216 protein-coding genes, 2 tRNA genes, 2 other RNA genes, 4 pseudogenes and 1 riboswitch (2 of these 225 cut by a window edge) are annotated in these 224,487 nt (G+C 63.4%); of the genes and pseudogenes, 149 read left to right on the top strand and 75 right to left on the bottom strand.

Annotated features, from left to right (window positions below; genetic code table 11):
- Positions 1–23: the final stretch of a dipeptide ABC transporter ATP-binding protein gene (locus AC0NID_RS17890; RefSeq protein ID WP_473455191.1), read on the top strand. The gene continues 2,218 nt to the left of window position 1, outside the view; the window shows 23 of its 2,241 coding nt (coding positions 2,219–2,241); the start codon falls outside the window, past its left edge; it ends in the stop codon at positions 21–23.
- Between the two features lie 13 nt (positions 24–36).
- On the opposite strand, the gene AC0NID_RS17895 is transcribed toward AC0NID_RS17890, so the two are convergent.
- A complete protein-coding gene (locus AC0NID_RS17895) occupies positions 37–627 on the bottom strand; it encodes a transglycosylase SLT domain-containing protein (RefSeq protein ID WP_473455190.1) in 591 nt (196 codons plus the stop codon).
- A gap of 218 nt (positions 628–845) precedes the next feature.
- Between AC0NID_RS17895 and AC0NID_RS17900 the strand changes: the two genes are divergently transcribed.
- The gene (locus tag AC0NID_RS17900) at positions 846–2,384 is read left to right on the top strand and encodes a trimethylamine methyltransferase family protein (protein WP_473455189.1); all 1,539 of its coding nucleotides are present in this window, start codon (positions 846–848) and stop codon (positions 2,382–2,384) included.
- A gap of 79 nt (positions 2,385–2,463) precedes the next feature.
- Positions 2,464–4,905 carry a GcvT family protein gene (locus AC0NID_RS17905; RefSeq protein ID WP_473455188.1) on the top strand — a complete coding sequence of 814 codons (2,442 nt, stop codon included), beginning with the start codon at positions 2,464–2,466 and terminating at the stop codon, positions 4,903–4,905.
- Positions 4,906–4,925: 20 nt separating this feature from the next.
- On the opposite strand, the gene AC0NID_RS17910 is transcribed toward AC0NID_RS17905, so the two are convergent.
- The gene (locus AC0NID_RS17910; protein WP_473455187.1) at positions 4,926–5,318 is read right to left on the bottom strand and encodes a DoxX family protein; all 393 of its coding nucleotides are present in this window, start codon (positions 5,316–5,318) and stop codon (positions 4,926–4,928) included.
- A gap of 196 nt (positions 5,319–5,514) precedes the next feature.
- Between AC0NID_RS17910 and AC0NID_RS17915 the strand changes: the two genes are divergently transcribed.
- Positions 5,515–6,003 carry a hypothetical protein gene (locus AC0NID_RS17915; RefSeq protein WP_473455186.1) on the top strand — a complete coding sequence of 163 codons (489 nt, stop codon included), beginning with the start codon at positions 5,515–5,517 and terminating at the stop codon, positions 6,001–6,003.
- A gap of 2 nt (positions 6,004–6,005) precedes the next feature.
- Here the strand turns inward: AC0NID_RS17915 and AC0NID_RS17920 are convergent, their stop codons facing one another.
- Entirely contained in the window at positions 6,006–6,782 is a 777-nt protein-coding gene (locus tag AC0NID_RS17920; protein ID WP_473455185.1) for a VOC family protein, read from the bottom strand.
- A 234-nt stretch (positions 6,783–7,016) separates the two neighbouring features.
- Between AC0NID_RS17920 and AC0NID_RS17925 the strand changes: the two genes are divergently transcribed.
- From AC0NID_RS17925 to AC0NID_RS17945, 5 genes and pseudogenes are all read left to right on the top strand, one after another.
- A complete protein-coding gene (locus AC0NID_RS17925) occupies positions 7,017–8,381 on the top strand; it encodes an NAD(P)-dependent oxidoreductase (RefSeq protein ID WP_473455184.1) in 1,365 nt (454 codons plus the stop codon).
- Positions 8,382–8,383: 2 nt separating this feature from the next.
- The gene (preA, locus tag AC0NID_RS17930; protein ID WP_473455183.1) at positions 8,384–9,697 is read left to right on the top strand and encodes an NAD-dependent dihydropyrimidine dehydrogenase subunit PreA; all 1,314 of its coding nucleotides are present in this window, start codon (positions 8,384–8,386) and stop codon (positions 9,695–9,697) included.
- Between the two features lie 110 nt (positions 9,698–9,807).
- Entirely contained in the window at positions 9,808–10,326 is a 519-nt protein-coding gene (locus tag AC0NID_RS17935; RefSeq protein ID WP_473455182.1) for an RrF2 family transcriptional regulator, read from the top strand.
- Positions 10,327–10,338: 12 nt separating this feature from the next.
- On the top strand, positions 10,339–10,797 hold the full coding sequence (locus tag AC0NID_RS17940; RefSeq protein WP_473455181.1) for a carboxymuconolactone decarboxylase family protein: 459 nt from the start codon (positions 10,339–10,341) through the stop codon (positions 10,795–10,797).
- A gap of 66 nt (positions 10,798–10,863) precedes the next feature.
- A pseudogene (locus AC0NID_RS17945) lies at positions 10,864–11,242 on the top strand (DoxX family protein).
- A gap of 63 nt (positions 11,243–11,305) precedes the next feature.
- On the opposite strand, the gene AC0NID_RS17950 reads toward AC0NID_RS17945, so the two are convergent.
- The gene (locus AC0NID_RS17950; protein WP_473455180.1) at positions 11,306–11,935 is read right to left on the bottom strand and encodes a TetR family transcriptional regulator C-terminal domain-containing protein; all 630 of its coding nucleotides are present in this window, start codon (positions 11,933–11,935) and stop codon (positions 11,306–11,308) included.
- A 254-nt stretch (positions 11,936–12,189) separates the two neighbouring features.
- Here AC0NID_RS17950 and aptA point away from each other — a divergent pair, with 254 nt between their 5' ends.
- The 4 genes from aptA to AC0NID_RS17970 all read left to right on the top strand — a co-directional run bounded on the left by aptA (position 12,190) and on the right by AC0NID_RS17970 (position 16,725).
- Positions 12,190–13,518: an omega-aminotransferase AptA gene (aptA, locus tag AC0NID_RS17955; RefSeq protein WP_473455179.1), complete on the top strand. Its 1,329-nt coding sequence runs from the start codon at positions 12,190–12,192 to the stop codon at positions 13,516–13,518.
- 69 nt (positions 13,519–13,587) lie between these two features.
- Complete coding sequence (locus tag AC0NID_RS17960; protein WP_473455178.1) at positions 13,588–14,838, top strand: Zn-dependent hydrolase; 1,251 nt, start codon at positions 13,588–13,590, stop codon at positions 14,836–14,838.
- Positions 14,839–14,902: 64 nt separating this feature from the next.
- Positions 14,903–16,354, top strand: coding sequence for a dihydropyrimidinase (gene hydA, locus AC0NID_RS17965; protein WP_473455177.1), 1,452 nt, complete (start codon positions 14,903–14,905; stop codon positions 16,352–16,354).
- A 2-nt stretch (positions 16,355–16,356) separates the two neighbouring features.
- Positions 16,357–16,725 carry a hypothetical protein gene (locus AC0NID_RS17970; RefSeq protein WP_473455176.1) on the top strand — a complete coding sequence of 123 codons (369 nt, stop codon included), beginning with the start codon at positions 16,357–16,359 and terminating at the stop codon, positions 16,723–16,725.
- A 35-nt stretch (positions 16,726–16,760) separates the two neighbouring features.
- On the opposite strand, the gene AC0NID_RS17975 is transcribed toward AC0NID_RS17970, so the two are convergent.
- Positions 16,761–17,165, bottom strand: a complete 405-nt coding sequence (locus AC0NID_RS17975; RefSeq protein WP_473455175.1) for a cupin domain-containing protein — start codon at positions 17,163–17,165, stop codon at positions 16,761–16,763.
- Between the two features lie 128 nt (positions 17,166–17,293).
- Between AC0NID_RS17975 and AC0NID_RS17980 the strand changes: the two genes are divergently transcribed.
- The 5 genes and pseudogenes from AC0NID_RS17980 (at position 17,294) to AC0NID_RS18000 (ending at position 21,974) form a co-directional block, all read left to right on the top strand.
- A complete protein-coding gene (locus AC0NID_RS17980; protein WP_473455173.1) occupies positions 17,294–18,085 on the top strand; it encodes an ABC transporter ATP-binding protein in 792 nt (263 codons plus the stop codon).
- A gap of 181 nt (positions 18,086–18,266) precedes the next feature.
- Positions 18,267–19,145: an ABC transporter permease gene (locus tag AC0NID_RS17985; protein ID WP_473455172.1), complete on the top strand. Its 879-nt coding sequence runs from the start codon at positions 18,267–18,269 to the stop codon at positions 19,143–19,145.
- Positions 19,142–20,296, top strand: a complete 1,155-nt coding sequence (locus AC0NID_RS17990) for an ABC transporter permease (RefSeq protein WP_473455171.1) — start codon at positions 19,142–19,144, stop codon at positions 20,294–20,296. Before AC0NID_RS17985 ends, AC0NID_RS17990 begins: the two co-directional genes overlap by 4 nt.
- Positions 20,297–20,379: 83 nt before the next feature.
- Entirely contained in the window at positions 20,380–21,351 is a 972-nt protein-coding gene (locus AC0NID_RS17995) for an ABC transporter substrate-binding protein (RefSeq protein WP_473455170.1), read from the top strand.
- Between the two features lie 204 nt (positions 21,352–21,555).
- A pseudogene (locus AC0NID_RS18000) lies at positions 21,556–21,974 on the top strand (CHRD domain-containing protein).
- Positions 21,975–22,010: 36 nt separating this feature from the next.
- Here AC0NID_RS18000 and AC0NID_RS18005 read toward each other — a convergent pair.
- The 3 genes from AC0NID_RS18005 to AC0NID_RS18015 all read right to left on the bottom strand — a co-directional run bounded on the left by AC0NID_RS18005 (position 22,011) and on the right by AC0NID_RS18015 (position 25,878).
- The gene (locus tag AC0NID_RS18005; protein WP_473455169.1) at positions 22,011–23,660 is read right to left on the bottom strand and encodes a thiamine pyrophosphate-binding protein; all 1,650 of its coding nucleotides are present in this window, start codon (positions 23,658–23,660) and stop codon (positions 22,011–22,013) included.
- The gene (locus AC0NID_RS18010; RefSeq protein ID WP_473455168.1) at positions 23,657–24,832 is read right to left on the bottom strand and encodes a CaiB/BaiF CoA transferase family protein; all 1,176 of its coding nucleotides are present in this window, start codon (positions 24,830–24,832) and stop codon (positions 23,657–23,659) included. Before AC0NID_RS18010 ends, AC0NID_RS18005 begins: the two co-directional genes overlap by 4 nt.
- Positions 24,833–24,942: 110 nt before the next feature.
- Positions 24,943–25,878 (bottom strand): alpha/beta fold hydrolase, encoded by a 936-nt coding sequence (locus AC0NID_RS18015; protein ID WP_473455167.1) that lies wholly within the window; start codon positions 25,876–25,878, stop codon positions 24,943–24,945.
- A gap of 202 nt (positions 25,879–26,080) precedes the next feature.
- On the opposite strand from AC0NID_RS18015, the gene AC0NID_RS18020 reads away from it, so the two are divergent.
- The gene (locus AC0NID_RS18020; protein WP_473455306.1) at positions 26,081–27,100 is read left to right on the top strand and encodes a ribonuclease T2 family protein; all 1,020 of its coding nucleotides are present in this window, start codon (positions 26,081–26,083) and stop codon (positions 27,098–27,100) included.
- Between the two features lie 27 nt (positions 27,101–27,127).
- On the opposite strand, the gene AC0NID_RS18025 is transcribed toward AC0NID_RS18020, so the two are convergent.
- On the bottom strand, positions 27,128–28,423 hold the full coding sequence (locus AC0NID_RS18025) for a GGDEF domain-containing protein (protein WP_473455166.1): 1,296 nt from the start codon (positions 28,421–28,423) through the stop codon (positions 27,128–27,130).
- Positions 28,424–28,682: 259 nt separating this feature from the next.
- Between AC0NID_RS18025 and ettA the strand changes: the two genes are divergently transcribed.
- The 4 genes from ettA (at position 28,683) to AC0NID_RS18045 (ending at position 33,210) form a co-directional block, all read left to right on the top strand.
- Complete coding sequence (ettA, locus tag AC0NID_RS18030) at positions 28,683–30,332, top strand: energy-dependent translational throttle protein EttA (RefSeq protein WP_473455165.1); 1,650 nt, start codon at positions 28,683–28,685, stop codon at positions 30,330–30,332.
- Between the two features lie 46 nt (positions 30,333–30,378).
- A complete protein-coding gene (gene tam, locus AC0NID_RS18035; protein WP_473455164.1) occupies positions 30,379–31,149 on the top strand; it encodes a trans-aconitate 2-methyltransferase in 771 nt (256 codons plus the stop codon).
- A 196-nt stretch (positions 31,150–31,345) separates the two neighbouring features.
- Positions 31,346–32,467 carry a beta-ketoacyl-ACP synthase III gene (locus AC0NID_RS18040; protein ID WP_473455163.1) on the top strand — a complete coding sequence of 374 codons (1,122 nt, stop codon included), beginning with the start codon at positions 31,346–31,348 and terminating at the stop codon, positions 32,465–32,467.
- A gap of 125 nt (positions 32,468–32,592) precedes the next feature.
- The gene (locus AC0NID_RS18045; RefSeq protein ID WP_473455161.1) at positions 32,593–33,210 is read left to right on the top strand and encodes an MOSC domain-containing protein; all 618 of its coding nucleotides are present in this window, start codon (positions 32,593–32,595) and stop codon (positions 33,208–33,210) included.
- A gap of 143 nt (positions 33,211–33,353) precedes the next feature.
- On the opposite strand, the pseudogene AC0NID_RS18050 reads toward AC0NID_RS18045, so the two are convergent.
- The 4 genes and pseudogenes from AC0NID_RS18050 to tsaA all read right to left on the bottom strand — a co-directional run.
- Positions 33,354–33,467, bottom strand: a pseudogene (locus tag AC0NID_RS18050) (short-chain dehydrogenase/reductase); the annotation flags it as partial.
- A gap of 224 nt (positions 33,468–33,691) precedes the next feature.
- Positions 33,692–34,651: a D-amino acid aminotransferase gene (locus AC0NID_RS18055; RefSeq protein WP_473455160.1), complete on the bottom strand. Its 960-nt coding sequence runs from the start codon at positions 34,649–34,651 to the stop codon at positions 33,692–33,694.
- Between the two features lie 101 nt (positions 34,652–34,752).
- Positions 34,753–35,064, bottom strand: a complete 312-nt coding sequence (locus tag AC0NID_RS18060; protein WP_473455158.1) for a DUF2293 domain-containing protein — start codon at positions 35,062–35,064, stop codon at positions 34,753–34,755.
- Positions 35,061–35,567, bottom strand: coding sequence for a tRNA (N6-threonylcarbamoyladenosine(37)-N6)-methyltransferase TrmO (tsaA, locus tag AC0NID_RS18065; protein ID WP_473455157.1), 507 nt, complete (start codon positions 35,565–35,567; stop codon positions 35,061–35,063). Before tsaA ends, AC0NID_RS18060 begins: the two co-directional genes overlap by 4 nt.
- 143 nt (positions 35,568–35,710) lie before the next feature.
- On the opposite strand from tsaA, the gene AC0NID_RS18070 reads away from it, so the two are divergent.
- Together AC0NID_RS18070 and metF are read left to right on the top strand one after the other, a co-directional pair.
- Positions 35,711–36,733: an ArsR/SmtB family transcription factor gene (locus tag AC0NID_RS18070; RefSeq protein WP_473455156.1), complete on the top strand. Its 1,023-nt coding sequence runs from the start codon at positions 35,711–35,713 to the stop codon at positions 36,731–36,733.
- Positions 36,733–37,650, top strand: coding sequence for a methylenetetrahydrofolate reductase [NAD(P)H] (gene metF, locus AC0NID_RS18075; RefSeq protein WP_473455155.1), 918 nt, complete (start codon positions 36,733–36,735; stop codon positions 37,648–37,650). The genes AC0NID_RS18070 and metF overlap by 1 nt, the downstream gene beginning before the upstream one ends.
- A gap of 484 nt (positions 37,651–38,134) precedes the next feature.
- On the opposite strand, the gene AC0NID_RS18080 is transcribed toward metF, so the two are convergent.
- A complete protein-coding gene (locus AC0NID_RS18080) occupies positions 38,135–39,019 on the bottom strand; it encodes a DMT family transporter (RefSeq protein WP_473455305.1) in 885 nt (294 codons plus the stop codon).
- A 266-nt stretch (positions 39,020–39,285) separates the two neighbouring features.
- Here AC0NID_RS18080 and AC0NID_RS18085 point away from each other — a divergent pair, with 266 nt between their 5' ends.
- Complete coding sequence (locus AC0NID_RS18085; RefSeq protein ID WP_473455154.1) at positions 39,286–40,506, top strand: alanine racemase; 1,221 nt, start codon at positions 39,286–39,288, stop codon at positions 40,504–40,506.
- An 86-nt stretch (positions 40,507–40,592) separates the two neighbouring features.
- Here the strand turns inward: AC0NID_RS18085 and AC0NID_RS18090 are convergent, their stop codons facing one another.
- Together AC0NID_RS18090 and AC0NID_RS18095 are read right to left on the bottom strand one after the other, a co-directional pair.
- A complete protein-coding gene (locus AC0NID_RS18090; protein WP_473455153.1) occupies positions 40,593–41,777 on the bottom strand; it encodes a lytic murein transglycosylase in 1,185 nt (394 codons plus the stop codon).
- A gap of 80 nt (positions 41,778–41,857) precedes the next feature.
- Positions 41,858–42,655: a glycoside hydrolase family 25 protein gene (locus AC0NID_RS18095; RefSeq protein WP_473455152.1), complete on the bottom strand. Its 798-nt coding sequence runs from the start codon at positions 42,653–42,655 to the stop codon at positions 41,858–41,860.
- Between the two features lie 333 nt (positions 42,656–42,988).
- Here AC0NID_RS18095 and AC0NID_RS18100 point away from each other — a divergent pair, with 333 nt between their 5' ends.
- A complete protein-coding gene (locus tag AC0NID_RS18100) occupies positions 42,989–44,368 on the top strand; it encodes a serine hydrolase domain-containing protein (RefSeq protein WP_473455151.1) in 1,380 nt (459 codons plus the stop codon).
- 4 nt (positions 44,369–44,372) lie between these two features.
- On the opposite strand, the gene AC0NID_RS18105 is transcribed toward AC0NID_RS18100, so the two are convergent.
- Genes AC0NID_RS18105 through AC0NID_RS18115 form a run of 3 tightly spaced genes read right to left on the bottom strand, consistent with a single transcriptional unit; the run spans position 44,373 to position 50,264 of the window.
- Entirely contained in the window at positions 44,373–45,038 is a 666-nt protein-coding gene (locus AC0NID_RS18105) for an SAM-dependent methyltransferase (protein ID WP_473455150.1), read from the bottom strand.
- A complete protein-coding gene (locus AC0NID_RS18110) occupies positions 45,035–46,333 on the bottom strand; it encodes a BtaA family protein (RefSeq protein ID WP_473455149.1) in 1,299 nt (432 codons plus the stop codon). The genes AC0NID_RS18105 and AC0NID_RS18110 overlap by 4 nt, the downstream gene beginning before the upstream one ends.
- 31 nt (positions 46,334–46,364) lie before the next feature.
- On the bottom strand, positions 46,365–50,264 hold the full coding sequence (locus AC0NID_RS18115) for a hydantoinase B/oxoprolinase family protein (protein WP_473455148.1): 3,900 nt from the start codon (positions 50,262–50,264) through the stop codon (positions 46,365–46,367).
- A gap of 179 nt (positions 50,265–50,443) precedes the next feature.
- On the opposite strand from AC0NID_RS18115, the gene AC0NID_RS18120 reads away from it, so the two are divergent.
- From AC0NID_RS18120 to AC0NID_RS18150, 7 genes are all read left to right on the top strand, one after another.
- A complete protein-coding gene (locus AC0NID_RS18120) occupies positions 50,444–50,635 on the top strand; it encodes a hypothetical protein (protein ID WP_473455147.1) in 192 nt (63 codons plus the stop codon).
- 295 nt (positions 50,636–50,930) lie between these two features.
- Positions 50,931–51,650 carry a J domain-containing protein gene (locus tag AC0NID_RS18125; RefSeq protein ID WP_145720024.1) on the top strand — a complete coding sequence of 240 codons (720 nt, stop codon included), beginning with the start codon at positions 50,931–50,933 and terminating at the stop codon, positions 51,648–51,650.
- Complete coding sequence (locus AC0NID_RS18130) at positions 51,647–52,414, top strand: N-acetylmuramoyl-L-alanine amidase (RefSeq protein WP_473455146.1); 768 nt, start codon at positions 51,647–51,649, stop codon at positions 52,412–52,414. The genes AC0NID_RS18125 and AC0NID_RS18130 overlap by 4 nt, the downstream gene beginning before the upstream one ends.
- Positions 52,415–52,598: 184 nt before the next feature.
- Complete coding sequence (locus AC0NID_RS18135) at positions 52,599–53,330, top strand: lytic transglycosylase domain-containing protein (RefSeq protein WP_473455145.1); 732 nt, start codon at positions 52,599–52,601, stop codon at positions 53,328–53,330.
- Positions 53,331–53,390: 60 nt separating this feature from the next.
- Positions 53,391–53,789, top strand: an RNA gene (gene rnpB, locus AC0NID_RS18140) — RNase P RNA component class A.
- Between the two features lie 176 nt (positions 53,790–53,965).
- Positions 53,966–54,241: a type II toxin-antitoxin system ParD family antitoxin gene (locus AC0NID_RS18145; RefSeq protein WP_473455144.1), complete on the top strand. Its 276-nt coding sequence runs from the start codon at positions 53,966–53,968 to the stop codon at positions 54,239–54,241.
- Positions 54,242–54,283: 42 nt separating this feature from the next.
- A complete protein-coding gene (locus AC0NID_RS18150) occupies positions 54,284–54,550 on the top strand; it encodes a type II toxin-antitoxin system RelE/ParE family toxin (protein WP_473455143.1) in 267 nt (88 codons plus the stop codon).
- On the opposite strand, the gene AC0NID_RS18155 is transcribed toward AC0NID_RS18150, so the two are convergent.
- The gene (locus AC0NID_RS18155; protein WP_473455142.1) at positions 54,540–55,655 is read right to left on the bottom strand and encodes a cystathionine gamma-lyase; all 1,116 of its coding nucleotides are present in this window, start codon (positions 55,653–55,655) and stop codon (positions 54,540–54,542) included. The two genes, AC0NID_RS18150 and AC0NID_RS18155, sit on opposite strands and share 11 nt — an antisense overlap.
- 428 nt (positions 55,656–56,083) lie before the next feature.
- Between AC0NID_RS18155 and mraZ the strand changes: the two genes are divergently transcribed.
- The 21 genes and pseudogenes from mraZ to AC0NID_RS18260 all read left to right on the top strand — a co-directional run bounded on the left by mraZ (position 56,084) and on the right by AC0NID_RS18260 (position 82,161).
- On the top strand, positions 56,084–56,542 hold the full coding sequence (gene mraZ / locus AC0NID_RS18160; protein ID WP_473455141.1) for a division/cell wall cluster transcriptional repressor MraZ: 459 nt from the start codon (positions 56,084–56,086) through the stop codon (positions 56,540–56,542).
- Positions 56,539–57,570, top strand: a complete 1,032-nt coding sequence (gene rsmH / locus AC0NID_RS18165; RefSeq protein ID WP_473455140.1) for a 16S rRNA (cytosine(1402)-N(4))-methyltransferase RsmH — start codon at positions 56,539–56,541, stop codon at positions 57,568–57,570. Before mraZ ends, rsmH begins: the two co-directional genes overlap by 4 nt.
- Before the next feature lie 4 nt (positions 57,571–57,574).
- Entirely contained in the window at positions 57,575–57,970 is a 396-nt protein-coding gene (gene ftsL / locus AC0NID_RS18170; protein ID WP_473455138.1) for a cell division protein FtsL, read from the top strand.
- Between the two features lie 29 nt (positions 57,971–57,999).
- Positions 58,000–59,724: a peptidoglycan D,D-transpeptidase FtsI family protein gene (locus AC0NID_RS18175; protein WP_473455304.1), complete on the top strand. Its 1,725-nt coding sequence runs from the start codon at positions 58,000–58,002 to the stop codon at positions 59,722–59,724.
- A gap of 54 nt (positions 59,725–59,778) precedes the next feature.
- Complete coding sequence (locus AC0NID_RS18180) at positions 59,779–61,233, top strand: UDP-N-acetylmuramoyl-L-alanyl-D-glutamate--2,6-diaminopimelate ligase (RefSeq protein WP_473455137.1); 1,455 nt, start codon at positions 59,779–59,781, stop codon at positions 61,231–61,233.
- Positions 61,230–62,663: a UDP-N-acetylmuramoylalanyl-D-glutamyl-2,6-diaminopimelate--D-alanyl-D-alanine ligase gene (locus tag AC0NID_RS18185; RefSeq protein ID WP_473455136.1), complete on the top strand. Its 1,434-nt coding sequence runs from the start codon at positions 61,230–61,232 to the stop codon at positions 62,661–62,663. The genes AC0NID_RS18180 and AC0NID_RS18185 overlap by 4 nt, the downstream gene beginning before the upstream one ends.
- Positions 62,664–62,687: 24 nt before the next feature.
- Positions 62,688–63,770: a phospho-N-acetylmuramoyl-pentapeptide-transferase gene (mraY, locus tag AC0NID_RS18190; RefSeq protein ID WP_126042941.1), complete on the top strand. Its 1,083-nt coding sequence runs from the start codon at positions 62,688–62,690 to the stop codon at positions 63,768–63,770.
- Positions 63,771–63,778: 8 nt separating this feature from the next.
- Positions 63,779–65,182, top strand: a complete 1,404-nt coding sequence (gene murD / locus AC0NID_RS18195) for a UDP-N-acetylmuramoyl-L-alanine--D-glutamate ligase (RefSeq protein ID WP_473455135.1) — start codon at positions 63,779–63,781, stop codon at positions 65,180–65,182.
- Complete coding sequence (gene ftsW / locus AC0NID_RS18200; protein ID WP_473455134.1) at positions 65,182–66,333, top strand: putative lipid II flippase FtsW; 1,152 nt, start codon at positions 65,182–65,184, stop codon at positions 66,331–66,333. The genes murD and ftsW overlap by 1 nt, the downstream gene beginning before the upstream one ends.
- A 1-nt stretch (position 66,334) precedes the next feature.
- The gene (gene murG, locus AC0NID_RS18205) at positions 66,335–67,462 is read left to right on the top strand and encodes an undecaprenyldiphospho-muramoylpentapeptide beta-N-acetylglucosaminyltransferase (protein WP_473455133.1); all 1,128 of its coding nucleotides are present in this window, start codon (positions 66,335–66,337) and stop codon (positions 67,460–67,462) included.
- Entirely contained in the window at positions 67,459–68,865 is a 1,407-nt protein-coding gene (murC, locus tag AC0NID_RS18210; protein ID WP_473455132.1) for a UDP-N-acetylmuramate--L-alanine ligase, read from the top strand. The genes murG and murC overlap by 4 nt, the downstream gene beginning before the upstream one ends.
- On the top strand, positions 68,862–69,827 hold the full coding sequence (gene murB / locus AC0NID_RS18215; RefSeq protein ID WP_473455131.1) for a UDP-N-acetylmuramate dehydrogenase: 966 nt from the start codon (positions 68,862–68,864) through the stop codon (positions 69,825–69,827). Before murC ends, murB begins: the two co-directional genes overlap by 4 nt.
- A 325-nt stretch (positions 69,828–70,152) precedes the next feature.
- Positions 70,153–71,079 (top strand): D-alanine--D-alanine ligase, encoded by a 927-nt coding sequence (locus tag AC0NID_RS18220; protein ID WP_473455130.1) that lies wholly within the window; start codon positions 70,153–70,155, stop codon positions 71,077–71,079.
- Positions 71,067–72,008, top strand: coding sequence for a cell division protein FtsQ/DivIB (locus AC0NID_RS18225; RefSeq protein ID WP_473455129.1), 942 nt, complete (start codon positions 71,067–71,069; stop codon positions 72,006–72,008). The genes AC0NID_RS18220 and AC0NID_RS18225 overlap by 13 nt, the downstream gene beginning before the upstream one ends.
- On the top strand, positions 72,005–73,312 hold the full coding sequence (ftsA, locus tag AC0NID_RS18230) for a cell division protein FtsA (RefSeq protein WP_473455128.1): 1,308 nt from the start codon (positions 72,005–72,007) through the stop codon (positions 73,310–73,312). Before AC0NID_RS18225 ends, ftsA begins: the two co-directional genes overlap by 4 nt.
- Before the next feature lie 67 nt (positions 73,313–73,379).
- A complete protein-coding gene (gene ftsZ / locus AC0NID_RS18235) occupies positions 73,380–75,038 on the top strand; it encodes a cell division protein FtsZ (protein WP_473455127.1) in 1,659 nt (552 codons plus the stop codon).
- 279 nt (positions 75,039–75,317) lie between these two features.
- Complete coding sequence (gene lpxC / locus AC0NID_RS18240) at positions 75,318–76,265, top strand: UDP-3-O-acyl-N-acetylglucosamine deacetylase (RefSeq protein ID WP_473455126.1); 948 nt, start codon at positions 75,318–75,320, stop codon at positions 76,263–76,265.
- 215 nt (positions 76,266–76,480) lie between these two features.
- Positions 76,481–77,350: an outer membrane protein assembly factor BamD gene (locus tag AC0NID_RS18245; protein WP_473455125.1), complete on the top strand. Its 870-nt coding sequence runs from the start codon at positions 76,481–76,483 to the stop codon at positions 77,348–77,350.
- Between the two features lie 9 nt (positions 77,351–77,359).
- Positions 77,360–79,033, top strand: a complete 1,674-nt coding sequence (gene recN / locus AC0NID_RS18250; RefSeq protein ID WP_473455124.1) for a DNA repair protein RecN — start codon at positions 77,360–77,362, stop codon at positions 79,031–79,033.
- A gap of 230 nt (positions 79,034–79,263) precedes the next feature.
- Positions 79,264–81,468 (top strand): NAD-dependent DNA ligase LigA, encoded by a 2,205-nt coding sequence (gene ligA / locus AC0NID_RS18255; RefSeq protein ID WP_473455123.1) that lies wholly within the window; start codon positions 79,264–79,266, stop codon positions 81,466–81,468.
- Positions 81,468–82,161 (top strand): annotated as a pseudogene (locus AC0NID_RS18260) (DUF2461 domain-containing protein). Before ligA ends, AC0NID_RS18260 begins: the two are co-directional and overlap by 1 nt.
- Positions 82,162–82,211: 50 nt before the next feature.
- Here AC0NID_RS18260 and AC0NID_RS18265 read toward each other — a convergent pair.
- Complete coding sequence (locus AC0NID_RS18265) at positions 82,212–82,970, bottom strand: SDR family NAD(P)-dependent oxidoreductase (protein ID WP_473455122.1); 759 nt, start codon at positions 82,968–82,970, stop codon at positions 82,212–82,214.
- 151 nt (positions 82,971–83,121) lie between these two features.
- Here AC0NID_RS18265 and AC0NID_RS18270 point away from each other — a divergent pair, with 151 nt between their 5' ends.
- The 11 genes from AC0NID_RS18270 (at position 83,122) to AC0NID_RS18320 (ending at position 93,405) form a co-directional block, all read left to right on the top strand.
- The gene (locus tag AC0NID_RS18270) at positions 83,122–84,531 is read left to right on the top strand and encodes an aldehyde dehydrogenase family protein (RefSeq protein ID WP_473455121.1); all 1,410 of its coding nucleotides are present in this window, start codon (positions 83,122–83,124) and stop codon (positions 84,529–84,531) included.
- Between the two features lie 14 nt (positions 84,532–84,545).
- A complete protein-coding gene (locus tag AC0NID_RS18275) occupies positions 84,546–85,349 on the top strand; it encodes an N-formylglutamate amidohydrolase (protein WP_473455120.1) in 804 nt (267 codons plus the stop codon).
- 71 nt (positions 85,350–85,420) lie between these two features.
- Positions 85,421–86,005 (top strand): helix-turn-helix domain-containing protein, encoded by a 585-nt coding sequence (locus tag AC0NID_RS18280; protein WP_097575411.1) that lies wholly within the window; start codon positions 85,421–85,423, stop codon positions 86,003–86,005.
- 155 nt (positions 86,006–86,160) lie between these two features.
- Complete coding sequence (locus tag AC0NID_RS18285; RefSeq protein ID WP_473455119.1) at positions 86,161–86,886, top strand: ABC transporter ATP-binding protein; 726 nt, start codon at positions 86,161–86,163, stop codon at positions 86,884–86,886.
- Positions 86,887–86,929: 43 nt separating this feature from the next.
- Complete coding sequence (locus AC0NID_RS18290; protein ID WP_473455118.1) at positions 86,930–88,084, top strand: ABC transporter substrate-binding protein; 1,155 nt, start codon at positions 86,930–86,932, stop codon at positions 88,082–88,084.
- A gap of 55 nt (positions 88,085–88,139) precedes the next feature.
- Entirely contained in the window at positions 88,140–88,844 is a 705-nt protein-coding gene (locus AC0NID_RS18295; protein ID WP_473455117.1) for an ABC transporter ATP-binding protein, read from the top strand.
- Between the two features lie 7 nt (positions 88,845–88,851).
- Positions 88,852–89,751 (top strand): branched-chain amino acid ABC transporter permease, encoded by a 900-nt coding sequence (locus AC0NID_RS18300; RefSeq protein ID WP_473455116.1) that lies wholly within the window; start codon positions 88,852–88,854, stop codon positions 89,749–89,751.
- Between the two features lies 1 nt (position 89,752).
- Entirely contained in the window at positions 89,753–90,844 is a 1,092-nt protein-coding gene (locus AC0NID_RS18305; RefSeq protein WP_473455115.1) for a branched-chain amino acid ABC transporter permease, read from the top strand.
- Positions 90,845–90,877: 33 nt separating this feature from the next.
- Entirely contained in the window at positions 90,878–92,272 is a 1,395-nt protein-coding gene (locus AC0NID_RS18310; protein ID WP_473455113.1) for a glutamine synthetase family protein, read from the top strand.
- Positions 92,273–92,383: 111 nt separating this feature from the next.
- Entirely contained in the window at positions 92,384–93,112 is a 729-nt protein-coding gene (locus AC0NID_RS18315) for an AzlC family ABC transporter permease (RefSeq protein ID WP_473455111.1), read from the top strand.
- The gene (locus AC0NID_RS18320; RefSeq protein ID WP_473455110.1) at positions 93,109–93,405 is read left to right on the top strand and encodes an AzlD family protein; all 297 of its coding nucleotides are present in this window, start codon (positions 93,109–93,111) and stop codon (positions 93,403–93,405) included. Before AC0NID_RS18315 ends, AC0NID_RS18320 begins: the two co-directional genes overlap by 4 nt.
- A gap of 221 nt (positions 93,406–93,626) precedes the next feature.
- Here the strand turns inward: AC0NID_RS18320 and AC0NID_RS18325 are convergent, their stop codons facing one another.
- On the bottom strand, positions 93,627–95,471 hold the full coding sequence (locus tag AC0NID_RS18325; RefSeq protein ID WP_473455109.1) for an aminopeptidase P family protein: 1,845 nt from the start codon (positions 95,469–95,471) through the stop codon (positions 93,627–93,629).
- Positions 95,472–95,711: 240 nt separating this feature from the next.
- Here AC0NID_RS18325 and AC0NID_RS18330 point away from each other — a divergent pair, with 240 nt between their 5' ends.
- Positions 95,712–95,897, top strand: coding sequence for a hypothetical protein (locus AC0NID_RS18330; protein ID WP_473455108.1), 186 nt, complete (start codon positions 95,712–95,714; stop codon positions 95,895–95,897).
- A 34-nt stretch (positions 95,898–95,931) separates the two neighbouring features.
- On the opposite strand, the gene AC0NID_RS18335 is transcribed toward AC0NID_RS18330, so the two are convergent.
- Positions 95,932–96,804, bottom strand: a complete 873-nt coding sequence (locus AC0NID_RS18335; RefSeq protein WP_473455302.1) for a 50S ribosomal protein L11 methyltransferase — start codon at positions 96,802–96,804, stop codon at positions 95,932–95,934.
- Positions 96,805–96,896: 92 nt separating this feature from the next.
- Entirely contained in the window at positions 96,897–97,475 is a 579-nt protein-coding gene (locus AC0NID_RS18340) for an SCO family protein (protein ID WP_473455107.1), read from the bottom strand.
- 347 nt (positions 97,476–97,822) lie between these two features.
- On the opposite strand from AC0NID_RS18340, the gene AC0NID_RS18345 reads away from it, so the two are divergent.
- The 3 genes from AC0NID_RS18345 (at position 97,823) to AC0NID_RS18355 (ending at position 99,575) form a co-directional block, all read left to right on the top strand.
- Entirely contained in the window at positions 97,823–98,311 is a 489-nt protein-coding gene (locus AC0NID_RS18345; protein WP_473455106.1) for a CreA family protein, read from the top strand.
- A gap of 108 nt (positions 98,312–98,419) precedes the next feature.
- Positions 98,420–99,061: a DapH/DapD/GlmU-related protein gene (locus AC0NID_RS18350; RefSeq protein WP_473455105.1), complete on the top strand. Its 642-nt coding sequence runs from the start codon at positions 98,420–98,422 to the stop codon at positions 99,059–99,061.
- Between the two features lie 85 nt (positions 99,062–99,146).
- On the top strand, positions 99,147–99,575 hold the full coding sequence (locus AC0NID_RS18355; RefSeq protein ID WP_473455301.1) for a low affinity iron permease family protein: 429 nt from the start codon (positions 99,147–99,149) through the stop codon (positions 99,573–99,575).
- 3 nt (positions 99,576–99,578) lie between these two features.
- Here the strand turns inward: AC0NID_RS18355 and AC0NID_RS18360 are convergent, their stop codons facing one another.
- A complete protein-coding gene (locus AC0NID_RS18360) occupies positions 99,579–100,445 on the bottom strand; it encodes an SDR family NAD(P)-dependent oxidoreductase (RefSeq protein ID WP_473455104.1) in 867 nt (288 codons plus the stop codon).
- 135 nt (positions 100,446–100,580) lie between these two features.
- Here AC0NID_RS18360 and AC0NID_RS18365 point away from each other — a divergent pair, with 135 nt between their 5' ends.
- The gene (locus AC0NID_RS18365; RefSeq protein WP_473455103.1) at positions 100,581–100,862 is read left to right on the top strand and encodes a hypothetical protein; all 282 of its coding nucleotides are present in this window, start codon (positions 100,581–100,583) and stop codon (positions 100,860–100,862) included.
- Between the two features lie 6 nt (positions 100,863–100,868).
- Here AC0NID_RS18365 and AC0NID_RS18370 read toward each other — a convergent pair whose 3' ends face one another.
- From AC0NID_RS18370 to AC0NID_RS18380, 3 genes are all read right to left on the bottom strand, one after another.
- The gene (locus tag AC0NID_RS18370; protein WP_473455102.1) at positions 100,869–101,225 is read right to left on the bottom strand and encodes a TMEM175 family protein; all 357 of its coding nucleotides are present in this window, start codon (positions 101,223–101,225) and stop codon (positions 100,869–100,871) included.
- Between the two features lie 15 nt (positions 101,226–101,240).
- Positions 101,241–101,444 carry a TMEM175 family protein gene (locus AC0NID_RS18375; RefSeq protein WP_473455101.1) on the bottom strand — a complete coding sequence of 68 codons (204 nt, stop codon included), beginning with the start codon at positions 101,442–101,444 and terminating at the stop codon, positions 101,241–101,243.
- A gap of 165 nt (positions 101,445–101,609) precedes the next feature.
- Positions 101,610–102,635: a LacI family DNA-binding transcriptional regulator gene (locus tag AC0NID_RS18380; RefSeq protein WP_473455100.1), complete on the bottom strand. Its 1,026-nt coding sequence runs from the start codon at positions 102,633–102,635 to the stop codon at positions 101,610–101,612.
- Positions 102,636–102,833: 198 nt separating this feature from the next.
- Here AC0NID_RS18380 and AC0NID_RS18385 point away from each other — a divergent pair, with 198 nt between their 5' ends.
- The 5 genes from AC0NID_RS18385 to AC0NID_RS18405 all read left to right on the top strand — a co-directional run bounded on the left by AC0NID_RS18385 (position 102,834) and on the right by AC0NID_RS18405 (position 107,880).
- The gene (locus AC0NID_RS18385; protein WP_473455099.1) at positions 102,834–103,862 is read left to right on the top strand and encodes a Gfo/Idh/MocA family protein; all 1,029 of its coding nucleotides are present in this window, start codon (positions 102,834–102,836) and stop codon (positions 103,860–103,862) included.
- Between the two features lie 2 nt (positions 103,863–103,864).
- Entirely contained in the window at positions 103,865–104,770 is a 906-nt protein-coding gene (locus tag AC0NID_RS18390; protein WP_473455098.1) for a sugar phosphate isomerase/epimerase family protein, read from the top strand.
- 170 nt (positions 104,771–104,940) lie between these two features.
- Entirely contained in the window at positions 104,941–105,954 is a 1,014-nt protein-coding gene (locus tag AC0NID_RS18395) for a substrate-binding domain-containing protein (protein ID WP_473455097.1), read from the top strand.
- An 82-nt stretch (positions 105,955–106,036) separates the two neighbouring features.
- Positions 106,037–106,834, top strand: coding sequence for an ATP-binding cassette domain-containing protein (locus AC0NID_RS18400; protein WP_473455096.1), 798 nt, complete (start codon positions 106,037–106,039; stop codon positions 106,832–106,834).
- The gene (locus AC0NID_RS18405) at positions 106,831–107,880 is read left to right on the top strand and encodes an ABC transporter permease (protein WP_473455095.1); all 1,050 of its coding nucleotides are present in this window, start codon (positions 106,831–106,833) and stop codon (positions 107,878–107,880) included. Before AC0NID_RS18400 ends, AC0NID_RS18405 begins: the two co-directional genes overlap by 4 nt.
- An 18-nt stretch (positions 107,881–107,898) precedes the next feature.
- Here the strand turns inward: AC0NID_RS18405 and AC0NID_RS18410 are convergent, their stop codons facing one another.
- The gene (locus AC0NID_RS18410) at positions 107,899–110,658 is read right to left on the bottom strand and encodes an ATP-dependent helicase (protein ID WP_473455093.1); all 2,760 of its coding nucleotides are present in this window, start codon (positions 110,656–110,658) and stop codon (positions 107,899–107,901) included.
- A 217-nt stretch (positions 110,659–110,875) separates the two neighbouring features.
- Between AC0NID_RS18410 and AC0NID_RS18415 the strand changes: the two genes are divergently transcribed.
- Together AC0NID_RS18415 and AC0NID_RS18420 are read left to right on the top strand one after the other, a co-directional pair.
- Complete coding sequence (locus tag AC0NID_RS18415; RefSeq protein WP_473455092.1) at positions 110,876–113,188, top strand: glucose/quinate/shikimate family membrane-bound PQQ-dependent dehydrogenase; 2,313 nt, start codon at positions 110,876–110,878, stop codon at positions 113,186–113,188.
- 242 nt (positions 113,189–113,430) lie between these two features.
- Entirely contained in the window at positions 113,431–114,336 is a 906-nt protein-coding gene (locus tag AC0NID_RS18420) for a dienelactone hydrolase family protein (RefSeq protein WP_473455091.1), read from the top strand.
- On the opposite strand, the gene AC0NID_RS18425 is transcribed toward AC0NID_RS18420, so the two are convergent.
- On the bottom strand, positions 114,337–115,242 hold the full coding sequence (locus AC0NID_RS18425) for an EamA family transporter (protein WP_473455090.1): 906 nt from the start codon (positions 115,240–115,242) through the stop codon (positions 114,337–114,339).
- An 89-nt stretch (positions 115,243–115,331) separates the two neighbouring features.
- Here AC0NID_RS18425 and AC0NID_RS18430 point away from each other — a divergent pair, with 89 nt between their 5' ends.
- Positions 115,332–115,811, top strand: coding sequence for an Lrp/AsnC family transcriptional regulator (locus tag AC0NID_RS18430; protein WP_473455089.1), 480 nt, complete (start codon positions 115,332–115,334; stop codon positions 115,809–115,811).
- A gap of 93 nt (positions 115,812–115,904) precedes the next feature.
- Here AC0NID_RS18430 and AC0NID_RS18435 read toward each other — a convergent pair whose 3' ends face one another.
- Together AC0NID_RS18435 and AC0NID_RS18440 are read right to left on the bottom strand one after the other, a co-directional pair.
- Entirely contained in the window at positions 115,905–116,102 is a 198-nt protein-coding gene (locus AC0NID_RS18435; RefSeq protein WP_127853331.1) for a hypothetical protein, read from the bottom strand.
- A 122-nt stretch (positions 116,103–116,224) separates the two neighbouring features.
- Positions 116,225–116,731, bottom strand: a complete 507-nt coding sequence (locus AC0NID_RS18440) for a thioesterase family protein (RefSeq protein WP_473455088.1) — start codon at positions 116,729–116,731, stop codon at positions 116,225–116,227.
- A gap of 98 nt (positions 116,732–116,829) precedes the next feature.
- Here AC0NID_RS18440 and AC0NID_RS18445 point away from each other — a divergent pair, with 98 nt between their 5' ends.
- From AC0NID_RS18445 to AC0NID_RS18455, 3 genes are all read left to right on the top strand, one after another.
- Positions 116,830–118,242: an FAD-binding oxidoreductase gene (locus tag AC0NID_RS18445; protein ID WP_473455086.1), complete on the top strand. Its 1,413-nt coding sequence runs from the start codon at positions 116,830–116,832 to the stop codon at positions 118,240–118,242.
- 101 nt (positions 118,243–118,343) lie between these two features.
- On the top strand, positions 118,344–122,312 hold the full coding sequence (locus AC0NID_RS18450) for an AsmA family protein (protein WP_473455085.1): 3,969 nt from the start codon (positions 118,344–118,346) through the stop codon (positions 122,310–122,312).
- Between the two features lie 196 nt (positions 122,313–122,508).
- Positions 122,509–123,452 (top strand): IS630 family transposase gene (locus tag AC0NID_RS18455; RefSeq protein ID WP_473459538.1). Its coding sequence is split into 2 segments (ribosomal slippage): positions 122,509–122,845 and positions 122,845–123,452, totalling 945 coding nucleotides; the frame shifts between segments, so codons are not numbered across the junction.
- Positions 123,453–123,464: 12 nt separating this feature from the next.
- Here the strand turns inward: AC0NID_RS18455 and AC0NID_RS18460 are convergent.
- The 4 genes from AC0NID_RS18460 to AC0NID_RS18475 all read right to left on the bottom strand — a co-directional run bounded on the left by AC0NID_RS18460 (position 123,465) and on the right by AC0NID_RS18475 (position 125,300).
- The gene (locus AC0NID_RS18460) at positions 123,465–123,695 is read right to left on the bottom strand and encodes a ribbon-helix-helix domain-containing protein (RefSeq protein ID WP_473459037.1); all 231 of its coding nucleotides are present in this window, start codon (positions 123,693–123,695) and stop codon (positions 123,465–123,467) included.
- An 11-nt stretch (positions 123,696–123,706) separates the two neighbouring features.
- Entirely contained in the window at positions 123,707–123,943 is a 237-nt protein-coding gene (locus AC0NID_RS18465) for a DUF4169 family protein (protein WP_473459035.1), read from the bottom strand.
- A gap of 15 nt (positions 123,944–123,958) precedes the next feature.
- Positions 123,959–124,492 carry an SspB family protein gene (locus tag AC0NID_RS18470; RefSeq protein WP_473459033.1) on the bottom strand — a complete coding sequence of 178 codons (534 nt, stop codon included), beginning with the start codon at positions 124,490–124,492 and terminating at the stop codon, positions 123,959–123,961.
- A 118-nt stretch (positions 124,493–124,610) separates the two neighbouring features.
- Positions 124,611–125,300, bottom strand: coding sequence for a TetR/AcrR family transcriptional regulator (locus tag AC0NID_RS18475; RefSeq protein ID WP_473459031.1), 690 nt, complete (start codon positions 125,298–125,300; stop codon positions 124,611–124,613).
- A gap of 164 nt (positions 125,301–125,464) precedes the next feature.
- Between AC0NID_RS18475 and AC0NID_RS18480 the strand changes: the two genes are divergently transcribed.
- Positions 125,465–126,670 (top strand): multidrug effflux MFS transporter, encoded by a 1,206-nt coding sequence (locus AC0NID_RS18480; RefSeq protein ID WP_473459029.1) that lies wholly within the window; start codon positions 125,465–125,467, stop codon positions 126,668–126,670.
- 31 nt (positions 126,671–126,701) lie between these two features.
- Here AC0NID_RS18480 and AC0NID_RS18485 read toward each other — a convergent pair whose 3' ends face one another.
- Both AC0NID_RS18485 and ssrA read right to left on the bottom strand, forming a co-directional pair.
- Positions 126,702–127,283 carry an AAA family ATPase gene (locus tag AC0NID_RS18485; RefSeq protein ID WP_473459027.1) on the bottom strand — a complete coding sequence of 194 codons (582 nt, stop codon included), beginning with the start codon at positions 127,281–127,283 and terminating at the stop codon, positions 126,702–126,704.
- Positions 127,284–127,419: 136 nt separating this feature from the next.
- Positions 127,420–127,777: a transfer-messenger RNA gene (gene ssrA, locus AC0NID_RS18490) on the bottom strand.
- Between the two features lie 169 nt (positions 127,778–127,946).
- Between ssrA and AC0NID_RS18495 the strand changes: the two genes are divergently transcribed.
- The 6 genes from AC0NID_RS18495 (at position 127,947) to AC0NID_RS18520 (ending at position 132,543) form a co-directional block, all read left to right on the top strand.
- On the top strand, positions 127,947–128,258 hold the full coding sequence (locus AC0NID_RS18495) for a DUF2853 family protein (protein ID WP_473459025.1): 312 nt from the start codon (positions 127,947–127,949) through the stop codon (positions 128,256–128,258).
- A 147-nt stretch (positions 128,259–128,405) separates the two neighbouring features.
- Complete coding sequence (locus AC0NID_RS18500; RefSeq protein ID WP_473459023.1) at positions 128,406–129,200, top strand: thymidylate synthase; 795 nt, start codon at positions 128,406–128,408, stop codon at positions 129,198–129,200.
- A 287-nt stretch (positions 129,201–129,487) separates the two neighbouring features.
- Positions 129,488–130,282: a molybdate ABC transporter substrate-binding protein gene (modA, locus tag AC0NID_RS18505; RefSeq protein WP_473459021.1), complete on the top strand. Its 795-nt coding sequence runs from the start codon at positions 129,488–129,490 to the stop codon at positions 130,280–130,282.
- 16 nt (positions 130,283–130,298) lie between these two features.
- Positions 130,299–131,003: a molybdate ABC transporter permease subunit gene (gene modB / locus AC0NID_RS18510; protein ID WP_473459019.1), complete on the top strand. Its 705-nt coding sequence runs from the start codon at positions 130,299–130,301 to the stop codon at positions 131,001–131,003.
- A complete protein-coding gene (gene modC, locus AC0NID_RS18515) occupies positions 131,000–132,112 on the top strand; it encodes a molybdenum ABC transporter ATP-binding protein (protein ID WP_473459017.1) in 1,113 nt (370 codons plus the stop codon). Before modB ends, modC begins: the two co-directional genes overlap by 4 nt.
- An 89-nt stretch (positions 132,113–132,201) precedes the next feature.
- On the top strand, positions 132,202–132,543 hold the full coding sequence (locus AC0NID_RS18520) for a winged helix-turn-helix domain-containing protein (RefSeq protein ID WP_473459015.1): 342 nt from the start codon (positions 132,202–132,204) through the stop codon (positions 132,541–132,543).
- 118 nt (positions 132,544–132,661) lie between these two features.
- On the opposite strand, the gene cobF is transcribed toward AC0NID_RS18520, so the two are convergent.
- Positions 132,662–133,426, bottom strand: a complete 765-nt coding sequence (cobF, locus tag AC0NID_RS18525; protein WP_473459013.1) for a precorrin-6A synthase (deacetylating) — start codon at positions 133,424–133,426, stop codon at positions 132,662–132,664.
- Between the two features lie 179 nt (positions 133,427–133,605).
- Between cobF and AC0NID_RS18530 the strand changes: the two genes are divergently transcribed.
- The 6 genes from AC0NID_RS18530 to AC0NID_RS18555 all read left to right on the top strand — a co-directional run bounded on the left by AC0NID_RS18530 (position 133,606) and on the right by AC0NID_RS18555 (position 139,172).
- Positions 133,606–134,619, top strand: coding sequence for a DUF4424 domain-containing protein (locus AC0NID_RS18530; RefSeq protein ID WP_473459011.1), 1,014 nt, complete (start codon positions 133,606–133,608; stop codon positions 134,617–134,619).
- Positions 134,619–135,137 carry a dihydrofolate reductase gene (locus AC0NID_RS18535; RefSeq protein ID WP_473459009.1) on the top strand — a complete coding sequence of 173 codons (519 nt, stop codon included), beginning with the start codon at positions 134,619–134,621 and terminating at the stop codon, positions 135,135–135,137. Before AC0NID_RS18530 ends, AC0NID_RS18535 begins: the two co-directional genes overlap by 1 nt.
- A 144-nt stretch (positions 135,138–135,281) precedes the next feature.
- On the top strand, positions 135,282–136,385 hold the full coding sequence (gene hflK / locus AC0NID_RS18540; RefSeq protein ID WP_473459007.1) for an FtsH protease activity modulator HflK: 1,104 nt from the start codon (positions 135,282–135,284) through the stop codon (positions 136,383–136,385).
- Positions 136,385–137,314: a protease modulator HflC gene (hflC, locus tag AC0NID_RS18545; RefSeq protein WP_473459005.1), complete on the top strand. Its 930-nt coding sequence runs from the start codon at positions 136,385–136,387 to the stop codon at positions 137,312–137,314. Before hflK ends, hflC begins: the two co-directional genes overlap by 1 nt.
- Positions 137,315–137,320: 6 nt before the next feature.
- Positions 137,321–137,509 carry a DUF2065 domain-containing protein gene (locus AC0NID_RS18550; RefSeq protein WP_145719961.1) on the top strand — a complete coding sequence of 63 codons (189 nt, stop codon included), beginning with the start codon at positions 137,321–137,323 and terminating at the stop codon, positions 137,507–137,509.
- Between the two features lie 148 nt (positions 137,510–137,657).
- Entirely contained in the window at positions 137,658–139,172 is a 1,515-nt protein-coding gene (locus tag AC0NID_RS18555; RefSeq protein WP_473459003.1) for a DegQ family serine endoprotease, read from the top strand.
- 45 nt (positions 139,173–139,217) lie between these two features.
- Here AC0NID_RS18555 and AC0NID_RS18560 read toward each other — a convergent pair whose 3' ends face one another.
- Together AC0NID_RS18560 and serB are read right to left on the bottom strand one after the other, a co-directional pair.
- Positions 139,218–139,790 (bottom strand): GNAT family N-acetyltransferase, encoded by a 573-nt coding sequence (locus tag AC0NID_RS18560; RefSeq protein ID WP_473459001.1) that lies wholly within the window; start codon positions 139,788–139,790, stop codon positions 139,218–139,220.
- Positions 139,787–140,689: a phosphoserine phosphatase SerB gene (serB, locus tag AC0NID_RS18565; protein ID WP_473458999.1), complete on the bottom strand. Its 903-nt coding sequence runs from the start codon at positions 140,687–140,689 to the stop codon at positions 139,787–139,789. The genes AC0NID_RS18560 and serB overlap by 4 nt, the downstream gene beginning before the upstream one ends.
- Between serB and miaA the strand changes: the two genes are divergently transcribed.
- Positions 140,658–141,671, top strand: a complete 1,014-nt coding sequence (gene miaA, locus AC0NID_RS18570) for a tRNA (adenosine(37)-N6)-dimethylallyltransferase MiaA (RefSeq protein WP_473458997.1) — start codon at positions 140,658–140,660, stop codon at positions 141,669–141,671. The two genes, serB and miaA, sit on opposite strands and share 32 nt — an antisense overlap.
- Before the next feature lie 104 nt (positions 141,672–141,775).
- Positions 141,776–142,567, top strand: coding sequence for a GGDEF domain-containing protein (locus AC0NID_RS18575; RefSeq protein WP_473458995.1), 792 nt, complete (start codon positions 141,776–141,778; stop codon positions 142,565–142,567).
- A gap of 282 nt (positions 142,568–142,849) precedes the next feature.
- On the opposite strand, the gene AC0NID_RS18580 is transcribed toward AC0NID_RS18575, so the two are convergent.
- Positions 142,850–144,679 carry an ATP-binding protein gene (locus AC0NID_RS18580; RefSeq protein WP_473458993.1) on the bottom strand — a complete coding sequence of 610 codons (1,830 nt, stop codon included), beginning with the start codon at positions 144,677–144,679 and terminating at the stop codon, positions 142,850–142,852.
- A 156-nt stretch (positions 144,680–144,835) separates the two neighbouring features.
- Here AC0NID_RS18580 and AC0NID_RS18585 point away from each other — a divergent pair, with 156 nt between their 5' ends.
- Positions 144,836–145,402, top strand: a complete 567-nt coding sequence (locus AC0NID_RS18585) for a helix-turn-helix domain-containing protein (protein WP_473458991.1) — start codon at positions 144,836–144,838, stop codon at positions 145,400–145,402.
- 4 nt (positions 145,403–145,406) lie between these two features.
- A complete protein-coding gene (locus tag AC0NID_RS18590) occupies positions 145,407–145,706 on the top strand; it encodes a hypothetical protein (protein WP_473458989.1) in 300 nt (99 codons plus the stop codon).
- Positions 145,707–145,741: 35 nt separating this feature from the next.
- Here AC0NID_RS18590 and AC0NID_RS18595 read toward each other — a convergent pair whose 3' ends face one another.
- Positions 145,742–147,544 (bottom strand): NAD(P)-binding domain-containing protein, encoded by a 1,803-nt coding sequence (locus tag AC0NID_RS18595; protein ID WP_473458987.1) that lies wholly within the window; start codon positions 147,542–147,544, stop codon positions 145,742–145,744.
- A 524-nt stretch (positions 147,545–148,068) separates the two neighbouring features.
- Here AC0NID_RS18595 and AC0NID_RS18600 point away from each other — a divergent pair.
- The 7 genes from AC0NID_RS18600 to AC0NID_RS18630 all read left to right on the top strand — a co-directional run bounded on the left by AC0NID_RS18600 (position 148,069) and on the right by AC0NID_RS18630 (position 154,309).
- Positions 148,069–149,820, top strand: a complete 1,752-nt coding sequence (locus AC0NID_RS18600; RefSeq protein ID WP_473458985.1) for an acetolactate synthase 3 large subunit — start codon at positions 148,069–148,071, stop codon at positions 149,818–149,820.
- 77 nt (positions 149,821–149,897) lie between these two features.
- Positions 149,898–150,470 (top strand): acetolactate synthase small subunit, encoded by a 573-nt coding sequence (gene ilvN / locus AC0NID_RS18605; RefSeq protein ID WP_095494692.1) that lies wholly within the window; start codon positions 149,898–149,900, stop codon positions 150,468–150,470.
- Positions 150,471–150,619: 149 nt separating this feature from the next.
- Positions 150,620–151,216, top strand: coding sequence for a LysE family translocator (locus AC0NID_RS18610; protein ID WP_473458982.1), 597 nt, complete (start codon positions 150,620–150,622; stop codon positions 151,214–151,216).
- Between the two features lie 169 nt (positions 151,217–151,385).
- Entirely contained in the window at positions 151,386–151,991 is a 606-nt protein-coding gene (gene nthA / locus AC0NID_RS18615) for a nitrile hydratase subunit alpha (protein ID WP_473458980.1), read from the top strand.
- Positions 151,988–152,647, top strand: a complete 660-nt coding sequence (gene nthB, locus AC0NID_RS18620) for a nitrile hydratase subunit beta (RefSeq protein WP_473458978.1) — start codon at positions 151,988–151,990, stop codon at positions 152,645–152,647. Before nthA ends, nthB begins: the two co-directional genes overlap by 4 nt.
- On the top strand, positions 152,616–153,044 hold the full coding sequence (locus AC0NID_RS18625; RefSeq protein ID WP_473458976.1) for a nitrile hydratase accessory protein: 429 nt from the start codon (positions 152,616–152,618) through the stop codon (positions 153,042–153,044). The genes nthB and AC0NID_RS18625 overlap by 32 nt, the downstream gene beginning before the upstream one ends.
- Positions 153,045–153,181: 137 nt before the next feature.
- Positions 153,182–154,309: an ATP-dependent DNA helicase gene (locus tag AC0NID_RS18630; protein WP_292161049.1), complete on the top strand. Its 1,128-nt coding sequence runs from the start codon at positions 153,182–153,184 to the stop codon at positions 154,307–154,309.
- Positions 154,310–154,338: 29 nt separating this feature from the next.
- Here AC0NID_RS18630 and AC0NID_RS18635 read toward each other — a convergent pair whose 3' ends face one another.
- Positions 154,339–154,743, bottom strand: coding sequence for a SpoIIAA family protein (locus AC0NID_RS18635; protein WP_473458974.1), 405 nt, complete (start codon positions 154,741–154,743; stop codon positions 154,339–154,341).
- Positions 154,744–154,856: 113 nt separating this feature from the next.
- Between AC0NID_RS18635 and AC0NID_RS18640 the strand changes: the two genes are divergently transcribed.
- Positions 154,857–155,597: a pyridoxine 5'-phosphate synthase gene (locus AC0NID_RS18640; RefSeq protein WP_473458972.1), complete on the top strand. Its 741-nt coding sequence runs from the start codon at positions 154,857–154,859 to the stop codon at positions 155,595–155,597.
- Positions 155,598–155,700: 103 nt separating this feature from the next.
- On the top strand, positions 155,701–157,614 hold the full coding sequence (locus tag AC0NID_RS18645; protein ID WP_473458970.1) for a potassium transporter Kup: 1,914 nt from the start codon (positions 155,701–155,703) through the stop codon (positions 157,612–157,614).
- A gap of 275 nt (positions 157,615–157,889) precedes the next feature.
- Here AC0NID_RS18645 and AC0NID_RS18650 read toward each other — a convergent pair whose 3' ends face one another.
- Positions 157,890–158,780, bottom strand: a complete 891-nt coding sequence (locus tag AC0NID_RS18650) for an SDR family oxidoreductase (protein ID WP_473458968.1) — start codon at positions 158,778–158,780, stop codon at positions 157,890–157,892.
- Positions 158,781–158,916: 136 nt separating this feature from the next.
- On the opposite strand from AC0NID_RS18650, the gene AC0NID_RS18655 reads away from it, so the two are divergent.
- Positions 158,917–159,327 carry a winged helix-turn-helix transcriptional regulator gene (locus AC0NID_RS18655; RefSeq protein ID WP_473458966.1) on the top strand — a complete coding sequence of 137 codons (411 nt, stop codon included), beginning with the start codon at positions 158,917–158,919 and terminating at the stop codon, positions 159,325–159,327.
- A 51-nt stretch (positions 159,328–159,378) separates the two neighbouring features.
- Here AC0NID_RS18655 and AC0NID_RS18660 read toward each other — a convergent pair whose 3' ends face one another.
- Positions 159,379–160,107 (bottom strand): glutathione S-transferase family protein, encoded by a 729-nt coding sequence (locus AC0NID_RS18660; protein ID WP_473458964.1) that lies wholly within the window; start codon positions 160,105–160,107, stop codon positions 159,379–159,381.
- A gap of 101 nt (positions 160,108–160,208) precedes the next feature.
- Here AC0NID_RS18660 and AC0NID_RS18665 point away from each other — a divergent pair, with 101 nt between their 5' ends.
- The 4 genes from AC0NID_RS18665 to ilvC all read left to right on the top strand — a co-directional run bounded on the left by AC0NID_RS18665 (position 160,209) and on the right by ilvC (position 163,684).
- A complete protein-coding gene (locus AC0NID_RS18665) occupies positions 160,209–160,667 on the top strand; it encodes a MarR family winged helix-turn-helix transcriptional regulator (protein WP_473458962.1) in 459 nt (152 codons plus the stop codon).
- 92 nt (positions 160,668–160,759) lie between these two features.
- Positions 160,760–161,703, top strand: a protein-coding gene (locus AC0NID_RS18670) for an IS630 family transposase (protein ID WP_473459538.1) whose coding sequence is annotated in 2 segments (ribosomal slippage) — positions 160,760–161,096 and positions 161,096–161,703 — 945 coding nt in all. Because the reading frame shifts where the segments join, the coding sequence is not laid out codon by codon here.
- 173 nt (positions 161,704–161,876) lie between these two features.
- Positions 161,877–162,539: a TetR/AcrR family transcriptional regulator gene (locus AC0NID_RS18675; protein ID WP_473458960.1), complete on the top strand. Its 663-nt coding sequence runs from the start codon at positions 161,877–161,879 to the stop codon at positions 162,537–162,539.
- A gap of 125 nt (positions 162,540–162,664) precedes the next feature.
- Positions 162,665–163,684 (top strand): ketol-acid reductoisomerase, encoded by a 1,020-nt coding sequence (gene ilvC, locus AC0NID_RS18680; RefSeq protein ID WP_473458958.1) that lies wholly within the window; start codon positions 162,665–162,667, stop codon positions 163,682–163,684.
- 152 nt (positions 163,685–163,836) lie between these two features.
- On the opposite strand, the gene AC0NID_RS18685 is transcribed toward ilvC, so the two are convergent.
- The 3 genes from AC0NID_RS18685 to AC0NID_RS18695 all read right to left on the bottom strand — a co-directional run bounded on the left by AC0NID_RS18685 (position 163,837) and on the right by AC0NID_RS18695 (position 165,256).
- Positions 163,837–164,082, bottom strand: coding sequence for a hypothetical protein (locus tag AC0NID_RS18685; protein WP_473458956.1), 246 nt, complete (start codon positions 164,080–164,082; stop codon positions 163,837–163,839).
- 120 nt (positions 164,083–164,202) lie between these two features.
- Positions 164,203–164,487: a PilZ domain-containing protein gene (locus AC0NID_RS18690; protein ID WP_473458954.1), complete on the bottom strand. Its 285-nt coding sequence runs from the start codon at positions 164,485–164,487 to the stop codon at positions 164,203–164,205.
- A gap of 169 nt (positions 164,488–164,656) precedes the next feature.
- Complete coding sequence (locus AC0NID_RS18695) at positions 164,657–165,256, bottom strand: BA14K family protein (RefSeq protein ID WP_473458952.1); 600 nt, start codon at positions 165,254–165,256, stop codon at positions 164,657–164,659.
- Between the two features lie 155 nt (positions 165,257–165,411).
- Between AC0NID_RS18695 and AC0NID_RS18700 the strand changes: the two genes are divergently transcribed.
- Positions 165,412–166,524 carry an endonuclease/exonuclease/phosphatase family protein gene (locus AC0NID_RS18700; protein WP_473458950.1) on the top strand — a complete coding sequence of 371 codons (1,113 nt, stop codon included), beginning with the start codon at positions 165,412–165,414 and terminating at the stop codon, positions 166,522–166,524.
- Positions 166,525–166,530: 6 nt separating this feature from the next.
- On the top strand, positions 166,531–167,247 hold the full coding sequence (locus tag AC0NID_RS18705; protein WP_473458948.1) for a hypothetical protein: 717 nt from the start codon (positions 166,531–166,533) through the stop codon (positions 167,245–167,247).
- 99 nt (positions 167,248–167,346) lie between these two features.
- Here the strand turns inward: AC0NID_RS18705 and AC0NID_RS18710 are convergent, their stop codons facing one another.
- The 4 genes from AC0NID_RS18710 to AC0NID_RS18725 all read right to left on the bottom strand — a co-directional run bounded on the left by AC0NID_RS18710 (position 167,347) and on the right by AC0NID_RS18725 (position 171,028).
- Positions 167,347–167,589, bottom strand: a complete 243-nt coding sequence (locus AC0NID_RS18710) for a hypothetical protein (RefSeq protein WP_473458946.1) — start codon at positions 167,587–167,589, stop codon at positions 167,347–167,349.
- A 113-nt stretch (positions 167,590–167,702) separates the two neighbouring features.
- The gene (locus tag AC0NID_RS18715; protein ID WP_473458944.1) at positions 167,703–168,920 is read right to left on the bottom strand and encodes an ABC transporter permease; all 1,218 of its coding nucleotides are present in this window, start codon (positions 168,918–168,920) and stop codon (positions 167,703–167,705) included.
- A gap of 103 nt (positions 168,921–169,023) precedes the next feature.
- Positions 169,024–169,728 carry an ABC transporter ATP-binding protein gene (locus AC0NID_RS18720; protein ID WP_473458942.1) on the bottom strand — a complete coding sequence of 235 codons (705 nt, stop codon included), beginning with the start codon at positions 169,726–169,728 and terminating at the stop codon, positions 169,024–169,026.
- A gap of 4 nt (positions 169,729–169,732) precedes the next feature.
- On the bottom strand, positions 169,733–171,028 hold the full coding sequence (locus tag AC0NID_RS18725) for an efflux RND transporter periplasmic adaptor subunit (RefSeq protein ID WP_473458940.1): 1,296 nt from the start codon (positions 171,026–171,028) through the stop codon (positions 169,733–169,735).
- A 114-nt stretch (positions 171,029–171,142) separates the two neighbouring features.
- On the opposite strand from AC0NID_RS18725, the gene AC0NID_RS18730 reads away from it, so the two are divergent.
- Together AC0NID_RS18730 and AC0NID_RS18735 are read left to right on the top strand one after the other, a co-directional pair.
- The gene (locus AC0NID_RS18730; RefSeq protein ID WP_473458938.1) at positions 171,143–172,054 is read left to right on the top strand and encodes a PhzF family phenazine biosynthesis protein; all 912 of its coding nucleotides are present in this window, start codon (positions 171,143–171,145) and stop codon (positions 172,052–172,054) included.
- Between the two features lie 104 nt (positions 172,055–172,158).
- Positions 172,159–172,234 (top strand) — tRNA-Lys (locus AC0NID_RS18735).
- A gap of 122 nt (positions 172,235–172,356) precedes the next feature.
- Here the strand turns inward: AC0NID_RS18735 and AC0NID_RS18740 are convergent.
- The 8 genes from AC0NID_RS18740 to cbiE all read right to left on the bottom strand — a co-directional run bounded on the left by AC0NID_RS18740 (position 172,357) and on the right by cbiE (position 180,294).
- Positions 172,357–173,712 carry an IS5 family transposase gene (locus tag AC0NID_RS18740; protein WP_474033303.1) on the bottom strand — a complete coding sequence of 452 codons (1,356 nt, stop codon included), beginning with the start codon at positions 173,710–173,712 and terminating at the stop codon, positions 172,357–172,359.
- Positions 173,713–173,990: 278 nt separating this feature from the next.
- Positions 173,991–175,001 (bottom strand): nicotinate-nucleotide--dimethylbenzimidazole phosphoribosyltransferase, encoded by a 1,011-nt coding sequence (gene cobT / locus AC0NID_RS18745; protein ID WP_473455713.1) that lies wholly within the window; start codon positions 174,999–175,001, stop codon positions 173,991–173,993.
- 24 nt (positions 175,002–175,025) lie between these two features.
- Positions 175,026–175,787: an adenosylcobinamide-GDP ribazoletransferase gene (cobS, locus tag AC0NID_RS18750; protein WP_473455712.1), complete on the bottom strand. Its 762-nt coding sequence runs from the start codon at positions 175,785–175,787 to the stop codon at positions 175,026–175,028.
- Complete coding sequence (locus AC0NID_RS18755) at positions 175,784–177,097, bottom strand: cobyrinate a,c-diamide synthase (protein WP_473455711.1); 1,314 nt, start codon at positions 177,095–177,097, stop codon at positions 175,784–175,786. The genes cobS and AC0NID_RS18755 overlap by 4 nt, the downstream gene beginning before the upstream one ends.
- A complete protein-coding gene (cobA, locus tag AC0NID_RS18760; protein ID WP_473455710.1) occupies positions 177,094–177,912 on the bottom strand; it encodes a uroporphyrinogen-III C-methyltransferase in 819 nt (272 codons plus the stop codon). The genes AC0NID_RS18755 and cobA overlap by 4 nt, the downstream gene beginning before the upstream one ends.
- Positions 177,909–178,673, bottom strand: a complete 765-nt coding sequence (gene cobM, locus AC0NID_RS18765) for a precorrin-4 C(11)-methyltransferase (RefSeq protein WP_473455709.1) — start codon at positions 178,671–178,673, stop codon at positions 177,909–177,911. The genes cobA and cobM overlap by 4 nt, the downstream gene beginning before the upstream one ends.
- Positions 178,670–179,056 (bottom strand): cobalamin biosynthesis protein, encoded by a 387-nt coding sequence (locus AC0NID_RS18770; RefSeq protein WP_473455708.1) that lies wholly within the window; start codon positions 179,054–179,056, stop codon positions 178,670–178,672. The genes cobM and AC0NID_RS18770 overlap by 4 nt, the downstream gene beginning before the upstream one ends.
- Complete coding sequence (gene cbiE / locus AC0NID_RS18775) at positions 179,053–180,294, bottom strand: precorrin-6y C5,15-methyltransferase (decarboxylating) subunit CbiE (RefSeq protein WP_473455707.1); 1,242 nt, start codon at positions 180,292–180,294, stop codon at positions 179,053–179,055. The genes AC0NID_RS18770 and cbiE overlap by 4 nt, the downstream gene beginning before the upstream one ends.
- A gap of 1 nt (position 180,295) precedes the next feature.
- Here cbiE and AC0NID_RS18780 point away from each other — a divergent pair, with 1 nt between their 5' ends.
- On the top strand, positions 180,296–181,063 hold the full coding sequence (locus tag AC0NID_RS18780; protein WP_473455706.1) for a cobalt-precorrin-6A reductase: 768 nt from the start codon (positions 180,296–180,298) through the stop codon (positions 181,061–181,063).
- On the opposite strand, the gene AC0NID_RS18785 is transcribed toward AC0NID_RS18780, so the two are convergent.
- From AC0NID_RS18785 to AC0NID_RS18820, 8 genes are all read right to left on the bottom strand, one after another.
- Positions 181,027–181,791, bottom strand: coding sequence for a precorrin-3B C(17)-methyltransferase (locus tag AC0NID_RS18785; RefSeq protein ID WP_473455705.1), 765 nt, complete (start codon positions 181,789–181,791; stop codon positions 181,027–181,029). The genes AC0NID_RS18780 and AC0NID_RS18785 overlap by 37 nt on opposite strands.
- The gene (locus AC0NID_RS18790; protein ID WP_473455704.1) at positions 181,788–182,549 is read right to left on the bottom strand and encodes a precorrin-2 C(20)-methyltransferase; all 762 of its coding nucleotides are present in this window, start codon (positions 182,547–182,549) and stop codon (positions 181,788–181,790) included. Before AC0NID_RS18790 ends, AC0NID_RS18785 begins: the two co-directional genes overlap by 4 nt.
- The gene (locus AC0NID_RS18795) at positions 182,546–183,193 is read right to left on the bottom strand and encodes a precorrin-8X methylmutase (RefSeq protein WP_473455703.1); all 648 of its coding nucleotides are present in this window, start codon (positions 183,191–183,193) and stop codon (positions 182,546–182,548) included. The genes AC0NID_RS18790 and AC0NID_RS18795 overlap by 4 nt, the downstream gene beginning before the upstream one ends.
- A 2-nt stretch (positions 183,194–183,195) precedes the next feature.
- Positions 183,196–184,665 carry a precorrin-3B synthase gene (cobG, locus tag AC0NID_RS18800; RefSeq protein WP_473455702.1) on the bottom strand — a complete coding sequence of 490 codons (1,470 nt, stop codon included), beginning with the start codon at positions 184,663–184,665 and terminating at the stop codon, positions 183,196–183,198.
- Positions 184,662–188,258 carry a cobaltochelatase subunit CobN gene (gene cobN / locus AC0NID_RS18805; protein WP_473455700.1) on the bottom strand — a complete coding sequence of 1,199 codons (3,597 nt, stop codon included), beginning with the start codon at positions 188,256–188,258 and terminating at the stop codon, positions 184,662–184,664. The genes cobG and cobN overlap by 4 nt, the downstream gene beginning before the upstream one ends.
- Positions 188,259–188,276: 18 nt before the next feature.
- On the bottom strand, positions 188,277–189,314 hold the full coding sequence (cobW, locus tag AC0NID_RS18810) for a cobalamin biosynthesis protein CobW (RefSeq protein ID WP_473455699.1): 1,038 nt from the start codon (positions 189,312–189,314) through the stop codon (positions 188,277–188,279).
- Entirely contained in the window at positions 189,311–189,745 is a 435-nt protein-coding gene (locus AC0NID_RS18815; protein ID WP_473455698.1) for a DUF1636 family protein, read from the bottom strand. The genes cobW and AC0NID_RS18815 overlap by 4 nt, the downstream gene beginning before the upstream one ends.
- Positions 189,746–189,783: 38 nt before the next feature.
- Positions 189,784–189,987: riboswitch (cobalamin riboswitch) on the bottom strand.
- 29 nt (positions 189,988–190,016) lie between these two features.
- Positions 190,017–191,216 (bottom strand): winged helix-turn-helix domain-containing protein, encoded by a 1,200-nt coding sequence (locus AC0NID_RS18820; RefSeq protein ID WP_473455697.1) that lies wholly within the window; start codon positions 191,214–191,216, stop codon positions 190,017–190,019.
- Positions 191,217–191,549: 333 nt separating this feature from the next.
- Here AC0NID_RS18820 and AC0NID_RS18825 point away from each other — a divergent pair, with 333 nt between their 5' ends.
- The 22 genes from AC0NID_RS18825 to AC0NID_RS18930 all read left to right on the top strand — a co-directional run bounded on the left by AC0NID_RS18825 (position 191,550) and on the right by AC0NID_RS18930 (position 214,887).
- Positions 191,550–191,915, top strand: a complete 366-nt coding sequence (locus AC0NID_RS18825; RefSeq protein WP_145720906.1) for an NADH-quinone oxidoreductase subunit A — start codon at positions 191,550–191,552, stop codon at positions 191,913–191,915.
- Positions 191,906–192,487, top strand: coding sequence for a NuoB/complex I 20 kDa subunit family protein (locus AC0NID_RS18830; RefSeq protein WP_027156092.1), 582 nt, complete (start codon positions 191,906–191,908; stop codon positions 192,485–192,487). The genes AC0NID_RS18825 and AC0NID_RS18830 overlap by 10 nt, the downstream gene beginning before the upstream one ends.
- 8 nt (positions 192,488–192,495) lie before the next feature.
- Positions 192,496–193,098: an NADH-quinone oxidoreductase subunit C gene (locus tag AC0NID_RS18835; RefSeq protein WP_473455718.1), complete on the top strand. Its 603-nt coding sequence runs from the start codon at positions 192,496–192,498 to the stop codon at positions 193,096–193,098.
- Positions 193,099–194,289, top strand: coding sequence for an NADH-quinone oxidoreductase subunit D (locus tag AC0NID_RS18840; protein WP_473455696.1), 1,191 nt, complete (start codon positions 193,099–193,101; stop codon positions 194,287–194,289). It begins immediately after the preceding gene.
- Positions 194,290–195,609 (top strand): NADH-quinone oxidoreductase subunit E, encoded by a 1,320-nt coding sequence (locus AC0NID_RS18845; RefSeq protein WP_473455695.1) that lies wholly within the window; start codon positions 194,290–194,292, stop codon positions 195,607–195,609.
- A gap of 10 nt (positions 195,610–195,619) precedes the next feature.
- Positions 195,620–196,924 (top strand): NADH-quinone oxidoreductase subunit NuoF, encoded by a 1,305-nt coding sequence (nuoF, locus tag AC0NID_RS18850; protein ID WP_473455694.1) that lies wholly within the window; start codon positions 195,620–195,622, stop codon positions 196,922–196,924.
- Between the two features lie 176 nt (positions 196,925–197,100).
- Entirely contained in the window at positions 197,101–197,796 is a 696-nt protein-coding gene (locus tag AC0NID_RS18855; protein WP_473455693.1) for an NADH-ubiquinone dehydrogenase, read from the top strand.
- 74 nt (positions 197,797–197,870) lie between these two features.
- A complete protein-coding gene (nuoG, locus tag AC0NID_RS18860; protein ID WP_473455692.1) occupies positions 197,871–199,952 on the top strand; it encodes an NADH-quinone oxidoreductase subunit NuoG in 2,082 nt (693 codons plus the stop codon).
- Between the two features lie 2 nt (positions 199,953–199,954).
- Complete coding sequence (nuoH, locus tag AC0NID_RS18865) at positions 199,955–200,998, top strand: NADH-quinone oxidoreductase subunit NuoH (protein ID WP_145720899.1); 1,044 nt, start codon at positions 199,955–199,957, stop codon at positions 200,996–200,998.
- Positions 200,998–201,489 carry an NADH-quinone oxidoreductase subunit NuoI gene (gene nuoI, locus AC0NID_RS18870; RefSeq protein ID WP_027046992.1) on the top strand — a complete coding sequence of 164 codons (492 nt, stop codon included), beginning with the start codon at positions 200,998–201,000 and terminating at the stop codon, positions 201,487–201,489. Before nuoH ends, nuoI begins: the two co-directional genes overlap by 1 nt.
- Positions 201,490–201,722: 233 nt before the next feature.
- Positions 201,723–202,343 carry an NADH-quinone oxidoreductase subunit J gene (locus AC0NID_RS18875; protein WP_145720898.1) on the top strand — a complete coding sequence of 207 codons (621 nt, stop codon included), beginning with the start codon at positions 201,723–201,725 and terminating at the stop codon, positions 202,341–202,343.
- Between the two features lies 1 nt (position 202,344).
- Complete coding sequence (gene nuoK / locus AC0NID_RS18880) at positions 202,345–202,653, top strand: NADH-quinone oxidoreductase subunit NuoK (protein WP_006335669.1); 309 nt, start codon at positions 202,345–202,347, stop codon at positions 202,651–202,653.
- A gap of 11 nt (positions 202,654–202,664) precedes the next feature.
- Positions 202,665–204,638, top strand: a complete 1,974-nt coding sequence (gene nuoL / locus AC0NID_RS18885; RefSeq protein ID WP_473455691.1) for an NADH-quinone oxidoreductase subunit L — start codon at positions 202,665–202,667, stop codon at positions 204,636–204,638.
- Positions 204,638–206,143 (top strand): NADH-quinone oxidoreductase subunit M, encoded by a 1,506-nt coding sequence (locus tag AC0NID_RS18890; protein WP_473455690.1) that lies wholly within the window; start codon positions 204,638–204,640, stop codon positions 206,141–206,143. The genes nuoL and AC0NID_RS18890 overlap by 1 nt, the downstream gene beginning before the upstream one ends.
- A gap of 18 nt (positions 206,144–206,161) precedes the next feature.
- Entirely contained in the window at positions 206,162–207,598 is a 1,437-nt protein-coding gene (gene nuoN / locus AC0NID_RS18895; protein WP_473455689.1) for an NADH-quinone oxidoreductase subunit NuoN, read from the top strand.
- 4 nt (positions 207,599–207,602) lie between these two features.
- The gene (locus AC0NID_RS18900; protein ID WP_473455688.1) at positions 207,603–208,424 is read left to right on the top strand and encodes a biotin--[acetyl-CoA-carboxylase] ligase; all 822 of its coding nucleotides are present in this window, start codon (positions 207,603–207,605) and stop codon (positions 208,422–208,424) included.
- Between the two features lie 35 nt (positions 208,425–208,459).
- Positions 208,460–210,130, top strand: coding sequence for a ribonuclease J (locus tag AC0NID_RS18905; RefSeq protein ID WP_473455687.1), 1,671 nt, complete (start codon positions 208,460–208,462; stop codon positions 210,128–210,130).
- A gap of 141 nt (positions 210,131–210,271) precedes the next feature.
- A complete protein-coding gene (mce, locus tag AC0NID_RS18910) occupies positions 210,272–210,676 on the top strand; it encodes a methylmalonyl-CoA epimerase (RefSeq protein ID WP_473455686.1) in 405 nt (134 codons plus the stop codon).
- Positions 210,673–210,957 (top strand): DUF1467 family protein, encoded by a 285-nt coding sequence (locus AC0NID_RS18915; RefSeq protein ID WP_473455685.1) that lies wholly within the window; start codon positions 210,673–210,675, stop codon positions 210,955–210,957. Before mce ends, AC0NID_RS18915 begins: the two co-directional genes overlap by 4 nt.
- A gap of 638 nt (positions 210,958–211,595) precedes the next feature.
- Complete coding sequence (gene proS / locus AC0NID_RS18920; protein ID WP_473455684.1) at positions 211,596–212,924, top strand: proline--tRNA ligase; 1,329 nt, start codon at positions 211,596–211,598, stop codon at positions 212,922–212,924.
- The gene (locus tag AC0NID_RS18925; protein WP_473455683.1) at positions 212,921–214,207 is read left to right on the top strand and encodes a lipoprotein-releasing ABC transporter permease subunit; all 1,287 of its coding nucleotides are present in this window, start codon (positions 212,921–212,923) and stop codon (positions 214,205–214,207) included. The genes proS and AC0NID_RS18925 overlap by 4 nt, the downstream gene beginning before the upstream one ends.
- The gene (locus tag AC0NID_RS18930) at positions 214,204–214,887 is read left to right on the top strand and encodes an ABC transporter ATP-binding protein (RefSeq protein ID WP_208760208.1); all 684 of its coding nucleotides are present in this window, start codon (positions 214,204–214,206) and stop codon (positions 214,885–214,887) included. The genes AC0NID_RS18925 and AC0NID_RS18930 overlap by 4 nt, the downstream gene beginning before the upstream one ends.
- Before the next feature lie 382 nt (positions 214,888–215,269).
- Here AC0NID_RS18930 and lipB read toward each other — a convergent pair whose 3' ends face one another.
- Complete coding sequence (gene lipB / locus AC0NID_RS18935; RefSeq protein ID WP_473455682.1) at positions 215,270–216,013, bottom strand: lipoyl(octanoyl) transferase LipB; 744 nt, start codon at positions 216,011–216,013, stop codon at positions 215,270–215,272.
- Between the two features lie 180 nt (positions 216,014–216,193).
- Here lipB and AC0NID_RS18940 point away from each other — a divergent pair.
- The 3 genes from AC0NID_RS18940 to AC0NID_RS18950 all read left to right on the top strand — a co-directional run bounded on the left by AC0NID_RS18940 (position 216,194) and on the right by AC0NID_RS18950 (position 216,933).
- Positions 216,194–216,278: transfer RNA gene (locus AC0NID_RS18940), tRNA-Leu, on the top strand.
- Between the two features lie 122 nt (positions 216,279–216,400).
- Positions 216,401–216,709: a DUF6538 domain-containing protein gene (locus AC0NID_RS18945; protein ID WP_473455681.1), complete on the top strand. Its 309-nt coding sequence runs from the start codon at positions 216,401–216,403 to the stop codon at positions 216,707–216,709.
- Between the two features lie 83 nt (positions 216,710–216,792).
- Positions 216,793–216,933, top strand: a complete 141-nt coding sequence (locus tag AC0NID_RS18950; RefSeq protein ID WP_473455680.1) for a hypothetical protein — start codon at positions 216,793–216,795, stop codon at positions 216,931–216,933.
- A 525-nt stretch (positions 216,934–217,458) separates the two neighbouring features.
- Here AC0NID_RS18950 and AC0NID_RS18955 read toward each other — a convergent pair.
- A complete protein-coding gene (locus tag AC0NID_RS18955) occupies positions 217,459–217,674 on the bottom strand; it encodes a helix-turn-helix domain-containing protein (protein ID WP_473455679.1) in 216 nt (71 codons plus the stop codon).
- Between the two features lie 163 nt (positions 217,675–217,837).
- On the opposite strand from AC0NID_RS18955, the gene AC0NID_RS18960 reads away from it, so the two are divergent.
- Complete coding sequence (locus tag AC0NID_RS18960; RefSeq protein ID WP_473455678.1) at positions 217,838–218,554, top strand: hypothetical protein; 717 nt, start codon at positions 217,838–217,840, stop codon at positions 218,552–218,554.
- A gap of 21 nt (positions 218,555–218,575) precedes the next feature.
- Positions 218,576–218,980, top strand: coding sequence for a hypothetical protein (locus AC0NID_RS18965; protein ID WP_473455677.1), 405 nt, complete (start codon positions 218,576–218,578; stop codon positions 218,978–218,980).
- A gap of 312 nt (positions 218,981–219,292) precedes the next feature.
- Here AC0NID_RS18965 and AC0NID_RS18970 read toward each other — a convergent pair whose 3' ends face one another.
- Positions 219,293–219,562: a hypothetical protein gene (locus tag AC0NID_RS18970; RefSeq protein WP_473455676.1), complete on the bottom strand. Its 270-nt coding sequence runs from the start codon at positions 219,560–219,562 to the stop codon at positions 219,293–219,295.
- 617 nt (positions 219,563–220,179) lie between these two features.
- Between AC0NID_RS18970 and AC0NID_RS18975 the strand changes: the two genes are divergently transcribed.
- Positions 220,180–220,362: a hypothetical protein gene (locus tag AC0NID_RS18975; protein ID WP_473455675.1), complete on the top strand. Its 183-nt coding sequence runs from the start codon at positions 220,180–220,182 to the stop codon at positions 220,360–220,362.
- Here AC0NID_RS18975 and AC0NID_RS18980 read toward each other — a convergent pair.
- Positions 220,333–220,500: a Thivi_2564 family membrane protein gene (locus AC0NID_RS18980; RefSeq protein WP_473455673.1), complete on the bottom strand. Its 168-nt coding sequence runs from the start codon at positions 220,498–220,500 to the stop codon at positions 220,333–220,335. The genes AC0NID_RS18975 and AC0NID_RS18980 overlap by 30 nt on opposite strands.
- A gap of 208 nt (positions 220,501–220,708) precedes the next feature.
- Between AC0NID_RS18980 and AC0NID_RS18985 the strand changes: the two genes are divergently transcribed.
- Positions 220,709–220,939, top strand: a complete 231-nt coding sequence (locus AC0NID_RS18985) for a hypothetical protein (RefSeq protein WP_473455672.1) — start codon at positions 220,709–220,711, stop codon at positions 220,937–220,939.
- 469 nt (positions 220,940–221,408) lie between these two features.
- Here the strand turns inward: AC0NID_RS18985 and AC0NID_RS18990 are convergent, their stop codons facing one another.
- Positions 221,409–222,314 carry a proline iminopeptidase-family hydrolase gene (locus AC0NID_RS18990; RefSeq protein ID WP_473455671.1) on the bottom strand — a complete coding sequence of 302 codons (906 nt, stop codon included), beginning with the start codon at positions 222,312–222,314 and terminating at the stop codon, positions 221,409–221,411.
- Between the two features lie 96 nt (positions 222,315–222,410).
- Complete coding sequence (locus tag AC0NID_RS18995) at positions 222,411–223,178, bottom strand: LuxR family transcriptional regulator (RefSeq protein ID WP_145720867.1); 768 nt, start codon at positions 223,176–223,178, stop codon at positions 222,411–222,413.
- Between the two features lie 122 nt (positions 223,179–223,300).
- Between AC0NID_RS18995 and AC0NID_RS19000 the strand changes: the two genes are divergently transcribed.
- A complete protein-coding gene (locus tag AC0NID_RS19000; RefSeq protein ID WP_473455669.1) occupies positions 223,301–224,200 on the top strand; it encodes a proline iminopeptidase-family hydrolase in 900 nt (299 codons plus the stop codon).
- A 42-nt stretch (positions 224,201–224,242) separates the two neighbouring features.
- Positions 224,243–224,487, top strand: partial view of an ABC transporter permease gene (locus tag AC0NID_RS19005; RefSeq protein ID WP_473455667.1) — the 5' portion only. It continues 694 nt past the right edge of the window; the window shows 245 of its 939 coding nt (coding positions 1–245); the start codon lies at positions 224,243–224,245; the stop codon falls past the right edge of the window.

Here is a 224,487-nt window from a genome sequence, read left to right on the forward strand (position 1 = left end):
GGCCGAAGCTGACGGACGGCTAGATCCGTGGCGCCATCAAGGCGCGCACTGGCGTAGCTGCGCGGCGTAGTCCCGAGCCATCTGCTCGGTGGCCCGCGCATAGCGCTGCACGTCGGCATCGCCCCGCTCGCCGCGCTTGTAGGCGGTCCAGCCGAGGTAATAGGCCAGATAGAGATTGTAGGTATCGTTGCGGGCAACGCCGAGCGTGTCGGCTGTCCTGGAATGATACCAGCCGACGAAATCGACGGCATCGGCAAAGCTGGTGCGGCGCGCCGCCCAGCTGCCCGTCTCGCTTTGATATTGCGCCCAGGTGCCGTCAAGCGCCTGCGAGAAGCCGGTGGCGCTGGAGACACGTTTCCAAGGAATGAAACCGAGTAGCTTGGTGCGCGGCGGCCTGGCGTTGCTCTTGAAGCCGGATTCCTTGCGCACCGTCGCCATCAGCACGGGAACCGGCACGCCGTATTTCTGCTCGGCGCGCTCGGCAGCCGCCTGCCAATTGTCGAACCAGCCGTCATTCTGGTCGAAGACGGCGCAGACATCGTTGATATGGCTCGGCGGCGTCGCGCAGGCCGACAGCGCCAGCACTACGCTGACGGCTACAATTTTACTAAAACTCGACCTACCCATCGGAGGAGGATTAGGTCGAAAACATAAAAGGAATCTTGCGGCGTTCCTTAACGGCTCGTCGGCCGTTTTGGCCGGGGCAGAACAAGGATTAATATTCCGACGGTTTCTGTCGTTTTTGTCGCAATGATAATCCCAAAATGCCGCCTTGACTAAAATCGCGTCCGCAGGCGGCGGATTTCTGACAGCCCGATCCCTGTGCCGGCGCTTTGATGCGCCGCATGACCGAACCGAGACGCAAGCGCGGCGCTGAGCGAACCAGCAACAGGGGACCGACCGCCATTCCGCAATTGCCGTTGCGCCGCGTCACCAATCCCTATCCGCCAATGGCGATGCTCTCGGTCGACCAGATCGAGGCGATCCACGAAGCCTCGATGCACATTCTGGAGAATTTCGGCATCGAGGTGATGAGCCCGCGGGCGCTTTCGCTTTTCGAGAAGGCCGGGGCCAAGGTCGACCATGCGTCGATGACCGTCCGTGTCGATCGGGGCATGATCGGCGAAGCACTGAGGACGACGCGGTCGAGCTACCGGCTTACGCCGCGCAACCCGGCCCATACCGTCCATCTAGGCGGCAACACCATCAACTTCACCCTGGTCGCCGGGCCGCCCAACGTGCATGACATGGAACGCGGCCGCCGCGCCGGAAACCTGCGCGACTATTGCGATCTCATCCGGCTGGCGCAGCATTTCAACTGCATTCACATGCTGGGCAACCAGGTCTGCGCACCAGTGGAGCTGCCGGCCAACTCACGCCATCTCGACACCTATTTCGCCAATCTGACGCTGACCGACAAAAGTTTTCACGTCTCGGCGATCGGTCGGGGCAGGGCGCGGGACGGGATCGAAATGATGGCTATTTCGCGCGGGCTGACGCCCGACCAGATGCGCGACGATCCCGGCGTCACCACCATCATCTCGGTCAACTCACCGCGCCGCTTCGATGAGATGATGGCCGAAGGGCTGATGACGATGGCCGAGTTCGGCCAATCGGTGGCGGTGACGCCGTTCACGCTGATGGGAGCGATGAGCCCGGTGACGCTTGCCGGCGCGCTCGCCCAACAGAATGCCGAGGCGCTGTTCGGCGTGGTCCTGACGCAGCTTGTCCGTCCCGGCGCCCCGGTCATGTATGGAGCCTTCACCTCCAATGTCGACATGAAGTCGGGCGCGCCGGCCTTCGGCACGCCGGAGAACACCAAGGCCAACATCGCGTCGGGGCAGTTGGCACGGCGCTATGGACTGCCCTACCGGACGACGCCGGGCTCGGCTTCCAACGCCGCCGACGCGCAAGGGGCCTACGAGACGCTGATGGCGCTGTGGGGGGCGGTGCTCGGCCACGGCAATCTCGTCTACCACGCCGCCGGCTGGCAGGAAGGTGGGCTGACCGCGTCGTTCGAAAAGTTCATCATCGACGTCGAGATGATCCAGCACATGATGGAATTCTTGCGCCCGATCGAGGTCAACGAGGCGGAACTCGCGGTCGAGGCGCTTGGTGCGGTGCCGACGGGGGGCCATTTCTTCGGCGAGCCGCATACGTTGGAGCGCTATGCCACTGCTTTCTACCAGCCGATGCTTTCCAACTGGCAGAACTACGAGGCCTGGCAGGAGGCCGGCGGGCTCGACACCACGGCGCGCGCGACGCGGCTGTGGAAGAAGGCTCTGGAAGACCATGTCGAGCCGGCGATGGATGTTGCCGTGCGCGAAGCGCTGGAGGCTTATGTCGCCAAGCGCAAGGAAGCGATCGGGCAGGGCGAGCCGTGACAGATCGCGACGCCAATCCGTTTTCCTCCCATCCTGAATCCACTCACCCGTCCAACTCACTGAAATAACGAGAAGAACCATGAAATCGCATGCAAAGGTCGTGGTCATTGGCGGAGGCGTCGTCGGCTGTTCCGTGCTGTTCCATCTGGCCCGTCACGGCTGGACCGACATCGTGCTCCTGGAGCGCGACGAGCTGACTTCCGGTTCGACCTGGCATGCCGCCGGCGGCATGCACACGATCAATGGCGATCCCAACGTCGCCAAGCTGCAGAAATACACGATCTCGCTCTACAAGGAGATCGAGGAGTTGTCCGGTCAGGCGACCGGTGTGCATCTGACCGGTGGCGTGCTTTTGGCCGCCACCGAGGCGCGGCTCGATTGGCTGCGCGGCGTTGTCGCCAAGGGCCGCTATCTCGGCATCCATCTTGAAGAAATCTCGCCTGATGAGGCGGCCGAACTGATGCCGCTGCTCGACCCCAAGCAATTTGTCGGCGCCGTCCGCAACAAGGAGGATGGCCATCTCGACCCTTCGGGGGTCACCCACGCCTATGCCAAGGCGGCCAGAAAACTGGGCGCCGAGGTCGAACGCTTCACCAAGGTCGAGGATATCGTTCGCCGCGCCGACGGGCTGTGGCGCGTCATCACCAACAAGGGCGAGGTGGTGACCGAGCATGTCGTCAACGCCGGCGGCCTGTGGGCGCGCGAAGTCGGCCGCATGGTCGGGCTGGAGCTGCCGGTGCTGGCCATGGAGCACATGTACCTGATCACCGAGGACATGCCCGAGGTCGCCGCCTGGAACCAGAAGACCGGCACGGAGATCATCCATGCGGTCGATTTCGACGGCGAGCTGTATCTGCGCCAGGAGCGCGGCGGCATGCTGATGGGCACCTATGAGAAGGCCAACAAGCCATGGTCCGAATTTTCCACGCCGTGGAATTTCGGCCATGAACTGCTGGAGCCCGACATCGACCGCATCGCGGCGTCGCTGGAGGTTGGCTTCCGGCATTTCCCGGCCTTCCAGAACACCGGCATCAAGCAGATCATCAACGGGCCCTTCACCTTCGCGCCGGACGGCAATCCGCTGGTCGGGCCGGTGCGCGGTCTGCCGGGCTTCTGGGTCGCCTGCGGCGTCATGGCCGGTTTTTCACAGGGCGGCGGTGTCGGTCTGGCGCTGTCGAACTGGATGATCGAGGGCGATCCCGGTGCCGACATCTGGGCGATGGATGTTTCGCGCTATGGCGACTGGGCGACGATGGCCTATACCAACGCCAAGGTGCGCGAGAATTATTCGCGGCGCTTTTCCATCCGCTTCCCCAATGAGGAGCTGCCTGCCGGGCGGCCGCTCAAGACCACGCCGGTCTACGATCTTCTGTCGGCCATGGGCGCGCAATGGGGCGTGGCCTATGGGCTGGAAGTGCCGCTGTGGTATGCGCCCGAGGGCGTCAAGGACGAGTTCTCGTGGCGGCGCTCGAGCGATTTCGAGCATGTCGCGAACGAGGTGAAGACGGTTCGCGGCGGCGTCGGCCTGGCGGAGATCTCGAGTTTCGCCAAATACAAGGTGACAGGCGAGGGCGCGGCGGCCTGGCTCGACCGGTTGCTTGCCTGCAAATTGCCAAGACCCGGCCGCATGACGCTAGCGCCGATGCTGAAGGAAGACGGCAGGCTGATCGGCGATTTCTCGCTGGCCAACCTCGACAGCCCCAATTCCAACGGAGAGGGCTGGTTCCTCGCCGGCTCCGGCATTGCCGAGCAGTATCACATGCGCTGGTTCGAGGCGCATCTGCCGAAGGACGGTTCGGTCACGATCGAGGCGCTGGGCGCGAAGCTGACGGGCCTGTCGATCGCCGGGCCGAATGCGCGGGACGTGCTGGCCAGGGTTACGCGGGCGGATATGTCGAATGCGGCGTTTTCGTTCATGGCCGTCCGCAAGATGGATATCGGCATGGCGCCATGCCTGGTCGGCCGCGTCAGCTACACCGGCGATCTCGGTTACGAGATCTGGGTCGCGCCGGAATATCAGCGTGCCGCGTACCAGACCCTGATGGCGGCGGGCGAGGAATTCGGCATTGGCCTGTTCGGCTCGCGCGCGCTCAACGCGCTTCGACTGGAGAAGAATTACGGTTCATGGGCGCGCGAATACCGGCCGATCTACGGGCCGCTGGAGGCCGGCCTCGACCGTTTCGTGGACTATGGCAAGGACGCCGGTTTCATCGGCAAGCAGGCGGCACTCGTCGAGCGCCAGCAAGGCGGCAAGCTGCGACTGCGCGCCTTTGTCGTCGATGCGGCAGACGCCGACGTCATCGGCGACGAGCCGATCTGGTTCGACGGCGCCGTGCGCGGCTGGGTCACCTCAGGCGGCTACGCGCATCATTCGAAGACATCCGTCGCCATGGGCTATGTGCCGAAGGAGATCGCCGACGAGGCCGACGGTTTCGAGATCGAACTGCTCGGCAAGCGCTATCCAGCGCGCGTGCAGCCGTCCCCGCTGTTCGACGCCAATCTCGAGCGGATGCGTGGGTGAAGGCGCCGCTTGTCGGCGCTTCAGGCGCTGCGGCGGTTGTCTAGCGCCCAGGCGCCGGGACCGGCGAACACCAGATAGAGGAAGATGAAACAGAAGGAGATCGCCGCGTCGCCGCCATTGTTGATGGGGAAGAAGCCCTGCGGCATGTGCGCCATGAAATAAGCGATCGCCATCTCGCCGCTGAGAAGGAATGCGACCGGCCTGGTGAAAAGCCCCAATACCAGCAGGATGCCGCCGGCGAATTCGAGGATGCCCGCGGTCAGCGACAGCCCGCTCAGGGCGCCGGCATGATCGCCGACGGGAAAATTGAACAGTTTCTGGGTGCCGTGCTCCATAAACTGCAGCGCCGTCATGATGCGAAGCACAGCCAGAGCCTGTGGCTGATATTTGGCGAGACCGTCAAAAAAGGTCATCAAAGGCTCCATTTCACTCCGCCCGACCCGGCCATAGATTATCGCCCGGCGATGGACCATTCACTTCCCATGGCCAGCCATCAACAATCGGTGATTGGAAATGTTCCTCCATCCTGGCTTTCCATTTAAGGTTGTACTTATTCGCTGTAGTTGTACCGATATGTAGATACTCCAAACCATGTGGGTTCCCTTTGCCATGAAAAAAGCCGTCATCAGCCTCTTCGTAGTCCTTGCAGGTACCAGCTTCGCCATGGCGGACGATGGCGGCTGCACGGCCTTCAAATGGCCGGTGACGCGGGAGCAGGCGCAGTTTGCGGCGGCACAAGCGGAACAGTCCGGAACCGCGCTTGCTGTTGGTGTGGCTGCGGACCTTTCTTTGGAGCCGATCGACTCTGTTACCTTCGAAGTTGCGCCGGAACGGGCACCGGCGTCCGGAGCCTTTGGCGCGACTGCCAGCCTGGTTGTCCGGCCCGAAGGGACAATCCAGATAAGCCTGTCCGACGAGGCTTGGATCGATGTCATTCAAGATGGCCATGCCTTGAAGTTGGTGGACTTCAGCGGCGTGAAGACCTGTCCGGGCATCCGCAACAGCATGCGCTTCAAGCTGCAGGCTGGTCCGGCCACCCTGCAGCTCAGTGGTGCCAAGAAGGCGAACCTCAAGGTCGCGGTGCTGGCGCTGGAGTAATCCTACCGAACCGGCGCCGTCAGCGCGAAATGCGCGCCTTGCGGATCCGTGCACATCACGATCCAGCTGCCACCGGGGACTTCCATCGGCCCCATCAGGATCTGGCCGCCATTATCGGTGACGCGCTTGGCCGCCGCGTCGATGGCCGGCACGTTGAAATAGAACTGCCAGACCGGCACCGGAATCTGCTCGGGCTTGTTCATCATGCCGCCAATAGGTTCGCCACCTGCGGCGAAGAGCTGATAGATGCCCATCGGCCCCATATCCATGGTGTCGGCCTTGGTCCAGCCGAGCTGGCCGACATAGAAATCGAACGCGGCACGCAAGTCGGTCGTGTAGAGCTCATGCCAGCCGACATGGCCGGGCGTGGTGGCCGGCACCGGCGTTTGGTCGGGGCCGTTTGGCTGCAGGAACATGAAGGCCGCGCCTTGCGGATCGGCAACGACGGCGAAGCGGCCGACGCCCGGAATGTCATCGGGTTCGCGGTGAACCGTACCGCCGGCTGCCTTCAGCGACCTTGTTGAAGCATCCACATCCCTGGTGTGGATATAGCCGAGCCAGGATGGCGGCATGCCCATCTTGGCGGCGTCCTCAGGCAACGTCATCAGCCCGCCGACGCCGCGCTCGCCGACATTCATGACGATATAACGCGGCATGCCTGGCGCGCTGTCGAAGGCCTGCGCCTTCCAGCCGACCACGGCGGTGTAGAACGCTTCGGCGGCGTCGAGATCGGTCGTCATCAGTTCGTACCAGAAGAAGGGCATCGGGGATTCAGGCATTGTCGTGCTCCTTGGTTTCCAGTCATCGATCATGGGTGATCTATTCTAGGACGATCTTCGCGACGAAAATCCGACAGCCGAGCCAAAAGTTCGACAGCGCAAACACAATAACATGAGTGTATTTTTCAAGTTTTCATCCTGATATTTCAGCGGCTTGCGTTGAAAATTGACCAATTGATAAAAAAATAAAACGTGCTAGCCTTCCTCAAAGCCACAAGAAAATGGGGAACCGGGATGGCGACTGGTCATTTCAAGCAGGGCATTGCCGGCGGCCGGCTTTCGCCCGAGCAATATGCGGATAATTTTTCCGACCTGCATCCGCCGCTCGATCATCACGAGGCGCTGGTCGAGTCCGACCGCTGCTATTTCTGCTATGATGCGCCGTGCATGAACGCATGCCCGACCTCGATCGACATCCCGCTGTTCATCCGCCAGATCTCGACCGGTAATCCGATCGGCTCGGCCAAGACGATTTTCGACCAGAACATTTTGGGGGGCATGTGCGCCCGCGTGTGCCCGACCGAGACACTGTGCGAAGAAGTCTGCGTGCGCGAAGTGGCGGAGGGCAAGCCGGTGCAGATCGGCCGCCTGCAGCGCTACGCCACCGATGTTGCAATGGCGCAGGACAAGCAATTTTATCCGCGCGCGGCCTCGACCGGCAAGACGGTCGCCGTGGTCGGCGCCGGGCCGGCCGGGCTCGCCGCCGCCCATCGGCTCGCCCGCCACGGACATGAGGTGACCATCCTGGAAGCCCGTCCGAAAGCCGGTGGCCTCAATGAATACGGCATCGCCGCCTATAAGAGCATCGACGATTTCGCCCAGGCCGAAGTCGACTATGTAATGTCGATCGGCGGCATCGACATCCAGAACGGCAAGGCGCTCGGCCGCGACTACCAGCTGTCGGACCTGACCAGGAATTACGACGCGGTGTTTCTCGGCATGGGGCTTGGCGGCGTCAACGCGTTGCGCGCCGACGGCGAGGATGCGGATGGCGTCATCAATGCGGTGGAGTTCATCGCGGAGCTTCGCCAGGCCAGCGACCTCTCGGGCCTGCCGGTCGGCCGCCGCGTCGTCGTCATCGGCGGCGGTATGACGGCGATCGACGCGGCGGTGCAGTCGAAGCTGCTCGGCGCCGAGGAGGTGACGATCTGCTACCGGCGCGGCCAGGAGCATATGAACGCTTCCGAATTCGAGCAGGATCTGGCCGCCGCCAACGGTGTCACCATCCGTCACTGGCTGCAGCCGAAGCGGGTCATTGCCGAAGGCGGCAAGGTGTCGGGCATCGAACTCGAATATACGGCGATGGATGGCGAAAAGCTCGTCGGCACCGGTGAGCGGCTGACGCTCACCGCCGACCAGGTGTTCAAGGCGATCGGCCAGAGCTTTATTCCCTCGGCGCTCAACGGCAGCGGCGCGGAGATCGCGCTGGAAGCCGGGCGCATCAAGGTCGATGCCGAGGGCCGCACCTCGCTGGCCAATGTATGGGCCGGTGGCGACTGCATCTTTGGCGGGGACGATCTTACCGTCTCCGCCGTCGCACAGGGCCGCGACGCGGCCGAATCGATCCACCGGGCACTGACCTCGAACGGGAGGGCGTGAGCATGGCAGACATAAGCAACAATTTCGTCGGCATCAGATCGCCGAATCCGTTCTGGCTGGCCTCGGCGCCGCCGACCGACAAGGCCTACAACGTCATCCGCGCCTTCAAAGCGGGATGGGGCGGCGTGGTATGGAAGACGCTTGGAGAAGAGGGCCCGCCGGTGGTCAACGTCAACGGCCCGCGCTACGGCGCGATCTGGGGCGCCGACCGCCGCCTGCTCGGCTTGAACAATATCGAGCTGATCACCGACCGCGACCTGCAGGTCAATCTGCGCGAGATCAAGCAGGTCAAGCAGGACTGGCCCGACCGGGCCATCGTCGTTTCGCTGATGGTGCCGTGCGAGGAGCATGCGTGGAAGGCGATCCTGCCGGTGGTCGAGGAGACCGGGGCCGACGGCATCGAGCTCAATTTCGGCTGCCCGCACGGCATGTCGGAACGCGGCATGGGTGCCGCGGTCGGCCAGGTGCCGGAATACATCGAAATGGTGGTGCGCTGGTGCAAGGCCAACACCCGCATGCCCGTCATCACCAAGCTGACCCCCAACATCACCGATATCCGCAAGCCCGCGCGTGCCGCCCTTGCCGGCGGCACCGACGCGGTATCGCTGATCAACACCATCAACTCGATCACCGGCGTCAATCTCGACAGTTTCGCACCGGAACCGACGATCGACGGCAAGGGCTCGCATGGCGGCTATTGCGGCCCGGCGGTGAAGCCGATCGCCATGAACATGGTGGCCGAGATCGCGCGCGATCCGGAAACGCATGGCCTGCCGATCTCCGGCATCGGCGGCATCACCACGTGGCGCGACGCGGCCGAATTCATGGCGCTCGGCGCCGGCAACGTGCAGGTGTGCACGGCGGCGATGACCTACGGCTTCAAGATCGTGCAGGAGATGATCGCCGGTCTGGAAAACTGGATGGACGAGAAGGGCCATGCCTCGCTCGACGACATCGTCGGCCGCGCCACGCCCAACGTCACCGACTGGCAATATCTCAATCTCAACTACATCGCCAAGGCGCACATCGACCAGGAGGCCTGCATCAAATGCGGCCGCTGCCACATCGCCTGCGAGGACACCTCGCACCAGGCGATCACCAGTATGGTCGATGGCGTCAGGCATTTCGAGGTGGTCGAGGCCGAATGCGTCGGCTGCAATCTCTGCGTCAATGTCTGCCCGGTCGAGAACTGCATCACCATGGAGCCGCTCGCGGCTGGCGTGATGGACCAGCGCACCGGCACGCCGGTGTCGCCGGTCTATGCCAACTGGACGACGCATCCGAACAACCCGATGGCCAAGCTGGCGGCGGAGTAGGGCGGCCCGTTGTGGAAAAGCGGCGCCTGCAGGCGTCGCTTTTTTCAAATGGCTATTGCTGATAAAAATTATCCACGATAAATTATATCAATGAATTGGAGATCAGCACCATGAAGCTGGGCGAGGGCGTCGAAGCGGCGATCCACTGCGCCGCCATGCTTGCCGGCGTGGCAGGCGCTGCGACCATGCCGGGTGCTGCCATGGCGGAAGCGTTCGGCCTGTCGCCGAGCTATCTCCTCAAGCATCTCAATGCGCTGACGGCGTCGGGCGTCCTGGAATCGGTGCCGGGGCCATCGGGCGGTTACCGGCTGGCGCGGCCGGCGGAGCGCATAACGTTGCTCGACATCGTGCTCGCCGTCGAGGGGCGAGAGCCGGCCTTTCGCTGCGGCGAAATCCGTCAGCGCGGCCCGGCCAGGCTCGATGCTTCCGCCTATGTCAAGCCCTGCGGCATCAACGTGGTGATGCTGAAGGCCGAGCGCGCCTATCGCGCCGCTCTTGCCAAGGCGCGGCTATCCGACATCGTGGCGGACTATATCAGCGATGCCGATCCCCGTTCAGTCGCCGCGAACTGCGCCTTTGTCGAGCGCCATCAGCGACCGCAGAAATCGAGTTCAACCAAGCAAGCGTGAAAGGTGAAGACGATGAAACAGAGGCTGCAATTCTTCGGCGCGGCGCCGGAAATCATGAAAGCGGTATCGGCGCTCAACAAGGCGGTCGATGAATGCGGGCTCGAGGAAAGCCTCCTGCACCTGATCAAATTGCGGGCGTCGCAGATCAATGGCTGTTCGTATTGCGTCGAGATGCACAGCCGCGAGGCGCGCCGTGATGGCGAGACCGAACAGCGGCTCTATCTCGTCTCCGCCTGGAAGGAAACGCCGCTGTTTTCCGAGCGCGAACGCGCTGCCTTTGCCTGGACCGAGGCGGTGACGAAGATCGCGGACAGCGGCGTGCCGGACGATCTCTACGCAAAAACGCTCGAGCACTTCTCGGAAGAAGAACTGGCCAAGCTGACGGTGGCGATCGGCATGATCAACACCTGGAACCGGCTCTGCGTTTCCTTCCACGCCATTCATCCAATGCCTGCGGCGAAAGCCGCCTGAGCGACCGAACAACCGGGCACGCGGGCTGAGATCCGCGCGCCCTTTTTTGGGTGGGAGATCAAGAACATGTTCGCAAATTTTGAAAATGAGATTCTGTTTGCCGCCCGCCTACTGGTTGGTGGCGCCTTTGTCTTTGCCGGTCTGCGCAACATCCAGAACGCTGACTTCCTGACCCAAACTGATGACGACGCGTGGCGTGCCGCAGGCGCGGCTGACGCTGTGGCTCGGCATTGTCCTGCAGATCGTCGCCGGAGGGCTGGTGATTGCAGGCATCTGGACCGATTTTGCAGTCGGGTGTCTGATCCTCTTCCTGCTGGTCGCGACACCGATGTTCGACAATTTCTGGGATCATCAGGGTCCGGAGCGCGCCGCCCGCATCAACGGTTTTGTCGCCAATGTCGCGCTGACCGGCGGGTTTCTGGCGCTGATGGCGCAGCCCCTTTGACGGTTCAGCCGGCTGCCTCGCGGAGGCAGCTGCGGTGACCTTCCTTGCCGGTGGAGCGGCAGATCAGCTTTTCGGCTTCAGCCCGTCGATGAACAGCTGCTCGAGAAACCTTGCCGCGTCCTCGAAACGGCCGTCGCCGCCGCGGTTGGGCCCGAGCACGGCACGGACCTGGACGTCGAAATCGGCATAGTGCTGCGTCGTCGCCCAGATCGAGAAGATCAGGTGCCACGGATCGGTCTTGGCGATCTTGCCGGCGCGCATCCAGCCCTTGATGACGGCGGCCTTCTCGTCGACCAGCGTCTTCAACTCGCCTTCCAGCATCGGGATGATGCGCGGCGCGCCCTGCAGGATCTCGTTGGCGAACAGGCGGCTCTCGCGTGGGAAATCGCGCGCCATTTCAAGTTTTCGCCTGATGTAGCTGCGCAGCTCGGTCAGCGGGTCGCCGATGTCGTCGAGTTCGCGTAGCGGCGCCAGCCAGGTATCCAGAAGCCGCTGCATCAGCGTCTCGTGGATGTCCTCCTTGCGGCGGAAATAGTAGAGCAGGTTCGGCTTCGACATGCCGGCGGCTTCGGCGATCTGGTCGATGGTCGAGCCGCGAAAGCCGTTGGTCGAGAAGACCTCGAGCGCCGCCTCCAGGATGAGTTCGCGCTTTTCCTGCTGGATGCGGGTGCGGCGCGGGGCTGCTGTGTCCATGCCGGTTGTCATCCCTGCGAGACGTTGCTGTGAGGGCTATCTGGCCCAATTCTCTGGACCAGTTTTTCTCCAGCCTGTGGAGCGCGCTTCAACTGCCGCATTTCCGCTAGTAATCCCTTGACCGCCGACAGGGCGGTGCTAACGTTTGTCCAATCGGTCAAAAATTTGCGTAGCACGAAAACGCAGCGAAGACCAAGTGTTGGGAAGACCAAGCGTTAGCCGCACCGAAACAGCTACAAGGGGAAGTCTTGGTCATGTCCAACCGGCTGAAAGTCACGCCGAACGATCTCAGCGCATTCTGGATGCCGTTCACGGCAAACCGGCAATTCAAACAGGCGCCTCGCATGATGGTGTCCGCCAAGGACATGCATTACACGACGAGCGACGGGCGCAAGGTTCTCGACGGCACCGCCGGCCTGTGGTGCGTCAATGCCGGCCACTGCCGGCCGAAGATCACCGAGGCGATCCAGGGCCAAGCCGCCGAACTCGACTATGCGCCGGCCTTCCAGATGGGCCACCCGATTGTCTTCGAACTGGCGAACCGCCTGGTCGACATCGCGCCGAAGGGCATGGACCATGTGTTTTTCACCAATTCCGGCTCGGAATCGGTCGAGACCGCGCTGAAGATGGCGATCGCCTATCACCGCGCCAAAGGCGAGGGCTCGCGCACCCGCCTGATTGGCCGCGAGCGCGGCTATCACGGCGTCAATTTCGGCGGCATCTCGGTCGGCGGCATCGTCACCAACCGCAAGATGTTCGGTACGCTGCTCGGCGGCGTCGACCACATGCCGCACACGCACCTGCCGGAGAAGAATTCGTTCACCAAGGGCGTGCCCGAGCATGGCGCGGAACTGGCCAGCGAGCTGGAGCGCATCGTCGCGCTGCATGACGCCTCGACCATCGCCGCCGTCATCGTCGAGCCGGTGGCCGGTTCCACCGGCGTCATCCTGCCGCCGAAGGGCTATTTGCAGAAGCTGCGCGAGATCTGCACCAAGCACGGCATCCTACTGATCTTCGACGAGGTCATCACCGGCTTTGGTCGCCTTGGCACGCCATTCGCCGCCGACTATTTCGGCGTCACGCCCGACATCATGACGACCGCGAAGGGCGTCTCCAACGGCGTCATCCCGATGGGCGCGGTGTTCGTCAAGAAGGAGATCCACGACGCCTTCATGACCGGCCCCGAGCACATGATCGAATTCTTCCACGGCTACACCTATTCGGGCAATCCGATCGCCTGCGCGGCGGCCCTGGGCACGCTCGACACCTACAAGGAAGAGGGGCTGCTGACCCGCGGCGAAGAACTGGCGCCGTACTGGGAAGACGCGCTGCATTCGTTGAAGGGCGAGCCGAACGTCATCGATATCAGAAACATCGGCCTGATCGGCGCGATCGAGCTGGCGCCGATCCCCGGCAGTCCGACCAAGCGTGCCTTCTCGGCCTTCGTCAAGGCGTTCGAGCGCGGCGCGCTGATCCGGACCACCGGTGACATCATCGCGCTGTCGCCGCCGCTGATCATCACCAAGGGCCAGATCAACGAATTGATCGACCATGTGCGTGAAGTGCTGAGGGCGGTGGACTAGATACTTCACAACGTATAGGGCGGCGACGGGAATCGTCGCCCAATATGTGAATGAATGAGAGGAACTTGAATGGCCGCCCCCGGCGAGAATCTGCGAATCAATTCAGACCGTTTGTGGGATTCGATAATGGAGATGGCGAAGATCGGCCCCGGCGTTGCCGGCGGCAACAATCGCCAGACCGTGACCGACGAGGACGGCGAGGGGCGGCATCTGTTCAAGCGCTGGTGCGACGCGGCCGGGCTCGAAATGGGCGTCGACGAGATGGGCACCATGTTTGCCCGCCGCGAAGGCACCGACCCTGACCTGCCGCCGGTCTATGTCGGCAGCCATCTCGATACGCAACCGACCGGCGGCAAGTATGACGGCGTGCTGGGCGTGCTCGGCGGGCTGGAGGTCGTGCGTTCGCTCAACGATCTCGGAATCAAGACGAAACACCCGATCGTCGTCACCAACTGGACCAACGAGGAGGGTGCGCGCTTTGCGCCTGCGATGATGGCGTCAGGCGTTTTCGCCGGCGTGCTCGACCAGGCCGATGTCTATGAGCATGTCGACAAGAACGGCAAGAAATTCGGCGAAGAGCTGGAACGCATCGGCTGGAAGGGGACGGAGAAGGTTGGCGAGCGCAAGATCCACGCCTTCTTCGAGTTGCATATCGAGCAGGGGCCGATCCTCGAGGACGAAGGCATCGATATCGGCGTCGTCACCCATGGCCAGGGGTTGAAGTGGCTGCAGGTGACGTTGACCGGCAAGGAAGCGCATACCGGCTCGACGCCAATGCCCAAGCGCCGCAATGCCGGGCTCGGCATGGCGCGGGTGATCGAACTGGTGCACGAGATCGCCATGGACTACCAGCCGGACGCCGTCGGCGCGGTCGGCCATATGGAGGTCTATCCCAATTCGCGCAACATCATCGCCGGCCGCACCGTCTTCACCATCGACATCCGCTCGCCGGAAAAGGAAGTGCTCGACGCGATGGACGGCCGCATCCGTGAAGGCATCGACACGATCTGCGATGCGCTCGACATCAAATACAAGATCGAGCAGGTCGGCCATTTCGATCCGGTGACCTTCGACCCCGGCTGCGTCAAGGCTGTGCGGGATGCGGCAGAGCGCTTGGGTTATACGCACCGCAACATCGTCTCCGGCGCCGGCCATGACGCCTGCTGGATCAACCGCGTTGCGCCGACCGCCATGGTCATGTGCCCCTGCGTCGACGGTCTTAGCCATAACGAGGCCGAGGAGATCACCAAGGAATGGGCGTCGGCCGGCGCCGACGTGCTGTTTCATGCGGTGGTGGAGACGGCGGTCATCGTGGAGTGAACTGGAAATTCTGATTTCAAACGCCGCTCACAAAGAAGCGCGAAGAGAACAAGGGAACAAGAAAATGACCAAAGTCATCCGAAACGGCACCATCGTCACCGCCGACCGCACGTGGAAGGCCGACGTGCTGATGCAGCATGGCAAGATCGTCGCGATCGGTTCCAATCTGCATGGCGACCACGAGTTCGACGCCACTGGCTGCTATGTGATGCCGGGCGGCATCGATCCGCACACCCATCTTGAAATGCCGTTCATGGGCACTTATTCGGCCGACGATTTCGAGAGTGGCACGCGCGCAGCCCTTGCCGGCGGTACGACGATGGTCGTCGATTTCTGCCTGCCGGCGCCGCAGCAGTCGCTGCTCGAGGCCCTGCAGATGTGGGACAACAAGACCTCGAAGGCGTCCTGCGACTATTCCTTCCACATGGCGATCACCTGGTGGGGCAAGCAGGTGTTCGACGAGATGGCCACAGTCGTCGACAAGGGCATCACCTCATTCAAGCACTTCATGGCCTACAAGGGCGCGCTGATGGTCGACGACGACGAGATGTATGCGTCGTTCCAGCGCTGCGCCGATCTCGGCGCTCTGCCGCTGGTCCATGCCGAGAATGGCGATGTGGTTGCCGGGCTGTCGCAAAAGCTTCTGGCCGCCGGCAATAACGGCCCGGAAGGGCATGCCTATTCGCGCCCGCCGGAAGTGGAAGGCGAGGCGACCAACCGCGCCATCATGATCGCCGACATGGCCGGCGTGCCGCTCTATGTCGTGCATGTCTCCTGCGAGCAGGCCCACGAAGCCATTCGCCGGGCGCGGCAGAAGGGCATGCGGGTGTTCGGCGAGCCGCTGATCCAGCATCTGACGCTCGACGAGAGCGAGTATTTCAACAAGGACTGGGACCATGCGGCGCGCCGGGTGATGAGCCCGCCCTTCCGCAACAAACTGCACCAGGATTCGCTATGGGCCGGCCTGCAGGCCGGATCGCTGCAGGTGGTGGCGACCGACCATTGCGCCTTCACCACCAAGCAGAAGCGCAGTGGCGTCGGTGATTTCACCAAGATCCCGAACGGCACCGGCGGGCTCGAGGACCGGTTGCCGGTGCTGTGGACGACGGGCGTCAACACCGGCCGGCTGACGATGAACGAATTCGTCGCGGTGACCTCGACCAACATCGCCAAGATCCTCAACATGTATCCGAAGAAGGGCGCCGTCGTCGAAGGCGCCGATGCCGACATCGTCGTCTGGGACCCTAGCGCCAAGAAGAAGATCACGGCCAAGAAGCAGCAATCGGTGATCGACTACAACGTCTTCGAGGGCTTCGAGGTGACCGGCTTGCCGCGCTTCGTATTTTCCCGCGGCGAACTGTCGATCGAGGAAAGCGAAGTCAAGGCGAAGCCCGGCCATGGCGAGTTCGTCGCTCGCGAGCCGAATGCGGCGGTCAACCGGGCGCTGTCGACCTGGAAGGAAATTTCCGCGCCGCGCAAGGTGGAACGCTCGGGCATTCCGGCGACCGGGGTTTGAGGTTGGCTAACTCTCTAGCCATCGTCTCACTGGTTGTGGCGAGCATTGCCGCCGGTCCGGCAGCCGCTGAGATCCTTGCCGGTTCCTATGGCAATGATGTCGGCTGTGCCGGTGTACGGCTCGGGTATCAGGACAGCGATGCCTATGTCGTGCTGACCGCCGAGGGCGTCGAAACCTATGGCAGCGGCTGCCGGTTCGCGCAGCAACTAGTCACGGCGCCTGGTACGCAGTCGTTGAGCTCGACTTGTTTCGCTGAAGGCGAGGAGAAAACGACGACTGAGACCGTCAAGGTTACCAACAAGGGAGCGGACGGTTTTTTCGTGACCCTTTCCGGCCTTGAAGAGATAGGGCCGCTGAAATCATGTTCTTGACGGTGCCGATGACGGACTTTCCGTCGATGCCGACCTTAGGCGACCAGCCTATCGAGTTCCGGCAGCAGGACGACGCTTTCCTGTTCGTTGGGGTCGGTGCGGGCGATGACCGCCGAAGCCGGGCTGTCGCTCAAGTTGGCCGGCAGATGCGGCACGCCGGCGGGAATGTAGAAGAGATCGCCGGCCTTGACCACGATCTGCTGCTCAAGCCGGTCGCCGTACCAGGTATGGACCTCGCCGGAGAGCACATAGATCGCCGTTTCATGGCTTTCATGCATGTGCGCCTTGGCGCGGGCGCCGGGCGGCATGGTGAGCAGATGCATGCAGATTCCGGAAGAGCCGACCGTCTCGGCGGCAATGCCGGCGAAATAACTCAGCCCCTGCTTGCCTTCATAAGAGCTTTCGGGGCGGATAAGATGGCAAGTGGCTTTGGGCGGCATCGGGGCAACTCTCGATCGGGTGGGGACTCTCAGTCGGATAGGATGGAGCGAGTGGAAAGCAACATCGGGGCAAAATCAACCGGATTCCGCCCGGCGCGGCAGTGGCCCGAGAAGGCAGGCCGCGGCCTATGACGGAAGCATCGCCAGCCGTCGTTTCGGCAAGCAAGCTCGGCCTGACTTTCCAGACAAGTGACGGTCCGGTGCGGGCGCTGTCGGATGTCGACCTGACCATCGGCAAGGGCGAATTCGTGTCGTTCATCGGGCCGTCCGGCTGCGGCAAGACGACCTTGCTGCGGGTCATCGCCGATCTGGAGAAACCGACGTCCGGAAGCATCTCCGTCAACGGTGTCACGCCGGAGCAGGCGCGCGAAAACCGCGCCTATGGCTACGTCTTCCAGGCAGCGGCGCTTTATCCCTGGCGCACGATCGATCGCAATGTGGCGCTGCCGCTGGAGATCATGGGCCTGTCCAGGGCGGAGCAGGCGGAGCGGATCAAGCGCACGCTCGACCTCGTCAATCTGTCGGGTTTCGAGAAGAAATATCCCTGGCAACTTTCCGGCGGCATGCAGCAGCGCGCTTCGATCGCGCGGGCTCTGGCCTTCGACGCCGATCTTCTTTTGATGGACGAGCCGTTCGGCGCGCTGGACGAGATCGTGCGCGACCATCTCAACGAACAGCTTTTGGAACTGTGGGAACGGACCAATAAGACCATCTGTTTCGTCACCCATTCCATTCCCGAGGCGGTCTATCTGTCGACACGCATCGTCGTCATGTCGCCGCGTCCGGGCCGTGTCAGCGACGTCATCGAATCGACGCTGCCCAAGCAGCGGCCGCTCGACATCCGCGAGACGCCGGAGTTCCTGGCGATCGCGGCGCGCGTGCGCGACGGGCTCAGGGCAGGGCACAGTTATGATGATTGATCGGGCGGCGCCGAACGGTCTTTCGCCTCCGCCTCACGGGGGAGCGGCTAACCATGCTTTCGTCATCCTAGGGCGGAGTAGCCGCGTAGCGGCGTGCGTAGACCCTAGGATGACGAAGAACGGGCGTAGCCACCCTCTCCTGTTGGGCAGTGCAGGGCGCCAGTCTGGCGAGGCCTTCTAGATGGACTCGTTTCGCGACAAGCTCGTTCCGGTGACCTCGATCCTCGCGGGCGTGGTGGTTGTCTGGTATATTTTCGCCGTCATCCTCAATGCGCCGTTCCAGCGCGATCTGGACCGCCGTGCCAATGAGGCGCCCGGCGTCGTGGAATTCATCGGCAAGACGATGTCGCAGCCGAAGCCGACGCTTCCGGCACCGCACCAGGTGGCGGTGAATTTCTTCGAGAACACCTTTCTGCGCAGCATCACCTCGAACCGCAGCCTTGTCTACAACGCCTGGGTGACGCTGTCCTCGACGCTGCTCGGCTTCGCTTTCGGCACGGCGCTGGGCATCGTGATCGCCGTCGGCATCGTCCATGTGGCGACGCTCGACCGCAGCCTGATGCCCTGGATCATCGCCTCGCAGACCATTCCGATCCTGGCGGTGGCGCCGATGATCATCGTCGTGCTGGCAGCAATCGGCGTCACCGGGTTGATCCCGAAGGCGCTGATCTCGACCTATCTGTCGTTCTTCCCGGTAGCCGTCGGCATGGTGAAGGGGCTGCGCTCGCCCGAGCTCACCCATCTCGACCTGATGCATACCTACAATGCCAGCCTTTCGCAGACCTTCTGGAAATTGCGCGTGCCGGCTTCGGTGCCGTTCCTGTTCACTTCGATGAAGGTGGCGGTGGCCGCCAGCCTCGTCGGCGCCATCGTCGGCGAGCTGCCGACCGGTGCCGTCGCCGGCATCGGCGCCAAGCTGCTTGCCGGCGCCTATTACAGCCAGACCATCGACATCTGGTCGGCGCTGGTGGCCGGCTCGGTGGTGGCGGCCTTGGTGGTGATGGTGGTCGGCATTGCCGGGCGCCTCGTCGACCGCGCCATGGGCGGGAGGCCGGCATGAGTTGGCTGAAGCTGTCCTGGCAAGCGGCAACTGCAATCCTGCTTTGCATGGTTGCGGCTGTGCTTGGCGCCATGTCGGCGCCGGAGGCCGCCGCACTGGCGCAACCCGCATCGAGCGTCGCGTATCCCTATCTCGGCACGAAAGGGCTGATTTTCGGCTTGCTTGTCGTCACCGCACTGGTCTCGATGACCAGGCTACCGCCAGTCATCGAAGCCGTGGTGCTGTTCGTCGGCGCGCATTGGATCGCCTGGCTATTGATCAGCGGCATAAATGGTTTCGAAGGCACGGCGCTGGCGCCGTTCTTTCTGCTGCTTGCGGCAGCCTGGCTGCTCGCCTGGCGTTGCGTCAGCGTGCTGTCGGCAATGCTTCCGACCTCGCGCTGGGCGGCGACCGCTTTGAGGCTTATCATCCCGGCGATCTTCGGCGCCTGGATCCTGATCATCTGGGAGGCGGTGACCCGCGGCGCGGGCATCCCGTTCATCCTGTTGCCTCCGCCAAGCGCCATCGGAGCGCGTATAGCCAATTCGCTGCCGGTGCTGGCCGCCGACGTGCGGCAGACCATCTTCAAGGCGGTTATCTTCGGCTATATCGTCGGCAGCGGCGCCGGCTTCCTCGCCGCCATCGCGGCCGATCGCGTGCCGTTCCTGCGTCGCGGGCTTTTGCCGATCGGCAACATGGTCTCGGCGCTGCCGATCATCGGCGTGGCGCCGATCATGGTCATGTGGTTCGGCTTCGACTGGCAGTCCAAGGCGGCGGTGGTCATCATCATGACCTTCTTCCCGATGCTGGTGAATACGGTCGCCGGGCTTGCCGCCTCCGGCCATATGGAGCGCGACCTGATGCGCACCTATGCGTCGAGCTATTGGCAGACACTGTTCAAGCTCAGGTTGCCGGCAGCCGCCCCCTTCATCTTCAACGCGCTGAAGATCAATTCGACGCTTGCGCTGATCGGCGCCATCGTCGCGGAGTTCTTCGGCACACCGGTGGTCGGCATGGGATTCCGGATTTCGACGGAAGTTGGGCGGATGAACATCGACATGGTCTGGGCCGAAATCGCGGTTGCAGCACTTGCGGGTTCGGTCTTTTATGGCGTGGTTGCTCTTTTCGAGAGAGCAGTCACGTTTTGGCATCCCTCCGTCCGTGGTGGATAGGGCGGTGGCGGGTTTGGAATCAGGAGCGTATCGACAGCTCCCGGTCCCAGAGGGTTGAACACTTAACTTCAGAGGGTAAAAACATGAAAAGACTTGTTGTTTCGATGCTGGCCGGCGCGATGTCGCTTGCCGCGTTCCAGGCGATGGCCGCGGACAAGGTGACGCTGCAGCTGAAATGGGTCACGCAGGCCCAGTTCGCCGGCTACTACGTCGCCAAGGACAAGGGTTTCTATGAGGAAGAGGGCCTCGACGTCGAGATCAAGCCGGGCGGCCCCGATATCGCGCCCGAGCAGGTGATCGCCGGTGGCGGCGCCGACGTCATCGTCGACTGGATGGGCGGCGCGCTGGCCGCGCGCGAAAAGGGCGTGCCGCTGGTCAATATCGCCCAGCCGTTCAAGAAGGCCGGCATGCAGCTGGTCTGCCCGAAGGACGGCCCGGTCAAGACCGAGGCCGACTTCAAGGGCCATACGCTCGGCGTCTGGTTCTTTGGCAACGAATATCCGTTCTACGCCTGGATGAACAAGCTCGGCCTCAAGACCGACGGCGGCCCGGACGGCGTCACCGTGCTGAAGCAGAGTTTCGACGTGCAGCCGCTGATCCAGAAGCAGGCGGATTGCATTTCGGTCATGACCTACAACGAATACTGGCAGCTCATCGACGCCGGCTACAAGCCGGAAGAGCTGATCGTCTTCAACTACTCGGCCATGGGCAACGACCTGCTCGAGGACGGACTCTATGCCTTGGAAGGCAAGCTCAAGGATCCGGCCTTCGAGGACAAGATGGTGCGTTTCGTGCGCGCCTCGATGAAGGGCTGGAAATATGCCGTCGACAATTCCGACGAGGCGGCCGGCATCGTCTTGGACAATGGCGGCCAGGACGAGAACCACCAGAAGCGGATGATGGGCGAAGTCGCCAAGCTGATCGATAATGCCGACGGCAAGCTCGATCCGGCGACCTACGCGCGCACCGCCAAGGCGCTGCTCGACCAGAAGATCATCACCAAGGAGCCAAGCGGCGCCTATACGACCGCCATCACCGACAAGGCCATCAAATAGGGCAATAGGGCGATCGAGTAGAGCCGATCAACCGGGCCTCTGGGCCGGCAATTCGAAAAAAGGGGTGGGCGACCGCCCCTTTTCTGGACGTAAAATAGCGGTTACCGGTGGAAACATCCGCCTGCATAGCCGTTGTGTCGATGCATCCCGCTTAAGCGGACGTCACCGCCACAACGGAGATTTCCATGCGCATCCTTCTCGCCGATGCTTTCGGCGCTGGCCGTTCGGCTTCCTTCCTATCCGCTTCCCCGGCCTTGGCCGACATGGTGAAGATGAAGGCGACGCTCGATGGCGCGCAGCAGAATCCGCCCGTCACCACGGAGGGCAAAGGCGAGGCCGATCTCGGCTTCGACATCGCCACGAAACAGCTCAGCTGGAGCGTGACTTATTCCGGCCTCAGTGGGCCGGCCACGGCCGGACATATTCACGGACCGGCGGCGAAGGGTGAAAATGCCGGCGTCGTCGTTCCGTTCATGGGCGCTCCGAAAAGCCCGTTCAAGGGTTCGGCAGTGCTGACCGACGCACAGGCCGCCAACCTGATGGCCGGCAAATATTACGTCAACATCCACACCGCCGCCCACGAGGACGGCGAAATCCGCGGGCAGATCGAGAAGGCCGAATAGCGTGGATCGCGACAAAGGGGGCAACCGCCCTGTTTGTCAGGTTTTGTCGCGAATCTGCGTCATCGTGCGGGTCGGCGTGATGGCCTCCGGATCGAGCCTGATCTCGACGATCGATGGCTTGCCGCTGGCGCGGGCGCGTTCGAAGGCCGGCGCGAAATCGGCCGTCTTCTCGACCGTCTCGCCATGGCCGCCATAGGCGCGAGCTAGCGCCGCGAAGTCGGGATTTTTCAAATCGGTGGCGACGACACGGCCCGGATACTCACGCTCCTGATGCATGCGGATGGTGCCGTAGATGCCGTTGTTGACGACGACGACGATGATCGGCAGATCGTATTGCACGGCGGTGGCGAATTCCTGCCCGTTCATCAGGAAGCAACCATCGCCGGCAAAGGCGATCACGTCGCGGTCCGGGAACAGTTCCTTGGCGGCGACCGCGGCCGGCGTGCCGTAGCCCATGGAGCCGGAAGTGGGAGCTGCCTGGGTGGCGAAGCGGCGGGAGCGGTGGAAACGATGGACCCAGGTGGCGTAATTGCCGGCGCCATTGGTGAGGATGGCATCGTCGGGCAGCACCGTTTCGAGATAGTTCATGATAGGTCCCATCTGCACCGGACCTGGGCCGCTTTCCGGCGGTGTCGACCAGTCGAGATAGGCGGCATGAAGTTGCGCGGTTTCGTCGGCCCAGTTCGGCGCCGCCGGTCCTTTTCTCCTGGCGAAGGCCCGCACGAAGGCCGAAGGCGAGGCGTTGATGGCAAGTGCGGGCCGGTAGACGCGGCCGAGCTCGCCGGGGTCGGCGTGGACATGGACCAGCGTCTGGTCGGGGTACGGGCTCTTCAGCAGCGTGTAGTCCGACGACGGCATTTCGCCCATGCGGCCGCCGATCAGCAGCACCAGATCGGCCTTTTTGATGGCCGTGGCCAGCTTCGGGTTGATGCCAATGCCGACATCGCCGGCGTAGTTCGGGTGGAGATGATCGAACAGCATCTGGCGTCGGAACGAGCAGCCTACCGGCAGCGACCAGGCTTCGGCGATGCGCTGCATTTCCTGAACGGCGTTGGAATCCCAACGCGTGCCGCCCAGGATCACGATCGGTCGTTTCGCGGCATTGAGCAGCGCTTCGAGCCGGTCGAGGTCGGCTTCAGCGGGAGAGGTTTCGACCCGCGTGTAGTGCTGGGCTGCAGGCGCTTCGGCCAGGCCGGTCAGCATGTCTTCGGGCAGCGAGATCACCACCGGACCGGGGCGGCCGGATGTCGCCACCGCAAAGGCCCGCGTGACGAACTCGGGAATGCGCGAGGCATCGTCGATTTCGACCACCCATTTGGCGATATCGCCGAAGAACCTGACGTAGTCGACCTCCTGAAAAGCCTCACGATGCTTGGCGTGGCTGGCGACCTGGCCAATGAACAGGATAACGGGAATCGAATCCTGCATGGCGATGTGGATGCCGGCCGAGGCGTTGGTGGCGCCGGGGCCGCGGGTGACGAAGCAGATGCCGGGCTTGCCGGTCAGCCGGCCATGGCAGTCCGCCATCATCGCCGCACCGCCTTCCTGGCGGCAGACGATGGTGCGGATCGTCGAATCGTGCAGCGCGTCGAGCACCGCAAGGTAGGATTCTCCGGGCACGCAATAGATGCGGTCGGTGCCGTTGGCTTCGAGCGCATCGACGATCAATTGTCCACCGGTCTTCATTTTCCTGACCTCTCCAGCTCGGCAAGGATTTCTTCTGTGTGTTCGCCCAGGCGCGGCGAGGGCCGCTCATAGACCAGCGGCGTGCCCGACATGACCATCGGCGCGCGCACGGAAGGCAACAGATTGCCATGTCCGTCGTCGAGGTCGAGCCGCATGCCGCGCGCCATGGTCTGCGGGTCGGCGAACATCTGGCCGATCGTGTTGATCGGGCTGGCGGGCACGCTTGCCGCCTCCAGTTTGGCCAGCAACGGATCGCGATCGAAGGTTTTCAGCGCCTCGATGATGTGCTCGCGCAGCTTCGCCCGGTTGGCGACCCGGGCGGGATTGGTGGCGAAATCGGGTTTCGACGGCAGGTCGACCAATCCGACGGCCGCGCAGAATTTGGCGAACTGGCTGTCATTGCCGATGGCCAGTATGATATGGCCGTCCTTCACCGGCACCACTTCGTAGGGCGCGATGTTCATATGCGCATTGCCCATCTGCACCGGCGATTTACCTGAGACCAGATAGTTGAGATTCTGGTTGCCGAGCGTGGAGATCTGGGTGTCGTAGAGCGCCATATCGATGTGCTGGCCCTCGCCGGTCTTCTCGGCGTGGCGAAGTGCGGCCTGGATGGCGACGACCGAATAGAGGCCGGTGAAAATGTCCGATATGGCGACACCGGCCTTTTGCGGTTCGCGACCAGCCTCGCCGGTGATCGACATCATGCCGGCCATGCCCTGGATGATGAAGTCGTAGCCGGCGCGTGGCGCATAAGGCCCGTCCTGGCCGAAGCCGGTGATCGAGCAATAGATCAGCCGCGGGTTGATCTTGCGCAGGCTGTCAAAGTCGAGCCCGTATTTCTTCAGGCCGCCGAGTTTGAAATTCTCGATCAGCACGTCCGACGTGGCGACCAGCCGGCGGATCGTCTCGGCACCTTCGTGCGTCGAGAAGTCGACGGCGATGGAGCGCTTGCCGCGATTGCAGGAGTGGTAATAGGCGGCCGAAAGGTTTTCGCCATCGTGGCTCATGACGAAGGGCGGACCCCATTTGCGGGTGTCGTCGCCGCCATCCGGGCTCTCGACCTTGATGACGTCGGCGCCGAGATCGGCAAGCAGCTGCCCGGCCCACGGCCCGGCCAGGATGCGGGCGAGTTCGATTACGCGGATGCCTTTCAGCGGAGGCTCTGTCATGGATCACCGTGATGGGTCGAAAGCGCAGCCTCTATCAATCCCGCGTGCCGCTGTCACGGCTCTTGCAATGGGCCAATCCGATTGTGCAATGTCGATCACACCAACCTTGATCATGTCTGTTTCAGCACGCGGTCGGCCCATGCGGCGAAATCCTCCATGACGACATTCCGGTTCACCTCGTTCAAGCTTTCGTGGCGGGTCTCGGCGTAAATCTTTGAAACGAGATTCGAAAGGCCCATCCTGTGCAGGCGGCCGGCGAGATGGCTGACCGCCTTGCCGCCGTCGGTGGCGGGGTCTTTTTCGCCGCCGACCAGGCAGATCGGGAGGGTCTTGCGGACGCCGGAAAAATTGGTGTTATCGGCACCGTCGAAGACAAAACCGAACAGATCGCGCCACATCGACACCGAGGCATCCCACCCGCAGAGCGGATCGGCAATGTATTTGTCGACTTCGGCTGCGTCTCGCGACAGCCAGTCGAAGGGCGTGCGGTGGTCGGGGATGGCCTTGCCCCAGGCTTGGAATGTCAGTCTCGGCAGCATGCGCGACGGCGTGTCGGAGCCGAGCCGGAATTTTTCCCAGGCAAGGATGACTTGCGCGGCACGACCGGCGAGCCCGGCCGAAAAATTGGCGTTCCAGATGGCGGCGGCGTGCAGCCGGTGCGAATAATGAAGCATGAAATTCAGGGCGACGAGGCCGCCCATCGAATGACCGAAGGCGATGACCGGCAGGCCGGGATGGTCGCTGGCGATCAGATCGTGCACGGCGGCGACATCGGCGATGACCTTGGCGCCGCCATCTGACTGAGCGAATCGGCCGAGCGGGGCATCAGGCGCCCTGGTTGCGCCATGGCCGCGATGGTCATGGGCGTAGACGTGGAAGCCGCGCTCACCCAGAAAGGTAGCAAAGCGGACATAGCGCGCGGCGTGCTCGGCCAGCCCGTGATTGATCTGAACCACGGCGCGCGGGCGGCCCTCGGCGCGTTTCACATAGAGGTTGAGCTCGGCCCCGGTCGGCGATCGCAACACGCGCTGTTGGCTGAATGACATTGTCGCTTCGTCTCCAGCGCGTTTTTTGCGCCTGCGGATGTTTGTGTGCGCCGAGGCCGGTTTTGCGTCAATCGGTGTTTTCCGCAGCGATGTTCTCGAGTCGCAATCTGGGGTATCGCAAATCTGACATGGAGAATTTGATACCGAGAGACAGCGGCAATCTGTTGCCGCTAATTTTTTCAGCCGGAGTGCTTGTATGCGGATGCGGACAGGTCTTGTTTTCGGATTGGCGCTTGTCGCCGCGTCGCTGGCGGGTGCTGCGCGAGCCGACGTGAAGATGACCGGCTCCTTCGTGGCGGACGCCGCCTGTCCGGCGACGCAAGCCATCAAGAGCGGCAAGAACCCCGGCAATATCTCGACCGACGCGGGACAGAGTTATGAGCTTTTGGCAGGCAACAAGGACGCCCCCACGTACTACCTGATCCGTGTGCCGGGAGCCGATCCGGAGCGCCGCTGGGTGAAGGTCGGTTGCGGCCATGTTTCGGGAGGCAGCGCGTCGACCATGCCGGCCGCGCCTGTGCCGGCCGAAGGGGACAAGTCCGCTGCACCGGGTTCGGGAAAGCCCGAATATGTCCTTGCGCTGAGTTGGCAGCCGGCCTTTTGCGAAACCAGGCCCGGCAAGACCGAATGCAAGGCGCAGACCGCGGTCGGTTTCGACGCTACGCATTTCACCTTGCACGGGCTATGGCCGCAGCCGAACGGAAATTTCTATTGCCAGGTGGCAGCGGCCGACAAGGCGAACGACAATCCGGCGCACTGGCAGGACCTGCCGGCGGTCGAGCTCGATGCCAATACGCGGTCGGAGCTCGACCGGGTGATGCCAGGCACCGCATCCGACTTGGAAAGGCATGAATGGATCAAGCACGGCACCTGCTACGGCAAGAGCCAGCAAGAGTATTTTTCCGACGCGCTGAACCTGATGCGCGCGGTGAATGCTTCGTCGGTACGCGATCTCTTCACCCGGAACGCTGGCCGGGACCTGACGTCGGATCAGATCCGCGGCGCCTTCGACAGTGCCTTCGGCGCCGGCGCCGGCGAGCGGGTCCGCGTCTCGTGCCTGAACGACCGTTCGAGCGGCAGACGGCTGATCGGCGAGCTGACGCTCGGCCTGACCGGCCCGATCGGGCCGAACAGTTCGCTCAGTGAGCTGTTGTTCGCGTCAGTGCCGACGAACAATGCCGGTTGCCCGAAAGGTCTCGTCGATCCCGTGGGATTGCAGTAACAAGCCGAGCCGGGCTGGCGTTTCGCGTCAGCCGCCGATGCCGCGATCCGGTCTGGTCCATGCCGCGAGTCCATCGGCCTCGCGGCCGACCGGTTCGCCGACGACGCGGTCGCGTCCGGTCGATTTGGCCTTGTAGAGGCGCTGGTCGGCCAATGCGAAAAGATCGGCCAGGCAGCGGGTGGTCTCGCTGACGGTGGAGATGCCGGCGCTGACGGTGATGTCGAACCGGCTGGTGTTTGCGGATGCCTTGACCCCGTGCCTGATGCTCTCGCCCAACAGATGGGCGACGGAATGCGGGCGCGAGCAGAGGATGGCGAATTCCTCGCCGCCGATCCTGAACACTTGGTCCTCGGGACTGACGATCTCGCCAAGCAGGGCTGCGATGGACTTCAGCACCCTGTCGCCCTCGGCGTGGCCGAAGCGGTCGTTGATCGATTTGAAGTGGTCGACGTCGATGATCAGGAGGCTGAGCGGCTGGGCCGTCCGCAGGCTGGCGGCAACGGCCGCTTCGCCGTCGCTGTCGAAACGTCCCCTGTGAAGCAGGCCGGTGAGGCCGTCGCGACCGACATGCTTGATCAGCGCCTCATAGCGCTCGCGATAGGTCAGCGTGTCGAAGATGTCGGACAGTCCACGCGGCGCCGGAACCTGCCGCGCCTCGAACCATCTGATGTAGGCGACAAGCATGATGCTGTAGGCAAGCGCCGCGCCCATCTTGGCGAACCAGCCACCGAAGAAGACCGCGATCGGCGCGCCGGCGACGAAATGCAGCGCGGTGAAAAATCCAGCCTGGTCGAAAGTGAGCACGCAGGCGACGGAGATCAGGATGCGAGAAAACAGCGCCTTGCGAAGATAACGCCCAAGCCTTTCGTAGAGCAGGATGATCAGGATGGCGTCGATGAAGAGTAGCGTCGTGCCCCACACCATCAGCCAGCCCATCTGGTCGATGAAACCGATGTCGGGAAGCTTGCCGTTGGGAAGCGGCGAGATTCCATGCAGGCGCAGGACCAGCACAAGCCCGATCATCAGGGCATTGCCAAGCAGCAGGCCATAAATGGGCTGCCGGACGGTCGCCGCATCCTCCTTGACGTAAAGCAGCAGGAGCATCACCAGCTTGCCGGAAAACAGCACGGCGGAACCGGGCGAAACCATGCCGAACGGCAGGGCGACGTAGAAGACGCTGGCAAGGTAGGTTTCGAGAAAATGCATGACGCCCAGCGCGCACACAAAGACGCCGAGGCCGATGCGGTGCCTGAACCGGAAGAGCGTGACCATGACGCCGAAATAGAGGACCGCTTCGGCAAGGAGCAGGAAACTGTTCAGCAATGCCGTCGATCCGATCTCTCTGCGGAAATCGCGGCCCGTCGGCGATCCCCATCCAACACGTTTTTGACGCGGAATGGTTAACCGGAGCTTTCGCCCGGCTATGCCGCGAACCGAAAACGTCGCCGCTTCGACGCGTGTTTCCGGCCCGGAGGCAGGATCGAAGTGCCAAAACAATTTGCCGTTCGGCGCTGCATCGCCTACATAGCGCGCAACTTCCATTCAATCCGACATTCCAGTCGACTTTTCAGGGAAAGCGCGCGTGGCACGCCAGTTCATCTATCACATGGCCGGCCTCAACAAGGCCTATGGCACCAAGAAGGTGCTCGAGAATATCCACCTCTCCTTCTATCCCGACGCCAAGATCGGCATCCTCGGCCCGAACGGCGCCGGCAAGTCGACGATCCTCAAGATCATGGCCGGCATCGACAAGGAGTGGAGTGGCGAAGCGTGGCTGGCCGAGGGTGCTACCGTCGGCTACCTGGCGCAGGAGCCGGCACTCGATGCGAGCAAGACCGTGTTCGAGAACGTCATGGAAGGCGTCGCCGCCAAGACCGCCATCATCGAGCGCTACAACGAATTGATGATGAACTATTCCGACGAGACGGCCGACGAGTCGGCCAAGCTGCAGGACGAGATGGACCGGCTGAACCTCTGGGATCTCGAACAGCAGGTCGAGATGGCGATGGAGGCGCTGGGCTGTCCGCCCAAGGAAGCCGAAGTCACCAAGCTGTCGGGCGGCGAGCGGCGACGTGTCGCGCTTTGCCAGTTGCTGCTGCGCCAGCCCGACCTTCTGCTGCTCGACGAGCCGACCAACCATCTCGACGCCGAGACGACGGCGTGGCTGGAAAAGCATCTGCGTGCCTATCCGGGCGCGGTGATGATCATCACCCACGATCGCTACTTCCTCGACAACGTCACCGGATGGATCCTCGAGCTCGATCGCGGCCGCGGCATCCCCTATGAGGGCAACTACACCAAGTATCTCGAAGCCAAGGCCAAGCGGCTGAAGCAGGAAGGCCGCGAGGACGATGCGCGCCAGCGGGCGATCGGCCGCGAGCGCGAGTGGATCCAGTCCAGCCCGAAAGCCCGGCAAACCAAGTCGAAGGCGCGCATCCAGGCGTTCCAGGACCTGCTGGATGCGGCTGACAAGCGGCGTCCGAGCGACACGCAGATCGTCATTCCGCACGGCGAGCGGCTCGGCAATGTGGTGATCGAGGTCGACGGCCTGTCGAAGGGCTTTGGCGACACGCTGCTCATCGACGATCTCGAATTCAAGCTGCCGCCCGGCGGCATCGTCGGCGTCATCGGCCCGAACGGCGCCGGCAAGACGACGCTGTTTCGCATGATCACCGGCCAGGAAAAGCCGGATGCCGGCACGATCCGCGTCGGCGAGACGGTCAAGCTCGGTTATGTCGACCAGAGCCGCGACGCACTCGACCCGACCAAGACCGTGTGGGAAGAAATTTCGGGCGGCGCCGAAGTGGTCAAGCTCGGCAAGTTCGAGGCCAACACCCGCGCCTATTGCGCGTCGTTCAATTTCCGTGGCGGCGATCAGCAGCAGAAGGTCGGCAACCTGTCCGGCGGCCAGCGCAACCGCGTGCATCTGGCCAAGATGCTGAAGACCGGCGGCAATGTGCTGCTGCTCGACGAACCGACCAACGATCTCGACACGGAAACGCTGGCCGCGCTCGAAGACGCGCTGGAGAATTTCGGCGGCTGCGCGGTCATCATCTCGCACGACCGCATGTTCCTCGATCGCCTGGCGACACATATCCTTGCCTTCGAGGGCGACAGCCATGTCGAATGGTTCGAGGGCAATTTCGAGGATTACGAGCAGGACAAGATCCGCCGGCTCGGGCCGGATGCCGTCAATCCGCATCGGATGACGTATAAGCGGCTGACAAGGTAGGGGCTTATCGGGGGCGGCGAATTCTCAAATGATCTGAGGAGCTGAGATGGCTGACTGGTCCGCCGCCCAATATTTGAAATTCGAGGACGAGCGCACGCGGCCGTCGCGCGATCTCGTCGCTCAGGTGCCGGTGGAGGCGCCGGGCCGGGTGGTCGACATCGGCTGCGGGCCGGGCAATTCGACCGAATTGCTGGTCGAGCGCTGGCCGGGCGCCCAGGTCAGCGGTTTCGACACCTCGCCTGACATGATCGAGAAGGCGAGCGCACGTCTGCCTGATGTGACCTTCGAGCTGGCGGATGCGGCGGCGTGGCAGCCGGCGGAACCGGTCGACGTGATCTTCGCCAATGCAGTATTCCAGTGGCTGCCGGAGCATTCGGCGATCTTCCAGCGGCTGATGGGATTTTTGGCGCCCGGCGGCGCGCTTGCCGTGCAGATGCCCGACAATATGGGCGAGCCGTCGCACCGGCTGATGCGGGAGACGGCGGCCGAAATGCCGTTTGCCGAAAAGCTCGAGACTGCTGCGCGCGGGTCGCTGCCGCCGGTCTCGTTCTACTACGATCTTCTGTCGCCGTTCTCCGAACGGCTCGACATCTGGCACACCGCCTACAATCATCCGCTGGCCGATGCCGGGGCCATCGTCGAATGGCTGAAGTCGACCGGGCTGAAGCCGTTCCTCGATCCGCTGGAAGAGGGCGAGCGGCGGCTTTTCCTCGATCGATACACGGCAGCGATCGCGCAGGCCTATCCGAAGACGGCGAACGGCAAGGTGCTGCTGCGCTTCCCGCGCCTCTTCATCGTCGCGCGGCGCTCCGCTTAGCCACCGAGAGGCTGTGCTCGGCTGCGCTTGACCCGGTTTTGCCGCCATGCGCATTTCAGCGGTGCAAGATCGTGGTCTTTAACCTCAGGCACTTGATTTAAGCCGGTATAAACTAGCTAGGTGCGAAAGATGTTGCGCCGAGCCTTCGCGGCGCCCAAATGAAACCGCAACGCCTGCGCACGGGGACGGACTGGAAATGCATCGCGTCATCATCAGCGGCATCGGCGTTGAAATCCCCGAGCCTTCGATCACCAATGAAGAACTGGTCGACAGCTTCAATGCCTGGGTCGAGATGGAGAATGTCCGCCGCCAGGCTTCCGGCGAGACACTGCTGCAGAAATCCGACAGTGCCTTCATCGTCCATGCCTCGGGCGTCAAAACCCGCCATGTGATCGAGCGGGAAGGCATTCTCGACCCGACCCGGATGGCCCCACGCATTCCAACGCGGCCGGACGACGCGCTGTCGCTGGAGGCCGAGTTCGGCATCGCGTCGGCCAGGAAAGCACTCGACTACGCCGGCGTGAAGCCTGGGGATATCGACCTGGTGATCTGCTCGGCCTCACATCACCAGCGGCCTTACCCGGCGATCGCCATCGAAATGCAGCAGGCAATGGGCACGAAAGGCGCCGGCTTTGACATGGGGCTTGGCTGCTCGTCGGCGGCAGCGGCATTGCACATCGCGGTCAATCTAGTGCGGGCCGGTGCGCACAGGCGTGTGCTGGTGACGACGCCCGAGATCATCACGGGTCATCTCAACTTCCGTGACCGGCAGACGCATTTCATCTTCGGCGATGCTTCTGTTTCGATGGTCGTCGAGGGTCTGGCCCAGGGCGACAAGCGGCCGGGACGTTTCGAGGTGCTCGACACGCGCACCTGGACGCAGATGTCCAACAACATCCGCACCAATCTCGGCTACTATACCCGCACCGCCCAGGAAGATCCGTATATGATCGATCTGGAAGGGAATCTGATCAAGCAGGTCGGCAACAAGGTGTTCAAGGAAGTCACCGTCGCCGGGCACAAGTTCATCGTCGAATTTTTGGCCGAGCACGGGCTGACGCCGCAAGCGATCCGGCGCTTCTGGCTGCACCAGGCCAATGCCCGCATGAACGCCATGATCCTGAAGCTCTCGTTCGGCCACGAGGTCGGCCATGACCGCGCGCCGATGGTGCTGGAGCGCCTCGGCAACACCGCCGGAGCCGGCGCGATCGTCGCGCTGTCGGAGAACCACACGGACATGAAGGCCGGCGACTATGGCCTGCTCTGCGCCTTCGGCGCCGGCTATTCGATCGGCGGCGCGCTTTTGCGCATGCTCTGATCCACAGCGAACGGCACCAGCAGGCATGATCGCGTCAGTCTCCTTGATTGGTGCATCAGCGCTTTCGACTGGACCTGATGAGCTGACTGCGGCTAATTGCGCGCATCACGCAAGGAGCGACGCCTATGCTGGATCTCTTCCCCGAGGCCGAAATTCCGGTCGAAATCATCCCGGCGAGGAAACTCGCCGCGCGGGTGGCAGCGCTTTACGCCGCGCCATCGGATCATTTCGAGACCCGCGCGGTGGATGAACTGCGGCTCGGCTTCGACGGCATCGCCGGAGATTTCCACGCTGGCCTCACGCGACGCTCCGGCGGGCGCGAGCCCTGGTATCCACGCGGCACCGAGATGCGCAACGAGCGGCAATTGTCTGTCGTGGCGGCCGACGAACTGGCGATCGTGGCAGGGCGGATGGGTGTCGCCGAAATCAAGCCGGAGTGGATCGGCGCCAACCTGTTGATCGAAGGTCTGCCTCATCTTTCCATGCTGCCATCCGGCACGCTGCTGTTCTTCAAAGGCGGCGTCACCATCAAGGTCGACGCGCAGAACGGACCATGCCGCATCGCCGGCCGCTCGGTTGCCGAAAATGCCGGAATGGCCGACCATGAGGCCGGCGCGCTGCTATTCCCGAAGGCGGCAAAGCGGTTGCGCGGCCTTGTCGCCTGGGTGGAAAAACCAGGCCGCATCACGGCAGGCGAGGAGATATCGGTGCGCGTGCCGGAGCAGGGGATTTATCGGGCCTAAAGCGCGTCGCGTTTGAACGGATTCACGTGACGCGCTTCAGCCTCTTTTTTTATGCATGTCGTTATCGCAAAACCGCTGCACAGTTTTGCGCGACATGCATTAGGGACGTCGCCTGAGGGTTACGCCGCCATGAGGCGGCGTAGGCCGACATTGCGGGCCGTCGCCGCGACACGGTCGCCGCGGGCGAGGGCGGCTTCCGCCCAGACGCGGCCGAACCCCTTCGACGATCCAGTAATAAACCAAACTTTATGTGTCATGATCCACCAGTTCCTGCCCTTGCGGGACTTTGATCTTGAGTTCTTGTGCGACCATGATCTCCAGCGAAAACCGGATGCCACTTTTCGCTGACGCGGTCCTTCGGTCGGAGGTCATGGTCTAAACGGAGGCTGCTCCGCTTCCGGCATATACGAAGCGTTTTCCGTTTATCCAAGGTCGAGCACGTTTTGTTGATGAGAGCCGACACCGCAGCAGCCGGGATAGGTCAGGGATAGCGCACCGGGCTCGACCAGGCCGGATCCTCGTGCTTTTGCCAATAGACCGCCATGAGGCGCCTGGTGATCGCGCCGACCTTGCCGTCGGCGACCGGAGCGCAGTCGATCATCGTCACCGGCATGATGCCGCCGGCAGTCGAGGTGATGAAGACCTCGTCGGACCGACGCAGCGCCGCGACGCTGACATCGGCCGCCGTGACGGCAAGCCCTGCCTCGGCGCAGAGATCGAAGACGGTGCGACGGGTGATGCCGGGCAGCACGCCGACAGCCGGCGTCGACAGTCTGCCGTCGTCCACGCAAAAGACGTTGAAGCCGGGGCCTTCCGCGACATTGCCGTTGAAATCAAGAACCAGCGCCGTCTCCGCGCCGCGGTCATAAGCGTCGTAGAGGCCTCGCACGAGGTCGAGCCAGTGATAGTTCTTGATCGCCGGGTCGACCGAAGCCGGTGGGATGCGCACCTTGTCGCTGATCGCAACATGCAGGCCGCGCTGCAACTGCTCGGCATTGGCGACCGAGCCGAAGGGAACGGCGAAAGCCATGAAACGGTTGACCGCTTCGCGCGGGTCGCGGCTGAAGGTCGGCGATGCGCCACGCGTGCATAGCATCTCGACATAAGCGGCGCGATGACCCGACAGCGCCACGCAATTGTGGAGGATTTCGGCGACGCCTTCGCGGTCGAGCGGGATCGTCATGCGCAGCTTTTCCAGCCCACCGAAGAAGCGGTCGAGATGCAGGTCGAGGCGGAAGAATCGGCCGTTCCAGACATGCACCGTGTCATAGGTGGCGTCGGAATGCAGGAAGCCCCAATCCAGCACCGAGATCCTGGCCTGCGACATCGGCAGGTATTGACCGTCCAGGAAGGCAACGCCATCGGGATAGGAATGCGGATCGATGTGACGGGCGGACAGCGCCGGCAGCGGATTGGCTTGCGGATCGATCGAGTTGCTCATCACGTCCTCCGTCAGCCGTCTCCGTTCAGATGGCGGCATAGAGCGGCACGGCTGGTGGTACAAGACACAGCCGGGCTTGCCGCTGGGCCATTGAAGGGCAGTCATTCTTCCTCATCTTTTTCGAGCAGGCGCGTGGCGCGCCAGCGGGTCAGCACAATGTTGGTCTGCTCCATGACGAAGAAGCGCGCCGAGTCGCGGTCATAGCCCTCGGCCAGCAGCTTCTCGTAGTCGGTGTGCACATGCCGGATATGGGCGATCGTCGCCAGCCATACGGCAATCGTCGGCGGCAAATTGTGCAGATGCGCCCGGCCGGCGTCGGCACGGATCTTTTCCATATCGGCAAAGGGCGCCAACGGCAAAAGCGCAGTCAGCACCTTGGCGATGGCGCGGCGGCGGTTGGTCGGCGCCCTCATCGTTCGTCACGTCCGGCCATGGTCGCCTCGGCAAAGGCATCTGTCGAAGCGAAATAAGGCTTGATGTCGATGACCGGTGTACCGTCGAGCACGTCGATGGCGTCGAGATCGATGCGGCCGGTGTCGATGTCGAGGGCGACGAGCTTTGCGATATGCAGCCCGACCGGGTTTGGCCGGGCAGGGGAGCGCAGCGAAAAAACGCCTTTCGGTTCGGCCGCATGGCGGGGTTTCTGCACGATCAATTGACGCGGCGCGTGGTGCAGCCAGGTCAGGATGATGATGTGGCTGGCGCGTTCCAGGCCAGGCAGGCCGTCACGGTAGGGGTGGTCGACCATCAAGATTGCCGGCCGACCCGTTTCCCGTGCGGCTTTCATGTTCTTGGGGCAAGTCTCCCGCGTGGTCCAGGGCGAAGCGATGCGGCCGATGAAGACGACATGGCCGTCCGGCGGCATCTCGGCCGGATCGGTCTCCAGAAGCTTTTCGCCGTTGCGTGTTTCGAACATGGGTGTCGCCTCGATCATGCTTCCGGTTTTGCGCGATCCGCCACGCATGCGTCATTTTCTTGTCCGGAAACGACATAGCGCTTGCAAGAATGCCAAAATCGACATAAACATATCTTTATATCTTTTTCAAAGAGAATGCTCGCATGCATGTCGCACTCGACACTATGGTAGATACATTGAAGGCGGCCGCCGAATCCAGCCGGCTGCGCATCCTGGCGTTGCTGTCGCGCGGCGACCTGACCGTCTCCGATCTCACCGAAATTCTCGGCCAGTCGCAGCCGCGCGTCTCGCGCCACCTGAAGCTGCTGCTGGAGGCCGGACTGATCGGCCGCTACCAGGAGGGCTCGTGGGCTTTCTTCCGGCTGTCGGATTCGGATGCGGCGCGCGATTTCGTGCTGCGGCTGGTTTCCGGCATCCGGGATGCCGACCCGCAGGTCGAGCGTGACCTCGAGCGGCTGGCAGCGGTCAAGCGCAAGCGGCAGGATCGCGCCGCCGAATATTTCTCCGTAAATGCCGCAAGCTGGGACCATATCCGCTCGCTGCATGTGCCGGACCGCGCCGTCGAGGCAGCGCTGCTCAAGCTCGTCGGCAAACGGCCGTTCCAGTCGATGCTCGATCTTGGCACCGGCACCGGTCGGCTGCTCGAAATCTTTTCGCCGCTCTACCGGCGCGGCGTCGGCATCGACATGTCGCGCGAAATGCTGACCGTGGCGCGCGCTAATCTCGACAAGGCAAACGTTTCGAATGCGCAGGTGCGCCAGGGCGACATTTTTGCGCCGCCGGTCGAGCGCGACGCCTTCGATCTCGTCACCATCCACCAGGTGCTGCACTATCTCGACGATCCCGCCCGCGCCATCCGCGAGGCAGCAAGGCTGCTGCGGCCGGCCGGTCGGCTGGTGATCGTCGATTTCGCACCGCACGCGCTGGAATTCCTGCGCGACCAGCACGCGCATATGCGGCTCGGCTTTTCCGACCGGCAGATCACCGATTGGTTTTCCGAGGCCGGGCTCGACATAGAAGACAGCCAGGAATTCGAGCCGCGCGGCGGCAACGAGGCCAGGCTCACGGTAAAACTGTGGCTCGGCCGTGACCAGCGCATGCTGATCGCCGATCCTTCCAATGATCCGCAACCGGCCAATGCCTATTCGATAGGGGAAACCGCCTGATGAACCAGTTCCGCTTTTCCCGCCGCCCCGACATTGGCAATAAGATCCGGGTTTCGTTCGAGTTTTTCCCGCCGAAATCCGACGAGATGGAAGCAAGGCTGTGGGATACCGTCACCAGGCTGGAGCCGCTCAAGCCGAACTTCGTCTCGGTGACCTACGGCGCCGGTGGTTCGACGCGCGAGCGCACGGCGCGCACGGTCAAGCGCATCCTCACCGAGACCTCGCTGACGCCGGCGGCGCACATGACCTGCGTCGATGCGGCGCGCCACGAGGTCGACGAGGTCATTCAGGAATTCGCCGGCATGGGCGTCACCCGCTTCGTCGCCTTGCGCGGCGATCCGGCCGAGGGCGTCGGCGCCGCCTACCGTCCGCATCCGGACGGCTATGCCAATGGTGCCGAACTGGTGGGGGCGCTGAAGGGTGTCGGCGATTTCGACATCTCTGTCTCCGCCTATCCGGAAAAGCATCCGGAGAGCCCGGATTTCGCCACCGACATCGACATGCTGAAGCGCAAGGTCGACAATGGCGCGACACGAGCGATCACCCAGTTCTTCTTCGACAATGACCTCTACGAGCGCTATGTCGAGCGGGCGCGGCGAGCCGGCATCTACATACCGATCGTGCCGGGCATATTGCCGGTCCACAATTTCACCCAGGTCGCCAATTTCTCGTCGCGCTGCGGTGCGCTGGTGCCGGCGTGGCTGGCGGAACGCTTCGACGGGCTGCAGAAGGACCCCCAGACGCATGCGCTGGTTGCGGCGGCCGTGGCGGCCGAGCAGGTGCTGGACCTGGTCGAGCGCGGCGTTGGCGATTTCCACTTCTACACCATGAACCGGGCCGATCTGGCGTTCGCCATCTGCCACATGATTGGCATCCGCTCGCATGAGGCTGAAGCCGCCGGGTCTGCCGCGGCATAAGCTCCGTCGAAGTTTTCAAGATGCAAAAAGGCCGGGCAAAACCCGGCCTTTTCAATGATTTGGACTATTCGGTGCTGGCCTTCCGTTCGCTTTGGCGGGTCTACGGAAGAAAGCCCATAATGAGGGCGCCGATGAATGCGAAAGCAGCACAGATCATCAATGCGTTGATAGGCCTCGTGAGTCCCATTGCCATAGCCTCCTCTTAAAGAGCTATGTGCAGAGTCTAGGTTCATTTATGCCACAGGCAAGCGCAAAATGTGCTGCAATGCGACGGGATTGTGGAATTTGCGACCTGCTCTTTGCCGTTAGCTATTGAAACTCTTCGACAAAAGCCGGCCTCGGACCTGTGAATAAATTGTGTCGAAGCCGGGGCAACAATGAGCATGACAGCGCTACCGCCGTCGAAATCGGAATCGATTTCTCGGGTCGATGGGAAATTCAAAGAGTCGGAGCGTCCCTTGCGCGTCCAATTGGACGCGGTGCCCTAGCGCCGGCGGCCGAACAGACGCCCGTCGATGGTGACGAGGCCGAACGCGATAAGCGCCATACCGCCGAGTTCGAACAATTCAAGCCGTTCGCCCAGGAACAGGAAGCCAAGCAGGATGGCGCTGGCCGGCACGATGAGCGTAACCAACGAGGCGTTGGTGGCGCCTGCCGAGGCGACGAGGTTGAAATAGAGGATGTAGGCGAAGGCGGTGGACAGCAAGGCCAGTGCCAACACCGCCGCCCAGACCGGTGGCGAGGCCGAGAACAGGTTGGCGGTGCCATGGCCAAGTAGCACGACCGGGATCATGACGATGGTCGAGGCGGTCAATTGTCCAGTGGCGATGACCGGCGACGGCACGCCCTTGAAGCGGCGGGCAATCATCAGGGCAACCGCGTAGGACAGCGACGCGCCGACCAGCGCGAATTTCGCCCAGACCGGGCCACCCAGCCCGGCAAGCAGGCCGGGACCGATCATCACCGCCGTGCCGGCGATGCCGAGCGCGATGCCGACAAGCTTGTTCCAGGAGAGTTTTTCGTCTGATGTCAGCGCGTTGGCGAGGATCAGCGTCCAGAACGGCGTCGTCGAATTGAGCACCGAGGCGACGCCGGCGCCAAGCTCGGTCTGGCCGGCGAAGATCAGCGAGAAGGGAATGACGTTGTTGGCGAGCGCCAGCAGGAAGAACAGGCCGGCATGCGGCAAGGCGAGGCGGAAGGAGGGACCGCGCAGGCCGAGATAAAGTTGCAGCGCCAGCGCCGCGATGGCGACGCGAAAAAGCACCAGCACCAGCGGGGGAATCTCGGCAACCGCAATGCGGGCAAAGAAGAACGAGCCGCCCCAGATCGCACCGAGCAGCAGAAGCTGTGCCCAGTCCTTCAGGACCATGGGTCCGCGCATCGCAGTCGTGGTTGTGATCGTCACGGATCGTCCTCCCGGATGGCTCTGAACGCCAAGCCATCAGGCATTTGTTCAGGCCATATCCTGTTCCAGGGCAAGGGCCACCCGAAACCAGATCGGTGGGCTAGCATTCCTGTCGTCGAGCCCCTCGTCTGGCGTAGCGCCGCGGCGCCAGGGAGGCGAGACACAGAATTGTTTTCATTCACGCATAGGTTGGATTAATTGTGCGCGGGCTCAGTTTGAGGATTTCATCCATGCAGCGATTCGAAAATGCCCGCGAAGCGGCGCTGGCGCTTCGTCCGGACGATCCGGTCTACTGCTTTCGCCCGCAGGTGCTGAAGGCCGACGCCAGGCAGTTCATGGGCATGTTTCCCGGCAAGACCGCCTACGCGGTCAAGACCAACGGCGAGCAGATCGTGCTGAAGGCGCTGGTCGAGGCCGGCGTCAATGCTTTCGACGTGGCCTCGCCCGGCGAGTTCGCCGCCGTGCGCGCGGTCTCGCCCGACGCCGAGATGCTCTACATGCATCCGGTCAAGGCGCAGTCGGACATCAAGCTGGCGCTGGAGAAATATGGCATCCGCGTCATCTCGCTCGACCATGAGGACGAGATCACCAAGCTGACCCGCGTGGTGCGGGCGCTCGATATCGATCCAGGTGCGATCACGGTGTTCGTGCGCATCCAGACGAAAGGATCGGCGGCCTACGAATTGTCAAAGAAATTCGGCGCCGGGCCGGCCAATGCGGTCGAGCTGGCCGAGCGGCTGAACCGGACGGGTTACAAGGTCGGCCTGTGCTTCCATGTCGGCAGCCAGATCGAGGATCCCGACACCTATGAGCGGGCGCTGGCCTCGGCCGACTGGGTGCGCAACCGCGTCAGTTTCGACATTGCCGGACTTGATGTCGGCGGGGGTTTTCCCGCCGAATACGGCCATGATCCCAACCGCAAGCAGGTCGAGATGCCGTCGCTCGGCCAAATCATGTCGCGGCTGTCGGGTGATCTGAAGGAATACCAGTTCGACCAGATGCCGCTGGTGGCGGAGCCGGGCAGGGTGATCGTGGCGCGCTGCCTGTCGCTGATCGTGCGTGTGCTGCTGCGCAAGGGCAAGCGGCTCTACATCAATGACGGCATCTGGGCGTCGCTGTCGGATTCGTGGACCGGCAAGATCACGCTGCCGGCGCGGTTCATTCCAGACCCGGCGATCCGCTCGCGCAATGGCGAGGAGAAGACCATCGTGCCGTTCAAGGTGTGCGGAGCGACCTGCGATTCCGTTGACATCCTGTCGCGGCCGTTCTGGCTGCCGGAAACGGTCGACACCGGCGACTGGATCGAGATCGGTCACATCGGCGCCTATTCGCTGTCGCTGAGGACGCGCTTCAACGGCTTCTACCCCGACACGTTCGTCGAGGTGACGACGCCGTTCGATGAGGGCGACGCGCCGGAAGGATTCGCCAGCCTGGAGACGATGGCTGGGTAGGAGAGTAACACAGTAACACCGTAACACAGTAAGGGGTTTACAGTCTCTGCTTTCCTACTGCCCTACTGCCCTACTGCCTTACTGCCCTACTCACTTAATTTCGCCAACAAGTCCGGCGTCGGCCAGCCGTCGACCGGCAGGCCTAGCCGCATCTGCTCCTTGCGGACCGCCTCGCGGGTGTTGGTGCCCAGGATGCCGTCGACCGATCCCACGTCATAGCCTTTGGCCTCGAGCTTCGTCTGCAGCGCCTTCATCTGGTCGCCGTTGAGGCCGGGCTCGGGATTGCGCGGATCGAACTGCGGCGCGCCAGCCAGCCGCGCGGCGAGATTTGCCGCGGTCAGCGCATAGGTGAAGGATTGGTTCCATTCGAGATAGACGTCGAAATTGTCGTAGACGAGGAAGGCCGGCCCCTTGCGCCCCATGGGCAACGCGAGACCTGCCTTCAGGCCGTTGTCGACAAGAGGCGTGCCGTTCGGGTTGGTGACGCCCCACTGAGCCCACTGTGTCAGCGGCAGCTTGTTGGTGCGGCCGGTCTGGTCCCACGGCATGTCGTCGGGCACGCGGACTTCCTCGATCCAGGGCTGGTCGCGTTTCCAGCCGCGCGACATGATCTTGTTGGCCGTGGTCATGATCACGTCCGGCGCGCTGCCGCGCAGGTCGACCAGGCCGTCGCCGTCGCCGTCGACGCCGCGGCCGAGATAGTCGGACGGCAGCATCTGCGTCTGGCCGATTTCCCCCGCCCATGCGCCGGTGACGTCGGTCGGCACCACGCCGCGGTCGATCAGCGTCAGCAGCGGCACGATCTGCGGGCGAAAAAGCTGCGGGCGGCGGCAGTCATGCGAGAGTGTGACCAGTGCGCTCAACGTGTGGAAATCGCCTTGCACGGCGCCGAAATCGGTTTCCAGCGCCCAGAAGGCTGCGATGATCGGCGGCTGGACGCCGAATTGTTGGTCGGCGCGGGCAAATACGTCGGCATATTTCTTCAGATTGGTGGCGCCCTGCTTCAGCCGATAGGCCGAGATCATGCGGTTCGAGAACTCGATGAAGGTCTGGGTAAAGACGCCCTGGGCGCGGTCGCGCGCCAGCACCTTCTCGTCGGCGGTGGCGTCTTCCAGCGCTTCGAGGCCGGCAGTGCCGACGCCGGCGTTCCTGGCCTCAGCCACCACGCCCTGCTTCCATGCTTCGAAATCGCCGCCGCATTGCTGTGACGCCGCTGGCGCCGCCGTGGCGGCCAGAAGCACCGCCGCGAGAATTTCCAAGCGCAATCGCATCGCCATCCTTCCAAGAAGATCGCCAGCGGTTGCAGGCGTCCTTCATTGGCTGTGTCGAAAAGCAGGCCGCAGGCCCGGTGTCAACGGGTGTTCTGCCGCAGCCACTTGTTCCATGCGGCTTCCGAGCCGTTGAAGACATTGATGTCGGCGTTGCCCTTCATGCCAGGCACAACGCCGGTTCCGGTGTACTGCCAGAAAGTGAAGGGGTGACTGCCGTATTTCTCGCGCGGATGGCCGGCCACCGAACGCAGCCAATAGGGGTAGCCGCGGAAGGCCGAAAGGCCGTTGTCGTCGAAGAAGTCGATCGAGGTGTAGATGATCGGTTTCTTGCCATAGTGTTTTTCGACGATTTCGAGGAATGTGCTCATCTCGCTGCGAACCGTGGCCGCATCGGGCCGCAGCTTGCAGGTCGGCGATTGCGGGTTCCATTCCATGTCGAGAACCGGCGGCATCGCCGAACGGTCTTTGGGCACGTTGCTGATGAACCAGCGCGCCTGCGTGGCGGCTGGCGTGCAAAAATAGTAGAAATGATAGGCCGCGCGGGGAATTCCGGCGGATTTCGTGCGACTCCAGTGCTCGTTGAAATACTCGTCGAAGCGGTCGCCGCCTTCCGTCGCCTTGATGAAAACGAAGGAAATGCCGCTGGCCCTGGCCGCCGGCCAATCGACCGATGTCTGGTATTTGGAGACGTCGGTGCCGTGAACGGCATAGCTCCACGGCGCGCCGCTGTCCCATTCATGCGGGTCGGAGTCGTCGAAACGGGGCGCGCGCACTGCAACGGTCTGAGCGCCAGATGAAGGCAGCGACGGCGCCAGATCGTCGACGGTCGAGCAGGCGCCCAGCAGCGTCAGCATGATGAAAGCCGCGAAACGGCGCATCGCACCTCCTGAACCGGTTTCAGCCGGCCGCTGATGGGTTGTTGCTGCAGGTGGCCCCTCGACCGTACCCCCCAAGCGATCGCCCCACAGGACCGCTCCTAATCTTAAAGCGCGTCGCGTCGACGCGCTCTAAATTTTGTTCTTATGCATGTCGTTATCCCAAAACCGCTGCACACCCCTGGTTCGGGCCAGCGGCATGCTTTTGGGCGACATGCATCAGTGATCGCCGATCATGGTTGATATTCCGTTCACGGCGCTCGACAGAAGCCGCGATTTTGCCGAAGCAATGGCGGCAAATCGATGACATAAATCAGCTCCCGGGGAGTCGGAAAAATGCGGATTGCTCTGAGGCTCGTGAAATGGCTGCTCGGGCTGGCCATGCTGGCGCTGTCAGCACTCGCCGCGTGGCTTTACATCGCGCCGCCGGAACTGATCCGTGTCGGCTCCGGCTATTCGGCCAAGATCGTCTGCTCGAATGTCTTTATCGCCGGACGCGATGCCGATGAAGTGCTCGCCGTCGACGTGCAGGCGCCGGGCCACCCGCTGCTCAGGCTGATGAGGATCTCCGTCGACAAGGAGCAGGGCACGGTTTCGGCGGGGCTGTTCGGCGTGTTCGGCAAGAGCGTCGCGATCGTTCGCGACGGGCTCGGCTGCACGTCGGTTCCGGATGGCGACATCGCCACGGCCAAAGCAATCACAGGGCCCGCGCTGACGCCGGCACCGCGGCTCGACGCGCTCTGGCCGGACGGCGACAAGGTCGATGCCTCGCAGCATCCCGAAATCGCGAAAATCCTCGACGATCCGGCGCTCACCGGCACCGGCATGCGCGCGGTGGTGGTGGTCAAGAACGGCCGCATCATCGCCGAGCGCTATGGCAGCGGCTTTACGGAGAGGACGCCGCTGCTCGGCTGGTCGATGACCAAGACGGTGAACGCCGCGGTCGTCGGCACGGTGGTGAAGGACGGCAAGATGGCGATGACGAACCAGAGGCTGTTCGGATCCTGGAAAACGGACGGCCGCGCCGCCATCAGTCTCGCCGACATGATGGCGATGTCGAGCGGGCTGGAGTTCAACGAGGATTATGGCGACGTCGCCGACGTGACGCGGATGCTTTACCTCGAGCCCGATATGGCGGGCTTTGCCGAATCCAAGCCGCTGACCGGCAGGGTGGGCAAAATGTTTTCCTATTCGAGCGGCACGGCGGTGATGCTGTCCAGGCTCTGGCAGGACGCGATCAGCGACAAGGACGAGGCGCTGGCGTGGCCAAGGGTTGCACTGTTCGATCCGCTCGGCATGCAAAGCGCGGTGCTGGAGGCCGACGAGCACGGCACCTTCGTCGGCTCGTCCTATCTCTACGCCACGGCCCGCGACTGGGCGCGCTTCGGCCAGTTCCTGCTGCAGGACGGTGCCTGGAACGGCCAGGAGATCTTGCCTGCCGGCTTTGTCGGCTGGATGCGGGAAGCCACACCCGCCTCGAAAGTCTACGGCCGCGGCCAATTGTGGATCGAGGGGCCGGGCGACGAGGAGAGCCCCGGCGCCGGCACGACCGCGGGTCTGCCTCAGGACACGTACTGGATGGAGGGGCATGACGGGCAGACGGTCGCCATCATTCCCTCAGAGAAGCTGGTGGTGGTAAGGCTTGGGCTCACGCCTGCCAAGCTCGGCTACCGGCCGCAGACGATGGTAATGGCGCTGGCGAAGGCGCTGAAATAGAAAGCTATCTACGCGATCCGATCACAGCCAGCCACGTATAGCCGCGATAAAGCGTTCTGAATCGAAGGCTTGCGCCGATCCGCTCGGATTCCGATTCCAGGACGTCGCGGAGAGCCTCGCGCGGCTCGACGTGGAATTTTCTCAGCCAGCCGCGCAGCAGTGTGCGGCACCAACGGGGCAGGGCCTCCTGCTGGCCGAAATCGACGACGTGCAGCGAGCCGCCGGGTGACAGGGCTGCAAGTGCCGCGGATACAGCCTTCTCCCAGCCGGGGATCATCGACAGCGAGTACGAGACAAAAATGCGGTCGAAATTTTCGACAGAGAATACCGCTTTTGCGTCGAAATCGGTGGCGTCGCCGCACGCCAGCATAGCGCGGCCGGATAGTCCTTCACGGGCCATGGCAGCGTTGGCCGTCTCCAGCATCTCCGCCGAGATATCGAGTCCGAAGAAGCGGGCGTCGGGGTAGCGGCGGGCGGCAAGCACGATGTTGCGGCCGGTGCCGCAGCCAAGTTCCAGCACGGTGCCGCCGGCGGGCACATCCAGCCCTGAGATCAGCCGGTCGCGGCCGAGCAGGTAATATTTGCGGGTCAAGTCGTAGATATGGCGCTGCCAGCGGTAGACCCCGTCCATCAGCTCGGCATGCCCGGCCGGGAGTTCGGTGGCGCTCATGCGGCCTGCTTCACATAAAGGTGGAAGCTGCCGTAAATGGCCGAACGGTCGCGGGCCGAGAATTCGCGCGAGGCCTCGTCCGCATAGCTCCACTGGTCGAGCAGCGAATTCGAGACCCGGCCGGGCAACAGGCTGGGTTCGGCCGCCGTGCGGAAAATGACACGGGCGTCGGTGGAGGCGGTACGGGTGATCTCGGCCCACAGCGCATTGAGCTGGTCGTCGGTCATCCAGTCCTGCGCATCGAGCAGGACGAAGCGGTCAACCGAACCGGCATCCTTGCCGGCAAGGAATTCGATCAGATTGGCATGGTGGATGGCGACGCGGTCGACGTTATCGCGGATCGTCCTGTAATTGCGTTTTTCGAGATAGGCAGGCAGAGCCGCCTCGCCGGGATTGGGGTAGCGGCGAGCAAAAGCCTGCCAGGCGAAATAGTTGTTTTTCAATGGAAAATCGCAGGCGAGCTTTTCGAGCCGGGCTTTCAGCACGCTGGCCATGATGCCGTCGCCCGAGGTGATCAGCGAATCGTACTGTGCCGGCGGAATGCCGAGCCCGAACAGCGAGGCCTTTCGCGAGGTGGCCCATTTCAGCAACGGTTTTTCAAAGATCGGCGCCAATTCCTCGTTGAAGAAGCGGCGCTGGTCGGCAAGGCTTTTGGCGTTCATGATGCCGGCGGGATCGACACCGAAGAATTTGGCGGTGCGATGGCCCGTGGCGATGAACAGGCCGAGCAGGCCGGTCTGGTAGAAATTGCGGTCGAAGACGGTGATGCGGCGACGACGGCGCCAGTTGCGACGTTCCCAGTAGTGGCGGCTGACCGGGTCGAGATGCGGCGCGATGAAGCGGTCGTAGGCTTGCGAATTGTGACGGGTCTCGGCAGCGCCGAAGAAACGGAACAGGTCGCCCTGGGACGGCAGATGGCGCACCGCCTCCAGCTTCATCCGATTGAGCGCGATGTGGGCCGCGTTGAGATCGACGGCGTCGATCCTTTCCGGCGACCGGGTGAGATAGGCGAGGATGTTGCAGCCGCCCGAGGCGATGGTTACGACGCGATGGCCCTGGCCAAGCTGCATCGCCTCGATGTCGACGTCGGGATCTTCCCAGATCTGCGGATAGACGAGGCCGGAAAACAGAAAGGCGAAGAGCCGTTCGGAGAGACCAGCCTTTGAAAGGGGGCGATTCTGATAGACGGCCTTGCCAACTTCCTTGCCGCGGCGAAAAACCAGTTCTCCGGAAAGATCCGTCATGACAAGGCGATTCCCCGTTTGCTTTGGCGCAAGCGGGTATCGCAAGGTCATGACAAGCCGGTGACAGCCTGTTGACGCCAGCTCAGGGTTTGCCAAAGCCACCCGGCGTCGGTGTCGTGAGGATGACGGCCTCGCCGGGGTCGAGCACCGTCTGGTCGCACGCCTTCAGGACTTCGACGCGGCCGTCCCTGCGGCGGACCTTGGTCGATCCGACCTCGCCGTCGCCGCCACCGTCCAGGCCTTGCGGCGGGCGGTTGCGATGCGAGGACAGGATGGCGCACTCCATCTTTTCGAGGAAGCGGATGGTGCGCTTGGTGCCGTCGCCGGCACTCCATCTGCCTTTGCCGCCGGAGCCCTCTCGGATGTGGAAATCCTCGAGCAGGACGGGAAAACGCAGTTCCAGCACTTCCGGGTCGGTGAGGCGCGAATTGGTCATATGGGTGTGGACACCCGAGGTGCCGGCAAAGCCGCGGCCGGAGTTCATCCGGCCTGCCGGCGATCCCGAGCAGATCGTCTCGTAATACTGGTACTGCTTGTTGCCGAAGGTAAGGTTGTTCATCGTGCCTTGCGCGTTGGCCATAGCGCCCATGGCGCCGAACAGCGCGTTGGTGACGTGCTGGGAGGTCTCGACATTGCCGGCGACGACCGCCGCCGGATAGGCCGGCTTCAGCATGCAGCCATCCGGGATGATGATGTTGATGGGCCGGAGACACCCGGCGTTCATCGGGATCATGTCCTCGACCATGACGCGGAAGGCATAGAGTACGGCTGCGCGGGCCACGGGCTCCGGTGCGTTGAAATTGTTCCTCATCACCGGCGACGTGCCGGTGAAGTCGACGGTCGCCTCGCGCTTCTGCCGGTCGACCGATATCTTCACCTTGATCACCTGGCCGGTGTCGGTTGGATACTCGTATACCGACCTGTCGGGCAGCCGCTCCAGCACCCGGCGCACGCTCTCGGCCGCATTGTCCTGGACATGGCCCATATAGGCCTCGACCACGCCAAGGCCGAAATGCGCGACCATCTTGCGAAGCTCGGCGACGCCCTTTTCGTTGGCGGCAATCTGCGCCTTGAGGTCGGCGATGTTCTGGTGCGGATTGCGCGCGGGATAGCGATGGTCGGTGAGCAGCGTTTCCAGCTCCTCCTCGCGGAACCTGCCGCGATCGACAATGCGGAAATTGTCGAACAGCACGCCCTCCTCGTCGACGGTGGTGGCGAGCGGCGTCATCGAGCCGGGCGCCGTGCCGCCGATGTCGGCATGATGACCGCGCGAGGCGACGTAGAAGAGGATCTTCGGCGATTGGCCGATATCCCCCCTTGTGGGGGAGATGCCCGGCAGGGCAGAGGGGGGCGTGACAGAATGAGACGTGGGCGGGACAGCGCCCCCCTCTGTCGGCTTCGCCGACATCTCCCCCACAAGGGGGGAGATTGGGCGCGCTTCCTCGAAAACCGGCGTGACGACCGTGATGTCAGGCAGATGCGTGCCGCCATTATAGGGCGCGTTGAGGGCAAAGACGTCGCCGGGGTGGATATCGCCCGAGTTCAGCCGGATGATGGTCTCGACCGAACGGTCCATGGAGCCGAGATGCACCGGCATGTGCGGCGCGTTGGCGACCAGCGCGCCATGCCGGTCGAAGACGGCGCAGGAGAAATCCAGCCGTTCCTTGATGTTGACCGAATAGGCGGTGTTCTGCAGCGTCACGCCCATCTGCTCGGCGATCGACATGAACAAATTGTTGAACACCTCCAGCATCACCGGATCGGCCCCCATCTTCCCGGAGAGACCGGTGCCGAGTGCGGCCTGCCGGCGCTTTTTCTGGATGCGGCGCAGGAGCACATGGTTCCTGGCGGTGATCCCGGCCTGCCAGCCCGGCTCGACGACGATAGTCTGGTTCGGCTCGATGATCAGGGCAGGGCCGGCAACCTTATGCCCCGGTTTGAGCGCCTCGCGGCGGAAGATACCGGCGTCGAGCCAGGTGCCGTCGGTGAAGATTTGCCGGCTCTCCGAAGGGTTTGCGGCCATGTCCTCAAGGACTGAATCACTTTCCTCGCGGCCGGCGCCGCCGGTGTCGATGCCTTCGACGCCGACCGATTCCACGATCATCGGCTTGTCGTCATAGACGAAACCGAACTGCGCCTTGTGCGCCGTTTCGAAATCGCCCTTGGCCCGTTCGATCGAGCCGTGCTCGAAATTCACCGGCAGTGCGGTGTCGGTGCCGTCGTAGCGGACCTGCAGCAGCGGTTTCGAGGCGACGGCGTCCTCGGCAATGCCTTGTGCTGCGAGCTCGTCGATGACCGCTTTTCGCAACGTCGCGATGAGCTCGTCGATTGCCGGCCTGGAGTCTTGCGCCAGCGGTTTCAGCAGCGCCTGCTGGCGCGACGAGAAAATCGAGGACAGGCCAATGCCATAAGCTGACAACAGGCCCGAGAAGGGATGGATCAGCACCGCTTCCATGCCGAGTGCGTCGGCAACGAGGCAGGCATGCTGGCCGCCGGCGCCACCAAAACAGTTCAAGAGATATTCGGTGACGTCGTAGCCGCGCTGCACCGAGATCTTCTTGATGGCGTTGGCCATGTTTTCGACGGCGATGGTGACGAACCCTTCGGCGACCGCCTCCGGCGTGCGGCCGTCGCCGATTTCGGCGGCGAGCGCCGTGAATTTCTCGCGCACGGTCTGCACGTCGAGCGGTTCGTTCTGGCCAGGTCCAAAAATGGCAGGGAAGAAGTCGGGCTGCAGCTTGCCCAGCATGACATTGGCGTCGGTGACGGTCAGCGGGCCGCCGCGCCGGTACGCGGCCGGGCCGGGATTGGCGCCGGCCGAATCCGGCCCGGCGCGGAAGCGGCCGGCCTCGTAATGCAGGATCGAGCCGCCGCCGGCGGCGACGGTGTGGATGCGCATCATCGGCGCACGGATGCGCACGCCGGCAACCTCGGTGTCGAAGGCGCGTTCATAGTCGCCGTCATAGTGGGCGACGTCGGTGGATGTGCCGCCCATGTCGAAGCCGATGACCTTGCCGAATCCGGCGAGTTTCGCCGTCTCGACCATGCCTACGACGCCGCCGGCCGGACCGGACAACAGCGCGTCCTTGCCCTGGAACATGTCGGCAGCGGTGAGACCACCCGACGACATCATGAACATGAGGCGAGGCGATTGGCCGATATCCCCCCTTGTGGGGGAGATGCCCGGCAGGGCAGAGGGGGGCGTGACAGAATGAGACGTTGGCGGGACAGCGCCCCCCTCTGTCGGCTTTGCCGACATTTCCCCCACAAGGGGGGAGATTGGCGCCGCGCCCAGCTCTCCCGCCACCCTCTGCACATACCTCGACAGGATCGGCGACAGATAGGCGTCGACCACGGTGGTGTCGCCGCGGCCGACCAGCTTGACGAGCGGCGAGACCTCGTGACTGACCGAGACCTGTGAAAAGCCCAGCTTTCTGCAGACTTTCGCAACCGCCTTTTCGTGGTCGGGATATTTCCAGGCATGCATGAAGACGACCGCCACGGCATCGATGCCGCCGGCCCTGGCCTGCTCGATGGCCGGGCGAACGGCGGCGATGTCGAGCAGCCGTTCCACGCGGCCGTCGGCGCGCACGCGCTCGTCTACCTCAATGACGCGCTCGTAGAGCTGTTCGGGAAGAACGATCTCCTTGGCGAAGATGTCGGGCCGCGCCTGATAGGCGATCCTCAGCGCATCGCGAAATCCCCTGGTGATGAGCAGCAGCACACGGTCGCCCTTACGCTCCAGAAGCGCGTTGGTGGCAACGGTGGTGCCCATCTTGATGTCGCCGATCAGGCTGGATGGTATCGGAGCGCCGGATCCTAACCCGAGCAACTCGCGAATGCCCTGGATGGCGGCGTCGGCATAGGCTTCAGGGTTTTCGGACAGCAGCTTGCGCGGATGCAGCCCGCCTTTCGGGTCACGGCCGATGACATCGGTGAAGGTGCCGCCGCGGTCGATCCAGAAGTCCCATTTGGTGGTCACGGCAGCTGCTCCAGGCATTTTATTGATTCAATGTGTTAATTCGCCATGGCTTGGCCGGCAACAGCCAAGGAGGAGGATGTTACATATGGAAATGCAACGTTATGAAACTCATGGGCACCTTTATGCATTCTGTTCTGGATCGCCACCGGTAGCGGGGGCGTGATCAGAGGAGAGATATCATGAAGAAACTCATTCTTGCGTCGGTTTCGGCGCTTGCCCTGCTTGGCGTCGCGGCATGCAGCGACAGCGGCACGGGTGGGGACGGTACGACCACGCAGAGCACCAATCCGCCGGCGAACGAACAGCCGATGCAGCCTGAGACTACGCAGCCGGCCGAGCCGGCTCCGGCACAGCCGGCGCCCGCGCAGTAGTTCTGATTTAACGAGCAGGAGGCCGGCATGACGCCGGCCCCCTGACGGATTTGGACACGCGACTTGCAGTCGAAAGCGGTGACCCGGGTCACCGCAAAAGCGAACGCATGGCCGCGCGCATCATTTTTCGCCGAGGATCATCTCAGCCCGGCATTTTCCGCGCCAGTTCCCCGAGCAGGCCGAACCTCGCCGTTATGAGGGCAACGATCGGTCAGGGTCCGCGAAATCGATTGGGCCGGCCCTGCGGCACTGTCTTCGCTTGATAGCGGTAGGCGGTTGGCCCTATTAGGTGCTTATGTCCATTTGGGATCGCCTCGGCGACTTCATCACACGCGTTTCGTCCTCAACCTCGTCGGGTGTCGCCGACGTCGTCGAGGCCGTGCGGACGGTTTTCTCCGGCGATGCGGATCTGCGCCGGCGCGTCGCTTTCTCGGTGGCGATGATTGCGCTGTCGGCCAAGATGGCCAAGGCGGACGGCATCGTCACGCAGGACGAGGTGCGCGCCTTCCAGGAAATATTCGAAGTGCCGAAGGAGCAGACGCGTAACGTGGCGCGGCTCTACGATCTGGCCAAGCGCGACATTGCCGGCTTCGAGACCTATGCCGAGCGGATGGCGCAGCTTTGCGGCTCCGGCCATTCGAACTGCGTGATGCTGGAGGATATCCTCGACGGGCTGTTCCACATCGCCAAGGCCGACGGGCTGGTCCATGAGCGGGAAGGCCAGTTCCTGCATCGCATCGCCGAGATCTTCCGGATCGAGGAGGCGCATTACCAGAGCATTCTGGCGCGGCACGTCGATCTGGGTGCGGCCGATCCCTACGTCGTGCTCGGCATCGAACGGGGAAAGCCGTTCGAGGAGGTCCGAAAGCGCTATCGCAAGCTGGTTTCGGACAACCATCCCGACCGGCTGATCGCGCGCGGCCTGCCGCAGGAATTCATCAAGATCGCAACGAGCAGAATAGCGGCGATCAACGCGGCCTATGAGATGATCGAACGAGGCCTGCGGCACGCATGAGCGGCTTCCTGCCCGACGAGCCGAACGCCGAGGTAAGGGTATCGCCGAATTTCGGCCCACGGCGCGAGACGGCAATGCCCGACATGATCGTGCTGCACTACACCGGCATGACGACCGGCGGCGGCGCCGAAGCCCGGCTGTGCGATCCAGCCAGCGAGGTCTCTTCGCACTATCTCGTCCATGAGGACGGCCGCATCGTCCAGATGGTCAGGGAAAGCGACCGTGCCTGGCATGCCGGCAAGGGTTCCTGGTTCGGGCGCGCCGACATCAACTCCTGTTCGGTCGGCATCGAGATCGTCAATCCGGGACATTTGCTGGGCTATCGGAATTTTCCCAAACGGCAGATCGACGCGGTGATCGGCCTGTGCAAGGGGATCGTCCAGCGGCATTCCATTCCAGCCCAACGGGTGCTCGCCCATTCCGACGTGGCACCGGGACGCAAGGTCGACCCGGGCGAGAAATTCCCCTGGAAGGCTCTGTTCGAGGCCGGTATCGGTCATTTCGTCGAAGCGGCACCCATCAGGCGCGGCGCCGTGCTGAAGGCCGGCGACGCGAATGCCGAGGTCGAGGCGTTGCAGTCGATGCTGGCGCTCTACGGTTATGGCGTGGAGATATCAGGCGCTTTCGACCGGCAGACCGAAATTGTCGTTGAAGCTTTCCAGCGGCATTTCCGGCAGCGTTTGGTCGATGGCGTGGCCGACGGGTCGACAATCCGCACGCTGGAAAGGCTGCTTGCTTCCGCGAGGGCAGTTCCGTCCAGCTAGTCTTTTTCTGGTCGTTGAGTTACAATTCGTTACTCAAAGTGATTTGCTTCGCCTTCTTTGCCGCCAATTCGACCGTCAAAGGCGATCCGTGCAAGTTGTCGGATCTACAGCCCCCCAGATGTTCCGATGTTGAATTAGCGTAGCTGCGTGAAACTCTTCACGCGGTCCAACAGAACAGGATCACATGCAGAAATTGACCGTTTTAACGGCAGCTGTTGCTGCCGGCGTAATGACTTTTGCCATCGGTACCGCGAATGGCGCGCCACTGAGCCAGCGAGCAGACCAAGGTTTCATCGCCGCATCCGATAAAACCGCCGCGCCGAAAGCCGCCCAAGGCGCAAAGGAAAAAAAGGTAAAAAGAACTGCCTCCGCAAAGACGGAAAAAGCTAGGGTGGTGAAAAAGCCGGCCTCCGCAAAAAACGCGGTCTCCAAGCGGCATGTGAAGCGCAACAGAAAACGCATCGACCGGACGACTACGGCGTCGATCGGCCGGAAAGGCAAGGCGGTGTCGACGGCGGCTGCCGGCGGCAGCGGTCAGTTCTCGAAGATCATCGAGCGTCATGCCGCCAGCTATGGCGTGCCGGTCTCGCTCGCCAAGGCCGTCATCAAGATCGAGAGCAACTTCCAGCCGAACCAGGTGGGCAGCGCCGGCGAGATCGGCCTGATGCAGATCAAGCCGTCGACGGCACGGATGATGGGGTACAGCGGTTCGATCAAGGGTCTCTACGATCCGGATACCAACATCAAATACGGCATGAAATACCTCGCCATGGCGCGGGATCTCGGCGGCGGCACGACCTGCGGCACGATCCTCAAATACAATGCCGGCCATGGCGCCAAGCGCATGAACCCGGTGTCCGCGGCCTATTGCGGCAAGGTCAAGGTGCAACTGGCCGCGCTTGGAGCGCCGGCCTGATAAGCCGGAACTTGCTTTTTTTGTTTGCGTTTTCGGACGTGAGCCCCTTTATACGCCTTGCCAGCTGGCCGGGCGGCCGCACCCGCGAAGCCGAAAGGCTGCGGGTGAGGAAAGTCCGGGCTCCATGGAGACACGGTGCCGGTTAATGGCCGGCGGGGGCGACCCTAGGGAAAGTGCCACAGAAAGCAGACCGCCACGGTTTTACCGTGGTAAGGGTGAAAGGGTGGGGTAAGAGCCCACCGCGCGACTGGCAACAGGAGCGGCACGGTAAACCCCACCGGGAGCAAGACCGAATAGGGACGGTGCGAGGGGAAACCCTCGGGGGCTGTTTCCGGCCCACCGTCCGGGTAGGTTGCGTGAGGCGCATGGCAACATGCGCCCAAGATGAATGGCCGCCACGTTCTCGCCCCGCAAGGGGCGAGGGCCATACAGAACCCGGCTTACAGGCCAGCTGGCAATTTCTCCGGATTCTACAGGCAAATTCCCTGATATCAGCAGGTTGCGCCTTCGGGCGCGCCTGCTGAGTCAGGCGGTTCAGAAACTGAATCAGCTTTGCCGGAAGCAGCGAGGCATGGCTACATTCTTGAAATTGGTGCGATTTACCATCCGTGGGTGGAGAGTGTCAGGAGCGCATCATGGGCCAGGTCGACAAACGCAGCATCACGCTTTCGCCCGAACTGGCGGTGGCGGTCGACGACGTGGTTGCCGCCGGCGAGTACGCTTCGGCGAGTGAGGTGATCCGCGACGCGCTCAGGCAATGGAAAGACCGGCGCGATTTGCACGGCTATACGGTCGAGGAGTTGCGCAAGCTGGTGCAGGAAGGGATAGAAAGCGGGCCGGGACGATTCGCGTCGATCGACGAAATCAAGGCTGAAGCGCGTAGACGATTGAAATCCGATAACGCGGCATGAATTTGCTGCCCAACATCCCGAACTGCAAATGCAGAAGAGGACTTGATCGCGATCGCGCGAGACGACGAGGCTGCCGCGGACCGGCTGCTCGATCGGATCGAAGCCCGCTGGCAGCAACTGGCGACTTATCCCTTCTCGGGCGCGCCGCGCAAAGACATTGCGCCAGGCATCCGCCATCTGGTGGTCGGCGAATATCCTTACCTTTTACCGTGTCGGCGAAGATGCGATCGAAATTCTGCGCCTGCTGCATGGCCGACGCAATATCGAAGCAGACGATCTGAGTTCGTGATCGGGTCGTTCAGCCGCTGACGCCGTCTAGCGACGCCTCGATCGCTTGCCAAAGCTCTTCCACCGGCTCGCAGCCGACCGACAGGCGGACGAAGCCTGGCGGAACCGCGTCTCCTCTTTTCGCCCGCCGTTCGGCGGCGGTGTGCACGCCTCCGAACGACGTCGCCGCCTGCATGAGCGCACAATTGTTGATGAAGTCCTCGGCCTTGTCCTCAGAGGCGAGCTCGAAGGAGATCAGAAAGCCGAAGCGCTCCATCTGGGCGCGGGCGAGATTGTGCGAAGGGTCGCTTTCCAGACCCGGAAAGCGCAAGCCGCTGACCGCCTGATGATCCTTCAGCCGGCGCGCTATCACTTCGGCGGAAGCGCACATCCGGTCGAAACGAACCTCCAGCGTTTCGAGGCCGCGATGCACCAGCCATGCCTCGAACGGGCCAGGAATTGAGCCTGAGGTCTCACGCCAGCCGGATACGGCGGCGATGATGTCCGGATTCCGGCTGGCGACATGGCCGAACAGCACGTCGGAATGACCGTTGGGTGCCTTGGTATCGGCGGCAACAACGATGTCGGCGCCGAGATCGAGCGGGCGCTGGCCGAAGGGCGTCATCGTCGTGTTGTCGACCGCAAGGATTGCTCCCGCTCTGTGCACGGCTTCGGCGACAGCGGCGATGTCGCAGAGATCCAATCCCGGGTTGGCGGGCGTCTCGACGAAGGCCAGTCGATATCCATCGAAGCCGCCATCGAGGAAGGTCGACGTCGACCGGACGTCGTAGGCGACGCCGAACGGTTTCAGGAAGCGATCTGCCAGCGCCCGTGTGGTGTGATAGCCGTCCGACGGCAGCAGGATACGGTCGCCGGCTTTGAGCAGCCCGAAAAAAACCGCCGAGATCGCAGCCATTCCCGAGGGGAAAGCGACGCATGGCGCGCCTTCCAGATGCGCCAGCATGTGCTCGACCGCGTCCCAGGTCGGATTGCTGAAGCGGCCGTATTGGTCGAAGCCGGTGGCGTCGCCGGGTGCATGGAAAATGGCGGCCATGGTCAGGGGCAAAGGGATTGGGTCGCCCTTGGCAAGCCTGCCGCGACGCAGATGAGGAAGTGCCGCGGCGCGCGATCTGGCTGTTTCGGGCATGGATTTCAAACCTTGTTTCTAACCGAGAAAAGAATCTGGCCGACCGGGAAAGGGCGGGCCGACGCTATGCGTGGCGGCGTTCCGCGGCAAGCCGCTCCGGTTGGGCCAAACGACGCTAAACGCTTCGTTAGGCTTAATGGAGGATAAAGACGGGAGTGCCGTCAAAGTTGTTCTCACGGGTGGTGGCGCGCGCGTTTGTGAAGCTTGTTCCCGTTGACGCCCATAGTGCCCCATGATATCCCATATCAATATTCAAGCCTTCGTTCCGCGTCAGGGTGAAGCGTACGCCAATCGGGCAGCCGCGGCGGCTGCGCGTTTGCCTGTTTTCGCCCCTCGGAGGGAAGCGAGTTTTGGGCAGGGACCGCGCTGCGGCGGCGCGGACGGGAAGATGCAGAGGGGTGCGGCGGCGCAAGCGGCCGTAACGCGTAATGGACCGGTTTCTGTCAAACGCGGTGAACAAGGTCGATGCGAAGGGGCGGGTGTCCGTTCCGGCGCATTTCCGTGCGGTTGTGCAGAAACGCGGCTATTCGGAACTCTATGGGCTGCGCTGCCTGGATCGTCCGGCGATGGATGTCGGCGGGCTCGACCTGCTCGACCGCTACGAGCAGCGCATCGCGCAGGAAGATCCTTTCCTGCAGACGGCGGACGACATGTCGTTCTTCTGCCACGGCGACGGAGCCTTCCTGAAGCTCGATCAGGACGGCCGCATCACGATGACCGATTTCATCCGCGAGCATACGGGCATTGCCGCGGAAGTGGCTTTTGTCGGCCGCGGCAATTTCTTTCAGATCTGGGAACCTGGACGGCTCACCGCCTACGGGGCGGAAGCACGCGCCCGGCTTTTAAAGCTTCGGCAGGGGACGAAGCCTGGGGAGCGACCGGAATGATGGCGGGCTACGGCGATGACCCTCACGCCGTTGGCGGACCGGCCCGTCACATTCCGGTCCTCCTTGCCGAAGTGCTGGAGGCGCTTTCGCCCAAATCCGGCGAGGTGATCGTCGACGGCACCTTCGGCGCCGGTGGCTATACCAAAGCCATCCTGGCAAGCGGCGCCTCGGTCGTCGCCATCGACCGCGATCCGGATGCGATCGCTGTGGGGCGTGTCCTCGAACAACAGGCGGGCAGCAAACTCAGCCTTGTTCAGGCGCCGTTCTCGACATTGGACGAGCATGTCGAAAGCGCTGACGGCGTGGTGCTCGACATCGGCGTGTCCTCCATGCAGATCGACGAGGCGGAGCGCGGCTTTTCGTTCCGCGCCGATGGGCCGCTCGACATGCGCATGGCGCAAACAGGCCTGAGCGCCGCCGATGTCGTCAACAGCTTCAAGGTGGGAGACCTTGCCCGCATCTTCGGGTTTCTTGGCGAAGAGCGCCATGCCGGCCGCATCGCCCGCATGATCGAAAGCCGTCGCGAAAAACGTCCGTTCGAGCGCACGCTCGACCTTGCCGACGCCATCGAGACGCATATCGGCCGCGCGCCCAAGGACAAGATCCATCCGGCGACCCGCGTTTTCCAGGCGCTGCGCATTTTCGTCAATGACGAACTCGGCGAACTGGCCAAAGCGCTGTTTGCGGCTGAACGCGTGCTGAAACCGGGCGGACGGCTGGCCGTGGTGACCTTCCACTCGCTGGAAGACCGCATCGTCAAACGCTTCATCGCCGATCGCGCCGATGCGGCGACCGGATCGCGGCACCTGCCCGAGGTCCAGGCGCGCACCGCCACCTTCAAGAAAGCAGGCGGCGGCGTGACCCCCGATGAGGCCGAGATATCAGCCAATCCGCGCGCGCGCTCGGCAAGGCTGCGCACTGCTGTGCGCACCGACGCGTCGGCGCGTGCCGGCGACTTTTCGATTTTCGGGCTTCCAAAACTTCCTGACCCAAAACTTCCCGGTGCCGACAGGCCGGGAGAGAGGTGAGCACGTGTTTCGTACCAGCGACATAGTCCTTATCGCCGTCATGGTCTCGGCTGCGGCCCTGACCTACAAGACCAAGCGCGAGGCCGAGGAACAATTGGCGGCGGTGCACAAGCTCCAGGCACAGATCCGCTACGAGGAGGACACGATCGACCTCCTGAAGGCGGACTGGAGCCTGCTTACCCAGCCGTCGCGCCTGCAAAAGCTGGCTGAGATCTACAAATCGCAGCTCGCGCTCGAGCCGGTCAACGCTCGCCAGATCATCGGTCTGGACGATCTGCCGGCAAAACCTCTCACCATCGAGGACCTTTCGTCCCAGCGGCTGGGCGGCATGGCCGACAGTTCTGGCGAGGGATCCTTGGACGGCAAGGACCCCGTGGTGACCGGAGGCATTGTCCAATGACCAAACTTCCATCGATCGCCAAGCTTCCAATGATCTCCAGGCTTCCATCGATCGCCAGGCTGCTGAAGCGCCGCGCCAAGTCGGAAGGCGGATCGATTGTGGTCGAAGGCGCCCGCAAGGCGACCGGCGGCAAGGGCAGGACCCGCATCGTGATGACGATGGCGGTTTTCTTCGGCATCTACTCGACCATCACCGGGCGGCTGGTCTATCTGGGTTTCCAGAATCCCGACCTGTCCGGCGGCCCGCAGAGCCGGGTGACGGCGTCACGGCCCGACATCGTCGACCGCAACGGCGAAGTGCTGGCCACGGACATCAAAACGGCGTCGCTGTTTGCCGAACCGCGCCGCATCGTCGACGCAGACGAGGCGATCGAAAAACTGTCGATGGTGCTTCCCGAAATTGACTACGAGCAGACCTACCACAAGCTGAAGAGCGGCGCCGGCTTCGTCTGGCTGCAGCGGCAACTGACGCCTAAACAACAATCTGACATCATGCAGCTCGGCATTCCCGGCTTCGGCTTCCGCACCGAAAAGCGCCGTTTCTACCCTGCCGGCGAAACCTCGTCCTACATTGTCGGCCTCACCAACGTCGACAACCAGGGCATCTCCGGGATGGAGAAATACATCGACGAACAGGGGCTGAGCGACCTTCAGGCGTCGGGCCTTGCGGTTGCCAAGGATCTGAAGCCGGTTCGGCTTTCGATCGACCTGCGCGTCCAGCATATCGTGCGTGACGAGGTTGCCACCGGCATGGAGAAATACCACGCGATCGCGGCGGGCGCCGTCGTTCTCAACATCAAGACCGGCGAAGTGATGGCGATGGCCTCGGTTCCGGATTTCGATCCGAACAATCCCTACAATGCGCAGGACAAGGACCGCTTGAACCGCATGTCGGCCGGCCTCTATGAAATGGGTTCGACCTTGAAGAGCTTCACCACCGCCATGGCGCTCGATTCCGGGAAGGTGACGCTGGAAAGCCGTTTCGACGCTTCGCGCCCGATCAGGATCGGCCGTCAGACCATCCATGATTTTCACGGCAAAGCCCGGGTGCTGTCGGTGCCGGAAGTGTTCATCTACTCGTCTAACATCGGTTCGGCCAAGGAAGCCGAAGCGGTCGGCATCCAGGGGCATCGCGAATTCCTGCATCGGCTGGGGATCCTCGAGAGGATGCAGACGGAACTGCCCGAGGTCGCCCGCCCGACCGAGCCCAAAGTCTGGAAACAAGTCCATTCGATCACCATCGCCTTCGGTCACGGTGTGTCGACGACGCCGCTGCAGACGGCGGTCGGCTGCGCCGCGCTGCTGAACGGCGGCTATCTGATCCAGCCGACATTCCTGAAGCGCGCGCAGGAGCAGGCAATGGCGGTGGCCAAGAAAGTGGTCAGCGACAAGACCGTCGAGAGCATGCGCTATCTCTACGCCCTGAATGCCGAGAAAGGGTCAGGCAGAAACGCCAGGGTTCCGGGCTATCGCGTCGGCGGCAAGACGGGAACGGCCGAGAAAGTTGTCAACGGCCGCTACTCAAAGGACAAGAATTTCAACGCCTTCGTCGCGGCTTTCCCGATGGACGACCCGCAATATGTCGTGCTTACGATCGCCGACGAACCGAAGCCGGAAAAACCCGGCATGGGTGCGACGGCCGCCTCGAATGCAGGCGTCATGGCAGCGAACATCATCCGACGTTCAGCTTCCATGCTTGGCGTAAAGCCAGATTTCAGCCATGAAAATGGCGCAACGCTGGTTTCCTATCAGTGATTCTTAGGGCGCGCCGGCAACTGCGCGCTATTTTGTTGTGATGAACGGGGTTCGATGAAGCTGAAAGATCTAGCCGGTATCCTGCCTGTCGAGGGAACAGCTCCCTTCGATGTGGAGGTTACCGGGATTTCGTCGGATTCCCGCAAGGTGAGGCCGGGCGTGGTCTTCTTTGCGCTCACCGGCACCAAGGCGGATGGCGCCGCCTATGCCGCCGATGCCGCCGAACGCGGCGCAGCAGCGATCGTGGCCGGCAAGGGCAGCGCCGTCGCCGGACTGCGGGTGCCGGTTATCGCCGTCGACGATCCGCGCCTTGGGCTGGCGCTGAGTGCCGCCCGATACTTCGGCAGACAACCGCAAACCATGGTCGCGGTGACCGGCACCAGCGGCAAGACATCGGTTGCGGCCTTTACCAGGCAGATCTGGGAGCAATCAGGCTTTGCCGCGGCTTCGATCGGCACGACCGGCGTGGTGGCGCCGGGCCGCAACGAATATGGCTCGCTGACCACCCCCGACCCGGTCGATCTGCACAGGCTGCTGATGGAACTGGCGGATGCGGGCGTCACCCATGCATCGATGGAGGCCTCCAGCCACGGCCTCGACCAGCGCCGGCTCGACGGCGTGAAGCTTGCGGCCGGCGGTTTCACCAATCTCGGCCGCGACCACATGGACTATCACCCGACGGTCGAGGACTATCATCGCGCCAAGCTGCGCCTGTTCGACACGCTGCTGCCGAAGGGCGCGGCGGCCGTGATCTTTGCCGACGATCCGTGGTCGGAGCCGACGATCAGGGCGGCGAGGGCGGCGGGGCTGAACGTGCTGACTGTCGGCCGCCATGGCGACTTCCTGCGGCTGAAGCGGGTCGAGCACGAGCGCCACCGCCAGCGCGCCGAGGTGGAAGTCGATGGCGTTCTCCACGAGGTCGACTTGCCGCTGGCCGGCGATTTCCAGATAGCCAATGCCCTGGTTTCGGCAGGCCTCGCCATCTCCACTGGAACGCCTGCCGCCAAAGCCCTGATGGCGTTGGAGAAATTGAAAGGCGCGCCGGGCCGGCTCGACCTCGTCGGCACGACATCCAATGGCGCGCCGGTCTATGTCGACTACGCGCATAAGCCGGACGCGCTGGAAAACGTTCTGACCTCGGTGCGCCCTTTCACCACCGGCCGCGTCATCGTCGTGTTCGGCTGCGGCGGCGACCGCGACCGGGGCAAACGTCCGATCATGGGCGAGATCGCCACGCGGCTCGCCGATGTCGTCATCGTCACCGACGACAATCCGCGCTCGGAAGTGCCCGAAACGATCCGCGCCGCGATCCTTGCCGCTGCACCCGGCGCCATCGAGATCGGCGACCGGCGCAGGGCGATCCACGAGGCCGTCGCCATGCTCCATGCCGGCGACACGCTGATCGTGGCCGGCAAGGGCCATGAGGAAGGCCAGACCATCGGCGCCGAGACGCTGCACTTTTCCGACCATGAGGAGGTCCGCTCCGCGCTCCAGGAGCAAGCCGCATGAGCTTCCTGTGGACCTCCGAGGATCTCGTCGCCGCCATGGGCGGACGGCCGCTCGGCTCGATGCCGGAGGGCGTTTCCGGCATCTCGATCGACAGCCGCAGCCTGCAACCGGGCGATGCCTTCTTCGCCATCAAGGGCGAGGCGATGGACGGCCATGATTTCGCGACCGCCGCCATCAAGGCCGGCGCCGGCGTGCTGGTCGTCGCCGAGGGCAAGCTGCCGTCGCTCGGGCGGCTGACGGCGCCGATGATCGTCGTGCAGGACGTGCTCGCCGCACTGGAAAAGCTAGGGCTGGCGGCCCGTGCGCGCTCGAACGCCAGGATCATCGCGGTGACCGGTTCGGCGGGCAAGACCACCACCAAGGAAGCGCTGCGCCATGTGTTGTCGGCGGTCGGCAAGGTGCACGCGTCGGCCCAGTCTTTCAACAATCACTGGGGCGTGCCGCTGACGCTGGCGCGGATGCCGGCGGATTGCGACTACGCCGTCTTCGAGATCGGCATGAACCATCCGGACGAGATCCGGCCGCTGGTCAAGATGGTCCGGCCGCATGTCGCCCTTGTCACGCTGATCGCAGCGGCACATCTCGGCTTCTTCCGCAACCTGGACGAAATCGCCAAGGCCAAGGCCGAGATTTTCGAGGGGCTGGAACCGGACGGTGCCGTCCTTCTCAACCGCGACGATCCGCGCTGGAAGCTTCTGGACAAGATGGCGAGAGCCGCCGGCGTCGAGCACATTTACGGGTTTGGCGAGAACGCCCATGCGACCTTCAAACTGCTCGAATGCGCGCTGCATGCCGATCATTCCGTCATCACCGCCAAGATCGGCGGACAGGAGATCACCGCCAGGGTTGGCGCGCCGGGCCGACACATGGTGCAGAATGTGCTGGCCGTGCTGGGTGCCGCGCATCTGGTCGGCGCCGACATCGCCAGGGTGGCGACGGCGCTGGCCGATCTTTCGGCCGAGCGCGGACGCGGCAAGCGCCATGTGCTGCGCCACCCCAAGGGTCCGATCACGCTGATCGACGAGAGCTACAACGCCAATCCGGCGTCGATGAGCGCTGCAATGGCCCTGCTCAACGCGACGCCGGTGTCGGGCGAAGGCAGGCGCATCGCCGTGCTCGGCGACATGCTCGAACTCGGCGACCACTCGGCGAAGCTGCATGCGGCACTTGCCGGTCTCATCGTCGGCACCGACACGCGCACGGTCTTCCTCGCCGGCCCGGAAATGCGGGCGCTGGCCGATGTCCTGCCCGACGAGATCGAGACGGAGTATCGTCCCAGTGCAGAGGATCTGAAGCTGGTGCTTCTGTCGGCGCTGAAGCCTGGCGATGTGGTGATGATCAAGTCGTCCAAAGGCATCGGGTTTTCCAAGCTGGTCGATGCATTGCTCGGCAAATTTCCGGCCGCAGCCACAACCGCCAAACAGACCTAGAGCCAGGACCGGGGACCGCATCGCATGTTCACACTGCTCGTCGAATTCGCGGACAAGATCTCGGTCTTCAACGTCTTCCGCTACATAACCTTCCGCACCGGCGGCGCGCTGATCACCGCGGCGCTGATCGTCTTTATCTTCGGGCCGGCCATCATCAATTCGCTGAGGCTGCGGCAGGGCAAGGGCCAGCCGATCCGGGCCGACGGGCCGCAGACGCATTTCAAGAAAGCCGGCACGCCGACCATGGGCGGGCTGATGATCCTGTGCGGCATCGTCGGCTCGTCGCTTTTGTGGGCGAACCTGTCCAGCATCTATGTCTGGGTGGTGCTGCTGGTGACGCTCGGTTTCGGCTCGATCGGCTTCTATGACGATTATCTCAAGGTGACGAAGCAATCGCATCTCGGCTTTTCCGGCAAGGCGCGGCTGGGGCTTGAATTCGTCATCGCCGGCATCGCCGCCTGGGTGATCATGCACAACGGCCAGGCGCCGTTCTCGTCGTCGCTGACTTTTCCCTTCGCCAAGGAATTTCTCATCAATCTCGGCTGGTTCTTCATCCCGTTCTCCTGCTTCGTCATCGTCGGCGCCGGCAATGCGGTGAACCTGACAGATGGCCTCGACGGGCTGGCGATCGTGCCGATCATGATCGCGGCGGCCTCCTTCGGCGTCATCGCTTATCTCTCCGGCAATGCGGTGTTCGCTGAATATCTGCAGATCCATTTCGTGCCCGGCACCGGCGAACTGGCGGTGGTCCTGGGCGCGGTCATCGGTGCCGGCCTCGGCTTCCTATGGTTCAACGCCCCGCCAGCGGCAATCTTCATGGGCGATACCGGATCGCTGGCCCTGGGCGGCCTGATCGGCACGGTCGCGGTCGCCACCAAGCACGAGATCGTGCTTGTCATCGTCGGCGGCCTGTTCGTCGTCGAGATCCTGTCGGTCATCATCCAGGTCGGCTACTTCAAGATGACCGGCAAGCGCGTGTTCCTGATGGCGCCGATCCACCATCATTTCGAAAAGCTCGGCTGGACCGAGAGCCAGGTGGTGATCCGCTTCTGGATCATCGCCGTCATCCTGGCGCTGGTCGGCCTGTCGACCCTGAAGCTCAGATAGGAGGCCACTTGATCCCCGCCGCTTCCTTCGCAGGCAAGTGCGTTTCGCTCTTCGGGCTCGGCGGCTCCGGGGTTGCCACGGCGCGCGCGCTGATCGAAGGCGGAGCGGACGTGCTGGCCTGGGACGACAATCCCGACAGCGTCGCCAAGGCCGAGGCCGTCGGCATCGCGACCGGCGATCTGCGCGCCGCCGCCTGGGCGAAGTTCTCGGCCTTCGTGCTGTCGCCCGGCGTGCCGCTGACGCATCCGAAGCCGCACTGGACGGTGGAACTCGCGCGCGCTTCAGGCGTCGAGATCATTGGCGACATCGAGCTTTTCTGCCGCGAGCGGATCTTGCTGGCGCCGGCAGCACCCTTCATCGCCATCACCGGAACCAACGGCAAATCGACGACCACGGCGCTGACGGCGCATATCCTGAAATCGGCCGGGCGCGACACGCAGATGGGCGGCAATATCGGTCGCGCGGTGATGACGCTCGATCCACTGGGCGCCGGACGGCACTATGTCGTGGAATGTTCGTCCTACCAGATCGACCTCGCGCCCTCGATCAATCCGACCGCCGGCGTCCTGCTCAACCTGACGCCCGATCATCTCGACCGCCACGGCACGATGCAGCACTACGCCGCGATCAAGGAACGGTTGGTGGCCGGCAGCGAAACCGCCATCGTCGGTGTCGATGATTCCTGGGGCGCCCAGGCCGCCGACCGGCTGGAGCGGGCAGGCCAGCACGTCATCCGCATTTCCAGGCGCCTGCCGCTGACCGACGGCTACTTCGCCGACGGCACCGATCTGATGGAGGCGGTGCATGGCCGTTACAGCCGCGTTGCCTTTCTCGAAGGCATCGGCTCGCTGCGCGGCCAACACAATGCGCAGAATGCACTGGCCGCCGTCGCCGCCTGCCTCAAGGTCGGGCTCGAACTGGGCGAGATCCAGTCGGGGCTGGAGAGCTTTCCCGGGCTGGCGCACCGCATGGAGCAGGTCGGCCGCAAGGATCATGTCCTGTTCATCAACGATTCCAAGGCGACCAATGCCGATGCGGCAGCGCCCGCATTGTCCAGCTTTGCACGCATCTACTGGATCGCCGGCGGGTTGCCGAAGGAGGGCGGCATCGAGCCGTTGCGCGGCCTCTTTCCACGCATCGCCAAGGCTTATCTGATCGGAGAGGCCGCACCGGGCTTTTCGGCGACGCTCGGCGAGGCCGTGCGCTACGAAATATCAGGCACGCTGGCCGCAGCGGTCGAACACGCCGCAAGCGACGCGGCGAGCGACGATGAAAACGGCGAGGTGGTGGTGCTGCTTTCACCGGCCTGCGCAAGTTTCGACCAGTTCAAGAATTTCGAAGTGCGCGGCGAAGCCTTCAGGCAGGCCGCGACCGCTATTGATGGCGTGAAGCCCATCGGAGGGACACGATAATGCAAAGCCGTCTCGACAAGAGCCCGGTTGCCACCTGGTGGTGGACGGTCGATCGCTGGTTCCTGGCTGCGTTCCTGTCGCTGATGGGGCTTGGCATCGTGCTGTCCTTCGCGGCGAGCCCGGCAGTGGCCCAGCGCATCGGCCTCGACAGTTTCCACTTCGCCACACGGCAGATCATTTTCACCATTCCCGCGCTTGGCGTGATGCTGGCCGTCTCCTTCCTGGAATCGCGGCAGATCAGGCGCATGGCCCTGGCCATGCTGTGCATCATGCTGGTGCTGATGGTGGCGGTTCTCTACATCGGCGTCGAGGTGAAGGGCGCGCGGCGGTGGGTGTCGCTCGCCGGCGTGTCGATCCAGCCGTCGGAATTCCTGAAGCCGGCATTCGTCGTCATCTGCGCCTGGCTGTTTGCCGAACACAAGCGCCAGCCCGACATTCCGGGCAATCTGTTCGCCATGCTGCTGCTGGCCCTCGTCATTTCGCTGCTGGTGGCGCAGCCGGATTTCGGCCAGACCATGCTGGTGCTCGGCACCTGGGGGGTGATGTTCTTCATGGCCGGATTGCCATGGCTGTGGATCGTCGCGCTGGGCGCTGCCGGCGTCGGCGGCGTATTTGCAGCCTATACGGTGTTTCCGCATGTCGCCGGCCGCATCGACCGCTTCATAACCGGCGAGGGCGACACGTTCCAGGTCGACATGGGCCGCGATGCGCTGATCAATGGCGGCTGGTTCGGCGTGGGCCCGGGCGAGGGCACAGTCAAGCGGGTCATACCGGACAGCCATGCCGATTTCGTATTCTCGGTCGCCGGCGAAGAATTCGGACTGATCATGTGCTTCTTCATCATGACCATCTTCGCCTTCATCGTGCTGCGCGGGCTCAGCACCGCGCTCAAGGAGCAGGACGATTTCACGCGCTATGCGGTTGGCGGCCTGGTCACGGTCTTCGGTCTGCAGTCTGTCATCAACATGGCCGTCAATCTGCAGCTGATGCCGGCCAAGGGCATGACCTTGCCGTTCATCTCCTATGGCGGCTCCTCGCAGATCGCCATCGCCATCTCGATGGGCATGGTGCTGGCGCTGACACGCAGGCGGCCGGAAAAACGCAAGCAGCTGGGCTTCGCACCGTCGCAGCGCGCGATGGCGGCGGAGTGAAATGGCGAAGGGGGTCATCCTTCTGGCGGCCGGCGGCACCGGCGGGCATCTCTTCCCGGCCGAGGCGCTGGCGCACGAGCTGACCGGACGCGGCTGGACGGTGCATCTCGCCACCGATGATCGCGCCGAGCGTTTTGCCGGCCAGTTTCCGGCAGCAAGCATCCATCAGTTCAAGTCGGCGACGATGAGTTCGAAAAATCCCTTTGCGATCCTCGCCGCCTTCTGGAAAATCTGGGGCGGCGTGCGGCAGGCATCCGCCGTGATCGACCGGATCAAGCCCGCCGTCGTGGTCGGTTTCGGCGGCTATCCGACGCTGCCGCCGCTCTATGCGGCGACGCGGCGCAAGGTGCCGACGCTTGTTCACGAGCAGAACGCGGTGATGGGGCGCGCCAACAGGGCGTTGGCCGGCCGCGTCGATGCCATCGCCGGCGGGTTTTTGCCGGAAGATTCAAGCGCCGCGGGCGTCAAGACGGTGACGACAGGCAATCCGGTCAGGCCGCAAGTGCTGAAGGCGGCGAAGTCGCCCTATGTGGCGTCTACTGGCAAGCAGCCGTTCCGGCTTCTGGTGTTCGGCGGCAGCCAGGGGGCACAGTTCTTTTCCGATGCACTGCCGGCGGCGGTCGGACAGCTTTCCGGCGCACAACGCAAGCGGCTTGATATCACGCAACAGGCGCGCGCCGACGATGTGGAGCGGGTAAGGGCGGCCTATGCCGCCCTTGGCGTCGAGGCCGAGGTGTCGCCCTTCTTCACCGACATGGCGGCGCGCATGGCTGCGGCGCATCTGGTGATGTCGCGGTCCGGCGCCTCGACCGTATCGGAAATCGCGGTGATCGGCCGGCCGGCGCTGCTGGTGCCCTATCCCCATGCGCTCGACCACGACCAGGCCGCCAATGCCGCGGCATTGGCGGCGGCAGGCGGCGCCGAAGTGCATCCGCAATCCACGCTTTCGTCGGAGCGCATCGCCGCGCTCGTCGGTGCGCTGATGGACGATCCGGAGCGGCTGACCACAATGGCGACGGCGGCGAAGTCGGCCGGAAAACCGGACGCGGCACGGTTGCTCGCCGATCTGACAGAGGCTATTGCGTCGAAGAAAACCGTTTCGGACTTCAGGAAGGAGACGCACGCATGAAGATGCCGCAGACGATCGGCCTTGTGCATTTCATCGGCATCGGCGGCATCGGCATGAGCGGCATCGCCGAGGTGCTGCACAATCTCGGCTACAAGGTGCAAGGGTCCGACCAGGCCGACAGCGCCAATGTGCAGCGGCTGCGCGACGAGGGCATCGAGTGCTTTGTCGGTCATCACGCCGACAATATCGGCGATGCCGAAGTGGTTGTCGTCTCGACGGCGATCAAGAAATCCAATCCGGAGCTGAAGGCCGCGCGCGAGAAACTGCTTCCCGTCGTGCGTCGCGCCGAGATGCTGGCCGAACTGATGCGCTTCCGGCAGGCGGTGGCCATCGGCGGCACGCACGGCAAGACGACGACGACCTCTATGGTGGCGACGCTGCTCGAAGCCGGCGGGCTCGATCCGACCGTGATCAATGGCGGCATCATCAATGCCTATGGCACGAACGCCCGCATGGGCGACGGCGAATGGATGGTGGTCGAGGCCGACGAGAGCGACGGCACCTTCCTGAAGCTGCCGGCCGAGATTGCCGTCGTCACCAACATCGATCCGGAGCATCTCGACCATTACGGCTCCTTCGACAAAGTGCGCGAGGCCTTTCGCCAGTTCGTCGAGAACGTGCCGTTCTACGGCTTCGGCGTCATGTGCACCGACCACCCGGAGGTGCAGGCGCTGGTCAGCCGCATCGAGGACCGACGCGTCATCACCTATGGCGAGAACGCGCAGGCGGACGTGCGTTTCACCAATCACCGGATGGACGGCCCGACCTCGGAATTCGACGTGGTGATCCGCGACCGCAAAACCCGCGAACAGTCGACGATATCGGGCCTGCGCCTGCCGATGCCCGGCCGTCACAACGTCTCCAACGCGACCGCGGCGATCGCCGTCGCGCACGAGCTCGGCCTCTCGGCCGAGGCGATCAGGAAGGGCCTGTCGTCCTTCGCCGGCGTCAAGCGGCGCTTCACCGGTACCGGTTCGTGGAACGGCGTCGAAATCTTCGACGACTACGGCCACCATCCGGTCGAGATCACTGCGGTTCTGAAGGCGGCGCGCGACGCCACCAAGGGCCGCGTCATCGCCATTGCCCAGCCGCACCGCTTCACACGGCTGCATGACCTGTTCGACGAGTTTTCCGTCTGCTTCAACGATGCCGACACGGTGATGGTGGCGCCGGTCTATGCGGCGGGCGAGGAGCCGATCGACGGGGTGACGTCCGAGGCACTGGTGTTCCGCATCCGCGCCGGCGGCCATCGCGACGCGCGCTACATCGAAGGCCCCGCGGCGATCGCGCCTGTTATCCGCGACCTGGCGAAACCAGGCGATCTCGTCGTCTTTCTCGGCGCCGGCAATATCACGCAATGGGCTTACGCGCTGCCTGGGGAACTCGGCGGGACGGTTTCATGACGCGCGGCCCGGCGTTGATCGACAAGCTTGGCGGCCGGCTTGCCGGCCTGCGCGGCCGCATCACGCCGAATGCCGAGATGGACAAGATCACCTGGTTCCGCGTCGGCGGGCTGGCCGACGCGTTGTTCCAGCCGGCCGATGAGGACGATCTCGCCGCGTTCCTGAGGGCGATTCCCGAAGAAATACCGCTGACCATCGTAGGCGTCGGCTCGAACCTGCTTATCCGCGACGGCGGCATTGCGGGCTTCGTCATCCGGCTTTCGGCCAAGGGCTTTGGCGAGGCCGAAGTGATCGCGCCGACCACGATCAAGGCGGGAGCCGCCACGCCCGACAAGCGCCTTGCGGCGGTTGCCTACCAGGCCGGCATCGGTGGCTTCGAGTTTTACCACGGCATTCCGGGCGCCGTCGGCGGCGCGCTGCGGATGAACGCCGGCGCCAATGGCGCCGAGACCAGCGAGCGCGTCGTCGAAGTGCGGGCGCTCGACCGCAAGGGCAATGTGCATACGCTGAGCAACGCCGATATGGGCTACGCCTATCGCCATTCGGCCGCACCTGAAGGGTTGATCTTCACATCGGCGCTGTTCGAAGGTGTTCTGGAAGACAAGCCCAAGATCAAGGCGGCGATGGATGCTGTCCAGCACCATCGCGAGACCGTGCAGCCGATCCGCGAAAAGACCGGCGGCTCGACCTTCAAGAATCCGGAAGGCACCTCGGCCTGGAAGGAAATCGACAAAGCGGGCTGCCGGGGGCTGATGATCGGCGGCGCGCAGATGTCGCCGATGCATTGCAACTTCATGATCAACACGGGAACGGCGACCGGCTACGACCTCGAGTATCTTGGCGAGACCGTGCGCACGCGCGTGCTCGAAAAGTCGGGCATCCGGCTGCATTGGGAAATCAAGCGCATCGGCAATTTCCGGCCGGGGCACCAGGTCCAGGAGTTCCTCGGGCAGCTACTTTAGCACCGTCGGATGTTCATGTGATGCTTGAACTTCAAATGGTCTGAAATCACCGCGCGACCGTTGCGCCAAAGACTCACAACGCAGTTTTTGTGGTCGTTTTTACGGAAAGTGAATCTCTCGGAATCGTAAGCACTTGCCAGCGAATCAACTCTCTGATTCTCTGCTCGAAAGCGTTTCCTGATTTGAGTCGTTCGACGCGTTTCCCGCGTTTTCCGTCTGGGGGGCAACCTGCCGGGAGACTCGGACTCAAGGTCGCGGAAATCGTGAGAGCAAAGACTGCTCTGATCGAGAGATGCCGGCCCGCCGTGAGAGGGGATGACGGGAAATGAAAAGCAAGCATGTGGCCGTTTTGCTGGGGGGATTCTCGTCCGAGCGGCCCGTGTCTCTGTCTTCGGGGAATGCCTGTGCCGATGCGCTCGAGAAGGAAGGCTACCAGGTCACTCGCGTCGACGTTTCGCGCGATGTCGGCTCCGTGCTCGCCGAGCTCAAGCCTGATGTTGTCTTCAATGCGCTGCACGGCCCGTTCGGCGAGGACGGCACCATCCAGGGCATCCTCGAATATCTTGCCATTCCCTACACTCATTCCGGCGTGCTCGCCTCGGCGCTTGCCATGAACAAGGAGCAGGCCAAGCGGGTCGCCAAAGCCGTCGGCATTCCGGTCGCGGAATCCAAGGTGGTCGATCGCTTTGCCATCCAGGGCAAGCATCCGATGAAGGCGCCCTATGTCGTCAAGCCGGTCAACGAGGGGTCGAGCTTCGGCGTCGTCATCGTGCATGAAGGCCAGTCGCATCCGCCGCAGGTCATCGGTTCGTCCGACTGGAAGTATGGCGACACCGTTATGGTGGAGCGTTACGTGCACGGGCGCGAGCTGACTTGCGCGGTGATGGGCGATGTGGCGCTCGGTGTCTGCGAGATCATCCCGACCGGCCATTCCTTCTACGACTATGATTCAAAATACGTCGCGGGCGGATCAAAACACGAATGCCCTGCAAAAATTTCACCGAATATTTACCAAAAAATACAGACACTGGCGCTCAAGGCTCACCAAGCTATCGGCTGCCGGGGCGTTTCCCGGTCGGACTTCCGTTATGATGATCGACACTCCGAGAACGGCGAAATTGTCTGGCTCGAGGTCAACACTCAGCCGGGCATGACGCCGACATCCTTGGTGCCTGAAATCGCTGCGCAGGCGGGGCACTCGTTCGGCGATTTGTTGAGTTGGATGGTGGAGGACGCTTCGTGTCTGCGTTGAAGTGGGGACAGGGCAAGGGGAAGGGCGCGACCGGGCCGATGCTGTTCGGCATGCCGCTGTCGTTCGATCACTTCGTGCTGCCGCGCCTGCTTCGCCGGCCGGCGCGCGTGCTGGCGCGCCTGGGCGAGGACGACTTCGAGGTGCCGCCTTTCTCCGCGGCCATCCTGTCGGCGGTGCTGCTCGTGTCGGGCGCTGCCTATGGCGCCTATCTCGGCGGGCACGTCGACGGCATCGTTCAAGGCATCACCGCCCGCACCGGTTTTGCCGTCGATCAGATCAAGGTGGTCGGCAACCGCGCAACCTCCGAGATCGATATTCTCGACAGAATGCAGCTCGACGGCTGGACGTCGCTGATCGGCTTCGATGCCGAAGCCGCGCGGGAGCGCATAGCCACGCTGCCCTGGGTCGAGATTGCGGCGGTGCGCAAGGTCTATCCGCACACGCTGGAGGTGCGCATCGAGGAGCGTGAGCCCTTCGCGCTCTGGCAACAGGGCAGCGAGCTTTCCGTCATCGAGCGGTCCGGCGCGGTGATCGCGCCGTTCTCCGGCGGCAAGCAGGCGTTGCTGCCGCTGATCGTCGGCACCGGCGCGCCGGCCAAGGCGCCGGATTTCCTGGCAAGGATCGAAAAATATCCGGAGCTTGCCGCGCGGGTCAAAGGCTATATCCGCATCGGCGAACGGCGTTGGGACCTGAAGCTGGAGAACGGCATCACGGTCAAGCTTCCCGAGGATGGCGAGGATCAGGCAATCGCCGATCTGGTCAGGATGGATCGCGAGAACGGGCTGCTGACGCGCGACATCGCCGCCGTCGACATGCGCCTTTCCGATCGTCTCGTCGTCCAACTGACGCCGGAAGCGGCGATGCAGCGTGAGGCCGCGCTCAAGGAAAAGCCGAAAATGCCGAAGCGCAAGCCGGAGACGAAAATATGAACTGGCTTGGCGGCAACAGCGACGCCTCGTCGCGCCGGTCCGGCACCCTGACGGTGCTGGATGTCGGTTCCAGCAAGGTCTGCTGCGTGGTGGCCAAGCTCAAGCCGCGCGAGGACGGCAAGCTGCTGCGCGGGCGTTCGCATCGCATCCAGGTGATCGGCATAGGCCACCAGAAATCGCAAGGCGTCAAATCGGGCGTCGTCATCGATCTCGACAGGGCCGAGCACGCCATCCGCCTGGCCGTCGATGCCGCCGAGCGCATGGCGGGCCTGACTGTGGATTCACTGATCGTCAACATGACGGCCGGTCGGCTGAAGAGCGAAAGCTTCTTGGCAACCATCAACCTCGGCGGCCACGAAGCCGACGAGGCCGATATCAGGCGCGTGCTTGCCGCCGGCGCCAAGCAGGCGCTGCGAGCCGAGCGCGAGGTGATCCATTCGCTTCCCGTCGGATTTTCGCTGGACGCCGAGCGCGGCGTGCGCGATCCGCGCGGCATGGTCGGCGACCAGCTTGGCGTCGACATGCATGTGCTGACCGGTGACGCTGCACCCTTGCGCAACCTGGAGCTCTGCATCAACCGTTCGCACCTGTCGGTGGAGCGCATGGTGGCGACGCCCTATGCCAGCGGGCTTGCCGCACTGGTCGACGACGAACTCGAGATGGGCGCGGCCTGCATCGACATGGGCGGCGGCACCACGACGATCTCGGTCTTTTCGGAAGGCAAGTTCATTCACGGCGACGCCATCGCCATCGGCGGCAACCACGTCACGCTGGACATGGCCAAGGGCCTGTCGACCTCGCTCGACGCCGCCGAGAGGCTGAAAGTGATGCATGGCTCGGCGCTGCCCGGCAGTGCCGACGACCGCGACCTGGTTTCGATACAGCCGATCGGCGAGGACGGCGAGGTGCCGCTTCAGGTGCCGCGTTCGGTGATGACGCGCATCATCCGGGCGCGCATCGACGAGACGCTCGAAATGCTGCGCGACCGGCTGAACAGGTCCGGCTACGGCAACGCCGTGGGCAAACGCGTCGTGCTGACCGGCGGCGCCAGCCAGCTTTCGGGCCTGCCCGAGGCAGCGCGCCGCATTCTCGGACGCAATGTGCGCATCGGCCGTCCGCTCGGCGTGGCGGGCCTGCCGGAGGCGGCCAAGGGCCCGGCTTTCTCGACGCCGGTCGGGCTCCTGATCTATCCGCAGATGGCGAGCTTCGAGAGCCATCCGGCGAAAGGAATTTCTGGTCTCAGGATGACCGGAACGGGCGGAAAACTGCATCGAATGAGTCAGTGGTTGAGAGACAGTTTTTAAATTGACGGGGACAGCCCCATAGGCGGCCGCAGCGGCGAAGCGGCGGGAAAGACAAAGGACGGAGACAATGACCATCAATCTGCAAAAGCCGGACATCACCGAGCTCAAGCCGCGTATCACCGTGTTCGGTGTCGGCGGCGGCGGCGGCAATGCCGTCAACAACATGATCACCGCGGGCTTGCGCGGCGTCGAGTTCGTCGTCGCCAATACCGACGCACAGGCGCTGACCATGTCCAAGGCGGACCGGCTGATCCAGCTCGGCGCGCATGTCACCGAGGGCCTCGGTGCGGGATCGCAGCCGGAAGTCGGGCGCGCGGCGGCGGAGGAATGCATCGACGAGATCGTCGATCATCTCTCCAACACCCATATGTGCTTCGTCACTGCCGGCATGGGCGGCGGCACCGGTACGGGGGCCGCGCCGGTCGTTGCGCGTGCCGCTCGTGAGAAGGGGATTCTCACCGTCGGCGTCGTCACCAAGCCGTTCCACTTCGAAGGCCAGCGCCGCATGAAGACGGCGGATATGGGCATCGAGGAATTGCAGAAATGTGTCGACACCCTCATCGTCATCCCCAACCAGAACCTGTTCCGGCTGGCCAATGACAAGACGACCTTCGCCGACGCTTTCGCCATGGCCGACCAGGTGCTCTATTCCGGCGTCGCCTGCATCACCGACCTGATGGTCAAGGAAGGGCTGATCAACCTCGACTTCGCCGACGTCCGTTCGGTCATGCGCGAGATGGGCAAGGCGATGATGGGGACGGGCGAGGCTTCCGGCGAGGGCCGCGCCATGGCCGCCGCCGAAGCCGCGATCGCCAACCCGCTGCTCGACGAGACCTCGATGAAGGGCGCCAAGGGCCTGCTGATCTCGATCACCGGCGGCCGCGACCTTACCCTGTTCGAAGTCGACGAAGCGGCGACCCGCATTCGCGAGGAGGTCGACCAGGAAGCCAACATCATTCTGGGTGCGACGTTCGACGAGGATCTCGAAGGCGTCATCCGCGTCTCGGTGGTCGCCACCGGCATCGACAAATCGGCCGCTGAAATCGCCGCCGCGCCGATCGCCATCCGCACCGCTCCGCCAAAGCCGGCCAGCCGCCCGGCCGCTCCGGTCGCGGAAAGCCGTCCGGCGCCTGTCCAGCAGGGGGGCTACGAGCCGCGCGCCGTCGATCCCGTAGCAGAGGCGATCCAGCTTGCCGAGGCGAATGCCGCGGCGATGGCGCGTCCCGCGCCGGCCGCCCACGCGGAAGATTTCCGTCCGCAGAGCAAGATCTTCCAGGCGCCGCCGGCGCAGCCGCAGCCGATCGTGCAGCAGCAGCCGATGCAATCCGCGCCGCAGCGCGAAGTGCTTCAGCCGGTCGCCGCGGCACCCCAGCGAATGCCGCGTGTCGAGGACTTCCCGCCGGTGGTGAAAGCCGAGGTGGAAGCCAAGGGCCGTCCGGCCGCCGACCATGAGAACAGCGGACCGATGGGACTGCTCAAGCGCCTGACGAACGGCCTTACCCGCCGCGAAGAGGAGCCTGCACGGCTGCAGCCGGCGCAGCCGCGCGAGCCGAAACTGCGCCAGGCGGCGCCCGAAGTGCGTCGCCTTGCCAGCCAGGATCCGCAGCTTTACGCGCCGCGCCGTGGCCAGTTGGATGACCAGGGCCGGCTGACCCCGCAGAGCAGGGCTGTCCAGGAAGACGATCAGTTGGAGATTCCGGCGTTCCTGCGCCGCCAGGCCAATTGATCTGTTAACGGGCCGTAATAATTGTTAACAGGCAGACAAGGGATTGTTTGCCTGTTAACGCAAAAAGTTCTTTTAAAACAACGTATTAGCTTTTCATGCACGCCCCGGCTTGCGATTACAGAAAGTAAGAAACCGTGATTTGGAGTCTCCCTGCCGGATCACTATCTTCGCCTCCGACCAACGTCGGTTTGCCGGGATTCGGGGGAAGTGGCCCCTGCCAGCCGATCAAATCAAGAGCCGTGCCCTTTGGGCTGATAAAGCGGACTTGGGCAGTGGGCTATGGGGTTTGTCTTGCAGGACTATCAGACGACACTTAAATCGCGTGCGACCCTGACGGGCACCGGCGTTCACAGCGGCAAGCCCGTTACCGTCCATTTCCTGCCGGCAGACGCTGATACGGGTGTCCTGTTCCAGCTTTCGAGTGGAAGCGAGGGCCGTGAGTTGCGCGCGCTTGTTTCCGAAGTCGGCGCCACCGATCTGTCCACCATGCTCGGCGATCCGGCAGGCGAACATATCGCCACCGTCGAGCATCTGATGGCCACGCTTTTCGGGCTCGGCATCGACAATATCGTCATCGAGATCGACGGCCACGAGGTTCCGATCCTTGACGGCAGCGCCATGGCGTTCGTGGAGGCAATCGAGCAGGCGGGCGTCGATACGCTTACGGTCAAGCGCCGCTACATCCGAGTGATCAAGCCGGTTCGAATCGAGAACGGTGCCTCCTGGGCGGAGTTCAGGCCCTATGACGGCACGCGCTTCGAGATCGAGATCGATTTCGAAAGCCCGGCGATCGGCCGTCAGCTCTTCGCATCCGACATGAACGCCGATATTTTCCGCCGCGATATCGCGGGCGCCCGCACCTTTGGTTTCATGAAGGACGTCGAGCGGTTGTGGGCGGCCGGCTATGCGCTTGGCTCCTCGCTGGAGAATTCCCTGGTGATCGGCGACGACAACCGCGTCATCAACGTGGGAGGCTTGCGCTATCCCAACGAGTTCGTGCGGCACAAGACAATGGACGCCATGGGCGATCTGGCGCTGGCCGGCGCCCGGTTCATTGGCTGCTTCCGTTCCTATCGCGGCGGCCACAGGCTGAACGCGGCAGCGCTGCGCCGCCTTTTGTCGGACCGTTCGGCGTTCGAGATCGTCGAGACCACACGCCGCGAGCGCGGTCGCACCGCCGAGATGAGCGCCGTCTACGCGCCCGTTTACGCGCCCTGGATGATCTGAGTCTTAACGTTTTTCGGGTTTTATACCCGCCGGCCTGTGTTGCAGGAATGCATCATCGGCCGGCGAAATCATGCAAGTGTGCAGGCTGCGCCAGGCCGCCACAAAAATGTGCGATTGGCCGGAGATAGCGTTGCCGGGCATGGCGGTTATGGTTTATGGCTGCTGCCCCAGAGCGAATGACGACTGAAATGACGCCGAAAGGGCGGAATCCAATCATGTTTTTCAAGCGAGTTGGTCAATCGGAAGCGCCGCGGCAGGCTGTTTTCCTGGCGCTTTCGGTGGTCGTTCCATCGCTGTTCCTGTCAGCCTGCATGTCGTCCGAGAAAGATGTCGACCTGTCGACCTATGTCGAGCAGACCGAGCCGGCCGACGTTCTCTACAATCAGGGCCTCGCCAATCTGAATGCCGGGCGCCTGCAGGAGGCGAGCCGCAAATTCGGTGCGGTCGATCGCCAGCATCCCTATTCCGAATACGCCCGCAAATCGATGGTGATGGGCGCCTTTGCCGATTATCGCCAGGGCAACTATACCGAGGCGATCGGTTCGGCCAAGCGGTATCTCACGCTCTACCCGACGACCGACGACGCCGCCTACGCCCAGTACATCATCGGGCTCAGCTACTACCGGCAGATCAAGGACGTCACCCAGGACCAGAAGGAAGCGCGTCAGACCGTGCAGACGATGCAGGATCTGGTGACGCGCTGGCCCGATTCGGAATATGTCGACGACGCCAAGGAAAAGATCCGCTTCGCCAACGACCAGCTCGCAGGCAAGGAGATGCAGATCGGCCGCTACTATCTCGAGCGGCGTGAATACATCGCCGCCGTCAAGCGGTTCCGCACCGTGGTGGAGACCTATTCCAACACGCGCCATGTCGAGGAGGCGCTTGCCCGTCTCACCGAAAGCTACTACGCGATGGGGCTGACCTCGGAAGCGCAGACTGCCGCGGCCGTGCTCGGCACCAACTACCCCGACAGCGTGTGGTACAAGGATTCCTACAAGCTCCTGCAGACTGGTGGGCTCGAGCCGCGCGAGAGTGCCGGGTCGTGGATCTCCAAGGCCGGGAAGCTGATCACGGGCGCCTGAAGCGGCGCCATGCTTTCCAGACTGTCGATCCGCGATATCGTTCTGATCGAGAAGCTGGACATCGACTTTTCGTCCGGCCTTTCGGTGCTGACCGGCGAAACCGGCGCTGGAAAATCCATCCTGCTCGACGCTCTGTCGCTGGCGCTCGGCGCCCGCGGCGACGCTTCGCTGGTGCGTCATGGCACGGCACAGGGCCAGGTCATCGCCGTGTTCGACGTGCCGCGCAACCATCCTGCCCGCATGCTGCTTGCCGACAACGCCATCGAGGACGATGGCGACATCATCCTGCGCCGCGTGCAGACTGCGGATGGCCGTACCCGCGTCTTCGTCAACGACCAGCCTTCCAGCGTGACGCTGATGCGCGATGTCGGCCACGCGCTGGTCGAGATCCACGGTCAGCATGACGAGCGCGCCTTGGTCGATCCCGGCGCCCATCGCGAATTGCTGGACAGCTTCGGCGGTCATCTCGGCGCCGTCCGGGCGACCGGCGAGGCATGGCGGCACTGGCGGGCCTGCGAGCAGGAATTTTCGCGACACCGCGCCAAGGTGGAAGCGGCGGCCCGCGAGGCCGACTATCTGCGCGCCGTGGTCGCCGAATTGACGAAGCTCGACCCCCAGCCCGGCGAGGAAGCCGACCTTGCCGAATTGCGTGCCTCGATGATGCGGGCAGAGAAGATCGCCTCGGAAATCCATGATGCGCAAGATGTGCTCTCGGGCCCGTCCTCGCCCTTGCCTCAGCTCGCCAGCCTGTTGCGGCGGCTGCAGCGCAAGGTGACCGAGGCGCCCGGCCTGCTCGAGGACGTGGTCAAATCGCTCGACGAGGCGATGCTGTCGCTCGACGCGGCGCAATCGGGCGTGGACGCGGCACTTCGCGCCACCGAATATGATCCGCGGCGGCTGGAACAGGCCGAGGAGCGGCTGTTTTCGCTGCGTGCCGCCTCACGCAAGCATAGCGTGGCGGTCGATGACCTGGCGCAATTGCGCGACACTATGGCGGCCGACCTCGCGGATCTCGATGCCGGCGAGGAGCGCCTGCACGGGCTGGAAAAGCAAGCCGCCGCCGCGCGCGAAGCCTATGACATTTCCGCGGCGCAACTTTCGTCGCTTCGCCATGCGGCGGCGGTCGGATTGACCAGGGCGGTGATGGCCGAGCTGCCGGCGCTCAAGCTCGAACGGGCCGCGTTCATCGTCGAGATTGCGAGTGAAGCCGAGAGCCGCATGGAAGACGGCATCGATCAGGTCGAGTTCTGGGTGCGCACCAATCCCGGGACAAAACCGGGCCCGATGATGAAAGTCGCCTCCGGTGGCGAGCTTTCGCGGTTCCTGCTGGCGCTGAAGGTGGCGCTGGCCGACCGCGGCTCGGCGCCGACTCTGGTCTTCGATGAAATCGACACCGGCGTTGGCGGTGCGGTGGCGGACGCCATCGGCCAAAGGCTGGCGCGGCTGTCGAAGCGTGTGCAGGTGCTTTCGGTTACCCACGCGCCGCAAGTGGCGGCGCGCGCGGCGACGCATTTCCTGATCTCCAAATCCGGCAGCGCCGATCGTGTCGCGACCGGCATTGCCGAGATGGACCGGGCGGCGCGCCAGGAAGAGATCGCGCGGATGCTTGCCGGAGCGACCATCACCGACGAGGCGCGCGCGGCAGCCGAGCGGCTTCTGCGGGAGAATACGGCCGCGGCTTAGCTACACGCCGTCCAACGCCGATAGCACGGCCTTTCGGACAGAGTCAGGATATGGCTCCATCCCGCTGTTCAGGCATGATTTTCCCGTGCCTGGTCTCTCCCTTATGAGAAAATCCTGTTCTATTGTGTCGCGCCACCGCTACAGCGCCGCCCGTCCTTTCGGACGCGCAAAGCTACGGCGATTTGATTTTTCGCGCATGCCCTTCGTGGTCATGCGCCAGGGAGCAGTGCATGTCGGAAAAACCTGTCGATTCGCTCAGCGAAAGCGAGGCAGCCAGCGAATTGAAGCGGCTGGCGGAGGAGATCGCCGAGCACGACCGGCGCTACCACACCGAGGACGCACCGATAATCACGGACGCGGAATATGACGCGCTGACGCGGCGCAACCTCGCCATCGAACAGCGCTTCCCCGCCTTGGTGCTAGAGGATTCGCCGTCGCTCCGCGTGGGCGCGCCACCGGCGGAAGGCTTTGCCAAGGTGCGCCATGCGGTGCCGATGCTCAGTCTCGCCAAGGCCTATACCGACCAGGACGTCACCGACTTCATCGAGCGCGGCCGGCGATTCTTCGACCGCGACAAGGATCTGGACATCGCCTTCACGGCTGAGCCGAAGATCGACGGGCTGTCGGCGTCCCTGCGTTATGAAGGCGGTGTGTTCGTGCAGGGCGCAACGCGCGGCAACGGCGCCGTCGGGGAGGACATCACCGCCAATCTCAGGACAATCGCCGACATCCCCAAACAGCTGAAAGGCTCAGGCTGGCCTGATGTCATCGAGATACGCGGCGAGGTCTACATGACCTATGCGGAATTCGAGGCGCTGAAGCAACGGTCGGCGGCGGTCGGCGGCCAGGACTACGTCAATCCGCGCAATACGGCGGCCGGATCCCTGCGTCAGAAGGATCCTTCGGTGACGGCCAGCCGAAACCTCAAGTTTTTTGCCTACGCCTGGGGCTATACGTCGGAGGATCCCGCTCCGACTCAATATGATTCCGTGCAAAAATTCGCTGAGTGGGGGTTCAAGATCAGTCCGCTGATGGTGCGGGCGAGATCGGTCGAGGAGCTGGTCGCGCACTACCACCTGATCGAGGCCCAGCGCTCGTCGCTCGGCTACGACATCGACGGCGTCGTCTACAAGGTAGACCAGTTGGAACTGCAGCGCAGATGGGGTTTCGTCACCGGCGAGCCACGCTGGGCCATCGCCCACAAATTTCCGGCCGAACAGGCGATGACGACCGTGCTTAGGATCGACATTCAGGTCGGCCGTACCGGCACGCTGGCGCCGGTTGCGCGGCTTGCGCCTGTCACGGTTGGCGGCGTTGTGGTCGAAAATGTCACGCTCCACAACGAAGACTACATCAAGGGTCTGGATAGTAACGGCCAGCCGATCCGCGACGGCTATGACGTGCGTATCGGCGACACAGTGGTCATCCAGCGGGCGGGCGACGTCATTCCGCAGATCGTCAGCGTCGTCATCGACAAGCGTCCGCCCGAGGCCGTGCCTTACGAATTCCCGCACACCTGTCCGATCTGTGGCTCACCGGCGACGCGCGAGATCAACGAGAAGACCGGCAAGGAAGATTCCCGCCGACGCTGCACCGGCGAACTGATCTGCCCCGCGCAGGCCGTGGAAGGATTGCGCCACTTTGTGTCACGCGGCGCCATGGATATCGAAGGCCTGGGCGCTGAAAACATAGACCTGTTCTTCAATGCGGGATTGATCAAGACAGCCGCCGATATCTTCACGCTCAGAGACCGCCGTCCCGCCGTCACCAAGGCGCTGGCCGAGCGGCGCGAGGAACAGGCAAGGCAGCGCGAGGCCGCATCGGGCAAGACGCGCAAGAATGTGCGCAGTGTCGAGGAGCGCAATTACGAAGGCCTCGACAAGCTCTTCGCTGCCATCGACGCTCGTCGCGAACCGGAACTCGATCGCTTCATCTTCGCGTTGGGCATCCGCCATATCGGCGAAACGACGGCAGCCGTGCTTGCTCGAACCTTCTCGACCATCGAAGAGTTGATCCGCGTCGGCAAGGAGACGGCAGCGGCGGCCGATCCACACACCGTTTTCCCATCGATCAACGGCATCGGCGACACGGTGATAGGCGCGCTTCGCGATTTCTTCGGCAATGAACGCAACGACGACGTGCTTGAAAAGCTGCTCAAGCAGGTCCACCCGAAGCCGTACATTGTGAACGTCTCGGCCGACAGCGCGGTCGCCGGCAAGACGGTCGTGTTCACAGGCACGCTGGAAAAAATGACACGCCCCGAAGCCAAGGCGATGGCGGAACGTCTCGGCGCGAAGGTCGCGGGTTCGGTTTCCGCGAAGACCGATCTGGTGGTGGCGGGTCCTGGCGCAGGCTCCAAGCTGAAGCTTGCTACCGAACTCGACATCGAGGTGATCGACGAAGACGCTTGGTTGCAGCGGATCGGCAAGGCGTAATGGCCGGCGCATTCGACGGCTTCGGCCAAAAGGCCATTCCCTTCCTCAGGGCGCTCGATTTCCATCAAAGCCGGGAATGGTTCGTGGAAAACCGCGACCTCTTCGAACGCGAACTGCGCGACCCCTTCGGCGATCTGGTCGAAACGCTCTCCGAGCGCTTCGCGGCCGTGGGGCTGGGCTTGCGCGGCGATCGCAGGAAGTCGCTGTTCCGGATCAATCGCGACGTGCGGTTCGCCAAGGACAAACGGCCCTACAACCGGCATCTATCGGCAATCCTTTCGCCCGACGGCACCAAGATGGAGCAGGGTGTCTTCTTCGTTTATATCGGGCTCGACCGCTGTTTTGCCGGCGTTGCCTGGTGGCAGCCGGGGCCGGCGCTGCTGCTGGCGATGCGCCAGGCCATCGCGGCGCGGCCGGGTGAATTCCGCACCCTGGTCGCGGCGCTGAAGAAAGCCGGCCTCGAACTCGATTCGGAAGGGTGCATGAAACGAACGCCACGCGGTTTCGAGCATGTCGTGGAAGCCGATCTCGCCGCGGCCATCCGCAACCGGCATTTCGTCGTCCGCCACGCGATCGACCCGGCCGGAATCCACACGCCGGCCCTGGTCGACGAGCTTGTCGATTTCACCTTGCGCGCCAAGGCCGCTGCTGGACTGGGCCAGGGCGATCCAGGGCAAGGTCCCCAAGGATTAGGGGGCGGTCGCGTGCGGTCCCGATCCGTGACGCGATTCGGATATAGCGGGCTACATCCGCATCAAAAGACCACCATCAACGGGAAGTTCAATTCCGGTGATGTAACTCGCCGCGTCGGAGAGCAGGAAGAGCGCGGCGTTGGCCATGTCCTGCGGTGTCCCGATCCGCCCGAGCGGTGCGTAATTCGCTACAGCTGTCCGCTTTTCCTCGGTGTCCCAGCGCGCCTGCAGCGGTGTCAGCGCCATGCCCGGGCAGATGGCGTTCGAGCGGATGCGTTCGCCGGCAAGCTGCATTGCCAGTGATTTGGAGAGGGCGCAGACGCCCGCCTTCGATGCCTGGTAGGCATCTTGCGGGTTGGGGTCGCCGCGATACCATTGGATGGTCGAAAAATGGACCATGGCGCCGCCGCGCCCGCCAGCGCGCATGTAAGGAACGACCGACCGCGCCGTATGCACGAAGGACTTCAGGTTGATGTTGAAGACTTCGTCCCAGACGTCGAGGTCCATGTCGAGAGCCGATCTGTCGCGGCCGAACCACAGCACGCCGGCGACATTGGCGAGATAGTCGATGCCGCCGCGCTCGCGGCCCGCCGTGCCGATGACCTGTTCGACGAAAGCGGCGTCGGTGAGATTGCCTTGCGCGAAATTGAGCCTGTCGTCATAGGATGCGAAGGACGCCGGACGAGCCTTCACGTCGATGGCGGTGACGGAGGCTCCCGCTTCGAGCAGCGCAAGCGCGATCGCTTCGCCCATGCCGCCACCGGCGCCAGCGACAACCGCGTGCCTGCCGGTGAAATCATAAACGATCATCTGCTTTCCCTCATGTGCTCTGCCCAACGCGATCGCCGGACAATAGGGGCGGATAAAAACTCCATCAAGCGATATTAGAAAAAATTTGCCAAAATGGAAAATCGCTATATCGTGCCCGGATGACTTCCCAGCTCGAACGGATTTCACGACCATGAATTTGCACCCCGGTGCGCGGACCTTCTCCGTGACCTCTCCCGTCGATGGCTTGACCTATGTGACGCGCTTCTATGCCGACGGGGCCGCAATCGAGGCCGCGCTGACGCGGGCCCGGGCGGCCTTGCCCTCGTGGCGGCGGACGCCGCTCGCCGAGCGCCTGGCGATCCTGCTGCGCTTCGGCGAGGAGATGAAAGCCCGAGCTGCACCGCTCGCCGAGATGGTCGCATGGCAGATAGGCCGACCTCTGTGGCAGGCGGATGAGACACCGCGTCTGGCGCTGATCGGGCAGCTGCTTTCCGACATCGCTCCGCAAACGCTGGCAGACGTGCCTTATCCCTCTGACGAGACCATCCGCCGTTACGCGCGGCCGGTGGCGGGCGGCCTGCATCTGTCGATCTGCGCCTGGAACTATCCAACCGCCATGCTGGGCTATCTGGTGACGTCGCCGCTTGCGGCCGGCAATGTCGTCATCTTCAAGCATTCGCCGCAGACACCGCTGATCGCCGAGGTGGCCGAGGAGGCTTTCCGCGCCGCCGGCGGTCCCGAAGGCGTGTTCCAAAGCTTGCATCTCGATCACGCGGACGCGGAGCGCCTGATTGCCTCCGGCACCTTCAATGCGGTGAACTTCATCGGCTCGGTCAATGGCGGCCGGCGCGTCCATGCGGCCGCCGCCGGCACCTTCACCCAGGTGCATCTCGAGCTCGGCGGCAAGGACCCGACCTATGTGCGGGCCGATGCCGACCTCGATGCGGCGATACCGCTGATCGCCGAAGGCACATACTCCAACGCCGGCCAGTCCTGCTGCTCGGTCGAACGCATCTATGTCGACCAGGCGATCCACGACCGCTTTGTCGATGCGCTTGTCGCCGAGACGGCGAAATGGACCATCGGCCATCCGATCGGCGAGAAGCCGATGGTCGGCCCTGTGGTGCGGGCAGGCGCTGCCGACACGATCCGCGATCTCGCCGAAAGCGCGATGCGGGCAGGGGCGCGGCGGCTGATGCCGCGGGACGGCGCCCTCAAGGCCGCGGAGCTCGGCGCCGCCTATGTCGCACCGGAAGTCCTGGTCGGGGTCGACCACGACATGCAGATCATGCGCGACGAGCTGTTCGGGCCGGTGGCTTGCATCCAGCCGGTCGGCAGCGACGACGAGGCGCTTCGGTTGATGAACGACAGCGATTTCGGCCTCAGCGCCTCGATCTGGACGCAGGACATCGATCGTGGCGTGGCGCTGCTCGACGAGGTCGAGGCCGGCACCGTCTATCTCAACCGCTGCGACCATGCCGACCTGCATCTGCCCTGGGGCGGCATCAAGAATTCGGGCCTCGGCCGCACCAATGGCCGCGCCGGCCTGACAGAAGCGACGGCGGCGAAAGCCTATCACGTCCGCTCCGTCATCGGCTGAATTGGATGTCGGTGGTGAACGCTGCGAGCCTTGCAGGGCTTGACGATGCGACCGTCGAGGTGCTGGCCGCAGCCAGTGTCGAGCGGTTGTTGCCCGATGCGGCGAGCCTCTATCTGCTGATCGCCGAGCACGCCGGCAATCTCGTGCCGGCGCCATGGCGTGATCTCGGGCTCGCGGCGCCCTATCTCGGCACGCATTTCGCCGTCGATATCGGCATCGACGCCTTGACGCGCCGGCTGTCGCGGACGTTGCGGGCGCCAGCCGTGGTCGCGCATTATTCGCGGCTGTTCCTCGACTACAACCGCCCAGTGGGCGAGTGGGACTTCATGCGCCCAGATCTCGGCGGCATTCCGGTGCCAGGCAATCTCGCGGTCGATGCCGTTGATGCCAGGCTGCGCAAGCGCATCGCCTGGGCCCCCGTCGAACAGGCGATCACCGAGACCGCGGCAGGCAGGCAGGCGCTCGTCTCGATACACTCCTTCACCCCGGTGATGGGCGGCATCAGGCGCGACGTCGATATCGGCGTGCTGTGGCGCGAGCCGTCGGCCTTCGTCACCTCAGTGCTCAAAACCATCGGCGCGCATGGCGCCGAAGCGGGCTTGAGGATCGGCGACAACGCGCCGTATGACTGGCGTCAGGCGGTCGGCTATACGCTGAACCGGCACGGGCTCGAGCAGGGCAGACCCTGCCTCTACCTCGAGGTCCGCAACGACCTGCTTTCCGATCCCGAAACTTTCGAACGCATCAGCCAGATCCTGGAGACAAGCTTTGCCACTGTCGCGATGTCACTATGGCCGAAATCAGCCGTAGCCGTCTAAAGGCTGGACGCCCTCAGGCCACGCCGCTAGAGCTTGTCGAATTGGAAACACGACAGCCAAGGGCGTGGGCGATGCAGGGCAATGTAGGCAGCAAGATCCGGGACGCGCGCAAGGAGCAGAACATCACGCTGCGCGACCTCAGCGAGCGCTCCGGCCTTTCGGTCTCGCAACTGTCGAAGCTCGAGAACGGCAAGGCGCGCTTGACGGTCGACGTGGCGCTGATGATCGCCGGCGTGCTGCATGTGCCGGTGGCGTCCTTCCTGTTCAGCCCGAAGCCGGGCATGCAGGCGCGCCGCTCGATCACACGCGCCGGCAGCGGCATCCTGCATCAGGGCAACGCCATGGAATTCGAGGTGTTGTGCAGCGATTTTCGCGACAAGACCAATATTTTCTGGCGCGTAACGCTGCGGGCAAGGAGCTTTGAGGAGAATGGCGGCTGGCGCAGCCATTCGGGCGAGGAGTTCATCCATGTGCTCAGCGGCAGCCTGGAACTGCACACGGTCCACTATGACCCGACGGTGCTGCAACCGGGCGACAGCATCCTGTTCGACGGCGAAATGCGGCACGCCTATATCGCGCTCGGCGACGAGCCCGTGGTCATGCTGATGTCGAACACAGTTCCGCGCGACGGGCTGCCGGCTGGCGCCGGGGTCTGATCCCGATCGGCCGGATTTAGGCCCGGAATTAGGCTCCAACAAGAATATTTTCTAAAATGGAAAAAAATACTTGTTATGGAAAAGTCAGGGGTCTAGCATCCTGCTGACCGGCTGACAGGAGAAGAAGCCATCGGCCGGGATGGGAGATGTGACCGATGCTGTCGGTTGAGGCAGTCAGCAAGACCTTTGGCGGCGTGCAGGCCTTGCGCAGTGCTTCGCTGTCTTGCGCGGCCGGCGAAATCCTCGGCCTGATCGGCCCGAACGGCGCGGGAAAATCCACCTTGGTCAACGCGATCGCCGGCGTGCTCAAGCCGGATGCCGGCAGCGTGAAGCTGGCTGGCAAGGAAATCACCGGCCACGGTCCCGAGCATTGCGCGCGGGCCGGCGTCGGCCGCACCTTCCAGACCATCCGGCTGTTTAGGGATTTGACCGTCCGGCAGAACGTCGAGGTCGCATACATCACCTGTCGCTCGGTTCGCCCCGATGTCGCGAGCCGCATCGGCGTCGACCGGCTGCTCGCCCAATATCAGCTGGACAGCTTTGCCGATGTTCCGGCGGGGACATTGTCCTATGGCAGCCAGCGCCGGCTCGAAATCGCCCGCGCGCTGGCGCTCGGTCCGCTGCTGCTTCTGCTCGACGAGCCGGCGGCCGGGCTCAACGAGGATGAATCCGAGACACTGGCGGTAGCGATCGAGGGCATTCGCAGGGATGTCGGTTGCGCGACCATCGTCATCGATCACGATCTGCGTTTCATCAACAGGCTGTGCGACCGGCTCTGCGTCATGGACCAGGGCCAGGTGATCGCATCCGGACAGACCGAAGAAGTGTGGCGCGATCCGCGCGTCATCGAGGTTTATGTCGGTGAGTCCGAGACGTCGTGACGGCGCTTGGGAATTGCACCAACAAGGAAGAAGGAGGGGTTCAATGGACAGGATGATCTTGGGAGCCGCGATTGCCGCGGCAGGGCTCTTGCAGGTGGCGCATGCCGGCGCCGCCGATCTGAAGATCGGGCTCGCCGTGGCGATGACCGGTACCTACGCGCCTTACAGCGAGGCAGAGGGCGCGCGCTGCATGGCCGACAAGTTGAACAAGGCGGCTGGCGCCGGTGATCCCAAGATCGAACTGATGATCGAGGACAATCGTTCCGACCCGCAGCTTTCGGTTTCGCTCGGCCAGAAATTCCTCGATGCCGGCGCCCAGGTCATCACCGGCGTGCCGTTCCCGGATGCGCTGATCCCGACCGCCCAGATCGCGGAGCCCTATGGCGCGACGGTGTTTTCAGCGCCGAACACGCAGATCGAGATGCAGCAGGCCGGCCTCGACAATTTCATTGCCGGCGCCGTGCCCGATCCGATCAATGCGGCGGCCACCGCCGATGCACTCTACGGCAAGGGCGCGCGCACCGTGGCGCTGCTGGTCTCGCCGGATGCCGGATCCTACTCCGAGAAGCTGCCGGAATGGTTCGGCGAGGTGTTCGAGCATCTCGGCGGCAAGGTCGTCTCCAAGCTCAACTATTCTTGGGGCACCACCGACTGGTCGCCGCAGATCGCCAGCATCAAGGCATTGCCGCAGAAGCCGGACGCCATCCATGTCTGCGGCGTGCTGCCCGATGTCGGCATCCTCATTCGCCAGTTGCGCGCCAATGGCTATGACGGCTGGGTCGCCGGTTGCGATGCCTTCGACGACAAGTCGCTGGAAGGAACCGTCGGCGATCCGGCGTCGCTGGAAAAGGTGATGTTCGCCACCCATGGCGCGACCGGCGTCGACAGCCCGATCGATCACTTCCTGGCGCAGTGCAAGGCCGATGGCTACAAGATCAACGGCATCTTCGACGCACTCGGCGCGGACATGGTGCAGATCAGCTATGAGGCGGCGAAGAAGTCCGGCACTGTCGAGCCCGCCGCCTTGCGCGAAGCGATCCGGGCATCTGGCGGCTATCCCGGCACGACGGCGCCGATCATCTCGTTTGCCGAAAAGAAGGGCTATCCGATCAAGGCTGTGCCGGTTATGGGCTTCCCGAACGGAAAGCGCGTCCTCATCACCGACGCGCAGCCGACCTTCGTCCCGGCGTTGAAGTGATCGGCAAAGCTGTTTCGATGAATGATCGGGCAATAACTCCAGTGCGGGCCGGTTCGTGCTGAAGGTCGAGAATCTGAGTGTGCGCTACGGCGCGGTTGCCGCCGTGCGCGACCTGTCGCTGTCGGTGGGGCAGGGCGAACTTGTCGCCCTGCTTGGCCCGAACGGCGCCGGCAAGAGCTCGACCATCAACGCGCTGACGGGCCTTGTCGCACCGTCGGACGGCCGTATCGTGCTCGACGGTCAGGACATATCGCGTGTTCGAACCGAGGACCGCATTCGCGCCGGCCTGACGTCGACGCCGGAAGGCAGGCACATCTTTGCCAATCTGACGGTTGGCGAGAACCTGCGGCTGGGCGCGGCGACGCGGCGCGACGCCCGCGGCGTGCGCCACGACATGGAGCGCTTCCTGGCTCTGTTCCCGGTCCTCTCCGAGCGCTACGCGCAAGCAGCCGGCACGCTTTCTGGTGGCGAGCAGCAGATGCTGGCCATTGCGCGATCGCTGATGTCGCGGCCCAAGCTTCTGCTTCTCGACGAGCCCTCGCTGGGGCTGGCGCCGAAGATCGTCGTGCGGATATTCGATTTCATCGGCCAGCTCAAGGCGGAGGGGCTGACGCTGCTGGTGATCGAGCAGAACGCCAGGCAGGCGCTGCGCTTTGCCGACCGCGTCTATGTCATGAGTTCGGGTGCGCTTCGCTTCGACGGGCCGCCGTCCGGGCTTGCCGACGAACATGGCCTCCTCAATCTCTATATCGGCGGGTAGGCGCGGCATGGACTACGCTTTGCAGCAACTTCTAAACGCCCTTGCCTTCGGTGCGGAATATTCGCTGGTGGCGCTTGGGCTGGCGGTGGTGTTTTCGATCATGGGGCTGGTGAACTTCGCCCATGGCGAGATCATCGGCGTTTCGGCCTACAGCGTGTTCCTGGCGGCGGCGCTGGGGCTGACGTCGCCAATCGTCGCGGTTCTGCTTGCCATCGCGGCGGCGGCGCTGGCGGCGGTCGCCTTCGAGCGCGTGGCGTTCCGTCCGGTCCGCTATGCGCCGACGACGACGGGATTGCTGACGGCCTTCGGCGTCAGCATCGTCGTGCAGAACCTGTTCATGCTGCTGATTTCGCCGAAGCCGCAATCGGTCTCGATCCTCAATGGCCTGAACCAGATGTGGTTCTTCGGGCCGTTCGCGGTGTCGTCGCTTCAGGTCATGGAATTGATCGTCTCCGGCCTGACCATCCTGGCCCTGGTATTCTTCCTGAACCGTTCAACGCTCGGCCTGGCCATCCGCGCGGCCTCACGCGATTTCGCCACCGTTCGCCTGATGGGCATCAGGGCCAACCGGGTGATTGCCACCGCGTTTGCCATTTCGGGCGCGTTGGCCGGCATCGCGGCGGTGTTCATCATGGCGCGGCGCGGCAGCGTCTCGCCCGATCTCGGCTTCAGCCTGGTGCTGAAGGCTTTCGTCGCCTGCGTCATCGGCGGTTTCGGCTCGCTCCCCGGGGCGGCGGTCGGCGGCATGCTGCTCGGCTTCATCGAAGTCGGCCTGCTCGTCGCCCTGCCGCAGGAGTATGGGGGCTTCAAGGACGCGCTTACCTACCTGATCATCGTTGCGCTCCTCGTCTACCGACCGGAAGGCCTGCTTGGCCAACGGGTGGAACTCGGCGACAAGGAGATCTGAGGTGGCGAGATCAGAGATGTCACAGGCGATCGAAGATACCGCGCATGCCGCTGCCGCACGGCCCGGCGGGGCGCTGGCGCGCTCGCTCGTCGGCGGGTTGGTGACGTCGTTGCCGATGCTTATCGTCGGGCTGCTGATCCTGAATTTCGCGCCGACCTACTACACATTCCTGGCGCTCGGCGCCTTTGTGAACCTGATCGTCGTCGTCGGCCTGCAAGTGTTCATGGGCAACAGCAACATCGCCAATCTCGGCCACAGCGCCTTTGTCGGGCTTGGCGCCTATGGCGTGGCCATACTGTCGACGCCACTGGCGATGAAGAAGCTTTCTATCCCCAATGCCCCGTTCGGGTTCGCGACGCTGGAGCTCGACCCCGTCTCGTCGGCGCTGCTTGCGCTGCTTGCGGTCGGCATTCTGGCCCTGGTCAGCGGCAAGGTCATCAGCCGCCTCTCGGGCGTCGCCGCAACGATTGTCAGCCTGGCGCTGCTGATCATCGTCCATTCGGTCTTTCTCAATTGGACCGATCTGTTCAAGGGCAACCAGGCCTTCTTCGGCATCCCGAAGGTTGTCGGCCTGCCGTGGATGATGGCGATGTCGGTCGTGGTGATCGTGCTGGCACGGCTGTTCAAGGACAGCCGCTGGGGCTTGCAACTGAGGGCCAGCGCCCAGAGCCCGCAAGCCGCCGCCGCGCTCGCCATCGATGCCCGGCGGCTGCGCCTCGTGTCATGGGTGCTGTCGGCGCTGATCTGCGGCCTGGCTGGTATTCTCTATGCCTATTTCGCCGGCACGATCAGCCCGAAGCTGTTCTACTTCCAGATGATCTTCAACACGCTGGCGATGCTGATCCTCGGCGGCATGGCGACGGTGACGGGCGCGGTGACCGGCGTGATCGTGCTTTCGGTCGGGCTCGAATTCATCCGCAGCATCGAATCCGGCGTCACGATCGCCGGCATCCAGCTGCCGCAATTGCTCGGCCTGTCCGGTGTGGCGCTGGGCGTGGTCATCGTGCTTTGCATGGCCTTCCGGCCAGGCGGCATCAGCGGCCGCTACGAGCTGGATGAGCTGCTTTCGCGATTTTTCAGGCGCGCAAAATAGCGAAGCCTGGTGTTTCTTGGTGGAGGTTTGAAAGTGGAATTTGAGGACAGGGTCGCGGCGTATGCGCCCGAGCTTAAGGCGTTGCAGAGCAAGCTGGCAGCCGACGGCGTCGAATTCATCGAGATCCATACGGTCGACACGTCAGGCGCCTTCCGCTCGAAGATCGCGCCGCTCAAATTGTCGAGCCATGGCGAGTCGATCAATGCCATCCTCTATTGCGTCACCCATGGCGACGGCCAGCCGATGGGTGATGTCGCCTTCGCCTCGGCAAGCGCCAACGACGAGAACGGCTTTCCCAACATCAAGGGCATCATCGACCCGGCGACCGTCGTCCAGCACGGCTGGAAACCGAAATTCGCCTCGGCCATTACCCGCTCCTACATGCTCGACGGCGCGGTTTGCCCGTTCGATCCGCGCGGCGTTCTGGCCAAGGTCGAGGAGCGAGCCAATGCGCTAGGTTATGAAGCGCGCTTCGCGCTCGAATATGAGTTCGGCATTTTTCACGCCGACCACGATTTGATGCGCGCCGGCCGCTATCGCGAGTTGAAACCCTGGGGCCATTCGCTGATCAACTACGATCTGGTGCGCAGCGGCGAGTACCAGGATTTCGCCGCCGAGTTCATCACCCGCATGAAAAGCATCGGCATCGGTGTGGCCTCGCTGGTGACTGAATATGGCTTTGGCATGTATGAATACGCGCTGACGCCGAAGACGGCACTTCAGGCGGCCGATGACGCCATGCGCGCCAAGCTGCACCTGCGCGAACTCTGTGCCGAGCGCGGGCTTGTCGCTACCTTCATGACGCGGTTCCAGCCGCCGGGAAAGGAAAGCGCCTGCGGCGCGCATCATCATGTCAGCCTGTGGCGCGACGGCAAGCCGACTTTCGCGGCAGGGCCAAACCGGCTGACACCCGTTGCCGAGAAATTCCTCGCCGGCGTGCTGAACAGGATGCAGGAGACGCATCTTCTGTTTCGGCCGACGGTCAATTCCTATCGCCGCTTCGACCGCGGTGCGTGGTCGCCGGAGGATGTGGCCTGGGGTTTTGAGAACCGAACCGCGCCGGTCCGCGTCATCACCACGCCCAATGATGGCGCCTGCCGGCTGGAACATCGCGCGCCTGGAGCCGACGTCAATCCCTACTTGTCGATCGCGGCCATCCTTGCGGCGGGATGTGAGGGGATCGAAAAGGATCTTTCGCTCGAGGCACCGGTGACATCGAACCTGGCCAATCTCGACAAACCCAAGTTGCCGCGCACGCTCAACGCGTCGATCGATGACTTCGCCGGTTCCGATTTCTGCGCGCAGGCTTTCGGCGAAGCCTTCCGGGACAACTACGCCGAGAGCCGGCGAGCCGAGCAGGCTGCCTTCGAGGCGTGGCAGGCGTCGCATATCACCGACTTCGAATGGCAGCGCTATTTCGTCAGCTGAGGCGTGCGTCAATGTCGTCGGGATCATTTCCGCTGATAGTTGGCTCAAGCGAATTGGTGTGACAAGGCAGGCGGCTCTCCCTACATACGGCCTTTCCCCAAGGAGTGGTTGATGTCGGCGGAAGCAATCTCCGAAAACCGCGCGAAAGGCGATTTCTGGCAAGGCGTGCGGCTCTCGATGCCCATCGTGGTGGCGGCGGCGCCGTTCGGGCTGCTGTTCGGGGCGCTTGCCGTCGACAATGGTTTTTCCGTGCTCGAAGCCGTCCTGATGAGCGCCATGGTCTACGGCGGCGCCAGCCAGATGGTCGGCATCGAATTGTTCGGCCAGCATGTCGCGCCGTGGCTGATCGTGCTGTCGATCTTCGCCGTGAATTTCCGCCATGTGCTTTATTCCGCCGGTATCGGTCGGCGCATCGCGCACTGGCCGCTGATGCAGCAAGCGCTAGGCTATTTCGTGCTTACCGATCCGCAGTTCGCGGTGGCTGAACGCAAGGCGGAAGCTGGAAAGACGGTCGGCTTCGCCTGGTATATGGGGCTTGCCCTGCCGGTCTATGTGTTCTGGGTGACCGAAAGCGCGCTCGGCGCGGTGTTCGGCAAGCTCATTCCCGATGCACATGCGCTGGGCATCGATTTCCTGCTGCCGATCTATTTTCTCGGACTGGTTATGAGCTTTCGCAGACGGCCGCTGTGGCTGCCGGTGGTCGTTGCCAGCGCCGCTGCCTCGATCCTGGCCTATAAAACGGTGGGATCGCCCTGGCACGTCTCCATTGGCGCCGTGGCCGGGGTGCTGCTCGCGGTCATCCTGCCTCCGCACCACAGCGGCGTGGAGGCGCGGCGATGAGCACGACCTTGTGGATCATTATCGCCGGTGCGATCGCGACCTATCTGACCCGAATCGGCGGGCATCTGGTGATCTCTCGTTTCGAAAACATCCATCCGCGCGTCGAGGCTGGGCTCAACGCCGTGCCGGCGGCGGTGCTGACCACGCTGGTGGCGCCGGCGGCACTTGGGGCCGGGCCGACGGAATGGGCGGCGTTGGTCGTCGCTGGGCTGGTTTCGCTGCGCGGCGGCCTGATGACGATGTTTTTGGCCGGCGCCGCCGTGCTGGTCCTGGCGCGGCAGTTCGCCGGCTGATCGACTTTTTGCCTCGTCGGCGCTCCGGCGGACGCATAGGGGAGAAACTGTTACCATTTTTTCTGTCTCAAAATCGGGGTGCACTACAGAAAGTAGTCTTAACTTGACAGGTGACGGCAGTTATGCTAGGAATTTATTCATGGTGCTGATTTGCGCCAACGACCGTCCACCGAGGCGGTTTTTTTGTGCCTCCCAATCTCAACGAAGGTCAACACCGCCCGCTACTGCTTGAGGTCGTGCGGCAGCGGTGCGGTTGCATTTTCCAGCCAGGCCAGCGTTTCGCCGTCGAGCATCGGTCCGATCTCGGCCAGAACGCGCGCGTGGTATTCGTCGAGCCAGTGCAGCTCGTCGCGCGTCAACAGGTCGGATCGCACCAGCCTGGTATCGATCGGCGCCAGCGTCAGCGTCTCGAAGCCGTGCATGGCGATGTCGCCGCCCTCGATCGGCTCGGCCGGTGTCACCAGGACGAGGTTCTCGATGCGGATGCCGTAGGAGCCCTCCTTGTAATAGCCGGGCTCGTTGGAGACGATCATGCCGGCGAGCAGCTTTTCGGTGCCGGTCCTGGCGATGCGCTGCGGGCCCTCATGCACGGCCAGATAGGAGCCGACGCCGTGGCCGGTGCCATGGGCGAAATCGCAACCGTGTTTCCACAGCGCCAGCCGCGCCACCGCGTCGATTTCGGAACCGCGTGTCCCCTGGGGAAAGCGCAGCGTGGAAATGCCGATCATGCCCTTCAGCACCAGCGTGAAGCGTTCGCGCATTTCCTCGGTCGGCTGGCCGATCGGCACGGTGCGGGTGATGTCGGTGGTGCCGTCCTGGTACTGCCCGCCGGAATCGAGCAGGAACAGCTCGCCTTCTCCGAGTTTTCGGCTGGTGGCGTGGGAGACGCGGTAATGCATGATGGCGCCGTTCGGACCGGCGCCGGAGATAGTGTCGAAGGACACGTCGCGCAGCGGCATCTGCGTTTCCTCGCCGGTGCTGCGGCGGCACTCTTCTAGCTTAGTGACGACCGTGATTTCGTCGAGGGTGCCGGGCTTCTGACGGTCGAGCCAGCAGAGCAGCTTGGCAATGGCGGCGCCGTCGCGGCGATGCGCGGCGCGGGCGCCGTTGATCTCGGCCTGGTTTTTCGTCGCGCGTGGAATGCGGGCAGGGTCGGGCGCGGCAATGACGGTGCCGCCATTGTCCTCGACCAGGATCCTGAGCTTCTCCGCCGCCAGCACCGGGTCGAGAGCGATTTTTGCGCCGCCCTTGGCCAATGCAGCGATCGCCGCTTCGAATTCACCGGGTTCGTGCAATTCCGCGAGCTGCGTCAGATAGGCCGCGACGGTGCGCGAAAACTTGCGCTGGTCCATGAAAAGCAGGTGCGAGCCATCGGCGGCGAGCACGGCGAAGCCGAGCGCCAGCGGCGTATGCGGCACGTCGCCGCCGCGGATGTCGAAGGCCCAGGCGATGGAGGATGGGTCAGTCAGCACGGCATGGGTGGCGCAGTCCTTGCCGATGGCCGACGCCAGCCGCGCCAGCTTGTCCTTGGCCAGTTCGCCGGCAAAGGCGATCGGATGGAGCTCGACCGGCGCCAGCGGCGGATCGGGCTGGTTCTCCCAGATGGCGTCGATTGGATTCTTCTCGAGCGGCACCAATGTCGCCCCCGATTTTTCTGCCGACGCATTCAGCGCTTTCACATCGCCGATCGTCTGCAGCCACGGGTCGAAACCAAGCCGCACGCCCTTGCCGAGATTGTCCTTGATCCAGGTGGCGGGCGGATTGTCGACCAGGCTTTCGATCGAAAAGATGTCGAGATCGACCTCCTGGCGGACCTGCAGCGTGTAGCGCCCGTCGACGAACATGAAGGCGCGGTCGCCGAGCACGATGGCGATGCCGGCCGAACCGCTGAAGCCGGTCAGCCATTTCAGCCGAGCCGAGCGGTCGGCGACATATTCGCCCTGATGCTCGTCGGCACGGGGCACGATGAAGCCATCCAGCCCGTTGGCCGCCAGCCATTGGCGCAGCAGCGCCACACGCGGCTTGCCGACGGCGGGATCACCGGCGGAATCAAAGCTCTGGAACATGTGGCCTCCTCGGATGCTGGTGTGACCGTAGCGCATGAGTCCGATTTTTGGAAAGGATCACGCGCAATCAAAGCGCTGTGGTTTTATGCCAAGGGATGCGCGGCGCCGGCTGGATGCGGTCCAGCAGCATCGCTTTTGCGCATAGACGCCATGCAGAATCAGCGATTTTCAAACAGGCCGGCAGAGCCTACCTTTTTGGCGTGGAGGAAAGAGTCCTATTGCCCTGCAAAGGAGACCATCATGTCCACGATTTCAGCCAGACGCGGATTTTTCAGAAGCGCCATGAACGCCCTCATCGAAGCGCGCCAGCGCGAAGCGAGCCGATATGTGAGCGGCGTTCTGCTCGGCTTTGACGACAAAACGCTGAAAGCGCACGGCTACGACCGCGAAGAACTGAAGAAGACGGCAAGGTCGCCCTACGTCTGAGCGAACTTGCGGTGCGCTTTGAAGGTGCTGCGCGTCACCGCTTGAGGTGAATCGTTACCCAACCCTCGCGATGCAAAGTCCTGACGTGGCGGAACTGCTGGCCCGCATAGGCCGAGACCACCGCGTCGCGCTGCCGGTCGAGAATGCCCGACAGCACGATCGAGCCGCCCAGGGCTGTATGCCTGGCCATTTCGGGTGCCAATCGCATCAGCGGCCGCGCCAGTATGTTGGCGACGATGAGGTCGAAAGGGCCGCGCGCGGCAAAGATCGGATTGTGGAAGCCCGGCGCCGTTACCGATTCGACGAGCGCCTTGACGTGGTTGAGCCGCGCATTGGCGGCGGCGACTTTTATCGCGACCGGATCGATGTCGGTCGCCAGCACCGGAATATGCGCGAGTTTGGCCAGTGCAATGGCTAGCACCGCGCTGCCGGTGCCGAGGTCGAGCGCGTTGCGCGGGCGCTCGCGCCGCACGATCTGATCCAGCATTTCAAGGCAGCCGGCGGTGGTGCCGTGATGGCCGGTGCCGAAGGCGAGACCCGCTTCGATCTCGATGGCGAGTTCGCCGCTGCGGCGCTTCCTGCGGTCATGCGCGCCGTGAACGAAGAAACGGCCGGCACGCACCGGCTTCAATCCCTCCAGCGAGCGCGCAACCCAGTCGACATCCGGCACAGCCTCCCGCGCGATCGGCCGCGAAAGGTCAAGCCCGGCGAGAATGTCCTTCACCCGCGCCTCGATGGCATCGACATCGCCGTCGGCGTAGAGCGACACTTCGTGGATGTCGCGATCCTCATCGACCTCCAGCACGGCGATCGGCAGGCCTTCGTCCTCGAAGGCCGCTTCGAACGCCGCGAAGATGCGGTCGGCCTCGCTCTTGCCGGTGGTGAAATAAAGCCGCGTCTGGGTCATCAAACGGTGGTCTGGTTTGAGCATGATCTTATCCGAAAACCTGTTCGCACTCTCGGGTCGGGCCCGAGGGCATGCTTCTTCGGGATCATGCACTAACCTTCCGCCGCCAGCCGCTTCAGCTTGGCGATGGCGGTCTCCGGGCTCTCGCCATAGGCGATGGTGCCGGCGAAGTCGCCCCTGGCGTTGAGCAGCAGCACCGAGGCGGTGTGGTCCATCGTGTAGTCGCCGTCGCCCGTATCGACCTTCTTGGAATAGATGCCGAAGGATTTGGCCATGGCGTGGACCTTGTCCGGCTCGCCGGTGATGCCAAGAATGCGTTCGGAGAAATTGCTGATATAGGCGTTCATGACTTCGGGCGTGTCGCGCTCCGGGTCGACCGAGACGAAATAGGCGCGCACGTTCTTGCCGTCGTCCCCCATCGTCTTCAGCCAGCCGGCCAGTTCGAACAGCGTGGTCGGGCACACTTCCGGGCAATGGGTGAAGCCGAAGAAGACGACGCTGGGCTGGCCGCGAAACGCGGCCTCGGTGACCGGAGCGCCCTTCTGGTCGACTAGCGTGAACGGCGCGCCGAACGGCTCGCCGCCGTAATGCCCGCGGTACCAGTCGAAGGTAAGCCAGCCGATGCCTGCCGCCATCAGGACGAGAATGCCGACCAGTATTGAACGCATCATCAATTGGTGTCCGTCGTGATTTTCATGGCCCGTATCAGAGACTGTTTGGAAACTCTACTCTGGCGGCCATCTGATGGCGTTTTCTGCGCTTCCGGTGCTCACGGACCCAGATGTCCGCTGCGCTCCGGTTCTCGAAACCACTACCATATGACTCGCCAGAGCGAATTTCGAAACAGTCTCTCAGCGCCATGGAGCCTGTTCGGCGAACACTCTTAACGGTTTGACCTCGTGCACGCAAAGATGTCGCGTTGCCGCAACCGGCATTCCGGTCAAAAGGTGATCTGCTTGCAAAGCGCTGCCGCCCGTCCCACCTGAGGTCGGCAAAACTCGAACCGCAGGAGGCTTCCTTGCTAAAACTAATCGGCGGCGCCTTGGCCGCATGCCTTGCCGTCGGCGCCGGTGCGGCTGTCGCCCAGGAGGTCGGCAAGGTCGGCGTCGACTGGCTCGGCAACGACATCATCGTCGAGGCGATCAAGGACCCCAAGGTCGAAGGCGTGACCTGCCACGTCTCCTATTTCGACCGTGGCGTGATCGACCGCCTGCAGAAGGGCAACTGGTTCGAGGATCCGTCCGATTCCTCGATCTCCTGCCGTCAGACCGGGCCGATCACCATCGGCGACATCGACATGAGCGAGGCCGGCGAGGAGGTGTTCAAGCAAGGCATCAGCCTGATCTGGAAGAAGCAGGTGGTGAACCGCATCTACGACAAAACCAATGAGACGCTGATCTACCTGTCGCATTCGCGCCAGGTGCAGGACGGTTCGGCGAAAATGTCGGTCACCACCGTACCGCTCTACGGCCAAAATGTTGTGTGGACCAACGGCAAGCCGAAATAGGCTCTCGCAACAGGTGACGGACGATTGGTCCCGCTTGCGGGACCAATCGGCGACGCGACAATTGCTACCGCCTTGCGGGAGCAATTGCGCGGGAGTAAAGCCGCCGGCATGGACCGTCCCGAAAATCTTGTCGCCAAGGATTCCGAGCCGCGCATTCATCCGACCGCGGAATTGAAGGCATGCAAGCTTGGACGCTACGCCTCGATCGGCGAGCGGGTCATCCTGCGCGAGGTATCGGTCGGCGACTTCTCCTATTTCGAGCGTCACGCCGAGGCTATCTACACGACAATAGGCAAATTCTGTTCGATCGCCGCAAACAGCCGCATCAACGCGCTGGAGCATCCGATCGAACGGCTGACCCAGCACAAGGTCAGCTACCGGCCGAACGAATATTTTCGCTGGCTGGGCGTCGATGCGGCGTTCCGGGAACGGCGGCGGGCGCAAGCCGTACGCATCGGCCACGACGTCTGGATCGGCCATGGCGCGGTGATCATGCCTGATGTGACCATCGGCAATGGCGCGATCGTCGGCGCCAATGCGGTGGTGACGCGCGATGTGCCGGCCTATGCCGTCGTTGCCGGCGTTCCGGCCAACCCGTTGCGGCAGCGTTTCGCCGCGGATGTTGCCGCGCGGATCGAACGCCTCGCCTGGTGGGACTGGCCGGTCGAAAAACTGGCCAAGGCCATTCCCGACATGCAGGCGCTGTCTATCGAGGCCTTTCTCGATCGCTGGGAATACGACAGCCCCTGATCTTCGCGGGGCGTGTGCACGTTTTGTGTGGTGAAATCCGTCTATTCAGGGAACCCGGAGCGGTTGCCGGATGTTTCTCCCTGCCATGATCGAGAAGCACTTCACCAAGGCCGCCAACTACGTCGCCCATCTTGCCGGTCTGCCGTCGACATTTGCCATCTGCTGCCTGATCATCGCGGCCTGGGCGATGAGCGGGCCGATTTTCGGCTTTTCGGACACATGGCAGCTCATCATCAACACCGGCACTACGATCGTTACCTTCCTGATGGTGTTCCTCATCCAGAACACCCAGAACCGTGATGGCACGGCGATCCAGACGAAACTCGACGAGTTGATCCGGGTCGGCAAGGCTCACAACTCCTTTATCGGCATCGAGCACCTGACCGAATCCGAGGTCGAGGAGATTCGCGCCAAGTGCGAAGAAGCGGCAAAGCGCCATGACCGGAAGATCGCGGAGGATGCCGTCAAGAAAGCGGCGGCACAAAAACGCGGCTCGAAGACGCGCGCAGCGTGAGCGTCAGCTGTCAATGAACGCCGCGAAAGCCTCCTTATGGTCCGGGTGCCAGCGCGACAGGGCAGGGCGGTTTTCGATGATGTCGCCGATCGCCCAGGCCATGCGCTTTTCGTCCATGGACCGCGTCGCCTCGTTGTCGGGACAGAGGATGTAGAAGTCGCCACGCATCAGCGCGGCCAGCATGAAGTCGATCACCTGCTCACCGGTCCAGGCGCCGGCGGGCTTTTCGGTCGCGCCTTCGGTCAGGCCGGTAAAAGTGAACCCCGGAATGAGCAGATGCGCGGCTATGTTGGCACCGGGCTCGTTGCGCAGCGCGTACGCCAGGCCTTCGGTGAAGGTCTTCACGCCCGCCTTGGAAACGTTGTAGGCAAGGTTGCCGGGCGGCGTAGTGATGCCTTGCTTGGAGCCGGTGTTGACGATCAGGCCAGGACTCCCCGTGGCCAGCATGCGCGGCGCGAAGGCCTCGACGCCGTGGACGACGCCCCAGAAGTTGATATCCAGCAGCCGCTTCCAGGCGTCGCGGTTCTCCCAGGGTTTGCCGGGATTGTTGCCGACGCCCGCATTGTTCATCAGCAGCGACACGTCGCCGAAGGTGCCGAATGCCTTCTCCGCCAACCGGTCGACTTCGTCGGCTTTTGCGACGTCGGTGGCGACAGCGAGTACCGCGTTGTCGCCGGCAATCGTGGCAACGGCGCGGGCAGCCTCATCGAGCCGCGCGCCGCCAATGTCGGCCAGCACGATTTTCAGGCCCATTGCCGCCAGCCGCTTGGCCGCGGCGAGGCCGATACCGCTGGCGCCGCCGGTGATGACGGCGACATTGCCGAAGGCAAGCGCAGGCAAGGCGGTCTGGATTTCGGCGTCGGCGGTCATGGGGGAGTGTCCTCGTTCAAGCTGTTCCGAACTTAGCGCGGCGAGGGGTTCGCGCAAGCCCACTTTGGCGTCCTCGGGTTGACCGCATCGGCGGGCGCTGCGCATGCTGTCCGCCCAAGCAAGGAGATTTACCGATTGACCGACTGGATCGAGATCCTGAAAGAACAGACCGCCACCGGCGACCAGATGGGCCGCGAAGTGTCGCAAATGCTCGCCAATCCCGACATCAGCGAAACGCAAGTGAAGACGCTGTTTTCGGCACTCGAAAAACAGGCGGAGTTCGTCGAGAAGCTGCGCATGGCGCTGGAAAAATTCGGCCATGATTTTTCGGTGATCAAGGCGGCCGAGCGGCTGGAGGAGCGTTACGCCGATCTGGCCGCTTCGGTCGCGGAAAAGTTGAAGGCGATGCGAGGATAGGAGAGCCTATTTCCCGATCTGCCTCTCGAATCTTTTGTCCGGTACGAACCAGATCATGGCGACCAGCACATAGAGCGCGACGCCGATCCATTGATTGACGAAGGTCAGCAGGATGCCGGCGATGTAGAGGACCACCGAGATCTTTCCCTTGCGGTCGGCGCCCACCGCTCTGGCGAATGCAGTGTCGTTGCCATGCAGCCGGTGCAGCGCGACGACCAGAATGAAGTAAGCGGCCGCGCAAAGCTCCAGGACGACACCGTAGACGGCGACAGGCACCGGCGCGAAATGGTTCTCGCCCATGAAGGCAGTGGTGACGGGCAGCAGCGACAGCCAGAACAGCAGATGCAGATTGGCCCACAGCACCCTGCCATCGACCCGCTACACTGTGTGGAACATGTTGTGCAAATTGTTCCAGTAGATGCCGACATAGATGAACGACAGCACGTAGCTGAGGAATATCGGCCATAGAGGTTCCAGGGCGGAAAAATCCTCGCCATGCGGCACCTTCAGTTCCAGCACCATGATGGTGATGATGATGGCCATGACGCCATCGGTGAATGCCTCGACCCGTCCCTTGCCCATGGGTTCTCCCCTGCTGCGCTTGCTTCATCCTAGGCGATCGAAGTGGCTGGAGGGAAGGCTTGGCGCCGTCTTTCAGCCGTTCGGCGTCTTAGGCCGCTGCCAGCACGAGCGAGGTGATCGAGCCGGCCGGGAAACTCCTGCGCAGCGAGAATGAGTGCAGCCATATCAATCGCTGTCGCGCGCGATCAGCTCCAGCGGCCAGACCTCGCGGATGATCCGCGCGCCTTCGGTGCCGGCGAAGGCCGGGATCGAGGCCAGCAGCATTTCGGCCAGCCGCCGTCCCATCGGCTCCAGGGGAGGGCGGAAGGCGGTCAGCGCCGGTGAAAAATAGCTGCACAGCGGCGTGTCGACGATGACGATCACCGCAATGTCGTGGCCCGGCTTGACGCCCATCTCGGCAAGCGCCTTGCAGCCGCCGAGCGCCATCGCGTCATTGTTGAAGATGACCGCGGTCGGCGGGTCCTTGGCGCGCATCACCTGCGGCGTCACTTCGTAGCCGCCGGCCTCGTTAATGAAGCCTTCCGCGATCAGCCCAGGGTCGACCTCTATGCCGTGCCGCCCCAGGGCCTTGCGATAGCCGGCCAGGAACAGATAGCCGAAATTGAGGTTCAGGGACGGGCGGATGGCGGCGATGCGGCGGTGGCCGCGCGCAACGAGGCGATCGACGGCGTCGGCCCCGGCCTTTTCGAAATCGAGGTCGAGCGAGGGGTAGGATTTCCCCCCGGAGCGGCTGCGGCCGAGCGTTGCGAAGGGGAAGCCGACCCTGGTCAGATAGTCGATGCGTTCGTCCTCGCGCCGCGTCCAGGCAAGCACCACCGCATCGGCCCGGCGCGTCTCGACCACCCGGCGCAGGCGCTCCTGCTGATAGTCGCCCGGCGCTCCCATCACCACGATCAGGTCGAGCCCGCTTTCGGCGAGTTTCGCCTGCAGCCCGGTCAGGAATGGAATGAAGAACGGCTCGCCATATTGCTGGTCGCCCGGGTGGGGCTGCAGCATGAAGGCGATCGAGTGGGTGGCGCCGCGCCGCAGGCTGCGGCCGGACTGGTTCGGCGAATAGTTCAGCTTTGCCGCCGCGTCGAGCACGCGCTGGCGCGTATCGGCGTTGACGTCGGCGCGGCCGTTGAGCGCACGCGACACGGTGCCGATCGAAATGTTCAGGTGACGCGCAAGGTCGTGGATGCTGGACGCCAAAGGACGGTTCTCCCCTTACCTGGCTATCACCGGCCGCTCTTCAGGCCAAGGCGATAAGGTGATTTTCGCGAGCGGCCAATTGACATTCTACGCCTACGGGTGTGTTCTCGTAAACGTTTACGGAAAAACGTTTACGGTGATGCCGTGAATGCCGTGACGCGATCGGTCTGGAGGGGCCGAGCGGAGGAGGAGCGCTGGATGATGAATGTCGTCCTGGTCGGCTGCGGAGCGATGAGCAAGCACTGGCTCGAAGCGGCGAGGCAGATCGACGGGTTGGCTATCGTTGGCCTGGTCGACCTAGACGCCGACAGGGCGACGGCGAGGGCGCGCGAATATGAGCTTGCCGGCGCTACCATCGGAACCAATCTTGACGCCGTGCTCGACCAGACCAAGCCCGACGCGGTGTTCGACGTCGTGGTTCCGGCGGCCCGGCGCGAGGTCGCGCTCTCCGCGTTTGCCCATCATTGCCACCTCCTGACGGAGAAGCCGCTTGCTGACAGCCCCGAGAACGCACGCGCCATCGTCGAGGCTGCCCGGCGCGCCGGCCGAGTTCATGCCGTCGTCCAGAATCGCCGCTATGTCGCCAATGTCAGGCGCATACGGCGCTTTCTCGACTCCGGCGCCATCGGTGCGCCGACCAGCATCCACGCCGAATTCTTCGTCGCCCCGCATTTCGGCGGGTTTCGCGAGGAGATGGCCCATGTCCTGCTGCTCGACATGGCGATCCACACTTTCGACGCCGCCCGCTACATGGTCGGCGGCGCGCCGGCGAGCGTTTATTGCCAGGAATGGGAGCCGGCCAATTCCTGGTACCGGCAGGGATCGTCGGCCACCGCAATCTTCGAGCTCGGCGGCGGCAGACTGTTCACCTATGCCGGCTCTTGGTGCGCCGACGGGTTCCGCACCAGCTGGGAGAGCACGTGGCGCATCGTCGCCGAGCGCGGCAGCCTGGTCTGGGACGGTGAGGACGGGCTGAGGGCGGAAGTCGCGCGGCCCATCCGCGAGGGCCTGTTCGATCGCACCGAGCCGCTCGCCGTGCCGCCGCTCGATCCGAGAGACCGCATCGGCGGTCATCTCGGCATCATCCAGGATTTTGTGCGCGCCGTCGAAACCGGCAGCGAGCCGGAGACGGGCGGCGCCGACAACATCAAGAGCCTGGCCATGGTCTTTGCCGCGATCGAAAGCGCCGAAACCGGGCGCCGGGTTGCGATCGCGCAGGAAGGATGACGATGCCAAACCCGCTTCTCGACATCAGGATCGGCACCATGGTGCGGGCCAATCTCGACGACCCGGCCGCCTATATCAAGGCGATCCTGCCGCTCGGCTTCGAGAGCATCCAGCCCTTCTTCTGGCAGACGCTGGGCGACAAGGACCTTCCACGCCTGGCCGGCCAGATCCGCGAGGCGATCGGAGACACCGACGTCGTCGTCTCCTCGCTCGGCGTCTTCGGCAATCCGCTGGAAAGCGGCGATGTCGATCGCGGCGTGCTTCACGCCTGGGAAACGGCCATCGACAACGCGCATCTGTTCGGCACCTCGATGGTCAGCGGCTTCACCGGTCGTGTCCGCGGCAAGAAGCTGACCGACAGCCTGCCGCGCTTCCGCGAGATCTGGGGACCGCTGGCCAAGCGCGCCGCCGACAAGGGCGTGCGCATCGCCTTCGAGAATTGCGCCATGGACGGCAACTGGGCTGATGGAGACTGGAACATCGCCCACAATCCGGACGCCTGGGAGCTGATGTTCAACGAATTGCCGGATGACAATATCGGCCTGGAATGGGAGCCCTGCCACCAGCTCGTCTACCTGATCGATCCGATCCCGCAGATCCGCAAATGGGCGACGCGCATCTTCCATGTGCACGGCAAGGACGCGACGGTGCGCTGGGACGTGATCCGCGAGCATGGCGTGTTCGGCCGGCTGCCATTCGTGCAAATGCGCACGCCGGGCTTCGGCGACAGCGACTGGACGCGGGTAATCAGCGAATTGCGGCTGGCCGGCTACAAGGGCGCGATCGACATCGAGGGCTGGCACGATCCGGTCTATCGCGACGATCTCGAGATCACCGGCCAGGCGCGGGCGCTGGACTATCTCAAGCAGTGCCGGGGAGGTGCGACCTATCTGCCGAACCCGGCGTGAGGCCGATGCATGTCGCGCAAAAGTGCGTAGCGGTTTTGCGATAACGACATGCATCAAAGCAAGATCTCAAAGCCGGCGGGAGGAGCCGGCTAGCGGAGCATTGCGGCGGGTAGCCGAAGCAATCGTCGAAAACCCCTCGGCTTGCGAGGGAACAAAGGGAGGATAAGTGCATGAGCATCACGATGAGAAGGACAGTTCTGCGCTCGACCGTCGCGGCGGCCGCCACGGCGCTCGCCGCCGCAATCTCCACCTTGCCCGCCCAGGCGCTCGATGCAAAATGGTGCAAGGACGTCCACATCCGCTTCTTCGTCGGCGGCGCCGAGGGCGACGCCTTCGGCACCATCGTCTATAATGGCGCCAAGCAGGCCGAGGCCGATCTTGGGCCGAAGGTCGACTACATCTTTTCCCAGTGGGATGTGGAGAAGATGGTGCAGCAACTGCGCGAGGCGGTCGCGGTCAAGCCCGGCGGCATCGCCATGATGGGCCACCCGGGCGATGCCTCGATCATGCCGCTGGCCGAACAGGCGCACAAGGACGGCATCAGGATGATGTACCAGAACGTGCCGGTGCCGAAGGTCACGGCGGCGTTCGGCGGCGGCTATGTCGGCGCCCAACAGGAAGAGCAGGGCCGCGCGCTCGGCGCCGAGGCGTTCAAGCTGGCCGGGCTCAAGGCCGGCGACAAGGCGATCATGATCGGCCCGTTCGAGAACGAGAGCCGCGGCGCGCGTGAGCGCGGCACGGTCGCAGCCCTGAAAGAGGCGGGCATCGAGGTCATCCAGCTTTCGTCGCCGCCAAGCGGCGAATGGGCGTCCGACCCCAACCTCGCCATTCCGGTGATCACCGCAGCTCTGCTCAACAATCCGGACGTCAAGGCGGTCGGCTATCCCGGCGGACAAATGCTCGGCAACGTCCCGACTTACATGCAGGCGGCGGGCAGGAAGCCGGGCGATATCTTCAACTTCGGCTTCGACACAAGCCCGCAGATCGTCGAGGGCTTCAAGGGCGGCTGGGTGCAGCTGACGGCCGACCAGCAGCCGTTCCTGCAGGGTTATCTGCCGATCCTCAGCCTCTGCCAGCAGGCGGTGCTGGGCCTCGCGCCGATGAATGTCGACACCGGCGCCGGTTTCGTCACGCCTGACAATTACGAGATCGTCGCCGAACTCGCCAAGCAGGCGCTGCGCTGACCTCCCAAGCCGTCGGCCGGGATTTAGCCCGGCCGGCGGGGCCGCTGGCGAGGACGCCGGCACGAACTCAAGCGAGGATCCGATGGCCGAACGCATCATCGAACTGCGCGATATCAAGAAGTCCTACGGTCAGGTCTATGCGCTGGGCGGGGTCAATCTCAGCGTCGACCGTGGCGAGGTGGTTGGCCTGATCGGCGACAATGGCGCCGGCAAGTCGACGCTGATCAAGATCCTGTCCGGCGTGGTCAAGCCGACCAGCGGCGAGATCCTGGTCCGCGGCAAGTCGGTGACCGGATGGAGCGCGGCGCGCTCACGCGACGCCGGCATCGAGACGGTGTTCCAGGACCGGGCGCTGGCCGTGCAGCAGACGATCGTGCGCAACATCTTCATGGGCCGCGAGCTCACCGGCTTTCTCGGCTGGCTGAAAGTCAACAAGGAAATCCAGGAGGCGAGCCGGCTGATGCGCGAGATCGGCTTCACCTCGAAAGTGTTCACGCCGCAATCGATCGTCGGCCAGCTCTCCGGCGGCGAACGCCAGGGCGTGGCGATCGCGCGCGCCATCTATAAGAAGGCGGAGCTGATCGTCCTGGACGAGCCGACGACGGCGCTGTCGCTGACCGAGACGGCCAAGGTCTTCCACTTCGTGCGCCAGGTGCGGGCGAGCGGCCGCTCGATCCTGTTCATCGGCCACAACATCCACCACGTCTTCGACATTGCCGACCGCTTCGTGGTGCTGGATCGCGGCAAGGTGGCGCTCACCGCCGACCGCAGCCAAGTCAAGTCGGCCGAAGACCTCATCAACTTCATGGAAGACGTCGCACACCCCGGCGGATTGGCCGGGTTGCACGACGCTGGCGACGCCGGGAGGGCAGCGCGGTGAGCAAGACAATGGAACCTGATCTGCAGAGCCCGCTTGGCGGCACGCATAATGAGGCCGCCGGCAAAGAGTGGAGACATCCGTCCGACAACTGGCTGCGAGGCTTCATCCTCGACAACCGCGCCGCGCTCGGCACGTTTGCCGTGTTCATCGTCATGATGGCGGTGTTCATGATCGCCAATCCGGTCGTCTTCACCACCTGGTATCTCTACAGTTCGGTGCTGACCACGCTGCCGGTGGCGCTGTTCGTGGTGGTGCCGCTAGTCTTCGTCGTCACCTGCGGCGAGATCGACCTGTCGTTTCCGGCGACGATGGGTTTTGCCTCATGGGTGTTCGCCCTGGTGGTGCAGGCCGGCTACGATCCATTTCTCGGCATCGCCGCCGCCATTGCAACGGGCACGCTGCTCGGTTTCCTCGTCGGGTCGCTGGTCGTCTATGGCGGGCTGTCGTCGCTGATCGCCACGCTCGGCATGAACTTCCTGCTGCGCGGCCTGATCCAGATCATCAATGAGGGCAAGTCGACGGCGCTGACCAGCCTTGCCGACAGCTGGGCCTACAAGGTCTTCTCCAGCCAGATCTGGGGCATTCCGGTGCAGATCTTCTGGGCCATCGCCTTCGTCGTGCTGTCGGCGCTGCTCTACAACAGGCATCGCTTCGGTGCGCAGGTGAAGGTGGTCGGCGACAACCCCGACAGCGCCCAGCAGATGGGCATCGACGTCAAGCGCGTCAGGGTGAAAGTGTTCGTCTTCGTCGGTATCGGGGCAGCGATCGCCGGCACCTTCTCGGTGATGATCAACTTCACCTGGTGGCCGACGGCCGGCGACGGCTATCTTTTGCCGGTGCTGGCATCGGTGTTCGTAGGCGGCACGCCGACCTGGGGCGGCATCGGCACCGTGGTCGGCGGCGCCATCGGGGCGGTCACCGTCTCCTTCATCCAGACCGGCGTCGTGGCGGCAGGCCTGAGCGGCTTCTACGTCCAGTTCTTCAACGGGCTGATCATCATCCTGTCGCTGCTCGGCCACAAATGGAACCAGGCGCGGTATCGGTGAAGAGGCAGGCGGGACCCCTCACACCCCGGTGACAAACCCGTCCAGCACGCGTTTCTGGCCGGCCTTGTCGAAGTCGATGGTCAGCTTGTTGCCGTCGATGGCCGAGATGTTGCCGTTGCCGAATTTCTGGTGGAAGACGCGGTCGCCGACACTGAAGGCGGACGGCGTGTCGGCGACGGATTTGGCGACCAACTCGCCATCGATGGTGCGGCCTTTGACCGAGGTGCGGCCGGCGCCATAACCGGAGTCGGTCTCGCCATAGCCGATGCGCTCGACCTGATGGCCGGAGCGCGAACCCCAGTTGCGGTCGGTCGCCTCGGTGCGGTTCGCCTGCGCGCGCTGCCAGCCCGGCGTCGCATAGGTGTTGGAGAAGCTGCCGGACTTTTCCGCACCGATATTGTCGAAGCGCGAGGCGCCATAGGGATTCTGGCGACCGCCGCGCCCCGAGGCGAACGAGCCGCCGCCATACGAGTTGCCGTAGCCGCCGTAGCTGTTGCCGCTCTCGGCGACTTCGACATGGGCTTCCGGCAGCTCGTCGAGGAAGCGGGACGGGATGGTCGATTGCCACAGACCGTGGATGCGGCGGTTGGAGACGAACCACAGATGCAGGTTCTTCTTGGCCCGGGTCAGCCCGACATAGGCAAGGCGGCGCTCTTCCTCGAGCCCGGAGCGGCCGCCTTCGTCGAGCGAGCGCTGGTGCGGAAAAAGGCCTTCCTCCCAGCCCGGGAGAAAAACCGTCTCGAATTCGAGGCCCTTGGCCGAATGCAGCGTCATGATGTTGACGGCGTCGAGGGATTCGTTCTGCTCGGCATCCATCACCAGTGCGACATGTTCGAGGAAGGAGCGCAGCGATTCATACTCTTCCATGGAGCGGATCAGTTCTTTCAAGTTTTCCAGCCGGCCGGGCGCTTCCACCGAGCGGTCGTTCTTCCACATGTCGGTGTAGCCGCTCTCCTCCAGGATGGTCTCGGCAAGCTCGGTGTGCGGGGTGGTCTCCAGCGCCTTCTGCCAGCGCTCGAAATTGGCGGCGACCTCGCGCAGTGCGGCGCGTGGCTTCGGCTTCAACTCATCGCTCTCGGCGAGTTTTTCCGCAGCCTCTAGCATCGGGATGCGCAACGCCCTGGCGGTATCGTGAATCTGGCGGATGGTGGCTTCGCCAAGCCCGCGCTTCGGCACGTTGACGATGCGCTCGAAAGCGAGGTCGTCGGCGCCCTGCGCGACGACGCGGAAGAAGGCCAGCGCATCGCGGATTTCGAGGCGTTCGTAGAAACGCGGGCCGCCGATGACGCGATAGTTGAGGCCGAGCGTGACGAAGCGGTCCTCAAATTCGCGCATCTGGAAGGACGCGCGGACAAGGATCGCCATATCGTTGAGATTGTGCTTTTGCCGCTGGTAGGCCTCGATGGTCTCGCCGACGGCACGGGCCTCCTCCTCGGAATCCCAGGCGGCATGGACATGCACCTTCTCGTCGTCCTCGGCGATCTTTTCGGTGAACAGCGTCTTGCCGAAGCGGCCCTCATTGTGGGCGATGAGGTGGGAGGCGGTGCCGAGGATGTGCGCGGTCGAGCGGTAGTTGCGCTCCAGCCTTATGATGGTGGCGCCGGGAAAATCCTTGTCGAAGCGCAGGATGTTGTCGACCTCTGCACCGCGCCAGCCATAGATGGACTGATCGTCGTCGCCGACGCAGCAGATATTTACTTTGTTATCGCTCACGGGCTGTTCCGCGCCTGCCGGCGCGGGCCCTTCGCGGGGGCCTCGCAACGGCTCGGACGCCCGGTCGGGCTTGCGGCCTTCGGCCGAAGCATCCCATTCATAGCCGTGCTCTTGTGGCTCCTCTTCAGGAGCTGGCGGCCTGTAGTTGCCGGCTTCTGTCCTATCGACCACCACTGATTTGTGAAAGCCGGGAGGGCGACCGCTCGGAGAGCTGCTTCGTGGAGATCCCGGCCGCTGCGCCAAGAGCCGCAGCCACATGTATTGCGCTGTGTTGGTGTCCTGATACTCGTCGACGAGGATGTAGCGGAAGCGCTCGTGGTATTCCTTCAGCACGTCCGGATAAGCGCGGAAGATGCGGATCGGGTGGCACAGGAGATCGCCGAAATCGCAGGCGTTCAGCGTCTGCAGCCGCTCCTGATAGGCCTTGTAAAGTTCGCGGCCCTTGCCGTTGGCGAAACTGCGGGCGTCACCCTCGGGGATGTCGGCGGGGCCTAGCCCCTTGTTCTTCCAGCCGTCGATCATCTGCGCGAACTGCTTGGCCGGCCAGCGCTTGTCGTCCAGCCCCTCGGCCTGGATGAGCTGCTTGATCAGGCGCACGACATCGTCGGTGTCGAGAATGGTGAAATCGGATTTCAGCCCGGCAAGCTCGGCGTGGCGGCGTAAGAGCTTCACGCCGATCGAATGGAAGGTGCCGAGCCACGGCATGCCCTCGACATTGCCCTCGCCGATCAGCAGGCCGATCCGCTGCTTCATTTCGCGCGCGGCCTTGTTGGTGAAGGTGACGGCGAGGATCTGCGAAGGGAAGGCCTTGCCGGTGGCAAGGATGTGGGCGATGCGGGTGGTCAGCACCCGCGTCTTGCCGGTGCCGGCGCCGGCCAGCACCAGAACCGGGCCCTCGGTGGTTTCCACCGCCAGCCGCTGCTCGGGGTTCAATCCCTTGAGATAGTCGGGCGCGTTGTTGTGGCCGCTGCGGGCAGCCATGGCGCGCGCGGCGATGCCGGACGGGGCCGCGGGCCGCGCATTCGGTTCGTCAAAAAAGGGCATGTCTTCCGAAAAGCCGGACATCGCCCCCGAATGTAGTGATTCGGCGGCGAAAGGCCAGAAGTGTCTCCGTTTTGTTCTCGATCCAGGCCGGGGACCTGTAATCCGGTAGCACACAACCTATGGCGCCTGGCCTGCTTGACAGGCATGGCAGGTCGGAGAAAGTTGCGTCGGGGTGGGAGCGCAATGCGAGGTTGCCCATGGGCGTGTGGCGGAGCGCACCAGTCGAAGGAGCATCGTCTTGGCTGTCGTCATCACCTCCCTCATCCTTTTTCTCATCGGCCTCGTGCTCGGCGGCGGCGGCATCTGGTTAGCTTCGCTGGGCGGCAGTTGGTACTATGTCATCACAGGTCTGGCCGTCATCGTCGCCGCATGGCTGCTCTACAGGCGCAAGTCCATGGCGCTGTGGCTCTACGCGGCGATCGTCATCGGCACGCTTTGCTGGGCGGTCTGGGAGATAGGCTTCGACTGGTGGGAACTCGGCCCGCGCGGCGGCGTCATCGTGCTTGTGGCGCTGTGGCTGCTGACGCCATGGGCGCGGCGTGGGCTCACCGGCCCAGACGGCCGGGCGCCGCTCATCCTCGCGGTATTGGCATCGCTCGGCGTCGCCGGCTATTCGATGACATCAGACCCAAAAGATATTGCCGGCCAACTCAACGCCGACAACATCACGCCGACCGCCGATCTCGGCGGCAATGTGCCCGCCGGCGAGTGGCACTATTACGGCCGCACGCAATACGGCCAGCGCTATTCGCCGCTCGACCAGATCACATCAGGCAACGTCGCCAATTTGCAGCCGGCCTGGACCTACCGCACCGGCGACGTGAAGGGGCCCGACGACATCGGCGAGACGACCTACCAAGTGACGCCGCTGAAGGTCGCCGATACGCTCTACATCTGCACGCCGCATAATTTCGCCATTGCCATCGACGCCGCGACCGGCGAGGAGAAGTGGCGCTACGATCCACAGGTCAAGCTGGACAAGAACCGCCAGCACCAGACCTGCCGCGGGGTGTCCTATTATGCGGATTCCAAGATCGCCGCCGGCCAGCCTTGTGCAGCCCGTATCTATCTGCCGACATCCGACGCGCGGCTGATCGCGCTCGACGCGGCCAACGGGCAGGTTTGTCCCGCATTCGCCGAGGGCGGCACGCTGAACCTGCTCGCCAACATGCCTTATCCGAAGCCGGGCTATTACTATTCGACCTCGGCGCCGCTGATATCAGGCGGCAAGATCATCGTCGGTGGCGCGGTCAACGACAATTATTCGACCGAGGAGCCGTCCGGCGTCATCCGCGCCTTCGACGTCGACACCGGCGCCTTGCTGTGGAACTGGGATTCGGGCAATCCGGACCAGACGACGCCACTGGCGCCGGGCCAGACCTATACACACAACTCGCCCAACATGTGGTCGACGGCGAGCGCCGACGAGAAGCTCGGCCTGCTCTATGTGCCGCTCGGCAACCAGACACCGGACCAGCTCGGCATGGGACGCAGCGCCAATGTCGAGAAATTCTCCTCCTCGATCACGGCGCTCGATCTCGCCACCGGACAACTGCGCTGGGTGCGGCAGACCGTGCATCACGATCTGTGGGACATGGACGTGCCGGCGCAGCCGACCCTGGTCGACATCACCACGCCCAACGGCGTGGTGCGGGCGCTGGTCGGGCCGACCAAGCAGGGCGACCTCTACATGCTCGACCGCCGCAGCGGCGAGCCGATCGTCCCGGTCAACGAAGTCCCGGCACCGGGCGGCGCGATCGAGGGCGATCACACATCGCCGACGCAGCCGGCTTCGGATCTCAGCTTCAATCCAAAGCCGCTGACCGGCGCCGACATGTGGGGCATCACCATGTTCGACCAGCTGGCCTGCCGGATCGAACTGCAGGGCCTGCGCTACGAGGGTCGCTACACGCCGCCTTCGGTACAGGGCTCGCTGATCTATCCCGGCAATTTCGGCACCTTCAACTGGGGCGGCGTCGCTGTCGATCCGGTGCGGCAGGTGATGTTCGGCATGCCGACCTACCTGGCGTTCATCTCCAAGCTGGTCCCGCGCGCGGAGGTGCCGCCGCCGGGCGACACCAAAGGCAGCGAACAGGGCCTGAACCGCAATGACGGTGCGCCTTACGCGGTGATATTGAAGCCGTTTCTGTCGCCACTCGGCATTCCCTGCCAGGCGCCTCCCTGGGGTTATGTCGCGGGCGCCGATCTAAGGACCGGCAAGATCGTCTACAAGCACAGGAACGGCACCGTCTACGACATGACGCCGCTGCCGCTGCCGTTCAAGGTCGGCGTGCCAGGCATCGGTGGGCCGATGATCACCGCCGGCGGCGTCGCTTTCCTGGGCGCCGCGGTCGACGATTACCTTCGCGCCTACGACCTGACGACCGGCAGGCAGCTCTGGCAGATCCGGCTGCCGGCCGGCGGTCAGTCGACGCCTATGACCTACACGGTCGCCGACGGACGCCAGTTCGTGGTCATCGTTGCCGGCGGCCATGGCTCGGTCGGCACCAAGCCGGGGGACTATGTGATGGCTTATACGCTGCCGAAGTAGGGCCTCGTTAAAGCCCGAGATGGTCTAAAGCCCAGTGCATTCGCGTCACGGCTTTCATGCCGACATCAGCAGACAGGCTTTGGCGGCGGCGCCGAAATAAGGCCACGGCTGTCCTCTTGGATTATTCTGAGGACGTTGCGGAGCGCGTTGCATGCCGGGCCTCACTCATCCGTGACTGGACCATGTGGGCTTCTGCCCTATTTTGCGCGGCGGGGGTGTTTCCCGAAGCCGAGGAGAGCGCCATGACAAAATCGACCCCTGCCGGCCTGGCCGTCACGAGACCTGCCATCACCCAGGCGATGATCGACGCCTATGACGAATACACGCATTTGACGCTCGACCGGCGCCGCTTCATGGAACAGTTGACCAGGCTTGCCGGATCAGGTGCCGCGGCCGCTGCGATCGCACCGCTGCTGGCGGCGAATTCGGCCCGGGCGGCGATCGTCGCCGAGGACGATTCACGCGTGGCGGGCGAGGACATCAGCTATCCCGGCAGCGGTGGCGACATGAAGGGCTATCTGGTCAAGCCAGCCGGCCAGTCCGGCAAGCTCGGCACTGTCATCGTCGTACATGAGAACAGGGGACTCAACCCGCACATACGCGATGTGGCGCGGCGCGTGGCGCTGGAAGGGTTCGTGGCGCTCGCCCCGGACTTCCTGTCGCCGCTCGGCGGCACGCCGGCCGACGAGGACAAGGCGCGTGACCAGATTTCCAAGCTCGATCCGGCGCAGACCATTGCCAATGCGGTCGCAACGGTCGCTTTTCTCAAAGGCTACGAGGACGGCAACGGCAAGGTCGGCGCGGTCGGCTTCTGCTGGGGCGGCGGAACGGTGAACACGCTGGCTGCCAACACGCCCGATCTGGTCGCCGCTGTCGCCTATTACGGCATGCAGCCGAAGGCCGAGGATGTGCCGAAGATCAAGGCGGCGCTGATGCTGCATTATGCCGGGCTCGACACCCGCATCAATGCCGGTATCGACGCCTTCAAGAAGGAACTCGATGCAGCCAAGGTCGAGTACACGGCCTATGTCTATGAAGGCGCCAATCATGCCTTCAACAATGACACGTCCGCGGCTCGCTACGACAAGAACGCCGCGGATCTCGCCTGGGGCCGGACGAGCGCCTTCCTCAGGGAAAAGCTTGCTTGATCAGGCATTTGCCGGTTTGTGGAAAGCGACGCCGGCCACCACCAGCGCGATGCCGAGGCAATCGGTAGGGGTCGGAATCTGGCGGAGCACAATGACGCCGATCAGCGTAGCGGTGACCGGTAGCAACGACAACATCAGCGCGAAGCTCGACCGCGGCAGCCGCGACATGGCAAGCTGGTCGCATATATAGGGGATGACCGACGAGCAGATGCCGACGCCGATGGCGGCGATGAGCAGCGGCGGCGCCGAGAAGGCCGGCAGCGCATCGGTGAAGCCGATCGGCAGCACGATGAGGAAGGCGACGGCCATGGCGGCACCCAGGCCGGCAATGCCGTCGCCGCCGCCGGCGCGGGCGACGCGATGGCCAAGCACGATGTAGCCAACGAACAGCGCGCCGTTGAGGAAGGCCCAGAACAGGCCGATCGGGTCGCTTGACCATTTGACATCGATCAGCAGCAAGGTGCCGGTGACGGCAACGGCAAGGGCCGCGAGATTGCGCGGGCTCCTGACGCCGACAAGCGCGACGCCGATGGTGCCGACGAATTCGATCGCCGCGACCAGCGAGATCGGCAAGCGGTCGAGCGCCAGGTAGAAGGAGCAATTCATCACCCCGAGACAGGCGCCAAAGGCGACGAGCAGCAGTCGTGTCGGCCGGTCGGCGCGGGCGAAGACCGTCCAGGGCCGGGTCAGCGGCGCGAAGGCAAGGGCGGCCGTGACGATGCGCAGCCAGGCCATGCCGAGCACGCCGACATGCGGGAAAAGCAGCACGGCGAAAGCCGGCCCGAGATAGTGGAACACGGCGCTGACACCGAACCAGACATGCGGCGGCAGCGAGGTCGCCAGCTTGCCAAAAGCAGGGCCGGCGAGGGCGGGGATTGCGGCGGGTGCTTGTGTCCGATCTTCCATGCGATCATTATCGCAGGCGATCTTTTCGGTTTATATGGACGATAATCAGCAAGAGAGGTAGTTATCTTCCTGAAAGCAAGGAGTTTTCGTTGAAACGCCTTCGAAACGAAAATGCCGACCTGGATGCGGCCGATCTGAAAATCCTGCGCCTGCTGGAAAGGGATGCCAGCACCAGCACCGCTGAACTGGCGCGCTCGGTCGGCCTGTCGGCGCCGAGCGTGGCCGAGCGTATCCGGCGGCTGCAGGGGAGCGGCGTGATCGAGGCCTACACGGTGCGGATCAACCCGGCCGCGCTCGGCATGAAGCTGTCGGCATGGCTGCGGATCAGGCCGGTGCCGGGGCAATTGGCCGTGGTGGCCGAGATCATCCGCGACTTGCCGGAAATCGCGCAATGCGACCGGGTGACCGGCGAGGACTGTTTTATCGCGCTGGCGCATGTCGGCTCGGTGGCCGAACTCGAAAGAGTGATCGACCGCATCATCCCGTTTGCGATGACCAACACCGCGATCATCCAGTCGTCGCCGGTGGTGGCGCGTTCGCCGCTGGGGGCGGTGAGGCGGCTGCCTTGATGCTAAGGGCGAGTGAGAATTAAGGGGGGAGATCGAATGTCGCGTCGGCTTTCGCTAACCACCAAGGCTGGAGGCGGGCATTGACTGCCACAGCTAGGCATGCCCGCGCTTCGAGCGCGCCTGCTTCAGGATGGCGCGCCAGCGGATCATGGCGAAGGGGATCGGCTCGTTGTTGTTGGCGATGTGAAAAATCTCGTTGTTGAGGTTCTTCAGCGAGCGCCAGAAATCATAGTCGGTGATGCGTGGGTCGGCCGCAAGCCTGTCCGCCTCGACCTTGATGTCGGTTTTCATGCACGTTCCCCGAACCGCTTCAGCTCCGCCCCCCTATCAATCCGATCCGGAGGGTTTTCCAACGCCGCGCTGAGTCGTTCAACGCCTCAATTCGGCTTGTTCACGTTAAAACCTCGGTAAGGTTAACGGCGGCCCGACTGCGGTTCAAGCGTCTTGCGACGAATACCGATCGAACGGCCGGCGCGCTCAGGCATCGGCAGCGCCGCGTGGGCGGCGCACATGGCTTCCACCTTGGCCAGGACATCGGCCGGGAAGGGCGCCACTTTCGGGCCCGACATATCGACATGCAGCGATAGTGATTCGGAGGTCGCGGCGAGCCAGCCGTCGATATGGCGGATTTCCTGGTAGGCCCTGAGCCGCTTGTCGTCATGGTCGAGGAGCTGGAAGGCGACATTGACCTTGTGGTCGAGATGCAGCTCCTGGACGTAGCAGACATGGACTTCCGCCGTGTAGATGGTCAGGCGCCGCTGTTTCACATAGTCCAGCCCCATTCCCATCATCTCGAACGCTTCGTCGGAGCAGCGATCGAACAGCACGTTGTAGTAGGCCATATTGAGATGGCCGTTGTAGTCGATCCAGTCCTTCTCGATGTCCATGGCACGGGAGACGAAGGGGGCGGGGATGGGCATCGAAAACTTCCTTTTGGCTGGACAGAGCGTGGTAGGCGAGACTACGCATCCATAAATCCATAACAAGGGTGGGCACTGGTCCATTCGCGGAGGAATCGATGGCTTTGAGCGACCTCAATCCGGTCGAACGCAACGAGGAAGGGATCGCAGCGGTGCTCGGCATCCTCAAGCAGCGGCTGGGCGAGCGATTCCAGACCGGCGAGGCCATCCGCACTCAGCACGCGCATACCACCACCTACATCCCGACCCAGGCGCCGGACGGCGTGGCGTTTGTCGAGACGACGGCGGAAGTGCAGGAGATTGTATCGGCCTGTGCGGCGCACCGCGTGCCGGTGATCGCCTTCGGCGTCGGCTCCTCGCTCGAAGGCCACACCAACGCGCCGGGCGGCGGCATCTCGGTCGATACCTCGCGGATGAACCGCATCCTCGCGGTCAACCCGCAGGATCTCGACTGCACCGTCGAACCCGGCGTGACGCGAGAGGATCTCAACCGGCATCTGCGCGACACCGGCCTGTTCTTCCCGATCGACCCGGGCGCGAACGCGTCGCTCGGCGGCATGGCGGCGACCAGGGCATCTGGCACCAATGCGGTGCGCTACGGCACGATGCGCGAGAATGTGTTGTCGCTGACGGCGGTGATGGCGGACGGCGAGACGGTGACGACCGGCAAGCGCGCGAAAAAGAGCTCGGCCGGCTACGACCTGACGCGGCTGCTGATCGGCTCTGAAGGCACGCTCGGCATCATCACCCAGCTGACCCTAAGGCTGCAGGGCATTCCGCAGGCGATTTCCGGCGGCGTCTGTCCATTTCCCAGCGTCGAGACGGCCTGCAACGCGGTGATCGCGACGATCCAGATGGGCATTCCGGTGGCGCGCATCGAATTGGTCAATGCGCTGCAGATGCGGGCGATGAAGAGCTATTCGAAACTCGACTATCCCGAGAGCCCGTGCCTGTTCGTCGAATTCCATGGCAGTGATGCCGGCGTTGCCGAACAAGCCGAGACCTTCGGCACGATCGCGGACGAGTATGGCGGCGGCCCGTTCCTGTGGACCAGCGTTGCCGAGGAGCGGACGAAATTATGGAAGGCCAGGCACGACGCCTATTGGTCGTCGCTGACGCTCAGACCCGGCGCCAAGGGGCTGTCGACCGATGTCTGCGTGCCGATCTCGCGCTTTGCCGAATGCGTCACCGAGACCGAGGCCGACATCGCCGAGATGGGGTTGATCGCGCCGATCGTCGGCCATGCCGGCGACGGCAATTTCCATGTGCTGGTGCTGATGGACGCGGACGATCCGAAGGAAATCGCGCTGACGGAAGAGTTTGTCGCGCGGCTGAACATGCGGGCGATCGGCATGGATGGAACCTGCACCGGCGAGCACGGCATCGGCCAAGGCAAGGTCGGCTTCCTGCGCCACGAGCTCGGCCATGGTGTCGACATCATGCGCACGATCAAGCAGGCGCTCGACCCGCTCAACATCATGAACCCTGGGAAAATATTGCCCGCCGACTAGAGCCGCTTTGCCCTTGGGGCGATCGGCAACGGAATTGCCTCTTTATCGACACGCCGATGCAGGTAGAGTGCGGCTGATTTCAATCGATTGCTCGGGAGCTGATGCTCGCACGCCTGTTCGTGATCTTCGGTGGCCTTTTCGTGCTGGTGCTGTGTGCGGCGCTGGTGGTGCCGTATTTTATCGACTGGACGGGCTACCGTGCCGATTTCGAACGCGAGGCGAGCGCCATTCTGGGCCGCAAGGTCACCGTTCAGGGCGATGCGACGGCGAGGCTGCTGCCGTTTCCCTCGGTGACCTTCTCGAATGTCACCGTTGCCGGCGGCCCCGGCGGCCAGCCGGCAATGACCGTCGAGACCTTTTCGATGGATGCCGAACTGGCGCCCTTCCTCAGCGGCGAGGTGCTGATCTTCGACATGCGGCTGGTGCGGCCAAAGGCGACGATCGACGTTGCCGCCGACGGCACGGTCGACTGGGCGATACGCCCGTCCTCGCCGTTCGATCCCAGCCAGATTTCGATCGAGAAGCTTACAGTGACGGACGGAGAGATAGCGCTCCGCCATGCCGCCGGCGGGCGCAGCCATCTCCTTTCCGAGATCAACTCGACGATCTCTGCCAAAACGCTGGCCGGACCTTGGCGGATGGATGGTTCGCTCCGGCTCGACGGTCTGCGCAGCACGGTCGTCGCCTCCACCGGCAAGGCCGGTGGCGACGGGCAGATGCGGGTTCGGCTCAAGGCCGGTCCGGACGCCTATCCGCTGGTCATCGAGGCCGACGGTAACGCCGGTATCGTCAACGGTGCCGCGACCTATTCAGGCCAGTTCAAGGTCGCAGGCTCCGACAAGAATGGCGCCGCAAGGGGCTCGGCGCAGCCCAACGGCACCGACGGCGAGACGGTGACGGCCAACGCGGGCACGCCGGAGCCGGGGTTCAGGCTGAACGGCAAGTTCTCGCTCGACCACCGGAAGCTTGGCATCGACGAATTCCGCTTCGAGACCGGGCCGTTCGACAATCCCTACACCGCCGACGGCAAGGCTGCCGTCGACCTTGGGCCGAACCCTCGCTTTTCGATCGAGGCCGATGGCGCGCAGGTGGAGTTCGATGAAGCTGTCGGCGCTTCGACCGGATTGACGCTGTCGACACGTGTCGCGGCGCTGGAGCAGGCGCTGCACGATCTGCCCAAGCCGACCATGCCGGGCACCGTCGAGGTGAAGCTGCCGGCGGTATTGGCCGGCGACACAACGGTCCGCGACGTGCGCCTTTCCGCTGAACCGGCCGAGGGCGGCTGGTCGGTGAAGTCGCTGGCCGCGACGCTCCCCGGTCGCACCAAGCTCGAGGCAAACGGCATGCTCAGCGTCGAGGATCATTTCGGCTTCACCGGTTCGCTGCTTCTGGCCGTGGGGCAGCCTTCCGGCTTTGCCGCCTGGTTGTCGAAGGATGTCGACGAGGCGATTCGCCGGCTGCCGGCCGCCGGCTTCAAGGCCGAGGTCGAGCTGAGCGAAAGGCGCCAGGCCTTCAGCGACCTCGAGCTCGTTCTCGGCAAGGCGAGATTTTCCGGCCGCATCGATTCCAGCCAGCCCGACGACGCCAGGTCGTCGGTGTTGATGCAACTCGACGGTGGCGAACTCGATGTCGATGGGCTCGCCGCCTTCGCCTCGATCTTCATCAGCGACAAGGGCGCCAACCGTTTTTCCGACCGCGACCTCGATTTCCGGATCAAGGCGGGGCCGGTCAGCGCCGGCGGGCTGACCGCCGAGACGGTCGACACGGCGCTGAGATTGCGTGACGGGCTGCTCGAAATCGACCGGCTTTCGCTCAGTGGGCTTGCCGGCGCCTCGATCAGCGCCACCGGCCGGATCAAGGATTTCCCAGTGAGCCCGACCGGCAAGCTCGATGCCTCAGTCGTCGCTGTCGACCTCAAGCCGTTGGTGGACGTGGCGGCGCGGCACTATCCGGACAATGCCGTGCTGAAGGGACTGGCGGCACGCGTGGCGGCCTATCCCGAGCTGCTCCAGGATGCGCGCATCGACCTGGTGACGAGTGCCGCCGCCAATGGCGATGGCACGACAGGGCTCGCGGTCAGCGCGCAAGGCAAGGCCGGCGGCTCGGCGTTTTCGGCGTCGCTGTCCGGCAAAGGGGTGGCCGATCGGCTCCTCGAGGCGCCGGTGGCGCTGACCTTCAACGCCAGGAATGCCGACGCCACAGCGCTTCTGGCGCTTTATGGCCTGCCGGCGCTGCCGCTCGGCATGCTTGGCGAGGCGACCACCGATGTCTCGGTCAGAGGCACGCTTGGCGGCGGCATGGCGACGAGCTTCAGCCTCGCCGGCGAAGACTTCAAGGCCGGCTTCGACGGGACGGTCGCCGGCACGCCACAGGGCCCCACCGGCAAGGGCAAGATAAGCCTGGAGGCCGCCGACATCGAACCGTGGCTGATGACGACGGGCGTCGGCCTGCCGGGCATGGGGACGGGCACGTCGACATGGCTTACGGCCGACGCCGATTTCGGCAGCGGCCTTCTGGTGCTGTCCGGCCTCAACGGCGCCATCAACGAGGCGGCGGTATCAGGCGACGTCAATGTCGACGTCAAGGACGGGCTGCCGCATCTTGCCGGCGCGCTGGCGCTCGATGAACTGGATCTCGACCCGATGGCGGTGACGCTGTTCGGCGACCAGGCCTTCCTGGGCACCGGCAGGGCCTGGCCGACCGCCCCATTCAGCCAGAAGTCCAGCCTGGCGTTCACCGCCGACCTCGACCTGACCGCGGCATCGCTGGCTGTTGGCCCGCTTGCCACGGTCTATGATGCGGCGTTGGCGCTGAAGCTCGACCTGGAAGGCATCCGCGTTTCGGACCTCAAGGCGAAGTTCTCCGGCGGGGCGCTTTCCGGGCTGTTCGAGCTGAAGAACAATGATGGCACCGGGCTTTTCTCCGGCCAGATGAAACTTTCCGGCGCCGATCTGGCGACCGTGCTGCCACAGGCTGGCATCAGCGGAAGCGGCGATTTCTCGGCAGCGCTTTCGACCAGCGGCAAATCGATCGACGCGATGGTTGCAGCGCTGTCCGGTTCCGGCACGGCGGCGCTGAAAGGCCTGACCATTGCCGGCGTCAATCCCGACGCCTTTGGGGCCTTCATCGCCAAGGCCGATGCGATCGGGCGTGAGATCGATGCGGCCAAGACCGCCGGTTTCGCGCCGCAGATCGCCGCGGATGGCAGTTTTCCGGCCGGGGATACGGATATCGCCTTCACAATTGCCGGCGGCAGGCTGAGGGCACCGCCGGTCAAGCTGGACAATCCGACAGCGGCGCTGTCCGCCGACATCACGGCGGACCTGAACGCCAGCACGGTCGCCGCCAGTGGTTCGATCACGTATCGGCCCGGTGACGAAGCGCTGGTCGGCTCCGATCCGACCGTGAATTTCAGCGTCGACGGGCCATTCGGCGCCGCGAAACGTGAATTCGACAGCGAGCCGCTGGCGCAGTTCCTGACCCAGCGCGCGCTGGAAAAGGAGCAGCAGCGGGTCGAGGCCATGCAGGCGGCACTGCTTGAAAAACAGCGGTTGCGGCGCGAGGTGCGTTACTACGCGGCCCTGCAAGCCGAGCGTGACAGGGCAGCCGAGGAATTGCGCAAGCAGCAGGAAGCGGCGCGGCTGCAAGCCGAGGCGGATGCCAGGGCAAAGGCGGAAGCCGAGGCAAGGGCTCAAGCCGAGGCAAAGGCTCGGGCCGAAGCAGAGGCGAAGGCCAGGGCGGATGCGCAGGCGCGGGCTGAAGCCGAGGCTAAAGCCAAGGCCGAGGCGGACGCAAAGGCCAAGGCGGATGCCGAAGCGGCGCGAAAGGCGGCCGACGAGGCGGCGAAGGCCGAGGAACAGCAACGCCAGAGGGCGGAAGAGGCGATGCGGATCGCCGCGGAAGAGAAGGCTAAGCTCGACGCCGAACGCAGGGCCGCCGCGGCGCGGGCGCGGAAAGTGGAGCGCGCGCCTCTGCCGCCGGCCGGCGACAACCCGCCGCCAGCAGAATCCGCGCCAAAGCTTGAACCTTCGTCGATCGACAATTTGCTGAAGTCGCTGGGCGGCGGATAGCTCGACCTGCAGCCTGCGCCGTTCCAACCCGACAGAAACGGGATGGGCTCTATTTTCTTGTTTGACCACTCTCGCTGACGCGGGCGTTCGGTTCGAGATCGCGATCTAGAGCGGGATGGGATTTGTAGGAGTCGTAGGATTCCCAAATCAGCAATGATCTGATTCAACATCGATGCTGGGAAGGAGGCCAGCATGGATGGCATCATATTCGATGGACCTTCGCGAACGGGTTGTGGCAGCGGTCAAGCAGGAGGGCATGTCGCGGCGTGCGGCGGCGGCTCGCTTTGGGGTCAGCTACAGCGCGGCGATCGAGTGGCTGAAGCTTTTCGAGGAGACCGGCAGCGTCAAGCCCCGCCAGGTCGGCGGCTATAAGCCGAAGAAGATATCGGGGGCGTGGCGCGACTGGCTGGTCGAGCGTTGCCGGGATAAGGCCTTCACCTTGCGCGGGCTTGTCGCCGAACTTGGCGAGCGCGGCCTGAAGGTCGACTATCGTTCGGTGTGGGAGTTCGTGCACGCCGAGGGGCTGTCGCATAAAAAAAGACGCTGATCGCCGCCGAGCAGGACCGTCCCGATGTGGCGCGCCGGCGGGCGCAGTGGGTTCAGTATCAGGGCCGGATCGACCCCGCCCGCCTGGTGTTCATCGACGAGACCTGGACCAAGACCAACATGGCCCCGCTCAGGGGCTGGGCGCCGGTCGGACAGCGGATCAAGGCCAAAGTTCCCAATGGCCACTGGAAGACAATGACCTTCCTGGCAGCGCTACGCCAGGATCGCGTCGACGCGCCTTGGCTCATCGACGGGCCGATCAACGGCGAGAGGTTCCTCCTCTATGTCGAGAAGGTTCTCTCGCCGACCCTTCGTCCGGGCGACATCGTCGTCTTGGACAATCTCGGCAGTCACAAAGGCAAGGCCGTGCGCCGCGCGATCCGAAACGCCGGCGCGAGGCTCTTCTTCCTGCCGAAATACTCGCCCGACCTCAATCCGATCGAACAGCTCTTCGCCAAGCTCAAGCACTGGCTGCGAAAGGCCGCAAAACGGACCGTCGAAACGGTTTGCGACGCCATCGGCCAGATTCTCAACCGCGTCACACCTGTCGAGTGCTCAAATTATTTCGCAAACTCAGGATATGACTGGAGGTAATCTCATCCCGCTCTAGAAAGAACTTTTCGTCCCTCGCTTCGCCCAATCCAGGACGTAGAGCCGGAGCGCCGAGGACAGGTTGGCATCGCGCGGCCGGGCCTCGTCTATTTCGGCCACGAGAGCGGCGAGCGTCAGTCTTCGCGCAGCCGCAATGGCGACGAGATCGTCGAAAAAGGGCCTTTCGAGCGAATAGCTGGTGCGATGGCCGCGAATGGTCACCGAGCGTTTCTCGACCGGGCTCATTTCACTTCATTTCAGGCATCGGATTCATCCGAAAACAGCTGCGCGCTTTTCGGTCCGATGCTCTGGTCGTCAGGCCTTTCGCGGCGGTGACCTGAAACGAACTTCTCGCTCTTGTCGGCGGCCAGCCGGTCACGCTCCCGCTCGGTCCTGGAACGGCCATGCAGCGACCGGTTCTGTTCGGCCAGGCGCTCTTTTTCGGCGCGCGCCTTCTGTTTGCGGGCATGGCGGAGATTGACGATGTCGGCCATCGCGCGGCCCGTCGGCTACTTCTTGCGGAAGGCGTCGAGGGACACCACTTCGGCGCCCTTGGCCGCGGCGTCGGCCGCGGCAGGCTTCTTTTCGGCCTCGGCGGCCTTCTTCTTGGTTTCCGGCTTTTTCTCGGCGACGATGGCCAGCGGCTCGGCAGGCGGGCCGGCCGGTTCCTCGTCTGCCGAGGTCTCCGTCTTCACGTCGAATTCGAGCTCGAAATTGACGGACGGGTCGTAAAAGCCGCGCACCGCCGAGAACGGGATTTCCAGCTTTTCCGGCACGTCGGAGAAAGACAGCCCGACCTCGAAGCCGGTATCGCTGACCTTCAGGTCCCAATACTGGAACTGAATGACGATCGTCATCTGCTCGGGGTAGCGCTCGCGCAGCCTCGAAGACACGCGCACGCCCGGGGCTCCGGTCAGGAACGTGATGAAGAAATGATGATTGCCGGGAAGGCCGGTGCGCGCGACTTCGGCCAGGACCTTGCGCATGACGCCGCGCAGTGCCTCCTGGGCCAGAATGTCGTAGCGGATGTGGTCGTCGGCCATGTGGCTGTCGGGTTCCGTTGAATCGTCCGCATAGCTGTAATCAAGCTTGAGCGCGGCGTAAACCGGATATAGAGCCGATGGCGCAGATGCGAGGGGGCACTGGCTGAGATTTGATCGCTCAGGCGCCAGTGGGCGGTCTGTGCTCTTGCGCATCGGCCGCCGGTGGCCGTTTGCCGAAGGCACGCAGGAAGGTGCGGACGCCGTGCGTCGCGGATTGCAACACCTCGTCGTCATCGGGCGTGCCGCCGAGCATGAAGGTCGTCTGCAATTCGGCATTGGCAAGAGCCAGGAACTGGCGTGCTGCGACATCGGGATCGTCGATGTCGAGGAAACCGGCATGGGCGAGGCGGGCGAAACGGGCGGCGATCGCCGGCCACGTCCTGCCCGGTCCCTGTTCGCGCCATTCGGCGAAGAGCTCGGGATAGCGCTCGCCCTCGGTTTGGATCAGCTTGCGCAGGAATTTTCCATCGCGGTTGCAGACACAGTTACGGTTCATGCGCACGGCGAAGGCGATCAGATCGGCCTCGAGATCCTTCGGCTGGTCCGGAAAGGTGGAAATGGTGGCGAAGATTCCGGCATTGCAGCGCTCGGTGAGATCGCGGACGATGGCGACGAAGAGGTTCTCCTTGTCGCCATGGTGGTTGTAGATCGTCTGGCGAGAAACGCCGGCCTCGGCGGCAATCATGTCGATGTTGGCGCCGGCGAAGCTCTCGCGGCAGAACACCTTGCCGGCAGCGTCCATGATGGATACGCGCTTGGCCTCATGGCCGCGTGTCGGGATCGTGTCAGGAGAAACGTGGAGCTTCATGGAAACTATATAGATGTGATTGACGAATTAGACAAGAGTGTCTAAATTTATGGACTTAACTCGAAGGGATTTCGACTCGGTAGTAGAGTCCGAATTTCACGGGATGGAACGTCCTAGGATTACGCCGGTTGGCGGCAAACCAGACTTGAAAGAAGCCTGCTATCATGAGTCCCCAATTCCTGCGCATCGCGGTCGTGCTCGGCCTGTTGTCCGCCATCGGTCCGTTCGCCATCGACATGTATCTTCCCGCGCTGCCTTCGATCGGTGCCGATCTGCAGGCCAGCACCGCTGCCGTGCAGATGAGTTTGCTGATCTTCTTTCTGTCCATGGGTTTTGGCCAGATCGTCGTCGGACCGATCTCCGACATGGTCGGGCGCAAGCTGCCGCTCTACGGCGGTCTCGCCCTGTTCATGGCCGGCGGCATCGGCTCGGCGCTGGCGCCATCGGCCGAATGGCTGATCGCCTTCCGTTTCCTGCAAGGGCTCGGCGCCAGCGCAACCATGGCGGTGCCGCGCGCCATCGTGCGTGATCTGCACACCGGCACCGAAGCTGCCAAGCTGATGTCGCTCCTGATGCTGGTGTTTTCGGTGTCGCCTATCCTGGCGCCGCTGACCGGTAGCGTCATCATCGAGAATTTCGGCTGGCGTGCCGTGTTCTGGACGGTGACTGGCATGGGGGTACTCGCCACCATCATGCTGGCGACCTCGCTCAAGGAGACGCGGCCGGCCGAAGCGCGCGCAGGCAGTTCGTTCGGCACCGCGCTCTCGGCCTATCGCTTCCTGATGGGCGACCGCAACTTCCTTGGCCTGGCGTCTATCGGCGGCTTCGGGATCGCGAGCTTCTTCGTTTATCTGTCGAGCTCCTCCTTCATCCTGATCGACCATTACGGGTTGTCGCCGTCGATCTACAGCGTGTTCTTCTCGATCAATGCGGTTGCCTTCATCGGCATGTCGCAGTTGACGGGGGTGCTGTCGGAACGGTTCGGGCTGAGGCCCGTGGTGCGGGTCGCGGTGGTCGGGTATGCGACGACGATGGTGGTGCTGTTCGCGGTCATGGCGTCCGGCGTCGACCGGCTCGACGTGATGGCGGCGCTTCTGTTCGTCGGCTATGGGTTCCTCGGCCTGGTGATCCCGACGACGTCGGTGCTGGCCATGGAGGAGCATGGCGAGATCGCCGGCACGGCTTCGGCGCTGATGGGCACGCTGCACTTCGCCATCGGTGCGGTCGCCATGGGCATCGCCGGTGTGTTCTTCGACGGCACGCCGCTGCCGATGGTGGCCGGCATCACGCTTTGTGCGGTGATCTCCTTCATGCTGGCCAAGGTGACGCTCGCCCGCGGGCGGGAGGTTGTCGAAGCGCCGGCAGAGTAGATGCCGTCCAGCGAGAGTATGAAGGGCCGGGTCAGACCCGGCCTTTTTCATGTCTGGGCTCAAGCGGCAAGCCTGCCTCCGCGAAGACGAATCGCAGTCGCGCCTCGATCGGCGCCAAGGGCAAGGGGACCAGCTCATAGCCCAATCCCGTGTAGGTATTGGTCATCGCGTGAAAGGTGCGCTCGGCCTCCTCGAGGGTCTGCTTTCGCTCGCTGTCCTGGCGAAAGATTTCCGGCCATGGCGGTGCGATGAAGACACGGCCGGCGTAGCGGAAGCGTTCGGCGGCGTGCCTGACGTGGTCGGGCACCGGCAGGCCGGTGAGACGCAGATAACCAAGAGTGTCCGGCACGCCGCGATCGAAGAAGACGGGACCATCCTGTTCGAGGGCGGCTCGATAGGAGCGCAGTTCCCAGGACAGCATAAGCTCCGCGAACTGCGCCGGATCGTGCCAGGGCAGGGCCGGCCCTCCGATCGCCGACTGGTCGCGGATGATGCCGCGTCCGGCTTCGGGAAAGGTTGCAAGGCCGGCCGACCGCAAGGCTTCGATCAATGTGGTCTTGCCGGAACCCGGACCGCCGGTCAGCGCGAAAAATCGATCGGAGTGGTTTTGCATTTTTCAGCCCTTTGATGAATGCGCCGCCCGCATCTGCCGCAAGACAGCGTCGCGAAGGACGCAGCGCAAGAAGCGCGGCCAGCAAGCCTGCTGCCGTTGCGATATCGAGGGGGGAGACAGGAATCGGAGGGGGAGAAGTGGAGGTTTCTGTTGCCAGGTACCTCCGAACCCCGCCTAGAAGTGCGAACCACTAGGGCTTGAATTGAAGCTATCGCACCGCTTACGCGGCGAGACGTGCTTCCGCATAGTTGTCGTTGGCAACTATAAGTTTAGCCCGATAACGGTGGTACAATGCCGGGCAAAAGTACGATCTTTACACCTTCGTCGATCCTATTTCGCCCCCATCAAAAGCCGCTCTTCGACAGAGCGGTTTTTGGTGGAGGCGCCGGGTACCGCCCCCGGGTCCGAACGGCTTATTTCATCGCCTGTTTATCGCCATAGTCGGTCAAGCCGACAACGCGAATATAGGGATCGATCATGGAAAATGAAAGGCCTCGCCGGCGCTTTGTCGCTGTGTCAAACGGCATCGCCAAGGGTTGACTTGTGAACGGTCTCAACCGAAGCTTTGCGGCGGTGAGGCGTTTACCGACCTAGCGCATATTTGCGGCAGCGCGCCACAACCCTCATCGACCGGATCCCGTGGCGCCGACGAGGGGAAATCTGATGGCCGACTATCTCGCAGACGTGAAGAAATACGATTCCGCGGCGGATGCCGACGCGGTCGCCAAGATCGTGAAGCATTTGGGCATTGCGCTCAGGAACCGCGATTCCTCGCTGGTGTCCTGCACGGATCCCAAGGAGCTCGAGCGCGTCAAGGACAACTGGGTTGCGAAGAAGCTCGGCATCGCCGACGGCAGCAAGGCGGACGCGGCCATCGAAAAGACCTGCAAGGCGATGGAGGCCGACAACACCAAGAGCCGCGTGACCTTCTACTACCTTGTCGCCAAGGACCTGGGCAAGCTCGCCAGCCTCTGACAATCATCCTGCATCAGGCGGAATGCTGGCGCGATTTCCGCGTCAGCCCCAGAGTGCAGCCGCTTGTTGAAACATTCTGCGCTTTGATATGTTCGGCCGGCAGCCAGTCGGTTATGCTGGGCGGTAACCCGAATCGAGCCGAAGCCGATGCGCCAGTATCTCGACCTCTTGAAGCACGTGCTGGAAAATGGCGCCGATCGCGGCGACCGCACCGGCACCGGAACGCGCTCGGTGTTCGGTTACCAGATGCGTTTCGACCTCGCGCGCGGCTTTCCGGTCACCACCACAAAGAAGCTTCACCTGAAGTCGATCGTGCATGAACTTCTGTGGTTCCTGGCCGGCGACACCAATATCAAATACCTCAACGACCATGGCGTCTCGATCTGGGACGAATGGGCCGACGAGAATGGCGACCTCGGCCCGGTCTATGGCAAACAATGGCGTTCATGGCCGGACGGCCATGGCGGCGCCATCGACCAGATTGCGAATCTTCTGAAGGAGATACGCAAGAATCCTAATTCCCGGCGGCTGATCGTTTCGGCATGGAACCCGGCCGAAGTGGAAGCAATGGCGCTGCCACCCTGTCACTGCCTGTTCCAGTTCTACGTCTCGGAAGGCAGGCTCTCCTGTCAGCTCTACCAGCGTTCCGCCGATATTTTTCTCGGCGTGCCGTTCAACATCGCCTCCTATGCGCTGCTGACGCTGATGGTGGCGCAAGTGACGGGGCTGAAACCTGGCGATTTCGTCCATACGCTTGGCGACGCGCATCTTTACGCGAACCATTTCGAACAGGCACGCGAACAGATGCGGCGCACGCCCAAGGCACTGCCGACGCTATGGATCAATCCGGAGGTGAAGGATCTTTTTGCCTTTCGCTTCGAGGATTTCCGGCTGGAAAACTATCTCGCCGACGCGACGATCAAGGCGCCTATCGCGGTGTGAGCCGCAAATATCGGGCTTCTACCTACCCTGTCTTGAAATCGCTCGGCTGTCGTCAGTTCGTCGATGCCGACCACGACACCCGATGTTTCGACCTAGGGCATCGGCCTGTATCGTTGCGCTGTATCCACCTCAATTGATCGCGAGCGGTGGCAGCGACACGCAATGCCATTGACTGGGCCATTGTCCAGGCTAAGGCTGGCAAAAACCCTTCCCTTGTTATATTCATGCGGATATATCGATCGGCAGGCTTGCGCCGATCGATTTTTCAAGCCCAGGAGGGTTTCATATTGGTGGGCCAAGGTTTCGGATTGTCGACGGCGGCCATTGCCGGCCTCGCCACGATGTTGATCGCCGCGATGCCGGCTGCCCACGCGGATAACAGGCTGATCGTCTTCGCCGCGGCAAGCATGAAGAACGCCCTGGACGCAGTGAACACCGTCTGCGAGGCCGATGTCGGCGAGGCGGCGAGCATTTCCTATGCGGCAAGCTCCGCATTGGCCAAGCAGATCGAGGGCGGCGCGCCGGCCGATATCTTCATCTCGGCCGATCTCGACTGGATGAAATACCTTTTCGAAAAGAAGCTGATCAAGCCGGACACGGAAGTGAAATTGCTCGGCAACGAGATCGTGCTGGTGGCGACAAAGGATTCGACGGCCGAAACTAAGATCGAGAAGGGTTTTGATCTTGCCGGGCTGATCGGCGAGGGCAGGCTTGCCATGGGCGATTCCAAGGCCGTACCGGCCGGCAAATATGGCAAGGCGGCACTTGAAGCGCTCGGCGTCTGGTCCTCGGTAGAAGGCAAGGTGGCACAGGCCGAGAATGTGCGCGCAGCACTCAAGCTGGTCTCGACAGGCGAAGCAGCACTCGGCATCGTCTACGCCACCGACGCGCACGCCGAGCCCGGCGTCAAAGTGATCGGCACCTTCCCGGAGGATTCGCATTTGCCGATCGTTTACCCGGTTGCCCAGACGGCGGATTCGAAGGACAAGGATGCGCCGGCATTCCTGAAATGCCTGCAGTCCGCCAAGGCAGGCGAGCTCTTCAAGGCGCAGGGTTTTACGGTTCTTACGCCGAGCAACTGAGGCACGACGCCAAAAGATGAACTGGCTGCTGGACCTCACGCCCGACGAATGGAATGCGGTCCGGCTGTCGATCAAGGTGGCGACGGTGGCGATGATCGCCAGCCTGCCACCCGGCATATTGATCGCGCTCGTGCTCGCCCGCGGACAATTCTGGGGCAAGACGCTGCTCAACGGGCTGGTGCACCTGCCGCTGATTCTGCCGCCGGTGGTCACCGGATATTTGCTGCTGCTCTCTTTCGGCAGGCGCGGTCCGGCCGGTGCCTTTTTGGCTGAGCATTTTGGCATTGTCTTCTCGTTTCGCTGGACGGGCGCCGCACTGGCCTGCGCAGTCATGGGCTTTCCCCTGATGGTGCGGGCGATCCGGCTGTCGATCGAGGCGGTCGACCGCAGGATCGAGGCGGCGGCCGGAACGCTTGGCGCCAATCGGCTCTGGGTGTTCGGGACGATCACGCTGCCGCTGATCCTGCCCGGTCTGATCGCCGGTGCGATCCTGTCGTTCGCCAAGGCGATGGGCGAATTCGGCGCGACGATCACCTTCGTTTCCAACATCCCCAACGAGACGCAGACGCTGCCGTCGGCGATCTACACGTTCACGCAGGTGCCGGGTGGCGATGCCGGCGCGCTCAGGCTGACGCTGATCTCGATCGTCATCTCGATGGCGGCACTTGTCGCGTCGGAGGTGCTGGCGCGTCGCGTCGGCAAGCGGATGGACATCGAATGACGGTGATGGTCGATATCAGCCATCGGCTCGGCGATTTCAGCGTCGACGCCCGCTTCGAGAGCGCCGGACGGCTGACCGCGCTGTTCGGACCCTCTGGCTCCGGCAAGACGACGCTGATCAACATGATTGCCGGACTGATCCGGCCCGACAAGGGGCGGATCGAGGCCGACGGCCGCGTGCTGGTCGATACGGATGCGGGCCTGTTCGTGCCAATGCACAAGCGCCGTATCGGCATGGTGTTCCAGGACGCGCGGCTGTTTCCGCATATGAGCGTGGCCGGCAATCTGCGTTACGGTCGCTGGTTCACGCCGACGGCGGACCGCTATGCTGACATGCACGCCGTGATCGACCTGCTCGGCATCGGTCCCTTGCTCGACCGGCGGCCGGCAAAGCTCTCCGGCGGCGAGAAACAGCGCGTGGCGATCGGCCGGGCGCTGCTTGCCAGTCCAAGGCTGTTGCTGATGGACGAGCCGCTGGCCTCACTCGACGAGGCCCGCAAGGCCGAAATTCTGCCTTATATCGAGCGGCTGCGCGACGAGACGAAAATCCCGATCGTCTACGTAAGCCATTCGATCTCGGAGGTGGCGCGGCTGGCAAGCGACGCCGTGGTGCTGGCGCAAGGCAAGGTCACTGCCAGTGGCCCGACTGGGGCGATCATGCAGCGGCTCGACCTGTTGCCGACGGAAGAGCGCGGAGAGGGCGGGGCGGTGTTGGACACCGCGGTGCTGCGCCATGACGAAGCCTTTGGCATGACCGTGCTTGGCTCGGCGGCGGGCGAGATCCGCGTGCCGCTTCTGGCAACGCCGGCGGGTGCGCCGGTCCGCCTCCGCATCCGTGCCCGCGACGTGATGATCGCCACCGAGCAGCCGACGGGCCTCAGCGCGCTCAATATCTTGCCGGGCACGATTGTGGCGATAGAGCCGGGCGAGGGGCCGACGGTCGAGATCGCCGTAGACTGCAATGGCGCGACCGTGCTTGCCAGGATCACCGAGCAATCGCGGCAGACGCTGAAACTTGGGCTCGGTCGAAACGTCTATGCCGTAATCAAGACGGTGAGCTTCGACCGGGCGAACACGAGTGCCGGCCTGCCCGTCGAGGCGGATGGATGAGCGGCGGATGATTGTCGCTATATCATTTTGGAATAGCGGTATCGCCGGAGAGCTTTTAGTATGGATGTGGCGTGACTGCGGAGGAGCAAATGCCGTCGCTGAGCCTGCGGATAAACCTCGATCCAGACGGCCGCATCGGGCCGGGCAAGATCCAGCTTCTGGAGCAGATCGCCGCCTTTGGTTCGATTTCGGCCGCGGCGCGCGGCATGGAAATGTCCTACAAACACGCTTGGGATCTGGTCGAGGACATGAACCGGGTGTTCGGCAAGCCGCTGGTTGCGGCGCAGACCGGCGGCAAAAAGGGCGGTGGCGCCCAGTTGACCTCGGTGGGGCTTGCGGTGGTCAGCCGCTTTCGCGCCATCGAACGGGCCGCGGCTTCCGCGGCGGCGACGCATATGGAGGCATTGCAGGCGGAAATCGATGCGGGGTAGGGGAGTAGGGCGTAGGGAATATTAGCAGCCGAAATTCCTGACGATCCGAGTTGGTCCGGCCTGTAATTTTCGTTCCCTTACTCCCCTACTCCCTACTCCCCTACTCCCTTATTCGCCCCTACTTGCCGGGCTTGCGCAGCAGATAGGTATCCATGATCCAGCCCTTTTTCAGGCGGGCCTCCTCGCGGGTCTTCATAATCTCGTCGCCGACGTCACTAAGGCGGCCGGAAATGAGGATCTCGTCGGGCGTGCCGAGATAAGCGCCCCAGTAGATGACGAGGTCCTTGTCGCCCAGCGTCTTGAAGGCGCATTTGCCGTCCAGCATGACGACCGTGCTGCCGGCATTGTCGGGCAGACCTTCCTCGGCGAGCCGGCGGCCGGTGGTGATCGCAACCTTATCGCCAATACGGTTCAATGCCATTTTGTGGCCGGCGGCAAGCGCCTGGACAGCGGTAATGCCGGGGATCACCTCCAGTTCGAAGTCGACATTGCCTCTCGTGCGCACGCGCTCGAGGATGCGCAGCGCGCTGTCGTAGAGCGAGGGATCACCCCAGATCAGGAAAGCGCCGCAGCCATCTTGCGAAAGCTCGTGGCGAATCAGGTCTTCATAAATCGCGGCGATCGCCTCGTGCCAGTCATCGACGGTCGAGCGATAGGAGGGTGCCGGCTCTGCCCGCACCGGCACGTCGAATTCGACGCGGCGCGAGTTGGGGTTGGTGACGAAGCGGTCGCAGATACGGCGGCGCAGTTCGGCAAGGTCGTTCTTCCTCGCGCCCTTGTCGGGAATGAACAGCACGTCGGCACGGTTCAAGCCGTCTATGGCCTGAATGGTCATGTGATCGGGATTGCCGGCGCCGATGCCGATGACGAGAAGCTTGCGCATGGGCCAACTCCTGCCCGATCGCAACGCCGATGTCTAGACAAGCCGAGCACGCTGGCCTGGCACGCTGGCCTGAGGCCCTGGCAGGCCGTGTGGGCAAGCATCCGCGGCGCGCGGAAGGCTTTGAAACGCCATGCCGAAACGGCTAGAGTCGAACCGGCATTCTTGCCGAGGGAGCACCCATGTTACGTTATGTTCTGACCGCAGCACTGGCGCTCTCGGCCACGCCCGTGTTCGCCAATGATTCGATCGCCGAATTGAGCACGGGCGGGCTGATTCTGTCGCGTAGCGATGCCGTCGCCATGGAGAGCGAGGATCTTACCATCTCGCCGGAAAAAGTGACGGTCGACTACGTCTTCCGCAACAACACCGACAAGGATGTCGACGCGATCGTCGCCTTCCCGATGCCCGACATCGAAGGCGATCCCTACGAGATGCTGGCGATTCCCGACGACCAGAGCGATAATTTCCTTGGCTTCGAGGTGGCGATCGACGGTGTCGCGGTAAAGCCACAGCTCGAGCAGAAGGCGTTTGCACTCGGCATCGACATCAGCGCCGATCTGAAGGTGCAAAACGTACCGTTCTACCCATTTGGCGATGCCGCCAAGGCGGCGCTGGCAAAGCTGCCGCAAGCGGTCGCCGACGACTGGGTCGATCGCGGCATCATCATCGAGGACACCGCCGACGACGGTACGGGCATGAAGACCGTCTATGCGCCGTTCTGGCAATTGCGCTCGACCTATTGGTGGCGCTCGACCTTTCCAGCCAACAAGGCAGTCCGCGTCGCCCACCGTTACAAGCCGAGTGTCGGCGCCACATCCTCGGTCAGCTTCTTCCATGACGGCCAGTTCCAGGGCCAATACGCCGCCTACAAGACCCGTTACTGCATGGATCACTCGTTCGAGAACGCGATCCGCAAGGCGGTGAAGGACAATCCCGACGGCACGCCGAGATATTTCGAAAACCGTATCGCCTACATCCTGACCACCGGCGGCAACTGGGCGACGGGGGCCATCGGCAAGTTCAAGCTGACTGTCGACAAGGGCGATCCGAAGAATCTGGTCTCGTTCTGTGGCGAAAACGTCAGGAAAGTCGGGCCGACGCGTTTCGAGATGACGGCCGAAAATTTCTACCCCGAGCACGACATTGACATATTGCTGCTGGAGCCGTCGGGTGATGGCGGGAGCGGCGGCTGATGGACGTCGCGATTTATGTCGCCATCGCCGAAAACGGCGTGATCGGGCGCGGTGGCGGGTTGCCGTGGCGGCTTTCCAGCGATCTCAAACGCTTCAAGGCCGACACAATGGGCAAACCCATAATCATGGGCCGCAAGACTTACGAAGGCATCGGCCGGCCTCTGCCGGGGAGGCTCAACATCGTGGTGACCCGCGACAAGGCCTGGCGCGCCGAGGGCGTCGAAGTCGTGCATTCGCTCGACGAGGCGATCAGGCTGGCGAAGGTGCGCGGGCGCTGCATGGCCGGCGCCGACGAAATCTGCGTCATCGGTGGCGGCGAGATCTATACCCAGACGCTGCCGTTGGCCGACCGCTTGCATGTCACCCATATCCTTGGCCCCGTCGACGGCGACGCGCATTTCCCGCCGATCGACCCGGCCTTGTGGCGCACGGTCCGCTCGCAGGACGTTCCGGCTGGTGAAAAGGACAGCCATGCGACACGCTATTCGGTTTACGAGCGACGCCGCAAAGTGCATTGAGAGACGACAAAGGGGTCGCGACGGTCCAAAACGGACTGCGTCGTCGACCGATCGCGTTGAAAGCGCGCCATTGCGTCCCTATAGAAGGACGATACTGATTTTTCGCGTCGTCAGGCCGGCGCGTGAGGGAGCGAAAGGACATTCATGCCCTGGAATGACAAGAGTGGCGGTGGCGGCGGCCCATGGGGCGGCGGCGGCAATCAGGGTCCCTGGGGGCAGGGCCCAAGAGGACCCGGCGGTCCGCAGGGCTCGCCTCCCGACCTCGAAGACATAATTCGACGCGGCCAGGACAGATTGCGGCGTGCTTTGCCGGGCGGCGGTGGCGCCAGCCCAGCCGTGTTCGGGCTGATCGCGGCAGCGCTTGTCGCGCTGTGGGCGTTCAAGGCGGTCTATACCGTGCAGCCCGACGAGGTTGCGGTCGAACTCAGATTCGGCGTGCCAAAAGCGGAGCTCTCGCAGCCCGGCCTGCATTTCCATTGGTGGCCGATAGAGACGGTCGAGACGGCCAACATCGCCGAACAGCTCGTCAACATCGGCGGCGGCACGGCCTCTGGCAACGGTTCAGGCCTGATGCTTTCGGGCGACCAGAACATCGTCAACGTCCAATTCTCGGTGGCGTATCAGGTCTCCGACCCGAGGGCCTATCTGTTCGACGTGTCCGATCCCGACGGCATGCTGCGTCAGGTCGCCGAAAGCGCCATGCGCGAAGCGGTCGGCCGCCGGCCGGCGCAGGACATCTTCCGCGACGATCGCGAGGGCATTGCGGCGTCCGTGCGCGAAATCATCCAAACGACGCTGGACGGCTATAAGGCCGGCCTGAACGTCAACGCGATCTCGATCGAAGATGCCGCGCCACCGCGCGAAGTGGCCGACGCCTTCGATGAGGTGCAGCGCGCAGAACAGGACGAGGACAAGTTCGTGGAGCAGGCCAACCAGTATTCCAACCAGAAGCTCGGCCAGGCGCGCGGCGAGGCCGCTCAGATCCGCGAGGAGGCGGCCGGCTACAAGAACCGGGTCGTGCAGGAGGCCGAAGGCGAGGCGCAGCGCTTTATCTCGATCTATGACGAATATGCCAAGGCGCCGGACGTGACGCGCCAGCGGCTTTATCTGGAAACGATGGAGAGGGTTCTGAAGGATTCCAGCAAGGTCATTATCGAGCAAGGCAACGGACAAGGGGTCGTCCCCTATCTGCCGCTGCCGGCACTGCAGCAGAAGGCGCCGGCGCCGGTCCTCGGAGGAAACCAGTGATGGCCAACCGACTTCCCGTCATCGCCGTCATTGCCGCGGTCATCCTGTTCCTGCTTTATTCGTCGGTCTTCGTTGTCAATGCGCGCCAGCAGGCGCTGGTGCTCAGGTTCGGCGAGATTGTCGACGTCAAGAGCCAGCCGGGCATCTATTTCAAGGCGCCGTTCGCCTTCTTCGATGCCGACAGCGTGCAGTTGATCGAAAACAGGGTGCTGCGCTTCGACCTCGACAACATTCGCGTCCAGGTTTCGGGCGGCAAGTTCTATGAGGTCGACGCCTTCATTGCCTATCGGATCTCGGATCCGCGCGTGTTCCGCTCCGCGGTGTCCGGTCAGATCGAGCTGGCCGAGGCGCGGTTGAGGACGCGTCTCGACGCCGCCTTGCGCCGTGTTTACGGTCTGCGCGACTTCGAGGCGGCGCTCTCGGAAGAGCGAGCCGTGATGATGCGTGAAGTGCGCGATCAGCTGAGGCCCGACGCCACGTCGCTCGGCCTGCAGATCGAGGACGTACGCATTCGCCGGACCGATTTGACGGCGGAAGTCTCGCAACAGACATACGACCGCATGAAGGCTGAGCGCCTGGCCGAAGCCGAGCGGCTGAGGGCGCGCGGCAACGAGGCGGCGCAGCGCATCAGGGCGCGCGCCGACCGCGAAGTGGTGGAGATCGTCGCCGAGGCCCGGAGGGAGTCTGAAATCCTGCGCGGTGAAGGCGAAGCTCAACGCAGCGCCACCTTCGCGGACGCCTACCAGCGCGATCCAGCCTTCTTCGATTTCTACCGGTCGATGAACGCCTACGGCACGGCGCTGGACAATACCGGTACGACGATGGTGCTGTCGCCGAATTCGGAATTCTTCCGTTTCTTCCGCAATCCCGCCGGCGCGGACACGCCGGCAGCACCGGCAGCACCAGCACAGCCAGGCACCGGCCAGTAACGGCCGATGCAGGACTTTCTGGCGGCAATAGGCTTGGTCCTCGTCGTGGAGGGCCTGGTCTATGGCGGCTTTCCCGGCCTCGCCAAGAAGCTAGCCGGCGAAGTTTTGTCGATGCCGGAGAATGCGCTGCGGATTGCCGGGCTGATCGCAATCGCCGTTGGTGTCGGCGTCGTCTGGCTGGTGCGCGGTGGATGACATGGTCGGTCTGTGATTTCGGGATAACGCAGGATTTATCCTATGCCGATAGCCATAGCCGCAAACGTGCCGTATTTCTTGCCAACATGACTCGACGCAGCGTTTTCGGCGAGCGCTTTTCTTTTCAGAGACACCGGGAGACTTCTCGATGACATCCAACAGCTTTTTGCGCGCGGCGCGGCGGACGGCCACCGCGGGTGCTGCGGCATTTCTCATCGCCGCCTTTACCGTCCCGTCGCTGGTGTCGCCGACAGCAGCCGCGGATGGCCCGGAATCGGTCGCCGATCTCGCGCAGGGCCTGCTCGGCGCCGTGGTCAATATATCGACCTCGCAGAGGGTGAAGGGCACGGAAGGTCCGGGCGCGGTGCCGATGCCGCAGCTTCCAGAAGGCTCGCCCTTCCAGGATTTCTTCGACGATTTCTTCAAGAACCGTCCCGGCGAGCAGGGCAATCCCTCGCAAAAGGTGCAGTCGCTCGGCTCCGGCTTCGTGGTCGACGCCGAGCAGGGCATCGTGGTGACGAATAACCACGTGATCGCCGATGCCGACGACATCGAGGTGAATTTCTCCGACGGCGTGACGCTGAAGGCAACGCTGGTCGGTACCGACACCAAGACCGACGTGGCGGTGCTGAAGGTCGATCCGAAAGGGCACAAGCTGACGGCGGTGAAATTCGGCGATTCCAGCAAGATGCGCGTCGGTGACTGGGTGATGGCGATCGGCAATCCGTTCGGCCTCGGCGGCACCGTGACGGTCGGCATCGTCTCGGCCCGCAACCGCGACATCAATTCCGGACCCTATGACGATTTCATCCAGACCGATGCCGCGATCAACCGGGGCAATTCCGGCGGACCGCTGTTCAACAGCGACGGCGAGGTGATCGGCATCAACACCGCGATCATATCGCCGTCCGGCGGCTCGATCGGCATCGGCTTTTCCATTCCCTCGCAGCTCGCATTGGGCGTCGTCGACCAGCTCCGCCAGTTCGGCGAGACGCGGCGCGGCTGGCTCGGCGTGCGTATCCAGCCGGTGACGGACGACATTGCCGAAAGCCTCGGCATGGCCACCGCCAAGGGCGCGCTGGTCGCTGGCGTCATCAAGGGCGGGCCCGTCGACAACGGCACCGTCCTGGCGGGCGACGTCATCATCAAGTTCGACGGCAGGGACGTCAATGAAATGCGCGACCTGCCGCGCGTCGTCGCGGAAAGCACGGTCGGCAAGGCTGTCGACGTTGTCATCGTGCGCAAGGGTGTCGAGCAGACCGTGAAGGTGACGCTCGGTCGGCTCGAAGATGGCGAAAAGCTTGCCAGTGGCGAGAACGGCAACGCCGACCAGGACAATGGCGACGAGGCGCCTGCCGTTTCGACGGCTTCCGTGCTTGGCATGACGGTTGGCGAGCTCAACGACGAGACGAGGACGAAATTCGGCATCGCCGCCGAAGTCTCCGGCGTCGTCATCACCGAAGTCGCCAAGGATTCGGCCGCTGCCGAACGCGGCATCCAGGCCGGCGAGGTGATCACCGAGATCGCGCAGGAATCGGTCGCCACGCCCAAGGATGTCATGGACCGGATTGGTGCGTTGAAGGAGCAGGGGCGCAAGAACGCGTTGCTGATGCTGGCGTCGAAGACCGGCGAATTGCGGTTTGTGACAATCCGGATGGATTGAGTCCGGTAAAGTCTGCAGCTCTTTGATTTTAAGGAAAAAAGGCGGCTAGCGAGCTGCCTTTTTTCTTGCCTGCCATTCCCTGCGCGAGAGCCTGAAGAACACATGCCGCTTGAGTCTGGCGTGAATGTCCGGAATGCCGGGGTGATCGAAATCGCTGGCCGGGTCGGCGATCATGCCAAGGCGTTCCATGACGGCGGTGGAACGGCGATTGTCCTTGACCGCGAATGACACGATCTCATCGAGGCCAAGCGTTTCGAAGCCATGGGCGAGCCAGGCTTCGGCTGCCTCGGTGACATAGCCGTGGCCCCAGAATTCGGCCGCCAGCCGCCAGCCGATCTCGACGGTGCCGGCCGGCAGGAAAGGCAGATGATCGGTATCGAAGAGGCCGACGAAGCCAATGCATTCGCGCGTTTCAATGATCTCGGCGGCAGCGAAACCGTACCCGTCCTCGGCAATCCAGGCGCGGAACTCGTCCATCTTGGCGTCCGCGGCAGCGCGGTCGCGGCGAAATGGAAAGAATTCCATGACGCGCTCGTCGGAATTGATCCGGTGGAAGAGCTCGCGGTCACGATCCTCCCAATTACGCAGGATCAGGCGTTCGGTGCGGATCGGTTTCACTCCACCAACTCCTCCCGCCGGTAGCCCTGCAGATAGAGAAGCGCGGTCAGGTCGCCATGATCGATGCGGAATTTTGCCTCCGCCGCCACGGCCGGCTTGGCATGAAGCGCCACGCCGGTGCCGGCAAGGCGGATCATGTCGAGATCGTTGGCGCCGTCGCCGACAGCGATGGCGTCGGCGGTGGCCAGCCCGAGGCGCGCCGAAATCTCGAGCAGCGCATCGGCCTTGGCGGCGCGCCCCAGGATCGGCTCGGCAACCAGCCCGGTGAAGCGGCCGTCCTGCTCGATCAGGCGGTTGGCGCGGTTCTCCTGAAAGCCGAGCATGGCGGCGATGCGTGAGGTGAAGACGTCGAAGCCACCCGACACGAGCGCAGTCCATGCGCCGTTGGCCCGCATGGTCTGGACAAGGGCGCGGCCACCGGAGGCCAGCGTCAGGCGGTTGGCGATGATGCGATCGACCACGGCAGCGTCGAGGCCTTTCAGCAGCGCCACCCGCTCGCGCAAGGCAGGCTCGAAAGCGATCTCGCCATTCATCGATCGCGCAGTAATGGCGGCGACGTAATCCTTGACGCCGATCTCGTCGGCAAGCTCGTCGATGCATTCCTGGTCAATAACAGTCGAATCCATATCGGCGATGAGGATCTTCCTTCGCCGTCCCTCGGCCTGCTGAACGATCACGTCGACCGGTTCGGTAGCAAGCGCGGCGCGCAGGCTGGCGGTCGTTTCAGCGGCTTCGGCCGCCTCGGGCAAAACGAATTCGCAGGCGATGCCCTCGGCCAGCCAGCGAACAGTGCTTGCGCCGACCGACCGTGACGCCATATTCGCAAGCGCCGGCGACAATGTGCGGCCGGCGGGATGGGATATCAGCGTGGCGATCAAGGGCGTGGTAAGCGGGGGCATCGGAAGTTCCGGTGGGCAGGCGGGCGAGGGCCGCATTAAGAACGCGATCCTGATAGCCGGGCCGACCGCCAGCGGCAAGTCGGCCCTTGCGCTCGATCTCGCCGAGCGCAAGGGCGGCGTCATCGTCAATACCGATTCCATGCAAGGCTATTCGGTTCTCGACGTGCTGACGGCGCGGCCGACCGCTGCCGAACTCGCTCGCGTCCCGCACTATCTCTACGGGCATGTCCATCCCTCCACCGCCTACTCCACCGGCGCCTGGTTGCGCGACGTGATGAAGCTAGTCGACGAGGGCACGTTCTTCGAACGGCCAGACGGCACATTCTTCGAACGGCCGGTGATTTTCGTTGGCGGCACCGGGCTTTATTTCCGGGCGCTTGCGGAGGGCATTTCGGAAATGCCCGACATTCCGCAGTCGATCCGTGACCGCTGGCGCCATGAACTCCAGGAGCAGGGCGCGGCCAAGCTGCACCGCATCCTGCTGCGCGAGGATTCCGCGGCCGGCATGATGCTGAAGCCGACCGACGGCCAGCGCATCGTGCGGGCGCTGGAGGTGCTGGACGCGTCGGGCCGTTCCATCCTGGAATGGCAGGCGACGCGCGGCCGGCCGCTGATCGACAGGGCCAGCACGCACTTCTTCGTGATCGAACCGGACCGGGCGGCGCTGGTGGAGCGGATCGAGGCGCGGTTCGACCGCATGCTGGCCAAGGGCGCCCTCGACGAGGTCAGGCGGTTGACCGATCTTGGCCTCGATCCCGACTTGCCGGCGATGAAAGCGATCGGCGTTCGCGAACTCCAGGCTGCAATGGCCGGGGAGCTGGGCTTTCCCGAAGCGATCGAGCGCGCCAAGATCGCGACGCGACAATATGCCAAGCGGCAGGCGACCTGGTTCAGGCATCAATTGGGTCCGGAATGGCTGCGATTGCGCCACGGAGATCGTGCGGAATCAACGATCTTGGCTCATCTTTCCGGTGCAACCTGAAAAGTTGACCTTGAGGGAAGATTCCCGCCCAAGTTGTCCAAAGTTAACCGTCCGTAAGGCCCTCCATGCCATAAGGCTTATGGGAATTTTCCAACGGGGGGCAGATGCGTTTTCATAAGGCGGAATCAGCCTTTTTCGTCTTCATTTTCGTGATCCTGGCCGCCGGCCTGGTGACGCTTCACGCCTATGGGCTTCTGCAGGCCTTCGCCGACGGCGTCAGCGCTCCGGACCGGGTCGAGCAGATCTCTTACCTCAACAAGTTGCTGTTCGCGACCGGCGTGCTTCTGGCAACCGCGCTGTTCTTCGGCATTTTCTTCATCTACCCGCTGATCCGCAAGCAGGCGACGGAAGAAGGCAAGCTCCGCGCCATGACGGTTTCGCTCAGCGCCCGTTCGGAAACGCTTGAGCATGCGGCGCTGACCGATGGCCTGACCGGTATGCAGAACCGGCGCTATTTCGACGATGCGCTGAGGGAGTATCTCGAGGAATTCCGTCGTATCGAGAAGCCGGTCGGGCTGATGATTCTTGATCTCGACCATTTCAAGCAGGTCAACGACACCCACGGACATGATGTCGGCGACCAGGTGTTGCGGGCGGTCGCCAACTGTCTCAAGGACATGACGCGCTATCACGACGTGGTGGCGCGCCTGGGCGGCGAGGAGTTTGCCGTGGTCACGCCCAACATGGACGCCGACCTTCTGTCCAAATTCGCCGAGCGCATCCGAAAGGCGATCGCCAACATGTCGATATTGTCAGGCAATGTTCGCCTGAAGATCACCACCAGCGTCGGTCTTGCCGTTTGGGACCGCAAGGAAACGGCCGAAGAGTTCTATCGCCGCGCCGACCGCCAGCTTTATGAAGCAAAGAGGCAAGGCCGCAACCGCGTCTGCGCCTGAAAATCCCGTCACTAAATTCGTGATGCTGGCCGTCTGGTGCCGTTTTCGGCGCTTCCGGCCTTCGCCGGCCGAAGCCATTCATGAGCGGTCGTGGCAGTTAAGGCTACGGCCGGCGTAGGCCGGTGCTCACGGACTAAAATGTCCGCTCCGCTCCGCTTCTCGAAAACGACGCCATACGACTCAGCCTGACGAATTTCCTGGCGGGATTTGTCCAAGCTCGCGAGCGAGGCCGCAATCTCGGAAGTTTGACGCGGCTTGCCGAAAGCAAGCATAGAACGTCGTTCAATCGTTTTGCGGGCGCAGGCCGAAGGTCGCTGGCTTGAGGCCATAGCGCATGTCGAAGTCGTCGTCCGGCTGGATGCGCGCGACGGGCGGCTTACGATAGTCGGGATCGCCGGCCTGCTTGCTCGTGTCAACGACTTCGGCGAAGGCCATCGCCTGCTGCGGTTTCGGCACGTTGCGCAGCCTCTCGACGATCGCAGCCAGATCGACATCGTTGCCGGTTTCAGACGGCAAGGTTTCCTTGCGCTTGGCCGTGCCGGGCACCAGATCCTCGGACAGCTTTTCGAACTTCAGCCGCATGGTCGTTGCCACGCCTTCACCGAAGGCGATGGCTTCGCGCTGCCCCATCGAAGACAGGAAGGCCAGCGTCGAGGCCGAGGAATCGGCGATCGCCGAGCGTATGATCGCCTGGTCCTGCTCATTGGCAAGCCGCATGGCGAAAAAGGTCGAGCACTGCGACAGGATGGTGGGGTCGAGCTCGCCCGGGCGCTGAGTAACGACGCCGAGATAGCAACCATACTTGCGACCTTCCTTGGCGATGCGCGACAGCGCGTGCCGGGTTGGCGCGAAACCAAGGCGCGGATCGGCCGGCATATAGCGGTGCGCTTCCTCGCACAGCAGAAGCAACCGCAGCCGGCCTTCGCTCCACAGCGCCAGGTCGAAAGCCAGGCGCGCCAGCACCGAGCAGACGGAATTGACCACTTCCGATGGCATGCCGGCCATTTCGAAGCAGGTCACCGGGCGTCCGTGGTGCGGCACGCGGAAAATGTTGCCGATCGTCTCGTGGATGGTGTCCTCGATCAGCCGCGAGTTGAACATGAAACGGTAGCGGGGATCCGAGGCCGCCGACTCGATGCGCGTCTTCAGCGATTTGAGGGTGGGGCGGTCGTTCTTGCTTTCCAGCAATCCCATGCGCTCGTCGATCTGCTTGATGAGATCGGCAATGCGATAGGGCACCGGCGTGTCCGCAGTCAGCGCATCGGTGCCGCGCCTGAGATAGGTAGTCGAATTCGGGTTGCGATACAGGTTCTTGGCCGCGGGAATGAGATCGCGCAAGGCATCGACCTCTTCCGGCACCGTCTCGCGTCCGCGAAACAGCACTTCGGCAAATTCCTCGAGCCTGAACATCCAGAAGGGCAGGTCGAGCGTCGCCGAATCGACCTTGACGCAGTATTCCGGCAGGGACGCGGCGAACTCGTTATGCGGGTCGAGGATGAGAACGCGCAGGTCGGGTCGAGCGGCGATCGACTTGCGCAAAAGCAGCGAGACGGCGGTGGATTTGCCGACGCCGGTGGTGCCGACAATGGCGAAATGGCGCGCCAGCGTGTCGTCGATGGCGATGTTGGCGTCGATCGCCTCGTCCTGTGAAAGCGTGCCGATGGTGATCGAGTGACGTCCGGCGAGATCATAGACCGCTTGCAGGTCGCGGCTGCGGATGCGGTGGGCGATGGCGCCGATATGCGGATAGGTGGTGATGCCGCGGTCGAAGACCGGCTTGGCGCCGGGCTCTGCGCCGTCTCGCACCTCGCCGATGAGCTCGATGCTGACTTCGATCGGGTTCTGGCCCTCATCGCTCCAGGCGCGATCCGACTTGCCGATCTCGTAGACCAGGCCGACGGTTCGCGTGTTGCCAAGATTGATGGAGATCATCTTGCCGACGGTCCAAAGGCCGGTGACCGCGCCTTCGATATCGTCGGCATAGGCGCTGATGGTCGCGCGCGCGCCGTCGCACTGCACGACATTGCCCAGAATGCGCTTGTCGCTCTGCTCCGGCTTGCGGCGCTCCTGCGATGTCGGCTCTCCGACGGAGGCTTCGCGGTCGATGAACATGGCCAGGCTATACTTCCCATTCCCCAGGCGATCGACCTTACATCGACGGGGTTAAGGTGGGGTGAGGTCGGATGGTGTAGGGGCCCTTAAGCCATTCGCGAAAATTGACTCAAACGGACTCCTTGCTCGCCTCCGTGAATTCAATATACTGGATTTATGATTGATATAGCGAACGATATTTCATCGACTATCGGCAAGAGAATACGCTCCGAAAGGGCCTTGAGGGGCTGGTCGCTGGCGGAACTCGCGGACCGCTCCGGCGTGTCGAAAGCAATGCTCAGCACGATAGAGCGCGGCAAGACGAGCCCGACCGCAGCACTTCTCGTGCGCATCGCGGCGGCCTTCGGCATGACGCTTTCCACCCTCATCGCACGGGCCGAGCTGCAAGGCGGCGGGCTGCTTCGCGAAAGCGATCAGCCGGTCTGGCGCGATCCCGCCACGGGTTATATCAGGCGGCATCTTTCGCCGGTCTCCGACATGCCGCTCGAATTGATCAGGGTGCAGCTGCCGGCGGGAGCCAAGGTAAGTTTTCCGGCAGCATCCTATGCCTTCATCAGACGGCAGATCTGGCTGATTTCCGGACGGCTGGAATTCACCGAGGGCGAAATCGTACACAGACTTGAACCCGGCGACTGCCTGGCTCTTGGCGCGCCGTCGGATTGCGCCTTCCACGCTCCCGGACCGGGCGCCGCCGACTATCTGGTCGCGCTGGCCAGAGGCTGAGGCGATGGCGCGTCGCCCGAAACGAACCGACAATGGCGGCCCGCCTCTCGACGACTATGACGGCCCGCCATGGGGCAAGGGCGACGCCTACATCTTCCTTGCCTGGCAGGCCGCCCATGCCAAGGCCTGGAAGGCGCCAAGCCGTGACGTCATGCTGATGCGGCTGGACAAGGCCGAGCGGCTGGGCCTGACCTATGAGGAATACACGCTCGAACTTCTGGAGCGCGGACGCCACCTGCAGGAAGAGGATGCCGAGCGCATCACCGAGATCAAGGCGGCCCGTAAGCGCCGCCGCTCCAGATAAAGATATCAGCCACAAGCCAAGCCGGGCGTCGCCTCCTATCCCTTGTGGTAAACTTGCTGCAGTCCGTAGACCGGCGTTTCGATGCCCTCATGCCGTGCCTTCAGTTGCAGCGACAGGAACTGCGAATAGTGGCGTGACTGGTGGAGATTGCCGCCGTGGAACCAGAGTGCCTCCTGCTGGGTCGGCTTCCACATGTTGCGCTGTTCGCCCTCCCAGGGACCGGGGTCCTTGGTGGTGTTCGAGCCGAGACCCCAGCACTTCCCGACCTTGTCGGCGACCTGTTGCGAGATCAGTTCCGCCGCCCAGCCGTTCATCGAACCGTAGCCGGTGGCATAGACGACGACATCGGCCGGCAGCTCGGTGCCGTCGCTGAGCAGGACCGAATGTTCCTTGATCTCCTCCACGTCGACGCCGCTCTTCAGCTTGATGGCGCCGTCGATGATCAGCTGTGAGGCGCCGATGTCGATATAGTAGCCGGAACCGCGCCTGAGATACTTCATGAACAGGCCGGAGCCATCGTCACCCCAGTCGAGCATGAAGCCGGCCCTTTCCAGCCCCTCGTAGAATGCCGCATCGCGATTCTTCATCTCCTGGTAGAGCGGGATCTGGAATTCGTGAAGGATCTTGTAGGGCAGGGAGGCGAAGATGAGATCGGCCTTGGCCGTGGTCATGCCGTCTTGCACGGCCTGTTCCGAATAGAGCGCTCCGAGCCCGACATCCATCAGCGTGTCGGATTTGACGATGTGCGTGGTCGATCGCTGCACCATGGTGACGTCGACGCCCGCTTCCCAGAGAGCGGCGCAGATATCATGCGCGGAATTGTTCGAGCCGATAACGACAACCTTCTTGCCAAGGTACTTATCCGGACCGGGATGTTTCGAGGAATGGTGCTGATCGCCCTTGAAATTCTCCATGCCCTTGAACTTCGGGATGTTCGGCCGGCCCGACATACCGGTCGCCAGCACCAACTGCTTCGGCTTCAGCGTGATGTCCTTGCCGTCGCGATGGACGACCACCGTCCATTCCTTTTTCTCGTCGTCATAGGTGGCGCTCTTTGCCTCAGTGGAGGACCAGTAGTTCAGCTCCATGACCTTGGTGTACATTTCCAGCCAGTCGCCGATCTTGTCCTTGGGCGAGAAGACCGGCCAGTTTCTGGGGAAGTCGATATAGGGCAAATGGTCGTACCAGACCGGGTCGTGCAGGCAGAGCGACTTGTAGCGCTTGCGCCATGAGTCGCCGGCACGCTCGTTCTTCTCGATGATGATGGTCGGCACGCCGAGCTGCCTCAGCCGGGCGCCGAGCGCGATGCCGCCCTGGCCGCCGCCGATGATGAGCGTGTAGGGTTGCGTCTTGAAGCCGAGTTCGGCCGCCTCCTTCTCGCGCTCTTCCTTCCAGGTCGGCCGGTTTTTTCCATGGCCATGCTTGGCGCCCAATGGCCGGGCAAAGCCGGCAGGCTCCTCATGACCCTTCAACTCGACCATGGTGGTGAGCAGCGTCCAGATCTTGCCGTTCTTCAGCCTGATATGGCCGAAGCCGCGCGCAACCTCCGTTTCGAAGCTGATCCAACCTTCCAGCAACTCGCCGCTTTCGCTGGCCTCCTCGCCCTTGGCGAGCGCCCAGTTCGAAGGTTTCGTCTTCGCCAGCTGACTCACCAGCATGTCGCGCACCTGGTCGCGACCTTCCATGGTCTTGATGTTCCAGGTGAAGGTCACCAGGTCGCGCCAGTAGCAGTCTTCCTGAAAGCACCCGACCGCCTTGTCGATGTCGCCGGCGCTCAACGCTGCGCCGAATTGGTCGAGCAGGTCGGACAGTTTCTTGGCTGGAGCCTTGTCGAGCATCAAATTTCCTCCCGTGAAGTCCTGGTCGTCATTGTGGCTTTGCCGGGCCCTCCCAGCCCGTCGATCGGAGTATCGCGGCAAAAGCCGCGCCGCGTCACGTCCTCAAATAGTTTGGCGTGATTTCAGCAACTTATCGGGATGATCGCAGCTTCCGGTGTTGCAAGCGGTGGCGCCGGACAGTGCTTGCAGCGAAAAACAGGCGGCGCGAAGCGGCGGCCGACTCGAAACCAGCCGATGCCGCGCATATTCGCCGTTGACAGCGGCGCAAAACCAATTCTATTGTCCGCCACCATGAAAACGGCACTCATTCTCGTAGTAGGAAGGCGCGTGGGCAAGGCGGTGTAACCGCCGGGCGAAAACCTCCCATGCGCAAGACACAGGCTCCCTTGGGGGCCTTTTTTATTGCCCGAAACACGACTAAACGACCAGCAATCGCCGATGGCGGACAGTACGGGACCAGACCGATGAGCAGTGGACAGAACGAGCGGCGCGAAATGCCAAGGACCGAAATGCCAAGATCCGAAATGACTGGCGCCGAAATGGTGGTGCAGGCGCTGAAGGACAACGGCGTCAAGCATGTTTTCGGCTATCCGGGCGGCGCGGTTCTGCCGATCTATGATGAGATATTCCAGCAGGACGAGGTCGAGCACATCCTCGTCCGTCACGAGCAGGGCGCCGGCCATGCGGCGGAGGGTTATGCGCGCTCGACCGGTAAGGCCGGCGTCATGCTGGTGACCTCGGGGCCGGGCGCCACCAACGCCGTGACGCCGTTGCAGGATGCGCTGATGGATTCGATCCCGCTGGTCTGCCTGACCGGTCAGGTACCGACTTCGCTGATCGGCTCGGATGCTTTCCAGGAGTGCGACACGGTCGGCATCACGCGCCCCTGCACCAAGCACAACTGGCTGGTCAAGGACGTCAACGATCTCGCGGCAATCATCCACGAGGCCTTCCATGTCGCGACCACCGGGCGCCCCGGCCCCGTCGTCGTTGACATCCCGAAGGACGTGCAGTTCGCCAAGGGCACCTATGTGCCGCCACAGACGGCGCCGCGCACGAGCTACCAGCCGAAGGTCCAGGGCGACCTGGAGAAGATCAAGGCGGCGGTCGCACTGATGGCCGGCGCCAAAAAGCCGATCCTCTATACGGGCGGCGGTGTCATCAATTCCGGCCCGGAGGCCAGCCATTTGCTGCGCGAACTGGTCGATCTGACCGGCTTCCCGATCACCTCGACGCTGATGGGCCTTGGCGCCTATCCGGCGTCGGGCAAGCACTGGATGGGCATGCTCGGCATGCACGGCACCTATGAGGCCAACATGGCGATGCACGATTGCGACGTCATGATCTGCATCGGCGCGCGCTTCGACGACCGCATCACCGGCCGGCTCACCGCGTTCTCACCGAACTCGAAGAAGATCCATATCGACATCGACCCGTCGTCGATCAACAAGAACGTCCATACCGACGTGCCGATCCTCGGCGATGTCGGCCGGGTACTGGAGGATCTGGTGCGGCTGTGGCGGGCGACCGCCAAGGCCGACAAGAAGGCGCTCCACCCGTGGTGGGAGCAGATCGCGAAATGGCGCGCGCGGGATTCGCTCGCCTACAGGATGAATCACGACGTGATCATGCCGCAATACGCCATCCAGCGGCTCTACGCGCTGACCAAGGACATGGACACTTACATCACCACCGAGGTCGGCCAGCACCAGATGTGGGCGGCGCAGCACTATCATTTCGAGAAGCCGAACCGCTGGATGACCTCGGGCGGGCTGGGCACGATGGGCTATGGCCTGCCGGCGGCGCTCGGCGTGCAGATCGCGCATCCGGATGCGCTGGTCATCGACATTGCCGGCGACGCCTCTGTGCAGATGACGATGCAGGAGATGAGCGCGGCGGTGCAGCACGAAGCGCCGATCAAGATTTTCATCCTCAACAACCAGTATATGGGCATGGTGCGGCAGTGGCAGCAGCTTCTGCACGGCAACCGGCTGTCGCATTCCTACACCGAGGCGATGCCGGATTTCGTCAAGCTCGCCGAAGCCTATGGCGGCCATGGCATTCGCTGCGAGAAGCCGGACGAGCTGGACGATGCGATCAAGGAGATGATTTCGGTGAAGAAGCCGGTGATCTTCGATTGCCGCGTGGCGACGCTTGCCAACTGCTTCCCGATGATCCCGTCGGGCAAGGCGCACAACGAGATGCTTCTGCCGGACGAGGCGACCGACGAGGCGGTGGCCAACGCCATCGACGCCAAGGGCAGGGAACTGGTGTAGCGCTGAAGCAGGGCTGTCGGAAGAAGCCGTGCGGAAACAGAGAATTAGCTCAAAAGTTTGAAATCGAGATTCATGTCATGAACGCACAGCTTCAACCGACCGGTTCCGCCTATTTCATCGCCAAGGAAACGGAAAAGCCCGAGAATCACACGCTTTCCGTGCTGGTCGACAACGAGCCGGGCGTGCTTGCCCGGGTCATCGGACTGTTTTCCGGCCGCGGCTACAATATCGAAAGCCTGACGGTCTCCGAAACCGAGCACGAGAAGCATCTGTCGCGCATCACCATCGTGACGCGCGGCACGCCACATGTGCTGGAGCAGATCAAGCACCAGCTCGAGCGCATCGTCCCGGTGCACCGTGTCGTCGATCTCACCGTGCGCTCGCATGAGCTCGGCCAGGAACGGCCGCTGGAGCGCGAACTCGCGCTGGTTAAAGTAGCCGGCACCGGTGAAGCCCGCGTCGAGGCGCTGAGGCTGGCCGACGCCTTCCGCGCCAGCGTCATCGACGCCAATACCGAGCATTTCATCTTCGAGATCACCGGCAAGGGCTCCAAGCTCGACCAGTTCATCGCCATCATGAAGCCGCTCGGCCTGGTCGAAATCTGCCGAACCGGCGTGGCGGCGATGAACCGTGGTCCGCAGGGGATGTAGCATCCGGCGCTTTGGGGCCGACCGCTCTGGCGCCGCCTTTACCCGTTCTGTCGCTTTGCAATCCCGATCCTCTGGCCCCGCTGCCGTTAGGTGGCCTTTGTGCGTCAGAGGTAAAAGGACAACGTTGCTGACCTGCTTGAGAGAAAGCCATGACCGTCGACGCATTCCTTGCTCTGCTGGTCTATGCCTTCGTGACCTCGATCACGCCGGGTCCGAACAATTTCATGCTTCTGGCTTCCGGCGTGAATTTCGGCTTCGCCAAAACCATTCCGCACATGCTGGGCATCAGTCTCGGCTTCCTCGTGCTGCTGCTTGCCGTCGGCTTCGGTCTGGGCGCGGTGCTGACGGCATTTCCGGTTCTCCACACCGGATTGAAGATCGCGGGCGGCGCTTACCTGCTCTATCTCGCCTGGAAGATCGCCATGTCGCGTTCGTTCAGCGGTAAGGGCGAGACCAAGGCGCGACCGATGCGCTTCATCGATGCGGCGGCCTTCCAGTGGGTCAATCCCAAGGCATGGGTGATGGCGATCACCGCCATGGCCGTCTACACCGACCGGGATCACCCGTTCCTGTCGGTGGCGCTGATCTCGATCGCTTTCGCGATCGTCAACCTGCCGAGCGTTTCGACATGGACCGGTTTCGGCACGGCGCTGCGCGGTTTTCTGTCGGATCCGGCGCGGCTGAAGTGGTTCAACATCGCCATGGGCCTGCTGCTGGCGGCGACGCTGTGGCCGATGCTGCGGTAGGCGTGTTGATATTCATGGTGATACCGGCCCGCAAATGCGCTTCCGGTACTTCTCGCAGCCAACGATACGCTCCGTTCCGTTTCCGGGAAACCATCATTTTGGTCGCTTCGCGCCTGTCTGCGAAGCCGTCGCGCTTGCGGCCGGAGGGACGCGATCGTAATCTGACGCCATGTCCCATGATCACGACCATGACAACGAACTGGATCCGTTTGCCGCCCGGGTGCGGGCGCTGGAGACGATCCTCACCCAGAAAGGGCTGATCGATCCGGCCGCGATCGACGTGATCGTCGACACCTACGAGACGAAAATCGGTCCGCGCAACGGCGCCAAGGTGGTGGCGAAGGCATGGGCCGATCCGGACTTCGCGGCCTGGCTGAAGCGCGACGCGACGAGCGCGATCGCCTCGCTCGGCTACACCGGACGGCAGGGCGAGCACATGCAGGCCGTATTCAACACGGCGGACACGCACAATCTCGTCGTCTGTACGCTGTGCTCGTGCTACCCGTGGTCGGTGCTCGGGTTGCCGCCGGTCTGGTACAAGGCGCCGCCCTATCGTTCGCGCGCCGTCATCGATCCGCGCGGCGTGCTCGAGGAATTCGAGCTGACCTTGCCGGCAACGACAAAAATCCGGGTGTGGGACTCCACCGCCGAACTGCGCTATCTGGTCGTGCCGATGCGGCCCAAGGGCACCGAGGGCTGGAGTGAGGAGCAGTTGGCGGATCTGGTGACGCGCGACGCGATGATCGGCACCGGACTGGCACTGGAGCCAGCATGAACGGGCCGCAGGATCTCGGCGGGCAGATGGGGTTCGGGCCGGTCGCGCCAGAAAAGGACGAACCCTGTTTCCATGCCGCCTGGGAGAGGCGGGCGCTGGGTGTGACCTTGTGCGCCGGCGCCTTGGGGGCGTGGACTATCGACGAGAGCCGGCATGCAAGGGAATCGCTGCACCCGGCGGACTATTATGCCTCGAGCTATTATGAAATCTGGATCAAGGCGCTGGAAACCTTGCTCAAGCGGCATGGCTTCGTCAGCGGCCGGGATCTGGCCGCGGGCAAGGCAGTCGATCCAGCGGCGGCGCCAAAGCGGGTGCTGAAGGCGGTAAACGTGCCTGATGTGCTGGCCAAGGGCGGCCCTTGCGACCGGCCGGTTGCCACGCCGGCGCGGTTCAAAGCGGGCGATCTCGTGCGGACGAAGAACTTTCATCCGACCGGCCATACGCGGCTGCCGCGCTATGCGCGCGGCAAGCAGGGAACGATCGAGACCGTGCGTGAGGGCTTTGTCTTCCCGGACAGCAATGCGCATGGCCGGGGCGAGAACCCGCAATGGGTCTATACTGTGGTTTTCGACGGCGTGGCGATCTGGGGCGAGGGCGCCGACCCGACGCTGACCGTATCGATCGATGCCTGGGAGAGCTATCTTGAACCGGCGTGAGGCGACTTCACGCGCTGCCAGGCTGCCGGCGGGCGTCGATGCGCCGGTTTTTGCCGAACCATGGCAAGCGGAAGCCTTCGCCATGACGGTCGCGCTGCACGACAAGGGTCTGTTTTCCTGGAGCGAATGGGCGAGGGCCTTGTCCGCCGAGGTCAAGAAGCCGGGCGCGGCAAGCGACGGCCATGACTATTACGAGCACTGGCTGGCGGCGCTGGAAAAATTGCTGTCGGCCAAGGGCGTTGCCGGCAAGGGCAATGTCGACGCGCTCGCTGCCGCCTGGGAACGCGCCGCGCATGCAACACCACATGGCAAGCCGATCCTGCTGGAGAACGATCCCAGCCCGACCGAAGGTCGTGGCGGCGGCCCGACCGATTGTCGCGGCGGCCCGACCGGATAGTTCGTGGCGAGACCGATCCTTTGTTCTCTTTACGTTCTGGTCCTTGCCTGATAGCCTGATTTTAATGGTGCGAACGATAGCATCGATGGTGACGGCCTGACCTTGTCTTTCCCTCGCGAATCCGGTCTCTCGCGCTGATGGAATTCTCTCCTCAACAGGACGATGCGCTGAAAGCGGTCGCCAACTGGCTCAAGACCGGAAAGCCGCAGCTCTTCCGGCTGTTCGGCTATGCCGGCACCGGCAAGACGACGCTGGCGCGCTATTTCGCCGAGCATGTCGACGGCCAGGTGCAGTTCGCGGCCTTCACCGGCAAGGCGGCACAAGTGCTGCGTTCCAAGGGCGCGGTCAACGCCCGTACCATCCATTCGCTGATCTACCGGCCGAAGGGCGAGGAATCGGTAGCGGACGAGGTGACCGGCAAGACCTCGATGTCGCCGACCTTTTCGCTCAACCGGCAAAGTCCGATCTCGCGGGCCAAACTGGTGGTCATCGACGAATGCTCGATGGTCGACGAACAGCTTGGCCGCGACCTGATGAGTTTCGGCACGCCGATCCTTGTTCTGGGCGATCCTGGCCAATTGCCACCGATCTCGGGCGGCGGCTTCTTTACCGACCATGAGCCGGATATCCTGCTCACCGAAATCCACCGGCAGGCGCGCGACAACCCGATCATCCGGCTGGCGCTCGACGTGCGCGAGGGGCGAGAATTCATGCGCGGCGACTACGGCACGGCGCAGGTGATCGGCAAGGAAGACGTCACCCAGGAGCTGGTGCTGAAGGCGGATCAGGTGCTGGTCGGCACCAACAGGACGCGGCGTCGCTATAACCAGCGGCTGCGCGAATTGAAGGGGTTCAATGCCGACTATCCACAGGCCGGCGACAAGCTCGTCTGCCTGCGCAACGACCCGGCCAAGGGGCTGCTCAACGGCTCGCTGTGGAAGGTGATGACCTCGTCGCGCGAGACGGTGAAGCCCGGCATCAACCTCCTGGTTTCGCCGGAGGAGGACGATCCGGACCGCGGCGTTGCCAAGATCAAGCTGCTCAAGGCGGCGTTCGAGGATCCGGACGCCGACATTCCCTGGCAGCAGAAAAAGCGCTTCGACGATTTCGACTACGGTTACGCACTGACCGTGCACAAGGCGCAGGGGTCGCAGTGGAACGAGATCGTGCTATTCGACGAAAGCTGGGCGTTCAAGGAAACCCGCCAGCGCTGGCTCTACACCGCGATCACGCGGGCGGCCGAACGGCTGACGATTGTCAGGTAGGCCGGTCGAGCCAGGGGCCGGGCACTGCGTTATCGCGGGACAATCGGCCTGGCGCTGAGCCATTGCCAAGCGGCCGCTTCGTCCTCGCTCTTGAAATGCCTGAGTTCGGCTGGCAACGAAGCAGGCAGCAAGCCCTGCGCGTCGGGCACCCAGTTTGGCTCGCCGACCGCCGCGCAGCGGCTGACATGCTCCACTGCATGGGCCGTGCCCTGTTCGAGCGTTTCGTCCGACACATCGGCCCAATCGACGCCGTCATGGTCGATCAGGCGCACCAGCACGTCGATTTTCGGGTGCAGCGCATAAGCCGCCTCCAGCAATCCGAACAGGTTTTCCGCGTCGGCCGCCGTGACATGGCCGACGACGTCGATGGCGAAAAGGTCGTCGCGGTCGGTGTCGATGCGGCGAACCGCCGGCACTTCTTCAAGATAATTCACGAGGGCTTCCTCTTGCTGGACATTATCCGCCCTTCTGGAACACCGAAAACCCCCTGTCTGTTCCCGCCAATGGCGGTATAGATGGCCGCAAATACATCCGGACCCGAGAAGCCATGCCTGCAAAGCTCTCCGTCAATCTCAATGCCATCGCCATGCTGCGCAACCGGCGCGACCTGCCGTGGCCAAGCGTCATCGGGCTTGGGCGTCTGGCGCTGGCCGCGGGGGCGCATGGGCTGACGGTGCATCCGCGGCCCGACGAGCGGCACACCCGGCATTCCGACCTGCCGGAGATCAGGGCGCTGATCGATGACGAATTTCCCAGAGCTGAATTCAACATCGAAGGCTATCCGAGCGAGGAATTCCTGGCGCTTGTGGAAAAGCACCAGCCGGAGCAGGTGACGCTGGTGCCCGACGACCCTGCCCAGGCCACCTCGGACCATGGCTGGAACTTCGTCGCCGAGACTGCGTTCCTGACACCGATCGTCAAGCGCCTGAAGAAAGGGGGCTTTCGCGTGTCATTGTTTTCCGATGCGGATCCGGCAGGCGTGAAGGCCGCGCGCGATACCGGCGCCGACCGGATCGAGCTCTATACAGGCCCGTATGGCAGCTATCATTCCGATTCCGCGAAAGCGGCGAAAGAGCTGGAAAGATTGGGAAAAACCGCTGACGCCGCGCTCGCCGCCGGGCTTCAGGTCAATGCCGGCCACGATCTGGTGGTGAGCAACCTGCCGGCACTGGCAAAGCGCATCCCGGCATTGGCCGAAGTGTCGATCGGACATGGGTTGACAGCCGATGCATTGGAGTATGGCATGGCTGGCACGGTCAAAAGATATCTGAAGGCCTGTGGGTGGTAGAGATGGAAGCCTCGCATTGCGGACATGGCAGCCATCACGTTGGGGCACTTGATATTGCATCGCAGCAAGCGTAGAGCACCGCCCGCTTATCGGAGTGTCGCCTATGGCCCTTACCAACACTGGTAGTGAGGCAGAACCCGTCGAACAATCGAGCCATCCTGAGGTCGAAAAGCACAGCACCAAGGTCTTGATGCTGGGCGCGCTGGGCGTTGTCTACGGCGACATCGGCACCAGCCCGATCTACGCGCTTCGCGAAGCGCTGCATGCTTCGTCCGGCACCGATCCGCGCAGCGCCGTTTTGGGTATTCTGTCGCTGATCGTCTGGGCACTGACGATTATCGTGACAATCAAGTACGTCGCCTTCGTGCTTCGGGCGGATAACAAGGGTGAGGGCGGTACCCTGTCGCTCATGGCGCTGGCCCGGAAAGCTTATCCGGCTGGTTCCAGCATCATTCTTGGCATTGGTCTCTGCGGAGCCGCACTGTTTTTCGGCGACGCGATCATAACGCCTGCCATCTCGGTGCTTTCAGCGGTGGAAGGTCTGAGCGTGGCGACCCCGGCGTTCGACCCGTACGTGGTTCCCATTACGTTGGTAATTCTGGCCATCTTGTTCGCCGTGCAGCGCTTCGGGACCGGTAAAGTGGCCTCCGTTTTCGGGCCGGTGACAGCGCTCTGGTTTCTGGCGATCGGCATTGCCGGATTGCTGCACATCCTTGACGATCCCTCGGTACTTTTGGCAATCAATCCCTATTATGCGGTCGTCTACCTTGCCGAAGCCAAGACGGGCGCATTTCTTACGGTCGGCGCGGTTTTTCTGGCGGTCACCGGTGCTGAGGCGCTTTACGTCGATCTCGGCCACTTCGGTCGCCGTCCAATCGTGCTCGCCTGGTTCTGGATCGTCTTCCCCTGCCTGTTACTCAGCTATTTTGGGCAAGGCGCATTCGTTCTTGCTCACGGTGGGCTGCCCGACAATCCGTTTTTCCAAATGCTGCCGGATTGGGCGCTGATACCGATGGTTGCGCTCGCAACAGCAGCGACCGTCATCGCCAGTCAAGCCGTTATCTCCGGGGCGTTTTCGCTGACCCGGCAGGCGGTGCAGCTCAATCTTCTGCCCAGGATCGAGGTTCAGCATACGTCCGAGATGCAACTCGGCCAAATTTACATGCCGCGCGTGAACCTCCTTCTCGCACTCGGCGTGATGCTGCTGGTCGTCGGCTTCGGCAGTTCGAGCTCCCTGGCTTCCGCCTACGGAATTTCGGTGACAGGCGAGATGCTGATGACGACGATTTTGCTGTTCGTGGTGATGCGGTGGCAATGGAAATGGCAGGTCGCACTCGCCGCGGCGCTCGCGCTGCTCTTTGGCACGATAGATACCGGCTTTTTCCTGGCAAATATCGTGAAATTCGTGGAAGGCGGATGGGTTTCGATCGCTGTTGCCTGCATCATGGGGCTGATCATGGGGACCTGGATACGCGGGAGCCGCTATCTGTTCGACAAGACGCGCCGGAACGAGATTCCGCTCGATTTCCTTGCCGGCAATTTGTTGAAGAAGAAGCCGCAGCTGGTGTCCGGTACGGCCGTGTTCCTGACCAGCGACCCGCAAAGCGCGCCGACCGCGCTGATGCACAGCCTGAAGCACTACAAGGTGCTGCATGAACAGAACGTCATCCTGTCGGTGGTCACCGCGCAGCAGCCTCTCGTGCCCGATAGCGATCGGGTCAAGATGGAAACGATCAACGAGCTGTTCATGCGGGTGACGCTGACCTTCGGCTACATGGAGCAGCCCAACATCCCGCGTGCGCTGGCGATCTGCCGCAAGCAGGGCTGGAAGTTCGACATCATGACGACGTCGTTCTTCCTGTCGCGGCGCTCGCTCAAGGCGTCACCGAATTCCGGCATGCCGGTGTGGCAGGACAAGCTGTTCATCGGACTGGCCCGCACGGCGGCGGATGCGACCGAGTATTTCCAGATCCCGACCGGACGTGTGGTCGAGATCGGAACGCAGGTGGCGATTTAGGGCATGCCGTGAGAGCGGTCGAAGAATGAAATGCGGCGGGTGGAATAACCCGTTCTGTAGCGATCCTTCCCAGCCCCCACTGGCCTGCCGGCCATCTCCCCCGCAAGGGGGGAGATCGGATGCCGTGTCGGGCTTCGCCGATCTTCAGCGTTGGTGGAAGGGCGAGGCGCTGAAGCGGAATCTCCCCTTGCGGGGAGATGTCCGGCAGGACATAGGGGGTGCTGTCCCGCCGGCCTTGGAAGGTTCTGTACCGCGCGGCGGTGCTTTCATAGCCTTCAGCCAGCCAGAGCTGCCTTGTTCGCTTCGAGGAAATGCCTGAGCGACTGTGGCTTCTTGCCTGAAAGCGTCTCGATCGCGTCGGTCACCATGCCGATACGGCCCGAGCGCGTGTTGGTGTCGAAGGAAACGATGACGGGGGCGAAATCCGAGGGAATGCCCGCCGCCTTCAGTCCCTCGGTCAGCGCTTCGTCCGAAAGCTGGACGACCTCGATGGGCTTGCCGGTGACGTCGGTCACCAGGGCCGCGATCTCGGCGACCGTATGGGCCTGCGGACCCGTCAGCGTGTATGTGGCGCTTTCGACAGCGCCCGATGCAAGACCGGCGGCGATCGCCGCGGCCATGTCGTCGCGGGCGCCATGGGCAATGCGGCCGTCGGCGGCGGCTGTATACCAGTATCCAGAGGCAATGGCATGCGGCAGCGACATGAACAGGTTCTCCTGATACCAGCCGTTGCGGAAGATCGTATAGGGAATGCCGCTCGCCTTGATCGCCTGCTCGGTCCCGTAATGATCACCCGCAAACAGCACCGGCGATCCCGGCTCAGGAGTGGGCATCGAGGTGTACAGCAGATGCGAAACGCCGGCCTTCCTGGCTGCGGCGACTGCATTCTCATGCTGCTTGAGGCGCTTGCCCCCAAGGTCGATCTCGCCGGTCGAGATGATCAGGACCCTGTCGGCGCCGTTGAACGCATCGACGAGCGACGCCGCGTCATCGAAATCGGCTTGCCTGATGGTGACGCCGCGCGCCGCCAGGTCGGCGAGGCTTTCCGGATTGCGCGTGGCGGCGATGATGCGCGCGGGCGCAACGTTGAGCGTGTCCAGCAGATGATGGATGACGCCGCGGCCGAGCTGGCCGGAGGCGCCGGTGACGAGAAGGGTTTCGGTCATGGGGAGTCCTATCGTTGCGCCGGAGCGGCGGGTGCTTATATAAGTCTCAAAAAGAGACCAGCACTAAAATAGGAATTGACCGACCCTCGTAAAGAAGGCAGTTTTGCGGGAGGTAGGCAGGCGCAGGGAACCAGCGATGGACAGCAAGATCGTCAATCTGAGATCGAAGCTCGAGATTTACAAAGCGGGCAGCGGCGGGGGAAACATTGCGGACTGTCCAGTTCGCGATGTGATCCAGGGCATCAGCAACAAATGGAGTTCGCTGCTGATGATGGCGCTGGCCGAAAAGCCGTACCGCTTCGGCGAATTGCGGCGCTTGGTGCCCGACATCTCGCAGCGCATGCTGACCCAGACGCTGCACGATTTGCAGCGCGACGGCTACGTGCATCGCGAGGTGTTTCCGACGAAGCCGCCGAGCGTCGAGTATAGTCTGACCGATCTGGGGCGTTCAATGTTCGGGCCCCTGCATCAACTGCTCCAGTGGGCCGAGCGCAATCATGGTGCCGTGCGCGATGCGCGGAACGCTTTCGACAGCACCCAAGCGTGAAACCATCAAATATTCTTGCCTTGATGGTGGCTGGAACCGTGGTCGATCCGTTCAGGCGGATCGGGACCAAGGAAGCGCAGTGGCCGCCTCGTTGCGGCGGATGATTTTCGAGAGATGCGAACCCTTCGCTTGCAGGAATGCGTGAAGGCGCAGTGGATAGTCCGGGGTGACAGCGTCCTTCACCGACTCGCGTTCGTGCAATCCCTTCCGCCAGGCCTCGACAAGCGGCTTTCCGCTCAGGATGCCGAAATCGCTTATCCGGTCGAAGACGTCGAAATAGCGGAAGATCGGTCCATAGACAGCGTCGACCAGTGAAAAGCGCTCGCCGGCGAACCATGGCCCAGCTCGGCTGGTATCTCGCAGTTCCGCTTCGAGACGATCGAACATCGCCGATAGAGCTTGGCTTTCGGCAATGAAGGCGGCCTCGGTCAGTGCGCAATAGAGCCGACCGATGGCATTGAGGATGGCCGAGCCGAACTCGATCCAGGCGCGATGCCGGGCGCGCGCCAGCGGGTCGGCAGGATGGAGCGGGCTGGCATGCGTCTCCTCGAGGAATTCGAGGATGACCGCCGATTCGAAGATCACCGTTTCTTGGCCATTCTGCCGCACGCGCAGCAGCGGCACCTTGCCGAGCGGCGATATCACCTTGAACCAGGCCGGCTTGTTGGCGAGATCGATGGTGAGCCGCTCGAACGGCACGCCCTTCTCGCGGAGCGAGATGGCGGCGCGCTGCACGTAGGGACAGAGATGGTGGCTGACGAGAACGAGCTTGTCGGTCATTTCATTCTCCAGCATATAGTTGCAACTGCATCTACATATGGATGCGTCTGCATCTATTGTCAATCTTGATGCATTTGCATCTATCCCCTATGCTGCAATCCATGACGGAGAAAACCACCCCTTCGCCCAAAGCCATCAAGGCGTGGGCGCGCCTGATGCGCGTTTCGCGCCAGTTGCTGGAAAGGGCCGAAGACGCACTGAAAGACAGCGACTTACCGCCGCTTGCCTGGTACGACGTGCTGCACGAGCTTGCCGAAGCGGGCGAGAGTGGGTTGCGGCCATTCCAGCTGATCGAGCGCACCCTGTTTGCGCAATACAACATCTCGCGGCTGCTGGCCCGGCTCGAAGCGGACGGGCTGGTCGAGAAGCTCAGGGTTGCCGATGACGGGCGAGGACAGACTGTCCGCATTACAGGGAAGGGGCGCGAGACGCGCCGCCGCATGTGGGCCGTCTACGGGCGATCGATCGCGGAACTGGTCGGCGCCAGGCTTTCGGCAAGCGAGCTCGACGCATTATCGATGCTGCTTGGACGGCTTCGCCATCCACCCGCCAGCGATTGAGCTAGAGCGGGATGGGATTTGTAGGAGTCGTAGGATTCCCAAATCAGCAATGATCTGATTCAACATCGATGCTGGGAAGGAGGCCAGCATGGATGGCATCATATTCGATGGACCTTCGCGAACGGGTTGTGGCAGCGGTCAAGCAGGAGGGCATGTCGCGGCGTGCGGCGGCGGCTCGCTTTGGGGTCAGCTACAGCGCGGCGATCGAGTGGCTGAAGCTTTTCGAGGAGACCGGCAGCGTCAAGCCCCGCCAGGTCGGCGGCTATAAGCCGAAGAAGATATCGGGGGCGTGGCGCGACTGGCTGGTCGAGCGTTGCCGGGATAAGGCCTTCACCTTGCGCGGGCTTGTCGCCGAACTTGGCGAGCGCGGCCTGAAGGTCGACTATCGTTCGGTGTGGGAGTTCGTGCACGCCGAGGGGCTGTCGCATAAAAAAAGACGCTGATCGCCGCCGAGCAGGACCGTCCCGATGTGGCGCGCCGGCGGGCGCAGTGGGTTCAGTATCAGGGCCGGATCGACCCCGCCCGCCTGGTGTTCATCGACGAGACCTGGACCAAGACCAACATGGCCCCGCTCAGGGGCTGGGCGCCGGTCGGACAGCGGATCAAGGCCAAAGTTCCCAATGGCCACTGGAAGACAATGACCTTCCTGGCAGCGCTACGCCAGGATCGCGTCGACGCGCCTTGGCTCATCGACGGGCCGATCAACGGCGAGAGGTTCCTCCTCTATGTCGAGAAGGTTCTCTCGCCGACCCTTCGTCCGGGCGACATCGTCGTCTTGGACAATCTCGGCAGTCACAAAGGCAAGGCCGTGCGCCGCGCGATCCGAAACGCCGGCGCGAGGCTCTTCTTCCTGCCGAAATACTCGCCCGACCTCAATCCGATCGAACAGCTCTTCGCCAAGCTCAAGCACTGGCTGCGAAAGGCCGCAAAACGGACCGTCGAAACGGTTTGCGACGCCATCGGCCAGATTCTCAACCGCGTCACACCTGTCGAGTGCTCAAATTATTTCGCAAACTCAGGATATGACTGGAGGTAATCTCATCCCGCTCTAAAGCCTGGCTAGGCAGGTGTCACACGTCTGCTCCCGACTATTTTTTGTGTCGACCCCTCTTGCGCCGGGAACCGGATTGCGCGATAAGCCGAACCGTAACGTACGGTACGGCATGCGTGGCATCGGCGAGCGCGCCGCCACAGAGCAGGAAAAAGAGTTTGTTGCAGACAGGTGTCGACATCGATACTGGCGAAGCGCTGACGGAGCGGCAGAAAGCCGTGCTCGACGCCGCACTTCGCCTGCTGGTCGAGGAGGGCGATCACCTGACCATGGCCGCCGTGGCGCGGCGGGCGAGCTGTTCCAAGGAAACGCTCTACAAATGGTTCGGCGATCGCGACGGGCTTTTGACGGCAACGGTGCAATGGCAGGCCTCCAAGGTGCGGGTGGTGCCGGTCGACCGCAAGGGGCTCGACCTTGCCTCGCTGACGGCGAGCCTGGAGGGCTTTGCGTCCGACTGGCTCAAGGTGATTTCGAGCGACACGTCGATCGCGCTGAACCGTGTGGCGGTTGGCCACGCCGGTTCCGGAAAGGACGATCTCGGCGCCATCGTGCTGGGGAACGGCCGCTTTGCGCTGGCCAGGCGCCTGAAGCCGGTGCTGGAAGCAGGGCAGCAGGCCGGGCTTCTCGAGTTCTCGGATGCCGAAACGGCATTCCGCACCTTTTTCGGGCTGGTCGCCCGCGACGTGCAGATACGACTTCTGCTCGGCGACAGGCTGGAATTGACTGATGCGGCGATCGGCGGCGATGCCGTCCGGGCAACGCAGCAGTTTCTCGCTCTTTATGGAGCAAAAACCGGGCCCAAGGCCTCTAGATCCGGATGATTTCAGGTCAAGTCGACCTGAAATCTGAATCCGGCTCTAAATCAAAGCGAGAGCATGATGTCGTCCGAAAACCGCTTCACACTTTTCGGCATCATGCTCTGAATTCAACACGGGAAGGAAGAAAAATGCGTGTCTATTACGATCGCGACGCCGATCTCAACCTGATCAAGGGCAAGAAGGTCGCCATCATCGGCTATGGCAGCCAGGGCAGGGCGCATGCGCTCAACCTCAAGGATTCCGGCGCCAAGGATATCGCCATCGGCCTCAAGGCCGGCTCGGCGACCGCCAAGAAGGTCGAGGCCGACGGGCTCAAGGTGATGAGCGTGGCGGAAGCCGCCAAATGGGCCGACCTGATGATGATGGCGACGCCGGACGAACTGCAGGCCGACATCTACAGATCAGAGATTGCGCCGAACATCCGCGATGGCGCGGCGATCGCCTTCGCCCACGGCCTCAACGTGCACTTTGGCCTGATCGAGCCGAAGGCCTCGGTCGACGTCGTCATGATCGCGCCGAAGGGGCCTGGCCACACGGTGCGCGGCGAATACCAGAAGGGCGGCGGCGTGCCGTGCCTGGTCGCGGTCAACCAGGACGCTTCGGGCAATGCGCTCGATCTGGCGCTGTCCTATGCCTGCGGCGTCGGCGGCGGCCGGTCCGGCATCATCGAGACCAATTTCCGCGAGGAATGCGAGACCGACCTGTTCGGCGAACAGGTGGTGCTGTGCGGCGGTCTGGTCGAGCTGATCCGCGCCGGCTTCGAGACGCTGGTGGAGGCCGGCTATGCCCCGGAAATGGCCTATTTCGAGTGCCTGCACGAGGTCAAGCTGATCGTCGACCTCATCTATGAGGGTGGCATCGCCAACATGAACTACTCGATCTCGAACACCGCCGAATGGGGCGAATATGTTTCGGGCCCGCGCATCATCACCGCCGAAACCAAGGCCGAGATGAAGCGCGTGCTGAAGGACATCCAGACCGGCAAGTTCACCTCCGAGTGGATGCAGGAATACCGCGCCGGCATGTCGCGCTTCAAGGGCATCCGCCGTATCAACGACAGCCACCAGATCGAGGAAGTCGGCACCAAACTGCGGGCGATGATGCCGTGGATTTCAAAGAACAAGCTGGTCGACAAGGCCAAGAACTGACGTTGCTTAGAGATGGGCGGTGTATCGTTATCGCCGCCCTACTCGTACAATTCACCGACAAAAAATTCTGTGAGCTGAGCGGAGAGAACGTCGTCTATTTTTTTCAGTGAAGGTGACGATTATCTTTACAAATTTATAGATTTCAAAATACTTCAGATCACCTCTGTAAAGCACGGCACTTCTTGAGTCTTTAGAAGTTCGTACTTTTTTGTCAATTCAGTAATTCTCCTCACTGAAATGCATAGGAGTATGATGTCGCGAATTGCTAACTGCTTAGCTCGCGATTCATAATGACCGTGTCCAATAATGTCTGGAAACAGGGATGTAGAGTAGGTGGCCAGGCGGGCTGAAAAATCTACGATGTCGGCATAAGACTGCATACTAAGGTCTTTGTTCATTGCCATCTCGTCAGAAGACACCGCGGTGCTAGCTTATTGACCTCACGCATGACTTCAAGGCTGAGAGAGTTCTTATGAGCGCCTTGGTGACGACCATCTTGCGAGCACCACAGCCGGCGTTCAGCCGTAGTGCCAGTGAGGCTTCCGTTCCCTACCGGTGAACATCACGCCAACGCGGTCTTCGCGGCGCCAGCGGAGCACTGCCTTGTAGGCGATGCCGTCGGTCGGCACATAGAGCAGGAACTCGTCGGGCACGCGTGCATCGACCGAGACCCTCAGTTCGGCGCCGCCGTCATGCATGTTGCGCACCGTGCATGTGACCTCGGAATGGGTCATGCCGGTCAGGATCGTCGCGCCCTTGAAGACGCGCTGCCTGCGTTTGTTCCTGTTTTCCTCTTCAGCCATCGCGCACAATTCCCGGGCGATCGTCGCATATCTGGTCGTATTGGCAAGATGAATAGGCCTGCCTGCTAAACATAGCGTTATCATTGGCGGCGGCGAAAACAATTTCGCAGGCCCGGCCGAACGGAAAACGGCGCCGCGAGGGCGGCGCCGTCTGAAATGCATCAGTCGATCAGCTATAGGGCGACCAGCACTGCCGGCGCGGACCGCCATAGGGTTGGAACGTGTTGTCCCAGGCGCGATATGACCGGTAGCGATCGTAGCACCAGCGGACATGGGCGCTGGGAAGCGTGCGATAGTAACGGCGCGGCGCATAGTAACCGTTGTTGTAGTATCCTTGGTTGTAGTAGCCTTGGTTGTAGTAGCCTTGGTACAGGCTGCCAAGGCCGAACCCAAGGCCCAAACCGAGAAGCGCGGCGGCGCCGTTGTCGTCGTAGTAACGGCCGTAATAGCCGCCACCGTAGTACCGCCCACGATTCTGGCGCCAGTGCCGCCCACCGTTCCAGTTGCCACGGTTCCAGTGTCTACGGTTCCAATTGCCCGACCTTGCGAAACGACGCCCGTCATGGCGACGCCATTGCCAGTTGTTGAACTGCCGGTCATTGCCGCCCGCCCAGCTGTCGCGGACAGGCGTGATCGTCGGCGCAGCGGCTGCAGTTGGGAGCGGGACGTCAGGCTGAATGGGCCCGGCCATGGAAGGCGCCGAGAGGCCGGAAACAAGACCAAAGGCCAACATGCCCGATCGAATGGTAGTCAAAGAAAGCGGTTTCATTTCACTCTCCGAAGATGCAGGCCCCACGCTCAGAGTAACCCTAATCATGGACCTTTGCGTCTGAACGGAAGATGAACGGAAAAGGTCCATTAACCATAAATGAGCATTGCCCAGCCCCCTTGTTTTCGGCTGGGCTTGTGGGCAAAGGTACCGCCATGTCGCTGCGCCTCGCCACGTTCAATGTCGAAAACCTGATGAACAGGTTCGATTATTCCGGATATCGCAACCAGCTCAACGAAGATCGCACGCTGACGCTCTTCGACATCCGGAGCGAGGCCGAATACAGGATGCTGGAGCAGGCGCGGGCGATCGCGCAATCCGACGATACGCGGCAACTGACGGCGCTGGCGATCGCGGCCACCCGCGCCGACATCATCTGCATGCAGGAGGTCGACAACATCGAGGCGCTGAAGGCCTTCGAATACGGTTACCTGTTCAAGATGATAGGGCGTGGCTACCGCCAGAAATACACCACCGCCGGGAATGATACGCGCGGCATCGACGTCGCCGTGATGATGCGCGACGAGACCGCGGACGGCCAGCCGGTCGAATTCGTGCGCATGACCAGCCATGCCCATGTCACCTTCGAGCAGTTCGGCCTGCACACGCCGGAACTGGCGGCACTTGGGCAGCAAGCCAACGAGCGCATCTTCCGGCGCGACTGCCTGGAGGTCGACCTGACCGTCGGCGGCGTGCCGCTGACGCTCTATCTGGTGCATTTCAAGTCGATGGGCCCGCCCCGCAACGGCCTCGACGGGCGAGAGGCGACGATGCCGGTCCGCATGGCCGAGGCGCAAGCGGTGCGGCGGATCATCCAGGAGCGCTTCGGCGGGGATCATGCCGCCGACAAGCGCTGGGCGATCTGCGGCGACATGAACGACTACCGGCAGCGCGTGAAGATCGCCGGCGACGCCTTTGACGGTTACCGCTTCGAGGTGGTCGACGAGAGCCAGTCCTGCCTCAACCTGCTCACCGCCGGCGGTTTTTGCGAAAACGTGGTCGAGCGGCGTCCGGAGATGGATCGCTGGACCCTGTACCACACGCGCGGACCGCAGGAGCGGCATCTGTGCCAGCTCGACTACATCCTGTTGTCGAGGGCGCTGGCAGCCAAGAACGCGACGGCCGTTCCCGACATCATCCGCAACGGCCAGCCGTGGCGCACGATATTTCCGGCGGGACAGGAGGTGGACCGCTTTCCACGTGCCGGCTGGGACCGACCGAAGGCGTCCGACCATTGCCCGGTGGCGATCACCCTGGACATGGCATAGAGCGAGATGAGTTTCGACCTGCCGCGCAACGTCATCTTGCCGGTCGACGCCGTCGACGTCAGGCTCGACCCCGGCCTGCATCCGTTCGAGCGCGACAATGCGCGGGCGATCGCCGAGAATTGGGGCCGTGAGATCGCGGCCAACCCGGCGCTGTTCGACGGCACCGTGGTGCTGCTTTCCGCGCTCAGCTATCGCGACAACAGCCTTGTAGGCCGCTGTCACGCGGTGCGCTACTCGACCTTCATGCTTTGGCGCGGCAATCGACGGGCGGCTGGCGCCGAGCACGCCTATGCCCATGCCATGCTGGTCGCCGGCGACAATGCGCTGGTGGCGATCCGCATGGCGTCGCACACGGTCAATGCCGGTCGCGTCTACTTCGCCGCCGGCTCGTTCGAACCAGCCGATTTCCGCGACGGCCTTGTCGACGTCGACTTCAACATGATCCGCGAGGTGCGTGAGGAAACCGGCCTCGACCTTGCCGGCGCGGCCCGCGGCAGGCGTTATTATGCGCTGTCGACGGCAAGCGGCACGGTCATCTTTCGCCGCTATCGCGAGACGGCGTCCGCTGATGAGATCGCGCAGCGCATCAGCGCTTTTGTCGCGACCGAGACGGAGCCGGAAATCGAAGGGCCTGTCATCATCCGCGATGCCGATAACCTGCCGGACGGGCTGATGCCGCACATGAAGCCACTGATCGAGTGGCATTTTGCCGGCAAGGGCTAACGCATCGGCCCGAAAATCGGAATCGATCTTCGGAAAGCACGATGCGCAGATTCAAGGTGTTAGAGCGTACTTTGTGCGTCCAAGTGGACGCACGTCGCTCTAACGACGCGTCTTGTTTTCCAGGGCCTTGCGATCATTGCGGACGGCGACGAAAAACAGGATGACGCCGATGCCCAACAACGCCCCCATCGCCATTCCCATCGTCTGACCGACAACCTGCTGGAAATCGGCGGTGACATGATCGGGATTGGCCATGCCATAGCTGGCCAAATACCACCACAGCCCCGCCAATGCGGCCTCAAGGATCACCGTCACCAGGATTACTCGCTCTTTCCTGCTCATCCCACCATTCCCCTTATCCCCAAGGCGATTCTATCATCGCAGGCTGTGACGCGACAGGGGCAGGCGAGGGCAGCTTCAAATTTCGGGCTTTCCGGCGGCGCCGCAGCACCGCTCTATTCGTGCCTCAGCGCGTCGATCGGATCGAGCCGTGCGCCGCGCAGGGCTGGGAAGAAACCGAACACCATCCCGATCAGCGCGGAAAAGCCGACCGCGAGCAGGATGACCGCCGGGCTGGGGGCGAAAGGGATGGCCAGCGTCAACGCGGCGAGGCCAGCCAACGCCAGGCCGATGAGGATGCCGACGATGCCGCCGAGCAGCGACAGCACGGTCGCCTCGACCAGGAACTGGATGAGGATGTGCTTTTCATGCGCGCCGATGGCCAGCCGGATGCCGATCTCGCGGGTGCGTTCGGTGACCGACACCAGCATGATGTTCATGATGCCGATGCCGCCGACGAGCAGGCTGACGCCGGCGACCGCGCCCAGCATGCCGGTCATCGTCGTGGTGGCGCTGGCCATGGCGTCGGCGATCTGGGTCATGTCGCGTATCGAGAAATCGTCCTCGCGGTCGGGCGTGATGCGGCGTGTGTCGCGCAAAATGTCCTCGACGCGCGGCAATAGCTCGGTGGTCGGCGTCCTGTCGTCGGCGGCGACGTAGATCGAGTCGATGTCGCGGTTGCCGGCGACACGGCGCTGGTAGGCGGCGAGCGGCATCAGCACGACATTGTCCTGGTCCTGGCCGAAGCCGGTATAGCCCTTCGGCTCGAGCAGGCCGATGACCTTGCACGAGGTGCGGTTGACGCGGATGATCTCGCCTTCGGGATCGCCGGCGCCGAAAAACTGCTGGCGCACCGTCTCGCCGATCAGGCAGACGCCGGTGCCGGAGCGGGTCTCCGAATCGCTGAACGGACGGCCCGAGACGAGTTTCCAGTCGCGCGCGTCCAGATACGCGCTGTCGGTGCCGGTGACGCCCGATGTCAGGCTTTCGGTGCCGAAGATGACACGCACCTGCTTTTGCGAGGCTGGCGAGATGGCGCGGGCGCCGCTCAGGTGTGCAACAAGCGCGGCAAGTTCCTTGCTGCCGAGCGGGCGGGTGGCCTGGTCGAGACCGCCCGGCCCGCCGGGACCGGCAGGGCGCCCGGAACGGACGACGAGCAGATTGCTGCCAAGCTTGGAGATATCGGCCTTGACCTTTTCGGTGGTGCCCGAGCCGATGGTGAGCATGGCGATGACGGCGGCGACGCCGATGACGATGCCAAGCAGCGTCAGAAACGAGCGCAGCACGTTGCGGCGCACCGACAGCAGCGAGAGGCGGATGGTTTCCCAGATCATGGTCTAGAGCCTGATCCATCCCGATAGAACCGGGATGGGGCTCTATCTCTTTGTCTAGCCATGATCTCTTCCGAAAACCGGATTCCACTTTTCAGGATCATGGCTAGGCCATCTCGAGGTTCATGGTGTCGGAGGCGACGTGGCCGTCGAGGAAGCGGACCGTGCGCTGGGCGAAGCCGGCGACATCGGCCTCGTGGGTGACCATGGCGATGGTGAGGCCAAGCTCGGTGTTCAGCTGCGTCAGGAGTACCATGATCTCGTGGGTGCGGGCGGTGTCGAGGTTGCCGGTCGGCTCGTCGGCGACGAGCAGGGCCGGTCTGGTGACGATGGCGCGGGCGATCGCCACGCGCTGCTGTTGGCCGCCGGAGAGCTCTGCCGGCGTATGATGCTCGCGGCCGACCAGGCCGACCTCGGCCAGCGCTTTCATGGCAAGATCGTGACGCTGGCGGGCGGCGACGCCGCGATAGATCAGCGGCAGTTCGACATTTTCCACCGCCGTGGTGCGCGGCAGGAGATTGTAGCCCTGGAAGACGAAGCCGACATAGAGGTTGCGCAGCACGGCGCGGCGGTTGCGGTCGAGACGGCCAGCGTCGATGCCCTCGAATCTGTAGGTTCCGGCCGTCGGCGTGTCGAGGCAGCCGATGATGTTCATCGCCGTCGACTTGCCCGAACCCGAAGGACCCATGATGGCAACGAATTCACCGCGGCGTATGGCAAGGTCGACGCCGGCCAGTGCATGGATCCGGGCCTCGCCCTGCCCATAGCTCTTCCAAACCTTGTCGAAGGAGATGAGCACGGAGCCCGACATGACGTCAGCCCCGCTGTTGTGACGCGGTGATGACGAGCGCGCCTTCGTTGAGGCCGGAAATGATCTCGGTCAGTTCGCCATCGGTCGAGCCGGTCTTGACGTTGACCGGCCGGGGTCGCCCGTTCTCCAGTACGTAGAGCGTGCGCGAGCCGTCGATGGGCTGCGCCGTTGCCGCCTGGCGCTGGCGGTTGCCACCCGGGCGGCCCATACGGCCCGTGAACAGGTCGCTCAGGCTCCACGCGCGGGCGGGTGTTTGCGCCGGCCGATAGCGGAAGGCAGTGGCGGGCACGGTGAGCACGCCCTTGGCCTCCCTGGTGACGACCGAAACGGTGGCGGTCATGCCGGGCCGCAACAGAAGCTCGTCGTTGTCGACATCGAAGCGCGCGTCGTAGGTGACGACGCCGTCGGTGGTGACGGAGGCATAGGAAATGTCCCGGATCTCGGCATCGAACGGCCGTTCCGGGAAAGCGTCGACGGTGAAGCGCGCATGCTGGCCGGGCTTGACCGCGCCGATGTCGGCCTCGTCGACCGCTGCCTTCAATTCCATGTTCTTGAGGTCGGCGGCGATGACGAACAGCACCGGCGCCTGCAGCGAGGAGGCAACCGTCTGGCCGGGATCGACCGAGCGCGTCAAGACGATGCCGTCAATGGGCGCATAGATGGTGCTCTTGGCCAGGTCTGTCTGCTGGGCCTTGAGATCGGCATTGGCGATGGCAAGACTGGCTTTGGCGCTGTCGAGCGCTGCCTTGGAGCGGTCGCGGGTAGCGGTCGCCGCTTCAAGCGACTGGTCCGTCGCCATGCCGCGCTTGGTGAGCGCCGCGGCGCGCACAAGCGCCCTTTCATTTTCGGTGAGGGTAACGGTGGCGTCCTCGACATTGGCGGCCGCAGCCTTGGCGGAAGCCTCGGCGCGCTCGATCTGCACCTCCAGCTTGGCCGTGTCGAGCGCCGCCAGCACATCGCCCTTCTTCACCTGCTGGTTCTCGTTGACCGAGACGGACCGGACGACGCCGGACAGTTCGCTGGAAATGTCGACCTGGGTGAGGGGCTGCAGCGTGCCGGTGGCCGATACCGCGACCGTGAGATCGGCAACAGCGGCCGGCGCCGTTGTGTAATCTATCTTGGCGGGAGAGGCGGCATACCATTGATAGCCGGCAAGGCTCGCAACGGCGACAATCAACGCAAGCAGACCATAGAGCCAGAAGCGACGCCGTTTTTTCTTCAGGCCCAGGCGGTCAAGCCCGAGCGCCGTCTCGATGGCGGGAGTGGATTCCGTCTTTGGCAGATTGACAATCTGGTCCACGCCGGACCCCTATAATATCGGTGATGTCCCAATCTGTGCACAGATCAGGCGTAATGGTTCAAATATCAAATTAAATTTCGCTCATGTTGGGATTGAGGCAGAGGGCTTTCTACGATGCAGATCCGGAATTACTTGCTTTACGACGTGTTCACGACGGAGCGGCTGGCCGGCAATCCGCTGGCCGTCGTGCTTGACAGCAAAGGGCTGGACACAGCCGCGATGCAGGCCGTCGCACGCGAGTTCAACCTGTCGGAAACCGTGTTCGTGCTGCCGCCCGACAATCTCAAGCACCGCGCCCGCATCCGCATCTTCACGCCCGACTACGAGATGCCGTTCGCCGGTCATCCGACCGTGGGTTCGGCGATCGCGCTTGCCGAAATGGCCGGAGATGGCGACACAGCCGGCATCTTCGTGCTGGAGGAGAATATCGGTCCGGTGCGCTGCGCCGTCAGCAAGCACGATGGCGCCACTTTTGCCGAGTTCGACCTGGCCAAGCTGCCGGAGCCGCTGGAACTCGTCGCCGACCCGGAGGCGATCGGCGCGGCACTTGGCCTGGGGCCGCACGAAATCGGCTTCGAGAATCACCGCGTCTCGTTTTGGTCGGCCGGCGTGCCCTATGTGACCATCCCGGTCGCCGGTCTGGAGGCGGCGGCCCGGATAAAGCTGGACAACCAGGCGTGGTCGGAACTGGCGCCGCGTAAGAGCGAATGGGCCTTCGCCAGCCCCTATGTCTACTGCCGCGAGACGGTGAACCACGAAAGCGCCTTCCATGTCCGCATGATCGTGCCGGGCAATCCTTCCTATGAAGACCCGGCGACCGGTTCGGCCGCGGCGGCCTTCGCCGGCGCGATCATGCATTTCGACGGCCCGACGGACGGTATCTCCCAGCTTTGGATCGAGCAGGGGCTGGAGATGGGGCGGCCTTCGCGCATCCGCCTCGAACTGAATGTCGAGGGCGGCAAACTGGCCGCCGCCCGCATCGGCGGCCATGCCGTCAAGGTGGCGGAGGGCCGGTTGTCCGTCTGATCGCGATTGGCTCAAGGCGATTTGTCGGGAAATGAATCCGGCAGGGCTGGACATGGCGGATGGCGGCGGCTATATGCCCGCCGACGCTGGTTTTACCGGCGAGTGGGTGCGTAGCTCAGTTGGTAGAGCAGCTGACTCTTAATCAGCGGGTCACAGGTTCGATCCCTGTCGCACCCACCAAATATTTCAAAGACTTAGTCGGCTGTGAAGAAGGTCGATTTCGCTGACGGCGGTTGCGATCAGGGCCGGAAAGACTGGGCTGGTAAATGGGCGTGCGCCGGTTGGATCGTCCAGAGCGGTGATTAGGCTGTTCGTGGCTGGATCGGCGGCGCTGCGGGGGTGGCGAACAGTACCAGGAAGAAGGCACACAAAAGCCTCAGCCAGTTGAGCAGGAGGCTGAAGTTATAGCCGACGGCTGCAAGCACGGCGTTGTTGGCATCGCCCTCAGAGAAGGCCAGGAAGTTGCGGCCCATGCGGTGGTCGTTCTTGAGATGGCCGATGACGGGTTCTACGGCGGCCCGGCGTCGCAGCGCCCGTTTGACGGCCTGGGTGAGGCCGCGCTTGTAGCCGGCGACATGGACCTTGAACATCTTGTCCTTCGGCGCGTTGTGGCCGCGGTAGCCGGCATCGGTGACGATCTTGCCGAGGCTGACGCCGATGGTTTCCTCGATCGCCGGGATGATGGTCGCCAGCGTGTGGCCGTCATACGGATTGCCGGGCAGCGCCTTGACATGGGCGACGAACTGGCCGCCGCGGCTGCGCTGCAGCGGGGTGGCGACGGAGACCTTGACGCCGAACTCGTAGGGCTTGTGGGCCTTGCCCTTGCCAATGCACTCGACCTCCGGAGCGTGCAGGGAATACACCTTCTTGCCCCGCTCGCGCTGGCGCTGGTCCCTGACGCGCCGGGCCAGCGACAGCGGCAGAGCGAAGGCCTGCACCAGCTCTGGCCGCATGGCAAGCTTGCGGGTGATGTCGCGGATCACCGCGCCCAGCATGGTGCGCAGGCGCTTGAGTTGCCGGTTGGCCCGCTTGAATTGCTTGGCATGGGCATAGCGCTGATGCTTGATCAGCGCGATCTTGCCGACCCGCGCATAGGACTGGCGCAGGGCAATGCCATGCTTCCTGGCCAGCTTGACCAGCCGCTCGCGGGCGCGATGCATCAGCTTGGCGTCGGTCGGGAAGGTGATGGCCTTTTCCTGCACGGTAGTGTCGACGATTACCGCGCGGAAGTCCGACGGCTTGGCCGCCCCCAACCTGGTCGCCGCCGCAAGGCTCTCCTGGAGCAGAGCCGTGAGCCGCTCTTCGCCCATGCGCAGGCGCCAGCGCGTCAATGACGTGCGATCGAAGGGCAAGCGGTGCTGGAAGAACTCCTCGCCGCAGAACAGCTGGTAGTAGGGGTTCTCCAGCCAACGTTCGCACAGGCTTTCGTCGGACAGGTTGTGCATCGACTTGAGGATGGCCAATCCCGCCATCAGCCGGGTCGGCAAAGGCGGCCGGCCAGGATCGTCGTCATAGACCTCGCCCAGCCGTTCTTCGAGGAAACGCCAGTCGATCGTCTTGGCCAGCTTCACCAGCGCATGATCCATGTTGAGGATGTGGTCGAGCCGGGATCGCAACAGGTCCGTCTGGCCGCTCTCGCGCCGTTCCTTCGGTCGCATCGCTAGATTCCCTCGCTGCTTCGTATCGTCTCGAATCACGCAGAACAAGCGCATCCAATTTGCCGGAAACCGCAGCCCAAAGCCACGAAATTCGGCAATCTGAAAACCGAAATCAGGGGAAATTGTTAAACGGAATCAAAGCATTCCGAGTTCTTCACGGATGACGACTTAGGTGGATAGACCCTGAAACAGGGTGAGAACGCGAGGCGGCAAAATGCCGCCTCACCTCCGTATCGAGCCGACGCGTGTGTCGCCTCTCATAAGTTGTTTGCGAGTCTTTACTTCTCCGACACCCCGGCTTCGGCGAAGCTTGCCATGCGGGTATGGCATTCGAGCGCCGAGCGGACGATGTTGACGGCGAGGCAGGCGCCGGAGCCTTCGCCGAGCCGCATGTCGAGATCGAGCAGCGGCGGCAGGCCAAGCGCTTCGAGCAGGCGGCGATGGCCGGATTCCGCCGAGACATGGGCGGCAATGGTGTGGGCGAGGCCGGTGGGGTGCAGCCTTGCCAGGGGAGCGGCGGCTGCGGTGCAGACGAAGCCGTCGAGCAGCACCGGCACGCCCAGGTGGCGGGCGGCGAGCGTGGCGCCGAAAATGGCGGCGAGTTCGCGCCCGCCAAGGGCTGCTGCGACCGTCAGCGGATCGGCAAGAGCCTTGGCGTGGCGGTTGAGGCCGGCCTCTATGGCGGTGATCTTGCGCACCAGGCCGGCGTCGTCGACGCCGGTGCCGCGCCCGGTCCATTTTTCCGCGCCGCCGCCGAAAAGGGCAGCCGAAATGGCTGCCGCCGGCGTGGTGTTGCCGATGCCCATCTCGCCGAAACAGACGAGGTCGAGGTCTTTCGTCACAGCGCCGTAGCCGGCCGAGACGGCGGCGAGGAAGGCCTCGTCGTCCATCGCCGGCACTTGCGTGAAATCGCCGGTCGGGCGGTCGAGGTCGAGCGGGATGACGTCGAGTTCGGCGCCGGCGATGCGGGCGAGCTGGTTGATCGCGGCGCCGCCGCCTGCGAAATTCGCCACCATCTGCACGGTGACCTCCGACGGGTAAGCCGAGACGCCCTGTGCGGTGACGCCGTGGTTGCCGGCGAAGACGAAGACCTTGACGCGATCGAGCTTAGGCACGTCGCTGCCCTGCCAGCGCGCCAGCCATGCGGCTATGGTTTCCAGCCGGCCAAGGCTGCCTTGCGGCTTGGTCAGCGTGTCCTGGCGGCGTGCGACTGCACTTGCCGCGGCGTCGCTGCCCGAGGGCAGATCGAGGCAGCCGGCGCGCAGTTCATCGAGCGATTTGAAAGACATAGGGGCAAAATCTCCGAAACAGAGTCAGGACAGGGAAACCGATGCGATGAGCAGGATTGCAATCTCGCCAAATTGCTGCAGCGCGCCGACCGTATCGCCGGTCTGGCCGCCGATCTGGTCGAGGCACAGTGTGCGGAAGGCCGCAAACAACAGGCTGAGCAAGATGAGCGCGGCGACCGCGCCGCTGAGACCAAGCGCCAGAAGCGCGATGGCGCCGAGTACGGCGCCGGCGATGGCGGTTTCGGCCGAGACGGTGCCTGCATCGGCCGAGAGGCCGTCGCTGCGAGCCGGCGGCAACAAGTGCATGAGGGCGCCGAGCAGGCCGCGCGAGGCGGCGTGCGCGGCTATGAGAGCGACGAGAACTTGCGCTGGGCCTGCGAATTCCGAAAGCACGCTCCAGCGGCTCAGCAGCGAAATGCCGAGCGCGCAGGCGCCGTAGGCGCCGATGCGGCTGTCGCGCATGATCTCCAGTTTCTTCTCGCGCGTCTTGCCGCCGCCAAAGCCGTCGGCGACATCCGAAAGCCCGTCTTCATGCAGGCAGCCGGTGGCAAGCAAGGTCGCGGCAAGGGCAAGTGCCGCTGCCGGGCCTGGGGCGATGCCCAGCCATCTGCCGACAGCGTAGGCAAGTGCGCCGACGACCGCGACGGCGAGACCTGCGACGGGCGCCGCCCAGATCGCGCTGGCCAATCTGCGTTCGCGAAAGTCGAAAACCGGCAGTGGCAGCCGGGTGAAGAAGACGAGGCAAAGCGCGATATCGTCGAGCGCTTGCCGTGGCGAGGGGATCATTCGCCCCTCGCAATGGCATGGAAGAACGTGCCGCTGACATGGCCGCGCCGGTAGCCTGAAGCGCCGAGCGGATTGCCCTGGCCGTCAGCCAGATCGGCCAGCGGCTCGTCATTGCCGGTGGCGATCATCTGCGCATAGTGGAATTCATGGCCGCGGATAAGTGTGCCCTCGGCTCCCAGTGGGCAAGCGGCGCGCAGCCGCGCCTCGCGGTAGCCCAGATTCATTTTTCGGTTGGCGAAGCTGGTCGAGTGGCCGAGCAGGCCGAGCATCCCGTGCGTCTCGCCCGACGCATCCTCCAGCGCCTCGCCCAGAACCATGAAGCCGCCGCACTCGCCATGCACCGGCCGCGTTTCGGCGAATTTTGTCACCCCCGCCTTGAAGTTCGCAGCAGCAGCCAGGCGGCTGGCGTGAAGCTCGGGATAACCGCCGGCCAACCAGCAGACGTCGCAATCGTCGCGGGGCGCTTCGTCGGTGAGCGGCGAGAAGGGGACGATTTCCGCTCCGGCCTTGCGCCAATGCGCCGCGACATGTGGATAGAGGAAGGTGAAGGCGGCGTCCTCGGCCAGTGCGATGCGCTGACCGGGCGGTGGCAGCGCGTCGCCGAAACTGCCGGGAGCGGGCGCGAATGGTGCTGCCAGTGCCATGATGGCGTCGAGGTCGAGCGAGCGCTCGACCATGTCGGCCAGACGGTCGAGATGCGCCATCAAGTTCTCATATTCGCCGGCCTGGACGAGGCCGAGATGCCGCTCGGGCAGATTGAGCGAGGGATCACGCAGGATGGCGCCGACAACCGGCAGACCGAGCGCTTCGATCGCATCGCTGCAAAGCCGGCGGTGGCGCTCGCTGCCCAGCCGGTTGAGCACGATTCCGGCCATGCGCACATCCGGGTCGTAGCTGGCAAAACCCTGGGCGACGGCTGCCGCCGTAGTCGACTGGCCGGAGACATCGAGCACCAGCAGCACCGGCAGGCCGTAGAGCCGCGCGAGGTCGGCGGCGGAACCGGAGCGGCCCGGAGTAGCGGGTATGCCGTCGAACAGGCCCATGGCGCTTTCGAGGAAGATGAAATCGGCATCTTCGGTCGCGTCACTTGCCAGCGCATTCAATAAGGCAGGCGGCATTGCCCAGCTGTCGAGATTGACGCCGGAAAGCCCGGTGGCTGCGGTGTGGAAGCCGGGGTCGATATAGTCGGGGCCGGACTTGGCGCCGCGCACCTTCAGGCCGCGCCGGGCGAGCGCGCGCAGGATACCGATGGTGACGCTGGTCTTGCCCGAACCGGAACGCGGCGCGCCGATGATGATCGCGCGGGTCATGGCTCACCTGCCAATGCCGCGCGTATCGCGACGATGCCGCCAACGACGATCAGCGCCGGCGGGGTCAAACCGGCTGCCGCCGCCTTTTCGGAAATGGTAGCGAGCGTGGCGACAACGATGCGCTCCTGCGGCGTCGTCGCGGCGACGATCACCGCCGCAGGTGTCGACGGCGCCAGCCCTCCTTCGAGCATGGAAGCAGCGATAATCGGGAGATTGGCCATGCCCATATAGACGACGACCGGCTGGCCGGTGCGGGCGATTGCCGCCCAGTCGAGGTCGTCATCGGTGCCGGCGGCATGGCCGGTCGCCAGGATCACCGCCTTGTTGATGCCGCGCATGGTGGCCGGGATGCCGGCGCCGGCAAGCGCGCTGAGGCCGGAAGTCAGGCCGGATAGGACGCGGAAGGGAATACCTTCCCGCGCCAGCGCCAGCGCCTCTTCGCCGCCGCGGCCGAAAATATAGGGATCGCCGCCCTTCAACCGGACGACGCGGCGGCCTTCGCGCGCCAGTCGGACCAGCAAGGCGGTGATATCATCCTGCTTCATCGACGGCTGGCCGCCGCGCTTGCCGGCGTAGAATAGCTCCGCGCCTTCGGCGACGGCGACGACATCAGGCGAAACCAGGGCGTCGTAGACAAGGGCGTCGCACTGCCCAAGTGCTGCCAGCACTTCCAGCGTCAGGCAGCCGGGATCGCCGGGTCCAGCGCCGGCCAGCCAGACATGGCCCGGCTCCAACTGGCGCGGCTCGAAGTTCAGTCGGGCCAAAGCCTGTTCGACTGTCGCGTTTCCGCCCCTGTTTCCGGTGCCGTCGTTCACAATCCGTCCCGTCCGCGAAAACGCCGCTGGTAGTGGGCGTCGTAAAGTGAGCTCTCGCCAAAGCCTTCGGCCGCCAGCGAGCGGCCGACGAAGATGATCGCCGTGCGCTCCATCGGATCGACGGACAGCTGCGCCTCGATCGTCGCCAGCGTGCCGGTCAGCACACGCTCGTCCGGCCAGGAAGCACGGAAGACGACCGCCACCGGACAGTCGGCGCCATAGAACGGCGTCAGTTCGGCAACAACGCGGTCGATGGCGTGGATGGCAAGGTGGATGGCGAGCGTGGCGCCGGTGCGGCCGAAACCGGCCAGCGTTTCGCCGGGCGGCATTTTCGAGGCGCGGCCGGAGATGCGGGTCAGTACCAGGCTTTGCGCGACTTCGGGAATGGTCAGTTCGCGGCGAAGCGCTGCCGCGGCAGCTGCGAAGGAGGGCACGCCGGGCGTCAGCGTATAGGGGATACCGTGTTTTTCCAGCCGGCGGATCTGCTCGGCGACTGCACTCCACACCGAGAGGTCGCCGGAGTGGAGGCGCGCCACATCGTGGCCATCGCGATGGGCATCGAGATAGGCGGCCTCAATCTCGTCGAGCGACATTGGCGCGGTGTCGATCAACTTCGTGCCGGGCGCGCAGTGCTGCAACAGCTCCGGCGCGACGATCGAGCCGGCATAGAGGCAAACCGGGCAGCTTGCCAGCAGCCTGCTGCCGCGCAAGGTGATGAGGTCGGCAGCTCCCGGTCCGGCGCCGATGAAGTAGACGGTCATGCCGCATCTCCGCTGATGGCGATGGCGCAGGTGACCGGGCCGAGCACGGTGCGCGGCCCAAGCAGTTTCGCATCTTTCCCGGCGGCGGCAAGCGCGGAGGCTTCGGAAACCGACGGCGTGCCGGCGCGCTCCTGCGACAGATCTGAGCGGCTGATTGCACGAGACGCCGCGGCCTTGAGTGCTGCGTCCTCGATAACGATCACTGGTAGGGCGAGTTCGCGCCCCGCGGAGAAGATTGCCGGCTCGTCCTGCTTCAGAGAAGCGGTTGCGAGCGCCGATAGCACCGTCATCGCCAGCCCATGCGCTTCCAGCGCGGTTTCTATGGCGGCAAGCACATCCCTTGCGCTGACGCCCTTGCGGCTGCCGATGCCCGCGACCATCATGGTTTGACCCAGCTCCATTGGGTGACCGGCATGGCCGGCCGCCAGGCCTCCATCGAACCAACCGGCGAAGCACGGGATATAGCGATGCGGGTGAGATCGCCGCCGAGCGCGACGTGACGGGCGAGAAGCAGCGCCTCCATCTCCAGTGTGACGGCGTTGGCGACGAGCCGGCCGCCGGTGGGCAAGGCGTCAATGGACGTTTCCAGCACGCCGGCATCGCTGCCGCCGCCGCCGATGAAGATGGCGTCCGGCGTCTCCAATCCGGCGAGTGCCTGCGGTGCCGAACCTTCAACCACGACAAGGCCGGGCACGCCACAGTGTGAAGCGTTGCGGTGGATGCGGGCGGCGCGGGTCGGATCGGCCTCTATCGCGATGGCCCGCATCGAGCGATGGGCAAGCATCCATTCCATGCCAATTGAGCCCGACCCGGCGCCGATATCCCACAGCAATTCGCCGCGCCTTGGGGCGAGGGCGGACAGGGTGACTGCGCGCACTTCGCGTTTGGTGATCTGGCCGTCATGCTCGAACAAATGGTCCGCAAGGCCCGAGGCCAGCGGCAGGATGCGTGCTTCTGAAGTTGAGTCAACTTCGATTGCCAGCACGTTGAGCGGATTGATCTTTTCGAGCTCGAAGGGGTCGGCGCTCGCCGAACGCAGCTTTTCGTTCGGGCCGCCCAGCGCCTCCAGAATCGTCAGCCGCGAGGCGCCGAATCCGAGTTCGGTCAGCAGGTAAGCGATCGCTGCCGGCGCGTCGCTGTCCGAGGTCAGCGCGAGGATGCGGGCGCCCGGATGCAGCAGCGGCCGGATCAGGTCGAGCGGGCGGCCATGCAGCGAAATGGTCTCGATGTCTGGCAAGGCCCAGCCGAGGCGGGCGGCGGCCAGAGAGAAGGCCGAAGGGGCGGGGATGACGCGCATCTCTTCTATCGCAATTTTGCGGGCGAGGGTGACGCCGACACCATGGAAGAACGGATCACCGGAGGCCAGCACACAGACGCGCCTGCCGGAAAGCGTCAGCACGTCGCGCATATCGGGATCGAAAGGGGTCGGCCAAGTGCGTGCTTCACCTTTGGTGAGCGACGCGACAAGGGCAAGGTGGCGCGTGCCGCCGAAGACGAATTCGGCCCGGGCAATCAACCGCTTGGCCTCGTCACCGAGACCCGCTACACCGTCCTCGCCGATGCCGACGATTGTGAGCCATCTTGAGTTGAGCTTGGCGCCGCGCGGACCTTCAGCAGGCATGATGACCTACCGCATTCTGATCCTTGGCGGGACTACCGAAGCCCGGCAACTGGCCGGAAAGCTGGCCGCGCGCGCCGATCTTGCGATCACGCTGTCGCTGGCCGGTCGCACCGAAACCCCCGTTGCGCAAGGCGTTCCCATTCGCACTGGCGGATTCGGCGGCGCTGGTGGGTTGGCTGCCTATCTCCAGGACATGCGTATCGATCTGCTCATTGACGCCACGCATCCCTATGCGGCGCAAATCTCCGCCAATGCGGCGGAAGCGGCGCAGGAGACCGGCGTGCCGATCGTTGCCCTCAGGCGCCCAGGCTGGGAGCCTGCCGAAGGTGACCGGTGGACGCTGGTGGACAGTGTTGCCAGCGCGGTGACGGCGCTGGGCGCAGTGCCGCGCCACGCCTTCTTGGCTCTTGGCCGACAAGAGGTCGCCGCTTTCGAGGCCGCTCCCCAGCATCATTATCTGATCCGCAGCGTCGATCGGGTTGAGCCAAAACTTGCCATACCCGATGCGACCTATCTCTTGGCGCGCGGGCCGTTCCGTGAGGCCGATGAGCGCGCGCTGCTCGATAGCCACGGCATCGACGTCGTCGTTTCCAAGAACAGCGGCGGCGAGGCGACCTACGGCAAGATCGCCGCAGCACGGGCGCTCGGCATCGAGGTGGTCATGATCCGCAGGCCAGCGCTGCCGGACGTTACCTCGGCTGAGACCGTCGAATCCCTTGCCGCGACGATCGATCATTTTCTCGAGCCTGCTGCGGAACGCGGCGTGTAGACCAGCGTCGGTTTTTCATCGCGCTTGATGATCCTGGTTTCCGGCGAGCCGATGATGATGCAGGTCGCCATGTCTGCCTTCCCGGCATCGGCGTCGGCCAGCAAATACACGTCGATGCGCTCGTCGGGACGGCCGGCGGCGCGACCGAAGACGACCGGCGTGGTGCCGGGCAGGATCGCCGCCAGGCATTCGAAGGCGCGGCCGAGCTGCCAGGGGCGCGCCTTGCTGATCGGATTGTAGAGCGCGATGACGAAACCGGCGCCCGCCGCGGCCAGCAGCCGTAGCTCGATCAAATCCCACGGCTTCAGATTATCTGACAGGGAGATGGCGCAGAAATCATGGCCGAGCGGCGCGCCGATACGGGCAGCGACCGCGAGCATGGCGGTGATGCCGGGTAGCATCGCCACGTCGACGGAATGCCATTCGGCCGGGCCGGCCTCGATTGCCTCGCAGACAGCCGCAGCCATTGCGAAGACACCAGGATCGCCGCCCGAGACGACGGCGACATCGTGGCCTTGCGCGGCCTTTGCCAACGCGTCCTTGGCGCGCGACAGCTCTTCGCGATTGTCGGAAGCGACGCGGGTCTGGTCGGGGCGCAGGTCGAGCCGGTCGAGATACGGCTTGTAGCCGTAGAAGAATTTCGCCTCGGCGACGGCTCGGCTCGCTTCCGGCGTCACCTGGTCGGCATTTCCGGGCCCAAGGCCAATGACGGTCAGGCGGCCGCTCATGCCCCGGTCTCCACCAGCGCTTCGGGACGGCCGGACCAGCCGGCCACCAGGACGATGGCGAAGTAGGGCGCCTTGTCGTCTTGTCTGTCGGCCAGCCGCATCGAAACGCCGCCCGACATGGTGCCGCGCTCGACATAGATGGCACGCGCCAGCTTGCCGGTTGCCTCCAGTGCGCGCCTGATCTTGGGCAGGTTGCGGCCAACCTTCATGATGACTGCGGCATCGGTGTCGGCGAGCCGGCGCGTCAGCTCAAATTCGCTCATTGTGCCCGGCAACACGGTGAGCACGTCGTCGCCCTGGACGATCGGCAGACCGGTCGCCGACCAGCAGCCGGACATGGCGGTGACGCCGGGGATGACCTCGGTCGGAAAGCGGTGCGCCAGCCTGACATGCAGATGCATGTAGGAGCCGTAGAAAAGCGGGTCGCCTTCCGAAAGCACGGCGACCGTCCTGCCGGCGCTGAGGTGATCGGCGACCTTTTCGGCTGATTCTTCGTAGAAGTGCGTTATCTGCGACCGGTAATCGCTGTGATCCTTGTCGATTTCGGTCGTCACGGGATAGAGCAGCGGCAACTCTATCAAATCAGGACGAAAATGGTCGCCGACGATGGCGCGCGCGTTGCTGTTGTTGCCGCGCTTGGCGAAATGCGCGACCACGTCGGCCTCGGCCAGCGCGCGCACCGCCTTCAGCGTCAGCAGCTCGGGGTCGCCGGGACCGGTGCCGACGCCAATGAGTCTACCTTTTGCAATCGCGTTCACAGGCCCGGCCTCGCCAGTGCGTTGAGTGCAGCAGCGGTCATGGCGCTGCCGCCCAACCTGCCGCGTACGATCGCGTAGGGCACGCCATAGGAATTTTCGGCCAGCGCGTCCTTCGATTCGGCCGCACCGACGAAGCCGACCGGCATGCCGATAATCGCTGCCGGTTTCGGTGCCCCGTCGCGCAGCCTTTCCAGCAGGTAGAAAAGTGCGGTCGGCGCATTGCCGATGGCGACGACCGAACCGGCCATGCGCTCGCCCCACAGGTCGATGGCCGCGGCCGAGCGGGTGTTGCCGATCTCCTTGGCGATCTCGGCGGTGCGCTGGTCGCGCAGCGTGCAGATCACCTCGTTGCCGGCGGGCAACCGGGCGCGGGTGACGCCATGCGACACCATCTCGGCGTCGCAGAAGATCGGAGCGCCGGCTGACAGCGCCGTGCGCGCGACGGCGACGAAATCCCCGGAGAAAACGAAGTTCTGGGCGGCCTCGACCTGGCCGCAGGCATGGATCATGCGGATCGCGACATCGGCTTCGGCGTCGGAAAAGCGCGACAGGTCGGCCTCGGCGCGGATGATGGCGAAGGAGCGCTCATAGATCGCCATGCCGTCATGGATATAATCGTAGGTTATATAGTCCTGGGCGGGCATGCTTATTCCTGTCGGTAAGCTTCGATGATGCCTGCCGCGCCAAGCCTTGCCAGGCAAGCGGCGGCGGGTTCACCGGAATGACGTGCGCGGCGGACCGCGGCTGCAATGCTGCCGATGGCGCGCGTGGCGTCATAGCCCGGCCTGTATCCGGCAGGAAGAGCCTTTGCCGTCCCGTCCACGACAAGTCCGGCTCCGTTCTCGCCGCCGACCAAAGTCAGTGCCGTCGCGCCGGGATGGGCGCAGCCCTTGGCGCAGCCGGAAATGTGCAGTGTGAAGGAGGAATCGAGCATGTCGCCGTTTTCAGCGGCGATGATCTCGGCGATATCGCGCGTCGCGATCCGGCCGGAGGTGCAGGCGGGCGCCCCGGGGCAAGCGGCGATGCGGGTGCGTGGGTCGGCCGCGTCGGTGACGAAGCCGAGGGTGGCGGCGAGTTGCTGGAGCGAGTGGGAGGCGGCTGGTGGCAGGCCGATGAAAAGCAGCGCGCGTTGTGGTGCGAGGCGGATTTCGGTGACGCCAAGGGTGAGGGCATGTTGGGTGAGATCGATGAGTTTCTCCGCCGGTATACTGCCGAAGGGCAGGCCGATGCCGAGGGCGGTACCGGCTGCGGCCAGATCGAAAAATCCGACTGGCTGGCATTCCTTCGCGCCCCCCTCTGTCCTGCCGGACATCTCCCCGACTTGGGGGGAGATTGCGCCCTCGTCTCCGCTTTCGCCAATCACCCGAGGTGCTAAGGTGGAGCCGCCGGCGAAGCTGCCAATCTCCCCCCTTGCGGGGGAGATGTCCGGCAGGACAGAGGGGGGTGTGACGGAGTGCCAACTTGCGAGCGAGTTGAGCTGCCGCTCAGACAAATCCCTTGCGCGAGCCTCTCGGCCTTTCTCGGCAACCATCCTTAGAGCCGCCACTGTGATGTCACGGGCTGCACCCACGTCGACCAGGGCAAGCGGCTTCGCACTCTCCCTATCGCCAGCAACAGCTACCAGCCAACGAACGCCCGCGCCCGTTCTTATCGCACTCAGCCTGACATCGGCCCTCACTGCATCCAAGGCCAACTGTCCGCCGCCATCGACGATCACCGATGTCTTCGGTCCCAGGCGCTGCGCCAGTCCGGCTTCATCAATCGCCACGCGAATGCGCTCAGCCAGCATGCGCGGATCAGCGATCTCCTGGGGATCCAGCCCTGCCAGCGGCCCGGTCTCGATCGGCACGCCAGTGCGCACCGCGATCTCCAGCGCATCGACTTCCTCCGCCAGCAGCCGCGCGCTGGCCGGCGTCAGGCCACGTATCTGCAGGCTGCCGCGGGCGGTCACTTCCATGATGCCATTGCCGTGCCGCAGCGCGGATTCGCCGAGTCCGATCAAGGATTTCGGCGACAATCCTCCAGTGATGGGATTGAGCCGCGCCAGAAGGCCGTCGCCGGTCTGCATCGGTGCTGCCAGAGCGGGGCAGGCGCCGCGTCGGGAGAAGGCGTTCATGCCGCTACCTCAAGCGCTTGTGCTTCGGCAATCAATGCGGCGAGATCGTCGTCGATGGAATTGCGCAGTGGATGCCAGAGGCCGCGCCGCCGTGCCGACAGGAAGCGTTCGGCGATGATTTTCGCGGCGGAAGGATTCTCGCGCAGGATGAAGGCGCGTACCAGGGGATCGCCGAGATAGGCGTCATGCACCGCCTCGATCAGCGCACCCGGTATGGCATGGGTGGTTTCGGCGAAGCCGACCAGCCGGTCGACCGTCTCGGCGAATTCCGAAGCGCCGCGCGGCCCGTGCCGCATCTGGCCTGATATGAAGCGCGGATTGACCGCGCGGGCGCGAACTACCCGGGAAACCGCTTCTCCGACCGAGCGCGGCTTCGGCTTCTGCGGGTCCGTGGTGTCGAGGACGATGACGTCGGCGTTCTTGCCGAGTGCCGCAAGCGCTGCCGAGAAACCGCCGATGAAGGCGACATCGGCGGAGCCTTCCAGAATGTCGCGGCCGGGGTCGTCTCCCGTATGGACGAGAAGGTCTGCCTCGGCAACGCGGCCCTCGAACGCGCCGGGCGCCGAAATCCCTTCGCCCTCTGCGCCGCCATAGGCATGCGAGGTGGCGTCGAGGTAGGCGCGGCCGACTTCCTCGCGCGCGGCCCAGTCGCCACTCGACAACAAATCCTCGACGCCGGCGCCGTACGTGCCGGGCGAGGTGCCGAAAATACGCGGGCTTATCTTGCCGTCCGCTCGGGTCCTTGCGGCGAGCGGGTTTTCCGACGCGTCCTCGTCGCGGCCGGCGACGGCGTTGGCGGCCGCATCGATCAGCGCGATCTGGGTCGGGAACATGTCGCGGAACAGTCCTGATATGCGCCAGGTGACATCGACGCGCGGGCGGCCGAGCGTGGCCGGCGGCAGCACCTCGATGCCGGTGACGCGGCCGGTCGAAGCGTCCCATTGCGGCCGGCAACCCATCAGCGCCATACCCTGCGCGATTTCCTCGCCGCCGGTGCGTAACGAGGCCGAGCCCCAGAGGTCGATGACCAGCGAGCGCGGCCAGTCGCCATGCGTTTGCGTGTAGCTGCGCAACACCTCGTCGGCGGCCGCCCTGCCGAGATCGAAGGACGTCGGCGTCGGCATGGTGCGTGGGTCTGATGTGAACAGGTTGCGGCCGGTCGGCAGCACATCCGGCCGGCCACGCGCCGGCGCGCCGGCGGGGCCGGCGGCGACATGGCGGCCGTCGAGGGCCGCGAGGAGCGCTGCTTTCTCGGCCGCCGCGCTTTGTCCGCGCAGCGGATCGGTCTCGCCCGCGCCTTCCCCCCTGGGCGAGCGGCCATAGATATGAAGACCGTCCTTGATGGCGAAATCCTTGAGATCGCAGAGCCAGGCGTCGATGCGGCGCAGCGCCTCGTCAGGCGCGTCGGTGCCGGCAACGCCGGCTTCGGAAGCGAGGCCAGTCTTTTGCGCGGCTTCGACGATCAGCTTCGCCAAGCGGTCGCGGCGGCGGCGGTCGAGCCCGTCGGCCTGGGCATATTCGTCGACCAGCCGTTCGAGCTGGTGCTGGCTCTCGTCCAGTCCGGCGCCGGTCAGCGGCGGCGGCAGATGGCCGAGCGTGACGGCGGCAATGCGCCGCTTGGCCTGTGCTGCCTCTCCCGGATTGGAGACGATGAAGGGATAGATGACGGGCAGTGGACCGGTGACGATCTCGGGAAAGCAGGTCTCGCTGAGCGCGACCGTCTTGCCGGGCAGCCATTCCAGCGTCCCATGGGCGCCGACATGGACGAGGGCATGGATGCCGAGCGACTTGCGCAGCCAGAGACCAAAGGCGATCAGCGCATGTCGCGGCGGCAATGTCGGGTCGTGGTAGTCGGCGCGGCGGTCGATCGAACGCCCGCGATCGGGCGCCAGCGCCACGGTGATGTTGCCGAAGGTGGCGGCGCGGAAGGGGAATTTTGCCGTGGCAGAGAGGGGTGCCTCGCGCAAACCTGTCTCCTCTTCCGCCTTCCCCCAAGCCGCCTCTACCGCAGCGATTGCCGCCGTCGGTAACTCCGTTGAGAAGTCGAGATATTCCTCTAATCCTAGTCCGCTTTCGCCTTGCTTCAGCATCTCCAGCAAATCACGCGGCGTTTGCGGAATCCCCTCGACGCCATAGCCCTGTTCCCTCAGGTCATGCAGCATGGCCAGCACGCTGGACGGCACGTCGAGACCGACGGCGTAGCCGGTGCGGCCGGGGGCGCTGGGATAGTCGGGGATCAGGATGGCGAGCTTGCGCTCCGCGCGCGGCGTCCGCTGCAGGCGGATGAAAGCCTCGACACGGTTCGCCACCTGCGCGACGCGATCCGGCTCCGGCCGGTTGGCGAAGGCGCGGAAGGCCAATGCCGGGTTGATCCCGCTTTCGCCCTTGAAGGAAATGGCGCCGGCGAGGATGCGGCCGTCAAGCTCCGGCAGCACGACATGCATGGCGAGGTCGGCTGGCGCCAGACCACGCTCATTGTTTTGCCAGATGTCGCGGCGGGTGGTCGCGACGATGACCTGAAAGACAGGCACGCCGGCGCGGTCGAACAGGGTTTCTAAGCCGGGTTCGGCTCCGGAGGCGAAAGCGGTCGCGGTGATGATGGCGGCAGGCTTCAGCGTAGACAGCGCGGTTTCGACAAAAGCGAGCGATGCCGGGTCCTTGAGGCTGGAGACGAAGATGGGGACGGGGGCCATGCCGCGTTTCCCGAGCGCCTCGACCAGCGCGTCGACCGGCGCGACATCGGCGGCGAGCAGCATCGAGCGGTAGAACAGGATGGGGATGTTGGGGGCGCGGAGATTGTTGGCGTCGAGATCCGTCCCATCCCCCTCTGTCCTGCCGGACATGTCCCCCGCAAGGGGGGAGATTGCTGCGTCATCGACGATTTCGCCAATCGGGGCGGATCCATCTGTCCGTTGCGAAGCAGAAAACAAACCGGCTTTGGTGACGGCCGATCTCCCCCCTTGCGGGGGAGATGTCCGGCAGGACAGGGGGAGGTGTGAAAGATTGCCGACATTTGATAAATCCGGCCTTTCCACGACACCGCGGCCCGGCTCGTAGTAGCCCGCTTTCGGCACGCTGACCGGCTCGTCAACCGCCGCATCCGAACCAGCCAGCCGTGCCAGCCTCCGCACCAGCGCCTTCATATTCTCCGGGCCGCCCTCACGGAAATAGTCGAGCAGGCTGTCCAGCTCCTCGCGGGGCAGCGTCGAACCTTCGATCAGCCGCAGATCCTCGTCGCGGCATTCGCCAGGCAAAAGCGCCAGTTTTATGCCGCGCGCCCGGGCGGTCGAGGCGAGCTGGTCGCAGCCATAGCGCCACCAGTCGTAACCGCCGAGGATGCGAACCAGGACGACCTTGGCGTGCCGGGCGACACTGTCGATCCAGAGGTCGACAGACATCGGATGGCGCAAATCGCGAAGTGCGGCGAGCCGCATCGACGGCAGTCGTTCCGCGTCCGCTTTCCACGCTGCCGCCAGCCCGGCCAGATCGCTGTCGGTGAAAGACAGCGCCACGACATCCGCAGGCGTCTGCCTGAGATCGACAGGCTCGGCGAGATCGTCGAGCGAGGCGGACGTTGTGGTGAGGATGTGCATCGCGGCTCGTGCCTGAGATCAGCCGGCGAGGATACGTTCGATCGCCGGGCGGTTCAGCCCTTTCAGCCCGATAACGACGAGGCGCGAGCGGCGGTCGTCTTCCGCCGTCCAGGCGCGATCGTAATAGTGATTGACGCGCGGGCCGACGGCCTGCAGCAGGAGCCGCATCGGCTTGCCGCCGACCTCGACGAAGCCTTTCACGCGCAGCACGTTTTCTTCCTCCGCCGCCGTGGCGACGCGCAAAGCCAGCTCATCGGGATTGGCGATCGACGGAATGTCGATAACGAAGGAGTCGAAGTCGTCATGCTCGTGGTCGAGTTCGTCGTCGTGGTGGGTCTTGCGGTTCTCGATGTCGTCCTCGACCGCAAGGCCGAGGCCGAGCAGCACGGACGGATCGACCTTGCCCTGCGAGGTCGGCACGATCTTTACCGCACGCGCGGCGTGCTCGCCGATGATGGCGTTGGCGCGGGCCGAGCCGGCGGCATCCATCAAATCGCTCTTTGACAATATGATCAGGTCGGCACAGGCGAGCTGGTCCTCGAACACCTCCTCGACAGGGTCGTCGTGGTCGAGCGTCTCGTCCTGCGCGCGCTGTGCCTGCAGGGCATCCATGTCGTTGGCGACGCGGCCTTCGGCCAGCGCCGGTCCGTCGACCACCGCGATGATGCCGTCGACCGTCACGCGGCTTTTCACCGTCGGCCACTGGAAGGCCTGGACGAGTGGCTTGGGCAGAGCGAGGCCCGAGGTTTCGATCAGGATGTGGTCGACCTTCGGCGTCCGCGACAGGATCTGGTCGAGCGCCGGGACGAAATCGTCGGCGACGGTGCAGCAGATGCAGCCATTGGCCAGTTCGACGATGTTTTCCTCCGGGCAAGTGTCGATGCCGCAGCCTTTCAGGATCTCGCCGTCGATGCCGACGTCGCCGAATTCGTTGACGATGATGGCCAGACGCTTACCCCCGGCGTTTTCGAGCAGATGGCGGATCAGCGTCGTCTTGCCGGCGCCGAGGAAGCCGGTGACGACGGTACAAGGCACGCGGGAGACGGAAGCGGTCATGTCATGTCCTTCAAAAGGTCGAGGGGAGGGATGCGGGCAACGAGGCCGCGCTTCAGGCAATCGGGCCGGCCGCGCCACGGAATGAGTCCGTCCGTCGAGGTGGCGAAGAGCTTTGCACCAGCGACGAGATCGGCGCCGCTGGTCACGGTCAGGTCGCCGAAGACATAGCTCCAGCAGCCGTCGCGCAAAATCGCGGCGCTCAGTCGGCGTTTGCAGTTGCCGAGGCATTCGACGCTGCGGATAGGGATATTTTCGCCTGCTACAGCGCGGCGTGTGTCTTCGGCAAGCAGTTCGCCGGCGCGAGGAAGGCCATCGGAGCCGGATTCATCGCGACAGGAAGAGCAGACGATCACGGTGACGCCGGCCAAGGCGTCGCTGTCGCCGGACAATATGTCCGCTGTCTCAGCCGAAAAACTGCTGTCGCGTTCCAAATCAGGCTCCTTGCCCGGAAAACCCGCCAGGCGATCGGATTCTTATGTCCTAGACGGCAGGTCTCCTGGCTCGCGGGTCATTGCCTTGGTGCCGCCTTCCCGGGACCGTCCCAGTGGTTTTCGGCCTTGGCTCGTCGCTTACAGTTGCGGGGACAGCCGCGGATTTGAAATCGGAATTTCGCACCGCATTCCCTCTTGGCCCTTGCCGTTGCGGGCAGGGGACCGTCTGGACCGGATTTAGGCTCTTGTGGGCAGCGGTGTCAACGCACCTCTACGACGCGGCAACGTCGGCAAGCGGTTGGCCTAGTTCACCCGCAGGCGTCACCTCGATGCTTTCGAGTCCGAGCCAACCCTGCATCAACTTCAACTCCTCGAAGAGTTCGGCGGCGGTTTGCGGCGGGGCGCCGGGCTCGGCATAGGCGGCATGGACGCGCAGCACGCCGGCGGGGCGGTCGGCCTTGAGATCGATGCGCGCGACGATCCTTTCGCCGAGCAGGAACGGCAGCACGTAATAGCCGTATTGGCGCTTTTCGGCCGGCGTGTAGATCTCGATGCGATAGCGGAAGTCGAACAGTCTTTCCGTGCGCGACCGCTCGAAGACGACCGGATCGAACGGCGCGAGCAGCGCGCGCGCCTCGATCTTGCGTGGAAAACGGGCGTCCTTGTGAAGATAGGCAGGCTTGTCCCAGCCTTCGACGCGAACCGGCAAAAGGTCGCCCGATTCAACCAGTTCCTCGATGCGGTCCTTGATGTCGGCGGGAGAGAGGCGGAAATAGTCGCGCAGGTCGCCGGCTGTCGCGACACCATGGGCGCGGGCGGAAATACGCAGCAACTCGCGGTGCGCATCCTCATGAGAAGGCACCGGCAGGGCAAGTATCGCCGGCGGCAGCACGCGCTCCGGCAGATCATAGAGCCGCTCGAAGCCTCGACGCGACGCCGTGGTGATGCGGCCGGCCCAGAACAGCCATTCGAATGCATGCTTGGCGTCGCTCCAGCCCCACCAGCCGCCCGAGCCCTTCTGGCCTTCGAGAGCCGATGCGGCGATCGGGCCTCGTTCGACGACCTCGCGATAGATGTCTTCAATGTAGGCGGCGCGTTCGCGCCCCCACTTGGCCAGCCCGTTATACATTTCCTCGCCGCGTTCGGCCCGCTCCATGCGCCAGCGCATCAGTGGATAGGTCTCGACCGGCAGAAAGGAGGCTTCGTGCGCCCAATACTCGAAGACCCTGCGCTTGCGGGTCACGGCGGCGTTGTCGAGCAGCGCAAGCGGGTAGGGGCCAAGCCGCGAATAGAGCGGCATATAGTGGGCGCGCACCACCGCGCTGACGGAATCGATCTGCAGCAGGCCGGTCCGGGCGAGCACACGGGCCAGATGGCGGCGATCGGGCGTGCCGTTCGGGCGAGGATCGGCAAACCCCTGTGCGGCAAGCGCGATGCGCCGGGCCACGGCGAGCGAGATCTTTTCCTTCATGCAGACGGCACTCTGTTGGCGTTCGATCAAAGGTTGGGTGATGATTCCGGGCCATGCTAGCAGGGTTTTGGCGGTATCTATGTCAGGAGAGAAAAGTGGAGTAAAAAGTGAAGGAAATCAAACAGGAGCGGATCGGACCAGTTTATCCGGATATGCCGTCCGGCACCCGTGTTTTGAACAAGGTTTGACTTGCTTCGCCGAAAGCCCTGCGCTAACCCTCGCCGCGTTGCAGCATAGAGCCCTAAAACGGTTCAGTGGTTAAACTGTCACGCTTCCGCAAGTGGGACCGGTGCTGTAATCAGAGTGGATTGGCCGCCAACGGAAAGCCGCAGCATGAACGCATTGTTGAGTTCGTACCTGCCCATCGTCCTGTTCATCGGCGTGGCGCTGGTCGTCGGCCTGGCGCTGCTTGCCGCGCCGTTCCTGGTGGCATACCGCAACCCCGATCCGGAAAAGCTTTCCGCCTATGAATGCGGCTTCAACTCGTTCGACGACGCCCGCATGAAGTTCGACATCCGCTTCTACCTGGTGTCGATCCTGTTCATCATCTTCGATCTGGAAGTGGCCTTCCTGTTTCCGTGGGCCGTGTCCTTCAGCCAGGTCGGCATGCTCGGTTTCTGGTCGATGATGGTGTTCCTGGCGGTGCTGACCATCGGCTTTGCCTATGAATGGAAGAAAGGAGCGCTGGAATGGGATTGAGCGACAATTCCGGCACGCTCGTCGCGCCTAAGCCAAAAGGCATTCTCGACCCCAGCACCGGAAAGCCGGTGGGGGCGAACGATCCCTTTTTCCTCGAGATCAACAACGAGCTTGCCGACAAGGGTTTTCTCGTCACCTCGACCGAGGCGCTGATCACCTGGGCGCGCAGCGGCTCGCTGATGTTCATGACCTTCGGTCTCGCCTGCTGCGCGGTCGAGATGATCCATACCTCGATGCCGCGCTACGACTCGGAGAGGTTCGGTGTTGCTCCTCGCGCGTCTCCGCGCCAGTCCGACATCATGATCGTCGCCGGCACGCTGACCAACAAGATGGCGCCGGCGCTGCGCAAGGTCTACGACCAGATGCCGGAGCCGCGCTACGTCATTTCGATGGGCTCCTGCGCCAATGGCGGCGGCTACTATCACTATTCCTATTCGGTGGTGCGCGGCTGCGACCGCGTCGTGCCGGTCGACATCTATGTTCCCGGTTGTCCACCGAGTGCGGAAGCCCTGCTCTACGGCATCCTTCTTTTGCAAAAGAAGATCCGCCGCACCGGCACGATCGAGCGGTGAGCGGGATGATGAAGCTGTCGTTGAATGAACTCTCGACCTATCTCGGCGAGAAGCTGAGCGGCCGCATCGGCGATGCGGTGTTTGCTTATGGCGAACTCACCATCTCTGTCGAGCCGCACGACCTGATCGAGGTGGTGACATTGCTGCGCGACGATAAAAACTGCCAGTTCATCTCGATCATCGACGTGTGCGGCGCCGATTATCCGTCGCGGGCCAAGCGCTTCGACGTCGTCTATCACCTGCTGTCGCCGAAGCAGAATATTCGCATCCGGATCAAGGTCCAGGCCGACGAGGAGACCGTGGTGCCGTCGATCACCGGCGTCTATCCCGGCGCCGACTGGTTCGAACGCGAAACCTACGATCTCTATGGCGTGCTGTTTTCGGGCCATCCCGATCTCAGGCGGATTCTGACCGATTACGGCTTCGAAGGTCATCCGCTGCGCAAGGATTTCCCGCTGACCGGCTTCGTCGAGGTGCGCTACGACGACGAGGCCAAGCGGGTCGTCTACGAGCCGGTGGAATTGAAGCAGGAATTCCGCAATTTCGATTTTCTGTCTCCGTGGGAAGGTACGGACTACGTGCTTCCGGGGGATGAGAAGGCAAAGCAGTAAATGGCTGAAACCTCCGTTCGCAACTTCAACATCAATTTCGGCCCGCAACATCCGGCGGCGCATGGCGTTTTGCGCCTCGTGCTGGAGCTCGACGGCGAAGTCGTCGACCGTGTCGATCCGCATATCGGGCTGTTGCATCGCGGCACCGAAAAGCTGATCGAAGCCAAAACCTATCTGCAGGCCGTGCCTTATCTCGACCGGCTCGATTATTGCGCGCCGATGAACCAGGAGCATGCCTTCGCGCTTGCCGCTGAGCGCCTGCTCGGCATCGAGGTGCCGAAGCGCGGCCAGCTCATCCGCGTGCTGTACAGCGAGATGGGCCGCATCATGTCGCACATTCTCAACGTGACGACGCAGGCGATGGATGTCGGCGCGCTGACGCCGCCGCTGTGGGGCTTCGTCGAGCGCGAAAAACTCATGGTGTTCTACGAACGGGCCAGCGGCTCGCGCATGCATGCGGCCTATTTCCGGCCCGGCGGCGTCCACCAGGACCTGCCGCAGAGGCTGGTCGAGGACATCGGCAAGTGGATCGACCCGTTCCTGAAATCGATCGACGATCTCGACGCACTGCTGACCGGCAACCGCATCTTCAAGCAGCGCAATGTCGACATCGGCACCGTGTCGCTGGCCGATGCCTGGGCCTGGGGTTTTTCGGGCGTCATGGTGCGCGGTTCGGGCGTCGCCTGGGACCTGCGCAAGTCGCAGCCCTATGAATGCTATGCCGAGATGGATTTTGACATTCCGGTCGGCAAGAACGGCGACTGCTATGACCGTTATCTCGTGCGCATGGAAGAGATGCGCCAGTCGGCCAAGATCATGCGCCAGTGCGTCGACCTGCTGCTCGGCAAGGAAGGCAGCGGACCGGTGTCGAACCTCGACGGCAAGGTGGTGCCGCCGAAGCGCGCGGCGATGAAGCGCTCGATGGAAGCGCTGATCCATCACTTCAAGCTCTACACCGAAGGCTACCGCGTGCCGGCGGGCGAGGTCTATGCGGCGGTCGAAGCGCCGAAGGGCGAGTTCGGCGTATACCTGGTTTCGGACGGCACCAACAAGCCCTACCGCTGCAAGCTGCGTGCGCCAGGCTTCGCGCATCTGCAAGCCATGGACTTCCTGTGCCGCGGCCACATGCTGGCCGACGTCACCGCCGTGCTTGGCTCCCTCGACATCGTGTTTGGTGAGGTCGATCGCTAAATGTCAGTCCGCCGTCTCGCAGAAGCCAGCCTCCAGCCAGCCTCCTTCGCCTTCAACCGGGCGAATGCGGCCGCGGCGAGGCAATGGATCAAGAAATATCCGAAGGGCCGCGAGCAGTCGGCGATCATCCCCTTGCTGATGCTGGCGCAGGAGCAGGAAGGCTGGGTGACCAAGGCGGCGATCGAGACGATCTCCGACATGCTCGGCATGCCCTACATCCGTGGGCTCGAAGTCGCGACCTTCTACACGCAGTACCAGCTCAATCCGGTCGGCACCCGCGCGCATATCCAGGTCTGCGGCACCACGCCCTGCATGCTGCGCGGCTCGGAAGCGCTGATGGATGTCTGCCGCTCGAAAATACATCACGACCAGTTCCACACCAACGACAAGGGCACGCTGTCGTGGGAAGAGGTCGAATGCCTCGGCGCCTGCGTCAACGCGCCGATGGTGATGATTTTCAAGGACACGTTCGAGGACCTGACGCCGGAGCGGCTGGCCGAGATCATCGACCTCTGTGATGCCGGCAAGGGCGCCTCGGTGACGCCGGGGCCGCAGAACGGCCGCATCACCTCCGAGCCGCTCACCGGTCTGACGACGCTGAAGAGCGAAAAGGCAATTTTGAAGACGACCCGCGACAGGGAAGCCAAGGCGGCAGCGAAAGCCGCCCAGGCAGCACCGGAGGCCATAGTCGCTATGGCTGCGCAGGCACCGGCTGCCCCCGTTGCGCCGTCGAAAGCCAGCAAGCCGAAGACCGATGCGCCCGAAACCAGCCCGGCGCTGAAGTCGCCTTCGCCGGTCAAGGTGGCGCAGGCAACGGAAAAGGCGGCGAGCGTCGCCGCGCCGCGGCATTCGGCGGCCAACGCCAACAAGGCCGCGCCGGAAGTCGAAAAAGTCTCGAAACAGCGCAGCGGTCCCAAGACCAAGGCTGAGCCGGCGGCTGCTTTCAAGGCGCCGGAAGCCAAGGGCGCGCAGCTCGGCGCTGCCGCCAAGACGACCAGAGCCAAGACGGCCAGTGCCAAGACGGGCAAGCCCTCGCTCGAGGACAAGAACCGCCCAGCCGGCATCGCAAAGCCGGCGCTGGTCGACGATCTCAAGCTGATCTCGGGCGTCGGCCCGAAGATCGAAGGCATCCTGCATTCGCTGGGCATCTTCACCTATGCGCAGGTCTCGTCGTGGAAGAAAGCCGAGCGCGACTGGGTGGATGGCTATCTCAGCTTCCACGGCCGCATCGAGCGCGAAGACTGGGTCAAACAGGCCAAGGCGCTCGCCACGGGCGGGGTCGCCGAATATATCCGCGTCTTCGGCAAGAAGCCGGTCTGAGGAACGAACAATGCTTCAGGACAGAGACCGCATCTTCAACAACATCTACGGCCGCTTCGACAGGTCGCTCGCCGGCGCGATGGCGCGCGGCGCCTGGGACAACACGCCAGGCATCATCGCCAAGGGACGCGACTGGATCGTCAACGAGATGAAGGCATCGGGCTTGCGCGGACGCGGCGGCGCCGGCTTCCCGACCGGGTTGAAATGGTCGTTCATGCCCAAGCAGAGCGACGGCCGTCCGAGCTATCTCGTCGTCAATGCCGACGAATCCGAGCCCGGCACCTGCAAGGACCGCGACATATTGCGCCATGACCCGCACACGCTGGTCGAGGGCTGCCTGATCGCCGGCTTCGCCATGGGCGCGGTCGCCGCCTACATCTATGTGCGCGGCGAGTTCATCCGCGAGCGCGAGGCGCTGCAGCGCGCCATCGACGAGGCCTATGAGGCCAAGCTGATCGGCAAGAACAACACGTCAGGCTACGATTTCGACATCTACATGCACCACGGCGCCGGCGCCTATATCTGCGGCGAGGAAACGGCGCTGCTCGAAAGCCTCGAGGGCAAGAAGGGCCAGCCGCGGCTGAAGCCGCCATTTCCGGCCAATGTCGGCCTCTATGGCTGCCCGACGACGGTCAACAATGTCGAGTCCATCGCGGTGGCGCCGACCATCCTGCGCCGCGGCGCTGCCTGGTTCTCGTCCTTCGGCCGGCCCAACAACGTCGGCACCAAGCTGTTCTGCATCTCCGGCCACGTCAACAATCCGTGCACCGTCGAAGAGGCGATGTCGATCCCGTTCCGCGAGCTGATCGAGACGCATTGCGGCGGCATTCGCGGCGGCTGGGACAATCTGCTGGCGGTCATTCCGGGCGGCGCTTCGGTGCCGCTGGTGCCGGCGGAGCAGATCATCGACGCGCCGATGGATTTCGATGCGCTGCGCGACCTGAAATCGGGCCTCGGCACGGCGGCTGTCATCGTCATGGACAAATCCACCGATATCGTGAAGGCGATCGCCCGGCTTTCCTACTTCTACAAGCACGAGAGCTGCGGCCAGTGCACGCCGTGCCGCGAAGGCACCGGCTGGATGTGGCGGGTGATGGAGCGGCTGGTGCGCGGCGAGGCGCAGAAGCGCGAGATCGACATGCTGCTCGACGTGACCAAGCAGGTCGAAGGCCACACGATCTGCGCGCTGGGCGATGCGGCGGCGTGGCCGATCCAGGGCCTGATGCGGCATTTCCGCGGCGAGGTGGAGCGGCGTATCGACGAGTTTTCGCGCAACGCGCACCGGGCAGAGCCGGTGATGGTGGCGGCGGAATAGACAAGAAATCGACGCGGGCGAATGCCCGAAATGGGTACGGGCGAGCGCCCGATTTGAAATACGGGCGAGCGCCCGATTTGAAATACGGGCAAAGGCCCGATTTGGAAATACGGGCGAAGGCCCGATTTGAGAAAACAGGCTCGGGGCAAACGGAAGAAACGACCAGGAGATCGCCTATGTCGCTGAATTCGAGACCCGATCATTTGATGCCAGATTTGGACCCGTTCGAGAAGATGAACCAGGAACTGACCAGGATGATGCCGAAGGAGATGGCGAGCGCCGTCAATCTCCTGGCGCACCCTGCCGCGGGTGCGGCGGCGATGTCGGCGCTCGGCATCGGGCTTGCCAACCACGCCTTTGGCGTGTGGATGGGTGCGCTCTCGGGTGCCGCGCAGGCCTCGCAGCGGCTGTTTCAGCCGATCGTCGACGATTTCGAGGCCGGGGCCGAACGCTTTTCGGAAACAGCGACAAGCTCCTCGACCAAGGCGCGCGCGGCGACGAAGACCTTGATCGCCGAGGCGCAGTCCTTCGCCAATGACGTGAATGATATAGCGGCGAACAGCATGGATGATGCACGTAGCGTGGCGGACGTGGATGCGGCTGCCGAGCCGGCCGGGTTGATGCCCGAGGATTTCAAGCAGCCCAAGGCCATGGCCCGACCGGCAAATCCAGCCGACCTCAAGGCGATATCGGGCATTGGGCCGAAGCTGGAAAAGGTGCTGAACGGCTTGGGCATCTGGACATTCGGCCAGATCGCGGCATGGACGCCGGAAGAGATCGCCTGGGTCGACGATTATCTGTCGTTCAAGGGCCGCATCGATCGCGACGACTGGCTTGGCCAGGCGGCGGCGCTGGCCAAGGCCAAACATTGAATTCAATGCCGGGCGCGGTTTCGGCTGCGCCCGGAAAGAAAGATTGCGGAACGTCCGCAGGGGTTTGAGACGACATGGCAAAGCTCAAGGTCGACGGGAAAGAGATCACTGTACCCGACCACTACACGCTGCTGCAGGCGGCTGAGGACGCCGGCGCGGAAGTGCCGCGCTTCTGCTTCCATGAGCGGTTGTCGATCGCCGGCAATTGCCGCATGTGCCTGATCGAGGTGAAGGGCGGACCGCCCAAGCCGCAGGCCTCCTGCGCCATGGGCGTGCGCGACCTGCGCCCCGGCCCGAACGGCGAAACGCCGGAAATCTTCACCAACACGCCGATGGTCAAGAAGGCCAGGGAAGGCGTGATGGAATTTCTGCTGATCAACCATCCGCTGGATTGCCCGATCTGCGACCAGGGCGGCGAGTGCGACCTGCAGGACCAGGCGATGGCCTTCGGCGTCGATTCCTCGCGCTATCACGAGAACAAGCGGGCGGTCGAAGACAAGTATATCGGGCCGCTGGTCAAGACGATCATGAACCGCTGCATCCACTGCACGCGCTGCGTCCGCTTCACCACCGAAATCGCCGGCATTTCCGAACTCGGCTTGATCGGCCGCGGCGAGGACGCCGAGATCACCACCTATCTCGAAAGCGCGATGACCTCGGAACTGCAGGGCAACGTCATCGACCTTTGCCCGGTCGGTGCGCTGACCTCCAAGCCCTACGCTTTCCAGGCGCGGCCGTGGGAGCTGACCAAGACCGAATCCATCGATGTGATGGATGCCGTCGGCTCGGCGATCCGCGTCGATTCCAGAGGCCGCGAGGTGATGCGCATCCTGCCGCGCACCAACGAGGCGGTGAACGAGGAGTGGATTTCCGACAAGACCCGCTTCATCTGGGACGGCTTGCGCACCCAGCGCCTCGACCGCCCCTATGTGCGCAAGGATGGCAGGCTGGTGCCGGCAAGCTGGGCCGAGGCATTTTCCGCGATCAAGGAGGCGGTGTCGAAGACATCGCCCGAAAAGATCGGCGCCATATCAGGCGATCTCGCCGCCGTTGAGGAAATTTATGCGCTGAAGCTGCTGATGGCCTCGCTCGGCTCGAAGAACACCGACTGCCGCCAGGATGGCGCGGCACTCGATCCCTCGCTCGGCCGGGCAAGCTATATCTTCAATCCCACCATCGAGGGCATCGAGCAAGCCGACGCGGTGCTGATCATCGGCGCCAATCCGCGCTTCGAGGCGTCCTTGCTCAACGCCCGGATCCGCAAGCGCTGGCGGGTCGGCAATCTGCCGGTCGGCGTCATCGGCGACGTCGGCGACACGCGCTACGAGTATGAGCAGCTCGGCGCCGGACCGGAATCGCTGAAGGAACTGGCCGACGGCAATGGCAAGTTCTTCCAGGTGCTGAAGAAGGCGATGCATCCGCTCATCATCGTCGGCCAGGGAGCCCTGGCACGTTCAGACGGCGCGGCCGTGCTCGGCCAGGCGGCGAAGCTTAGCCTGGCCGTCAATGCCGCGAGGGCTGACTGGAACGGCTTTGCCGTGCTGCACACTGCGGCGGGGCGCGTGGGCGGTCTCGATGTCGGCTTCGTGCCGGGCGAGGGCGGCATGAACGTCGCCGGCATGCTGGGCGACATGGACGTGCTGTTCCTGCTCGGTGCCGACGAGATCGACATGGCCAAGACCGGCGGCGCCTTCGTCGTCTATATCGGCACGCATGGCGACCAGGGTGCGCACCGCGCCAACGTCATCCTGCCAGGTGCCGCCTACACCGAAAAATCGGGCACCTACGTCAACACCGAGGGCCGCGTGCAGCAGACCAACCGTGCCGGTTTCGCGCCGGGCGATGCGCGCGAGGACTGGGCGATCCTGCGGGCCCTGTCGGATGTGCTGGGCAGGAAACTGCCGTTCGATTCGCTGCCGCAGCTTCGCGCAAAACTCTATTCGGAATTTCCGCATCTCGCCCGCATCGACCAGGTCGCGGCCGGCAACGCCGACGATGTCGCCAAGGTGGCGAAGCTCGGCGGGCGGCTGAACAAGGGCAGCTTCACCTCGCCGGTCAAGGATTTCTACCTGACCAATCCGATCGCGCGGGCTTCCGCCGTGATGGCGGAATGCTCGGCGCTGGCGAAAAACGGCTTCAGGCAGGCGGCGGAATAAGCATGGACACCTTCTTCTCTTTCTACGTGCTGCCGGCGCTGATCATCCTGTTGAAGTCGGTCGTGCTGATCGTCGTGCTGTTGATCTTCGTTGCCTACATCCTGTACGCGGACCGCAAGATCTGGGCGGCGGTGCAGTTGCGCCGCGGCCCGAACGTCGTCGGCCCATGGGGCACGCTGCAGGCTTTCGCCGACCTTCTGAAGTTCGTGTTCAAGGAGCCGGTGATCCCGTCAGGCGCCAACAAGGGCGTTTTTCTGCTGGCGCCGCTGGTGTCGGCGGTGCTGGCGATCTCGGCCTGGGCGGTGATCCCGGTCAGCGACGGATGGGCGATCGCCAACATCAATGTCGGCATCCTCTATGTCTTCGCCATCTCCTCGCTCGAGGTCTATGGCGTGATCATGGGCGGCTGGGCGTCCAATTCGAAATACCCGTTCCTCGGTGCGCTGCGCTCGGCAGCGCAGATGGTGTCCTACGAAGTCTCGATCGGCTTCGTCATCGTCACCGTGCTGCTTTGCGTCGGCTCGCTCAACCTGTCCGACATCGTGCTGTCGCAGCAGGATGGGTTGGGCACGCGGGTCGGCCTGCCCAACACCTTCCTGGACTGGCACTGGCTGTCGCTGTTCCCGATGTTCGTCATCTTCTTCATCTCGGCGCTGGCCGAGACGAACCGTCCGCCGTTCGACCTCGTGGAGGCCGAATCGGAACTCGTCGCCGGCCATATGGTCGAATATTCGTCGACGCCGTTTCTGCTGTTCTTCCTCGGCGAATATGTCGCCATCGTGCTGATGTGCGCGCTGGCCACCATCCTGTTCCTCGGCGGCTGGCTGCCGCCCTTCGACTTCGCTCCCTTCACCTGGGTGCCGGGTCTGATCTGGTTCGTGCTCAAGGTCTGCCTGGTGTTCTTCATGATCTCCATGGTGAAGGCCTTCGTGCCGCGCTACCGCTATGACCAGTTGATGCGGCTCGGCTGGAAGGTCTTCCTGCCGATCTCGCTGGCGATGGTGGTGATCGTCGCCGCGTTCCTCAAGATCACGGGGTTTGCGTGATGTCCGCTCTATCCCAAGCCGCAAAGTCGCTGCTGCTGCAGGACTTCGTCAGCGCCTTCTTTTTGTCGATGCGCCAGTTCTTCGCGCCGAAAGAGACGATCAACTATCCGCACGAGAAGGGGCCGACCAGCCCGCGCTTCCGCGGCGAGCATGCGCTGCGCCGCTATCCGAACGGCGAAGAACGCTGCATCGCCTGCAAATTGTGCGAGGCGATCTGCCCGGCGCAGGCGATCACCATCGAGGCCGGTCCGCGCCGCAACGACGGCACGCGCCGCACCGTGCGCTACGACATCGATATGGTGAAGTGCATCTATTGCGGCTTCTGCCAAGAGGCCTGCCCGGTCGACGCCATCGTCGAAGGGCCGAATTTCGAATTCGCGACCGAGACGCGCGAGGAACTTTATTACGACAAGGACAAGCTGCTGGCCAATGGTGACCGCTGGGAGCGCGAACTGGCGCGCAACATCTCGCTGGATGCGCCGTACCGCTGACATTTGACGCATGGACGGGCGAGAGGCCTCGTTTTAGAGGATGATCCCGAAAAAGTTGCAGACGTTTCGGACAAGATCATCCTTCGGAATTGAAAGTGCCGCATGTTTCTTTCGATCGGGTCTTTCAACCCGATCGAAACATGCGATAGGAACACGAAACTTGCCGACCGGAGGCGGTGGCAAAACTTGAACAGGACGAACGTCCTGTTTGGACAGGAAACCCGGGGGAACCCATGCTGAATGGATTAGAGGCGGCCTTTTTCTACCTCTTCGCCTTTATCGCGGTGGCGTCGGCGTTCATGGTCATTTCGGCGCGCAATCCCGTGCATTCCGTGCTGTTCCTGATCCTGACCTTCTTCAACGCCGCCGGCCTGTTCATGCTGACCGGCGCCGAGTTCCTGGCGATGATCCTGCTCGTCGTCTATGTCGGCGCGGTCATGGTGCTGTTCCTGTTCGTCGTCATGATGCTCGACGTCGATTTCGCCGAAATGAAGGAAGGCGCCTTGCAATATGCGCCGATCGGCGCGCTGGTCGGGCTGATCCTGGCGGCTGAGCTGATCGTCGTGCTCGGCGGCTATACGTTCGCGCCGCAGCTGGCCGCGACCGTTTCGAAACCCATTCCCGACCTTGTGGCGCGGTCGAACACGGCAGCGCTCGGCGACATCCTCTATACGGACTACCTCTACTATTTCCAGATTGCAGGCCTTGTGCTGCTGGTCGCCATGATCGGCGCCATCGTGCTGACGCTACGCCACAAGCCGGGCGTCAAGCGGCAGTCGATATCAGCCCAGGTCGGCCGCACGCCGGCAACGGGAATGGAAATCCGCAAGGTCAAGACGGGCGAAGGAATCTGAAATGACCGTCGGCATCGCGCACTATCTCACCGTATCGGCGATCCTGTTCACGCTCGGCGTGTTCGGCATCTTCCTGAACCGCAGGAACATCATCGTCATCCTGATGTCGATCGAACTGATCCTGCTCGCGGTCAACATCAATTTCGTTGCCTTCTCGGCAGCACTCGGCGATCTCGTCGGTCAGGTGTTCGCGCTGTTCGTGCTGACGGTCGCCGCTGCTGAAGCGGCGATCGGCCTTGCCATTCTCGTCGTCTTCTTCCGCAACCGCGGTTCGATCGCGGTCGAAGACGTGAACATGATGAAGGGTTGACGGAAACCACCATGTATCAGGCCATCGTCTTCCTTCCTCTGCTCGGCTTCCTGGTCGTCGGCCTGTTCGGCACGTCGCTCGGCGCCAAGGCCTCCGAATACATCACCTCCGGCTTGCTGGTGATATCGGCCGTGCTGTCGTGGGTCGCCTTCTTCGCCGTCGGTTTCGGCGAGGGCGAAGTGTTCACCGTGCCGGTGCTGCGCTGGATCCAGTCGGGCGGGCTAGAGGCCGCATGGGCGCTCAGGATCGACACGCTGACGGTGGTGATGCTGGTCGTCGTCAACACGGTGTCAGCGCTGGTCCACATCTACTCGATCGGCTACATGCATCACGATCCGAACCGGCCGCGCTTCTTCGCCTATCTGTCGCTGTTCACCTTCGCCATGCTGATGCTGGTGACGGCCGACAACCTTGTGCAGATGTTCTTCGGCTGGGAAGGCGTCGGCCTCGCCTCCTATCTGCTGATCGGCTTCTGGTACAAGAAGCCGTCGGCCAATGCCGCCGCGATCAAGGCCTTCGTCGTCAACCGCGTTGGCGATTTCGGCTTCGCGCTCGGCATCTTCGGTGTGTTCGTGCTGTTCGGCTCGGTCAACCTCGGCACCATCTTCGCCAATGCGGCGACGTTCATCCCGGCCGAAGGCGCACCGCAGGGTGCTGCCGTATTGACCTTCCTCGGCTATGCGCTCGACAAGCAGGCTGCGATGACCGTCGTCTGCCTGCTGTTGTTCATGGGCGCGATGGGCAAGTCGGCCCAGGTGCCGCTGCACACCTGGCTTCCGGACGCCATGGAAGGCCCGACGCCGGTCTCGGCACTCATCCATGCCGCCACCATGGTGACGGCCGGCGTGTTCATGCTGGCGCGGCTGTCGCCGCTGTTCGAATTGTCGCATTCGGCATTGATCGTGGTCACCTTCATCGGCGCCTTCACCGCCTTCTTCGCGGCGACCGTCGGCCTTGTCCAGAACGACATCAAGCGCGTCATCGCCTATTCGACCTGTTCGCAGCTCGGCTACATGTTCGTGGCGCTCGGCGTAGGCGCCTATGGCGCGGCGATCTTCCATCTATTCACGCATGCCTTCTTCAAGGCGCTGCTGTTCTTAGGCTCCGGCTCGGTGATCCACGCCGTTTCCGACGAACAGGACATGCGCAATATGGGGGGCTTGAGGACACTCATCCCGAAGACCTACTGGATGATGGTGATCGGCACGCTGGCGCTGACCGGCGTCGGCATTCCGGTGACGGTCATCGGCACCGCCGGCTTCTTCTCCAAGGATGCGATCATCGAAAGCGCTTTTGCCGCGCATAATCCGGCCGCTGGCCTTGCCTTCGTGCTGCTGGTCGTCGCCGCCTGCTTCACCAGCTTCTACTCCTGGCGGCTGATCTTCATGACCTTCCACGGCCAGCCGCGGGCGAGCCACGAGGTCATGCACCATGTCCATGAATCGCCGCCGGTCATGCTGGTGCCGCTGTTCATCCTGGCGGCGGGCGCGCTGTTCGCCGGCGTGATCTTCCATGGCGCTTTCATCGGCGAGGGCTATGCCGAGTTCTGGAAGGCATCGCTGTTCACGCTGCCGGAAAATCACATCCTGCACGACATCCACGAAGTGCCGCTGTGGGTGAAGCTGGCGCCGTTCATCGCCATGCTGATCGGCTTTGCGATTGCCTGGCAGTTCTACATCCGCGCGCCGGAAATGCCAAAGAACCTCGCGGCGCAGCATCGCGGCCTCTACGCCTTCCTGCTCAACAAGTGGTATTTCGACGAGCTCTACGACTTCCTGTTCGTGCGGCCGGCAAAACGCCTCGGCCACTTCCTGTGGAAGACCGGCGACGGCACCGTCATCGACGGTCTCGGCCCGGACGGCGTTTCGGCGCGCGTCGTCGACGTCACCAACCGGGTCGTCAAGCTGCAGACCGGCTATCTTTATCACTACGCCTTCGCCATGCTGATCGGCGTTGCCGCACTCGTCACCTGGATGATGCTCTGATGACCGCCTGGCCGATCCTCTCGCTGGTCACCTTCCTGCCGCTGGTTGGTGTGCTGCTCATCCTGTTCGTCCGTGACGACAGCGAAAATGCACGCCGCAACATCCGCGCCATCGCGTTGTGGACGACGAGCGTCACCTTCATCATCTCGCTGTTCATCTGGACCGGCTTTGACAATTCGGAGCCTGGCTTCCAGTTCGTCGAGAAGCTTGCCTGGCTGGATTCCGGCATCTCCTACCACATGGGCGTCGACGGCATCTCGATGCTGTTCGTCATCCTGACCACCTTTCTGATGCCGCTCTGCATCCTGGCTTCGTGGGAATCGATCGAGAAGCGCGTCAAGGCCTACATGATCGCCTTTCTGTTGCTGGAGACGCTGATGATCGGCGTGTTCTGCGCGCTCGACATCGTTTTGTTCTACGTCTTCTTCGAAGCCGGCCTGATCCCGATGTTCATCATCATCGGCGTGTGGGGCGGCAAGCGGCGCGTCTACGCCTCGTTCAAGTTCTTCCTCTACACGCTGGCCGGTTCGGTGCTGATGCTGCTCGCCATCATGGCGATGTTCTTCCAGTCCGGCACCACCGACATCCCGACGCTTCTGACGCATAATTTCCCGGCCAGCATGCAGACCTGGCTGTGGCTCGCCTTCTTCGCGTCCTTCGCTGTGAAGATGCCGATGTGGCCGGTGCACACCTGGCTGCCGGACGCTCACGTCGAGGCGCCGACGGCCGGTTCGGTGATCCTGGCCGCCATCCTGCTCAAGATGGGCGGATACGGCTTCCTGCGCTTCTCGCTGCCGATGTTTCCGATCGCCTCGGAGATGTTCGCGCCGCTGGTGTTCGCGCTGTCCGTCGTCGCCATCATCTACACCTCGCTGGTGGCGCTCATGCAGGAGGACATGAAGAAGCTGATCGCCTATTCGTCGGTCGCCCATATGGGCTTCGTCACCATGGGCATCTTCGCGATGAACCAGGAAGGCGTGCAGGGGGCGATCTTCCAGATGCTGTCGCACGGCCTCGTCTCCGGCGCGCTGTTCCTCTGCGTCGGCGTCATCTACGACCGCATGCACACGCGCGACATCGACGCCTATGGCGGGCTGGTCAACAACATGCCGAAATACGCAACCGTGTTCATGATCTTCACCATGGCCAATGTCGGCCTGCCCGGCACCAGCGGCTTTGTCGGCGAGTTCCTGACCATGCTCGGCGTGTTCCGGGTCAATACCTGGGTGGCGTTCTTCGCCGCAACCGGCGTCATCCTGTCGGCGGCCTATGCGCTCTGGCTCTATCGACGGGTGATCTTCGGCGCGCTGACCAAGGACAGCCTCAAGGGGCTGCTCGATCTGTCGGCGCGCGAGAAGGTGATCATCTATCCGCTGGTCGTGCTGGTCATCTTCTTCGGCGTCTACCCGGCCCCGGTCTTCGACGCGACGGCCGAATCGGTCAAGGCGCTCGTCACCAATGTCACGGCATCCATCGACACCGCGCAGACCGCGGCGGCGAACTGATTGGGGATTTTGCGAACCATGACGCCGGACCTTCTCTCCAGCCTGTCGCTCTCGACACCAGAGCTGATCCTCGCCGTCGGCGCCCTGGCGCTGCTGATGCTCGGCGCCTATTCGCGCGCCAACACCACCACCACGGTGAGCGGCCTTGCCGTCGCCGTCCTCGTGATTGCGGGTGCCTGGATGGTCTTTTCCACCGGGCAGGGCACTGCCTATGGCGAAGCCTTCGTCCAGGATCCCTTCGCCCGCTTCATGAAGGTGCTGGCGCTGATCGGGTCGGCGGTGACGCTGGTCATGTCGATGCGCTTCGCCAAGGCGGAGCATTTCGACAAGTTCGAATATCCGGTGCTGATCCTGCTGTGCACGCTCGGCATGATGCTGATGATCTCGGCCAACGGCATGATCGGGCTTTATCTCGGCCTCGAACTGCAATCGCTGGCGATCTACGTGCTGGCGGCGATCAACCGGGACAATCTGCGCTCGACCGAGGCGGGGCTCAAGTACTTCGTCCTTGGGGCGCTGTCGTCGGGCATGCTGCTCTACGGCATCAGCCTGGTCTACGGCTATACCGGCAACACCGGGTTCCAGGAGATCGCCGCAGCCCTTGGCGGCGGCGAGCGACAGCTTGGCCTGGTCTTCGGTCTGGTCTTCGTGCTGGCCGGCCTCGCCTTCAAGATATCGGCGGTGCCGTTCCACATGTGGACGCCCGACGTCTATGAAGGCGCGCCGACGCCGGTGACGGCCTTCCTCGCGGCGGCGCCGAAAATGGCGGCGATGGCGCTGATCGTGCGCGTCACCATGGGCGCATTCAAGCCGATTGCCGCCGACTGGCAGCAGATCATCGTCTTCATCTCGATCGCCTCGATGGCACTCGGCGCCTTCGCGGCCATTGGCCAGACCAATATCAAGCGGCTGATGGCCTATTCCTCGATCGGACACATGGGCTACGCGCTGGTCGGCCTCGCCGCCAACAGCCAGGCCGGCGTGCGCGGCGTCGCCATCTACATGCTGATCTATCTGGTGATGACGCTCGGCACCTTCGCCTTCATCCTCGCCATGCGGCGCAAGGAAGGCAATGTCGAGCAGATCAGCGATCTCGCCGGCCTGTCGTCGACCAATCCGATCATGGCGACGATCCTGACCATCCTGATGTTCTCGCTGGCCGGCATCCCGCCGCTCGCCGGGTTCTGGGGGAAATGGTACGTGTTTCTCGCCGCCATCAACGCCAACCTCTACGCGCTGGCGATCATCGGCGTGCTGGCCTCGGTGGTGGGCGCCTATTATTATCTGCGCATCATCAAGATCATGTGGTTCGACGAACCGGTCGGCGGCTTCGTGCCGATGGCGACCGAGCTTCGCGTCGTGCTAGGCGTCAGCGGCGCCTTCGTGCTGTTCTACGTGCTGATCGGCGGACCGATCGGCACCTACGCCGAAGCCGCCGCCAAAACGTTTTTCTGACGGGATGACATTTCGGCTGGCTCCAACGGCGGCGTCGGAAGGGTTCCGGCTCGAGGCACATGACACGGTCGGTTCCACCAATGCGCTGGCGCTGGACCATGCGCGGTCGGGGGACCCGGGCAAGCTCTGGGTCGTTTCAAAGAAGCAGGAAAGCGGGCGTGGCCGGCGCGGCCGGGTCTGGGCAACGCCCGAGGGCAATCTGGCGGCGACGCTGCTGTTGATCACCAATGCCGAGCTACGTCTTGCCGCGACGCTCGGCTTCGTCGCCGGGCTGGCGCTGGCCGATGCGCTCGACGCCGTCGTGCCGAAGGGCAGGATCGCAATCGGTCTCGACGGCGGCAGCGATGGGAAGAACCGCTTCGAGCTGAAATGGCCCAACGATGTGCTTGCCTCCGGCGCCAAGCTTGCCGGCATCCTGCTGGAATCGGCTGTTCTGGATGGCGACCGTTTCGCGGTGGCGGTCGGCATCGGCGTCAATGTGGTGGCATACCCCAAGGATTTACCTTATCCGGCGACATCGCTTTACGCGCTGGGCGCTACCTGCGATGCCGAGACCTTGTTTCTGGCGCTGTCGGATGCCTGGAGCGAAAATGCGCGGCTGTGGAATGACGGGCGCGGGCTTTCCGCCGTCAGGCGGCGCTGGCTGGCGCGAGCGGCGGGGCTCGGCGGGCAAGTTGCTGTCAGAATTGACGGTAATGTGGTGCGCGGCACGTTCGAGACCATTGACGAGGACTGCCGTTTCGTGATCCGCGACGATAAGGGTTCGGTTCTGACGATCGCCGCCGGCGACGTGCATTTCGGCGCGGTCGCGTCGACCCAGGTTTGAAAGGCTTGGTCCGACCGGCCAGGAAAGGAAAGATCATGGCGAAAGCGGAAAACGCCGAGCTCGTCTTCGTGCCGCTCGGCGGCGTCGGCGAGATCGGCATGAACTTCGCCCTCTATGGCTATGGGCCGGCCGATGCGCGTGAATGGATCGTCGTCGATGTCGGCGTCACCTTTCCCGATGCCAGCCTGCCTGGTGTCGACCTGGTGCTGCCCGACACGCGCTTCATCGAGGAGAACATCGCCAATCTGCGCGGCATCGTCATCACCCACGCGCATGAGGACCACTACGGCGCGCTGCTCGACACATGGCCGAAGATCAAGGCGCCGGTCTGGATGACGCCGTTCGGCGCCGGATTGCTGGAGGCCAAGCGCCAGGGCGAGCAGGGTGCGCCGAAGATCCCGTTGACGATCTACCGGGCCGGCGAAAAATTCAGCGTCGGCCCGTTCGAGATCGAAGCCATCCCGGTCGCGCATTCGATTCCCGAACCGATGTCACTGGCGATCACCACGCCGGCCGGCACCGTCATCCACACCGGCGACTGGAAGATCGATCCGGCGCCGACGATCGGGCCGATGACCGACGAGGCCCGCTTCCGCGCCTATGGCGACAAGGGCGTGCTGGCGCTGATCTGCGATTCCACCAACGCGCTGCGGGAAGGCGATTCGCCGTCGGAAGTGGCGGTGGGCGAGGGCCTCAAGGGCGTCATCCAGAGCGCCAAGGGCCGCGTCGCGGTCACCACTTTCTCCTCCAATGTCGGGCGCATCGTTTCCATTGCCAAGGCCGCAAGGGATGCAGGCCGCCAATGCCTGGTGCTCGGTCGCTCGCTGAAGCGCGTCATCGATGTGGCTGACGAGCTTGGCTATATGGACGGGCTGCCCGAATTCATCGCCGAGGAGGATTTTGGCTTCATCCCGCGCGAAAACCTCGTCATCATCTGCACCGGCAGCCAGGGCGAGCCGCTTGCGGCACTGGCGAAACTGTCGCGCGACGAGATGAAATCGGTGTCGCTGACATCGGGCGACACGGTGGTGTTCTCCTCGCGCACCATCCCCGGCAACGAGAAGGGGATTCTCGAGATCAAGAACCGCCTGATCGATCTCGGCATCAAGATCATCGAGGACGGCGATGCGCTGGTGCATGTTTCCGGCCATCCGCGCCGCAGCGAGTTGCGCAAGATGTACGAATGGGTGCGCCCGCAGATCGGCGTGCCGGTGCATGGCGAGGCGGCGCATCTGGTGGCGCAGGGCTCGCTGATGTCGGTGTCCGGCATCGGCCAGGTGGCGCAAGTGCGTGACGGCGACATGCTGCGGCTCTATCCCGGTGCGGCGACGATCATCGACCAGGTGCCGTTCGGCCGCATCTACAAGGACGGCAGGCTGATCGGCACCGACCAGGCGATGGGCATTCGCGACCGGCGCAAGCTGTCCTTCGCCGGCCATGTCGCGGTCAATGTCGTGCTCGATGACAGATATGAGCTTGCCGGCGATCCCGATCTGGTGGCCATCGGCGTCGCCGAGGCCGATGCAAGCGGCGAGAGACTGGAAGACCTGATGATCGATGCGGCAATCGGCGCCGTGGACTCCATCCCCCGTCAGCGCCGAAAAGACCTCGACCTCGTGCAGGAGGCCGTGCGCCGCGCCGTGCGCGGCGCCGCCAACGAAGCGTGGGGCAAGAAGCCGTTGGTGACAGTGTTCGTCACGCGGTGACGAACAAGGGAGTAGGGTAGTAGGGCAGTAAGGGAGTAGGGACGTAAGAAGCAGGAGCGCAAACAGTCTGCACTCCCAGATCATGTTTTTCCCTACTCCCTTACTGCCCTACTACCCTACTCCCCTAACCTGGGAGCCCCTATGCTCGGACGCTTGAACCATGTCGCGCTTGCCGTGCCGGATCTGGCCGCGGCGACTGCGGCCTATCGCGACACGCTCGGGGCTCGGGTGACCGCGCCGCAGGCGCTGCCGGAGCATGGCGTGACGGTGGTGTTCGTCGATGTCGGCAACACCAAGGTCGAATTGCTGGAGCCGCTGGGCGAGGGCTCGCCGATCGCGGCATTTCTCGAGAAGAACCCCTCGGGCGGCATGCATCACGTCTGCTATGAGGTCGACGACATTCTTGCCGCTCGCGACCACCTCAGGGCCAGCGGCGCCCGTATCCTGGGCGACGGCAATCCGAAGACCGGTGCGCATGGCAAGCCGGTGCTGTTCCTGCATCCCAAGGATTTCTTCGGCACGCTGGTCGAACTGGAGCAAGCATGAGCTGGGTTTCGTTCCTCGCCCTGTTCTTCATCACGTGGTGGGTGGTGCTGTTCGCCATCCTGCCGTTCAGCGTGAGAACGCAGGACGAGGATCAGGACGTGACGCTGGGTACGGTACCCAGCGCTCCGCGCGGACCGCACATGGTGCGCGCGGCGCTACGAACGACGATCGTCACGATGGTTCTTCTTGGCATCTTCTATGGCGTTACGAGGGGGCTCGGCCTCGGCATCGACGACATACCGCACATCGTGCCGGATTTTAGCCAGAGCCCCAAGCGTTAGCATGGCCGGCAATTCGTCGCCCTGAACGCGAGCGCCGATGGGGCAAAACAAAGCCGGCTTCCGAATTTGTCAGCTCCCGCGAGTGCGTCGCGCACCCCCAGGCGATTCATGATTACGCGCGTCAATTTCTTGTTTTATGCATGGCGTATCTCAAAAGCGGCCGCGCATCTGCGAGGCGGCATGTCTGGATAAAGCGATTTGGCAATACGTCGTGCTAACCAAATGATTGCACAAAAAAAATGCAAGGCACAAGGCCTTGCAATTTAAACGCGTCCGATCTGTTTCCGGTGTCCGGCGGCAGCGAGTAACCGCGCCTAGATCGCATCCTCCCAAGACTTTGACCGCGTAGGAGGGCAGATTTCCTTCCGCCCTCTCGGTTATCGGCGCACATTAGCCCAAGGCGGATGAAAATGTCACGCGGAATTTTGCCTAGAAATAAGCAATCTCGTGCTGCAGTGCACAATAGTAGGGCAGGCGTTGCTTGCGAAACGACCAGCAAGGCGGTTGCGGCACTGCGACACCTTTGCGGGCGCCTGGGGGCGGGTTTCCATTCCGTCATGAAATGGCTATTAAGCCGGGGCAAGCAAGCCAGCGCTGCGCCGATTCCGGTGCGGCAATCCTCACTCACGGACCAGTCCATGCGTTTGTCGCGCTATTTCCTGCCGATCCTCAAAGAAAATCCGCGCGAGGCTGAAATCGTCTCGCACCGGCTGATGCTGCGCTCCGGCATGATCCGCCAGCAGGGGCAAGGCAGTTTTTCCTGGCTGCCGCTCGGCAAAAGGGTGCTGGACAAGGTCTGCAGGATCATTCGCGAGGAGCAGAACCGGGCCGGCGCGCTCGAGATCCTGATGCCGACCATCCAGTCCGCCGAGCTGTGGCGCGAAAGCGGCCGCTATGACGACTACGGCAAGGAGATGCTGCGCATCAAGGACCGGCAAGATCGCGACATGCTTTACGGACCGACCAACGAGGAAATGGTCACCGAGATTTTCCGCGCCTACGTGAAGTCCTATAAGGATTTGCCGCTCAACCTCTATCACATCCAGTGGAAATTCCGCGACGAGGTGCGGCCGCGGTTCGGCGTCATGCGTTCGCGCGAGTTCCTGATGAAGGACGCTTATTCCTTCGACCTCGACTTCGAAAGCGCCAAGGCGGCCTATAACAGGATGTTCGTATCCTATCTCCGGACGTTCACGCGCATGGGGCTGCAGGCGATCCCGATGCGAGCCGACACCGGGCCGATCGGCGGTGACCTCAGCCACGAATTCATCATCCTGGCCGACACCGGCGAAAGCCAGGTGTTTTGCCATCGCGACTACCTTGCGCTGACGGTACCGGGCGAAGGCACGGATTTCTCGAACGATGCCGAGATCAGCGGCATCGTCACGAAATGGACGGCACCCTATGCCGCCACCGACGAGATGCACGACGAAGCAGCATGGGAAAAGGTCGCCGAGACGGACCGGGTCTCGGCGCGCGGCATCGAGGTCGGCCATATCTTCCATTTCGGCGACAAATATTCGAAGCCGATGGGCGCCAAGGTGACCGGGCCCGACGGTAAGGATCATTTCGTCTCGGGGGGGTCCTACGGCATAGGCCCGTCACGGCTGGTCGCGGCGATCATCGAGGCCAGCCATGACGACAACGGCATCATCTGGCCGGAGGCGGTGGCGCCTTTCGACATTGGTCTGATCAACATGAAGGCCGGCGACGCCGAGTGCGACCGCGTTTGCGACGACCTTTATGCGGCGTTTGCCGCTGCCGGGAAGGACGTGCTCTACGACGACACCGACCAGCGGCCGGGCGGCAAGTTCGCCACCGCCGACCTGATCGGCCTGCCGTGGCAGGTGATCGTCGGACCGCGCGGCGTGGCAGCCGGCGAGATCGAAATCAAGAACCGCAAGACCGGCGAGCGCGAGACGCTGCCGATCGCGGACGTGAAGAAACGCTTCGGTGTTGCCGCATGAGCGAAGCGGCCGCAGCGAAACCCCTGGCCGCCGGACCTTTTTCCGTCTTCGAACGCATGGTTGCGTGGCGCTATCTGCGTTCGCGCCGCAAGGAGACGGTGATCTCCGTCATCGCCTCGATCTCCTTCCTCGGCATCATGCTGGGCGTCGCCACGCTGATCGTCGTGATGGCTGTCATGAACGGCTTTCGCGCCGAGCTCCTGACGCGCATCCTCGGCGTCAACGGCCATCTGATCGTGCAGCCGCTCGACATGCCGCTTGAGGACTACGCGCAGGTTGCCGGCCGCATCAACGGCGTGTCCGGCGTCAAATACGCCATTCCGCTGATCGACGGGCAGGTGCTGGCGCAAGGCAATGTCGGCGGCGGGTCAGGGGCGCTGGTGCGCGGCATACGCGGTGAGGATCTGGGCAAGATCTCGATCGTCGCAACCAATATCAAGCAGGGCTCGATCGCCGATTTCGACGCAAGCGAGGGCGTCGCCATCGGCAGCCGCATGGCCGACAATCTCGGTCTCGTGCTCGGCGACACCATCACGCTGATCGCGCCCGAGGGCGATGTGACGCCGCTCGGCACGACGCCGCGCATGAAGGGTTACCCGATCACGGCGATCTTCGAAGTCGGCATGTCGGAATACGACAGCTCCATCGTCTACATGCCGTTCTCGGAAGCGCAGCTCTATTTCAACATGGACGGCCGGGCCCAGACCATCGAGATCTATGTCGACAATCCCGACGGTGTCGACGCGCTGAAGCCGAAGGTCGAGGAGGCCGCCCAGCGGCCGATCAGCATGGTCGACTGGCGAGAGCGCAACAGGACATTCTTCGATGCGCTGCAAGTGGAACGCAACGTCATGTTCATGATCCTGACGCTGATCGTGCTGGTGGCGGCGCTCAACATCATCTCGGGCCTGATCATGCTGGTGAAGGACAAGGGCCACGACATCGCCATCCTACGCACCATGGGCGCCACGCGGGGTGCTATCCTGCGCATCTTCCTGATGACAGGGGCGGCGATCGGCGTGGTGGGCACACTCGCCGGCGTCCTCCTCGGCGTCGTCATCTGCCTGAATGTCGAGCGCATCCGCCAGTTCTTCTCCTGGCTGGCCGGCGAGAGGCTGTTCAATCCCGAGCTCTATTTCCTGAGCCAGCTGCCGGCCCGCATGGACGCCAGCGAGACGATTTCGGTGGTTCTGATGGCACTAGTGCTATCGTTCCTGGCGACCCTGTTTCCGGCATGGCGCGCGGCCAGGCTCGATCCGGTCGAAGCGCTGAGGTACGAATGATGGCCGAGGCCATTATCGAGCTGAAGAGCGTCGAGCGGCACTATGTCCAAGGCCCGCGCAAGCTCACCATTCTCAAAGGCGCCGATTTTTCGCTGAAGCGCGGCGAGATCGTGGCGCTGGTGGCGCCCTCTGGCACCGGCAAGTCGACGCTGTTGCATACCGCCGGGCTGCTGGAACGGCCGGACGCAGGCGACGTGATTCTGGCAGGCCGTGCTTGCGGGCGGCTTTCCGACGACGAGCGCACGGCGATCCGCCGCAACGATGTCGGCTTCGTCTATCAGTTCCATCACCTGCTGCCGGAGTTCACGGCGCTGGAAAACATCATGATGCCGCAGCTGATAAAGGGGCTGACGCGCAAGGAGGCCGCCGAGCGTTCGGCGCAACTGCTCGACTACATGCAGATCGGCAAGCGTGCGCAGCACCGGCCGTCCGAATTGTCCGGCGGCGAGCAGCAGCGCGTCGCCATCGCGCGTGCCGTCGCCAATGCGCCGCTGGTGCTTCTGGCCGACGAGCCGACCGGCAATCTCGACCCGGTTACCGCCTCCTATGTGTTCGAGGCGCTGGGAGCGCTGGTCCGGCAATCGGGCCTTGCGGCGCTGATCGCGACCCACAATCACGAGCTTGCCTCGCGCATGGACCGTCGCGTCACGCTGGCCGACGGCAAGGTTGTTCCACTCTAAGCGCGCCGTCTTCTCGGTAGTCTTTCACGGCCGTTCAGTGCGCGGACGGCCGACAATTTGCCCATCAACCTTTCCTTAACCCTGCCGAACTGATCGCCCGGATTTCGCGGCGGGCCTGGATTGCGGTCGTTGACATTCGAACAAAATTAGAACAAAATACGAACATACTGAAAACAGGAGAGAGTTATGACTGGTCTTGTTCAGGATGTCGTGTCACTGGTGTGCATGAGCACGTTTCTCATTTCCATGGCGATCTGGATCGGAGCGATGTGAGGCAGCGCTGACGGACGCGGCTCGAACGCCGACGCCTCGCTCTTTACGGGGTGAGAGGCAGCATCGGAGCTCGGCGCTTCGTTGCCGATTTGTCAGCCGGCATTTTTTGTCAGCCGGCCTTGCGGGCCGTTTCGACAAGCAAAGGTGCCGCGGGGCCGAAGACGTCCTCGAAGGCGGATTTCAGCGCGAGGTCGAGGTCGGCCATCCCTACGGGCAGGCCGAGATCGACGAGGCTGGTGACGCCGTGATCCTGCACGCCGCACGGCACGATGCCGCTGAAGTGGCTGAGGTCCGGCTCGACATTGATGGCGATGCCGTGAAAGCTCACCCAGCGCCTCAGCCTGATGCCGATGGCGGCGATCTTGTCCTCGGCGAGCGATCCGTCGGCCAGGGTGGGGCGATCCGACCGCGCCACCCAGACGCCGACACGGTCCTCGCGCCGTTCGCCGCGCACGTTGAAGGCGGCGAGCGTGCCGATGATCCATCGTTCAAGTGCGGCGACGAAGGCGCGGACATCCTCGCGCCGCCGCTTCAGGTCGAGCATCACATAAGCGACCCGCTGGCCTGGCCCGTGATAGGTGTATTCACCGCCGCGTCCGGCTGCAAACACCGGGAAGCGGTCCGGCTCGATCAGGTCCTCGATGCGGGCGCTGGTGCCGGCCGTGTAGAGCGGCGGGTGCTCGACTAGCCAGACCATCTCGCCGGCGGCGCCGCTTCGGATCGCTTCGGCGCGCGCCTCCATCACGGCAAGCGCCTCCGGATAGGCGGTGAGGCCGGATTCGATCCGCCATTCGACCGGCGCCGAACCGGGCAGGGGCAGGAACGACGTGGCGATCTGGCTGCGTTCTGTCATGGCGTGTCTCGTGTCGCTTCACATATGGCGGCAATCGGCCGAAACGTCCAGTTCCGAGCGCGCTCCAACGCTTTGGATGGTTATGCCGAATCCCCGGCAATTATTGCGCGACGCGCCCTTGTTTCGCCGGAAACGATTTGCTACACGCCGCGAGCCGGTTCGTTCCGGCTCCTACCACGTGCGGTCGTGGCGGAATTGGTAGACGCGCAGCGTTGAGGTCGCTGTGGGGCAACCCGTGGAAGTTCGAGTCTTCTCGACCGCACCAATGAAATTCGAAAGCTAAACCTCTAACTCATTGAAATGTCATGGCCACCGAGAACCTCCTTAAGGGGGTGCTTGGCTTCGCCTTACTGCGATACAAAGTGAGATACATCGCGAGTTTGGCCCATGCGAAAAGAGGTCGCCGCGGAGTCCGCCAGAGACCCGGATCGTTATCTCATTCAGCGTGGCGGGGTTTTCTATTATCACCGGCGAATGCCTGCCAAGATGGTCGGCATAGATGATCGGGGCAGGTTCATTCGCAAATCCCTGGAAACGGATGAGCGCCGCCTTGCACGTGCTATGCGCGACAAGCTCGAAGACGCGGACAAGACCCTGTGGGCCGTACTTCTTGCTGGCGGCGAGACAAGGTCGGCACTCGATCAGTATCGCGACGCCGTTCGCCGGGCTGAAGCCATGGGGTTTCCTATCTTTTAAACGGATAGGTTGCAGGCTTTCATAACGTCGATTCGATTTTAAAGCGTGCCGAAGCGCTGGAGCGCGTTCAAGCGGCCCCGGCCGTGGCCGACGCTCTTCTCGGTGGCGTGCGAGTGCCGCCTGTCAAGATCTCCGAAGCCTTTGATGTCTATGCCAATGAGATCATGGCACATGAAGTGGTCGGCAAGAGCCAGTCGCAGCGCCGAATGTGGAAAAGAAAGTAAAAGAGAGCGATCAATAATTTTGTTGCCCTTATCGGCGACAAGTCCATCGGTGAAATCACGCGCGAGGACGGATTGGCCTTCTACCGGTTCTGGCTTAGGCGCGTCGCACCGCCGCCGGAAGCCGGGCCCGCCACACATTCCGCGTCGGCCGGCAATCGAGATCTAGGCAATATGCGGGACCTCTACAGGCGCTATTTCGCTCATCTGGGCGAGGAACAAAAAGGCACCCCATTCGATGACCTCCGTTTTTCGGAGCGAGGTGTGAGGTCCGCTGCGTCAAATGCCGTGGGAGGGTCGCGGTACCGCGAGGCCGAGATCGTCAGCAGTTGGCCGGCGGGCCGTTCACGGCGAACAGATCTTCAAATCGGCCTGAGTTGGCGGGACGCCTTTTCGTTCATCGAGAGACCTCGCCTGAGGTCATGCTGATCGCCACCACCGATCTGGTAAGCGACCGCCGGCCCAGTATAAACCTTCCGTAGCCGGGCCAAGACTGAAAAAGCCCAACAATCGTGCGCTGACGACCGCCTATGGTCGCCGCAGTCTGACGCCTGGGTGATTGCCATTGGTAAACTCCACGCCTTCGGCCTCAAGAACGGCGCGAATCTTCCCATGGGTTTCTGCAGAGACGATCGGGCCGTTCTTACTGTCGCTTTCGCAGCGCTTAATTGTCGGAACAGAGACACCAGCCCGGCGGGCAAGCTCCGCCTGGGCGATACCGATCAACGCGCGGGCCGCCCGCATCTGTCCTGCTGTCACCAAAGTCTATTGATCCCTTTAGATCATTCCTGTATGATCCAAAGGTATCAGTGATACCCTTGGGCCGACGGTCCGAGGTGCGGCTAGACGCGGTGTTGGCGCACCGTGCCTAGCCTGACCACAATCTAAGCTGATTGGAGCTCGGATCATGGGTGATTCCGACAATACCACGACTCTGCCTTTCGTCACTCGCAGGCGAGTGCTTGCGGGTGGAATGATCACGTCCACCGCTGTGGCGCTTGAGAAAAGCGCGCTTGCCGGCATAGCGGCTGCAAGGAATTTCCCTCTCGACCCTGCGCTGGCGCTTTGGCGGGAATGGGAGACAGCCCACAAGCTGACCGAGCGGCTTTGCCGCAGGCAGCAGCGGCTCAAGATGAGGCTTGTCGAGAGCGTCGGCTTTGCCTGCGTGACCGTCCGCCTGCCCGCGGGTGATGACGTGACGATCCACTCAATCGAGGCGCTCAATGAAGTGCTTGGCAAAGAGCCGAATATGGCGGCTCTCCGCGAGACGGCCGAAGCCCAATTCGCGGCGCATCAGGCACGCTGGGATGCGGCTGCCGAGGAGACCGGTTACAGCGCAGCACTGAGGGGCGAGCGCGAGGCTGGCGATAGGGCACAGGATCTGCTGGAAGCGTTCTCGACCACGCCCGCCACGACTCTCGCCGGTGTGGCGGGCAAGCTCGATGCCGTGTTGCGCGAGGGCGAGGCGTGGGAGGAAGGCTCCGAGTTCCCCTGGCCGCAAATCTGCTCGGCGCTCAGCGATCTGGTGCGCATCGCCCAGCAGACGGTGCCGAAACCGTTCTTTCACGACCAGCAGCGTCCCAGGCACAGCAGGCGGCGGGCTGGCTGCTGTTTCCGCGCGTGAAGACAAAGAAGGAGGCGAGATATGAGGATCCATCCAACCCATCCTCCGGCTTCAGCCGAAAAACCCTCAACTGGCAGCGAAGCGTCTGCCGTCCGTCACCCTTCAACCGCCAGCGCGTTGGCTACGTCGAACGCTGTTGTGGCATCTCCCCATCTGGCGGCGAGCGATCCCGATCTGCTGGACACCCTCAACCGCGACGCCGCCTTGGAGCAATGGACTGTGCCTGAAGCTGCAGAGGCAGCGAAAGCCTTTTGGGGAAAGACAGCCGCGACCACAATCGCCTGGCATGCCTTCTCGGCCCATTGCGACGGGCGGACTCAGGAGTACCGGTTCTGGTTTCGGGTATTTGCCCATCTTAAAGCGGGTTCGCCCGATACCGAAGCGAAAGCAGCGTCCGGGAAGGCTCGTCAACACTCTTCCCGATAGATGGGGAGATTATGTCCGGCGAAAGAACTGCCTGCTTGTCGAGAGAAAGCCCGTCAAGGCCAGCGCCGCTTCGCGGAGGCGCGTGCAGCGCCAGCCGCACCGATCACAGAAGATGCTGGCGAACGGGACTGCCCTCAATTCTTGGATCGCGGACGGCGCCTCGCCAAGACCGTTTCATCGGACATGACGATTCCTTATGGGTGGCCAAGCGCAAGGCAGTGGGAAGCGCAGAAGCGGAAAGCCGCCTTATCGAGGGAACTTTGCTCCTCATACCGAGTCGTCGGGTGCTGAGATCAGAGCGATCCCGCCAAGTTAATCCCGCCCGATCAGGACGTTCGCTTCCTGCACTTCTGCGACTTGTGGCGTCACGGGTGCAGAATTAATGACGTAGGTGTTCGAGGTCAGGTCGCTAGTAGATCGGATGATGATACCGTCGTCTCTTAATCGGGCAAACGTTGCCCTTGCGATACGCATTGGCTTGCCGTTGGCATCTGCGGCGGTGACCTTGTTCGACCAGGGAACGTGAGTGATGGTGTCAACGCGTGTGAGAAAGCGCTTTTCCTTCTCTGTCAGCTCGATCACGCCCGTTCCTCCGTATCATTTGGCAGCGTTTGGTTGGCCGGTAACGCCGATGATGCGACTCCGTTCCAAGTACCCACGACACCAAAACCATGGTGGGGAGCTAGCTGGTCCGCCGGGCTTGCTTATCCGCTGAAGCACCCACGAGGGCGAAGAAATCAGCATTTGCTCGCGAGGCATTCCTTCACCTCATTGAAGCGCGCCGATTGGGATCGCCGCCCGGTTGAATGCCAGGCATCCTGACCCGAGGCAGCGTGGCGCCAGGATATTTCCAGACCAAGGAACTGGCCGCCGCAGCCTGTCAAGATGCAGCGCTGCGGGCTATCAGAACGGACGGACGACTGACCGAGCCAACCGACGATCTTGCGTGCTTCTCCCTCAGCCTCGTCGAGCGGCGCAAAATATCCCGGTGGGAGATGGTTGGTGGATCCCCATTCGGAGTCCGGGTGACCGAGGTCTGGATCTGAAGGAATGATTTCCTGTCCTCTCCATTGCAAGCGTGGTGCGCCGAATAAAGCATCAGCGGTGCGGCAGGCGAGGGTAGAGGCATCGGGCGCGACCCCACTCGACTCCGTGCCTGAAGGTCATGTGTGATGCGAAGGCCGACCCAGGCAGGCGTGATGAAAGCGGCAGCTCCCTATGTCCATCCAAAACTGGCTGGGCGCGATGGCGGACCGATCCAGACCATCGACCTCACAAAGCTGAGCGGTGCTGGTCATGAAGGATCTGCGGCCAATCCCGCCGGCTGGAATGTTGGTGGCTTTCGTGGTGGCTTAAAACACCGCGAGGTATTTCAGCAGTGAAACGATGCCGATGATGATCACGATAACCCGGGCGATCTGGCGGGTACGACCGTCAAGCGGCAATCGGTTTACGAGATACAACACCAGAATGATGACAAGGAAGGTGATCAGAATACCGATCAAGGGTGTGCTGGCCATTGTCCCTCACTGACATGAAAATGCAGAAATAAGCCAGCAACACCGCGTTGCGTGGCAAGTTCCCCATGCTCAAGCGCCTATCACCTCGCGCACGATTCGAACAGCTTGTCTCCACTTACGAGGGGATCCTTCGTGCTGCCTGGATCGAGGCGATCGACGACATTCAGTCCGATACAGTCCTCCGCCGGGTTGTGGAGCGCTTGTGGCAATGAACCTCGACGAGTCGGCTTTCCAACCGCGGGATGAGGCAATCAGGCAGGCGTTCAATGGCGGCGGCGTTGCCACCGTCGAGCAAATGCCGGCGCTTCGCTCCCCGAGCGGATTTCAGATCGTGGTAGGCTGGGATGCCCGCAATGTGGCCGCAGAGGCTTGGCTGCGCGACCACTCGCCGGCCCTGATCCGCAATATAGTTGCCGACCATTCGCGCTGCCCTTTCTGAGGGCCTCGCCAAGGCAGCGATCCGACAAAAGGCCGCATTGGAGGTGGTCGGGCGGGTCAACAGGGTGACTGGCGCAGGGAAGGCGTGGTGATCGGGCTCACCACGGTTCATAGCGACTATGTTGCCCGAGCCCGCTATGAACTGCTCTCCGGCGAGCCCGACCGATTGAGGGCCTATCTGAATAGGCGGCGACGCGACAAACGGTTCGATCGCACAATCACAGCTGCGATCCGAGATGGTAAACCAATCCCTACCAAGCTAGTGGCGAGGATCGTAGACCCGTGGGTGCGCTGCTGGACTATCCGTTCCCGAAATTTGGCTCTCCTCGAGGCATGCGCCTAAGAACATGCACAGGCTAGGGTGCCCCGTGGCGTCTGTTCTTGGGTCTCTGCAAGAGAGCCATCGCATGCATGTCCCTCTCCATCTGTCATTATTCTACCGCTCATCGCCTTCGCTTCGATCGTGACCATTACTCTTCAATCTCACACAGGAACCCCGACACCACAGCCATGCAGCGGTCCTTCTCCTCAATATGCGGCATGTGGCTGGAGTTTTCGAACACCACCGCACGGCAACCAGGCACGCGCTCGACATAGGGCCGGACAACTTCCGCCGTTGCCTCGTCGAACCTGCCGGAGATCAGCAGGGTCGGCGCGTCGATGAGCGGCAGGCGATCCTCGATCGTCCAGTCCTTCAGCGTTCCGATCACATGGAATTCCGTCGGACCGTTCATGTTGCGATAGACCGTATTATCCTCGTCCATGATCGCGAAAGTACGCGCCACCTCAGGCGGCCATGGCACGACACGGCAGACATGGCGATCGTAGAAGACGCGCGACGCGGCGATGTAGGCGGGGTCGGTGATAGTCCCGGCGTCTTCATGCCGCTGCAGCGTTTCCTGCACGTTCTGCGGCAGGCCACGACGCAACCGGTTTGCCTCGGCAACCCAGGTTCGCATACTGGCCGGCGAATTGGCAATCACCAGCGCCTTCAGGCCCGGCGGTCGGCGCACCGCATGCTCGGCCCCGAGCATGCCTCCCCAGGATTGGCCCAGCAGTGCGTAGCGCTCGCTGATGCCAAGATGGTGAAGCAGGTTGCCGAGTTCGTCGATGAACAGAGACACCGTCCAGAAGTCGGCGCCCTTTTCCGGCAGCCGAGTGGAATTGCCGTTGCCGACCTGGTCGTAGTGAACGACCGCGCGGCCGTCGAGGGTGGCGATATCCTTGAAAGAATCGACATAATCGTGAGTGCAGCCCGGTCCCCCATGCACAACCACGAGCGGCAGCCTGGACGAGTGCAACTGGCCGGTGACACGATACCAGGTGCGATAAGCGCCGAACGGTGCATGGGCTTCTACCGTTTCCAATGCGGTCACCTGCGCCTCCTTCGATGCGGGCCGATTTTAGCGCGGTTGCCAAACGCTCGGCAGCTATCACAACTGATAGGTCACATTGGGGAAGGGTAAGGCTGTTCAGTGCTCCAGCAGCCGGTAGTGCGAGGCCCTAACCACCGCTTGAGTGCGGTTCCTAGCGCCGAGCTTTTTCGCCGCGCTGTTAAGATGCAGCACCACCGTCGGTACGGCCCTGTTGATGATGCGCGCGATTTCCTTGGCTGAAAGCCCTTGCGCGGAATAACGCAGGCATTCGCGCTCTCGCTCGGTCAGTCGCGCCGCGCCCGCTGAGCGCATGGAGTCGTCGTCAAACAGCGAGAAGGCGGCTTCGTGAAAGACGTGCGCGAGCAGGCTGAAGTCCGCAATATGGCGCAACGCATCCTGTTCGTCGCCCGCTCGTCGGCCGAAGCGCACTGCCGTGACCGTCGCGTAGTCGCCGTGCGGCATGTGGATCGGCACTGTGACGCCGCTCAAAACTTCCCGCTCGCGCAGGTAGCGCGCGACCGGAGCTGTCTCCTCGGTCAAAAAACACTTGATGCGGGTCTCGGCATCTACATCGTAGCTCCAGAAGAACGGAGCAGATGTGCGCGTCGCCAGGATCTGCACCGGGTCTATGCGGAAATAGCCGCGGACGCACCAGTAGTCGTGCATGTCCTCGGCCATGTTTCGTAGCTTGAGCAGCGATGGAATATTGAGGCTTCCGTCGAGGTCGAACGGCACCGGCGTGTAGTCGTAGACCAGGCCGTCGAAGCCGAGCTCCTTTGCCCTCTGATAAATCTCGTCGACCTGGCCTTCCAAGCTATCTTGGCTGTCGAAGCGCTGCCGCAACGGTGAGATTTCGTCGAGCATGCTCCGCTCCAACAATCCAGAACCGAACGAACCTATCACTTCTTATAGCTGTCGTAGACCCGCCATTCCGCTAAAATTTAATCATGCTCAAATATTGAGCAAATTCGCCAGGAGCACCCGGCATGTGGCGCGAGATGACGCCGGACGACCGCATTGAAGTGACCGTCGACGGTTTTCGCGTGGTCGCCTACAGCTTCGGCAGCGGAAGCGAAACCGTGTTTTGCCTGAACGGCGGGCCCGGCTTGCCGTGCGACTATCTGCGCGAGTCGCATTCGTGCCTGGTGGATCAGGGTTATCGCGTCGTGGCCTTCGATCAGCTCGGCACCGGCGCATCGGAAAGACCCGAGGACGCCACGCTATGGACGATCAGCCGCTATGTCGAGGAGACCGAAACCGTGCGCAAGGCGCTCGGCCTTGGCAGGGTTCATATGCTCGGCCACTCCTGGGGCGGCTGGTTGGCGATCGAATATGCGCTGAGCTATCACGACAATCTGCGCACGCTCATTCTCGAGGACACGGTAGCGGACATGCCGCATCTGATCGTCGAGCTGGAGCGGCTACGCGCCGCGCTCGGCTCTGAAACGGTGGCGATGATGCAGAAACACGAGGCGCAGGGCACGTTTGACCATCCCGAATACGCTGCCGCCGTGACCATTCTCAATTACCGCCATGTCTGCCGGTTGCCCCACTGGCCGGCGCCGGTGCGGCGATCGCTCGACGATTGGAACATGGGTCCCTACGCCACCATGCAAGGTCCCAATGAATTTCTCTACGTCGGCAACCTGAAGGACTGGAACCGGGTGCCCGACCTGCCCAAGATCACCGTTCCTGTGCTGATCACGCATGGCGAATATGACGAACTGACGCCCGCCTGCGGCCTGCGCATGAAGCTGGGCCTGCCCAATGCCGAGCTCAGGATCATCGCAAACGCCAGCCACATGCCTTTCTACGAGAACCCGGAGGTGTATTATCCTATTCTGACCGAATTCCTGTCGAGGCACAGGACCGGCCGATGTATCTGAAACCGCTGCCTCGCGACTTGCGCAGGAGAGCCTCGAGCAGCCATGCACCGGTATAGGTTCGTTCTCTACCGCCCCCTCCAGTTCCTGCCGGTGCTGCTAGGCATCAGCATCATCACCTTCGTGCTCGTCCGCCTCATCCCCGGCGATCCTGCACGCGTCCTGCTCGGCTCACGCGCCACACCGGCGGCCATCGCCAACATTCGCGCTCAATATGGCCTCGATGAGCCGCTTTGGGTGCAGTACTTCTACTTCATCGGCAATCTCGGCCAGGGAGAGATGGGCAAGTC

The sequence above is a fragment of the Mesorhizobium sp. WSM4821 genome (assembly GCF_055901555.1).

What these genes read in the sequence shown, in the direction of transcription:
- AC0NID_RS17895 (WP_473455190.1), bottom strand. Translation starts at nt 627, where the DNA reads ATGGGTAGGTCGAGTTTTAGTAAAATTGTAGCCGTCAGCGTAGTGCTG.
- AC0NID_RS17900 (WP_473455189.1), top strand. Translation starts at nt 846, where the DNA reads ATGACCGAACCGAGACGCAAGCGCGGCGCTGAGCGAACCAGCAACAGG.
- AC0NID_RS17905 (WP_473455188.1), top strand. Translation starts at nt 2,464, where the DNA reads ATGAAATCGCATGCAAAGGTCGTGGTCATTGGCGGAGGCGTCGTCGGC.
- AC0NID_RS17910 (WP_473455187.1), bottom strand. Translation starts at nt 5,318, where the DNA reads ATGACCTTTTTTGACGGTCTCGCCAAATATCAGCCACAGGCTCTGGCT.
- AC0NID_RS17915 (WP_473455186.1), top strand. Translation starts at nt 5,515, where the DNA reads ATGAAAAAAGCCGTCATCAGCCTCTTCGTAGTCCTTGCAGGTACCAGC.
- AC0NID_RS17920 (WP_473455185.1), bottom strand. Translation starts at nt 6,782, where the DNA reads ATGCCTGAATCCCCGATGCCCTTCTTCTGGTACGAACTGATGACGACC.
- AC0NID_RS17925 (WP_473455184.1), top strand. Translation starts at nt 7,017, where the DNA reads ATGGCGACTGGTCATTTCAAGCAGGGCATTGCCGGCGGCCGGCTTTCG.
- preA (WP_473455183.1), top strand. Translation starts at nt 8,384, where the DNA reads ATGGCAGACATAAGCAACAATTTCGTCGGCATCAGATCGCCGAATCCG.
- AC0NID_RS17935 (WP_473455182.1), top strand. Translation starts at nt 9,808, where the DNA reads ATGAAGCTGGGCGAGGGCGTCGAAGCGGCGATCCACTGCGCCGCCATG.
- AC0NID_RS17940 (WP_473455181.1), top strand. Translation starts at nt 10,339, where the DNA reads ATGAAACAGAGGCTGCAATTCTTCGGCGCGGCGCCGGAAATCATGAAA.
- AC0NID_RS17950 (WP_473455180.1), bottom strand. Translation starts at nt 11,935, where the DNA reads ATGGACACAGCAGCCCCGCGCCGCACCCGCATCCAGCAGGAAAAGCGC.
- aptA (WP_473455179.1), top strand. Translation starts at nt 12,190, where the DNA reads ATGTCCAACCGGCTGAAAGTCACGCCGAACGATCTCAGCGCATTCTGG.
- AC0NID_RS17960 (WP_473455178.1), top strand. Translation starts at nt 13,588, where the DNA reads ATGGCCGCCCCCGGCGAGAATCTGCGAATCAATTCAGACCGTTTGTGG.
- hydA (WP_473455177.1), top strand. Translation starts at nt 14,903, where the DNA reads ATGACCAAAGTCATCCGAAACGGCACCATCGTCACCGCCGACCGCACG.
- AC0NID_RS17975 (WP_473455175.1), bottom strand. Translation starts at nt 17,165, where the DNA reads ATGCCGCCCAAAGCCACTTGCCATCTTATCCGCCCCGAAAGCTCTTAT.
- AC0NID_RS17980 (WP_473455173.1), top strand. Translation starts at nt 17,294, where the DNA reads ATGACGGAAGCATCGCCAGCCGTCGTTTCGGCAAGCAAGCTCGGCCTG.
- AC0NID_RS17985 (WP_473455172.1), top strand. Translation starts at nt 18,267, where the DNA reads ATGGACTCGTTTCGCGACAAGCTCGTTCCGGTGACCTCGATCCTCGCG.
- AC0NID_RS17990 (WP_473455171.1), top strand. Translation starts at nt 19,142, where the DNA reads ATGAGTTGGCTGAAGCTGTCCTGGCAAGCGGCAACTGCAATCCTGCTT.
- AC0NID_RS17995 (WP_473455170.1), top strand. Translation starts at nt 20,380, where the DNA reads ATGAAAAGACTTGTTGTTTCGATGCTGGCCGGCGCGATGTCGCTTGCC.
- AC0NID_RS18005 (WP_473455169.1), bottom strand. Translation starts at nt 23,660, where the DNA reads ATGAAGACCGGTGGACAATTGATCGTCGATGCGCTCGAAGCCAACGGC.
- AC0NID_RS18010 (WP_473455168.1), bottom strand. Translation starts at nt 24,832, where the DNA reads ATGACAGAGCCTCCGCTGAAAGGCATCCGCGTAATCGAACTCGCCCGC.
- AC0NID_RS18015 (WP_473455167.1), bottom strand. Translation starts at nt 25,878, where the DNA reads ATGTCATTCAGCCAACAGCGCGTGTTGCGATCGCCGACCGGGGCCGAG.
- AC0NID_RS18020 (WP_473455306.1), top strand. Translation starts at nt 26,081, where the DNA reads ATGCGGACAGGTCTTGTTTTCGGATTGGCGCTTGTCGCCGCGTCGCTG.
- tam (WP_473455164.1), top strand. Translation starts at nt 30,379, where the DNA reads ATGGCTGACTGGTCCGCCGCCCAATATTTGAAATTCGAGGACGAGCGC.
- AC0NID_RS18040 (WP_473455163.1), top strand. Translation starts at nt 31,346, where the DNA reads ATGCATCGCGTCATCATCAGCGGCATCGGCGTTGAAATCCCCGAGCCT.
- AC0NID_RS18045 (WP_473455161.1), top strand. Translation starts at nt 32,593, where the DNA reads ATGCTGGATCTCTTCCCCGAGGCCGAAATTCCGGTCGAAATCATCCCG.
- AC0NID_RS18055 (WP_473455160.1), bottom strand. Translation starts at nt 34,651, where the DNA reads ATGAGCAACTCGATCGATCCGCAAGCCAATCCGCTGCCGGCGCTGTCC.
- AC0NID_RS18060 (WP_473455158.1), bottom strand. Translation starts at nt 35,064, where the DNA reads ATGAGGGCGCCGACCAACCGCCGCCGCGCCATCGCCAAGGTGCTGACT.
- tsaA (WP_473455157.1), bottom strand. Translation starts at nt 35,567, where the DNA reads ATGTTCGAAACACGCAACGGCGAAAAGCTTCTGGAGACCGATCCGGCC.
- AC0NID_RS18070 (WP_473455156.1), top strand. Translation starts at nt 35,711, where the DNA reads ATGCATGTCGCACTCGACACTATGGTAGATACATTGAAGGCGGCCGCC.
- metF (WP_473455155.1), top strand. Translation starts at nt 36,733, where the DNA reads ATGAACCAGTTCCGCTTTTCCCGCCGCCCCGACATTGGCAATAAGATC.
- AC0NID_RS18080 (WP_473455305.1), bottom strand. Translation starts at nt 39,019, where the DNA reads ATGGTCCTGAAGGACTGGGCACAGCTTCTGCTGCTCGGTGCGATCTGG.
- AC0NID_RS18085 (WP_473455154.1), top strand. Translation starts at nt 39,286, where the DNA reads ATGCAGCGATTCGAAAATGCCCGCGAAGCGGCGCTGGCGCTTCGTCCG.
- AC0NID_RS18090 (WP_473455153.1), bottom strand. Translation starts at nt 41,777, where the DNA reads ATGCGATTGCGCTTGGAAATTCTCGCGGCGGTGCTTCTGGCCGCCACG.
- AC0NID_RS18095 (WP_473455152.1), bottom strand. Translation starts at nt 42,655, where the DNA reads ATGCGCCGTTTCGCGGCTTTCATCATGCTGACGCTGCTGGGCGCCTGC.
- AC0NID_RS18100 (WP_473455151.1), top strand. Translation starts at nt 42,989, where the DNA reads ATGCGGATTGCTCTGAGGCTCGTGAAATGGCTGCTCGGGCTGGCCATG.
- AC0NID_RS18105 (WP_473455150.1), bottom strand. Translation starts at nt 45,038, where the DNA reads ATGAGCGCCACCGAACTCCCGGCCGGGCATGCCGAGCTGATGGACGGG.
- AC0NID_RS18110 (WP_473455149.1), bottom strand. Translation starts at nt 46,333, where the DNA reads ATGACCTTGCGATACCCGCTTGCGCCAAAGCAAACGGGGAATCGCCTT.
- AC0NID_RS18120 (WP_473455147.1), top strand. Translation starts at nt 50,444, where the DNA reads ATGAAGAAACTCATTCTTGCGTCGGTTTCGGCGCTTGCCCTGCTTGGC.
- AC0NID_RS18125 (WP_145720024.1), top strand. Translation starts at nt 50,931, where the DNA reads ATGTCCATTTGGGATCGCCTCGGCGACTTCATCACACGCGTTTCGTCC.
- AC0NID_RS18130 (WP_473455146.1), top strand. Translation starts at nt 51,647, where the DNA reads ATGAGCGGCTTCCTGCCCGACGAGCCGAACGCCGAGGTAAGGGTATCG.
- AC0NID_RS18135 (WP_473455145.1), top strand. Translation starts at nt 52,599, where the DNA reads ATGCAGAAATTGACCGTTTTAACGGCAGCTGTTGCTGCCGGCGTAATG.
- AC0NID_RS18145 (WP_473455144.1), top strand. Translation starts at nt 53,966, where the DNA reads ATGGGCCAGGTCGACAAACGCAGCATCACGCTTTCGCCCGAACTGGCG.
- AC0NID_RS18155 (WP_473455142.1), bottom strand. Translation starts at nt 55,655, where the DNA reads ATGCCCGAAACAGCCAGATCGCGCGCCGCGGCACTTCCTCATCTGCGT.
- mraZ (WP_473455141.1), top strand. Translation starts at nt 56,084, where the DNA reads ATGGACCGGTTTCTGTCAAACGCGGTGAACAAGGTCGATGCGAAGGGG.
- rsmH (WP_473455140.1), top strand. Translation starts at nt 56,539, where the DNA reads ATGATGGCGGGCTACGGCGATGACCCTCACGCCGTTGGCGGACCGGCC.
- AC0NID_RS18175 (WP_473455304.1), top strand. Translation starts at nt 58,000, where the DNA reads ATGATCTCCAGGCTTCCATCGATCGCCAGGCTGCTGAAGCGCCGCGCC.
- AC0NID_RS18180 (WP_473455137.1), top strand. Translation starts at nt 59,779, where the DNA reads ATGAAGCTGAAAGATCTAGCCGGTATCCTGCCTGTCGAGGGAACAGCT.
- AC0NID_RS18185 (WP_473455136.1), top strand. Translation starts at nt 61,230, where the DNA reads ATGAGCTTCCTGTGGACCTCCGAGGATCTCGTCGCCGCCATGGGCGGA.
- mraY (WP_126042941.1), top strand. Translation starts at nt 62,688, where the DNA reads ATGTTCACACTGCTCGTCGAATTCGCGGACAAGATCTCGGTCTTCAAC.
- ftsW (WP_473455134.1), top strand. Translation starts at nt 65,182, where the DNA reads ATGCAAAGCCGTCTCGACAAGAGCCCGGTTGCCACCTGGTGGTGGACG.
- murG (WP_473455133.1), top strand. Translation starts at nt 66,335, where the DNA reads ATGGCGAAGGGGGTCATCCTTCTGGCGGCCGGCGGCACCGGCGGGCAT.
- murC (WP_473455132.1), top strand. Translation starts at nt 67,459, where the DNA reads ATGAAGATGCCGCAGACGATCGGCCTTGTGCATTTCATCGGCATCGGC.
- murB (WP_473455131.1), top strand. Translation starts at nt 68,862, where the DNA reads ATGACGCGCGGCCCGGCGTTGATCGACAAGCTTGGCGGCCGGCTTGCC.
- AC0NID_RS18220 (WP_473455130.1), top strand. Translation starts at nt 70,153, where the DNA reads ATGAAAAGCAAGCATGTGGCCGTTTTGCTGGGGGGATTCTCGTCCGAG.
- ftsA (WP_473455128.1), top strand. Translation starts at nt 72,005, where the DNA reads ATGAACTGGCTTGGCGGCAACAGCGACGCCTCGTCGCGCCGGTCCGGC.
- ftsZ (WP_473455127.1), top strand. Translation starts at nt 73,380, where the DNA reads ATGACCATCAATCTGCAAAAGCCGGACATCACCGAGCTCAAGCCGCGT.
- lpxC (WP_473455126.1), top strand. Translation starts at nt 75,318, where the DNA reads ATGGGGTTTGTCTTGCAGGACTATCAGACGACACTTAAATCGCGTGCG.
- AC0NID_RS18245 (WP_473455125.1), top strand. Translation starts at nt 76,481, where the DNA reads ATGTTTTTCAAGCGAGTTGGTCAATCGGAAGCGCCGCGGCAGGCTGTT.
- recN (WP_473455124.1), top strand. Translation starts at nt 77,360, where the DNA reads ATGCTTTCCAGACTGTCGATCCGCGATATCGTTCTGATCGAGAAGCTG.
- ligA (WP_473455123.1), top strand. Translation starts at nt 79,264, where the DNA reads ATGTCGGAAAAACCTGTCGATTCGCTCAGCGAAAGCGAGGCAGCCAGC.
- AC0NID_RS18265 (WP_473455122.1), bottom strand. Translation starts at nt 82,970, where the DNA reads ATGATCGTTTATGATTTCACCGGCAGGCACGCGGTTGTCGCTGGCGCC.
- AC0NID_RS18270 (WP_473455121.1), top strand. Translation starts at nt 83,122, where the DNA reads ATGAATTTGCACCCCGGTGCGCGGACCTTCTCCGTGACCTCTCCCGTC.
- AC0NID_RS18280 (WP_097575411.1), top strand. Translation starts at nt 85,421, where the DNA reads ATGCAGGGCAATGTAGGCAGCAAGATCCGGGACGCGCGCAAGGAGCAG.
- AC0NID_RS18285 (WP_473455119.1), top strand. Translation starts at nt 86,161, where the DNA reads ATGCTGTCGGTTGAGGCAGTCAGCAAGACCTTTGGCGGCGTGCAGGCC.
- AC0NID_RS18290 (WP_473455118.1), top strand. Translation starts at nt 86,930, where the DNA reads ATGGACAGGATGATCTTGGGAGCCGCGATTGCCGCGGCAGGGCTCTTG.
- AC0NID_RS18300 (WP_473455116.1), top strand. Translation starts at nt 88,852, where the DNA reads ATGGACTACGCTTTGCAGCAACTTCTAAACGCCCTTGCCTTCGGTGCG.
- AC0NID_RS18315 (WP_473455111.1), top strand. Translation starts at nt 92,384, where the DNA reads ATGTCGGCGGAAGCAATCTCCGAAAACCGCGCGAAAGGCGATTTCTGG.
- AC0NID_RS18320 (WP_473455110.1), top strand. Translation starts at nt 93,109, where the DNA reads ATGAGCACGACCTTGTGGATCATTATCGCCGGTGCGATCGCGACCTAT.
- AC0NID_RS18325 (WP_473455109.1), bottom strand. Translation starts at nt 95,471, where the DNA reads ATGTTCCAGAGCTTTGATTCCGCCGGTGATCCCGCCGTCGGCAAGCCG.
- AC0NID_RS18330 (WP_473455108.1), top strand. Translation starts at nt 95,712, where the DNA reads ATGTCCACGATTTCAGCCAGACGCGGATTTTTCAGAAGCGCCATGAAC.
- AC0NID_RS18335 (WP_473455302.1), bottom strand. Translation starts at nt 96,804, where the DNA reads ATGACCCAGACGCGGCTTTATTTCACCACCGGCAAGAGCGAGGCCGAC.
- AC0NID_RS18340 (WP_473455107.1), bottom strand. Translation starts at nt 97,475, where the DNA reads ATGATGCGTTCAATACTGGTCGGCATTCTCGTCCTGATGGCGGCAGGC.
- AC0NID_RS18350 (WP_473455105.1), top strand. Translation starts at nt 98,420, where the DNA reads ATGGACCGTCCCGAAAATCTTGTCGCCAAGGATTCCGAGCCGCGCATT.
- AC0NID_RS18355 (WP_473455301.1), top strand. Translation starts at nt 99,147, where the DNA reads ATGATCGAGAAGCACTTCACCAAGGCCGCCAACTACGTCGCCCATCTT.
- AC0NID_RS18360 (WP_473455104.1), bottom strand. Translation starts at nt 100,445, where the DNA reads ATGACCGCCGACGCCGAAATCCAGACCGCCTTGCCTGCGCTTGCCTTC.
- AC0NID_RS18375 (WP_473455101.1), bottom strand. Translation starts at nt 101,444, where the DNA reads ATGGGCAAGGGACGGGTCGAGGCATTCACCGATGGCGTCATGGCCATC.
- AC0NID_RS18385 (WP_473455099.1), top strand. Translation starts at nt 102,834, where the DNA reads ATGATGAATGTCGTCCTGGTCGGCTGCGGAGCGATGAGCAAGCACTGG.
- AC0NID_RS18390 (WP_473455098.1), top strand. Translation starts at nt 103,865, where the DNA reads ATGCCAAACCCGCTTCTCGACATCAGGATCGGCACCATGGTGCGGGCC.
- AC0NID_RS18395 (WP_473455097.1), top strand. Translation starts at nt 104,941, where the DNA reads ATGAGCATCACGATGAGAAGGACAGTTCTGCGCTCGACCGTCGCGGCG.
- AC0NID_RS18400 (WP_473455096.1), top strand. Translation starts at nt 106,037, where the DNA reads ATGGCCGAACGCATCATCGAACTGCGCGATATCAAGAAGTCCTACGGT.
- AC0NID_RS18410 (WP_473455093.1), bottom strand. Translation starts at nt 110,658, where the DNA reads ATGTCCGGCTTTTCGGAAGACATGCCCTTTTTTGACGAACCGAATGCG.
- AC0NID_RS18420 (WP_473455091.1), top strand. Translation starts at nt 113,431, where the DNA reads ATGACAAAATCGACCCCTGCCGGCCTGGCCGTCACGAGACCTGCCATC.
- AC0NID_RS18425 (WP_473455090.1), bottom strand. Translation starts at nt 115,242, where the DNA reads ATGGAAGATCGGACACAAGCACCCGCCGCAATCCCCGCCCTCGCCGGC.
- AC0NID_RS18435 (WP_127853331.1), bottom strand. Translation starts at nt 116,102, where the DNA reads ATGAAAACCGACATCAAGGTCGAGGCGGACAGGCTTGCGGCCGACCCA.
- AC0NID_RS18440 (WP_473455088.1), bottom strand. Translation starts at nt 116,731, where the DNA reads ATGCCCATCCCCGCCCCCTTCGTCTCCCGTGCCATGGACATCGAGAAG.
- AC0NID_RS18445 (WP_473455086.1), top strand. Translation starts at nt 116,830, where the DNA reads ATGGCTTTGAGCGACCTCAATCCGGTCGAACGCAACGAGGAAGGGATC.
- AC0NID_RS18450 (WP_473455085.1), top strand. Translation starts at nt 118,344, where the DNA reads ATGCTCGCACGCCTGTTCGTGATCTTCGGTGGCCTTTTCGTGCTGGTG.
- AC0NID_RS18460 (WP_473459037.1), bottom strand. Translation starts at nt 123,695, where the DNA reads ATGAGCCCGGTCGAGAAACGCTCGGTGACCATTCGCGGCCATCGCACC.
- AC0NID_RS18465 (WP_473459035.1), bottom strand. Translation starts at nt 123,943, where the DNA reads ATGGCCGACATCGTCAATCTCCGCCATGCCCGCAAACAGAAGGCGCGC.
- AC0NID_RS18470 (WP_473459033.1), bottom strand. Translation starts at nt 124,492, where the DNA reads ATGGCCGACGACCACATCCGCTACGACATTCTGGCCCAGGAGGCACTG.
- AC0NID_RS18475 (WP_473459031.1), bottom strand. Translation starts at nt 125,300, where the DNA reads ATGAAGCTCCACGTTTCTCCTGACACGATCCCGACACGCGGCCATGAG.
- AC0NID_RS18480 (WP_473459029.1), top strand. Translation starts at nt 125,465, where the DNA reads ATGAGTCCCCAATTCCTGCGCATCGCGGTCGTGCTCGGCCTGTTGTCC.
- AC0NID_RS18485 (WP_473459027.1), bottom strand. Translation starts at nt 127,283, where the DNA reads ATGCAAAACCACTCCGATCGATTTTTCGCGCTGACCGGCGGTCCGGGT.
- AC0NID_RS18495 (WP_473459025.1), top strand. Translation starts at nt 127,947, where the DNA reads ATGGCCGACTATCTCGCAGACGTGAAGAAATACGATTCCGCGGCGGAT.
- AC0NID_RS18500 (WP_473459023.1), top strand. Translation starts at nt 128,406, where the DNA reads ATGCGCCAGTATCTCGACCTCTTGAAGCACGTGCTGGAAAATGGCGCC.
- modB (WP_473459019.1), top strand. Translation starts at nt 130,299, where the DNA reads ATGAACTGGCTGCTGGACCTCACGCCCGACGAATGGAATGCGGTCCGG.
- modC (WP_473459017.1), top strand. Translation starts at nt 131,000, where the DNA reads ATGACGGTGATGGTCGATATCAGCCATCGGCTCGGCGATTTCAGCGTC.
- AC0NID_RS18520 (WP_473459015.1), top strand. Translation starts at nt 132,202, where the DNA reads ATGCCGTCGCTGAGCCTGCGGATAAACCTCGATCCAGACGGCCGCATC.
- cobF (WP_473459013.1), bottom strand. Translation starts at nt 133,426, where the DNA reads ATGCGCAAGCTTCTCGTCATCGGCATCGGCGCCGGCAATCCCGATCAC.
- AC0NID_RS18530 (WP_473459011.1), top strand. Translation starts at nt 133,606, where the DNA reads ATGTTACGTTATGTTCTGACCGCAGCACTGGCGCTCTCGGCCACGCCC.
- AC0NID_RS18535 (WP_473459009.1), top strand. Translation starts at nt 134,619, where the DNA reads ATGGACGTCGCGATTTATGTCGCCATCGCCGAAAACGGCGTGATCGGG.
- hflK (WP_473459007.1), top strand. Translation starts at nt 135,282, where the DNA reads ATGCCCTGGAATGACAAGAGTGGCGGTGGCGGCGGCCCATGGGGCGGC.
- hflC (WP_473459005.1), top strand. Translation starts at nt 136,385, where the DNA reads ATGGCCAACCGACTTCCCGTCATCGCCGTCATTGCCGCGGTCATCCTG.
- AC0NID_RS18550 (WP_145719961.1), top strand. Translation starts at nt 137,321, where the DNA reads ATGCAGGACTTTCTGGCGGCAATAGGCTTGGTCCTCGTCGTGGAGGGC.
- AC0NID_RS18555 (WP_473459003.1), top strand. Translation starts at nt 137,658, where the DNA reads ATGACATCCAACAGCTTTTTGCGCGCGGCGCGGCGGACGGCCACCGCG.
- serB (WP_473458999.1), bottom strand. Translation starts at nt 140,689, where the DNA reads ATGCCCCCGCTTACCACGCCCTTGATCGCCACGCTGATATCCCATCCC.
- AC0NID_RS18575 (WP_473458995.1), top strand. Translation starts at nt 141,776, where the DNA reads ATGCGTTTTCATAAGGCGGAATCAGCCTTTTTCGTCTTCATTTTCGTG.
- AC0NID_RS18580 (WP_473458993.1), bottom strand. Translation starts at nt 144,679, where the DNA reads ATGTTCATCGACCGCGAAGCCTCCGTCGGAGAGCCGACATCGCAGGAG.
- AC0NID_RS18585 (WP_473458991.1), top strand. Translation starts at nt 144,836, where the DNA reads ATGATTGATATAGCGAACGATATTTCATCGACTATCGGCAAGAGAATA.
- AC0NID_RS18590 (WP_473458989.1), top strand. Translation starts at nt 145,407, where the DNA reads ATGGCGCGTCGCCCGAAACGAACCGACAATGGCGGCCCGCCTCTCGAC.
- AC0NID_RS18595 (WP_473458987.1), bottom strand. Translation starts at nt 147,544, where the DNA reads ATGCTCGACAAGGCTCCAGCCAAGAAACTGTCCGACCTGCTCGACCAA.
- AC0NID_RS18600 (WP_473458985.1), top strand. Translation starts at nt 148,069, where the DNA reads ATGACTGGCGCCGAAATGGTGGTGCAGGCGCTGAAGGACAACGGCGTC.
- ilvN (WP_095494692.1), top strand. Translation starts at nt 149,898, where the DNA reads ATGAACGCACAGCTTCAACCGACCGGTTCCGCCTATTTCATCGCCAAG.
- AC0NID_RS18610 (WP_473458982.1), top strand. Translation starts at nt 150,620, where the DNA reads ATGACCGTCGACGCATTCCTTGCTCTGCTGGTCTATGCCTTCGTGACC.
- nthA (WP_473458980.1), top strand. Translation starts at nt 151,386, where the DNA reads ATGTCCCATGATCACGACCATGACAACGAACTGGATCCGTTTGCCGCC.
- nthB (WP_473458978.1), top strand. Translation starts at nt 151,988, where the DNA reads ATGAACGGGCCGCAGGATCTCGGCGGGCAGATGGGGTTCGGGCCGGTC.
- AC0NID_RS18625 (WP_473458976.1), top strand. Translation starts at nt 152,616, where the DNA reads ATGCCTGGGAGAGCTATCTTGAACCGGCGTGAGGCGACTTCACGCGCT.
- AC0NID_RS18630 (WP_292161049.1), top strand. Translation starts at nt 153,182, where the DNA reads ATGGAATTCTCTCCTCAACAGGACGATGCGCTGAAAGCGGTCGCCAAC.
- AC0NID_RS18640 (WP_473458972.1), top strand. Translation starts at nt 154,857, where the DNA reads ATGCCTGCAAAGCTCTCCGTCAATCTCAATGCCATCGCCATGCTGCGC.
- AC0NID_RS18645 (WP_473458970.1), top strand. Translation starts at nt 155,701, where the DNA reads ATGGCCCTTACCAACACTGGTAGTGAGGCAGAACCCGTCGAACAATCG.
- AC0NID_RS18650 (WP_473458968.1), bottom strand. Translation starts at nt 158,780, where the DNA reads ATGACCGAAACCCTTCTCGTCACCGGCGCCTCCGGCCAGCTCGGCCGC.
- AC0NID_RS18655 (WP_473458966.1), top strand. Translation starts at nt 158,917, where the DNA reads ATGGACAGCAAGATCGTCAATCTGAGATCGAAGCTCGAGATTTACAAA.
- AC0NID_RS18660 (WP_473458964.1), bottom strand. Translation starts at nt 160,107, where the DNA reads ATGACCGACAAGCTCGTTCTCGTCAGCCACCATCTCTGTCCCTACGTG.
- AC0NID_RS18665 (WP_473458962.1), top strand. Translation starts at nt 160,209, where the DNA reads ATGACGGAGAAAACCACCCCTTCGCCCAAAGCCATCAAGGCGTGGGCG.
- ilvC (WP_473458958.1), top strand. Translation starts at nt 162,665, where the DNA reads ATGCGTGTCTATTACGATCGCGACGCCGATCTCAACCTGATCAAGGGC.
- AC0NID_RS18685 (WP_473458956.1), bottom strand. Translation starts at nt 164,082, where the DNA reads ATGAACAAAGACCTTAGTATGCAGTCTTATGCCGACATCGTAGATTTT.
- AC0NID_RS18690 (WP_473458954.1), bottom strand. Translation starts at nt 164,487, where the DNA reads ATGGCTGAAGAGGAAAACAGGAACAAACGCAGGCAGCGCGTCTTCAAG.
- AC0NID_RS18695 (WP_473458952.1), bottom strand. Translation starts at nt 165,256, where the DNA reads ATGAAACCGCTTTCTTTGACTACCATTCGATCGGGCATGTTGGCCTTT.
- AC0NID_RS18700 (WP_473458950.1), top strand. Translation starts at nt 165,412, where the DNA reads ATGTCGCTGCGCCTCGCCACGTTCAATGTCGAAAACCTGATGAACAGG.
- AC0NID_RS18705 (WP_473458948.1), top strand. Translation starts at nt 166,531, where the DNA reads ATGAGTTTCGACCTGCCGCGCAACGTCATCTTGCCGGTCGACGCCGTC.
- AC0NID_RS18710 (WP_473458946.1), bottom strand. Translation starts at nt 167,589, where the DNA reads ATGAGCAGGAAAGAGCGAGTAATCCTGGTGACGGTGATCCTTGAGGCC.
- AC0NID_RS18715 (WP_473458944.1), bottom strand. Translation starts at nt 168,920, where the DNA reads ATGATCTGGGAAACCATCCGCCTCTCGCTGCTGTCGGTGCGCCGCAAC.
- AC0NID_RS18720 (WP_473458942.1), bottom strand. Translation starts at nt 169,728, where the DNA reads ATGTCGGGCTCCGTGCTCATCTCCTTCGACAAGGTTTGGAAGAGCTAT.
- AC0NID_RS18730 (WP_473458938.1), top strand. Translation starts at nt 171,143, where the DNA reads ATGCAGATCCGGAATTACTTGCTTTACGACGTGTTCACGACGGAGCGG.
- AC0NID_RS18740 (WP_474033303.1), bottom strand. Translation starts at nt 173,712, where the DNA reads ATGCGACCGAAGGAACGGCGCGAGAGCGGCCAGACGGACCTGTTGCGA.
- cobT (WP_473455713.1), bottom strand. Translation starts at nt 175,001, where the DNA reads ATGTCTTTCAAATCGCTCGATGAACTGCGCGCCGGCTGCCTCGATCTG.
- cobS (WP_473455712.1), bottom strand. Translation starts at nt 175,787, where the DNA reads ATGATCCCCTCGCCACGGCAAGCGCTCGACGATATCGCGCTTTGCCTC.
- AC0NID_RS18755 (WP_473455711.1), bottom strand. Translation starts at nt 177,097, where the DNA reads ATGACCCGCGCGATCATCATCGGCGCGCCGCGTTCCGGTTCGGGCAAG.
- cobM (WP_473455709.1), bottom strand. Translation starts at nt 178,673, where the DNA reads ATGACCGTCTACTTCATCGGCGCCGGACCGGGAGCTGCCGACCTCATC.
- AC0NID_RS18770 (WP_473455708.1), bottom strand. Translation starts at nt 179,056, where the DNA reads ATGATGGTCGCGGGCATCGGCAGCCGCAAGGGCGTCAGCGCAAGGGAT.
- cbiE (WP_473455707.1), bottom strand. Translation starts at nt 180,294, where the DNA reads ATGCCTGCTGAAGGTCCGCGCGGCGCCAAGCTCAACTCAAGATGGCTC.
- AC0NID_RS18780 (WP_473455706.1), top strand. Translation starts at nt 180,296, where the DNA reads ATGACCTACCGCATTCTGATCCTTGGCGGGACTACCGAAGCCCGGCAA.
- AC0NID_RS18785 (WP_473455705.1), bottom strand. Translation starts at nt 181,791, where the DNA reads ATGAGCGGCCGCCTGACCGTCATTGGCCTTGGGCCCGGAAATGCCGAC.
- AC0NID_RS18795 (WP_473455703.1), bottom strand. Translation starts at nt 183,193, where the DNA reads ATGCCCGCCCAGGACTATATAACCTACGATTATATCCATGACGGCATG.
- cobG (WP_473455702.1), bottom strand. Translation starts at nt 184,665, where the DNA reads ATGAACGCCTTCTCCCGACGCGGCGCCTGCCCCGCTCTGGCAGCACCG.
- cobN (WP_473455700.1), bottom strand. Translation starts at nt 188,258, where the DNA reads ATGCACATCCTCACCACAACGTCCGCCTCGCTCGACGATCTCGCCGAG.
- cobW (WP_473455699.1), bottom strand. Translation starts at nt 189,314, where the DNA reads ATGACCGCTTCCGTCTCCCGCGTGCCTTGTACCGTCGTCACCGGCTTC.
- AC0NID_RS18820 (WP_473455697.1), bottom strand. Translation starts at nt 191,216, where the DNA reads ATGAAGGAAAAGATCTCGCTCGCCGTGGCCCGGCGCATCGCGCTTGCC.
- AC0NID_RS18825 (WP_145720906.1), top strand. Translation starts at nt 191,550, where the DNA reads ATGAACGCATTGTTGAGTTCGTACCTGCCCATCGTCCTGTTCATCGGC.
- AC0NID_RS18830 (WP_027156092.1), top strand. Translation starts at nt 191,906, where the DNA reads ATGGGATTGAGCGACAATTCCGGCACGCTCGTCGCGCCTAAGCCAAAA.
- AC0NID_RS18835 (WP_473455718.1), top strand. Translation starts at nt 192,496, where the DNA reads ATGAAGCTGTCGTTGAATGAACTCTCGACCTATCTCGGCGAGAAGCTG.
- AC0NID_RS18840 (WP_473455696.1), top strand. Translation starts at nt 193,099, where the DNA reads ATGGCTGAAACCTCCGTTCGCAACTTCAACATCAATTTCGGCCCGCAA.
- AC0NID_RS18845 (WP_473455695.1), top strand. Translation starts at nt 194,290, where the DNA reads ATGTCAGTCCGCCGTCTCGCAGAAGCCAGCCTCCAGCCAGCCTCCTTC.
- nuoF (WP_473455694.1), top strand. Translation starts at nt 195,620, where the DNA reads ATGCTTCAGGACAGAGACCGCATCTTCAACAACATCTACGGCCGCTTC.
- AC0NID_RS18855 (WP_473455693.1), top strand. Translation starts at nt 197,101, where the DNA reads ATGTCGCTGAATTCGAGACCCGATCATTTGATGCCAGATTTGGACCCG.
- nuoG (WP_473455692.1), top strand. Translation starts at nt 197,871, where the DNA reads ATGGCAAAGCTCAAGGTCGACGGGAAAGAGATCACTGTACCCGACCAC.
- nuoH (WP_145720899.1), top strand. Translation starts at nt 199,955, where the DNA reads ATGGACACCTTCTTCTCTTTCTACGTGCTGCCGGCGCTGATCATCCTG.
- nuoI (WP_027046992.1), top strand. Translation starts at nt 200,998, where the DNA reads ATGTCCGCTCTATCCCAAGCCGCAAAGTCGCTGCTGCTGCAGGACTTC.
- AC0NID_RS18875 (WP_145720898.1), top strand. Translation starts at nt 201,723, where the DNA reads ATGCTGAATGGATTAGAGGCGGCCTTTTTCTACCTCTTCGCCTTTATC.
- nuoK (WP_006335669.1), top strand. Translation starts at nt 202,345, where the DNA reads ATGACCGTCGGCATCGCGCACTATCTCACCGTATCGGCGATCCTGTTC.
- nuoL (WP_473455691.1), top strand. Translation starts at nt 202,665, where the DNA reads ATGTATCAGGCCATCGTCTTCCTTCCTCTGCTCGGCTTCCTGGTCGTC.
- AC0NID_RS18890 (WP_473455690.1), top strand. Translation starts at nt 204,638, where the DNA reads ATGACCGCCTGGCCGATCCTCTCGCTGGTCACCTTCCTGCCGCTGGTT.
- nuoN (WP_473455689.1), top strand. Translation starts at nt 206,162, where the DNA reads ATGACGCCGGACCTTCTCTCCAGCCTGTCGCTCTCGACACCAGAGCTG.
- AC0NID_RS18900 (WP_473455688.1), top strand. Translation starts at nt 207,603, where the DNA reads ATGACATTTCGGCTGGCTCCAACGGCGGCGTCGGAAGGGTTCCGGCTC.
- AC0NID_RS18905 (WP_473455687.1), top strand. Translation starts at nt 208,460, where the DNA reads ATGGCGAAAGCGGAAAACGCCGAGCTCGTCTTCGTGCCGCTCGGCGGC.
- mce (WP_473455686.1), top strand. Translation starts at nt 210,272, where the DNA reads ATGCTCGGACGCTTGAACCATGTCGCGCTTGCCGTGCCGGATCTGGCC.
- AC0NID_RS18915 (WP_473455685.1), top strand. Translation starts at nt 210,673, where the DNA reads ATGAGCTGGGTTTCGTTCCTCGCCCTGTTCTTCATCACGTGGTGGGTG.
- proS (WP_473455684.1), top strand. Translation starts at nt 211,596, where the DNA reads ATGCGTTTGTCGCGCTATTTCCTGCCGATCCTCAAAGAAAATCCGCGC.
- AC0NID_RS18925 (WP_473455683.1), top strand. Translation starts at nt 212,921, where the DNA reads ATGAGCGAAGCGGCCGCAGCGAAACCCCTGGCCGCCGGACCTTTTTCC.
- AC0NID_RS18930 (WP_208760208.1), top strand. Translation starts at nt 214,204, where the DNA reads ATGATGGCCGAGGCCATTATCGAGCTGAAGAGCGTCGAGCGGCACTAT.
- lipB (WP_473455682.1), bottom strand. Translation starts at nt 216,013, where the DNA reads ATGACAGAACGCAGCCAGATCGCCACGTCGTTCCTGCCCCTGCCCGGT.
- AC0NID_RS18945 (WP_473455681.1), top strand. Translation starts at nt 216,401, where the DNA reads ATGCGAAAAGAGGTCGCCGCGGAGTCCGCCAGAGACCCGGATCGTTAT.
- AC0NID_RS18955 (WP_473455679.1), bottom strand. Translation starts at nt 217,674, where the DNA reads ATGCGGGCGGCCCGCGCGTTGATCGGTATCGCCCAGGCGGAGCTTGCC.
- AC0NID_RS18960 (WP_473455678.1), top strand. Translation starts at nt 217,838, where the DNA reads ATGGGTGATTCCGACAATACCACGACTCTGCCTTTCGTCACTCGCAGG.
- AC0NID_RS18965 (WP_473455677.1), top strand. Translation starts at nt 218,576, where the DNA reads ATGAGGATCCATCCAACCCATCCTCCGGCTTCAGCCGAAAAACCCTCA.
- AC0NID_RS18975 (WP_473455675.1), top strand. Translation starts at nt 220,180, where the DNA reads ATGAAAGCGGCAGCTCCCTATGTCCATCCAAAACTGGCTGGGCGCGAT.
- AC0NID_RS18980 (WP_473455673.1), bottom strand. Translation starts at nt 220,500, where the DNA reads ATGGCCAGCACACCCTTGATCGGTATTCTGATCACCTTCCTTGTCATC.
- AC0NID_RS18985 (WP_473455672.1), top strand. Translation starts at nt 220,709, where the DNA reads ATGAACCTCGACGAGTCGGCTTTCCAACCGCGGGATGAGGCAATCAGG.
- AC0NID_RS18995 (WP_145720867.1), bottom strand. Translation starts at nt 223,178, where the DNA reads ATGCTCGACGAAATCTCACCGTTGCGGCAGCGCTTCGACAGCCAAGAT.
- AC0NID_RS19000 (WP_473455669.1), top strand. Translation starts at nt 223,301, where the DNA reads ATGTGGCGCGAGATGACGCCGGACGACCGCATTGAAGTGACCGTCGAC.